This window comes from Agrobacterium tumefaciens, from assembly GCA_025559845.1.
GTDB lineage: Bacteria > Pseudomonadota > Alphaproteobacteria > Rhizobiales > Rhizobiaceae > Agrobacterium.
In genome coordinates, this window is record CP048469.1 from 228901 (window position 1) to 459586 (window position 230686).

The window sequence follows — 230686 nt, forward strand, 5'->3', positions numbered from 1 at the left end:
TCGATCTGGTGCGGGAAATCTGCGCGCAATTGAAGGTCGAGAGCAAATGCCAGGTTCAGGCATTGCCGTTTGATGAGCTGGAAGCGGCGCTGGAAATGGGGGAGGGCGAGGCTGTCATTTCCGGTATCGCGTCATCATCGGACTTGCGAAAGAGCTTCACCTTCTCACGTCCTTACCTTCTCTTGCCGGCACGCTTTGCAGTCAACAAGGCGGTAAAGCTCGAAGGGACGATGATCGATGCTCTCTCCGGCAAGAAGGTAGGGGTTCTGACCGGTTCGCGCCATGAGCAGATGCTCAAGGCATTTTTTCCGAAAGTGGCGGCCAACGGCTTTGATGGCTATGACGCCATGTATGATGCCCTAAAGACCGGCAAGGTGGATGCCGTTTTCGCAGACGGCCTGCGTCTGCCGTTCTGGGTGTCGGGCACTGCCTCCGAAGGCTGCTGCGCGTTGTTCGGTGGACCTTATATGTCTGATCGTTTTCTGGGCGAAGGCCTGACGATCATGGCCGTCGACCCGGACAACGTTCTCGTTCCGGCTTTCGATCAGGCGCTTGCGGCTCTGTCACGCAATGGCCGGCTAGAGGAAATCTACCGCCGCTATTTTCCTTATGGATTATACTGAACGGTGTTATTGGCTTGCCCAGATAATCCGGGCAATCCATTCTACCTCTGCCATGTCGAAACTGCGGTTGGGATGTTCCGGATTGAGGGAGAGTAGCTCAATGTTCTTGGGGCTTTGCCGCGCGAGAACCTTTGCCATAACCTCACCATCCCGGCTTTTCACTACCACGCGATCGCCTCGGCGTACCTGTGCGCCGGGCTCGACGATGAGGATGTCGCCATCACGATAAAGTGGCATCATGCTTTCGCCCTGCACCTCCAGCGCATAGACACCCTGCTTGCGGTCCGGGGAGGACGGAAATTCGATAACGTCCCACCCTTGGCCGGCCGGAAAGCCGCCGTCATCGAAAAAGCCACCGGAGCCGGCCTGAGCGAAACCGAGCAGCGGAATGGCATTGTGTGCATCGGCAGGCTGGGTCGCCTGTCCGGTTTTTCCGAACGCATAGCCAAAAAACTGGTCGATACTCGCGCCGGTCGCCTCCAGGACTTTCGAGACGGATTCCGTGGAGGGCCAGCGTTTGCGACCGTCCGGACCGAACCGCTTCGACTTGTTGAACGATGTCGGATCGAGGCCTGCGCGCTTGGCCAGCGCCGAAGGCGTCAACTGGTGACGTTCTGCAAGCGTATCGATCGCGATCCAGATCGTTTCGTGTGAAAGCATGATTAAAAGCCCGCAGGTGGAGCCCGTGGAGGAAAAAGCTCCTGTCAGTAGAGGCTGTAATCTAGACTATATTCAGCCTGGAGTAAAGAAATAAGGAATAAAATCCTCTTCCTCAGGCCACCATTGCCGGACTGTTGATCTTGGAAAGTTGGATGACCGCCTGTGTGCGGCTATCGACCTTGAGTTTCAGCAGGATTGCTGACACATGCGCCTTCACGGTCGCTTCGGAGACATTCAGTTCATAGGCGATCTGCTTGTTCAGAAGGCCTTCGGCCAGCATGCCGAGAACGCGGCTCTGTTGTGGCGTAAGGGTCCTCAACCGCTGAATAAGATCAGCCACATCAGGATCTTGTTCCTTTGCGCCTCTGTGGCTGGCCGGTACCCAGACATCGCCTTCTAGAACGGCACGGATGCCGTCGCGAATATCGTCGATGCCTGACGATTTGGAGATGAAGCCGGAAGCACCCAGTTCGATTGCGCGGCGCACCGTGGTGGCGTCATCAGTGGCAGAGACAATGACGATAGGCAGGCTGGCGAATTCCGCCCGCAGCGCCATCAGCCCTGAAAATCCGCTGACACCAGGCATGGAAAGATCAAGAAGCATCAGATCCGCGTCGTTCCGCTCGGCGGCGGCCTTGCGGGCGGCTTCGAAATCCCCGGCCTCTATGATGGTCTGCTGGCCCTCAATGCCAGATACTGCCTGCTTCAGGGCTCCTCGAAAAAGCGGGTGATCGTCTGCAATGATGATGGCAAGTTCCGACATTGTGGCCCCCTCCCAAGGGCGTTGATGCGGTTCTTTTCTATTTTCTAACGTCTGCCTGCCGCTTGTCGAAAACGACTCCAGCGCCTCCATTCCCAAAAGTGCGCCAATCGATTGCGCATTACAAGGGAAAGCTTTTCACAGAAACAGCCTGAGACCATCCGACAGCAAAAAAAACCGGCAGAAACTGTGGACAATCGCACGGCTTTGCTGCAAACCCCGCTCTCAGAACACCCGTCGGAGACGCCTATGCAGGAACAGCCCGCGATCATTTACAAAATCGTCCCGGAGACGCTTTGGGCTGCCGCTAAGGTCAAAGGCGTTTTTGAAGGCGCGCCGATCGATCTGGCCGATGGTTTCGTTCACTTCTCGACGGCCAAACAGGCAATGGAAACCGCATCGCGGCATTTTGCTGGACAGGCCGGTTTGTTGCTTGTTGCCGTGAGTGGAGAGGCTCTCGGCGAAAAGCTGGTTTATGAGCCTTCGAGAGGCGGCGATCTATTTCCGCATCTCTATGCCTCTCTCCCCATGACCGCCGTGCTCTGGGAAAAACCTCTTGTCTTGGGCGAGGACGGTCGCCATCAGTTTCCGGAGAACCTGTCATGAACGGATTTTTTTCCTCTCTCGGCCGTAAAGGCGTGTTCCTGATCGATCCGGAAAAGGCGCATGGACTATCGGTTACGGCGTTGAAGAGCGGCTTTTTGCCAACCTGCATGGTACCGCATGATCCGCGCTTGCAGCAGACGGTGGCCGGGCTCGTCTTCCCCAACCCGCTCGGCCTGGCGGCTGGTTACGACAAGAACGCCGAAGTGCCTGGACCGGTCTTGCGGCTCGGCTTCGGTTTCACCGAAATCGGCACTGTCACACCACGCGCGCAGGTGGGCAATCCCAAGCCGCGCATTTTCCGGCTCGTGGAGGATGAGGGTGTTATCAACCGCCTCGGTTTTAACAATGAGGGGCACGCCGCTGCACTTGAACGCATGAAGGCCGCCTCGCTGCGCGGCATCGTCGGCGTCAATATTGGTGCGAACAAGGACAGCGAAGACCGCATTGCCGACTATGTGAAGGGCATCGAGACCTTCTATTCGGTCGCGTCCTATTTTACTGTCAACATCTCGTCGCCCAACACGCCGGGACTGCGTGATCTGCAGGCACGTGAAAGCCTCGCCGCCTTGCTGGCAGCCGTACTGGAAAGCCGTGAGGCGGAGGCCTCCCGCTCTGGTAAACGTATCCCGGTATTCCTGAAGATCGCTCCGGACCTGACGGAAGAAGGGTTGGATGACGTTGCCGAGGAGGCATTGGCGCACGATCTCGATGGTCTGATCGTCTCGAACACCACGCTCTCTCGCGATGGTTTGCGGGCTGGTCCGAACAAGAGTGAGTCCGGCGGGCTTTCAGGAAAGCCGCTTTTCGAGTTGTCGACCACGGTTCTTGCCAAGATGCGCAAGCGCGTTGGCGCAAACCTGCCGATCATCGGTGTCGGTGGTGTCTCATCGGCAGAAACGGCGATGGAGAAGATAAAGGCGGGCGCAGATCTCGTGCAGCTTTACTCCTGCATGGTCTATGAAGGTCCGGGGCTGCCGTCTGCCGTGGTCAAGGGACTGTCCAAGATTGTGGAGCGCGAGCGCGTGGACAACATCCTCGATCTGCGCGACAGCACGGTCGACCGTTGGGCCGACCGTAAGCTCGGCTGATTGGTTCAGGCGCAGAGTACCATCGCCCAATAGGGGCGGTTTCGGTTTGCGGCATCGTAAGCGACGGCCACGCCAAGTCCGTTATATGACCCCAGCATGTTCTCGAGATGGTGGGGAGAGGTGATCCAGGCCTTGACGACGCGTTCAACGCTATCCTGACCGCTTGCGACGTTTTCTGCTGCGGGCAGAGGAACTTTGCCGTCCTTCATACGAATGAGGAAGCTGTCGGTCAGGCCGATCAGATGCGCCATCTTCTGCGCCTTGACCATGCGATCCGCCTGATAGGCGGCGGCGGTACTGGCTGCGCTGTTGACGGAGAGAGATGAAAGCCCTTTGGAGCGCCGCAGCTCATTGACCATCGGCAGCGCCGCAGCGGTTTCATCCTTGGTGCCCGAAGGGACGCCCTTGTTGGTTGGCATGGTAACGCAGGCTGATAGCAATGAGCCAGCGGAAACCAGCACGAAACCGCGCCGGGAAAACGTAATAAGCGATGTTTCGGTCATATCAGCGGCGGTAGCTCAGGAGGCGCAGGATGATGAAGACGGGAATGACGATCGTTGCGCCAAGGATCAGGTAGTCGCCGATTGCGCCAAGCGCGTGGAAACCGCTGCGCCACAGATCAACCACGAAATCGCGCGCACCATAGATGATGTTCCACGGCGTCAAGCCGAAGATCGCCATCAGAAAGCCGACGAGCAATGAAACCACCAGCAGTTTCACAACCGTACGGGCCACCGTATCACCCAGCATTTTGTTGACCTCACCGGCCATCAGCAAGTCTCCTGTTTCCTCTCACATATGAAGCAGGCTGCTTCGATGCAAGTTTCGGTGCACTATATCGCGCTATAGTCGCCGGTGCCATGAAATAGGACTTGAGTTTTTTTATGGCTTGATAAATGAGAGCCGACATCTTCTCAGGAAATCATGAATGGCATCAAACCAGTTTTCTTCCGGTGACGTGATCGCTGACCGCAGGGCAGATTATGCCCGCATGTTGGCCGAGAGCGGCGATCATGCCGCGGCTGCCGAACTGATCGAGCAGGCGCTCGAATTGACGCCATCATGGGCAGCGGGCTGGTTTCGTCTCGGTGAGTATGCCGAGAAGGCAGGTGATGAGGAAAAGGCTGTTGCCGCTTTCGAGAAAGTTGCCGGGCTGGATTCCGAAGGTATCTTCGCTGCCGAGTTGAAGCTTGCGATCTTGGGGGCTGCCGAAACCCCTGAGCAGCCACCAAGCCGCTATGTCGAAGGATTGTTCGACGACTATGCCGAGCGTTTTGAAACCTCATTGGTGAAGAAGCTTGACTACAGCGTGCCGCAAAAATTGGCCGCGCTGATCGAAAAAGCACATCCGGCAAATGGCAAGTTTTGCTGCATCGTTGATATCGGCTGCGGTACGGGTCTGCTGGGAGCGGAAATCAGCGACTGGGCAGAACGGTTGGAAGGTTTCGATATCTCCACCAACATGCTGGCCAAGGCTGAAGAGAAGGGCGTCTATCACCATCTGGCCCAGGCCGACTTGTCACGGGATGTTGCAGCCTCCGGTCTTTTCGACGGTCGTCTAGCTCAAGGCCGCGCCGATCTGGTGGCTGCGGCCGATGTCATGATGTATCTCGGCAGCCTGGAGACGGTGATGCCCCTGGTCGACGCGCTCCTGGCGCCGGGAGGTCTGTTCGCCTTCTCGGTCGAGGATGCGGGCGAGGAGGATGGCTTTGTTCTGCAGCCGTCATTGCGCTACGCTCATTCCGAACGCTACATCCGTGGTCTGCTGGCTGCGCATGACATGGATGTGCTGGATATCGTCAAAACCACCATTCGCAAGGATGCCGGAAAACCCCTTTCCGGCATTCTTTTTCTTTCCAGGAAAGAAGGCTGATCTTTTCGTTTCTTGCCATTTTGCCAATAGGTCAGCCATGCTTACATATCCGTATTGAAACGCTGTCTTTTGCAGTGCAAAATATGCTCGTAAAGCCGAACCGCGATGAGAAGTCGTCGGAAACCGGCGAAGCATTTTCACGACAATTCTGGCAGATCTCTTCGGGGGTAAGGACATGGCATTCACGAGAAGCGTCTATGGCATGTGGAGTGCCGATCCGGCAAAACATGCACCGGTGGAAGATGTGCAGGGCATTGTTACTGGCGCGATCGTTTCGGCGCTCGGTTTTTACCTGCTGAACAAGGTGGGCCTTCTGACCGGGGGCACGGCGGGCGTTGCGTTCCTTATTCACTACGCATTCGGCATCAGCTTTGGCCTTCTGTTCTTCCTCGTTAATCTGCCATTTTATTATCTCTCTTTCCGCCGTCTTGGTCTCGCATTCTCGCTCAAGACCTTTATCGCCATCGGCCTTGTCTCCGTGCTGACCGAACTGGAATCCCGCTGGATGGTGGTCGACAGCATCAATCCGCTCTGGGCTGCGTTGCTGGGTGGCCTGTTGCTGGGATATGGGCTGCTGGCGCTTTATCGCCACCGCGCCAGCCTCGGCGGTATCGGTATTCTGGCCATTTACATCCAGGATCGCTTTGGTGTCCGAGCGGGCCTTATCCAGCTTGCCTTTGACGCCTGTGTCATGGTTGCCGCCTTCGCGGTCATCGACCCCGAAACAGTTCTCTATTCGATTGTCGGCGCGTTCGTCCTCAACATGTTCCTCGCCATCAATCATCGCTCCGATCGTTATATCGTCGTGCGCTAACGCTTGAATTTTCAGGCGCTGAGGCGCAGAGAATGAGCCGGGAAAACGGGAAACGACCATGAGCGAAGTTGCCGAACGCAAGCAGGCCAGATTTTGGGCTTCCACGCCGGATCGGCATTCGCTGCTGGAAGACATTCAGGGCGTATTGGCAGGCAGCATGCTGGTCTCGCTTGGTGTGACGCTGTTTTCATCCGCCGGGCTTCTGACGGGTGGTACGGTCGGTTTGGCCTTCCTGGTCCATTACGCCACGGATGTGCGCTTCGGCGCGGTGTTCTTCCTCGTCAATCTGCCTTTCTATTATCTCGCGTTTCGACGCCTCGGATTGGCCTTTACGGTAAAAACCTTCTGCGCGATTGCCATGACCGCGGTCTTGTCGGATTACATGCCGGGGCTGTTTGCATTTGAGAGCATCAATCCCGTTGCCGCCGCACTGTTTGGAGGGCTGACGGTCGCAGCCGGTATGCTGGCACTGTTTCGTCACCGTACCAGTCTTGGCGGTTTTGGCATTCTGGCGCTTTATCTGCAGGACCGTTTTGGCTGGCGCGCCGGATTGGTGCAACTCGCCTTCGATGGCATGGTGCTCGTTGCATCCTGTTTCATTGCCACGCCTTTCGTCATCATCTGCTCTGTTCTCGGCGCATTGGTGATGAACCTGACATTGGCGATCAATCACCGCAACGACCGCTACATAGCCATGTAACGGTCGCTCGGCCAAGGTGGATCGAGATCACGCTGCCTTGGCGGTGGCGTCGACAGGATGTTGCGAGCGGAAGCCGACGGCAATGCGGTTCCAGGTGTTGATCGTGCCAATCGCAACCGTCACCTTGACGATATCCTCATCGCTGAAATGCGCCTTCAGCGCCTCATAGGCATCATCCGGTGCGCCGGTCTCGGCAATCTTCGTCACCGCATCGACCCAGCCGAGCAAGGCCCGCTCCTGCTCGGAATAGACGGTCGATTCCCGCCAGACACTCATCAGGTTAATCCACTGTTCCGACAGGCCGTCCTTGCGGCTTTCCTTGACGTGCATGTCGACGCAGAAAGCACAGCCATTGATGATGGAGGCACGAAGCTTGATGAGGTGAATGAAGCGGTGCTCCAGTCCGCTGTTTTGAACGTAGGTCTCCAGAGCCATCACGGCTTTGAAGGCTTCGGGAGATGCTTTGGCGTAATTCAAACGGGTTTTCATCGGTGTTTTCCTTTTTCGGATAGGTATCAGGGCATGCGTCATCGATCCGAAAAGCGATGTGGCTTTCCGGTGTCGTATCGGAATGTCGTCAGTTCAGCGTGCGGACTTGCGCTCGTTCATTTCAAGAAACGCGCAACCACGCGCGGCAATGCCGCCGTCGTCATTGGCGGCGAGATCTCCCAGAACATCGGCTATGGTGGCTTTGGCCAGTTCTGCCCGATAGACTCTTTCAGCTTTCAGCATCGCGGCATTGATGCCGCAAGGTTTGGTAAAATAGCGTTTTGGCAAAGGATTTGGTCCCCGCTGGCGGATTTCCGCACAGCGAAAAGCAGGCTCTGGTCCCTCTACTGCCAGAACGATATCGAGCAATGTGATTTTGTCGGTCGGTTTCGCAAGTCGATAACCGCCCTTCGGTCCGGGAACGGTGGCGAGAATACCGGCACCGGAAAGAAGTTGCAGGTGTTTCAGGAGGTAGCTGGTGGAAACACCATGAAACTCCGCCAGCGCGGCGGCCGAAAGTACGCCACCATCGGAAAGCCCCGCCAGCATTCCCACGCTGTGAATGGCCTGTTCCACGCCGTCGCCCAGTTTCATCGCATAAGCTCCTTTATCATGGATTAAAAATATCCATGATTAGGATTGCTGTCAAGGCGAGCCTTCATGCCCTTCTTTTTCGCAGCTTTTTCACTACCTTGAAGAGATGAAACTTGCCGAGTCGTCCATTTCCGGCATTCAAGTCGGCGCCTTGCCTCTGCCGTTCCAGAAATGGTTTGCGCAAAAGGGGTGGCAGCCGCGCGATCATCAGCTCGAGCTTGCCGCCCGCGCGCATGGCGGCGAAAACATGCTTCTCATCGCGCCAACCGGTGCGGGCAAGACGCTTGGCGGCTTCATGGCATCGCTGACAGACCTGGCGGAGCGCGGTAAGGTGCCGCCCGGCTCGGGTTTTGTCGGTGTGCACACCCTGTACATCTCACCTCTCAAAGCGCTCGCCGTCGATATCGAGCGCAATCTGATGAAGCCTGTTTCGGAAATGGGACTGCCGATTTCTGTTGAAACCCGCACGGGCGATACGCCACAGGGCAAGCGACAGCGCCAGCGAATAAAGCCACCGGATATCCTGTTGACGACTCCAGAACAGGTCTCTCTTCTTTTGGCCAGCAAGGAAGCCGAGCGGTTTTTTCGCGACCTGAAATATGTGGTGCTGGATGAGTTGCACTCACTGGTCACCTCCAAGCGAGGCCATCTGCTGTCGCTGGCTTTGGCCCGCATCCGTAAACATGCTCCTGCCATGCGAACGATAGGCCTTTCCGCGACGGTTGCGGAACCGATGGATTTGCGTCGTTATCTCGCACCGCAGGTGGAAGGTTCCAAACCTGCCGGTGTCATCACCGTTGAGGGCGGTGCAAAGCCTGACATTTCCATTCTGCAGACGGATGAGCGTATCCCGTGGTCTGGTCATTCGGCACGTTATGCCATGCAGGATCTTTATAAGGCACTGAAAGAGCATCAGACGACGCTGATCTTCGTCAACACCCGCTCGCAGGCGGAGCTGATCTTCCAGGAACTCTGGACCATCAATGATGATAATCTGCCGATCGCGCTGCATCACGGCTCACTGGATGCCGGGCAGCGGCGGAAGGTGGAAGCCGCCATGGCGGAAAACAAGCTGCGCGCTGTGGTCGCCACATCCACACTCGATCTCGGTATCGACTGGGGTGATGTCGATCTGGTCGTCCATGTCGGCGCGCCGAAAGGTGCAAGTCGCCTGGCGCAACGCATTGGTCGCGCCAATCACCGTATGGACGAGCCATCAAAGGCCATTCTCGTGCCCGCCAACCGTTTCGAGGTGATGGAATGTCGTGCCGCGCTCGATGCGAATTATATCGGGGCACAGGATACGCCGCCAATCGCCGAAGGTGCGCTGGACGTTTTGGCGCAACATGTTTTGGGGATGGCCTGCGCCGAACCGTTCGATGCGGATGAGCTTTACCAGGAAGTCAGCAGCGCTTCGCCTTACGCGACCCTCTCACGCCACACCTTTGACCGGGTGGTGGATTTTACCGCGACCGGTGGCTATGCGTTGCGAACCTATGAGCGCTATGCCCGTATCCGCCAGATGAAGGACGGTCGCTGGCGTGTCTCAAACCCACAGGTCGCCCAGCAATATCGACTGAATCTCGGTACCATTGTCGAAGCCGCTGAACTGAACGTTCGAATGGTCAAGCGCAACGCCAAGGGAACTCTGGGCCGCGGTGGCATGTCGCTTGGCAAGGTTGAGGAATATTTCCTCGAACAGCTCGTGCAGGGTGACACCTTTCTGTTTTCCGGAAAAGTGTTGCGGTTTGAAGGGATCAGGGAAAACGAATGCCTTGTTTCCCAAGCTTTCTCGATGGACCCCAAAATTCCATCTTACGCCGGCGGGAAGTTTCCGCTTTCTACCTATCTCGCCGATCAGGTGCGCTCGATGCTGGCCGATCCGCAGCGTTGGCACGCGTTGCCGGATCAGGTGCGTGACTGGCTGGCAATCCAGAAAGAGAGGTCGATCATTCCCAAACAGGATGAGTTGCTGGTGGAGACCTTTCCCTTCCGGAAGCGTTTCTTCATGGTCATGTATCCGTTTGAGGGTCGCCTGGCACATCAGACACTCGGCATGCTTTTGACGCGGCGGCTGGAAAGAGCAGGCGCCAAACCCATGGGCTTTGTCGCCACAGACTATTCCTTGGCCATCTGGGCCATGGATGATATCGGCAGACGCCTGAAATCTCGTCGTCTCTCGCTGGCAGACCTTCTCGACGAGGACATGTTGGGTGACGATCTGGAGGCGTGGTTGGACGAGTCATTCATGCTGAAACGCACCTTTCGCAATTGTGCGGTCATTTCCGGCCTGATTGAGCGCCGCCATCCAGGCAAGGAAAAGACCGGGCGACAGGTGACCGTCTCGGCCGACCTTATTTATGACGTTCTTCGCAGCCATGAGCCGGACCATATCCTGTTGGAAGCGACCCGTCGCGATGCCGCTGCAGGGCTTTTGGACATTGGCCGACTTGGGGATATGCTGAGACGGATCAAGGGCCACACCACCCATTGCGCATTGGAGCATGTCTCGCCGCTTGCCGTGCCGGTAATGCTGGAAATTGGACGCGAAACGGTAGCAGGTGAGGCGCAGGACGATGTCCTTGCTGAAGCCGCAGACGAACTCATCGCCGACGCGATGTCTTGACGAAGGAAATGAACGTGCTGAGCCGCCTTGCCCTGAGCGAGAGATTCTCAACCGGCTTCGAGTGCCTTGGCTCGGAGATCGACGTCAACGGTGTTGCCGCCTGGTGCGATCCCCTGGGTGGGCTGTTTTTGCCCGATCTGTCGCTGTTGGTCGTGTCCGATCTGCATCTCGAAAAGGGAGCGGCTTTTGCCCGGCGGGGAAGACTGCTGCCGCCTTATGACACCATTGCCACGTTGAAAATCCTCGCTTCGCTGGTCGCCCGTTATGATCCCAAGATCGTCGTTAGTCTGGGCGACAATTTTCACGACCGTGTTGGCTCTGAATTCCTGCCGCTGCCCTTGCGCGAAATCATCAAGGAGATGGCGGCGGGCCGCGAATGGATATGGATCAACGGCAACCATGATCCTGATGGCACAGTCGATCTTCCTGGCTCCTCGGTGGATGAGATGTTTTTCGGAAACCTCGTTTTCCGGCATGAGCCCAAAGCCAGGGCTGCGGACGCAATTGGGGAAATTGCCGGCCATCTCCATCCTGCGGCAACGGTTCGTCGCCGCGAAAAGACGGTTCGCCGTCCCTGTTTTGCGACTGATGGCGCGCGCCTGCTGATGCCGGCTTTTGGGGTCATGAGCGGCGGTCTGGATTTGCGACATAAGGCCATGGCAGGCCTCTTCGATCGGAATGCGCTGGTTGCGCATCTCCTTGGTCGGGATCGAATTTACGCTGTAAGGTTCTCGAACCTTCTGGGGTAAGCGCTGCCCTATTGCCGATAGACCAGAACCGGAATCTTCGAGTTTTTCAGCACTCTTGCGGTGACGCTGCCGAGCAGCATTTCCAGAAAACTTTTGCGACGATGTGAGGCCATGGCGATCAGGTCGCAGCCGCTCCTGTTTGCGGTTTCGATGATTGCTTCGTCAGGGCGGCCGGCTCTCGCCAGGAGGGCGTCGCATTCCAGCCCCATCGATACGGCGCGTTCTCGCGTGTTCTTGAGCAGGTGCTCAGCCTCCTCGCAGCGGTGGAATTCCTCTTCGGCAATGGCGGCGATGTCGTCGACATCGCTGGCAATCACATGAAAAGGTTCGGAGACCGTGACCACAGTCACTTTCGCGCCCGCGTCCTTTGCAAGGGCAAAGCCATTGTCGACCGCAATCTGCGCCAGCGGCGAACCGTCGGTGGGAATGAGAATGTGCTTGAACATGACATTTCTCCTTTTCATCCCGGTTACAGCCGACGAGGCGACACCACGTGTCACCGCGGCCGTAACGCTTTGAATTTTACTGCAAAGCGATAAAGGAAGCGAATGCTATCTTTGCGGCCGAAGCCTGATCAGTCCTTGCGGAAGATGATGCTGGCACCCCAGCCGGTGATGACGGCAAGCAGGACGCACAATGTGCCGTAGGCCAAAGGTGTTTCATGCGCGGCATTGGTAATGGCCTGCTCCATGCCTGTCTTGACGACGCGCAGTTTCAACTCGCGTTGGGCAATGAAACGCCCGCTCTTGAAGAGGTAGGCATGGGCGGTATGTACACCATTCGGCACATTGGCGGGAAGGCGAAGGGTTGCCCAGAAAAGTCCTGTCCGCTCCAGACGCACACCCGTCGCGTCGTTGCGATAGATACCGCTGGTGAGCTTGAGCCGCCGGTAAGCCTCCTGGAAATCGAACACGTTGTCGGGCACGCCGGAAAAGGCGGCGCTTTTGAGCGGCAGGTGATCGACGCCGAGCCCCATCGCCCGTAGCGTGCCGGCAGAGGCGATGGAATTAATGTCGCGCGTGCTCGCCATCGAATAGGATTCTGGCAGAGGCGTGAACGTAATTGCACTGGTATTGATCCATATGCCCGCAACGCGATCCTTCTTGCGCACGGTCATGTAGTCGTTCGGCCCCTCAAGCGTGACGATGATATCGTATTGACCGATCGCCAGCAGCAACTGGTCGGTGTTGTTCAACGCGCCAAAAAGCGTGAAATCCGCGCCGCGAAAATCCGATGTGATGGGAATTTCCGTTGTCGATGCGCCGATTTCGATGTTTTCCTGCAATGGCCCCTGCTGCGGAGCGATCGGGATTGCAAGTGGCGGCGTCTGGGCCAGAGCCGTGCCGGCAAACAAGGGTAAAAGCAGGCCAAGTATCGCGGCAACAGGGAGACGGCAAGTCAATAGCCCAACCCTCCCACGGCAACCGAAAACAGATCGTCGGGACGGACGACCAGCGAGACGGCAAGGCGAAGCGCCACCGCGAGCACCAGCAGTGCCAACAATGCGCGCAACTGTTCGCCACGTAGCTTCTGCCCGACGCGTACGCCATATTGCGCGCCAATAACGCCGGCAACCATCAGAATGAAGGCGAGAACGACATCGACCGAATAGTTCGTCGCAGCCTGCACGATCGTCGTATATGCCGTGACGAAAATGATCTGAAACAGCGACGTTCCCACGACAACATTGGTCGGAATACGCAGGAGATAGATCATTGCCGGGACCATGATAAAGCCGCCGCCCACACCCATGATTGAGGTGAGGACGCCGATACCAAAGCCGAGCGTTATCACGGGGATGACGCTCAAGTAGATCTTCGATTTCTTGAACCGCATTTTCAGCGGCAGCCGGTGCACCCAATTGTGTTGGCCAGGTCTGCGCAGCACCACGCTTTCGTTGCGGGCGCTGCGGCGAAGCGCCGAAATGCTCTCTTTCAGCATCAAACTACCGACCGTGCCAAGCAGAATGACATAAAGCAGCGATACGATGAGGTCGAGCTGTCCGATGCTTCGCAGGAATGAGAATACCCAGACACCGACCGTCGCGCCTGCCAGACCCCCGACCAGCAACACGCTGCCGAGTTTCACGTCCAGCGTTCCGCGCCTGAAATGGGTGATGGAGCCGGATACCGATGAGGCAACGACCTGGTTCGCGCCGGTGGCGACTGCGACGACAGGAGGAATGTTGTAGAAGATCAACAGCGGGGTGATCAGAAATCCACCGCCCACACCGAACATGCCGGACAGAAAACCGACAGCCGCACCCATGCCGAGAATGATGAAAATATTCACCGACAGTTCTGCGATCGGCAGGTAGACAGTCACGGCTCGGACCTCGGGCGCATGGTTCCGGGGCGGCATCGTCTGTCCGGGTGGGCAGCCGCGCCGCGATTTACATTTTCTGTCTGAAAAGGCCGCGTGTAACGACCTTCTCACCTCATGCCCGCGAGGACTTGAGGTGTCAACATTCAACGGGAAATACGTTGATATTTTGGAAAGATAGAGGAGGTGTGAAGGCGCAATGACAAACAGTCATCCGCAAAACAGGGAAAGCGGCCCACTAGGCCGCTTTCTGTTGTTCGCTCGTCTTACTTGTTGCGTTCCAGCAAAGCCGTCACCAGTTCGTTGGTGATGCGACCATCGGGTGACTGCCCGACTGACTTCTGGAAGTCCTTGATGGCGGTAACCGTGTTTTTGCCGAGCTTGCCATCGGGCGTACCGGCATTGAAGCCATTGTTGTTCAGGATGGCCTGAATGTTGCGGATCGCCTTTTCCATGTCGACGGATGCGGTTTTGACGCCTTCTTTTCCAGCCCATTCATCGGGCGGATTAACACCATTCGCATCTTCGTTCAGCGGCGTGGCCTTCCAGGCGTCAACCTTTGCCTGAGCACTTTTAAGCTGCTCAGGGCTCAGAGCCCTTGCCACTTCATCGCGTTTCTGGCCGGCGTCAGCATCGCCATCCTTGGCGGCAATCGCGAACCACTTGTAAGATTCCTCGATGTCCTGCTTCACGCCGCTACCGCGGGCGTAAAGGATGGCCAGGTTGAACTGGCTGTCGCGAACGCCGAGTTCCGAAGCCTTGATGAACCATTGCGTCGCAGCGGCGAAATCCGGCTGACCGGCGGCATCGGAGGCGAGCAGAACGGCGAGATTATGCATTGCGCCGGCGTTCCCCTGTTCCGACGCCATGGTGTAGTAGCGCTTCGCTTCAACAAGGTTACGCTCAACACCGTTCGCCTTTTCGTACATGTTGGCGAGGCGGTATTGCGCGGGTGCAAGGCCGCGATCTGCGGAAAGTTTGTACCATTTTGCCGCCTCAGCACGGTCTGCGGTAACGCCGCGGCCATCTGTGAAGCGTACGGCAACCTCAAACAGCGCGGTTGCATCACCTTTCGCGGCGGCATCGGCAAGCGAGGCTGGCTCGATACCGGCAGGAACGGCGATCGCCTCCTGTGCCTGGGGGGGCGCTACAACAGGTGTTTCGGTCTGCTGTGGTTGTGCTTCAGCGACCGTGTCGGCGGTTGCGGCATCGACGGTTGGCTTCTCGGCAACAGGGGCCTCTTCCGGCAGCGGTGCGCCGCCGACCACGCGTTCATCGATGACGTTTTCCGGCTGACCAGCGTTTTCAAGGCTGTCTGCGGCTGTCGCCTCTTTCTGGTCGATGATGAGGTCGGAGGGAATGGTCACGCTCTGTTCGGCGCCATCAGGCAATGCGGAAACCGGAGCTTCGCCGGTCTTCTGTTCGATTGCTGCGGGAGCGGGAGCGTCTCCACCGCCGATCATCGACTTGACAAGCGGCATCGCCATCATCGCGAGAAGAATGGCACCGATACCAAGCAGGAGCGGACGACGATAACGGGAAAGTGCCGAAGCACCCGACTTGCCCGCTTTTTTGCCAGTCTCATTCTTTTCCGGGGCCGTTTCCATGGCGGCAGCCTGCGCGGCGCGGCGAGCGGCAGCAATGAAGTCGGTACGGCTGTCGGCATCAACCGGCTTGCCGCTGGCGGCGATCTGATTTGCCCTTACCCGCTCAAGGATCTTCTTGATATCGGGTGCGCCGGAACCCGGCTCCAGCAGTTCGTTTTCCTGACCGGCTGGAAGAACGTCGATCGGGTCGAGCGACGGTGCCGGTTCGACCTGCGTGCGGCCGGAGGTAGCAGGTACTGCCTCCTCTGAAGCGGTCGGAGCCTTCGCCGTGCCGGAGCGGAAGCGCTTCGTCAGACCGGCAAGCAGGCTCGTTTTTTCCTTCTTGGCGGGCTTGGCAGCTGCTGGCGGCGCAATCGTTGCCGTCTCTGCGTCGGTATCGGCAAATGCTCGCGTATCGTTGAGGATCGCCTGTTCTTCGGCGATATAGCCCTCCTCAGGGAAGACTGCTGCCGGCATTTTCACATCGTCGCGAGCCGCCTGCGGCTCGGCAACAGGCGACATCATCTGCTGCGCAATGTTGCGAACAGGGTTTTCCTCGGCATAGACGGGCGAGTGCGCAGCCCTGCGGCCGAAATCACGCCCATTGTCACGACCCAGATCATGATTGTCGAGATTGTCCAGGCGCCCGGCGATCTGCACCAGAGTCTCGTGCAGCGCCTCGAACGTCCGGTGCGTCCGCTCCTCGGTGTTTCGGCTCAGTTCTTCCAGACTGCGCAGGTCATTTGCGAGGTCGTTCAGAGCCGTCACGTCGGTCAGGCTGGTGCTCGAAGCGAGATTGTTGCGCGTATAGGCTTCCAGCACGGCCTCGGCCGCCTGTCGTGCTGCCTCGATGATATATTCGTCGTTCGACGACATGTAGTCTTCGATCGCCGCCATGCGCGCGTCGAGTTCCGGCGAAAGTGCAATTGCTTCCGTGCGGCTTGGCTGGCTGACGAGAGAAGACAGATGTGCGATCTGGCTTTCAAGGCTGAGCAGCGCATTGTTGTCGGTCGGTGCAGCGTAGGAGCTTTCGTCCAGGCGGGCGGCAATGTCGCCAAGCCGCTCTTCCAGGCGCAGGAAGGCGCTGTCATCGAATGCCGCTGCCGGCTGCTGCTGGCTGTAACGATAGTCGAGGTCGTCGATCCGGCGGGCGATCCCGTCGAGCCGCTCAGCCAGTCCGTCATTGATGGCGCCGTGGTCAAGCGCTTCGATTTTGCGGGAAATGTCGTTCAGGAAAGACGTCAGTTCGGCCTGCTGTGACGGGCGCTGCGAATGCTCCAGCAGCAGGGAGAGCTGATCCAGTCGCTCATGCAATTCGGTGGCTTCGCGTGCTCCGCCCAGCTCGTCGATCTTGCCGGCCAGTGTTTCGAGGCGAGCCGTCAGTTCGGAGGTCGGATCAGGTCTTGCCGCGAGGCGATTGATGTCGTCAAGTTGCTCGGCGAGGCTGCTCAGCCGGGTTTCCAGGCGCTGCGCCAGCGCAGTGTCCATGGCCTGTGTGTTGGAACGGTTGCCAGCGGCGGCAATGGCACGGCTGATTTCGTCGAGCCGTTGGTCGAGGCCTGAAAACTGCTCGGTAAACGCCGCCTCATTCGGCCGCATATGTTTGCCAAGTTGTTCGACTGCACCGGCAATGGCAATCAGCTTGTCTTCGAGAACGCGGACGGCAGGATTGTTGCTCATGCTGCCGAGTTGCGTCTTGATGTCGTCCAGACGATAGGCAAGCGACACGATCTCGTCCTGGAGGGACGCAGCATCGAAACCGCGCAGGCTGTCTTCGACGTTGTTCCAGCGGCTTTCGATCCGGTGAACGCTGTCTTCACGGGCAAGCTGATCCATCAGCAGGCGCAGTTCCTCGAACTCGCCTCTTAGTTCCAGAGCGTCCGTCGGTGCGAGGCCGCCCAGTTGGTCGATACTGCTTGCCAGTCGCGAAATGTCGTCACGCAGATCGCCTGCAAATTGCTGGTCTTCCGCAAATGAGCGAATGTTGCGGATTTCAGCACGAAGGCTGTGCATTTCGCGGGCTACACCCTCGGAAATGTCGTGTTTCAGTTCATGGCGCAAGTTGACGAGGGCCTGTGCAATATCCTGCAAGGCACCGTCATTCTGCTGCGGCTGCGGTTCAGCCAACGGGCGCTGACGGGGGGCTGGGCGAGCTGTATCGGAAGATGCGTCCTGTCGCTGGGATGCCTGAACAAGCGGTCGGCTGATCGTGCGTTCGGGACGTGTCACGGGCTCTTGCGCGCGTTGAAAACGTGCCTCCAGCATGCGCTGGCGCTGGCGGATTTCGTTAACGGGATCGAGCTGCGGCGGTGCGACCGGGAGGCGCTGCTCCGCTTGTGTCGGATGCACTTCGTTTCTTGCTTCCAGGGCCGCGCTGCCGGCCCGCTGTTCGCGCGGAAACTTCTGGCTCATCAATCCTTCGATGCGGGCTTCTAGGCCCTCAATGGTGCGATTGAGCGCATCAAGAGACGATCTGTCGCTTGGCTGTGGAGTTTTTGATCGCAATCCGTTCATCTTCTCGCTCGCTTCGCTTACCGTCCGGCGTATCCTGCTGGATGTCGTGATGGTGACCCATTGGCCGCGCCATCGCAGTGACATCAAGGAGTTTTCAAGCCGAGTCCGCCTATTTGGGGTAAATGCACCGATTCACGAAGCAGTCACCTTTCGGGGAACAATTCACGAAACGTGGTAAAGAAGTAGTTAACTATGGTGAGAATTTTTTAACTTTTGCGGCAGAGCCGTGTCCTTCGGCCAATCGCGTACCTGAGGTAGAATTTTCGAGCTCGAATAAAGCAACCAAAATTATTTGACGTTTACGCGCACGTCAAATAATGTGCGTGCATTGCGCCGGATTGTCTCCGGCTTTCACGATGCGGAGGAACATCGGTAATGCCTGTTTACAAGGCCCCTGTCAAAGACACGCTTTTTATCCTGAACGACGTGCTCGGCCTGGAGCGATACAACAATCTGCCGGGCTTTGAGGATGCAACGCCTGACATGATCGAGGCGATTACCGGCGAGGCTGCCAAGCTTGCAGAGGAACAGCTTTTCCCGCTTAATCTCTCCGGCGACCAGCAGGGTTGCAAGCGTGCAGACGATGGGTCCGTTTCCGTTCCCGATGGCTTCAAGCAGGCCTATGACGCCTATTGCGAAGGTGGCTGGACAGGTCTTGCCGTCCCGGCGGAATTTGGCGGTCAGGGGCTTCCCTATACGCTGCATGCGGCGATCGGCGAATACATGTCGTCTGCAAACCTCTCACTGATGATGTATCCGGGCCTCACGCAGGGCGCGATTGCCGCCATTCTCGTTCATGGCACCGATGAGCAGAAGAAGACCTATCTGCCGAAGATGGTTGAAGGCACATGGTCCGGCACGATGAACCTGACGGAGCCGCATTGTGGCACCGATCTTGGTCTGTTGCGGACGAAAGCCGTTCCGCAGGGCGACGGTTCCTACAAGATTTCCGGCCAGAAGATCTTCATCTCGGCTGGTGAGCACCCGATGACGGACAATATCGTTCACCTGGTTCTCGCCCGCATCGAAGGCGCTCCGGAAGGCACCAAGGGCATTTCGCTGTTCATTGTGCCGAAGTTCCTTGTCAACGGCGACGGTTCGCTTGGTGCCCGCAACGGTGTTGTCTGTGGTGCGATTGAGCACAAGATGGGTATTCACGGCAATTCCACCTGCGTCATGAACTACGATGACGCGACCGGGTATCTGATCGGCGCGGAGAACAAGGGCCTTTCGGCCATGTTCGTGATGATGAACGAGGCTCGCCTTGGTGTTGGCCTGCAAGGGCTTTCGATCGGTGAAATCGCCTATCAGAACGCTGCCGAATATGCCCGCGACCGCATCCAGGGCCGTTCGCTCACCGGTGCGAAAAACCCGGACAGGAAGGCCGATCCGATCATCGTTCATCCGGATGTGCGCCGTACATTGATGACGATCCGCGCCTTTAACGAGGCAGGTCGCGCTTTCCTGCTTTGGACGGCGTTGCAGTCGGATATCGCCCATCGCTCACCGGACGAGAAGGAGCGGCAGACGGCGGACGATTTGCTCGGCCTGGTCACGCCGATCCTGAAGGGTGTGTTGACCGACAAGGGCTTCGATCACGCAGTTGCAGCCCAGCAGGTCTTTGGTGGCCACGGATACATCGAAGAACATGGCATGAGCCAATATGTTCGCGATGCGCGTATCACCATGATCTACGAAGGTGCCAACGGCATTCAGGCGCTCGATCTGGTTGGCCGCAAGCTCGGTCTCAACGGTGGCCGTGCCGTCATGGCGCTCTTCAAGGAGATCGGCGATTTCTGCGAGGAGAACCGTGCGGATGAAAGCCTGGTGCTTTACACCAAGGGTCTGAAGAAAGGCTTGAACGACCTTCAGGCTGCGACCATGTGGTTCATGCAGAACGCCATGGCCAAGCCGGACAATGCCGGGGCCGGTTCGACCGACTACATGCACCTCTTTGGCCTTGTGGTTCTGGGCTATATGCACGCCCGCATGGCAAAGGCTGCGCAGGCAGCGCTCGCGTCCGGTGCCGCATCGGACGAGCAATACCTCAAGAACAAGCTTGTCACAGCGAAGTTCTTCATGGAGCGTATCCTGCCGGAAACGGTACTGCGCAAGGCCCGCATTGAAACCGGTGCCGATACGACGATGGAACTGGCTGCCGAAGCATTCTGATAAAGCTGGCGCCCGTGCGCCGCAGGGAGATTGAGAAATGACCGAGGTTTATATTTACGATCACGTCCGCACACCGCGCGGACGCGGCAAGAAGGATGGTAGCCTGCACGAAGTGCCGTCCGTTCGCCTTGCCGCCAAGACGCTCGAAGCCATCCGCGACCGTAATGGACTGGACACGACCACCGTCGATGACATCATCATGGGCTGTGTTGATCCAGTCATGGATGCTGGCGCCGTCATTCCGAAAGCCGCAGCTTTTGAGGCCGGCTATTCGACCAGGGCACCCGGCATGCAGATCTCGCGCTTCTGCGCGTCGGGTTTGGACGCCATCAACTTCGCTGCTGGAAAGGTTGCAGCCGGTTCCGACGATATCGTCATTGCTGGCGGCGTCGAAAGCATGTCGCGCGTTGGCATGGGGATGTCTGGTGGCGCCTGGTACATGGACCCGTCGGTCAACTTCCCGGCCTTCTTCATGCCGCAGGGCGTTTCCGCTGATCTCATCGCCACCAAATACGGTTTCAACCGTGATGACGTGGACGCCTATGCGGTGGAAAGCCAGAAGCGCGCCGCCCACGCCTGGGAAAACGGCTACTTCAAAAATTCCGTCGTTCCTGTGAAGGACCGGAACGGCATCGTCATTCTCGACCGGGATGAGCATATGCGCCCGGGCACGGATATGCAGGCGCTTGCTTCGCTCAATGCATCCTTCCAGATGCCGGGTGAAATGGGTGGCTTCGAAGCTGTGGGCATCATGGCGCATCCGGAAGTCGAGCGGATCAACTACGTCCACCACGCTGGTAATTCTTCCGGCATCGTCGATGGCGCGGCGGCAGTGCTGGTCGGCTCGAAGGCCGGTGGTGAATCCATGGGCCTGAAGCCGCGAGCACGGATCAAGGCGTTCGCAAATATCGGCTCCGATCCGGCTTTGATGTTAACGGGTCCTGTGGACGTAACGGAAAAGCTGCTGAAGAAGACCGGCATGTCGTTATCGGATATCGACCTGTTCGAACTTAATGAGGCCTTTGCGGCTGTCGTGCTGCGCTACATGCAGGCCTTCGATATCAGCCACGACAAGATGAACGTCAACGGTGGTGCAATCGCCATGGGTCACCCGCTGGGTGCCACGGGCGCGATGATCCTGGGCACGGTGCTGGATGAACTGGAACGCCGTGATCTCAACACGGCGCTGGTCACGCTCTGCATCGGTGCAGGCATGGGCACGGCAACCGTCATTGAGCGCGTTTGATTTCGGGAGGAAACCGATGAGCTATACCAATTTCACCGTCGAAACCGACGCAGACGGCATTGCCCTTGTTACCTGGGACATGCCGGAAAAATCCATGAACGTCTTTACGGCGCTGGTCATGGAAGAGTTGAATGCAATCGTTGACGCAACGGTCGCGGACACTGCCGTAAAGGCCGTTGTCTTCACCTCCGGTAAAAGCACCTTCTCCGGTGGCGCTGACCTTTCGATGATCAAGTCAATGTTTTCCTTCTACCATGAGGAAAAGGCCAAGAACCCGGATCAGGCAGCGCAGAAGCTTTTTGATCTCGTCGGCAAGATGAATGGACTGTTCCGCAAGATCGAGACAAACGGCAAACCCTGGGTCTCTGCTATCAACGGCACCTGCATGGGCGGCGCATTTGAACTGTCGCTGGCCTGCCATGGCCGTGTGGCCTCGAACGCCAAGAGCGTCAAGATCGCCCTACCGGAAGTCAAGGTTGGCATCTTCCCCGGTGCTGGTGGCACCCAGCGTGTTCCCCGTCTGACAGATGCACAATCCGCCCTGCAGATGATGACGACAGGCCAGTCCTTGACCGCGCAGCGAGCCAAGGCCATGAACCTCGTACATCAGGTCGTGGAACCGGATCAGTTGATCGTGGCTGCCAAGCAGTTGATCAAGGACGGTCTGAAGCCTGTTGCTCCGTGGGACGAAAAGGGTTTCAAAGCCCCCGGCGGCGGCATCTGGACACCGGCGGCCGCGCAGCTTTGGCCGGCAGCCCCAGCCATCCTGCGGCGTGAAAGCGCCGGCAATTATCCGGCAGCGCTTGCCATCCTCAAATGCGTCTATGAAGGCCTGCAATTGCCCTTCGATACGGCATTGAAGGTCGAGCAACGCTATTTCACGGAAATTCTTCGTTCCAACGAAGCCTTCGCGATGATCCGCTCGCTGTTCATCTCCATGCAGGAGCTTGGTAAAGGCGCGCGTCGTCCTGCAGGCCAGCCGAAGAGCGACTTGAAACACGTCGGTGTTGTTGGCGCGGGCTTCATGGGAGCATCGATTGCTTATGTCACAGCCGTTGCCGGTCTCGATGTCACATTGATTGACCGTGATGACGAAGCGGCTGCCAAGGGCAAGGTGACTTGCGAGGGATTGGTCAAGGACAGCATCGGCAAGGGCCGCATGACACAGGAGGAGGGTGCTGCCATCCTCGCTCGCATCACGCCGACCTCTGATTACGCTGCTCTGAAAACCGCTAACTTGGTGATCGAAGCTGTGTTCGAAGATCGCGATGTGAAAAAGGCGGTGATCGAGCAGGTGGAAGCGGTACTGCCGGAAGGGGCAATCTTTGCCTCCAATACGTCAACCCTGCCGATCACCGGTCTTGCAAAGAATTCCAGGCGTCCGCTTGATTTTATCGGTATCCACTTCTTCTCGCCCGTTGAGAAGATGATGCTGACGGAGGTTATCCTTGGCAAGGAGACTGGCGACAAGGCTCTGGCTGTCGCATTGGACTACGTTGCGAAAATCAAAAAGACACCGATCGTGGTCAACGATACGCGTGGCTTCTTCGTCAATCGCTGCGTTCTGCGTTACATGGCGGAAAGCTATGACATGCTGATCGAAGGCGTTCCTGCCGCAATGATCGAGAACGCCGCGAAGTTCGCGGGCATGCCGGTCGGTCCGCTGGCGTTGAACGACGAGGTCGCCATCGACCTCTCCTACAAGATCCTCAAGGCCACCGTTACCGATCTGGGTGAAAAGGCTGTCGATCCGCGTCATATGGAGCTGGTCAGGAAGCTGGTGGAAGACGAAGGGCGTTTTGGGCGCAAGAATGCCAAGGGCTTCTACGACTATCCGCCGAAGCCTGCGAAGAAATCTCTCTGGCCGGACCTGAAGACGCTTTACCCACAAAAGAAGCCGGAAGATGTGGACATGGACGTGCTGAAACAGCGCTTCCTGGTCACGGTTGCGCTTGAAGCGGCGAGAACGGTCGAAGAAGGCATCGTCACCGATCCGCGTGAAGCCGATGTCGGCTCGATCCTCGGTTTCGGTTTCGCACCCTATACCGGTGGCGCCTTGTCCTACATCGACGGAATGGGCGTGAAGACGTTCGTGGCTCTTGCTGAGAAGCTGGCGGGCATCTATGGCCCGCGCTTCCAGCCAACGCCGCTCCTGAAGGACATGGCGGCGAAAGACGAGACCTTCTACGGCCGGTTCGACCCCTACGCCGATGCCGCCAAGGCAGCGTAATAAGATTGCTGATAAAACACACAGGCCCTTCGGGGCCTGTTTCTTTTTCAGGATGTTGCACAAACGCGCGATGAGAGCCTTGGGAGGATATTTTATTGCAAGTGGCTGGTTTGATTTATGTTTGAGAAAGGAACGAGTGGGTTTCACCAACCGAAAGACAGCATTTTTTCAGCCGTGAGCAGGCTCTCCGGGGCGGATATTATGGTCATCCACAGGCTGAATAAAAAAACTGTCAAAAAAGTTCGAAGGGGTGCTTGCCATGTTCGAACAAGATGTTATAACCCCGCTCACTTTCGGGGCAGCGAGCTGCTTCAAGTCGCGAAAGCGAAGGTTCTTCAAGAGCCTAAAGTGCCCGGATAGCTCAGTTGGTAGAGCAGCGGATTGAAAATCCGCGTGTCGGTGGTTCAAATCCGCCTCCGGGCACCATTTATAATTTCTTGTCTCAGATTTCTTTTGGTGCGGAAAAGTCAATCGACTGTTCCGCCTGTATTCTTCGATATGCTTTCGGGTCGTTCGATAGGCTTCCGTCTTCTGACGAGAGGTTGTCAATTTCAGTCGTTTGCAATGCGTATGATACACTAAGTCGGCACATCAGTTCTTCCATGAGCAGCTTTAGGCCGGAGAGGATCTCAAAACAAAATGGCTGCAAGAGGCGGAAGTGATAACTGAAAATGAAGTAGAAAATTGGCACAGTACGGTAGGGCGCCATTATGTTGTGCACTACTTAACGTCTTGAAATCCTAACGCCTTCTTAATATTAGCGATCACTGAATAGCCTTCGGGCGCAAATGTGTTACAAATTCGTCACACGGCCAAAGCGTCGTATCACGGATATATAAGTACATTAGCAAATACGATTGCAGTTTTGTCTGACTTTCTGTCTCCTGTCGAGGAGCGCAGGCCTTGGCGGCGGTAACCTGACGTCCAAGATCTGCGTGGGTGGAAAATAAAACTTTGACTGGAGGTCAACATGAACATCAAGAGCCTTCTGATCGGCTCCGCTGCAGCACTTGCAGCAGTATCCGGCGCACAGGCTGCGGACGCTATCGTCGCTGCTGAGCCTGAGCCCATGGAATACGTTCGCGTTTGTGACGCTTTCGGGACCGGCTTCTTCTATATTCCCGGCACCGAAACCTGCTTGAAGTTCGGCGGTTACGTTCGTTTTCAGACGGACTTCGGTCGTAATGAATCTGGCACGTCCGACTGGAACACGTTCACGCGTGCCCAGTTCGAAATCGATACCCGCACCGACACCGAACTCGGCGCTCTGCGTGGCTTCATCGGGTTCCGAGGCAATGCCGACAATGGTTCGTCCAGTGACAGCTCGGTATTTGTTGACCAGGCTTTCATCGAACTCGGCGGTCTGAAGGTCGGTAAGTTCTACAGCTGGTGGGACGATGGTCTTTCCGGCGAGGCGGACGTTCTCTCCACCAACGCTCTGTTTAACTCCATTCGTTACACATACGATGCGGGTTCATTCTGGGCTGGTATTTCCGTTGATGAACTCGAGGGGACTTGGGATCAGTTTGCAACGATCACTGGGCCGGCCGATCCCGTCACCGGTGTCTTCCCTGTATCCTATGAAAACGACAATAACGTTGGTATCGCCCTCGGAGTAGGCGCAAAGCTCGGTGCGGCCTCGCTGCAGCTGATCGGCGGCTATGACACGGATCAAGAAGAAGGTGCCATTCGTCTGATCGCAACGGCTGATCTGGGCCCGGGTACACTTGGCTTGGCTGGTGTTTGGGCTTCCGGCGCAAATGCTTACTACGCAGAATCCGAATGGGCTGTTGCTGCTGAATACGCTATCAGGGCAACCGACAAACTAACCATCACCCCTGGTGCTCAGTATTTCGGTAACGTCGCTGACACGATTTCGGTGACGGGCATTGGCACGTCTTTCATCACCAACGACTGGTCGAACCGAGACGCTTGGCAAGCCGGCGTGACTGTTGACTACAAGTTTACTGAGGGTTTGTCTGCCAAGGTCGCTGTGAATTACTTCGATGAAGACGATCTTGATACCGAAGAATGGAACGGTTTCGTTCGCCTTCAGCGTTCGTTCTAATATAATTTAGCATCTGTGAGCGAATGAGGCCCCGGCAGCACTGTCGGGGCCTATTTATTAGAAAATAATAATAAAGACATGTTCATCGATTGCTTGTATTGTTTGCTTGATGTTCTGGCGGAGATCCACAGCCGGAAGGCTTTCGCTAGTTGATCCCAGTCAATCCCCTCGGCCTGTCCCTGGGTCGAGGGGGGCGGACGAGAGAACGATATCTCCCAAACTCTCCAAATCCTGTGCCGTCATACTGGCGACGGCAATTCTCTGTTTATTTAGGTCTTGCTGATATAAGCGACGCATGTTTCAATTCAGTTGCCTCTGTGGGAGGGGCAATGCTCGGACCTGTTCGCTGCCTCCAGCTGCGAGCAGGTCTCCGGTCTCGAGTCGGTTCACAATCAGCGTATAACTGGTTCCGACGGACATTATTATTTACGCGTTAAGCGTATCTTCCTTATTTCGTGGTGGGATGAGCCCTTAGGTTGTAATTTCAACCGGTGCGGATAAGAAGCAAGAAAATTTGTCTGTACTTTATTGATTCTTATTCCGCTTCAGAACTGAAACATGTCTGAACTGTCCAGATGGTGTCTGCCTGGCAATCGGACAGGGTTTGGCCAGCAATCACTCATTCAAAACCGCGAGGTGTTCGTGTCGCACGTCGAATCGCATAATCTGGAAGACGCAATCCGTCTTGATCAGTTGTATGCCGTGCGTAAAACGGTTTCGATTTCGATACCGGTCAACATCGTTCTCGGGATCGCTGCCGTTGTCATTGCAATCAACTCCGGCCGGACGACAACCGGTTTGGGCTGGTTTTTTGTCTCCTCTCTCGTCAATGTGTTCCGCTTCGGGTTTTGTCGTTATCCGATCAACACCGATAACGCTGGTCGTGTGCGCCTGCCGCAACTGAGCGTCAATCAACACCTGGTAATGCATGCTGTTTTCGCGCTGGCGTCGGGCATCGTTTGGGCCTCCATCCCCATTCTGTCTGACGGATACACCACCCCGGAAAGCCTGTTTTATTTGATCCTCGGCTGCGGTATCACGGCTGGTGCGGTGACCTACGGTTATTCCTTCGCCCCTATCGCGATATCCTTCATCACCCCTCCGATCCTGTCGGCTGTTGGCTGCTTTATCTGGGCGGGCGGGCTGGAGAGGAACTTGCTTGCCGCGACGATGGTGCTCTATCTCGCCGCGCTGGTTCGCGGCGCGATCGTCGGCCAGCGGCTTGTCAGAAGTGACAGTCGTCTGAAGCACGAGGCGACGCTTCTGTCTCGTTCGCTGGAGGTCGCCAATGCCAATGCGATCAGTTTTGCCAGCCTCATGCAGCAGAGGGCTGTCCACGACCAGCTGACCGGTCTTCTGAACCGCAGAGGGTTTTCGGAGGCGCTTGAGCTTTTCGTTCCGACCAGGGAGCGTGGGTGCTTGATGCTGCTCGATCTGGACGGCTTCAAATCGGTCAACGACGCCTTCGGACACAAGGCGGGAGACCGTGTTCTGATCGAAGTCGCAAGACGATTACGCGCCACGGTCCCGGATGACATTCTTGTCGCCAGATTGGGCGGAGATGAATTTGCGGTCCTCTACGATGACAGGAGCGTTGAAGAAGAGCCGGAAATTCTGGCGACACGATTGATCGCCGCCATCTCCATTCCCTTTTCGCAGCTCGATGCTGGCCGCGTCGGTGTCAGTATCGGCATTTATCAGGGTCGGACGCAGGATATCGACGAGATGCTGATCTATGCCGATACAGCGCTCTATTCGGCGAAGAAGGAGGGGCGAAACCGCTTCCGCATGTTTGATGAGGAACTGCGCCGACAGGCATTGATAAGGCGGGACATCGAGCGGGATCTGGCCACTGCGCTTGCGAAAGAAGAACCGGAAATCTGGTTCCAGCCGATCATGCGGGACGGCGGCAGGAAGCTAGATACGCTGGAAGCACTTCTGCGGTGGAACCATCCTGAACATGGTTGGATTGACCCTATGGAGATCGTCGGCACTGCTGCGACATCAGGACTTTCCGAGACTCTGACCCGGTTCGTCCTGCGTGAAGTTATCAACATGATCCGTGTCCTCAAGGCACTGGGCATGACGGATGTCAGGGTGGCGATGAATGTGTCGCCGCGCGAAATGGCACAGATTGCCATCGATGAACTGGTCCTGAGGAAGCTTAAGGAAAAGGGTGCGCCTGCATCCATGCTTGAGCTTGAGATGACCGAGGAGGTTGCTGTCAATCCGCGTGCGGTTCAGGAGAAACTTGCCCGACTGAAAGCCGCCGGTGTCAGCCTCGCCATCGACGATTTCGGATCGGGTTATTCGTCACTCGGTTTGCTGCAGCAGTTTCATGTTCACCGCGTCAAAATCGACAAGTCCTTTATTGCTGGTGTCGCGGGCTCGGAAAAGGACCGCTCGCTGGTAGGCGCGGTTCTGGGTGTATCGAGAGCCTTTGGCTTTGATGTCGTCGCTGAAGGGGTAGAGCGCGAAGAGGACGTGGAAGCGCTTCGCGAGCTTGGCTGCTCGTTATTGCAGGGGTATTATTTCGCCAAACCCATGTCGTTCGAACAGGCTGTAAACTGGGCGAAGCGTCACCACGTCGGTAAACGGAATGGCGCTGCGCCGGAAACCTGAGCGCCTGATGATATCAGAGATGCTCGCGGTTTTCGGTGTTTTGCTCGGAGCGATCACGATAGAGCGCGGAACGGCCGAGAAGCATCAGGGAAACCGGCGTTGTCACGGTCATGAAAATCCCGATGAAAATTTCATGGAAAACCAGGCGGTCGCCGGAGATCGAAAAATAGATCATCGAGGCCATGACGATGCCGCCCGTGCCCCAGCTCGTGCCAAGCGTCGGCGCGTGCAGCCTTTCGTAAAAGCTGTTCAGCCTGGCCAGGCCGATCGTCCCGATCAATGTCAGAGATGCGCCAAGCAGAACGAAGAACGCCACCAGAAGGGCGCCCCAGAGCGGAAATTCAGCAGCGTTGCTCATTCAATCACCTCGCCACGCATCAGGAACTTTGAGAGCGCAACAGTCGAGACGAAGCCGAGGATCGCGATCAGCAGCGACGCTTCGAAATAGATGTCGTTGCCGGTGCGAAGGCCGAAGGTCAGCAAGAGCAACATCGCGTTCACATAAAGCGTGTCGACTCCGAGTACGCGATCTTGCGCGCGTGGCCCGATGGCGATCCGGTAGACCGAGATCGCCATGGCGATGGCAAGCATCAACTGTGCGAGTGAAAAGGACCAGAAAAGGATAATCGAACTCATTCGAATATCTCCATCAGTAGTTTTTCATAGCGGGTCTTGATGAGGTTGATCCAGGCGGTTTCGTCAACGTCATCCAGAACGTGAATGAGAAGTGTTCCCTGGCTGGAATTGAATTCGAGCCATGCGCTTCCCGGCGTGGAGGTCAGGATTGTAGCCAGTACCGCCAGACCCATCGGATCACGAATTTCGAGTGGCACTGTCAGGAAGCCTGATTTTCGATTCTTTTCCCGTTTGAAAAGAATGATCGTCATCACCGAGATATTCGACCTGATGATGTCGTAGAGCACGATCACGATCAACTTGACGAGAAGATGCCAGTTGCGAATGCGGGGTTTTGCCGGCCGCAATGATGCCATCGACCGCGAGGCAATGAGGGCAACCCCCGTGCCGAGCAGCAGATGACCGGGCGAAAAGCTGTTGATTGTCATCCAGAAGATCACCAGCGAAGCGGTCAGCAGTGGGTAGGGCAGGATACGACTTATCATGGCTGCGCCTCCGGATCGCTACCGGCACGTGGGGCAGAGATCACACCCTGGATGTAACTGCCGGGCAGATCGAGAATGCGTGCGGTCTCCTGCATGTAGCGCATGATCGAGCCCGCCTGCACAGTCATGGCAAGCGTGAGGAAGAGCAGGATCATCACCGGCGCGATTTCGATCACAAGAACGCGCGGCACAGTGCCCTCGATCGAGGCCCAGAAGGTACGGATGCCTGCACGCGTCATGGAAATCAGAGATGCGAAGCCGGAGAAGACGATAAGGAAGACGAGCCACCACGACAGTGTCGAAATGCTGTCATTGGCGCCCAACCCGGATGGGTTGAGAATGGCTGAGAGCATCGAAAACTTGGCGATGAAACCGGAAAGCGGCGGCAGGCCGGCCAGCAGGATGCCACATGCGGCAAAACATGTGCCGAGTACTGCCATGGTGCCGGGCATGGTCGTGCCGACTTCCTCTTCTTCTTCCTCTTCGTCGAGATCGCCATAGGCTTCCATCGTAACGGCAAGAACGTTGGCGCCTGCGTCCTGTCCGCGCTCGACCAGTTCGATCAGCATGAAGAAGGCGCTGATCGTCAGCGTCGAACTGACCAGATAATAGAGCGCACCCGCGGCCACCATCGGATTTCCGGTGCCCATGGCAGCAAGCAGTGTACCGGAAGACACAAGAACCGAGAAACCCGCCAGTCGACCAAGTGCCTGCGAGGCGAGCACGCCGATCGTGCCGAAGATGATGGTCGCAATACCACCGACGAGGAGGGCGTCATGGCCGAACCCGGCGGATTCTCCAGCCGTCTGGCCGAAGAGAAGGAAAGACAGCCGAGCAATGACGTAGATGCCGACCTTGCTCATGATCGCAAACAGTCCGCCCACGGGCGCGGATGCCGCGCCATAGGCGGATGGAAGCCAGAAATTGAGTGGCCACATGCCGGCTTTCACGAGAAACGCGACACCCAGGATCGCCGCACCCGTTTCAAGCAACATTCTCTGGTCGGTATTGAGCCCTTCGATACGATGGGCAAGGTCGCCCATGTTCAGAGTTCCTGTTACACCGTAGATCAGGCTCACGCCGATCAGGAAGAACAGCGCTGCAACAAGATTGATCGCGATGTAGTGCAGGCCGGCCTTCACGCGCTGCTGTCCGGAACCGTGCAGCAGAAGTCCGTAAGATGCCGCCAGCATCACTTCGAAGAAGACGAAGAGGTTGAAAAGGTCGCCGGTCAGGAAAGCTCCGTTGACGCCCATCAACATCATATGAAACAGCGAATGGAAGTGCGCACCCGACTTGTGCCATTTCGCCAGCGCATAAATCAGCGATGGAATGGCCAGCAGCGATGTCAGCAGCACCATGAGACCGGATAGCCGGTCGGCAACGAGCACGATGCCGAAGGGGGCTGGCCAGTTGCCGAGAAGATAGACACCGGTCGAGATGACAGCCGCAATTTCGGTATTCACCGTTGAGTTCACATCGATGAACAGCAGCACCGCGACAATCAACAGGATGAAGGTCGAAGCCAGGCTGATGCCCGCCTTTATCGCACGCTGGCGCTCATCGAAGAACAGCAGAAGCGCTGCGGTAATCAATGGCACCAGAATGGGAGCGATGACGATGTGGAAGGGGAATGAGCTCACTTGCTTTCCCTCCCGTCAACATGGTCCGTTCCGGTCAAACCACGCGCGGCAAGCAGCACGACCAGGAACAGCGCGGTCGTTGCAAAACCGATGACGATCGCCGTCAGGACAAGTGCTTGCGGCACAGGGTCTGCTAGGGTCGAGATGTCGGCACCGGTATTGAGCACTGGAGGGGCATTGGTCTTGATGCCGCCAACGCCAAAGATGAAAAGGTTGACTGCATAAGACAGCAGAGAGAGACCAACGATGACCTGATAGGTTCTTGGGCGAAGCACCAGCCACACGCCTGAGCCGGTCATGATGCCGATGCCGATTGCAAGAATAAGCTCCATTACGCGTCCTCCGCTCGTGTCGCTTCAGGCGTGCGAACGCGGTAGTTGCGCAACGATTGGTGGGCGATTGCTATGAGAATAAGAACAGTCGATCCGACGACGAGAGAAAATACGCCGAGATCGAACAACAAGGCCGAGGCTGTCGGCATTTTGCCGATATAGGGTATTTCCGTATACTGGAAATAGGACGTCAGGAACGGATAACCGAAGTACCACGATCCAATCCCCGTCGCCGCTGCCATCAAGAGTCCAAAGCCCATCCAGCGTAGCGGAAGAATGCGGATACGGTCTTCTGCCCAGCGTGCACCGCCCGCCAGATATTGCAGCAGGAAGGCGATCGCCATGGTGATGCCGGCGGCAAATCCCCCACCTGGCTGATCGTGGCCACGCATGAACAGGAAGATCGAGAAGGTGATGATGACGGGGAACATCCACTGCATGACGATCGACGGCACGTAGAGATAGTCACGGACCGTATCGCCCTTGCTGCGCTCTGGACGTTCCGAATCGAAGGCGTTCTGCAACTGCTGCTGTTCGGGCAAGCCGATGCTTTCATGCGCCGGACGGAAACGTCTCAGAAGCGCGAAGACCGTCAACGCAACGATGGCCAGAACGGCGATTTCACCGAATGTATCGAAGCCGCGGAAATCGACCAGAATGACATTGACGACATTGGTACCGCCACCTTCCGAATAGGCACGCTCCAGGAAATAGGTCGCGATGGCGTTGGGCACCGGAAGCGTCATCACCGCATAAGCGATGACAGACATGCCGATACCGCTTGCTGCAGCCACCAGAAAGTCTCGGGCGCGGCGAAGCTGAGCGGGAAGCTCATTGTTGTTGTCGACCTTTTCCATACGCTTCGGCAGCCAACGCAGGCCGAGCAGAATGAGAACGGTCGTGACGATCTCGACAAGCAACTGCGTAATGGCGAGATCCGGTGCGGAGAGCCACACAAAGGTCAGGCACGTGACGAGGCCGGAGACACCGAGCATGACGAGGGCAGCAAGGCGGTGATATTTCGCCTGCCAGGCTGCTCCGAGCGCGGCGATCATGCCGATAAGCCACAGGATCGCGAAGATCGGATCGAAGGAGGTGACGCGCGGTAGCGTCAGCGAGAATTCCGAGAGGAAGAGGGGTGAGAAACCAGCCAGCAATGCCACCAGGATAAGCAGCCTGAGCTGCGGCTGAAGGCGGCGTGTGCCAAGCGTATTCTCAAGCCACCGCGCCCACTTCCAGGACACGGTGACGAGGATGCGCTCGAAAATGCGCTGTCCCCGCAAGTGCCTGAAGATCGGCGGGCCATCCTCGCATCTGGAGAAATAGCCACCGAGGGCTGCATAGATCGCCACACCGCCGGCCAAGGCCACGATGCTCATGATGAGAGGCAGGTTGAACCCGTGCCAGATGGAAAGGCTATAGGTTGGTGTCTGCGGTCCAAGAACCGATAGCACCGCCGAATGCAGGAAAGGCCCGATCGACAAACTCGGAACAATGCCGACCACGAGGCAGGCAAAGACGAGAAATTCGATGGGAAAACGCATCCAGCGCGGCGGCTCGTGGGGATGCGGATTGGGCAGGTCGACAGGCTTCGGACCGAAGAAGACGGTATGGATGAAGCGCAGCGAGTAGGCGACCGCAAAAGCACCCGAAAGCGTCGCAACATAGGGCAATGCCCGATCCAGCAACGAATCCGCATGGGTTTCGACCGCTTCGGCAAAGAACATTTCTTTTGACAGGAAGCCGTTGAACAGCGGTACCCCGGCCATTGCGGCACTCGCGGCCATGGCGAGCGTGGCGGTAGCAGGCATGTAGGTGTAAAGCCCGCTCAACCGGCGCATATCGCGTGTCCCGGTTTCGTGGTCGATGATGCCTGCCGCCATGAACAGCGATGCCTTGAAGGTCGCGTGGTTCACCATATGGAAGATCGCTGCGACAGCCGCCAGCGGGCTACCGAGGCTGAGCAGGGTGGTAATCAGGCCAAGATGACTGATGGTCGAATAGGCGAGCAGACCTTTGAGATCCTGCTGGAACATCGCGAAATAGGCGCCAAGCAGAAGGGTGATGATGCCGGCAGCCCCCACCAGCCAGAACCATTCCTGTGTGCCGGCGAGAACCGGCCAGAACCGCACCAGCAGGAACACACCAGCCTTCACCATCGTCGCGGAATGGAGATAGGCTGAAACAGGTGTCGGCGCTGCCATCGCATTGGGCAGCCAGAAGTGGAACGGAAACTGCGCGCTCTTTGTCAGTGCACCGCCCAGAATGAGGATAAGCGCCGGGAGGTAGAGCGAATGCGCCCGAATATCAGGGCCGGCGGCAATGATCTGGTCAAGATCGTAACTTCCGGCCATATGGCCAAGGATCAACAGGCCGGCGAGCAGGCTGAAGCCGCCAATGCCCGTCACTGTCAAAGCCATGCGCGCACCGTCGCGCGCTGCGGCGTTCTGGTGCCAATAACCGATCAGCAGAAACGAGAAAACACTCGTCATCTCCCAGAAGATCGACAGCAGAATGACATTGCCGGAGACCACCACGCCCAGCATCGATCCCATGAAGGCAAGCAGGAAGGCAAAAAAGCGTGGAATGGGGTCTTCTGCCGACATGTAATAGCGGGCGTAAAGAACGACGAGCAGCCCGATGCCGGTAATAAGGATTGCAAAGATCCAGGCAAATCCATCCATTCGCAGGGTGAAGTTCAACCCGAGTTGTGGCAACCATTCCACATGATACCGTAATACGCCGCCGTCGCTGACCTGGCTATACAGATAGAGGCTGCTGACGAGCCCAAAGAGTGAGACAGCGCCTGCGACAGAGGCAGGAATGGCGGCCGCGCCGTCGCGCGGCATGAATGCCGTTACGATGGCGCCGATGAACGGCAAAGCGACGAGAAACGGTAAAATAGTTGCGACGGTCATATGCGGTGGCGGTTTTCTTTCAGGGTTTGAAGCGGGCGGTGATTTTCCGACGACTCCAATCCGCAGGGCTCCAACAGGAACCGGTGGTGAGGACCGTCAGATGAACTACCAGATAGTGCGTGGTGGCGCTCTTGGCGCGGCACCGGAGAAATCTCGAGAGACGTGTAGCGTGACTGCAACAGCGACGATGGCAGGTCCTACCTCGTCAAACGAAAAATCGTTTGCGAAATGTGGCTCTACGCTGATCGGGCTGTTTACAGGGCTGGTCTTGCAATCATTGCCCAGGCCGTCTGTGCAGTCCTGGCGGTAGGGAGACAAAGGGTTCCGCGACAGGTCGGCTGTCTGTAACCGCTCAAGCCGGTTTGTCTTGGAAACGGCCTTGATGCTCGACGGCGTCTGAAAGCCGACCATGATAAGCAGGCTCGCAACGACAATGCCGATCAGAACTTGCGGATGGCGCGCGGAACAGCGGCATTTTTCCATCCATTGCAAGTTCGCACCTCCCTTTTTGCATAACTCTCGTTAAATCATCACCGCGCAGCGAATATCTCGTTGATTTGTTTTAGGGGAAGGCCATCGCGCTTGTCCAGCGCATCGGGTGGAAAAACCGTGCCGATGCGGCATTTCGCGCATCGAAAGTCTATTTCGGGTGTCGAAGCGAACGCATCAGTTAAAAGATTTCGCAAATTTTACCGTTTGACGCCGTGCCTGAGTTTTCTTAACTTTCAAGCAAGGAATTAACCATAAAGATTGATGGTATTTCCACGGCGGAATGGGATTCTCATCTCCTTCCAGGCATGACGCCGCACTGCCGTACCGGGACCGATCCGGTATGCTTCGTTTCTTGGTTCAAGAAGGTCTGGCAAGCGTCGATGCCGCATCGCAAGCGATGTGCATGTTCGTTCAATAATCCCCTCTGGGTGCTGGCGTTCTGAACCGGGCCATTGACCGGTGGACGCCGGTTGTCATGTTTTTGGGGATGTCGGTGGGGCAGGATTTGCCATCGGATCAAACGCGTAGAGCCCCAGGCGGAAGCCTGGCGGGGCGATTGCGTTTTGCCGGCCTCGAACAGCCGCAGACGGATTTCCTGCGCAACTACCGCAGCATGCTGGAGCCTTATCTGAAGGCCGGTCTTCGCGATGTGATGAACCGTTTCCAGTCCATGCCAGACTGTTCGCCATCATTCGAAAGCGAAAGCCAGCTCGACCGCCTGCACGATTTGCAGACGTCGCACTGGAGCGTCCTGACAGACGCGCGGTTCGATGCGCTTTATGCTGAACGTGTAAAAGTTCTGTCAGACAATGCCAGCCGTATGGGACTGGACCCGCGCTGGCAGATCGCAAGCCATGCGGTTGTTCTGGAACATATGCTTGGCGGCCTGGTCACCGAGCACGCACCGCGGTCGATTTGGCCTGGCGCCAAGAAAAAGAGCCGTGAACTTGCCGACGCCGTCAAGAACGTCGTTCGCCTTGTCATGGTCGATACCGAAATTGCCGTATCCCTACGCTTCAACGAATTACGTGTTCGCCACGGCCGCGAACTGGCGGAACAGCGTCAGAATGACAGGTCGGAAGCAGCAACGCTGCTGGGCAAGGCTTTGACCGCTTTTGCCGCTGGTGATCTGAAGGCACGTATCGGCCATGATGTCCCTGAAGCATACCGGGATATCGCCATTACGTTCGACACCGCGTTGGACAGGATCGGCACATGCCTGGTTCAACTGACGCACAGGATCAGCCAGGCTGGAGGTTTGAGCGCCGCTTTTGCCGATAAAGGCAATTCGATCTCGCAACAGGCGCACCAGCAGGTAGAGGCGTTTTCGGGTACCACGCGTACGCTCGATGGCATGATCGACGATGTCGTGGAAAATGCGGCCCTGATATCCAAGGTCGAGACGGCTGTTTGTCGCGCCCGCGATGCGGCAATGGAAAGCGGCAAGGCGGTCGGTGAAGCGATTAACGCCATGTCGGATATCGAGCAGTCTGCCGAACAGATCGGAAAGATCATCGGCACGATCGATGAGATTGCCTTTCAGACCAACCTGCTCGCGCTGAACGCGGGAATTGAAGCTGCACGTGCGGGTGAAAGCGGACGTGGCTTTGCGGTCGTGGCGCAGGAGGTCCGTGCACTCGCGCAGCGTTCGGCTGATGCCGCACGTGAGATCAAGAGTCTTGTCGGCACGACGAAGGCTCAGGTCGAAGGCGGTGTACGGCTGGTTGATCGCACCCAACATGCAATCGGGGACGTCGTAAAGCAGGTCTCGGGCATTAACGAAGCCGTTGTAGAGGTCTCTCGCCGCACCTCGGCGCATGCTGCCGGCCTGCGTTCTGTTGCCACAGACCTTGGGGATATGGAGCGGCAAGCCGGACGGATTGCCGGAGAGATCGCAGACGTCTCCACAGAGGCCGCCAGCCTTCACACAGTTATCCTCGAACTTGGCCGCACGGTCCGAGAGTTTCGTGTTGCGCGCCGGGATGAGGAAAGCGCGCGCATGGAAACGGAACATCAGGGTTTTTCCTATACGACCCATGAAAGCGAGCAGACGCCTCGCGGAAATGACTATCAACAATTCAGACGCCAAGGAGTGATGTGATGGCAGCCAGAAAAGCAGCCGAGGCGACGCTGAAACTGTCACCGGTTCTGGATCTCAACGAAGCGTCGGCGCTGCATGCCAAGCTGATGACGATGAGAGGAGCACCGTTGTCGGTGGATGCGTCCGAGGTGGAACGTGTCGGCGCTCTGTGTGCTCAGGTTCTGATGGCCGGTGCAAAGTCTTGGGAAGAGGACGGCAAGGCATTCGGTTTTGCGAAAGTATCCGATGCATTCGACAAGACCATGAAATTGATAGGCGTCAACATCGATCATTTGCTCCCCAAGGAGATGCAACAGTGAAGAAAAAAGTCCTTACAGTCGACGATTCCCGAACCATCCGGAACATGCTCCTGGTGACGTTGAACAATGCCGGTTTCGAAACGATCCAGGCGGAAGACGGCGTCGAAGGTCTTGAAGTGCTCGAACAGAGCAACCCGGACGTGATTGTCACCGACATCAACATGCCGCGTCTCGATGGCTTCGGTTTCATCGAAGGCGTGCGTCGTAACGAAAAGTATCGCGCGATACCCATCCTCGTTCTGACGACCGAAAGCGATGCTGAGAAGAAGAACCGTGCCCGTCAGGCAGGTGCTACCGGCTGGATCGTCAAGCCGTTCGATCCTGCCAAACTGATCGATGCCATTGAACGCGTAACCGCCTGATACGGGACATTTCACGATGGATATGAACGAAATCAAGGAAATCTTTTTCCAGGAATGCGAGGAGCAGCTCGCTGAATTGGAATCGGGGCTTCTTAAATTGAACGATGGTGACCGGGACCCGGAAACCGTCAATGCCGTTTTCCGAGCCGTTCATTCCATCAAGGGCGGAGCAGGCGCTTTTGGCCTAGACGATCTCGTCGCCTTCGCGCACGTCTTTGAAACGACGCTTGATTGCGTTCGCTCCAACAAGCTGGAGCCCACGCAGGATGTTCTCAAGGTCATGCTCAAGTCGGCAGACGTGCTCGCAGACCTCACCAACGCTGCCAGAGATGGCGGCAGTGTTGATGAAAGCCGCACACGCGGACTGGTGAAAGAGCTGGAAGCGCTGGCGAACGGAGAAGCGGTTCACGCTTCCGCACCGGCTCCGGTTGCTGCAAAAGCGCCTGTGTTTGCCGCGCCTGTACCGACGGATGACAGCGGCTTTCAGCCGATCCCGTTCTCATTTACCGAGTTTTCCGACGACGAGCCGATGATGGAGACACCGGCTTTCCAGGTCAGCTTCAAGCCGCGCTCATCGCTGTATTCCAAGGGTAACGAGGCAGCGTTGCTGCTGCGTGATCTGTCGCGTATCGGCGAGATGAGCATCAATTGCGATCAGTCGGATCTGCCGTCTCTCGACAAGCTCGACCCTGAAGCTGCCTATTTCTCCTGGACCGTTTCGATCAAGACCGACAAGGGCGAAGAAGGCATTCGCAGCGTCTTCGAGTTTGCCGAGTGGGATTGCGATCTGGAAATCACACCGATTGCTTCGCAGACTGTGGAAGACGAAGAACTTCCAATGATTCCCGTTCCGTTCGACCTCTCCATTCTTGGTGGAGATGACGAACCTGCCGTGCAGCCTGTTTTCGAAGAGGCGTCTGACGCCGTTGTTGCTGTCGAAACGGCCGTTGCCGCAACGCAGGTCACGAAAAGCGTCAATGCTGCAATCGAAAAGCGCGAAGCCGCAGCTCCCGCTGCCGCAGCCGCCCAGGCCAACAATGCCGCAGCCAATGCGAGCGCCGGCCAGACGATCCGCGTCGATCTCGACCGCGTCGATCGCCTGATCAACCTCGTGGGCGAGCTGGTCATCAATCAGGCCATGCTTTCGCAGAGCGTCATCGAAAACGATGCCAGCGGAACCTCTGCCGTCAACATGGGGCTGGAAGAGCTCCAGCAGTTGACGCGTGAGATTCAGGACAGCGTTATGGCGATCCGCGCTCAGCCGGTGAAGCCGGTATTCCAGCGCATGTCGCGTATCGTTCGCGAAGTGGCTGACATGATCGGTAAGCAGATCCGTCTGGTCACGGAGGGTGAAAACACCGAAGTCGACAAGACGGTGATCGACAAGCTGGCAGAACCGCTGACGCACATGATCCGCAACGCCGTCGACCACGGCGTCGAGACGCCGGAAAAACGCGAAGCTGCGGGCAAGAACCCGGAAGGCACGATCAAGCTTTCGGCCAAACACCGCTCGGGCCGCATTCTTATCGAACTCCAGGACGATGGCGCCGGTATCAACCGCGAACGCGTACGGCAGAAAGCCATCGACAATGATCTGATTGCGGCAGATGCCAATCTGACCGACGAAGAAATCGATAACCTGATTTTTGCTCCGGGCTTCTCCACAGCCGACAAGATTTCCGACATTTCCGGCCGCGGCGTCGGCATGGACGTGGTCAAGCGCTCCATTCAGGCGCTTGGCGGTCGTATCAGCATCTCGTCCCGTCCCGGTCAGGGATCGACCTTTACGATGAGCCTGCCACTGACACTCGCCGTCCTTGACGGCATGGTGGTGACGGTCGCCGGCCAGACACTTGTGGTCCCGTTGACGGCAATCGTCGAGACCTTGCAGCCGGAGGCGAAGAATATTCACTCCTTTGGCTCCAACCAGCGGCTGATCTCGATCCGCAACTCCTTCTGCCCGCTGGTGGATGTCGGGCGTATTCTGAATTTCCGCCCGGTTCAGGCGAACCCGGTAGAAGGCGTAGCGCTTCTGGTGGAATCCGAAGGCGGCGGTCAGCGCGCCCTGATGGTCGATGCGATCCAGGGGCAGCGTCAGGTTGTCATCAAGTCGCTGGAAGCAAACTACACCCACGTTCCGGGTATTGCGGCTGCCACCATTCTTGGAGATGGCCGCGTAGCACTCATTCTGGATGTCGACGCGATTGTCAGCGCTTCGCGCGGGCAGCCGCTCAAGCAGGAAATGTCGCTCGCAGCGACGGGTTGAAAGCGGATAGTCAATGGCAGCACTTAGTTTCAGCGATCAGCGTCAATCTCCAGACGAAGTTCTCGCCAGCGGTGAATACCCGCTGACCCGGCGCGATCTGTCCGAAATTGCTGCGATGATCTACGCGGATGCGGGCATTTACCTGAACGACACCAAGGCGTCGCTGGTCTATTCGCGACTGTCGAAGCACATTCGCAATCTCGGCCTGTCGGGTTTCCGTGAATATTGTGCATTGGTGTCGTCACCGGAAGGTGCACCCGCACGGCGCGAGATGCTGTCGCATCTCACGACCAACTTCACGCGGTTCTTCCGGGAAAACCATCATTTCGAGCACCTGCGCGACCACGTTCTTCCTGGGTTGGTGGCACGGGCCAAGGCGGGGGGGCGTGTCAGAATATGGTCTGCGGCCTGCTCTGACGGCCAGGAGCCATATTCGATTGCGTTGACCGTGCTCGCCATGTTTCCGAATGCGGCCGATTACGACTTCAAGATCCTCGCAACCGATATTGACCCGAAGATATTGGCGCAGGCCCGCGCTGGTATCTACGACGAGAACGCGCTGGAAACCGTTTCACCCGTCATGCGCAAGCAGTGGTTTACGGAAGTGGATGCGGGCGGTCGCCGGAAGTTCCGCATCGACGATAAGGTGAAACGCCTCATCACCTTCAACGAACTGAACCTGATGACGCAGTGGCCGTTCAAGGGCAACTTCGACGTCATCTTCTGCCGCAACGTTGTGATCTATTTCGACGAGCCGACCCAGGTCCGCATCTGGTCCCGTTTTGCAGGATTGCTGCCGGAGGGTGGTCATCTTTATATCGGTCACTCCGAACGTGTCTCGGGCGACCCGAAGAACCTCTTCGATAATACCGGCATCACGACCTATCGCCTCATCGGCCACAAGTCGGGGAGAAACGCATGAGCGTGCCAGCACGGGTACTCGTCGTTGATGACTCTCCCACGATGCGTGGACTGATTTCGGCTGTCCTCAAGGCTGACCCGGAGGTCGAGGTCGTGGGGCAGGCGGGCAACGCCATGGAAGCGCGCGCCGCGATCAAGCAACTCAATCCCGACGTCGTCACACTCGATATCGAGATGCCGGAGATGAACGGTCTCGAGTTTCTCGAAAAAATCATGCGCCTGCGTCCGATGCCGGTCATCATGGTCTCGTCATTGACGCATCGCGGTGCCGATGCCTCGCTGGCGGCTCTTGAAATCGGCGCATTTGATTGCGTTGGAAAGCCGGCGCCCGGCGATGCACGCCCGTTCGGCGATCTGGCTGATAAGGTGAAGGCAGCGGCCCGATCGCAAAGGTCGGGTTTCCGTGCGGCGAGACCCGAAACGCCCGCGACACCGCAACAGGTCGCTGCAGCCGAATATCGGGCAGGTCGCAAGGTTGTGGCGATCGGTTCGTCCACGGGTGGCGTCGAGGCGTTGATCACCGTGCTTCAGAAGTTCCCCGTCAACTGCCCGCCGACCGTCATCACGCAGCACATGCCGCCGACGTTTACGAGAAGTTTTGCTGAAAGGCTCAACCGCATCTGTGCGCCTGTCGTCGAAGAGGCGACGGACGGTGCGCGTCTGCAGACAGGCAAGATCTATCTCGCACCGGGTGGCGAGCGCCATCTTCAGATCGCCAATCGTTCTGCGCCCTGCTGCAGACTTGTCGAGCGCGACCCTGTCAACGGCCACCGTCCATCTGTGGATGTTCTCTTTGATTCCGTGGCTGAGCTCGCCGGGCGCAATGCCGTCGGCGTCATTCTCACCGGCATGGGGCGCGATGGCGCGGCCGGTCTCTTGAAGATGCGCCACGCTGGCGCGCGAACGGTCGGCCAGAATGAAAAAACCTGTGTCGTTTACGGCATGCCCAGAGTGGCCCACGAACTGGGTGCCGTCGAACAACAATTGCCGTTGGGCTCCATCGGCGAAGAAATCCTGAAACTAACCACCGCCCGTAAAGAAGGTTCTGAATAATGTCTCTCGCAGAAAAAATTAAAGTTCTGATCGTTGATGATCAGGTGACCAGCCGGCTGCTGCTGAGCGATGCCCTGACACAGCTCGGCTTCAAGCAGATCACCGCCGCTGGCGACGGCGAGCAGGGAATGAAGATCATGGAGCAGCAGCCCCATCACCTCGTCATTTCCGATTTCAACATGCCGAAGATGGATGGTCTGGGTTTCCTGCACGCCGTTCGTACCAACCCGAACACCAAGAAAGCCGCCTTCATCATTCTGACCGCGCAGGGCGACAGGGCTCTGGTTCAGAAGGCAGCCCAGCTTGGTGCCAACAACGTTCTGGCCAAGCCCTTTACGATTGAAAAAATGAAGGCTGCCATCGAGGCTGTTTTTGGATCGCTGAAATGATCGAAACTGCGGCCAAGCGCGTTCATATTATACAGGGTGAGTATAAGGTCATCAGCGATCCCGATGTGGTCCTGACGACGTTGCTCGGTTCGTGCGTGGCTGCCTGTTTGAGAGATCCCGTTGCCGGTGTCGGAGGAATGAACCATTTCCTCCTGCCGGGAACCGGGGGCACGACGGGCGGAGATGCGACGCGCTATGGCGTGCATCTCATGGAGCTGCTCATCAACGGGCTTCTCAAGAAAGGTGCGCGCCGAGACCGGCTGGAAGCCAAGGTCTTCGGTGGGGCGAAAACGATCGCCAGCTTCTCCAATGTCGGAGAGCAGAACGCTGCCTTCGCCATGCAGTTCCTGAAAGACGAAGGCATCCGCGTCATCAGCTCCTCGACGGGCGGGGAGCATGGGCGGAAAATCGAATTCTGGCCTGTTTCCGGACGGGCAAGACAACATCCGCTGACCGGCGCGGAAGCTCAGAAGACGGTTGCCCTTGAGACACGTCCGGCTCCTGCGCCCAAGCCGGTCGCGAATGACATCGAGTTCTTTTAGTGCGGAGTTATTAATGCAGATTGCAGACCACCTGGTTTCCACTCCGTTTGAAGAAGCGTTGCCGGACGTCCTGATGCGTGTCGTGTCGGAGCTGCACGATGTCGCCTACCTTATCGAACGCATCGAACCGCAATTGCTTGATCTGGCGGATGGCGCATTGTCTGCAGAGGGCGTCAAGCTGCTGCAAGGCATCGATCTTGCCGTGCAGAAGACCCGCGGGCTTGCTGAATTCATCGATACGGTGACCGGCTCCATTCCCGGAGACTGGATCGTCGACGTCAGCACCGCGCTCAGCCTCGTCAAACTTGCCGAAATGCAGAAAGCACTCGGTTCAACCATCCGTCATGGTCATTCGCAGCCGCTCGACAAAGCTGCCGGAGACTTCGATCTCTTCTGAAGCCTTCCACAATATCCTGTTTTAAAGCTTTCTAATAACACGCGGTAAGGCAACGCTCGCGCAAGCTTCGCATCCTAATGTGATGACGGGACCATAAGGTCTCGGACTCTATGAATGACGGTGCGGAACAGAATGAATCTGTTAAATCAACTCCCTCAGGTCTTGAAGAATTTCGCGGCACTGGGTCAGACACGGCTGCTGATGCTGGGTGGCGTGGGCATTTTGTCCATGGCGATCATCCTTGCAGCAGCGCTTTATGTGAACCGCCCTGCCTACGAGACCCTTTATGTGGGGCTTGAGAAAAGCGATCTGAACAAGATCAGTGTTGCTCTTGCTGAAGCCAACCTTGATTTCCAGGTGGGCGCCGACGGCGCAAGCCTGCAGGTGCCGGTGGGTGCGACGAGCAAGGCGCGTCTGCTTTTGGCTGAGCGTGGCCTGCCGGACAGCGCTAATGCCGGTTACGAACTCTTCGATAACGTAGGATCGCTTGGCCTGACGTCCTTCATGCAGGAAGTCACCCGTGTTCGCGCTCTTGAAGGTGAAATTGGACGGTCCATTCAGCAGATCGACGGAGTGGCTGCCGCACGTGTTCACATCGTCTTGCCGGATGTCGGCAACTTCCGCCGTGGCGAACAGAAGCCCACGGCCTCTGTCATGATCCGCGCCAGCTCGTCTGCCGGCCGCAAGGCTGCTGCCTCCATTCGTCACCTCGTCGCCTCGGCTGTTCCCGGCCTTGAAGCCGATGACGTGACACTGCTTGATTCGACCGGGCAACTGCTCGCCTCTGGCGACGACGTCACCAACGCTGCCATGAACCGGTCGTTGACGCTCGCGCAGAACGTTCAGCAGGAAATCGAAACCAACATCGACAAGGCACTGGCGCCTTTCCTTGGTATGGATAACTTCCGTTCCAGCGTGACGGCACAGATCAATACCGACAGCCGTCAGGTTCAGGAGACCGTCTACGACCCTGAATCGCGCGTCGAGCGTTCTGTCCGCACCACCAAGGAAGACCAGAAGTCTCAGGAAACGCAGCCCGACACGGCCGCGACAGTAGAGCAGAACGTTCCCCAGGCCGCGCCTCAGGGCGGTGGCGGCGGACCGCAGTCTTCCGACGAGTCGGCCAAGAAGGAAGAGCAGACCAACTACGAGATCAATTCCAAGACCGTCGCGACTGTCAAAAACGGTTACACGTTGGAAAAGGTTTCGGTCGCCGTTGTCGTCAACAAGGGTCGTATTGCGAAAATGGTTGGCGAGCCTGCCGATCAGGCAAAGATCGACGCCTATCTGGCGGAAATGCAGAAGATCGTTACCTCTGCCGCCGGTATTTCTTCAGATCGCGGTGATGTCATCACGCTGACGGCCATGGACTTCCTAGAAACACAGCTTCTCGACGAAGCTGTGGCAGGACCGGGCATCATGGAAGTTCTCAGCCGCAATTCGGCTGGCATCATCAACTCGCTTGCCTTCGTTGCCGTCGCATTCCTGGTCATCTGGCTCGGCGTCCGTCCCCTGGTCCGCACCGTGGCAGGCAATGGCTCCTCGGTCAGCGAACTCAGCCAGGATGCCGCTGGTCTGGAACTTCCGGATTTCGCACCGGCACTGGAAGCAGGATCGGGTGGTCTCATGGAAGGGTTCGGCGCCGACTTCGGGTTCGACAGCACCGACGATCTTCTGGCAGGCGACGACGGCGATGGCACCTTCAATCGCCGGGTTCGCGAAGGACCGGAACGCCGCCTGTCCCGCATGGTGGAAATCAGCGAGGAAAGAGCAGCGAAGATCCTTCGCAAGTGGGCCTTGGAAAAAGCTGCATGATTTTGACAAACGGTCGGGTAACCCCGGCCGTTTTCGTTTTTGGGCCGATCGGTGTTACGTTGCGTAGGGGGACACGGATTTTCGTTTTGGGACGGCGTTTACAAATTATTCAGCAACGTTGCACTTTGCTGGGAATAGTCCGAGAATGACAATTATGAATATGCCAGCTTTTCAGTATGTTTTCTTGGAATGGACAGATTCGGAAATGCGTGGAAATGCTGGGGCCAAGGAATAGCAATTCCGCGTCGGTTCCATAGAATGAAGTGATTCGGTCTCCGGGGGCGCGCTGTTATGGTGGTGTGTTTCTTGAATGGAATGATTCCATCCCGATGTATAATCTCCCGCTGGGAGCAAGAGGGCGTAGGCGATTGAAAGTCGATGTTGATATCCGCAGGCTGTCGACCAGGCCTATGGAAGGCATGGGGAAGCCGTTGCCGCGTGATCAGCTTGCCAAAAATGTTGCGGCTTCGGCCGCGGCCGGAAACGTTGCAGGTGCTCTGGACCTGCTCGTAACCTATGCAGGTGCATCCCATTATCTTCTGGCACGGGACGATTTGCTCGAAGAGACCGGGTTGAAGTTTATCGTCACCTCGGATTGGCCTTTCGATCTGGTTCGCAGATTGGGCACTGAGCTTGCAAACAGCCAGAACCGATCCAGCGAGATGGAAAAATGCCTCTCGCTGCTGAAGCCGCGATTGCTGCTGCTGCCGGACGACGTGTCGATCCCTTCTGGAATTGACCGGCAATATTCTGCCTTGTCGTTCTGTGTCGGCCGTATCCGCCTGTCGCTGTTGCTCCTGTTTCCGGAAGATGCGGTACCCTTGCCGGAGCGGTTGCGTGAAATCGCTCTCCTGACAGGTTATTGCGTCAGCTTCGGCATTGCCAGCGAAGCCAAGACGGTCCGTGATATCGACCTGACGGAGCGCGAACTCGAATGCCTGTTCTGGATTGCTGAAGGCAAGACCAGCGACGAAATTGCGATGATCCTTGGAATTTCGCGAAATACGATCAATAATTACATCACTAGCGTCATGCGGAAAACCGCGACGAAAACCCGCTCGGAGGCGATTGCCTACGCCGTGCGAAACAATCTCGTATAACGGTTGGACGATGGTACAGATGAAGGGCAGTGAGGGTATGGGACAGGCAGGGCCGTTTCACCGTGGGCCAGCGGTGACGAGCAGGTCGGATCTTTTTCCGAAACTCGTGTCCATGCAGAAAGTGCTCGGTGCTCGCAACTTCGTTGTATCGAAGGCTGCGGCCTCCGGTTTCCCGAACAAGAAAAAAATGACATGTGAGCTCGAAAACTGGGGCATGAATGCCGCCGAGCAAAGCACACAGTTCATTCGCTCTGTCGGCGATATTCTTCTCGATCATATTGAAACGTCGCTTTTGCCGGTGATCTGGCGAAACAAGAACGGTGGCGGTTTCGCGGATCTCCCCGATGTTCCTGCGTTGCTGCGCCGGATCGAAAACGACACCTTGCCTTATGCGGGTCTCGCGATGCCCGTCCGGCTTGGCACGATCGGCAATGGGTATATCGTTTTCTGCGGCAGCAATCTTGTCCTCGACAATGAGATTGTCATCGAACAGCACATCAAGTGCTGTGAGATCATGGTGGACATGCTGGCACTGGATGAGCGTAAGGCCGCTCCTTCTGAAGCGCTCAGTGAACGAGAAATTGCGTGCCTTCAACTGGCTGGCGACGGCCGTATCAGCGAAGAAATCGCTGTGAAGCTTGGCCTTTCTGTTCACACGGTCAACGCCTATCTGGGATCGGCAACGATCAAGCTTGATTCCGTCAACCGCATCCAGGCAATCGCAAAGGCGATCCGGCTCGGCTACATCCACTGATAGACGCCGACAGGGTTTGTCGACATCCGCCATCGGCCACGACAGCCGAGGGGCCGCACTTTTTGCGCTTCGTCAACTTCGCCAAATTTTAACAGTTGCCCATTAAAACTATTTCAGTTTTGGCTCTGGGGAACTGTTTTCATGAACAACCGGCTCTTTAAGTCCGTTGCAGGTCAGGTGGTCGCTCTCACGATAGGCTTGATAGCGGTTGCTATCGCCGCGGTCGGCGTATCGACGTACCTGCGGTTGAAAGACAACATCATGGAAACGGCACTGCTGGATACCCGCGGGTCGCTTCGCAGCATGGCCATTCTCTACGAGATGAAAGTGGGTGGCGTGACCCTCAAGATGAACGAGGGCGATCTGACCACGGTCAATCGCGCCAGCATCGGCACTCTTCTCGATCATGATCTTGTTGACCGCACTGTGGCTGCCAATGGCGGCGTGGCGACGATCTTCGAAACCAAGAGCGGCGAATATGTTCGCATTTCCACGAACCTGAAAAATGAAAAGGGTGAAAGAGCTGTTGGCACCAAGCTTGCCAGCGATCACCCGGCTTTCGCGAAGGTGGCCAAGGGCGAGCCCTATTTCGGTGCGGCAAATCTCTTCGGCAAGAGCTATATGACAGGCTACATGCCGGTTCTCAACAAAACCGGTACGACAGTTGGTATTCTCTTTGCTGGCGTTCCGATGGACGTCTATAACGCCCAGATGGATGGCCTGCGTGATCTCATTCTGCTCTGTGGAGCAATTGCGATGATCGTGATGGGCGCTCTGGCCTACTTCATCATCAAGCGCACGTTGCAGCCTCTCGGCAAGCTGACCGAAACCGTCAAAGCCCTGTCGGAAGGCGATCTGGAAGCGCAAATCCCTTATACCGGCAACAAGAACGAGTTCGGCAACATTGCGCGCGCACTTGGTATCTTCCGGGAGAACGCCCATGAAAAGCTCGTCATCGAAGGTCGCAGCGTCGAGGAACGCGCCGCCGCCGACGCCGAGCGCAACCGGAATGATGCTGAACGCCAGGAGACCGCGCGTCAGATCGAATTTGCAGTAACCGAGATTGCATCTGGTCTCGGCCGACTTTCTCGCGGTGACCTGACCCGGACGATCGAGACACCCTTCGAAGGCCGCCTTGACCGGCTTCGGGTCGATTTCAATGAATCCCTCCTGAATCTGCGCGATGTTCTCAGCCAGATCCATGATCGCACGTTGGTCATTCAGAACAGCGGTTATGAAATGCGCCAGTCCTCCGACGATCTGTCGCGCCGAACCGAGACGCAGGCCGCGTCGCTGGAAGAAACGGCTGCTGCTGTCGAGGAAATCACCGTGACAGTAAAATCCTCGGCGGAACGCGCCCGTGAGGCTAACGAGGCTGTCCGACTGACGAAACGCAGTGCCGATGATTCCGGCTCGGTGGTGAGCAATGCGGTTGAGGCGATGGAGCGCATTGAAGATGCGTCGCGCAAGATCGAACAGATCATCGAAGTTATTGATGACATCGCGTTCCAGACCAATCTGCTTGCACTGAACGCCGGTATCGAGGCTGCGCGTGCTGGCGAGGCGGGTAAGGGCTTTGCGGTTGTGGCGCAGGAAGTGCGCGAGCTTGCTCAGCGCTCTGCAGACGCCGCGCGCGAAATCAAGCAGCTCATCAACCAGTCGACGCAGGAAGTCAGCTCCGGCTCGATGCTGGTTCAGGAAGCCGGCAAGGTCTTGTCCGCCATCAGCCAGCAGATCGTCACCGTCAGCAAACATGTTGAAACCATTGCCACAGCCACACAAGATCAGTCGTCTGCGCTGCATGAGGTCAATGGCACCGTCAACCAGATGGATCAGATGACCCAGCAGAACGCAGCTATGGCCGAAGAGTCGAGTGCCGCCAGCCAGGTTCTGTCCAATGAGGTCGAGGCACTTCTTGAGCTCGTTCAGCGCTTCCAGATGGAAAAGCATGCCGAAAGCCATGCTGATCGTTTCGGGCGTGCAGCCTGACAATCAACGGCTGACGGCGTTTCCAGACATAATGCCGTACAGCGTTGCGAGCGTCTGCGCAGCCGATATCATTCGGCTGCGGCCCGAGGCGGGCCGGATGCCTGACTGAGATAGGCACGCAACGCAGCCGGCTTGAGCGGCTTGTGCTGAACGGTAACGCTGTATCGTTCAGCCTCGCTGCGCACTTCCGGGCTGCGATCCGCGGTGATCAGAAGAGCTGGGATGGTTTTGCCGTAGAACGCCCGGATAATCCGAATGGCGCCAAGCCCGTCTCCATCATCGAGGTGATAGTCTGCAACGATGATGTCAGGCGCTGCCGAGTGGCTAAGGAAAGGTTCGTCGAGCATGGCGACCGAACTCGCCGGCAGCACTTCGCAGCCCCACCCATTCAACAGCAGCGTCATGCCCTCCAGTATTTTCGGTTCGTTGTCGATGCACAGGACACGAATGCCTTGCAGCCGCTCCTGACCTGCCCGTGCAAGGTCGTTACCAGCGGTTTTGACTGGCATCACACGATCTGCTTCGCGCTGCAGGTGGATGCGGAATGTCGTGCCTTTGCCCGGTGTCGAGATCAATTGCACCGGATGATGGAGGATACGCGACAGTCGATCGACGATTGAGAGACCAAGGCCAAGACCGGAGGCTGTTTTCGCGCCTTCGTCCAGCCGGGCGAATTCCTTGAAAATCGTTCGGAATTTCGACGATGGTATCCCGATGCCGGAATCCGTCACCTGAATGATAACCTCGTTGCCTTTGCGCCGTGCTCCGACGACGACTTTGCCGGAGAGCGTATACTTGACGGCATTTGACACCAGGTTCTGGATCAGTCGGCGCAGCAGATTTGGGTCGGAGCGCACCGTCAGTGACGTTGGCATTACCACAAGATCAAGGTTCTTCTCTTGTGCCATCGGTGCAAAGTCCGTCTCGATCCGGCGCAAGAGGTCATTGAGGGGCACCGATGTCATGCGTGCCTTCATCGAGCCTGTATCCAGCCGGGAAATGTCGAGAACCGCGCCGAGGATCGTCTCGACCGATTCAAGCGCGGAATCGATATTGTGAACGAGGTCTCGCTCCCCGGATGCGCCAAGCCGTTCCACCAATGAAGAGGAATAGAGCCGCGCCGCGTTCAGGGGCTGGAGAATGTCATGTCCAGCCGCAGCGAAGAACCGTGTCTTGCCGATATTGGCTTCGTCCGCCGATGCTCTCGCTTCAGCAAGCTCCCGGTTGACGCGGGTCAGCTCGGCGGTTCTTTCCACCACGCGCTGCTCCAGCGTCTCGTTCGCCTGCTTCAAGGCCTGATCGCTTGCCACGCGTTGTGTAATGTCGGTGAACGTCGCAACGATGCCTTTGTCGGGAAGCGCGTTGGAGCGGACTTCGATAATGCGTTCACCGCCGGAAAGAACGAGGGAGAACGGCATGTCCATTGTTAGAAAACGGGCAATCAACTGACCTGTTTCTCCGGCCGGCACATCGCCACGCTGTTGCAGCATCACGACGATATCGGTCAATGGCAGCCCGACCTGACCGAATTGTTCGGGCAGGTCCAGCAACGTCCGGAAGCGCCTGTTCCAGATGGTGAGCTGCTGCGAACTGTCGAAAACGGCGATGCCTTGATCCATCTGGGCAAGCGCTGTCTGCAACATGTCCTGATTGTATTGCAGCGCCTCGCTCGCCTGGTCGAGCAGCCATGCCGTGTCGGCGCTGGTGTCTTCGGCCTTCTGAAGAATGATCGACAACACCAGCCTGGCCGAAGACGAGCCGATGGCACTGCCAAGCAACTGTTCGGAAAAATGGATCAGGGCCATATCCGCTGGCTGTTCGTCGTTCAGCTTTCTGCCCGCGGTCTTCTCGTAGGTCGCCAGCGATCGCAGCATCCGCTCTTCGCCGAGATAACGGGCAATGGCGCTTTTCAGGTCACCGACGCTGACGCGGGTCTTCCAGCCACGTGTTGCAAATTGCGATTTAGAGTGGCGTTTGACGAAGATGCCCGCCTGAATACGCTCTATGGGTCGCGGATTACGCGACAGAGACCCCAGGACAAAAGCCAGGCCATTGACGAGCAGGCTTAACAGTACGGCATTGACGAAAGGGTCGGCCTGCGGGCCGCTGAAGACGGTGCTGCCGGAGAACAGAAAACCAAGCACGGTCGCTGCGATGTGGGAATTGTCCGGCCCGCCAAGGCTGGGCAGAAACAGCAGATAAGCCCAGACCAGAAAGCCGGAACTCAGTCCCGCAATCGCGCCACGCGCATTGGCGCGTCGCCAGACAAGCCCGCCGAAAAGCGCCGGTGCCATCTGGGCGATGGCGGCAAAGGCAAGCAGGCCGATGGAGGCAAGGCCGGACGTTGCATCGGCTGCTCTATAATAGCTGTAACCCAGCAGCAGCACGGCAAAGATTGCCGTGCGCCGGATATTCAGAAGAGTTTTGGCGAAGTCGTCCCGATGTGGAGAGCGGTTCAGAAGTTTCTGCCGCAAAAAGATCGGCATCACGATGTCATTGGAGATCATGATGGAAAGGGCAACCGATGCCACGATAACCATTGCCGTGGCTGCCGAAAACCCGCCAATGAAGGTTATCAGCGAAACGACGGGCATTTCGTGGGTTAGAGGAAGCTGCAGCACGTAGAGATCCGCATCTCCGCTTCCGCCGAGTTTCAGAATTCCGGCGACGGCAATCGGCAGAACGAAGATGTTGATTGCAATGAGGTAAAGAGGCAGCAGAACGCCCGCCATTCGCAATTCCTGCGGCGTGCGGTTTTCCACAACGGTGACATGAAACTGGCGCGGCAGCAGAATGATTGCAAAACCCGATAGCAGGGTCAGCACGATCCAGCGACTGATGGGCGTCTGATAGGAAATGGCGTGCATTGCCTGCTCGTTGGCGGAAGCGAGTTCCCACAGATGCGCGGGGCCGTCGAACAGGATGAAGACGACGTAGAACCCGACGGTACACATTGCGAGCAGTTTGACGAGCGACTCCATCGAAATCGCCAGGATCAGCCCGTCCTGATGTTCTGTCGCGTCCGTATGACGGGTGCCGAACATCACGGCAAAGCCCGCCATGACAAGCGTGACGACAAGCGGCAGGTCGAGGAAATACAGGTTTCCACTGCCGATACCGTAGTCGCCAGGATCGACCATGGTCGCGACGGAGCTGGAAACGGCCTTCAGTTGCAAGGCGATATAGGGAATGGCCCCAACCAGGGCGATGATGGCTACGATCATTGCGACGGTGGAGTTTTTGCCATAGCGGGCGGCAATGAAGTCCGCCACCGATGTCAGCTTCTCGGCTTTCGCCAATTCGACGATCCGGCGAATGACAGGCATACCAAGCGTGAAAGCAAGGATCGGCCCGGTGTAGATGCCGAGAAACTCGAGCCCTTTGTCAGCGGCAAGCCCGACGCCACCAAAATACGTCCAGGAGGTGCAGTAGACCGCCAGGCTCAGCGCATAGACAAACGGGCGCCCTTTTTTCGGAGCGTTTCTTTTTCGGCTGTTTCTGTCGCCATAACTTGCCACTGCAAACAGCAGCAGAATGTAGGCGAATGCCGAAACGAATATGATCCATCCAGGAAGCACGCATCCTCCCCATGCTGGAACTCCTTGATCACAGCATAGGGGAATTTCAGGCGGTTGAGAATGAGCGCGGTCTGAGCATAAAGTTCAACGTCAGCCTGAAATAATCCAATAAAGACAATCTTAATGGATTCCATACAACGCGCGGACGCTGTATCGTTCGTACCGTAGGGACAGTCACATAGCTTCAGCCTCAGAAGCCGGAGAGAGGGACAATCTGGATGCTTAACGAATTTAAAACGTTCATTGCCCGCGGCAATGTCATGGACCTTGCCGTCGGTGTCATTATCGGTGCCGCCTTCAGCAAGATCGTCGACTCCGTCGTCAACGATCTCATCATGCCAATCGTCGGTGCGATCTTTGGTGGTTTCGATTTTTCGAACTACTTCCTGCCGCTGAGTTCAAGCGTTACTGCTACGTCGCTGGCTGCCGCCCGCGATCAGGGCGCCGTCTTCGCCTACGGTAATTTTCTGACGGTTGTCATCAACTTCCTCATTCTGGCCTGGATCATCTTTCTGATGGTCAAGGGCGTAAACAGACTCCGCGCTTCGGTGGAACGTCAGAAACTCGCGGAGAAGGCAGAAGCTGCTCCTCCACCGGAAGATGTGAAACTGCTCACGGAAATCCGCGATCTGTTGAAGACGCGCTAGGGCTTAAACGATCCCTGGTCGGGCAACATGCGTCCGTTGAAACGGACCGATTGCCGACCGGGGAGCAATCCATAAAGAAAATCCATCTTCGCCTCACGGAATATCATGCATATCGGCCGTTCGATGCGATAAGACGACACCAAACGGAGTGTCTTGAATGTCCATTTTGAACAGCCTGAGCGCGCGCGCTCTGGCCGCTCCCGAGAGCGGTATTGTCGAAGTCATGAACTACGCCCGCGGGCGTGATAATCTTTTGCCGCTGTGGGCCGGTGAAGGCGATTTGCCAAGCCCGGCTTTTATCAATCAGGCTGCAATCGATGCGTTGAACAATGGCGAGACGTTTTATACTTGGCAGCGCGGTATCCCCGAACTGCGTCAGGCTTTGAGCCGTTATTACACCCGCCATTTTGCCGTATCGCTTCAGGAAGAGCATTTTTACGTCACCGGTTCCGGCATGCAGGCCATCGCGCTCGCCGTTCAGGCTCTGACGTCGCCTGGCGACGAGATGGTGTACCTGACCCCGACGTGGCCAAATATCGTCGCCGCGATCGGCGTTGCTGGTGCCAAGGCGGTGGCCGTCGGCATCGATTTCCACGACGGCGGCTGGCATCTCGATATCGGCAAGCTTGAAAGCGCCATTACGCCAAAGACCAAGGCACTGTTCATCAATACCCCGTCCAACCCGACCGGCTGGACAGCAACGCATGACAATCTGCGTGACATTCTCACGCTCGCCCGCAAGCACGGCCTGTGGATCGTCGCGGACGAAATCTATGCGCTCTATCATTACGCCGGGGGGCGTGCGCCGTCGTTCCTCGATGTGATGGAGCCGGATGATCGGATCATTTTTGCGAACTCCTTCTCCAAGAACTGGTCGATGACCGGATGGCGGGTCGGCTGGCTGGTTGCACCCCCGGAAATCGGTCAGGTCATTGAAAACCTCGTTCAATACTCCACATCCGGCGTTGCCCAGTTCATGCAACGGGGCGCTGTTGCTGCGCTTGATCACGGTGACGATTTCATCAGGGAGAATTACGAGCGGGCCCTGACGTCCCGAGACATTCTTTGCGATGCCTTGATCGCGACAAACCGCGTCGAGACCCTGAAGCCCGATGGCGCCCTCTACGCCTTCCTGAAGGTGGATGGTGTCACAGATAGCCGCAACACGGCGCTCGACATTGTCGACAAGACCGGCGTCGGCCTTGCGCCAGGAACGGCCTTCGGTCAAGGCGGTGAACTGTTCCTGCGTGCATGCTTCCTGCGCAATCCGACACAGATAGAAGACGCGGCCGATCGGCTCGCCTCCTACATTCTCGGTCGATAAGCGCCAAGGCGCGGTTTCCGCAGCAGACCGACCCAACATCACATCGACCTGAGGTTTTTTCAACTTCAGGGCGATGTGTTGCGCCTATATCATCGACGGCTGGAACCTTTTGTGGTATTTGTCTCGATATTGCGGTTTTGACTGCCTTTTCAGCCAATCAATAAAATTCTCCCTATTGCCATAACCAACTGTAAGCCACGTCTGCAAACAGGCGGACGCGGGCCAGCGGTTTCGCTGTGCAAGTAATCAATGATGAAGAATTATTGGATTTGATGACTGCAACAAAAGACAACAGGGAAGAGTGTCATGAGTGTTCTGGTCACAGGCGGGGCCGGTTATATAGGCAGTCACATGGTGTGGGCTTTGCTCGACGCCGGGGAGGAAGTCGTTGTCGTGGACCGGTTGTCGACTGGGTCACGGTGGGCGGTTGCGCCACAGGCGCGCTTCTATCTCGGCGATGCGGCAGATAGCGCCCTGCTTGGCCAGATTTTCGAAGAGAACCAGATCGACGCCATATTCCATTTTGCGGGATCTTTGAGCGTTCCCGACTCGATCAGCCGGCCCCTCGAATATTATGAAAATAACACCGGAACCACGCGAGCGCTGGTCAGCGCTGCAGTGAAATATGGCATTCGTAACTTCATCTTCTCTTCGACGGCCGCCGTTTATGGAACGCAGCCAACGGAAGGGCCGGTCCCGGAGACGGCGATCCTCAGCCCCGAAAATCCGTATGGCATGTCCAAACTCGCCTCTGAAATCATGCTGCGCGACGTCGTCCAGGCACATGACTTCAACTACGTTGCACTGCGTTACTTCAACGTCGCGGGTGCCGATGTCGCGGGCAGGGCAGGGCCGTCGCCGACCGGTGTGGCAAATCTGATCAAGGTTGCCTGCGAAGCCGCTGTTGGACGACGTGACCGTGTAGAGGTTTACGGAACCGATTATCCAACAATCGACGGTACTGGCGTGCGCGACTACATCCATGTGAGCGATCTCATTGATGCGCATTTGCTTGCCATGAAGCACCTGCGTGCTGGTGGAGAAACGAAAACGCTCAATTGCGGTTACGGTGTTGGTTATTCGGTGCTGGAAGTTCTGCAGGCTGTGCAGCAGGAATCGGGCAAGGATTTTCCGGTCGTTCACTGTGAGCGTCGTCCAGGCGATGTCGCAGCCATGACCGCGGATTCCACGCGCATTCAGTCGGAACTGGGTTGGCGGCCGCGTTACAACGATCTGCGGACGATCGTACGGACTGCTTTGCAGTGGGAAGAAAAGCGCGAAATCCGTCGTAACGAGATCATGCAGCCGGTTCGGCGCAAGCTGGCGGCTATCGGCTGATATCTGGCCGTGTCGAGTTGCGATGGATCAAGGGCGAGGAAAACCGGAATTCCGGTTTTCCGATAGCGGCGGCACTTCGTAGCCACCTGGTGTCGTCAAAAAACGCGCGTGCAAGTTCCAGTTCGCGTGGTTTCTCTACTTCGAGCAACAGCACATTGAGCCGATGCGGAGCACTTGGCTCAGGTTTGCTGGAGGCAGAGATTCCGAAACGCTGCTCCTGATAGACCTGCATCCGGCTTGCCAGATCCGGCAAGCTTGAGAAATCACTCCAGTGGGTCGCGCCCACGATCAAGGCAAGGACGTCACGCAGGCGCGATCGTATCAGATCGCCGTCTGGCGTTTGAGGCGCAATAGCCTTGATGCGAATGGAACGAATCTCGCCCGCAGCATTGCCACGGATATCCAGGAAGAGCGATGCCTGCTCGCTTTCAGCACTCGCGTCGCTCTGCTTGAAGTCGGCCATGCACTCAAAGCTGCCGCCGTTAACAGGGCTGGTGTTTCCATCCTGCAGGCTGACGAACCCTTCGGCCAGGAAGCGCTCACACAATGATGCGCCGGGCAGCACAAAGCTGCGCACAAAGAATGTCGGCGGGACAGATTGCTCGAATTTCAAGAGATATGCCGGGACATTGACGTCACCGGCGACCAGAGGCTTGCGTCTGATGCGTGTCATCTTCGGCGGATTGTCGATCGACTTGACCACGGGTGCGACACCAAAGTGCTGCAGCAAACTTTTGAGGTGTCGTTTGTCATTGGCCAGAAGCACTGTTGCGGCAATTGCCAGGCACACGCCCAACACTGCAATCAGCGGCGCTATTTTGCTTCGTCTCTCCTGTAGACTTGCGCTCATTCGCAAGACCCTATCACGGCGGGAAATACGCCCGGTGGCCTCTGTGCTTCATGATTTTTCAAGGCATGAAGCCGGAAATCAAATAAAATGCGGGCAACTGCCCAAAAACAATAAATAATCAATTCATATCAAAGCCACCGCTCTGGGTGGCCAGGGTACTTCAGTCGCTTGCGTTCTTGTCGTTACTTGGACGGTCAGGGCTGCTTTCGTCGTCTGCTACCGGAATAGCGTAAGAGCCTTTCAGCCATCGTGCGAGGTCGAGAGAACGGCAACGGTCCGAGCAGAAGGGGTAGTCTTCGCGCGTCGAGGCGCGGCCGCACTCCGGGCAAGGCTGTGATTTCCGAAGTGGTGTGACCTTTGACGTCTCTTTCGGTGTTTCCGCCATGATCCTATCCTTCGAGCCAGCCCGCCGTCACATCGAACCCCTCGCCAGCCAGCAAGGTCGATGTTTCGTAAAGCGGCAGACCGACAACGTTGGTGTAGGAGCCGGTCAGTTTCTGCACGAAGCAGCCTGCAATGCCCTGAATGCCATAGGCACCCGCCTTGCCGCGCCACTGTCCAGAGGCAATATAGCTGTCGATCTCGCGCGTGGACAGCCGCTTGAAGCGAACCTTCGTCTCTGAGACCTTCTGGCGAACCTTGCCGCCCGGTGTAATCAGGCAGATGCCGGTATAGACCCAGTGGCTGCGGCCTGACAGCAAATGCAACGCTGCCGAAGCGTCTTCGGTATATTCCGCCTTGCCGACGATGCGGCGGCCAACTGCGACCACCGTATCGGAACCCAGTACGTAGGCATCTTTCCAGCCAAGCTCATTCTTGGTGACGTCGCGCGCAGCCTCGGCCTTTTGCAGGGAAAGGCGGCGGCAAAGCGTGCGCGGATGCTCCAGCTTTGCAGGCGTCTCGTCAATATCCATCGGCATCAGGCGTGCCGGCTCGATGCCGATCTGATGCAGCAGTTCGAGACGCCGCGGCGAGCCGGATGCCAGAACGAGCTTTTGTTTGTGGTCAGTCATGCCGCTGATGCCGAAACGGATTACTTGAAGCGGTAGGTGATACGGCCCTTGGTCAGGTCGTAAGGCGTCATTTCGACCAGAACCTTGTCGCCAGCGAGAACGCGAATACGGTTCTTGCGCATACGGCCAGCCGTATGAGCGATGATTTCATGTTCGTTTTCAAGCTTGACGCGGAACGTTGCGTTCGGCAGCAATTCGGTTACGATGCCCGGGAATTCGAGGACTTCTTCTTTTGTCATGTAAGAGTTTTCTTCCTGTTGATGGTGCCGGACGTCTCACGTCCGGGAAAATTGCGCGGAAACTACACAATCCCCGCACATTTGTGAACCTCTAGACCGCCGCTAATTCGTCAATCTTTTTGGAGCGTGTCGGGCGCAGGCGCTGGTCGTCTGGGCAGCCGCTCGGAAATCAGCCTGGTCAGATGATCCCGCACCTCGCGGTAGGCATCGAGAATTTGCTCTCGCGTACCGGTAATAACGGTGGGGTCCATGGTTGGCCAATAGACCACATCCAGTGAATTAGACCGGGTCAGCTCCAGTGCCGTGTGATGTGCTTCCGGTGTTAATGTAATGATCAGATCGAAAAAATCATCCTCGATCTCATCCAATGTGCGCGGTTTGTGTTTGCCGAGTGAAAGTCCCTGTTCTTCTAGCACCGCATCCACGAAGGGGTCGCGCTCACCTGCGCGCACGCCGGCGGACTGGATATAGATACCGGGAGCGACCAGCCGTTTTGCGATGACCTCTGCCATGGGGGAGCGGATGGAATTCATGCCGCACATGAATAGGACCGATTTTGGCGCACGCGCTTCATTCGGAATTGCGGCAGGATCACTCATGCTCAACCCCGCCAATAGAGCACGCAGACCAAGGTGAAGAGTCGGCGCGCCGTATCGAAGTCGACCTTTATCTTGCCGGAAAGACGATCCATCAACGTTTGCGAGCCGTCATTGTGAATACCACGTCTGCCCATGTCGATCGCCTCGATCTGGCTTGGCGTGGAAGAGCGTATCGCCTCGTAGTAGCTCTCACATATCAGGAAGTAGTCCTTGATGATGCGGCGGAACGGTGTGAGCGACAGGATGTGGGTCGCCACATCCGTCTCGTCTTCCGTTCTGATGGAGAAAACCAGTTTGGAATCGACCAGCGATAGCGAAAGCCGGTAAGGTCCGCCGTCATGCCCCACGGGTTCGAAACTGTTTTCCTCGATCAGATCGAAGATCGCAACGGCGCGCTCATGCTCGACGTCGGGTGTGGAACGGCCAATGCTCTCGTCCAGCACCACATCGCAGAGCTTGAACTCGCCTGATGCCATCTTTTATCCTTCCGGATTGAGGCGAATGGCGACCGAACGCGCATGGGCATCCAGACCTTCGGAGTGGGCGAGCGTGATGGCAGCAGGAGCAAGCTGACGAAGTTGCTCGGGACCGAGACGCAGGATCGACGTACGCTTGACGAAATCCAGCACTGAAAGACCGGAGGAGAAGCGGGCGGAACGTGCCGTCGGCAGGACGTGGTTCGAGCCTCCGACATAGTCCCCGATGACTTCAGGCGTATGGCGGCCAACAAAAATCGCGCCCGCATTGCGGATTTTTGCCATCAGCACGTTGGGATCGTTGACGGCAAGTTCGAGATGCTCAGCGGCAATCCGGTTGGCAAGCGGGATGGCATCGGCGAGAGCGTCAACCAGGATGATGGCACCGAAATCGGCCCAGCTCGCCGCCGCCGTTTCCGAGCGTGACAGACGCTTGAGCTGCCGTTCCACGGCGGCTTCGACCGCCTTGCCGAGTTCGGCATCATCGGTGATCAGAATGGATTGCGCACCACGATCGTGTTCCGCCTGTGCCAGAAGATCGGCAGCAATCCAGTCCGGATCGTTATCCTTGTCGGCAATCACCAGAACTTCGGAGGGGCCGGCGATCATGTCAATGCCGACGGTACCGAACACCTGCCGTTTGGCCGCCGCCACATAGGCGTTGCCGGGGCCGACGATCTTGGCAACCGGTGCGATCGTTTCGGTGCCGTAGGCCAGCGCGGCAACAGCCTGCGCGCCGCCGATACGGTAGATTTCCTCAACGCCGGCGATTTTGGCAGCCGCCAGAACCGCTGGGTTGATCGCCCCACCATTAGCCGGCACCACCATGACGATACGGTCCACACCGGCCACCTTGGCCGGAACGGCGTTCATCAGTACCGAGCTTGGATAGCTCGCAGTACCGCCCGGCACGTAAAGACCAACGGCCTCGATTGCTGTCCAGCGTGATCCAAGCCCAACGCCGATATCGTCTTCGTAGATATCGTCCTTCGGCATTTGGCGGGCATGGTGTTTTTCAATGCGTTTTGCGGCCAGCTCGAGGGCATCCAGAACGGACTTGTCGACAGCGGCGACAGCGGCATCGATTTCCGCAGCCGTGACGCGCATCGGAACCTTGGAAAAGTCGAGGCCGTCAAACTTCAGGGAGTAATGGGCAAGAGCTGCATCGCCACGATGGCGAACGTCGTCGATGATCTCGCGAACCGTTGCGTTGACGTCTTCGGAAACTTCCCTTTTGGTCGTCAGGAAGGCCGCAAATTTCTGTTCGAAATCCGCCGATGCCCGCTCCAGCCAGATTGCCACGTCTTTACCCTTTCACTTTCCCCGCAACGGTTTGCGGGGGCACACGATGTGCCGCAAAAAACATTTGCGGCTCTGGTAAGTGGCATAAATCGAAACAGGCAGGAAAGGCAACCGTTCCGAAGCGCGGTAACGTCGGTTAGGCTTCCGGATGATGTGGTTTTGCGGCAGTTTCCCACGCACCGCTGACATCGACGAGCTGCGCCTCGATGCATTCGACATCGAGGGCGATTGCGCCTCCGCCGGAAAGGGTCAGTTCCACCGTGCCGTCAGGGCCGTCCTGCTTCTGCTCGAAACGGATCGCCAGCAGGGATAGCACCTGCTCTTTATCCATGCGGTTGACGTTGTGCGAGCGGACAGAGGAAACGCGCTTGAGGACGAGAACGCTGCGGCAACGCTCTGGCGGCGTGCCCTTCTTGCCTGCTTCTTCCCAAACGAAACGGTTGGCAGAGAGGCTGAATTGTCCGTGTTTCGGTTCGAAGGATGCGTCTTTCAGTTTAAAGACGCTGTCTTGCATGTGCGTCGAGATGACGGAGAGATCTTCAGTGTCCAGCGCGAGCAATTTGAGGCCGCTCATCATTTTCTTCCTTTTTTGCGGTGCGGGCCGCTATTCCCTTTACTTGTATAGGAAATAGGCAGTCTGAGCCCGCTCTGCAACGGCAGAGAATGGATGAGCGGCAAAGAAGCGATTAATCGCTGACGCGTTCGACCAAAGCGCCGCAGCGCGTCAGTTTTTCTTCGAGACGTTCGAAACCACGGTCGAGGTGATAAACGCGGGAAACCATCGTTTCACCCTCGGCAGCCAGACCGGCAATCACCAGCGACACGGAAGCGCGAAGGTCGGTTGCCATGACAGGTGCGCCCTTCAAGCGCGATACACCCTCGATCCGTGCCATCTGGCCCGAAAGGGAAATCTTGGCACCCAGACGCGCCAGTTCCTGCACGTGCATGAAGCGGTTTTCGAAAATCGTTTCGGTAATATGCGATACACCCTGAGAGCGGGTCATCAGCGCCATGAACTGCGCCTGAAGGTCCGTCGGGAAGCCCGGGAAGGGTTCGGTGACGACGTCGACCGGCTGGATGCCGTTGCCGTTGCGAACAATGCGCAGACCGGTTTCCGTTTCGGTGATTTCAGCGCCTGAGAGCTTCAACGTGTCAAGCGCGTTGTCGAGCAACGAACCATTCGTGCCTTCCAGAACGACGTCGCCGCCGGTCATGGCAACGGCCATCGCATAGGTTCCGGTTTCAATGCGGTCGGGCAGAACGCGATGGCGGGCGCCAGAAAGCGACGTTACGCCTTCGATGGTGATCGTCGATGTGCCGGCACCTTCGATTTTTGCACCCATTGCGGTGAGGCAGCGGGCAAGATCGACAACCTCAGGCTCGCGCGCTGCATTATGGATGACTGTGGTTCCTCTGGCGAGGGTTGCTGCCATCAGCATGACGTGGGTCGCACCGACGGAAACCTTCGGGAAGGTGTACGTCGCGCCGATCAGGCCGCCCTTGGGCGCCGTCGCGTTGATGTAGCCGCCATCGATTTCCATGTTGGCGCCGAGTGCCTGAAGACCGTCAATGAAGAGATCGACAGGACGGGTGCCGATGGCGCAACCACCCGGCAGCGAAACGCGGGCTTTTCCTTCGCGGGCAAGCAGCGGGCCGATTACCCAGAAGCTGGCGCGCATCTTTGAGACCAGCTCATAGGGTGCGGTCGTGTCGACAATGGTGCGGCAGGTAAAGTGAATCGTGCGGGAATAGGCTTCGCCCTGGCTTTCACGACGACCGTTGACGGAAATATCGACGCCGTGGTTGCCGAGAATGCGAACGAGCTGCTCGACGTCGGCCAGGTGCGGCACGTTTTCCAACGTCAGCGTATCGCTGGTCAGAAGCGAAGCGATCATCAACGGCAGTGCGGCGTTTTTGGCGCCGGAGATCGGGATGATGCCGTTGAGTTTGTTGCCACCCGTAATTCTGATGCGATCCATTCGTCCTACGGGCGTGCGCCCGCCTTTCTCTACGTGCCTTTTGCGGAAAATTGAGCCGTCCTTAGCCGAAATTCCGCGGCGTTTCAAATTTTGCTTGTCTGTTCTCTATGACGATGATTCGTCCGATTTTGCGGCGGGAAGGCCATCGGTCTCATCCGCGTCGCCAGCGCGCCGCGCTCGGGCCTGCTGCTTGCGCCGCTGCAGGTTCTCGCGCAGCTTTTTCGCCGCACGGGCTTTTCTCTCCGCTTCGCGCTGTTTTGCCGTTTCGCCCGGGCCAGCCTGCCGCTTTCCACTTTCTGCTGCTTCAGAATGCGCGGCGTCCGCATCATCGTGCGGTTCGGTCTCTATCTGATTGTCGTTCATGGGCTGAGCAATAGCCGAAAATTGGAGTTTTCAACAGAGGGAGACGTTTTTTGTCCCTCTGGATGATTTAATGACACTTTGCGACTTGCACTCGTCAAAAAGCTATGGCAATAGGCGCCACGCTTGATGTTGAAGCAAACGCTTCGGCACCGGATGCTGCTATAGCTCAGGGGTAGAGCACTCCCTTGGTAAGGGAGAGGCCGAGAGTTCAAATCTCTCTAGCAGCACCATTTCTCCAGAATATTCAATACCTTGTTGAGTTTTCCGCAATTGCGGATGTCGTGTGGTGTGATGCATTTCGCAACGCCCATTACGATTATTCATCTGTCGCTTTCCGCGAAGCGTGGATGCTTGCATCGTTTTTGATCCGCGCCGGAACGGCTGCCGGTCTGTCGCTTTTCCTGCGCGCTGATGGCGTTCATCCCTCCAAAACGCGAAAACCGCGCTTGTGGGAAGCGCGGTTTCCGTAACCGAGATAGTCTGCTGCTGCCAGAGCGGGACGAAACCGCCCGTAGCCATTGGGCGCCGCTTACTGGCGGAATAGCTGCAGAATGTTCTCGGAATTGGTGTTGGCGATGGAGAGCGACTGGACCGCAAGCTGCTGCTGAGTCTGCAGCGCCTTCAGGCGGGTCGATTCCTCGTTCATGTCGGCGTCAACAAGGCGGCCGATACCGCTGTCGATCGAGTCGGTCAGCTTGGAGACGAAGTTTTCCTGCAGCTCGATGCGCATGGCGATCGAACCGAGTGCCGATGCTGCACTGCTGAGGTCCTGGAAAGCTTTTTCAACGTCAGTCAGGACATCATTGATGCTGTAGGCTGGCGGCGCCGCATCATCGAAGACGTTAAGGTCCAGTTCGAACAGGGAAACGGTTGATGCGTCGCCTGGTCTGCCGATAATACCGGTTGTGGTGTCGATGACACCGGCTGCATCCGTTCCGAACAGCGTGTTGGCGGGGCCGTCCGCGTCCTCGGCGTCCTTCAGGGTGTACTGCGTCTGCGTGACCGAGACATTGCCGTCGCCATCGCGGGTGAAGCCCGAAACGACGGTCTTTACGCCCGCGCCGATCAGCCAGTTCTCGCCGCTGAAGGATGCGCCTTCGGCAATATTCTTGAGCTGCTCCTGAAGCTGATCGATTTCTTCCTGGATTTTCGACTTGTCGACGCCTTCTTCGGTCGCAGCTACGACCTTGGCCTTGATTTCTTCGACGACGTCAATTGTGCTTTCCATGGCGGAGTAGGCAACGTCGATCTTGGCAGCGCCGAGGCCGAGTGCGTCCTGGACTGCGGAGAGGGCCATGTTGTCGGAGCGCATGGTGGTCGCGATCGACCAGTAAGCGGCGTTGTCGGCAGCAGTGCCGACGCGAAGGCCGGACGAGACGCGTCCCTGGGTTTCTTCCATGCTCGCATCGATGGTGCGAAGGGTCTGGAGCGCGGCCATGGCGGCGGTATTGGTCAGAATGCTGGTCATTGAATTTGCCCCTACTTGGCTGAGGAAAAGGGACATCCCGGATGGCGGGGAAGGACGTAACGGCGTGATGCCTGTTAACCTCTTTTTCGTCTTGGTTAACCGATCCTTTCGATGGCCTCAGTTAAGGTAGGAATGGTTAACAAAGATTAAATGGAATTTACCGAAGTTAACAAGATGTGGCGGGTTAAACGAAAAAAGGCCGCGCAGATGCGCGGCCTTCTTCGATTTTTTGTTTTGTCGGTCCGATTAACGGAAGAGCGACAGAACGTTCTCGGAGTTGGAGTTGGCGATCGACAGAGCCTGAACGCCGAGCTGCTGCTGCGTCTGCAGAGCCTTGAGGCGGGTGGACTCTTCGTTCATGTCTGCGTCGACGAGGCGGCCAACGCCGGAGTCGATAGCGTCGGAGAGCTTCGTTGCGAAGTCTTCCTGCAGGCCGATACGCATGGACAGCGAACCGAGCTTGGCAGCGGCGCTGGTCATCTTCGTCAGAGCTGTTTCGACGGAGTAAAGCGCGTTGTCGAGATCATTGGCCGTGACGTCGAGGTCGAGAACAGAAATCTGGGTGTATGTTACGGCACCAACGGTGGTGGTTGCACCGGTAGCGTTCAGGATGCCAGAGTTTGCATCGATCGTGCCAGGTGTGCCTTCCGTGTAAAGCAGGGAGTCAACATCCAGTTCGTAGGTCGTGGATTTAACGCTGACGTTGCCGTCGCTGTCACGAACGAAGCCGGACACAACTGTCTTCGGGCCGGCTGCATCGGAAACGAGCCAGTTTTCGCCGCTGAACGACGCGCCCGTGCCGATGGACTTGAGCTGCTCGAGAAGCTGCGTGACTTCTTCCTGGATCTTGGACTTGTCGACGCCCTCTTCCTTGGCAGCGACAACCTTTGCCTTGATTTCCTTTACGACTTCGATCGCGGATTCCATACCGGCATATGCGGTATCAACCTTCGAAGCGCCAAGGCCAAGGGCGTCCTGGACGGCGGAGAGAGCCATGTTGTCGGAACGCATGGTGGTCGCGATCGACCAGTAAGCAGCGTTGTCCGAAGCTTCGCCAACCTTCAGGCCGGAAGAAACGCGGCCCTGTGTGGTTTCCATGTCCTGACCGATCGTGCGAAGGGTCTGGAGAGCGGACATAGCGGCGATATTGGTAATAATGCTCGTCATAGTAGTGTGCCCCTTGAATGGCTGATTAAAGAAGGGACATTCCGGGTTCACCGGGAACGGCGCGCAGCGTCATGCTTGCTAACTGGCTGATTTTTAATGTTAGCTCGCCGTTTCAATGAGCTTAGGTAACGCCAGGTTGGTTAATGAATTGATAAGTCAGGAAGACAAATCTGTTGTTTTGCAAAATGAAATTGCAACCTTCGCGCGTGCGCGCGCGTAGTTCGAAATGTTTAAAAAAAAGATAAGGCCGCATCCGTATTCGGGATGCGGCCTCTCTTGTGCATTCAGTCCGATTCAGCCTCTCGGACTTGTATGCTTTCTGTCCGGATATGCATTTGGTCAGCCCCCGAATGCATATTGGAAGAAATGGTTCCCCCAGCCCCGAAGGACTATGAGATGCTCGGCTCTTAACGGAAGAGCGAGAGAATGTTCTGCGAGTCGCTGTTGGCGATCGACAGAGCCTGGATAGCGAGCTGCTGCTGCGTCTGAAGAGCCTTCAGCTTGGTGGACTCTTCGTTCATGTCAGCGTCAACGAGACGGCCAACGCCCTGTTCGATGGTGTCGGACAGCTTGTCAGCGAAGTCGCTCTGCAGATCGATGCGCGAAGACAGCGAGCCGAGCTTTGCGCCAGCGCTGGTCATCTTCGTCAGAGCGGTTTCGACGGAGTACAGAGCGTTGTCGAGGTCGTCGGTGCCGACGTTGAGATCGAGAACCGAAATCTGGGTATAGGTCTTTGCGCCAACGGTGGTGGTTGCGCCGGTCGCGTTCAGGATGCCGGAGTTGGCATCGATCGTTCCAGGCGTACCTTCCGTGTAAAGCAGGGAGTCTGCATCCAGAGCGTAGTCCGTCGTCTTGACGCTGACGTTGCCATCGTTGTCGCGAACGAAGCCGGAAACAACCGTCTTGGTGGCGGCTGCGTCGGATACCAGCCAGTTTTCACCGTTGAACGATGCGCCCGTGCCGATGGACTTGAGCTGGTCGAGAAGCTGCGTGACTTCTTCCTGGATCTTGGCCTTGTCAACGCCTTCTTCCTTGGCGGCGACAACCTTTGCCTTGATTTCAGTAACGACGTCGATTGCAGCGTCCATACCGGCGTATGCGGTATCAACCTTGGCAGCGCCCATGCCCAGCGCGTCAGAAACAGCGCCAAGAGCCTTGTTGTCAGAACGCATGGTGGTCGCGATCGACCAGTAAGCAGCGTTGTCCGAAGCTGCGCCAACCTTCAGGCCGGAAGAAATACGGTCCTGGGTGGTCGACATGTCGGAAGCGATGGTGCGCAGGGTCGAAAGAGCGGCCATTGCGTTGGTGTTGGTGAGAATGCTCGCCATAATAAATGTGTCCCTTGTTTTTAACGAGATACTGGAGTGGGGACATTCCGGACTCGTATTACCGGCCACAACGTTTCGGCTTCATGCCAATCGGTTCAGAAATACTTGTTTCCAGAAACCAAATCCGCTGCGTGTGATCGGAATTTCGCAGCGAAAAATTGCGCAATTATTAATTTGGTCGTTAAGAAATACTCGAGAATACTTATGGTTACTGTTAAGTTTACTTAAATGGTAAGTTTTTAATTTAAAACTATGGTTATCCAGCCCCTAGAGAAATTGGTAAGCAAGCCGTTAAAATGCAAAAACCCCGCAGCACTGGGGCTGCGGGGTTAAGAAACAGGGTTAATGGGTGTCAGTTCGGCACAGCGGCCGTTAATTGAACGATCTTACCAGGCTGCCAACAAGCAGGTTCCAGCCGTCAATCAGCACGAAGAAAAGAATCTTGAACGGCAGCGAAATCGAGGTCGGCGGAAGCATCATCATACCCATGGCCATGGTGATGGTCGCGACGATCAGGTCGATGACGAGAAACGGCAGAATGATCAGGAAGCCGATTTCAAAACCGCGACGAATTTCCGAAAGCATGAACGCCGGAACCAGCACGCGGTAATCGATAACGTTCGCCGTCATCACTTCCTGTCCACGCTCACGGGCGATATCGACAAAAAGTTTGAGATCCTTGTCGCGGGTATTGGCGGACATGAAAGTACGGAACGGCTCAGCGATCCGCTCTACGGCTTGCTGCTCGTTGATCTGGTTCTGCAACAATGGCTGGACACCATCCGTCCATGCTTTGTCGAAGGTAGGCGACATGACGTAGAAGGTCATGAACATCGCCATCGACAGCAGGATCATGTTGGACGGTGTTGATGCGAGGCCCATGCCCGAGCGCAGGATCGAGAACGCGATCACGAAACGCGGAAAGCTCGTGACCATGATGAGAATGCCAGGAGCGACCGAAAGGACCGTCAGAAGTCCGAAAGTGCGGATAATCCACGCCGCCACCGAACCGTCGATCTGTGTGTTGAACAAATCAGACGGAAATTGCTGGGCGTTGGCAAGACCCGGCAAGGCGAGAAGGACGGCGAGGGTTACAAAAAATCGAATCATTCGATGACAAAGGTCCGGAACATGACCTTGGATACGCGCCCCTGTGAGCGCAGGTCAACTCGTTCCTGAATGTCATCCTTAAGATATTGAAAGCCGCGTGGCCCTTCGAGTTGCTGGAGAGACACAGTCCTTACATAGGCGAGGATATCCTGATGGATATCTTCCGCCAGACCGACTTCGACAGGGCCTTTGAACATGAGAGCCACTTCCAGCCGCACCCAGTTGGTCGAGGGGTAGGCGAGGTTGGTGGTGATCGGGTCGAGCTGGACGATGCCGTTGGCTTCCGCGGGAATTTTCGGGATGCCTTCTTCCTTGCTCTCGCCATGCCCGCCTGCTGCGGCCTGCTGATGGGCAGCGGCTGTAGCGCCGGAGATCTTCGGCGCCATCATTCCGCCCAGCACCCAGCCACCACCGCCGCCGAGAACGGTCAGGATGGCAAGGCCGACGATGGTCATGACCAGAGGCGACGACTTTTTCTTTTCCTCTGCCTGTGCATTGTCCATGGCTTAGGTCCGCTCCATCAAGACAGCATCAGATCGGCGAGAACAGGTCGACGACCTGCTGGCCAACCGGAGGCTGCTGAACCTCGGTCAGGCGACCGCGACCACCGTAAGAGATGCGAGCCTCGGCGATGCGCTCGTAGGAGATCATGTTGTCGGCGTTGACGTCCTGCGGACGTACGATACCGGCGACGTTCAGAATGCGGATCTCGTGGTTGACGCGGACTTCCTGCGAACCGCTGATGATCAGGTTGCCGTTCTCCAGGATGCCGGTGACCACGGCTGCGACGAGCAGCGTCAGCTTTTCCGAGCGCTTGGTCTTGCCCTTGCTCTGCGTATCGGTGTCCGAGCCATAGTTGATGCTGGAGTCCGCCTGCGGGTTCCAACCCAGAACCTGTGCATTGGCTTTCCAGTTCAGGCCACTGGAGTTGGTGCGGTTGCGCTCGGTCTCGTTGTCGAAATCGGCCTTGTCATTGATCTGGATGTTCACCGTCAGAATGTCGCCAATGTTGAGCGCGCGCAGATCCTTGAAGAGCGCGCCCTGGGTATCGCTCCACAACGAGTAACCGCTTGCCATATGTTTCGGCTGTTTCGGATACATGCCCATCTGCGGCGTCTGGCTGAACTGCAGACCGCTGCCGATCGGGCTCATCGAAGGCGCGTTGCCGATTTCCTTCAGGGTCTGGTTGTTCTGGCAGCCGGCAAGCAGCGCGAGCGGCAAAAGGAGGGCCGGAATACGAGAGGTCATGAAGGGTCCTTCGAGGTGTTCGGGTCGGTAGCTTGCGACATGATGCCGGCGACAAGGGCTGCCTTGGCAGCATCCATCTCGCTGAGGATCAGGCCCGACTGACGGGGTGGTAGCTGCATGATGATCGCGGCTGCAATTTCCTCATGCATTTTCTCAAGCTGAGGCGCTGCCGCATCGGCCTTCATCGTTTTGTAGACGTCGACCAGATTGGCTTTTGCCTGATTGAGGAAGTGATTGCGGCGTGCCAGCCAGTCTTCGTATTCCGCCTTGCGGTTTTCAAGAACGGTGATGCGCTCGTTGACATCAGCCTGCAGTTTCTCAAGTTCCTGTTTCTGCAGCAGGTAACGCTGATCGCGGGCCGCGTCGGCAATGTTGGTGCAGAAGCGCTGGATTTCATCCTGCGTACTGAGTTCGGAGACGACGTTCTGCTGGCTTTCCGCCGTTGCGGCGGGAAGCAGGAACAGCAGAGACGCGACTGCGGCAAACCGGCAGAGGTTATCGGAAAGACTGCGGGTGCGTTGAACGTTCATCATTGCAGCACGAGCTCCGCTTGAAGGGCACCGGCAGATTTGATGCCTTGCAGGATGGCGATGATGCCGTCTGCCTTGAGGCCAATGCTGTTGAGGCCGGCAACCAGTGTGCGAAGGTCAGGACCTTCCACAATGGCGACATTGCTGCCTTCCTGCATGGCCATGATGTCGGTCTGCGGCTGAACGGCTGTCTCGCCGCGTGAGAACGGTGCCGGCTGGATCACCTGCGGCGTTTCTGTAACCTGCACGGTCAAGGTGCCGTAGCTGACCGCTACGCGGGAAATACGGACATCCGCACCGATCACGATCGTTCCCGTGCGCTCATTGATGACAACCTTGGCCGGCGTGTCGGTCTCGACAGTCAGATTTTCGATTTCGGCCATCAGGCGTGTCAGATCGGCGGTACGCGGCTTCTGAACACCGATTTCCTGCGAATCGCGCGGTTCGGCAATCGCGTCGCCATATCGGGCGCGGGCGAATGCGTTGACGACATCGGCCACCCGGACGGCGGTCGAGAAATCGGGGTTTCTCAGTTGCAGGACGAGATTGACCGAATCCTTGAACTTCGAAGGCAGCTCACGCTCGATGATTGCGCCGTTCGGCACGCGGGCGGAGGTCGTGACACCCTGCGTCAGTGTCGCAGCATCACCCTGCGCGGAAAAACCGTTGACGATCAGGGTGCCCTGCGCAACGGCGTAGATCTGACCGTCCGCGCCCGAAAGCGACGTCATGATGAGGGTACCGCCGCGCAACGAAGAGGCGTCGCCGAGCGAACTGACGGTCACGTCAACGCGGCTGCCGGGGCTCGCAAAAGGCGGCAGGTTCGTCGTGACCATCACGGCCGCGATGTTCTTTGCGTTCGACTGGCCGCCCTGTGTTGTAATGCCGAGGTTCTGCAGCATGGCGCGCATCGACTGCTCGGTGAACGGCGATGAGCGCAGACTGTCGCCCGTGCCTTGCAGGCCGACGACGAGACCGTAACCGATGAGCTGGTTGTCGCGACCGGCCTGCAGCGAGGCAATGTCCTTGATCCGCGACGTATCGGCCTGAACCGGGAGCGCGGAGAGAAAGGGGAGGGCTGCGGCCAGAAACGCCGTGGCCAGAATACGCAAACTTCTCATTTCGCCATCACCTGGATAGTGCCGTCCTGCATCACGGTGCCATTCACAATGACGCCGGAATCGATATTGCGCACGCGCACCACATCGCCCATCGAGCCATCAGTCATTGGGGTGCCGGATGCCATGAGTGTCATATTGCCGATCGTGAAGACGAGCTTGACGTTGGTTCCTCGTGTCACCAGCGATGGAACACGCAGTGCCGCGATCGGGATGGTGCGCCCGGGAAGCAGGGTTTGTTTCGAAACCATGCCATCCACTTCGCTGACATGGCTGGCGTAACCCGACGAGAGATTGGGGTTGGTCACTTCCACCGGCTTGACCTGGTCGGGCGTAATGGTTTCGCCCGGATAGATCGTGCGCGTCGGAACCAGCGCCATCGGAGACTGCGCCGCAGCGGCGAAGGCCGTCAATGAAATGGCGGACGTCAGGAACAAACGGACGAGTGCCGTTCTGTAGCTGCTATTTCTCTGGCTAAACGTCATGTTCGCCCGCCTTTCCGTTGTTACTTCAGGTTCTTGCTGACAATCGATGCCATTTCGTCAGCCGTGGTAATGACCTTGGAGTTCATTTCGTACGCACGCTGCGCCGTGATGAGATCCGTGATTTCCTTGACGGCATCGACGTTGGAGCCTTCGAGATAGGATTGCTTGATGTATCCGTAGCTCGGATCATCCGGCACGCCGATCACGGCATCGCCCGACGCCGGTGTCTGTGCGAAGAGGTTATCGCCGAGCGGCTTCAGGCCAGCCTCGTTGGCAAAGTTCGCAATCGTCAACTGACCGAGTTCGGTGAACTCCGTTGCGTTACCAATACGTGCCGTCACCTGCCCGGTGCGGGTGATGGTGATGTCGGTGGCGTCAGTCGGAATGTTGACGTTCGGGATGACGTTATAGCCATCAATCGTCACCAGATCGCCGTCGGCATTCTTGTTGAATGCGCCGGCACGGCTGTAAAGCGTCGAGCCGTCGGCGGCTTCGATCTGGAACCAGCCCTGGCCGATGATTGCAACGTCGAGATTGTTTCCGGTCTCGATCAGGTTGCCCTGGGTGTGAATATTGCGGACAGCCGATGTCTGCACACCAAGACCGATATTGGCGCCTTCCGGAACGATCGCCTGGTTGGCGCGGTTCGGCACGCCCTGCATACGCTCAGTCTGATAAAGAAGGTCGGTAAACTCCGCACGTGCGCGCTTGTAGCCGGTGGTGTTGATGTTCGCGATGTTGTTGGCGATGACTTCCAGGTTGGTCTGCTGGGCGTCCATACCGGTCGCAGCGATGGCAAGAGCTCTCATGTCTTTACTTTCCTGCTGGTGCTAGATCTGCATCTTTGTGATGTCGAGGTAAGCCGTGACGATCTTGTCGCGGAGCGCGATTGCCGTCTGCAGCGACTGCTCGGCGGACAACATTGCGTCGACCACTTCGCGGGTGTTTGCTTTGCCCTGAATGCCTTCGAACGACGCCACTTCCGCTTTTTTCAGATTGTTCATCGCGTCGACGGACATGTTGCCGAGAACGTTGGCGAAGCTCATGCCGGTCTGCTGGCCGGGTGTCGTCTGCTGGCTGCCGAGCACGTTTTCCGTCAGGGACGAAACGCTGTTTGCACCACGCGTCAGGGAGAGGGAGCTGAGCTGTTTGATACCGTCAATCATTGTGATGCTTTCAGAAGGTCGATGGTGGAGGCAACGAGGTCACGCGTCTGGCGGATGACCTGAAGATTGGCGTCATAGCTGCGGTTTGCTTCGCGCATGTCTGCCATTTCGATCAGGATGTTGACGTTCGGCATCTTCACCATGCCGTTGCCATCGGCTGCCGGGTTGCCGGGATCGTATTCGTGGGTGAAGTCACCCTTGTCTTCGCCGAGCTTCTTGACCGTGACGCGTTCGACGCCGCTGGCGCGATCCAGCTCGGAACCGAAGGTGACGGTCTTGCGGCGATAGGGATCAGCGCCAGGTGTGTCGCCGGTCGACCGGGCGTTGGCGATGTTTTCCGAAACGATACGCAGACGCGTGGACTGCACTTCCAGTCCGCTGCCGGCGATCTTGCTTGCCGCGCTCAAGGGGTCCATCAGTTTACCTCTTTACCGTCATCAACATCATGCGATGGAAGGATTTGACGAGATTGGCGTTCAGGTCGTACTGACGCTTGATCTCACCGGTCTTGGTCATTTCAGATGCCAGAGCGACCGTGTTGCCGGATTCCTGAATGCCAATTTCGTTGTTGGCCTCCGTATCGCGGACCTCGACGTTTTCGCTGAGATTGCTGGCACCGAAATGGGCAGGATGAGTCTTTGCCATGCCAACCTGCTGATCGGTTGACTGCATGACAGCCTCAAACGGGCTGATATCCTTCGCGCGGAATTTGGGGGTGTTGGCGTTGGCAATGTTGGTCGCCACGACTTCCTGCCGCACGCTCAGCCATTCCGCTTGGCGGGATGCCAGTTCGAACAGTTGAATCGGTTGCATAGACTTCTCCATTTCGTATGGCCGGAACCTACGGGACCAATCTTGCGTCAGACTTACGGAAGAGGTCGAAGATGGAAAAGACGCAGTTCCCTGCCGATTGGCGAGCGTGACAAACAAAAAAGCGCGCCGTTTCAGGGCGCGCTTTTGTTTGAAAATTTAAGGGCTTAGCGTTCGGGGTAATATGTCTTTCCGGCCGATGTCTCGATCAGCCATTCGCCGTCGCGCTGCTCGATCTTGGTCAGCAAAGCGTTGTCTGGAAGTGTTGAACCGATCCGCACCATGTAGAGGCCCGAACCATCCTCGATCAGTGCACGACCGTTTGCGACATGCAGCAGCCGGAACGAGGTCTTGCCCGGGAACGGCTGATCAGCTCGTCCTGCAGCAAGATCGTTCTGTTTCTCCTTGCCGTCTTCACTGACGGTCGCGGTGGTCAGCATATCAGGCAGCTCTACCGGTGGCATATCTGCCTTGTTACGGTTGGTCATTGCCATCGGAGAAACGCTGAACACTTCACGTGGTCCCGTATGCGGCAGGTCTCGTGTGCGGTCACCACTTGCGACCTTCATGCCGAACTTGTCTTCATTGAAAAAGACGTACCAGGGAAAGAAGGCAGCCGCTGCTGCAAGCCCGATACCGGTCCAGGCGAGGATGCGATCGGGGGTGAAAAAGACCTTCTTTGGTAGGTCCGTGCCGTTGTCGATAGTGTTTTTCTGTTGGCGTTTCACGGGTCAGACCCTTCTCTGGTTGGCCTGCGCCTGCATGCCGCCACGCAAGGCGGTTGCCAGATCGGCATAGGCGTCCTCGGCTGCCGGATCGCTCGGAAGCTGTTTCAGCGTTTCGTAGATAATGGGAACCTGTTTGACCGCCATATCGAGATCAGGATCGGTTCCCTGCCGGTAGCCGCCGATGAGGCGAAGATCGCGTGTCTCTTCGAAGCGGTGCACCAGCGCCTTCAGGCGGGATACCAACTTCTCCTGATCCGGTGTCCATGCCTTCTTGGCGAGACGCGAGATGGATGACAACGGGTTGATGGGCGGATAACGCCCTTCTTCGGCGAGGCTTCTATCCAGTACGATGTGGCCATCGAGAATACCGCGGGTGGAGTCGGCGATCGGGTCATTGTGATTATCGCCGTCGACCAGAATGGAAACGATTGCGGTGATGGTGCCGGTGCCTTCGGCGCCAGGACCCGCACGCTCCAGCAGGCGCGGCAACTCGGTAAAGACCGACGCCGGGTAACCACGTGCCACGGGCGGTTCACCAGAGGCAACCGCCACTTCACGGATCGCATGTGCAAAGCGCGTGACGCTGTCGATGATGAGAAGAACGTTGTCCCCCTTGTCGCGGAAATGCTCTGCGATGGTGACAGCGGACAACGGCGCCATCTTGCGCAACATCGGGCTCTCGTCACTCGTCGCGACGACGGCGATCGACTTCACCATATTGTCGCCCATCGTGTCTTCGATGAACTCGCGCACTTCACGTCCGCGTTCGCCGACAAGGGCAATCACTACCTTGTCGAAGGCATCGGCCTTGGCCAGCATCGAAAGCAGGGTCGATTTGCCGACGCCCGAACCGGCGAAGATGCCGAGGCGCTGACCCAGGCAAAGTGGCGAAAAGATATCGATTGCCCGAACACCTGTCTTGAATGGTGTTTCGACCCGCTTTCGCGTCATGGACGGAGGGGCATTGTTGGAAATCGAGCGTCGATCCGTCCCCGAGGACAGGGGGCCGCCGCCATCGATTGGTTCGCCAAGCGCATTGATCGTGCGTCCGCACCAGCTATCGTCGGGTGCAACGCGAAAAGCCCCCTTGCGGATCACCGTGTCGTGGATACCGATAGGCTCGCCCGGCTCGATAGGGCAGACATAGCAGATATCCGGTTCGACACGGACCACTTCGCCGAGATGGATTCCGGTCGCACTGCGATGCGCGACGAACTCGCCAAGCCTGACATGACGCGAAAGACCGGAAACCGTGTAGTGTCCGGCTGCAATTGTCCGCACATGACCGCCCGGAGCAATCGAAAAATCCGGGTTGGCATAGTGTTCCGCCAGACTGGCAAGCTGGGCGAGTTTGGGTGAAATCGCCTTGGCCGAAAGCAGGGAGTCCTGCGCTTTCATCCGTCAAATCCTCAGCGGGCGCCGCCCAGTGTCTTGATGCCTTCAGCGAAGGTGGATTCCGTGTCGCGCATCAACGAAGAGATGCTTTCGAACGCACGGTTGACCTGGATGAGCTGCGTCATCTGCGAAATGCCGTTGACGTTGGACTCTTCGACATAGCCCTGAACGACACCGATCTCGTGATTGTTGGCAACGGGAACGGGCTGTGCGACAGGCTTTACGCCGCTGTTTGGATGGCGCAGGAAACCTTGAGAAAGATCTGCCTGAAAGATGCCGAGCGTTGCGGCGATATTGTCATTCTGGCGGATTGCTCCATCGAGACCGACAGTGATCGGGCCGCCATTCGGGTTCAACTGGATGGGGCCACCGCCCGCGTCGAGAACCGGATACCCGTTTGAGGAAATCAGCGCGCCATCCGGGCGCATGCTGAAGCGGCCATCACGGGTCAGCACCTGGCCATCGGGCGTGTCCAGCGAAAACCATGCGTCGCCCTTGATGGCGAAATCGAAAGAGTTGCCGGTCTGCTCGAAAGCGCCCTGTTGCGTGGAAAGATAGTCGTTACCCTGCGAAACGAACGCGATCTTGGCGTTCATGTCATTGCGGGTCTTGGCAATCATCTCATCGAATTTGACCTCGGAGCCGCGAAAGCCGACCGTGTTCACGTTCGCCATGTTGTCGGAGATGGTGGTGAGACGACGCTCAAGCGCGATCTGCGAGGAAAGGGCGACGTAAAGTCCGGATTGCATATCATTTGCCTCCGAGTTTCAGGGAATTGATGGAAAGCAGCAGGTCCGGCGAGATGCCGTAGCCGCTGGAAGAGCCGAAAACGGCGAGTGGGTCGTATGTTGTCGAAGGATTTTCCATTTCCCACATGATGGTGAAGCGCTCGAGGAGCTTTCCCACCTTCTCGGGGTCTTGCAGATCCTTGATATTGATCGTTTTTTCGATGAGGGCCGACTGTTTGTCGACATCGGTCGCGGCGAACTCGTCGGGCAGGTTGAAAGCCGTGCGGAAGACCTGCGCCAGCGCGTCATCCGCCAGAAAATCCATGCCGGAGGTGATCGTCGGCGCCATCCGCTCGAAATAAAGCGCGAGCCGCACGCCGGTATTGTCGTCGCCGGCCGATTGTTCCAGCGTCGTGCGGTTATATTTGCTGACGACGCCGGATTTCGCCGCGTCCGTCGAGGTTGCCGCTGCACCGTCCGCAGCAAAATTCAGAGATTTCGCCAGGTCGGCATAACGGCTGTCTGACAGCTTGTTGGCAAAGGCGTCCTTGTTGTCCACGCCCTCCGTCAGAACCTTCCGGATGAAGGCCTTGGCATAGGCCATGTCTTCCAGGCCGTGTGCCTTGAGGGCGTAATTATAAAGCCGCGTGTCGGCCATGAAATCGTCGATGGATTTCACGTCCGATATCTTTGACAAATAGTATTCGGTTTCCCGCGCCACATCCGGTTGCTTGGACACGCGGTCGAGCGATTTGCCGATGTCTTGGCTGATCAACTGGTAGCTGGTGTAGGTCGACGTCACGGGGAATACCGTTCTCTTGTTGATGCAAGGCACAAATCTGCCTTTGCACCCATTGTGGCGCCGGTTGCTTGCGCGAAACTGTTTGCCGCAACGGTGATGAACGCGGGCCGCGGACAGGTTCACGCAAGCCACATTTTCTAGAGATGGCCGCATGGAACACTGTTCGGGCGTGGGCGATCAATGAATATTGTAATTGGACTTGTAATCACCTTCGGCTGCATCATCGGCGGCTACATGGCGATGGGCGGTCATCTGGACGTCCTCGTTCAGCCGTTTGAATTGGTGATCATCGGAGGCGCAGGCCTCGGCGGCTTCATCATGGCAAACCCGATGAAGGTCGTGAAAGATTCGGGTAAGGCGCTGGGAGAGGCTTTCAAGCACTCGGTTCCCAAGGAGCGCAATTATCTCGACGTTCTCGGCGTGCTCTATTCGCTGATGCGCGATCTGCGCACGAAGTCGCGAAACGAGATCGAAGCGCATATCGACAACCCGGACGAATCCTCGATCTTCCAGGCGGCACCCTCGGTTCTGAAGAACAAGGAACTGACCTCTTTCATCTGTGACTATGTGCGCCTGATCATCATCGGCAACGCGCGTAGCCACGAGATCGAGGCGCTGATGGACGAGGAAATCGAAACCATCCTGCACGACAAGCTGAAGCCCTACCATGCGATTACGACCATGGGCGATTCCTTCCCGGCCATCGGTATCGTCGCGGCGGTTCTGGGTGTTATCAAGGCCATGGGCAAGATCAACGAATCGCCGGAAGTGCTTGGCGGCCTGATCGGCGCGGCGCTCGTCGGCACCATGCTCGGCATCATTCTGTCCTACTCGATCTGCAACCCGCTCGCATCGCAGGTCAAGATCGTCCGCACCAAACAGCACCGTCTCTATATCATCGTCAAGCAGACGCTGATTGCCTACATGAACGGCTCCGTGCCGCAGGTGGCGCTGGAATACGGCCGCAAGACGATCTCCAACTACGAGCGTCCTTCGATCGATGCCGTTGAGCAGGAAATGATGAATCCTGGCGGCGAAAACAAGGCGGCATGACGATGGCACAAGCGGCACAGCAACACGCACCGACAATCGATTCCGCACTGCTGGCGAAACTCACGGGCGGTCTGTCCGACCGCAAGACGGTCGCCAAGATCGGCACGGACATCGGTCGCCTCTACAGCGAGTTCCTTCCGGATATCTTCCATAGCGAAACCGGAATCGCCATCGAGGTCGAATATGTCGGCTCCGAATCGGGACTGATGACCGATCTGATCGCAAATGTCGGCGAGAATTTCTCGGTTGCCGATTGCTCGCTACGCAACTGGTGCCCCAACTTCATGATGGCGCTCGGCAATGGTTTTGTCATTGCCTTGATGGAACGCATGCTCGGTGCCGCTCCCGACACCATCGGCGAGCCTGATGAGCGCAGCCTGTCGCACATCGAAATTGATCTTGCCGCAATGGTCATGGGTCGCATCGCAGGCGTTCTGCGTTCCGGCGTGAACGCACCTGGTGGTTTTGAGGCGACGATCGATCCGCCTTTCAATTCCAACGGCAAAAGTGCCTTCGATGAGCAACTCGCCGGCCTTTATGGCATGACGATCCGCATGAAGATCGTCATCGGCAAGGTCGCCTCCGAATTCGTTCTTATCGTTCCGCAACGTCCGTTGCTCAAGACGTCCATTGTGGCTCCCAAGCCTTCCGCCCAGGCGTTGAAGAAGCAGGAAGAGTGGATGGACATGATTTCGGAGCAGGTAAAGCGATCGCAGGTCACGCTCGAAGCGCGAATCACGCTCGAGACGCTGACGCTGAAGACGATCTCGAGACTGATGGTGGGCGACGTCATTCCATTCCAGGCCGCAAAACAGGACGATATCGGTGTTGAGGTGAGCGCCAATGGCTCGAAGCTCTACAATTGCGAGTTCGGCAAGTCCGGTGAGCGCTACATGGTTCGTGTCAAAAACAATGTCAGTACGGATGACGAGATCCTACGACATTTGATGAGTTAAAACTTGGCCTACCCTTCGCGGGTTTTGGGCAGGCTGACGCAAGTTTCAAAGGGAATAATCAGCGCATGGCTACGAAGAAAACACCTGTGACCGACGATACGACGCTGCCGTCACTTGATGACGGCAACGATATCGATCAGGCTATCGGCGATCTGCGCGGCGTTCTGAAAACGGACGCGGAAGGCTCTCTTTCCGGTTTTGGCGACTTCGGTGATTTCGGAGACGCAGGCGATGCAGCGCAGGATACGGATCTTTCAGCTTTCGGCGGTGGCGCCGGGAGCTTTGCAAGCGACAGCTTCGCAATGGACGACTTTTCGGCAACGTCCGATGTTGCTGGCGTCAAGGCGCCACTCGGCAGCGGTCTGTCGGACAATCTCGATCTCATCATGGACATTCCGATTGATGTCCAGATTGTTCTCGGCACAAGCCGCATGCTGGTGTCGGGTCTGATGAGCCTCGAGGAAGGCGCAACCATCGCGCTCGACCGTAAGATCGGCGAACCCGTCGAGATCATGGTCAATGGTCGCCGCATTGCGCGCGGCGAGATTACTGTTCTTGAAGATGACGATACGCGCTTCGGCGTAAAATTGATTGAAGTACTGAGTACGAGAAAAGCCTGATCCCTGTGGGGACGGAGAGGAAAGACCATGATGGACTTTGAGGATTTCGGTAACCCTGTGGCGGGGAAGCCGTTGTCTCAGGCCGACAAGGCGGCCGCTGTGCTTCTGGCCATGGGAAAAGGCGTCGCAGGCAAGCTGCTGAAATTTTTCACGCAGCATGAACTGCAGATGATCATTTCCTCGGCCCAGACGCTGCGCGTCATTCCTCCCGACGAGCTGGCTCAGATCGTTGCCGAGTTCGAGGACCTGTTCACGGAAGGAACAGGTCTCATGGACAACGCCAAAGCCATCGAAAGCATTCTCGAAGAAGGGCTTACGCCGGAAGAGGTGGACAGCCTTCTCGGCCGTCGCACGGCCTTCCAGGCTTACGAAGCGTCGATCTGGGATCGGCTTCAGGATGCAGAGCCTGGTTTTGTCGGAAAGTTCCTGCTGCGCGAACATCCGCAGACCATCGCTTATATCCTCTCCATGCTGCCATCTTCCTTCGCGGCGAAGGTTCTTCTGACAATTCCCGAAGAACAGCGTGCCGATATCATGAACCGAACGGTCAACATGAAGGAAGTCAGCCCGACGGCCGCTCAGATCATCGAAAAACGTGTGGTGAACCTCATCAACGAAATCGAGGCAGAGCGGAATGCGGGTGGCTCCACGAAGGTCGCGGACCTCATGAACGAACTCGACAAGCCGCAGGTCGATACCCTGCTCAGCTCTCTCGAAACGCTCAGCAAGGAAGCCGCCAACAAGGTCAAGCCGAAGATCTTCCTCTTCGACGACCTCATGTTCATGCCGCAGCGCAGCCGTGTCATGCTTCTCAACGACGTTTCCGGCGATGTACTCACCATGGCGCTGCGTGGCGCCACGGCCGAGATCAAGGAATGTGTCCTGTCCAGCATCAGCCCGCGTCAGCGCCGCATGATCGAATCGGACCTCTCCGTTCCGCAGGCATCGATCAACACCCGCGAAGTTGCCATCGCCCGCCGCGCCGTCGCACAGGAAGCCATCCGTCTGGCGAATTCCGGACAGATCCAGCTCAAGGACGTTGCCGAAGCCACCCAATCGGCAGCCGCCTGAGCGGAAGCCGGTTGATAACCCGGCCGTGTACCGGGAAGGGCGTTGCGATCCGCAACCCTGATCGTTAGTTTCCTGACAACGGGCCTGCCGGTATCGGTGGGCCCTTTTTTATCGCGGGGAACGGGCCGTGTCGGACGAGGACAAGGACAGTAAAACAGAAGCCCCCACGGAGAAAAAAATCCGTGATGCGGCCGAAAAAGGCAATCTTCCGTTTTCCAGGGAAGTGCCGATCTTTGCATCCTCGCTCGCCTTTTACTGCTATCTCGTCTTTTTCCTGCCTGAAGGTGCCGGGCGCATCGGCGAAACGTTGAAAGACCTTTTCGGTCAGCCGGAGCAATGGAACCTGAGTGCCAGCCCGGATGTAACGTCCCTGCTGTTCTTTCTCGGCATGGCAATCGCCAATCTGCTCTTGCCGGCCATGTTGCTGTTCATGGTTTTCGGTCTGGCTTCATCCATTTTCCAGAACCTGCCGTCACCGGTGCTGGAACGGGTACGACCGCAATGGTCTCGCGTGTCCCCGGCGGGAGGGTTCAAACGCATCTACAGTGTCCAGGGTTTTGTCGAATTCGGGAAGTCTCTTTTCAAGATCCTGATTGTCTCGATCATCATGTTCTTCGCGCTGCGCGGAGAATATTACAACATCATCGATCTGATGTTTTCCGACCCTCAGGTCATTTTCGTCAAGCTGATCGAGGTCGTCAAAAAAATGATGATCGTCATTCTGCTGTCGACGGCACTTCTGGCGGCGGTTGACCTGTTGTGGACGCGCCATCACTGGTTCAGCCAGTTGAAGATGAGCAAGCAGGAAGTGAAGGACGAATTCAAGCAGTCGCAGGGCGACCCGGTCGTCAAATCCCGCCAGCGCTCGATTGCCCGCGATCGTGCTCGCCGCCGCATGATCAACAATGTCCCACGCGCCACGCTGGTGATCGCCAACCCGACGCACTTTGCGGTGGCACTCCGTTATGTCCGCGAAGAAAGCGACGCGCCGATCGTCGTCGCCAAGGGGCAGGACCTTATCGCATTGAAAATCCGTGAGATTGCGGAGAAGAACGATATCCCCGTTTTTGTCGATCCTCCGCTTGCGCGCTCCATGTTTGCGCAAGTCTCGACCGATAATGTGATTCCACCAGTCTTTTACAAGGCTGTGGCTGAACTCGTGCATCGGGTTTACGCCAGGAAATCACCGAAATTACGGGTTCAATAATTAGATGAAAAAATGCCCTTATTCTGAACAGCGAGAAATGATCGTAGCAGAGGCTATCAACCCTGTAGCGACGGAATTGCGCCTGCTCGATCCGGCTGATTTGATTTCATTGCTCCGTTTCGAGTGCTACGGCAGTATCGCCGACCTCGTGTCTTCGGCTGCGGAGCTTTATTACCATCCCGGCACCATCAATTTCGGTGCGGGTGGGGAATATAAATTAGAATGGGAAGGCGTTCCCGAAGTTGTTATCGATCTGGAATTGAAACCACGTGGCGCCACTGTCTATGCGCAATTGACGCTCGCCGCAGAACATGCGGCAATTGAAATCAATCATATTTCCTTCCAGAACCCATCGGATAATCCGGACGAGAATACGGAGTTTCTGCGTCGCAGCTTCCGCGAGGCACGTTTTGTCTCCAGTCGTCAGGGCGAGGCGGCCTGATTCTCTTCAGGTTGTATGGTGAAAAAATGCTGCGCCTGCCGCGTGTGTCAGGCGCAGTCTTCGTTTGTGGAGCGATTTCTGCCTCACCACAGGCTCTAGCTTGCCTGAAACCTTCGGCATTGATTGAATCTACTAACGAAAATTAAGGAATGGCTTGCAAATCGGCTGAGTTGTTTGTTACGTATCGAATTAACGATTTGTTAACGAACGACAGGTCGCGATGGCGGTTTCAAGCCATCGCTGATGCGCATGATGCTTCTGGTCGTTTCCGGCAAGGCGCCGGATTTTCCCTGACAGTACGAACTGAGCGGAACTCATGACCAGCATTTTGACCAATGCGGCAGCTATGGCTGCGCTGCAGACCCTTCGCATGATCGACAAGAGCCTTGAAACGACGCAGGCGCGCGTTTCCTCGGGCTATCGCGTCGAAACGGCGGCCGACAATGCAGCCTACTGGTCGATTTCCACGACGATGCGGTCCGACAACACAGCGCTTTCCGCAGTGCAGGACGCGCTCGGTCTCGGCGCGGCGAAGGTCGATACCGCCTACGACGCGCTTGAAAGCACCATCGAAGTCGTCAAGGAGATCAAGGCAAAGCTGGTTGCCGCCTACGGCGTCGGCGCTGATCGCGGCAAGATTCAGGACGAAATCGAGCAGCTCCAGGAACAGCTGAAAAGCATTTCCGAATCGGCATCGTTCTCCGGCGAGAACTGGCTGCAGGCAAGCATCAGCGATGGCGGTACGCCGCCTTCCGAAACGCCGATCACCAAGAAGGTTGTCGCGTCCTTCACGCGGACCGGTTCTGGCAGCGTTGGCGTCACGACCGTCAACTATGTGCTTGATAGCAGCGCCGTCCTGTTCGACCTCAGCGGTGGAAAGTTCGGCATTCTGGACAAGGACGCGGTTTTTGTCGCCAACGACGAATATCAGGTTCACCAGACGTCCACCGATACCGGTGTCACGTCCTCCACCGGATACGTCGTTCCGAAGCTGACGGATGCGCAAATCGGCGCTTTGGGCACGACGGACACCAATACCGATCCATCGGTTTATAGCGATGGCACGAACAATTATCTGCGTCTGGCTGAAAATGTCTGGGTTCCGGTGACCACCACCGATCCTTCAAGCGGCACGGCAACCGTGTCGCCGGCCTACACGGATACGGGTAACACCGCGTGGTTTTACGATACGTCTGCGGCCTCGCTTTCGTCCGATCGGACGCTGAGCTTCTCCGTCTCGACGATGTCTCTCGACAAGCTCGATGTCGTTGCCGCAGCCATGAGCGCATTTACCGGCGGCACTGTCACCTATACCGACGCAGACGCGATCGATGTGATGATGTCCTTCGTTGACAAGCAGCTTGAGGCGATGACCAGCACGGCCTCCAGCCTTGGTTCTCTGCAGAGCCGTATCGACATGCAGGAGAACTTCGTTTCGAGCCTGATGGACGTTATCGACAAGGGTATCGGTCGTCTCGTTGATGCTGACATGAACGAAGAATCGACCCGTTTGAAGGCGCTTCAGACGCAGCAGCAGCTCGGTATCCAGGCTCTGTCGATCGCAAACGCGAACGCCGAAAACATTCTTCAGCTCTTCAAATAAGCGGCTCGCGCGCGGGCAAAGGCGCCAGCGCGTGGCTGAACTGAGAGCCAGAGGAAGGAAACGGCCTCATCTTCATCCTCGCACAAGTTTGGACACCTAACGTCATTGCAATGTCGAATAGGCCGCTATGTGCGAACTGGCGGGAAGTGTCGTTGAAGAGACGGGCAAGGTAGCAAGAATGACGGTGATGCCGCTGAACGGCTTTGATCGCAAACAACAAGATGAATGCCCGTCCGCCGGCCTGATATCCGGAGGTCGGGCATGAGTGCTTCGATTTCGCGATATCTGAAGGACTTTGGCGATACCCAGCCAAGCAGTCTGCCTTTTGCCGATCACGCCGCAGATACGGACGGTTTCCCGGATTTTCCGGAAATCTCGTCGGATTTCGGAAGCTCTGAAACGGTTGATCCCGAAAGTGAAAAGCGTGACGCCTACGCCAAGGGTCACGAGGACGCGACCCGTGAACTGACAGAGAAGATGCAGGCTGAGCGCGATGAACTTGTCGCTGCTCACGCAGCCGAGCTTGAGACGCTTCGTTCAGCCTATCTCGAGGAATTGGCCGCCCGTATCGATTCGCGACTGCGTGAAGGCATCAATGCCATTGCTGCAAATCTGAGCGAGCAGACAGCCGGTATTCTGGCACCGGTTCTTTCCGACAAGCTGTCTTCGAAGGCAGTTTCGGCATTGGCGGACGTCGTTCGGACCTCGATGCCGGATGGTGAGGCCGTCACGCTTGTCGTCAAGGGACCGAAGGTTCTGTTCGAGACGCTGAAAGCGCAACCGGGTTTTGAAGAAGTCGGGATGAAGTTTACCGAAACCACAGATGTCGATCTTTCTGTCGAGGTGGATGAAAGCGTCTTCGTGACGCGCATGTCCGCCTGGGCCTCCAGCCTTCGCAAGGTGATGAAATGAGTGAAGGCGAAAATCACCACCACGGCAAGAACGAGATCATCATCGTCAAGCGTCACAAGGGTGACCATGACGGCGCGCATGGCGGCGCCTGGAAGATCGCTTATGCCGACTTCATGACGGCGATGATGGCCTTCTTCCTTGTTATGTGGCTGGTCAATGCCGCAAACGAGGAAACCAAGGCTTCTGTTGCGAGCTATTTCAACCCGATCAAGCTTTCGGATGAAAAACCAACCTCGAAGGGGCTGGAAAAGCCGGTGGACAAGGCGGAAGGCGTTGAGAAAAACGAACGCTCCGACACCAAGGCCGAGAAAGTCACGAATGGATCGTCTGCAGCGACCGGTGAGGATTTGACCTCGCAAACCGGCGAGCAGGCCAACTACTCGGAAGCGGACTTCTTCGAAAATCCATATTCGGTTCTTGCTGAAATCGCTCAGGAAGTTGGCCAGCAGGCAAATGTCAGCGCCAAGGGCGAGGGCGGCGCTGCCGATTCCGGCCCTGCGACCGGCGCCAGTGGCGGCGAGGCTTATCGCGATCCTTTCGATCCGGACTTCTGGACGCAGCAGGTCAAGATCACCCGGGCCGAGCAGCAGCCGCCTCAGCAGCAACAGCAGTCTGAGCAGCAAACTGAGCAGGCCGAAGTGTCTGTTGCCGAGAAGCCTGCAGAGAATGTTGCGACGAGCACGGATGTGGCCGCGGCGCATGACGAGCAGCAACAGAAGGTAGAGGGTGAAAAACCTGTCGAAATGGCGGTCGCCGTGCCCCAGCAAAGGCCTGACACGGCCGAGCAGGCTGAACTTGCCAAGGAAGACGCGGCCGCTCAGCCTCCGGCAACAGCCGAACAGCAGGAGAAGGCGGATGATCTGCGCGAAGAAATCGAGAAGCAGATCTCCGGTGTCACCGGTAGGCTTGCTGAAGGACTGGTGGTCACTCCTGCCGAAGGTGGTTTGTTGCTGACAATCTCCGATCAGGCGGAAACGCCGATGTTCAATGTCGGATCTGCTGTGCCGAAGCGCGAAATGGTGCTTGCCATGGAAAAGATTGGCAAGCTCCTTCAGGAACGTGGTGGCAGCGTGGTCATTCGTGGTCATACCGACGGGCGTCAGTTCAAGACCGAAGCCAATGACAACTGGCGACTTTCGATGGACCGTGCCCACAGCGCCTATTTCATGCTGGTTCGCGGTGGCTTGACGGAAGAGCGCGTGAAGCAGGTCTCCGGCTTTGCGGATCGTCGCCTGCAGGTGCCGGCCGATCCTTTGGCGGATGCCAACCGGCGCATCGAGATTCTGCTTGAGGCTGACCGGGGGTGAGTGTGACCAGATCCTCGAAACACTGGCTTCTTCTGGCGACCGTGCTCTGCGGTCTTGGTACTGCGCCTGCAAGGGCGCAGGCACCGTCGCAGGACAATCTCGCGCCATATTCGATGATGCGATCCCTGCAATTCGTGCAGGATTCGGTCGCAATGGGCGACCATTCTGCTACCGAAATGCAGCGTTTTCTGCTCCAGACAATCGATGAGCGTCTGAAAAGCGCGCCTGCGGCCATATTCAAAGATCCGCGCAACGTTGACGCAGCTCTTGTCTACGCCATGAGCGGTGGCAACCCCGCGACACTGGAATTGCTTGTCGCTCGCGACGTGGATGGCAATTTTGACAGCCGCGTTGCCGATGTGCTGCGCAAATACCTGTCCGGCAAGGGCACGCTCGTGGCGCATAGCATTGCGGCGATGATACCCGAATATCGTGGTACGTCTCTGGGTGCCTATCTCGCTCTGATCGGCGGTAACGTCACGATCCCGAGAGATCCTGTTGCCGCTCTCGGCTTCTACGATATCGCCCGGCTGGAAGCGCCTGGGACGATTGTCGAGGAGGCGGCGTTGCGCCGTTCGCTCGCCATTGCCGTCGAAGATGGTGATGCGAGGAGAGGTTTTCTCTATGCCCAGCGTTACGCGCGTCGGTTCCTTCATTCGCCCTATGCGAGCCAGTTTGCGGACCTGTTGGTCTCGTTGGTGGTAAAGCGATCGGATTCGATTACGGAGACGGAAATAAAGGAAACCTTCGCGCTGATGGATGCCGAGCGGCAGAAGGAAGCGTATCTGCGTCTTTCGCGGCTTGCGGCCATCAGCGGTAAGGATTCGCTCGCGCGTATGGGCGCGCTGGCAGCGAAGTCCTTGTCTCCGGTCATGCCTGATTCACCGGAAGCGCAGGCCAATCTTTACGAAAGCCTGTCGAATATCGGCACACCCGACGTGGTGAGTGCGATTGAGACAATCGGGCAGATCCCCGAAGCGCAGCTTTCCGAGCGTGACAGGGCGTTGCGAGACGCCGCGAAGGCGATTGCCGAGCAGGTGGTGCGCCCACCATCGATAAACGATGGGCGGCCGCAGGCAAAAGCGGCGGACGAAGAGGTGGTTGCCAAACAGGCGGGCGAGCAGGGCGCTCCGGAAGCCGGTTCGGCGGACGCTGCAGCCAAAGGTATATGGCGCAGTGGAGAACACAAGGCGGATGATCAGAGCGAAGGCGTCCGGCAACTCGTGACGAGTGGCCGAAGCAAGCTCGATGAAATCGATAGCCTGTTGAAAAAAGGCGAGGGGGCCCCATGATCGAGGCAAATATCAACGCGATAATGAACGCACCGTATTCCGATCCGCGGGCCGCCAATTCATCGGCGAAAGAGGACGGAAAAGGCGGTAGCTTCGGTGACGCCCTGTCGACGGTCAAGGATGACCGCCCCACGCATAGCTCACACGCGAAGCCCGAGACGGATGCCAAGGCGTCGGAGCGCCCGCAAGGCGAGACGGATGATGCTGCGGAAAAGCCGAATGCTTCAAGCCGACGCCCCGCCAGCTTTCTGGACGTGATTGCAAACGAGCAGGCAACCGAGGGCAAGGATACGCGCCTGGCCGTTGAGCTGCAGAAAGCGGCGAAGCCTGACCGCGCGTCGCAGGAAAACGGCAAGACGGGCAAGAGGGACAAGGAAAAGTCCGAGAACGAAACAACCAAAGCAGAGGCGAAGAGCGCCCACGCGGATGTCGCTGTCCCCGAGATCCTCGTCATACCGAACGCCAATACAGCCGCAACAAGAAGCCCTCTCGACGATATTGCCCAGGCGCTGACTGGCAAGGTGGATACTGCCAGGTCCCAGAAGACGGGCAAAGGTGACGACGCCAGGGAAAAGGCCGATCCTTCCCTGAAGGATCTTTCGGCTGCGCTCAAGGTTGCCGGCAATGATGAGCAGGCCGATACAGATAACAGTGGTGAGACTGGCGACTTCCGCTTTGCCTCCTCCAAGTCTGGGGCGGCGCGATCTCTGGACATGAGCACGGTTCAGCGTGATGCGCGGGTTGATTTCGACGTCAAGGAAAGCAGCGGCAAGTCAGCGGAGACGGTGACCGTGCTTGATTCACGGCGTTTCATTGGCCTCGCACCCTCTACCAACGCGTCGGCTTTGACAGGTCTTATCGCCAATGATCCGGAATGGGTCAGCGCGATGCAGCCTGGATCGTCGCTTTCCAACGCGGCGGCACAGTCCAGCACCGGTCAGGTCGTGCATACGTTGAAGCTTCATATGACGCCGATTGACCTCGGTTCTGTCACGATGTCGCTGCGTCTGTCCGGCGATGAGCTCGCTGTTCACATGACCGTCGACAGCATGGCGGCCTATAAAAAGCTTCAGGACGACAGCAAAAGCATTCTGGATGGTCTGAAAGCACAGGGACTGACGGTCGATAGCATCTCGATCAGCATCGCTTCTTCCGACAAGAGTGACCAAACTGGCACACAATCCAACAATCAGCAAAATCAGCAGACGCAGCATCAGGGCCAGCAGGCCGCAGACGGTCGCAACCGTGGCGAGTCTGGCGCCCGCGGCGGACAGCAGGGCGACAGAGATTTTTCGGGGGTGCGCAATGAAGGTATGGATGGCTCTGCGGGTTCTGCCCGTGCTGCTGGCGACACTGGCGTTTATCTCTGACGACGCCCACGCTTCGGCGACATCGGGTGTATGCGAAAGAGAAATTCAATCCGCTGCCCACAAGTACGGGGTGCCGGAAGGTATTCTCTATTCCGTTGGCTTGACAGAAACGGGTCGAAAGGGCCGACTCGACCCTAACGCTATGAATATAGAGGGGAAAACGGTCTTCGCCGGCTCAACGGAAGAGGCTCTGACAACGTTCGAGGCGGCAAAACGGTCCGGCGCGAAGCTGATTGATCTTGGCTGCATGCAGATCAATCACTATTTCCACGGCGAAAATTTCACCTCGCCGCGCGACATGTTCGATCCGAAACGTAATGTGGAATACGCGGCGATGTTCCTGCGCAATCTCCACAACAGGCATGAAACCTGGACCATGGCAGTGGCCCGTTATCACGCCGGGCCGAACAACGACCCTGCTCAGAAGAAATATGTCTGCCGGGTGATCGCCAATCTCGTGGCGACGGGTTACGGAAAATGGACTCGCAATGCGAAAGATTTCTGCGACGGATAACAACCATTGATTGTCTTTTTGGGGTCCTGGTCCGGTAACCCTCAATGTGGCGACAGAAAGACAAAAAAATGGCGATGCAAGTCGCATTTTAATGAATTTTGAATTTTTTACACAAAAATTTTGTACCAATATTGGTTAATGGCTACTATATGTAGATCAAATCGGGACGAAATGGTTAATCAATTATTAATTTCTGCAGATGATTTCCTACAGTTGTCGCTGAATCCCTCGATTCGTACGAATGCCGCATCGGAAAACACCACACTGATTCGGAGGCGGACGAATGATCGTAGTGGTTGATGAGCGCGAGCTCGTTAAGGACGGCTATACTTCTCTATTTGGGCGCGAGGGCATTCCCTCGACGGGGTTTGACCCTGTCGAATTCGGGGAATGGGTCTCGACAGCGGCAGAAAGCGACCTCGCAGCAGTGGAGGCGTTTCTCATTGGTCAGGGCGACAGGGACTTTTGTTTGCCTAAGGCGATCAGAGATCGCTCGACGGCGCCGGTGATTGCAGTCAGCGATCAACCGTCGCTCGAGGCAACGCTGGCACTTTTTGACAGCGGCGTTGACGATGTAGTTCGCAAGCCTGTGCACCCACGTGAAATCCTTGCCCGTGCGGCGGCGATCCGTCGGCGGCTTCAGGTTATTTCGAACTTCACGGATGCAGGTCCGATCCGGGTATTCTCGGACGGTCGCGATCCGGAGGTGGGCGGCGAGGTCTTCCCGTTGCCGCGCCGCGAGCGTCGCATTCTGGAATATTTGATTGCCAATCGCGGTCGTCGCGTTTCCAAGGCGCAGATCTTCAATGCGATCTACGGCATCTTTGATGATGACGTCGAAGAGAACGTCGTAGAAAGCCACATCAGCAAGCTTCGCAAGAAGCTGCGCAAGAAGCTCGGCTACGATCCGGTCGATTCCAAGCGGTTCCTTGGCTACAGCATTGATTGGCAATAATTTTCACTAATCGCCGTGGTCTTCCTGAAACGCGGCGTTTCAGACAGCTTCACGCAAGCCCCAAGCTATACCTTCTCCCTGAAAGATGACCACGAGGGTTTTTGAATGAGTATTTTCGGCACTATGCGGACTGGCGTGTCCGGTATGAATGCGCAGGCAAACCGTTTGGGGACGGTTGGTGACAACATCGCCAACTCCAGCACGGTTGGCTACAAACGCGCTTCTACGGCGTTCTCGTCGATGGTACTCCCATCCTCGGCAGGGAACTACAACTCCGGCGGTGTTAGCTCCAACGTTCGCTACAGCATTTCGGAACAGGGCGGTTTCTCCTACACGTCCTCCCCGACTGACCTAGCGATCGATGGTGATGGCTTCTTCATCGTCACTGCGTCGAGAGACCCTGACGCGCCGCAGTACCTGACGCGTGCTGGTTCCTTTACGAGAGAGACTGTGGAAGAGCCTGCAGGCTCGGGTATCTACAAGACCTTCCTCAAGAACTCTGCTGGTTATTACCTGTTCACGCCATCGCAGGCGACAGCTTCGAACAACCGTTTCCCGGGCAGCGTGGTCGAAATTCCCGGAGACGACATCCAGGCAACGCCGTCGACATCGGGTGCACTGTCGCTCAACCTGAACAACGAGACGGCCGTTGGCGGCACCTTCAAGACCTCGCTCACCGGCTACGGTTATCAGGGCAAGGAAATTGTCTACGACGTTACCTACACGAAAACCGGTGACAATGCCTGGACCGTATCCGTTACGGACACGGGCACCGGGACTGAGGTGATTCCTGCGACGCCAATCACCTTTGATCCTTCGACGGGTGCAAAGGTAACCGGAACGAACGACATCCTGACCATTCCTGCGGTTGCTGGCCGTAACGCTGCGATCTCGCTCGATATCAGCGGTGCCAAGCAGCTCGCTTCCAAAAGCGACATCATCTCCGGCGGCTTGAACGGTAGCGGCGCTGCCTCGGTCACGGAAGTCGTCTTCAATGAAGATGGCAGCATCGACCTGAAGTATGACAACGACGCCATCGTTTCGACAGGCAGCAGAATCATGCTCGCCACGGTTACGAGCCCTGACAACCTCGTGCCGATCAACGGTAACGCCTATAGCGCAAGCAACACGTCGGGTGTTCTGATTGCCAATGATCCGGGCTCCAAGGGCACCGGCAACCTGCTGATCAGCACGCTCGAGACCTCCAACGTCGACATCGCGAATGAACTCACTGAAATGATTGAGGCGCAGCGAATCTACTCCGCCAACTCCAAGGTTTTCCAGACCGGTTCCGAGTTGCTGGACGTGCTGGTCAATCTGAAGAGATAGTAATTCCCAAGAGGACAGATGAATGTCGCTCATGTCAGCAATGAATACTGCGCAGTCGATTTTCAATAATACGGGTAAGCAGACGGAAGTAACTTCGAAAAACATTGCCAATGTCGGCAATGCGAACTACGTCAAGCGAACCGCCATTCTTGGCACGACTATGTATGGTGCGAATATTGTCACCAATGGCCGTGCCCAGAATGAGAGCCTTCTTAGGCAGACAATCGCCAGCTCATCGCTCGCTTCGGGGCAGTCGACCGTTCTCGGTGGGCTCGAGGAGATGAAGAGCATTTTCGGTGGCAACGACTACGAAAGCTCGCCAGCAACCTACATGAGTGCGTTGCTGGAAAGCCTCGAAGGATACGCCGCCAAGCCAAGCGACTCCGCGCTGGCCGCGACGGCGGTAACGTCGGCCATTGATGTTGCCAACTCCCTGAACAAGGCTTCCCAGGAGCTGCAGTCAATTCGCCTGCGCGCCGACAAGGAAATCGTCCTTCAGGTCGACAAGCTCAACAGCCTTCTCTCCGACTTCGAGACTGCCAACAATGCGGTCAAGGGTGCAACGGCGTCTGGCCGTGATCCGAGCGATGCGCTAGATCAGCGTGATGCGCTTCTGAAGGAAATCTCCACGATCGTGGGTGTTTCCGTCGTGACGCGCGACAACAACGACATTGCTCTTTACACCTCGCAGGGTACCACTCTGTTCGAGACGATCCCGCGCAAGGTCACGTTTACGCCGCAGACGGCGTACGACGCGAACACGACAGGCAACTCGATCTTCATCGATGGCGTTGCGGTCAAGGCCGGTGATGGCAGCAACACCACGGCGGCGGGTTCGCTGGCCGGGCTTTTGCAGATCCGCGACGATTACGCGCCGACCATGCAGAGCCAGCTTGATGAAACGGCGCGCGGTCTTATCACCATGTTCGCTGAGAAGCCCGCCGACTCCACGAGCGGTCTTCCCGATATGCCGGGCCTCTTCACCTACGGTTCTCCGCTGGCAACGACCATTCCGGCTGATGGAACTGTATCGCCTGGCCTCGCAGCCAGCATTACCGTCAACCCCGCGTTAATTATTTCGCAAGGTGGCAACCCGGAATTGTTGCGTGATGGCGGTATTAACGGTACCGATTATGTCATCAATACTTCGGGCACGGGTGGAACCGGGTTTTCCAAGCTGATCGACAGCTATGTGACGGCCTTCGATGCACCGATGAACTTTGACGCGTCGACGCGTATCGATACCAATACCAGCATTCTGAAATACGGCACCAATTCAATGGGTTGGCTGGAACAGGAGCGGTCTGGGGCGACTTCGGCATACGAAGCAAAGAGTGCGCTTTATGAGCGTTCTTCCACGTCCTACTCGAACAACACCGCAGTCAGCCTGGATGAAGAACTCTCGCTGCTGCTGGATATCGAGCAATCCTACAAAGCCGCGACGAAACTGGTGAGCACCATCGACGAGATGCTTCAGTCGTTGATGGATATGGCGAGGTAAACGATGAAAACGTCCTTCATTTCATCGCTGGCGATGCAGAACAGCATGCGCAGCACCATTCTCAAGGCTCAGCTTGAGATGACCAACCTCAACACCGAGCTGACAACGGGCAAGCATGCGGATATCGGTTTGGCGCTTGGCGCCAACACGGCGCGCAGCCTTGATCTCAACCGCGATGTCGCACGTCTGACATCGATTGCAAGCGTCAATTCCATCGCAACCCAGCGTCTTGAAGCGTCGCAGGCGGCACTCGACAGCATGGCCAAGGCCGCTCAGGAGATCCAGAGCGTTCTGGTGCCGAACACCAGCGCCGAACCTCCGACACTTTCGACGGTTGTGCAGACCATTTCGAACGCGTTCAACAACTTCACCAGCTTTGCCAACACGGCTGTGAATGGCGAATTCCTGTTCTCTGGCATCAACACCGACGTGAAACCGGTCGACGATTATTTTGCCGACGATTCGAAGCTGAAGGCTGCCTATAACGTCGAACTGAATGCGTTCATGGCGTCGCAGACGCCGGCAGTTGGCAACATTGCAGACCTGTCCAAGGAACAGGTCAGCGAGTTCATGACCCACATCGAAGGTGTATTCGCTGGCACCACGACGGTCACCAACCCGCCGCATACCGACCTGACGGTCGGCCAGGACTATGATTTCTGGACGACGTACGGTTCGCAGGCGAGCGACACGAACATGACCAGCCGTATCACTCAGAATGAGGTCGTGGAGACATCGACCAACAGCAATTCCGAGGGAATGCGTTATTTCGCGATGACGGCAATCACGTCCATGACCTTCCTGGACGAGAACGTTGACAGTGAAATTCGCGAAATGGTCGCTACGCAATCTGTCACGAACATCAACAAGGCCATCAGCGGCATCAATCAGCAGCAGAGCAAGCTCGGTCTCTCGGAAAGCCGTGTTTCCAAGGCAAATGATGCTCTGGCAGCCCAGAAAAAAATCATCGAGACCCATTTGCTGGATCTCGAGGGGATCGACACCTACGAGGCGAAAACCCGTCTCGATCTCCTCCAGCAGCAAATCGAAATCGCATACAGCCTCACGTCGCGTCTGCAGCAAATGAGTCTGGTAAACTATCTCTGATGATCAGAGGTGGCGGCAGATAAAGGATACATGAATGTACCAGTTTTCCTACGCCGAAATCATGGAGGATGGTGTCGCCGACGCGAAGGATCGCGAGCGGCAGGCGTTGACCAAATCGATCGATCTGCTGGCAGAGGCAAGGGACTCGACCTCGCAGCGGCATACGATCGAGGCGCTGTTTTACACGCGCCGGGTCTGGATTCGCTTCATTGAAGATCTCAAGCAACCAGACAACCAGTTGGCAACCGAACTCAGAGCCAATCTGATTTCAATCGCAATCTGGATTTTGAAAGAGTGCGAACTGATCCGGAAGCGCCAGTCTAAGAACTTCCAGGGCATAATTGACGTGACAACCATCATCAGGGATGGACTGAAATGAAAAGTACACTTCGAATTTCGCTGAAATCGGGCGAAAAGATTTTCATCAACGGCGCAGTTCTGCGTGTTGACCGCAAGGTAGCGCTGGAATTCCTGAACGATGTCACGTTCTTGCTTGAAAACCACGTGTTGCAGCCTGAGCAGGCGACGACGCCGCTGCGTCAGCTTTACTTCATAGCGCAGATGATCCTCATCAACCCGGAAGGGCGCGAGCAGTCTACCAACATGTTCCGCAAGTCCGTGAGCATGCTGCTGAACTGCTTCCAGCACGAAGAGGTCCTGGCGGAACTCAAGCGTATCGACGCGCTGGTTGCGACCGGCAAGGCGTTCGAAGCGCTGAAGGCGATCCGCGGTCTCTACCCGATCGAGGAAAAAATCCTCAGCAATCAGGAAATGGCTCCCGCAACGATTGAACAGATTCGCAAGGAGATCGCACCATGGCGGTAGATGCAGTTAGTTCGACAGCGTCGAACCCCTGGGCCAACGCCGGGGCAAGCAGTTCCGACAGCAGCGCAGCGTCGCTGAACTACGACAGCTTCCTGAAGCTTCTGATCGCCCAGATGAAAAATCAGGACCCGACCGAGCCGATGGATGCGAGCGCGCAGATGTCGCAGCTCGCAAGCTTCTCGCAGGTCGAACAGTCGATCAAGACGAACACGCACCTGAAGAGCATGCTGCAGGCTGAAGCGTTGACGCGTGCATCTGATCTCGTAGGCAAGACCGTCAAGAGCGCCGACGACAAGGTGACGGGCATCGTCAAGGAAGTCGAAGTCTATGCGGATGGCGTGATCGCCATCACCGAATCCGGTGATAAGGTTCTGATCCAGGCGGGCGTCACCTTCTCCAACACTGCAAGCAGTAGTACAACAACGGAGACCGAATCGGACACTTCGACCGATTCCTGATAAGTGAAGGCGGCAGGACGCCGCCTTTTCGGAACAAAGGATGCGACGATGAACGAGGCCGATGCGCTTGATATCATGCAGGCGGCAGTCTGGACGGTTCTCGTCGCGGCCGGTCCCGCCGTTTTGGCGGCGATGGTCGTCGGCGTCGTCATCGCCTTTATTCAGGCTTTGACCCAGATCCAGGAAATGACGCTGACATTCGTACCGAAGATCGTCACGATCATGGTTGTTCTCGGGGTCGCCGCTCCCTTTGTCGGCGCTCAGATTTCACTGTTTTCCAATCTCGTCTTTTCGCGCATCCAGTCCGGCTTCTAAACCGGGCAATGCGCTTGTGCCATTTTCGCGCAAGCTTCAGCCGCTAGTGATGCTCTGAAGCATTGGCCCGAAAAGCGTGAATCGTTTTCCGGTTCTGTGCTCTGGAAACGTGCGACGGCTGTCCCGTCGCCCTTCTCATGAAGAGACAGGACGAGATTTATGGCGCAACCACCAGTCATATCATTGCCGAAGGTAAGCCCGAGCACCCGGGATATCGGCTTCGCACTGGGTATCATCACGATCCTCTGCGTGCTGTTCCTGCCGATACCTGTGGTCATGGTGGATATCGGACTGGCGTTCTCCATCGCCTTTTCTGTTCTTATCCTGATGGTAGCCCTCTGGATTCAGCGGCCACTGGATTTCTCGTCCTTCCCGACGGTGCTGCTGATTGCGACGATGATACGATTGTCGCTGAACATTGCCACGACACGTGTGATCCTGACCCACGGGCATGAAGGCCACAATGCCGCCGGCGGTGTGATCGCCGGCTTCTCGAGTCTCGTCATGTCCGGTGACTTCGTCATCGGTCTGATCGTCTTCATGATCCTGATTACGGTTAACTTCATCGTTATCACCAAGGGCGCCACCCGTATCGCCGAAGTTGGCGCACGCTTCACCCTCGATGCGATCCCCGGCAAGCAGATGTCGATTGATGCCGACCTGTCCGCCGGCATCATCGATGAAAAGGAAGCGCAACACCGCCGCCGCGAACTTGAACAAGAGAGTTCGTTCTTCGGTTCGATGGACGGTGCGTCGAAATTCGTGCGCGGCGATGCGATCGCGGGCCTTATCATCACCGCGATCAACGTCTTTGGCGGCATCATCATCGGCTACTTCCGCCATGGCATGCCCATCGGCGAAGCGGCTGACGTGTTCGTCAAGCTGTCTGTTGGTGACGGTATCGTCTCGCAGATCCCGGCGCTGATCGTTTCTCTTGCTGCCGGCCTTCTGGTATCGCGCGGCGGCACGTCAGGGTCGACCGACCAGGCCGTTGTCAACCAGCTCTCCGGTTACCCGCGTGCGCTGATGGTCTCGGCTATGCTGATGGGCTTGCTCGCGGTCATTCCGGGCCTTCCCTTCCTGCCGTTCATCACCCTCGGCGGCATCATGGCCTTCGGTAGCTGGTATATTCCGCGCCAGACCGAAGCTGAAAATGCGCTGCTTCGTGAGCAGGAAGAAAAGAAGGTCATGCAAAACTCGGAAGCCGAAAAGGATTCCGTCAAACAAGTCCTCAAGACCTCCGAGATCGAACTGGCACTCGGAAAGCAGGTGTCCACGCGTCTGCTTGGTGCGCATCAGGAACTGGCCTTCCGTGTCGGAAAGATGCGCAAGAAATTCGCGACGCAGTACGGTTTCGTCGTACCCGAGATCAAGGTGTCCGACGACATCATGATTCCCGAAAAGGCTTACCAGATCCGTGTCCACGGCACGACGATCGCATCCAGCAATCTGCGTGTCGGTGATGTCCTCGTGGTAACGGGTGCGGGGCGGAAGCCAAGCATTCCTGGCGACGAGATTCGCGAGCCGGCTTTCGGCATGCCCGCAGTCTCGATCCTCGAAACCTTTACCGAGGATTTGAAGCGCGAAGGTTTCCATCCGATCGACAACGTATCCGTCGTTCTGACGCATTTGAGCGAAGTGATCCGCAACAACCTGCCGCAGCTTCTGTCCTACAAGGACGTGAAGATCCTCATCGACAGGCTGGACCCGGAATACAAGAAGCTTGCGGACGAGATCTGCTCCTCGCACATGTCTTACTCCGGCTTGCAGGCAGTGTTGAAGTTGCTGCTCGCCGAACGTGTTTCGATCCGCAATCTCCACCTCATCCTTGAAGCGGTTGCCGAACTTGCACCTCATGTTCGCAAGACCGAACAGATCGTAGAGCATGTCCGCGTTCGCATGTCGCAGCAGCTTTGCGGCGATCTGGCCGACAATGGCGTGTTGCGTGTCCTGCGTCTCGGCAACAAATGGGACATGGTGTTCCACCAGGCGCTGAAGCGCGATGCCAAAGGCGAAATCGTCGAGTTCGATATCGATCCGCGCCATCTGGAAGAGTTTTCCGAGCAGGCCTCCAAAGTTATCCGTGAATTCATGGACCGCGGACTGCCCTTTGTTCTTGTCACGTCGCCTGAAACGCGGTCCTATGTGCGCATGATTATCGAGCGACTCTTCGCGACCCTGCCGGTTCTTTCGCATGTCGAACTGGCAAAGGGGCTGGAGATCAAGATTCTGGGCGCCATTTCATGATAACCGACCCGCAAGGGACAATTATCGCATTGTTCCTTGCAATTTGCCGTATCGGCGCCTGCTTCATGACCATGCCGGGCTTTTCCAGTTCGCGTATTCCCGGACAGATACGCATACTGGTCTGCGTTGCCGTGACGATGGCGCTGTTGCCGGTCTTGTGGGGAGCCATCTACCCAAATGTGTCAGGCGCAAGCCAGGGTACGATTGTCGGCCTGATCTTCACGGAAATTCTGATTGGTGCCATGTACGGCCTGATTGCGCGTTTTTACACGCTCGGCCTTCAGTTCACCGGTGCCATCATTGGTGCTTCGATCGGCTTCAGCGCGCCGGGCGGTGCTGATGTCATTGAAGATGTGCAGGAAAACCAGATATCGAATTTCATTACATTCGGTAGCCTGCTGGTTCTCTTCATGCTGGATTTCCACCATGTCGTTTTGAGAGCCTTGGTTGATTCCTATACGGCAACTCCGGTCGGGGCTTTGATCAGCAGTCAGAAGATGCTGATCACGTTGACGGATACGCTGCGTGCATCGACCACCATTATGCTGCGGCTCGCCAGCCCCTTCATCATCTACGGTTTGATGTTCAACGTTGCGGTCGGCCTCATCAATAAGCTCGCTCCGCAGATCCCCGTCTACTTCATTTCCACGCCCTTCGTTCTCGCGGGCGGATTGTTCATGCTTTATCTTTCCGTCGCAGCACTCGTCCGCCAGTTCGTGGACGGTTTCGGCCCGGTCTTCATCGGTTTTTGAGCAGAGGAAAGTCTTGATGGCTTCGGATAAACGATCGGACAAGCTCAAGCGGCTCACCGCCGTACAACGCCACATGGAAAAGATGGCCGAAGTCGAGTTGGCGGACACGACGCGTGCCCGCTCCGAAGTGACGCAGGCCATGGATAATGTTCTTGAGGCGATGACGTCTATGGAGCCTGTCCATCAGATGTTTTCCAAGCATTACTCGGACCGTTATGGTCGTCTGGTCGTTAAAGACCGCCAGCTTACCGGCGCTCAGCAGTTGCAGGAAAACAAGGTGCTGCGGGAAAAGACCAAGGCGGACAGACTTGAAGAAAAGATGCTCGGTGCGCGCGATCTTGAAGATCGTGAGGCCGACGACAATGCAATTTATGATCTTCTGGAAATCATCAGCGTTACTTCGACACCAGCCTCCAGCAAGGTTGGCAATTCATAGTCTCTCTCAGTGTTGCACCGGCGCCGTTTTGAAAACGTCGTTTGCGGTGTTTCTGGATTGAGCGAACGGGTTGCAGGTTGTTCCGCAGTCTGTTCGTCAGGACGGGAGATCAGAACGTGGCGATATCGGTAATTAGTGATCTGGTAATGGATGTGGTTCGCGCTGCCGACCCGCAACAGGTTCAGGTTGCCCAGGAAAAACTCAAGGCCAACAAGGCAGCTTTCGCCGCCACCAGCCTGGCCGACGCCGGCAAGGGTTTTGGCGCAGCTGTCGATGTGCTCGATTCGGCCGCCTCCAAGGCCGGTCTTGGCGATACTGACATTCGTGCCAAGCGCACGGAAGTTCCCGAGACCTATCGCAAGTTCGAAGCTTCGGTTCTTCAATCCTTCGTTTCCAGCATGCTGCCGAAGGAGACCGAGGATGTCTACGGCAAGGGTAACGCCGGCGAGATCTGGAAAAGCATGATGGCCGAACAGATTGCGGACGTCATTTCCAAGGAGGGCGGCGTCGGCATTGCCGAGCAGGCTTACAAGGATGCCTTGCGCAAAGTTGAGTCAAAGGGACTGACGGATGTTTCCGCAAACGACAAGGACCACAATGCCGCTATGCGCATGGTGGCCGAGTTTGAGCGGCAGGTTCTTGGCGTTTCCAATGAAACGACTGACAAGGCTTGAAAATGAATAATTACAAAGAGGAGACAAGCATGGATCTTATGTCGAACGACCACCGTATCAAATCCGTTCTCGGCCGTCTTGAAATGATTATCGACAACGAGAACGAGAATATCGGCAAGGACCCGAAGTTCGATTTCAAGGTCTCCAATGCACACAAGAGCCGTTGCCTCTATGAACTGACCATGCTTTTCCGCGATACGCCGCGTGAAGATATTGCTGCCGGACATATGGAGCAGGTTCGCGGCATCAAGGGCAAGCTTGCGACCAATGCCAGCCGCGTTGAGGCACATCTGAACGCAGTCCGTGCAGTCGCCGATCTGCTCAAGAACGCGATCCAGGAAGCCGATACTGATGGCACCTATTCGCAGGAACAATTTCTCTACGGCGCCGCTGTCTGATGTTGAAACTTCTTCTTACCGGCGTTTGGGTTTGCGCGGTCACGCTTGGCGCGGTGTATTTCTCCGTTCAGATGGCGACTGCACCCGCGCCGGTGGATGAAGCGGAAGCGAAAAAGGCCAATCTTCAACTGGTGAAGGGTGAGAGCATCACCATTCCCGTCATCAACGATGGTGGCGTGAATGGATATTTCTTGAGCCGCATTTCGCTCCGGGTAGACAAGCAGAAGATCGCCAAGATCGAACTGCCTGCGACGCAACTCGTCACCGACGAACTCTTCACGTTGCTGGCCGGTTCCTCGATGGTCAATATCGCCAATGTGTCGACCTTCGATCCGGAGGCGTTCAAACAGCACATCCGTGAAGGCCTGAATGGCAAGCTTGGTGAGGAGATCGTCGAAGACGTTCTCATCGAGCAGCTCGACTACCTCTCAAAGGCCGATATCCGCGCTCAGACCGGCAATGGCTCCCCACGTTCGATCAAGATCGTCGAAGGGGAGAAGGTCGAGGCCGAACCTGCTGCTGCGGCGGGCCACTGATGCGCCCTGCAGGCATTGGTTCGGTTAACGTCCGGTAACTTTGCCTCAGAAGTTTAGAGCGATTGCTTTCAGTCTAATTTCAACCCTCTCGTGTATAAACCGCAACAAGAGTTGATCGTCCCAAAATCTGGATGAGCAACATTTTTGCCGGGTTTGGGGAGCGGGGAAATGAAACGCGCTGAAAGTTTTGCATCGTCCGGATCGCAAAATCAGGTTTATGGGCTGCCTGTCTGCGATCTCGACTGGACCGGTGCGCTGGATCTCGTCAACGAGAAAGCCTGCGTGCTCGAAGGTTATACGTTTCTCTCCTTCCTGACACGCGAGAAAGCCAAGCGTTCGCAGGTCGAGCCAAACTACCGCGAAATTCTCGAAAGCTGTCTGCTTCTGCCACAGGGTAAGGCCATGAACGCGGCGTTAAGAAAACAAGGACAATCCATGCCCTCAGGCATGGACGAAATGTCTTTCGTTATGGCGCTGTTGACCTATATGGCGATACCGAAGCGCATTGGTGTCGTCGGTGACAACGCTGCTCAGGTCAGCGAAACACTTGCCCGTTTGCGCAACCATGCTCCCTGGCACGATTTTGTCATGATCCATAAAGCGATGCCCGATACCAAGGTTGACGTGCTTCTGGCGGGCATGCTGAACGAGGACCAGGACGAGTGGCTGCATGCACATGTCAGCCGTGACACGGCGCGTGTTGTCATCGCTGTCGGCCCGTTGTTCAAGATCCTGTCATCGGAAATGTCGGGCATGCCGGAGATTTTTCGAAAGCTGCACATGACGTGGCTTTATAGCCTGTGTGCCGAGCCCTGGCATATTGCCATGGGCAAACACTGAAAAAGACGGATTCAAACGCGTTAACCATTTGTTTGCCACGATCCTTTAACCTCTCGTAAGGATTTGGGAGCTGGCCCTTTCGGGCTGCGATCAGTGTGGCAGGCGGCTTCGAATGGTTGAGCGCGATTCAGATTTGATGGCAGAAAGCCGTATCTCAGGCGACGTGGCAGCACCGCCTGTCGCCGAATGGCGCAAACGCGTTGCACGCCTTGTAACAGTCGGTTGCGTTGCCGCTGCCACTGCAGTCGGCGCCGGGCTCCCTCTCTTTTTGAGCAACGCAGGTTTTCAGGGCTACGTCTCCGAAGCGCGTGTCGAAATTACCCAGACAGGATATGAGGCGCCTGATTCGGGACGTTTCCTGACGATGGCACGCAGGACGCTGCTGTCACCGACGGGGCTGGACCGGATTGCAAGCGATCTGAAGCTGAAGCCAACCGATGTGATCGGGGTTCGCAACCAGGGCGAACTCGGCCTTCTCTATGACCTTCTGACCGGCGCCGATACGCGGCCGGTGTCTCCGCGAGAGGCGCTCAATATTGCCGTTGGTGAAGCAATCAGGCTGGAATTGACGGCCGATGAAAGCACGCTTGTGGTTACGTCGACAGCCGCGACAGCGGATGCGGCGATGCGACTTGCCGATTACGTTTCGATGCGCGTCATGGCCGACGGCAGGGCAGGGACCATGACGCCCGCTATGCGGCAAGCCGAAAGGGCGCGTACTGCATTCGACAAGGCAGAAGCCGCTGTTAGCGGCTTTCAGATGCGCCACGGCGATACGGCGTTGCCCGAAGTCCAGCAACTCGAACAGCAACTTCATGACCTTGAGAGCGTGGGCTTGAGCACACGTCAGCGGCAGCAGGCCGTCGAGGCCGATCTGGCATCCGCCTCTGCCCTGAAGGCAAATGATGTTCTGGCCAACCCTTTGCCGGGAAGCTCCGCGTTTTCGGGATTGGAAGACCTTCGGCAACGTTACGCGGCTGCCGGTATGACCCTGGCCAATATATCGATTGACTATGGCGCGAAGCATCCGCGCCGTATTGCTGCGCAGAACGCTGTTGATGATATCCGTGCGCAGGTCACCCCTGCGCTGCGTCAGCTTGTCGACGGATTGAAGCGCGACAGTGCCCGAATCGCTGCAGAGCGAACAGCGGCTGAAGGCGAACGGAAAAAGCTGCTTGACCGGCTGAATAGCCTCGGAGTTGTTCCGGGAGAATTCTCGAAACTTCAGGCTGAACTGGAAACGGCGAGAAATGCTTATCTGGAAGCGACAGCGAGACAGGATGCTGCCGTTTCAGCCACACCTCTGATTGAAACGAGCCTCGCGAAAAAAGCGGGCCCTGGTGAATTGTCACGCGACATGCTGCAGGCCGGCTTGATGGCAGGCGGCGGCGCGTTGGTCGGCTTGCTCGGCGGCCTTTATTTGCTCAGTTATCGCAGGCATGACGACGAGGATGAGCAAGGCCTGACACTTTATGACGGTCAGTATGCGCCTTCCTCACTCGAAGTGGATATGGTGCCTCTCCAGCCGGAAAACTTCGAACCCATGGCACCGGCGATCTTCGATGATATCGATATCCCGGCCGAGGCTGCGGTCGATGATGACGTCTATGACGATGAGGCGCAGACGGATCGTTACGCGGATTATTATGCCGAAGCCGCAAATGATGGTGACGACATGCCGCTCGACGAGCGCGTCCGTCAGGTCCTGATGGGCAACCGTACGGTTCAAAACACAGAAAATGAAGACGGCCAGCTTCCACCGTTGATGGCCGATGCGCTTTCCGGTCAGTTCGAGCACGAGCAAGCCGAGGCGGAAGAGCTGCTCGCACTACGCCGCGAACTCGCATTGCTGCGGGAGCATCTGGCCGACTATGCCGATCGTCGGGACATCTACCGTAAAACCGGCTGACCCGCCGTTGCCCAAACTGCATTTCCTCTTGCATTCCTGTGAGCCTCGCACCATACGGGGCTACCTAATCCAGCAGGAGCAGAATGCATGGCAGTTGTGATTGACGGTAAAGCGAAGGCGGCATCCGTAACCGAAGCGGTGCGCATTTCCGCGGAAGCTCTTGAAGCGGCCACTGGCGCCAAGCCGGGTCTTGCCGTTGTCATCGTCGGCGACGATCCTGCCAGCCATGCCTATGTGAACTCCAAGAGCAAGATGGCCAAGCAGTGCGGTTTCAACTCCATTCAGCATACGCTGCCGGAAGAAACGACGCAGGCCGATCTCCTTTCGCTCGTGGCCGAACTGAACGCCGATAGCACCGTTCACGGGATTCTGGTGCAATTGCCCTTGCCCAGGCATTTCGATTCGGAAGCCGTGATTCAGTCGATCCTGCCGGAGAAGGATGTGGATGGCCTGAGTGTGCTGAATGCGGGCAAGCTGGCTACAGGCGACCTTGAAACCGGGCTGATTTCCTGCACCCCGGCCGGCGCCATGCTGCTCGCACGCAGCATTCACGGTGACGACCTTTCCGGCCTGAACGCCGTGGTGATCGGTCGCTCCAACCTGTTCGGCAAGCCGATGGGACAACTGCTGTTGAACGCCAATGCCACGGTCACGATGGCGCACTCCCGTACCAAGGATCTCGCAGCCATCTGCAAGACGGCTGATATTCTTGTGGCAGCGGTTGGCCGTCCGGGCATGGTCAAGGGCGATTGGGTCAAGCCCGGTGCAACGGTTATCGATGTCGGTATCAACCGCATCCCAGCGCCTGAAAAAGGTGAGGGGAAATCGAAACTGGTTGGCGATGTTGCCTATGACGAGGCAAGTGCGGTTGCTGCCGCCATCACACCCGTACCGGGCGGTGTTGGTCCGATGACAATCGCCATGCTGATGGCAAACACTGTCATCGCTGCGCATCGCGCCCTGGGAAAGACGGCTCCAAAGTTCTGAGCAAACCGCTAGTCTTTCGGTGCGGGTCCCGTTGAGGCCCGCACAACGAGTTCAGCTTTCCACAATTCCTGATGCGGCTGCGTTTCGTTAAACTTGATGCGGTTGATGAGGCGTTGGCCGATACGCACCCCGGCTGCTCTCAGTGAAGAGCGCGTGGTGGTAAGTGGTACGGAGAAATTGTCGGGCTTCAGCAATGGAAGAACGTCGTCGTGGGCAATCAACGAAACGTCCTTTCCGGGTTTTAGGCCGCGCTGATTGAGCGAACGGACGGCGCCCAAGGCAAGCGCAGTACTCGCGCAGAGAACCGCGGTCGGGCGTTCAGCCTGCGAAAGCAGTGCCTCCATACCCAAAAAACCTTCCTCGTCGGTCATGCTGCCGTAACGGACATGCTCTGTTCGGAGTGGCAGACCATGAGCGGCAAGGGCGCTCTCGACACCGAGAAAGCGTCTGAAAGTGAAATCGTATCCTTCTGGTCCATTCAGAATGCCAATGCGCCGATGACCAAGCTGCAGCAGCAGATTGGTTGCGTCCTTGAAGGCGCCTTCGTTGTCGACATCGAGAAACGGATAGTTTTCGTCCAGGCCCCAGGAGCGACCATGGACGAGGAAGGGGATGGATAGCGACTGCATCATCCCCACACGCGGGTCGTTTTTCTTCATGTAGGCGAGGTAGATGCCGTCGACGCTGCCGCTGGCGGCCAGTCCGCGCAATGCTTCCTGCTCTCGCTCCAGTTCGGTGGGCATGATGACGAGGTGAAAGCCGTTGCGGGCTGCCTCTTCGCCAAGTCCGCTCAAAAATTCTCCGTAGTGGACGTCCGAGCGGTGGTGCGCGCCGATCGGCATGACAAGTCCGATGGACCCGACCTTGCCGGTTGCCAGTCGTTGTGCGGCGGCATTCGGCCGATAACCGGTTTTTTCGGCGGCTTCCATGACGCGGCGGCGCGTTTCCGCGCTCACTTCAGGATATCCGTTGAGTGCCCGGCTGATCGTCGTCTGCGAAATGCCAAGCAATTGCGACAGTTGTTTCAAGTTCATGTCGCTTCTTCCTCCATGCAATTGCTTTGGCAACAAAGGCGAAACGCCCCTCCTCAAAAGTTCCAAAGCGCTTAGATTTTTATCAGCGCTGTGGATTTATCTCAATGGAAAACAATGGACCAATTTTCACGAATTGCCTCTTGCTCGATTTACTGTAACGTTTCCGTGCAAAGAGTCTCTTGACTCGCTCTTGCAGTCGATGAGATGAATAGGCAGCCAAAGCGCTTTGATTAATTTTTGAAAGTGTTCAGCGGTTGATGTGATGGGAGGTAAATCACATGCATAAGACTTTTTTGACGACGGTAGCCGTGATGTCGCTTCTGTCGGGAGCAGCCTTCGCTGCTGATCTGAAGTTTGCACCTGGTCAGGATGCCAAATTCAACTGGAAAAGCTACGAGGATTTCAAAACGGCGAATGCTGACCTGAAGGGGCAGACGCTGACGATCTTCGGTCCGTGGCGCGGTGAAGACGAAGCTCTGTTCCAATCCGTTCTGGCCTATTTTGCCGATGCGACGGGTGTGAACGTGCGTTACTCCTCTTCGGAAAACTACGAGCAGCAGATCGTTATCGACACGCAGGCGGGTTCGCCGCCGAACATCGCCATTCTGCCGCAGCCTGGCCTGCTGGCAGATCTTGCCGCCAAGGGTTTTCTTGTTCCGCTCGGCGATGAGACCGCCAGTTGGGTCAAGGAGAACTATGGCGCCGGACAGTCCTGGGTCGATCTCGGCAGCTACAAGGGCAAGGATGGCAACAAGGCCTACTTCGCGTTTCCCTTCAAGGCTGACGTGAAGTCGCTGGTCTGGTACGTGCCGGAAAACTTTGAAGAAGCGGGCTACGAAGTTCCGCAGACGATGGAAGACCTGCTCAAGCTGACCGACCAGATCGTTGCCGACGGTGGCACGCCCTGGTGCATCGGTCTTGGTTCGGGTGGCGCAACCGGTTGGCCAGCGACCGACTGGGTAGAAGACCTGATGCTTCGCACGCAGCCGCTTGATGTCTACCTGAAATGGACGACCAACGAGGTGAAGTTCACCGATCCTGCGGTTGTTGGAGCGATCAACGAATTCGGCAAGTTCGCCAAGAACGAAAAATATGTCAGCGGCGGTGTGGCTGCCGTTGCCTCCACCGACTTCCGTGACAGCCCGAAAGGCCTCTTCGACATTCCGCCGAAGTGCTACCTGCATCATCAGGCATCCTTCATTCCTTCCTTCTTCCCGGAAGGCACGAAGGTCGGAACGGATGCCGACTTCTTCTACATGCCGACCTATGCATCGAAGCCGGATCTCGGCAAGCCTGTTCTGGGTGCTGGCACGCTGGTCACGGTCACCAAGGAATCTCCGGCGGCCAAGGCTTTTATCGAGTTCTTGAAAACCCCGATCGCGCACGAAGTCTGGATGGCGCAGTCCAGCTTCCTGACGCCTTACAAGGGTGTGAACGTCGATACCTATGCCAACGAGCAGATGAAGCGTCAGGGTGAAATCCTCACCACGGCAACAAGCTTCGGCTTCGACGGTTCGGATCTGATGCCGGGCAAGATCGGTGCTGGTGCATTCTGGACCGGCATGATCGACTTCGTCGGCGGTAAATCCGCTGATCAAGTTGCGGCCGATATCCAGAAGGCCTGGGACGGCCTCAAGTAACGTCAATTGGACTTGGCCCGGCAGAGCAAATTTGCCGGGCCTTTTCCCAACGGAACGGCTCCGGCGATCGCTGACAAAAACAGGGCGACGCGGATAAGGAATCAAGGGAGGGGAAAATGGCTGCCCAACTCGTTTCGGCGATCGGCGTCATGGTTGCCGGCGTTTTTGCCTGTGCTGCCTATTACTGGCTGTCCGATAAACTGCTGCAGGTTATCTTTCCAGTGCGATCGGGTGACGTCATTCATGCGTCCCGCAACCTCAATCGCCGCGCAGCGGTCAGACCATGGCTTTTCATTGGTCCGGCTGTTCTTCTTCTTCTCGTCTATCTCGTCTACCCTGTCGTCGCGACGCTGATCCTGTCGTTCCACGACCGAACGGGCAATGAATTCGTCGGCCTTGCCAACTATCGTTGGGCACTGTCTGACGCCGGGTTCCGTCAGTCGATTTTCAACAACATACTCTGGCTCGCCGTCGTTCCGGCTGCCTGCACCTTCTTCGGACTGGTCATCGCTGTGATGACGGACCGTATCTGGTGGGGCAACATCGCCAAGTCGATCGTCTTCATGCCAATGGCGATCTCCTTCGTCGGTGCCTCCGTCATCTGGAAGTTCATCTACGAGTATCGCGCCGAAGGGCAGGTTCAGATTGGCCTGTTGAATGCCATCGTTGAGTTCTTCGGTGGCAACCCGCAAGTGTGGATCTCCATGCCGTTCTGGAACAATTTCTTCCTGATGGTCATCCTCATCTGGATTCAGACCGGCTTCGCCATGGTCATCCTGTCGGCGGCGTTGCGCGGTATTCCGGAAGAAACCGTCGAAGCGGCTGTTATCGATGGCGCCAACGGCTGGCAGATTTTCTGGAAGATCATGGTCCCGCAGATCTGGGGCACCATTGCAGTTGTCTGGACGACGATCACCATTCTTGTCCTCAAGGTGTTCGATATCGTGCTGACCATGACCAACGGGCAATGGAACACCATGGTTCTGGCCAACCTCATGTTTGACTGGATGTTCCGTGGTGGTGGCGATAGCGGCCGAAGCGCCGTGATCGCGCTGATCATCATGGCGGCCGTAACGCCGATCATGGTCTGGAACATTCGCCAGGCCAACCGCGAGATGGAGGGGCGCTGACATGGATATCGTAAAGCGCATCCGTCGCGTCGGGCTACCGCGCCTCATCGTTCACGCCAGCGTTCTCTTCGTTGTCCTGCTCTGGCTCCTGCCGACACTCGGCATTCTGGTCAGCTCGCTGCGCGACAAGGATCAGATTACTGTCTCGGGCTGGTGGACGGCTTTTTCCAGCTCTGAACAGACGGCTGCTGTTCGCCTGGCCGACGCTTCGGTTCAGAAACAGGATGGCAACAGCTACGTCATTTCCGGCAGTGTTTTCGAAAATGGCGCTGGTGGACAAGTCGCGGCTTTCGGTGTTCGCGTGCAGGAGCCGCGAGCCTTCAAGGCGGGCGAGGCTGCCGATATCGGTGATGGTGAAACCCTGCTCATCAATGCCGATGGCACCTATGAATATAGCAAGGCATCGAGCTTTGAGGGTGCGCGCGGCAAACGCGTCTACATTTCCGTCGCCACACCGCCGGTCTTTACGCTCGACAATTATCGCACCGTTCTGACATCCGAAGGCATCGGTCAGTCCTTTGTCAATTCGCTGACGGTTGCCGTGCCGGCGACCGTGATCCCGATCCTCATTGCTGCATTCGCTGCTTATGCGCTGTCATGGATGAGCTTCTCCGGACGCAATCTGCTGATTGCCATGGTGGTTGGTCTGATCGTTGTGCCGTTGCAGATGTCCCTGATCCCGCTTCTGAGGCTCTACAACGAGATCGGCAACATTTTCGGTGTTCCATCCAAGACTTATGCGGGCATCTGGCTGGCGCACACCGCTTTCGGTTTGCCGCTCGCCATCTATCTGTTGCGCAACTACATTTCCGGTCTGCCAAAAGAGATCATTGAAAGCGCGCGTGTCGACGGCGCCAGCGACTTCGAGATTTTCGTCAAGATCATCCTGCCGCTGTCCTTCCCGGCGCTGGCTTCCTTTGCCATCTTCCAGTTCCTGTGGACATGGAACGACCTGCTCGTCGCCATGGTCTTCCTTGGCACGCAGAAGGATGAGCTGGTTCTGACTGGCGCGCTGAATGCGCTGCTCGGCTCGCGCGGCGGCAACTGGGAAATCCTCACCGCCTCGGCCTTTGTCACGATCATTGTGCCGCTGCTCGTCTTCTTCGCTCTTCAACGTTATCTCGTGCGCGGCCTGCTTGCAGGCTCCGTCAAGGGAGGCTGACAACCATGAACGCCCATACCAAACAGGATTCGACAATGACCGCTTCGGTGACTTCCGCTCTGACACCCAACAAGGATTGGTGGCGCGGCGCTGTTATCTATCAGATCTATCCGCGTTCCTATCAGGACTCGAATGGCGATGGCATCGGCGACCTGAAGGGCATTACCGACCGCCTGGAATACATCGCCAATCTCGGTGCCGATGCAATCTGGATCTCGCCATTCTTCACCTCGCCGATGAAGGACTTCGGCTACGACGTATCGAACTATGTCGATGTTGATCCGATGTTCGGCACGCTTGCCGATTTTGACGGTCTGATTGCAGAGGCGCATCGCCTCGGCGTTCGCGTCATGATCGATCTGGTGATGTCGCACACATCCGACCAGCACCCCTGGTTCGTCGAAAGCCGCTCCAGCCGCAACAATCCAAAATCCGACTGGTATGTCTGGTCCGACGGCAAACCGGACGGCACACCGCCAAACAACTGGCTGTCGATCTTCGGTGGTCCAGGCTGGCAGTGGGACCCGACCCGCATGCAGTATTACATGCACAACTTCCTGACGTCGCAGCCGGATTTGAATCTGCACAATCCGGAGGTCCAGGAAGAGTTATTGAAAACCGTCCGGTTCTGGCTGAAGCGCGGCGTCGATGGTTTCCGCCTCGACACCATCAACTTCTATTTCCACGACAAGCTTCTGCGCGACAATCCGGCATTGGCGCCGGAACGCCGCAATGCCTCGACAGCACCGGCCGTGAACCCCTACAACTTCCAGGAACATATCTACGACAAGAACCAGCCGGAAAACATCGAGTTCCTGAAACGCTTCCGCGCCGTGCTGGAGGAGTTCCAGGATATCGCCGCCGTGGGCGAAGTTGGCGACAGCCAGCGTGGCCTTGAAATTGTCGGTGAATATACCTCCGGCGATGACAAGATGCAGATGTGCTACGCCTTCGAGTTCCTTGCTCCGGACGCGCTGACGCCACAGCGTGTCGCAGACGTTCAGGCCGATTTTGCCAAGGCCGCTCCCGAAGGCTGGGCCTGCTGGGCCTTTTCCAACCACGACGTTGTGCGCCATGTCACCCGTTGGGGCGAGCACGTCGAGGACAAGGATGCCTTCGCCAAGGTGCTGTCTGCACTGCTGCTGACGCAGCGCGGCTCTGTCTGCATTTATGAAGGCGAAGAACTCGGTCTTACCGAAGCGGACATCGCTTTTGAGGATTTGCAGGACCCTTACGGCATACAGTTCTGGCCGGAATTCAAGGGCCGTGACGGTTGCCGCACTCCGATGGTGTGGGATGCCGGTCATGCGCAGGCTGGTTTCTCGACCTCCGAGAAGACCTGGCTGCCAATTCCCGTCGAGCATAAGCAGCGTGCCGTCAGCGCCCAGCAGGGCAATGATGCGTCGGTTCTTGAACACTATCGACGTTTTCTCAGCTTCCGTAAGCAGCACGCGGCATTCGCCAAGGGTGGTATCGAATTCCAGCCTGTCGAGGGCGAGGTGCTGAGCTATAGCCGTAAACTTGGCAATGAGACCGTTCTTTGCCTCTTCAACCTGTCAGCAAGTGCGGCAACCGCCGCTCTTCCTGAGGGGAACTGGGAGGTGCTGGAAGGGCACGGCTTTGCGAGCAGCGCCAATGGCAACAAAGTTGAACTGCCGGCCTGGGGCGCTTTCTTCGCCCGTTACGCCTGAGCAGATAGGGAGGAACGCCGCATGACAAGTCTCGTTCTCAAGGATATTCGCAAATCCTACGGACAGGTGAAGGTTCTGCACGGCATCGATCTGAAGATCGAGCAGGGCGAATTCGTCGTTTTCGTTGGCCCGTCGGGCTGCGGTAAATCCACGCTGTTGCGCATGATCGCCGGTCTTGAGGAGATTACTGGCGGTGAAATGTTCATTGACGGCCAGCTCGTCAATGAAATTCCGCCGTCGCGTCGCGGCATTGCAATGGTGTTCCAGTCCTACGCGCTCTATCCGCACATGACTGTTTACGACAACATGGCCTTCGGTATGAAAATCGCCAAGGAAAGCAGGCAGGAGATCGACCGCCGCGTTCGCGCTGCTGCCGAAATCCTGCAGTTGACGCAATATCTGGAGCGGCTGCCGAAGGCGCTTTCGGGTGGCCAGCGTCAGCGTGTTGCTATCGGTCGCGCCATCTGCCGCAATCCGAAAGTCTTTCTGTTCGATGAGCCATTGTCGAACCTCGATGCTGCGCTTCGTGTTGCCACACGTATCGAGATTGCCAAGCTGTCGGAGCAGATGTCGGATACGACGATGATCTACGTCACCCACGATCAGGTGGAAGCGATGACGCTGGCGGATCGTATCGTCGTCCTCAATGCGGGTCGCGTCGAGCAGGTTGGCGCGCCACTTGAGCTATACGAAAATCCCGCCAATCTTTTCGTTGCGCGTTTCATCGGATCGCCTGCGATGAATATTCTCGCTGCAAAGGTCGCGGCGACAGGTGAGCGGACCACAATCGAATTGGCAGGCGGCAAGTCTCTTGCCATCAACGTTGCAACCGCTGCGTCGGAACAGGGCAAGGCTGCAAGCTTCGGCGTTCGTCCGGAAGATTTGAATGTCGTTACCGGTGACGACTATCTGTTCGAAGGCAAGGTCGCGATTGTCGAAGCACTTGGTGAGGTAACGCTGCTTTATCTCGAGGCGCCGAAGGGTCAGGAGCCGATCATCGTCAAATTGCCGGGCATTGTCGCGGTACAGAAAGGGGAAACGCTACGCTTCGCTGCCCCCCAGGCAAAGCTGCATCTCTTCGACGCTGACGGCAAAACCTACCGGACGTAAGCCGGAGCACTAGGATAAAACGAGGGGCCCGGAACAGCATCTGTTTCGGGCTCTTATTTTAGTGCGGGATATGCCGCGCCGATATGAATTGTTAAAGACTGCACGCTACTCTCTGAGCCATGAATTGCATACGGGGGTATGGAAGTTGCAAAGCGGTGCGAGCAGTTTCAAAAATAGCTATTTGAGCAAGGAAGAATCTTTCATGTATGACCGCGAAGGGCGGTTCCGCATGGAGGACACGATGAACGCGGCGCGCATCGAATACACCGAAAAGGCTGTCATGCACATGGCGGCACGTCGTTGTGATGTGATCCGTATTTCTCAGACGGAAGCAGTGCTCGCGCTGTTGACGCAGTATAATCTGCCGAACCAGTTTTACCTTGATATTCCCGACGCCCGTATCAGCAAGATCGGCTGCATGCTCTTGCGTGTTAACGCCAACAACACGATCCACGTCCGTTTCCTGCGCATGTTGGCGCAGAAGGAACTGGACCGTATTTTCGTATTCAGCACGCATCCAGCACACCGGGACCGCAAGCTCGATATCCGCTCTTTCTGAGCAACCCCGGACTACGAAGTGGCGCGCAACCATCACGGTTGCGCGTTTTGTATTTGAGGAACTGAAATCGGGCGACGTGCCGCCCTTTAAGTCAGGCTCTCAAGCACAATCTGCTTCAGCTTGACATCGGGAAGCTCGGCGAATGTCAGGTCGCTGCGGCCGAAATAGGATTTCTGGTTCATGGCCGACCAGTCGTTGCAGACGAGCTTGTAGCGCTGCTTCGCTTCAGGCTCTTCAGGCATCGCATAGAGATAGTCGCCGGTACGCTTGGAAAGCGCAATGTCGCCATCCTGATTGCAACGCGTGAGAATTTCCGCAAGAACGGTACCATCGACCTCTGTGACCATCAGCTTGCCGTCGAAACGCAGCGAGGCGTTGAAGTCGTAGCGACGAATGTCGCCCTTCGGCAGACCTGCACCGAACGAGGTATGGCCGAGAAAACCGATGTCCGAGCCCGTCTTCGTGGCAATGGCCATGGCGGCATGCCGTCCGGCCTGGTCGACCGTCAATGCCGCTGAAGATGTGCCAACGACCGTTTTTTCCTCGCCAGTCAAATGCTTTTCCAGCGTCTGTGTGATCAGTGCCCTGAGTGCGGGTGAAGCCGGAGCCGTGTCGTCGATGGCAATAGCCTCGATCGTCGGCGCTTTTCCGGGGTAACCGAATGTCGCAACGGTCATGGATGTGCACCAAGAACCGGTGTGGACATAGCGCGTGGCGTTCTCATCATGGACAAAGTTCAAGTGGTCGTGGCCACCGACGAGCAATGTCCCATCCGGCAAGGTTGGCAGGATATCGCGATCGGCAACGACGCCGGCGTGGCTGAGGATGATGTTGAACGCATCCTGCTTCACGATGGCTGGAAGGTTATTTCTTGCCCACGCTGTTGGCTCCGGAATATCCAGCGTGTCTCGTGTGGCCTTAGGGTAGGTGTTAAGCGCATTGGTCGCGACACCTGCTACGATTACCTTCTGTCCGCCGACACTTATATCGGCATGGGCTGGAGCGTAGGGAGCGCCGCTACGTTTATCGACGATGTTGCTGAGAACCGTAATGCCGAGTTCGCTGGCACGGCTGACGAAATGGGCCAGGTCGTTGTCAATGTCGGGCTCGTGGTTGCCGATGTTGATGACAGTCGGAGCAAGTTTTGCGAGCGCGGAGAGAAAGGCCCATTCGATTTCACCGGCCGAGCGCATTGCCACGGCGTTGCCGCTTTCAAACAGGTCGCCATTCAGCAGAATGATGTGCGGCGTCTTGTCTGAGGCAATACGGGTTTCGATCGCGGCAAGAAGCTGACCGATACGCTCATAGGCGGAGTGCAGGTCGGCAATCACGATGGCGCGCAACGCCGTTTCTTGCGCGACTGCGGACGTGACAGCGACCATCATTGGAAAGATGGCTGTCCCCGCCATCAGCTTCAGAACGTCGCGGCGCTTGCTGGAAAAAATCGTCATGTCGTGTCCCATTCCGTCCAGCCGCCTGATCATCTGCGGCCAGTTGAGGAGGGGACTATAGGGCAATCATCACAGTTGCATGACAAGTTTTTTGCTCCGGCCATGAAAGGCCGGAAGCAGGAGGATGATTGCTCGACTGAGAAAATGTCGGAAGCCGACGGCTTCCATCATGATCCCTTAGTGGAAGACGCTGGCGCCCTGGTCGGCAGGGCCGGCATTGCGGCGGAAGGTTGCGAACAGTTCGCGGCCCATACCCCATTCATTGCCGGAGAGGTCAGCTTGAGCCGGTTCGCGTTTCGCCAGTTCGGCGGCAGAAACCAGCACTTCCAGTGTGCCGGATACAGCATCAAGGCGGATGATATCGCCGTCGCGGATCAGCGAGATCGGGCCGCAGTCGGATGCTTCCGGTGTCACGTGGATGGCGGCAGGCACCTTTCCCGACGCGCCGGACATGCGGCCGTCGGTCACGAGCGCAACCTTGAAGCCGCGATCCTGAAGGACGCCGAGCGGCGGTGTCAGCCGATGCAGTTCAGGCATGCCGTTGGCTTTAGGACCCTGGAAGCGGACAACGGCGATAAAATCGCGCTCAAGCTTGCCTTCCTTGAAGGCGTCCTGAAGTTCCTGCTGGTCGTGGAAGACGATTGCCGGTGCCTCGATGATGTGGCGTTCCGGTTTTACGGCAGAAATCTTGATGACCGATTTGCCGATATTGCCGGTCAGCATCTTCAGACCGCCCGTTGACTGGAATGGCGTTTCGATGCTGGCGAGAACCTTCGGGTCGTGGCTCTGCTCTGGCGATGGCTGACGCGCCACCGCGCCATTTTCGCCGAGCTTCGCGTCAACGGTATAAGCCTCCAGGCCATGGCCGAAAACAGTGCGAACATCGTCGTGAACGAAGCCATGTTTCAACAGCTGCTTGATCAGGAAGCCCATGCCGCCGGCGGCGTGGAAATGGTTCACATCGGCCAATCCGTTGGGATAGACGCGGGCAAGCAGCGGAACCGTATCGGAGAGATCGGAAATATCCTGCCAGGTCAGAACGATGCCTGCAGCACGCGCCATGGCAATGAGGTGCATTGTGTGGTTCGTCGAGCCGCCGGTTGCGTGCAGTCCGACGACGCCATTGACGACCGAACGCTCGTCGATCATTTCACCGGCCGGCGTAAACTCGTTGCCCTGCGCCGTAATGGCCAGCGCACGCTTTGTCGCCTCGCGGGTCAGCGCATCGCGCAGCGGCGTATTCGGATTGACGAAGGACGATCCTGGCATGTGGAAGCCCATGATCTCCATCAGCATCTGGTTGGAGTTAGCCGTACCGTAGAACGTGCAGGTGCCTGGGCCATGATAGGACTTCGATTCTGCTTCGAGAAGCTCCGCGCGGCCGACCTTGCCTTCGGCATAAAGCTGGCGGATGCGCGACTTCTCATCATTCGGCAGGCCTGATGTCATCGGGCCTGCGGGAATGAAGACGGATGGAAGATGACCGAAGGACAGGGCTGCGATCACGAGGCCCGGCACGATCTTGTCGCAGACGCCGAGATAGACGGCTGCATCGAACATGTTGTGGGAGAGGCCGATACCGGCTGCCATGGCAATTGCGTCGCGCGAAAAAAGCGAAAGCTCCATGCCCGGCTGTCCCTGGGTGACGCCGTCGCACATGGCCGGAACGGCGCCGGCCACCTGTGCCACGCCACCTGCTTCCTTTGCGGCATCGCGAATGATTGCCGGAAAGGTTTCGTAGGGCTGATGGGCCGAAAGCATGTCGTTATAGGCGGTGATGATGCCCAGATTGGGAACCCGGTCGCCGGCAAGGAGATCCTTGTCGGCGGGGGAACAGACCGCAAAGCCGTGTGCAAGATTGCCGCAGGAAAGCACCGAGCGATGCACGCCCTTGGAAACCTGTAACCGAAGCCGCTCCAGATAGGTTTCGCGGTAGGGTTTGGAGCGTTCGACAATGCGGTCAGTGATAGCCTGAATGCGGGAATCGGCGGCCATGGGCGTTCATCCTGTTCGTTGGTCGGCAACCGGCCCCTCCTTGGGAGGTGAAAGGCCGGTCGTCGTGTTTCTCTCTTACGTCGCTTTGGGCGCCTGGGCGTGCTGCGATGAACGCAGCCTCAGGCTTAGGGTGCCCAGTAAATGTCGACGGGCGTGTCTGCGCGGTTCAACACGGCGCGGATTGGCATCTCGTCTTCGTCTTCGCCCGACTGTGCTTTTTCAAGCGTCGCCTTCTTGGCCGCACCTTCGATGTGCAGCACCAGAAAACGGGCATCGGCAAGGCTGGAGAAATTGAACGTCAGCCGTTCTTCTCCGGCATTTTCAGCCGCCATCGTCAGAACGCCACGCGGTTCGTCGAGGTCGAGCGCTTCCTCGAGATTGTCGCCGCCCGGGAAAAACGAGGCGGTGTGGCCATCCGTTCCCATGCCGAGAATGACAACATCGAAGGGATCGCAGATCGCTTCGGTCTTTACCGTTGCCAGCGTTGCTGCATCTTCAGGCGATGCGGCAGGCTGGAACAGCGGAACGAAGTAAGCCGCTTTCGCTTCGTTCTGAAGCAGGTTGTCCGCGACAAGCTTGTGGTTCGAACGATCATTGTCGGCAGAAACGAAACGTTCGTCGACAAGGGTGACGCTGATATTGGGCCAATCAAGCGCATGGCGGGAAAGCGCCTGGAAGAACAGCTTGGGTGTCGAGCCCCCGGAAACGGCAATGCTCGCCGTTCCCCGTTCTTCCGTCGCGCTTGCCAGACGGCTGGCAACATCAGCTGCCAGCGATGATGCCAGATCGGCGGTGTTATCGAAGACATGCATGGTTTCAGTCATGTCAAACCACCCTCAGTCGGCATCGTGCCAGGTGCGACCATCGCGCTCGATCAGCGCAATCGAACCGCTCGGACCCCACGTGCCTGCAGTGTAACCCTGCACGCCCTGACCGGTTTCTTCCCAGCTCTTGAGGATCGGGTCCACCCAGTCCCAGGCAGCTTCCACTTCGTCGCGGCGCATGAACAGCGTCTGGTTGGAGCGGATCGTGTCCATCAGCAGGCGCTCGTAAGCATCCGGGCTACGCACATTGAAAGCCTCGGCAAAGCTCATGTCCAGCGAAACCTGTCGCAGGCGCATGCCGCCCGGACCTGGGTCCTTGATGAGCAGGGACTGCTTCACGCCTTCGTCCGGCTGCAGGCGGATGACGAGCTTGTTGGCTTCGATCTTTCCGGCTGCGTCGTCAAAGATCGAGTGCGGGATCTGCTTGAACGTGACAACAATCTCGGACACGCGCGTTGCAAGACGTTTTCCCGTGCGGATGTAGAAGGGAACGCCAGCCCAGCGCCAATTGGCGATCTCAGCCTTGATGGCGACAAAGGTTTCGGTGTTGGAAACGCCGCCTTCGAGTTCTTCCAGATAGCCACGGACGGGACCGCCGGCAGAAGCGCCAGCGCGGTACTGGCCGCGAACCGTCTGCTTTTCGACATTGCTTGCATCGATCGGTTTCAGCGAGCGAAGCACCTTGAGCTTTTCGTCACGAACAGCTTCCGCATCCATGGATGCCGGCGGCTCCATCGCGACAAGGCAAAGCAATTGCAGGATGTGGTTCTGCACCATGTCGCGCAGCGCACCCGCCTTGTCGTAGTAACCGGCACGGCCTTCCAGACCCACGGCTTCCGCCACGGTGATCTGCACATGGTCGATATGCGCGGAATTCCAAAGCGGCTCGTAGAGCGCGTTGGCGAAACGCAGCGCCATCAGGTTCTGTACGGTTTCCTTGCCGAGATAGTGGTCGATACGGAAGATCTGCTCTTCCTTGAAAACGTGGCCGATGGTGTCGTTCAGTTCCTGCGCAGACGCAAGATCACGACCAATCGGCTTTTCAACCACGATGCGGGTGGATTTGGTGATCAGCTTGTGTTCGCGGATCTTGTCGGCGATATCACCGAAGATGCCGGGTGCAACGGCGAGGTAAAAGGCGCGAACGCGTTCCTTGCCTTCGTCCAGCAGTTTTTTCAGCGTGTCCCAGCCATTATCGCCCTTGGCGTCGACCGGTACGTAGAAAATCCGCTCGATAAAACGGGCGACCTGTTCGTCGTCGTACTCTCCGGCCTTCAGGTGCTCCTTCAGCGCATCCTGCGCGAATTTTCGATATTCCTCATGGCTCATTACTGAGCGGGACGCACCAATAATGCGGGTCGGCTCGGTAAACTGACCTTCGATCTGGCGATGATAAAGGGCAGGAAGCAGCTTACGCTCTGCCAAATCGCCTGTGCCGCCGAACACGACACAATCAAAGGGGTCAACGGGAATGATCTGACTGCTCATCTCGATTCTCTCGATCTTTAGGGTTGGGGGCATCAATAATCTAATCGATTTAAAAATGCCAGTCTCAGTGAAGCGAATTCTGAATTTTGATTTTTAGCCGGTGCCGCGCACGGCGCCCGGCATTCTGCAAAGTGGTTCCTAGAACCTGTCTCGAAGTGCAAACCACGACAGCGCAAGGAATAATAAGGGTGCTCTGAGCGAAACCCCACCCGGGAAAGGAGGCACTTTCAGCCGTGCGAACGGGGCAAGCAGATCCTGGCGTCCCAGAACCATGTCGGCATAGAGTTTGCCGCAATAGTTTGCGAGCATGACACCGTGCCCCGAGTAACCGCCAATCGACATCACGCCAGGCATGACTTCGCGCACGAAAGGTTGCCTTGGCATGGTGATGCCGACAGAGCCTCCCCAGGAGTGGGTAATCTCAACATCTTTCAACGCCGGATAGATTTCTGCGATCTGCTTGCGGATATGCACTGAAATATCGCGTGGTGTATCGGCCGTGTAAGCTTCGCGTCCGCCAAACAGCAGCCGATTGTCATTGGTCTTGCGGAAATAACGCACTACGAAACGGGAATCCGCAACTGCTTCCCGGCCGGGAATGACATGCGGATGATTGTCGAGGGGGGCTGTCGCGCCGATGAATGAACGGATCGGCATGATGTGTGCGGCGGTAACCGGCTCCAGGTTGCCGATATAGGCATTGGTGGCGATCAGAACGCGCTTTGCTGTCAACGTCCCGAAAGGTGTCTCGATGATGGTCTTGCCGCCCGATTGCCGAATGGATTTGGCAGGCGTCATTTCGAAAATATCGGCACCCGCTGATCTGGCGGCCTTGGCAAGTCCGACCAGTAGCTTCAAAGGGTGAATATGCCCGGTGCCGGTGTCGCGTGTGCCGCCGAAATAATGACTGGAACCGACACGTTCGCGCGCTTCCGCCTGCTCCATGAAAGAGATGTGCGGATAGTCGTAGCGTTCATTCATCGCCGCGACACTTTTGCGATAATCGTCTTCGTACGCCGCCTTATGCGCCACATTGAGTTGGCCCGGCAGATAATCGATGTCTATGCCATGATCGCGGGCGAAATCGAGAACGTAATGTTTCGCGCCTTCGGCAATATCGAAAAGAAGCTTCGACTGTTCGAAGCCGACGATATCCTCAAGCTCATCCGGCCAGGATCGTTGGCCGCTGCCGAACTGCCCGCCGTTACGTCCCGACGCGCCGTCACCAAAGCGGTTTGCTTCGATCAGAACGACCGGGACCCCGTTAGCCGCGAGATTGCAGGCAGCTTGAAGGCCGGTATAGCCGCCACCGATAATGGCGACCTCCGTATCCCTGGGGCCGTCCATGGACGGATATTCCGGTCGCTCACCGACAGTCGCCTGATACCAGGAGATGCCCGGTGCGATCGGGCTTTGCCATGCCATGTGAAAGTCCTCACACGTTGAGAAGCAGGAATTCCCGCTCCCACGGGCTGATGACCTGCATGAAGGTTTCGAATTCCCCCCGTTTCAGTCCGGCATATAGCCCGACGAATTCATGACCGAACACCCGGTCGAACTGCGGTTCGGCCTCGAGAAGTGCCACGGCTTCGAGAAGGCCGCGCGGCAGGTCGATGGAACCTTCATTCGCCGTTTCATAGGTCGGCTCGGTCGGCTCGATATTGTTCATGATGCCAAGCCAGCCGCACCCGAGCGATGCCGCAAGCGCAAGGTAGGGATTGGCATCGGAGCTGGGCAGACGGTTTTCCACGCGCCGTGCCTGCGGTCCGGAGATCGGTACGCGGAAAGCCGTCGTGCGGTTGTCGTAACCCCAGGCATTGTTGACCGGGCAGGCCATGTCAGGCGTCAGACGTCGGTAAGAGTTCACATAAGGCGCCAGCATGACCAGCGCGTTCGGTACGTAACGCTGCATGCCGCCAACGAACGAGAAGAACTCCTTGGAGGCGCTGCCATCCTTGTTGGAGAAAATATTCCGGCCGCTGTCGATCTCGATGACCGACTGATGGATATGCATCGCCGAACCTGGCTGGCCCTGCATCGGCTTTGCCATGAAGGTAGCGTAGATACCGTGCTTCAGGGCAGCTTCACGGATCGTGCGCTTGAACAGGAACACCTGGTCGGCCAGTTCGATCGGATCACCGTGACGCAGGTTGATTTCAAGCTGAGCCGGTCCCTCCTCGTGGATCAGCGTATCGATCTCAAGTCCCTGCTTTTCGGAGAAGTGATAGATATCGTCGATCAGTTCGTCGAATTCGTTGATGCCGGCGATCGAATAGCTTTGACCGCCAACAATCGAGCGACCCGAGCGGCCTTTTGGCGGATGCAGCGGATAATCCGGGTCATCGTTCATGGCGACGAGGTAGAACTCGATTTCCGGGGCAACAACCGGCTTCCAGCCTTTCTCCTTGTAAAGAGAAAGGACGTTTTTCAGAACGTTGCGGGGCGTGTAGGGAACGGACGCGCCTTCGGCATCGACCACATCGCAGATCACCTGCGCCGTTGGATCGCTTTCCCACGGAACAACGGACAGCGTTGACAGATCGGGCACCAGCTTCAGGTCGCTGTCGCGCGGCTCATAACGGAAATTCGCCGTTTCGTCGGGATACTCACCGGAAATCGTATGGCGGTAGAGTGCCGAGGGCAGTGCAAGCGACGTGTCGCCGGTAAATTTCGCCGTCGGCATCATTTTGCCGCGCGGGACGCCGGCAAGGTCCGGCGTGATGCATTCGATGTCCTCGATGCCGCGGGCCCTCAGCCATTGGGAGGCTTCGCGCCAGGAGGAAACACCACGGGGGGAGGAAAGGTCGAGAGGGGGTGTCTTTGCCATGGTTGCCGGCTTTTTGGGGCGGAGCATGGTTTTCTTGGGGGGCATGTATCACCGGGTCTCAGTTTCGACTGGCGGCATCATAACCAGAGTTTGGCAATTGGCGAGGGGGAAAGCGCCATTGACAAGAGCCCGCGGTTCGAAAAGAGGAAGGAGATGGAAGCGGGGATGATCGATGGCCGAGAAATGTGATGTGCTGATTTTGGGTGCTGGTGCTGCCGGCATGATGTGCGCCATCCGTGCCGGACAGCGCGGTCGCTCGGTGATCGTTCTCGATCACGCCAAGGCGCCGGGCGAAAAAATCCGCATCTCTGGCGGCGGGCGTTGCAACTTCACCAATATTCACGCCGGCCCTAAAAATTATCTGTCGGCCAACCCGCATTTTGCCAAGTCGGCGCTCGCCCGCTACACGCCGAAGGATTTTATCGCTCTCGTCGAAAAACACGGCATCGCCTGGCATGAAAAGACGCTTGGCCAGTTGTTTTGTGATGATAGTGCAAAGGACATCATCCGTATGCTGCTTGCTGAAATGCAGGCAGTGGGTGCAAAGCTTCGGTTGCAGACCGACATATCGGCAGTTACGCACGACGGGCATCGTTTTCGTGTAACAACATCGGCAGGCACGATCGAGACCGAAAGTCTTGTGGTCGCGACGGGTGGGAAATCGATCCCGAAAATGGGCGCCACCGGCTTTGCCTATCAGATCGCAGAACAGTTTGGTTTGCCGCTCATCGAACCTCGGCCTGGCCTTGTACCGCTGACGCTTGATCCGGCCCAGTTGGAAAAGCTTGCGCCTCTCTCCGGTGTTGCCGTTCCCGCCGAAGTATTTCATGGAAAGATCTCGTTCGTAGAGGCGTTGCTGTTCACTCATCGCGGCATCAGCGGGCCGTCGATCCTGCAAATATCGTCCTACTGGCGCGAGGGCGATACGATCCGGCTGAAGCTGGAGCCCGAAGTCGATATGCTGTCGCACCTGAAGGACGCGAAAAAAGCAAACGGACGCCAGTCTGCGCAAACCGCTCTTTCCGAGATATTGCCTAAACGGCTCGCCCAGCATGTCGTCGACAGGGCTGCGATGACAGGCAATCTCGCCGATATGTCCGACAAGGCGCTGGCCAAGCTGGCGGCGGAGGCGCAGGAGTGGCACATCAAGCCTGCCGGCTCCGAGGGCTATCGAACCGCCGAGGTGACGCTTGGCGGCGTCGACACGACACATCTCGATTCCCGCACCATGGCAGCCAAATCCATACCTGGCCTGTTTTTCATCGGCGAGTGCGTGGACGTGACCGGCTGGCTTGGTGGCTACAATTTCCAGTGGGCTTGGGCGTGCGGCCATGCGGCGGGCGAGGCTGCCTGAAGTCAGCCACGTTAACCCGAAATTGGCTCCCTTTAACATTGTGTTAACAGGCATGGAGTCATGCTGGCCGAATGCCAGCGAAGTCGGCCCATGGTTGCCGTCTTGCACATGATGTCATGCTGGAAGCCTTCGGAAGAGGGCATGGATCGGTTGAGTATTTCGTCAGGAAAACCGCGTATGAACAGATCCGCAAACCGCCGTCCCCGCGCTATTGCCCTTGCTAGAGTTGCCAGTGAGACCGCGCAGATAACTCTGCGTCTGACCATGATTACAGCCGGTGCTCTGACTGCTCTCGCCGCGCTTCTTTTCTAGGTCTCGGCCTTTTGACCTTATCGTTTTGGCAATTGCCTTTAAAAACCGCCAGAGCCGCGACGCTTCCGCCATGTCGGCATAGAATTTTTCTTCCTGTCTGATGGCTTCCCGCCGCGTGCGCGGTTGCTGGTTTTCGATGATCGCCAGAGCTGAATAAAACGCGTGCATATCTCAATCCTCCTTGAGTTCGGAGGGCCATGATGCACGCCGTTTTTTGTTTTCTCTGCGCAAGATATTGCGCTATGTTTTTCACTGATGAAAAACATCACTTGGGATTCCTACCAGCTTTTTCTTGACGTGTCACGCAGCGGCGGCCTGACGGGTGCTGCGTCGCTGACGGGTCTCAGCCCCGCGACCGTCGGTCGGCGTATGGTTGAACTGGAAGAGCGTATCGGCAAGACACTCTTTCAAAGAAGCCAGACGGGATACACGTTGACGGTGGAGGGCAGGGCATTGTTCGACCGCCTTCAGGCGATGGAGAACGCCGCCAAAGAGGTGGAAGGCTGGCAGAAGTCTTCAGCCGGGTCATCGCTCGTGCGCATCGCTCTCGGAACATGGAACGCCTGGCTTTTGACGGCAAACTTCGCTGCGATCTGTACCGAGCGGGACGATTTTCGCATTGATCTTTTTATCGCCGAGCAGAGGGCCGCGCTGGCGCACCGGGAGCACGACATCGGCATCCGTGCGTTCGCGCCGGAGGAACGCAATCTTGCGGCGATCAGGACGGGAGACGTCGCTTATGCGCCTTATCGGCTGCGCAATGCCGCGACCTCGGTCGCTGACCGCTGGCTGGCGGTGTCCAGAGAGCAGGCAATCTCGGCTTACCTGCAATGGCCCCATGCCAACCGGTCTGATCGTCTGGTCGTGACCGTGAACCGACCGACAGCCTTGTTGGATCTGGCGTTGTCTGGCGCCGGGGTCGCTATACTCCCCTGTTTCGTTGGGGATACGGATGCGCGGTTGATGCGCGAAGGTGGGGAGATCGAGGAACTGCGGCATTCGCAGTGGATCGTCATGAACAATGACGATCGCCACCGTCGCGATATACGGACGGTGGCGGACCGTATGACCCGTCTGATCAAGGGGCATTCGGATTTGTTTGCCGGGCGCAACAGTCGCCCGGCTTGAGGTTGTGGGCTTTTTCAGGCCGCAGCGCTTCCCTGCGCAACGATGACAGGGATCAGCAGATCGCCCCAGTTTCCTCCGCCGCCATGGTGGCGCGCCGAGCGAACCAGCTCGACGGAGACACCGGCTTCGACCGCTTTCATAACCGACTGGTTGAGCCGGTGCAGGTCGTTTGCCAGCATGCGGATCGCAGCCTGCTGGTCCTGGTTCATGGCAGAGGATTGTTCGTCTGCCCGTTCTCTAACTCTCGAAATCGAAGCCATTTTTTCCTCCGTTAAGCTGGCTTTTTCATTCATTCCGCAGCCGGGCGGAACTGGTCATGCTCGGTCGATTCTTTCATGGCGGTGGTCGAAGACGTGCCGCCGGAGATCGCAAGCGATACGGCATCGAAGTAACCGGTGCCGACCTCTCGCTGATGTTTCGTCGCGGTGTAGCCGTTGGCTTCTGCCGCAAATTCCGCTTCCTGAAGCTCGGAATAGGCCGACATCTGTCGATCCTTGTAGCCGCGCGCCAGCTCGAACATGCCGTAGTTCAACTGGTGGAAACCGGCAAGGGTGATGAACTGGAACTTGTAACCCATCGCCCCCAGTTCACGCTGGAACTTGGCAATTGTCGCGTCGTCGAGGTTCTTTTTCCAGTTGAACGACGGCGAGCAGTTGTAGGCGAGCTTCTTGCCCGGATGGACCTTGTGCACGCCTTCTGCGAATTTGCGCGCCTGCTCCAGATCCGGTTTCGATGTCTCGCACCAGATCAGATCGCAATAGGGCGCATAGGCGACCGCACGTGCAATGCAGGGCTCAAGGCCGTTCTTCACCTGGTAAAAGCCCTCGACCGTGCGGCCGGCGTCATAGTCCACGAACGGGCGGTCGCGCTCGTCGATATCTGACGTCAAAAGCTTGGCAGCTTCCGCATCCGTGCGCGCGATAACCAGGGTCGGCACGCCCATGACATCTGAGGCAAGACGTGCGGCCGTCAGGTTGCGGATATGCGCCGCCGTCGGGATCAGAACCTTGCCACCCAGATGGCCGCATTTCTTCTCGGATGCGAGCTGGTCCTCGTAGTGAACACCGGCGGCACCCGCTTCAATGAAAGCCTTCATGATCTCGAACGCATTGAGCGGTCCACCGAAACCGGCTTCGGCATCTGCAACGATCGGGGCAAACCAGGTGTCGACCGACAATCCCTTGCCTTCTGCCGTCTCGATCTGATCAGCACGCTGCAAGGTGCGATTGATGCGCTTGGCAAGCTCCGGTGCGGCATTGGCCGGGTAAAGCGACTGGTCGGGGTACATGGCCGACGCGGTGTTGGCGTCCGCGGCAACCTGCCATCCGGAGAGATAGATCGCCTTCAACCCGGCACGAACCATCTGCATGGCCTGATTGCCGGAAAGAGCACCGAGAGCGTTGACGAAATTTTCCTCATTGATGAGTTGCCACAGGCGGTTCGCACCCATTTCCGCCAGCGAGTGCCTGATGTTGACGGACCCACGAAGTCGCTCCACATCCGCTGTCGTGTAGCTGCGTTCAATGCCGTCATAACGACCCTGTGGTGCGCCTGGAACAAGTTTGTAAAAATCCGTCATACTTCTCTCTCCCTGTGAATGCCTGTTTGGAAAGGCGCCTTTTCCACTCCGTCTGAAGCGCTTTTCTGTGTGACTACATTTACATTCTCGGGATTGATGACGCCAGAATAAACATAAAAACAGTGACTTGAAAGAGGTTATCCTGTAGTATGTATGACAGGGTGGAACTGTAAATTTGTAAATATTGTAAAAGTCTGGGCTCTCTAAAATTGTAACAGGTTTGTAAAGGTGAGGCGTGTCGGAGAACAAGATTTTCGCGGGGCCGCGTGTGCGTCGCGTTCGCAACGGGTTGAGCCTGACCCAGACGGCCATGGCCGAGGCGCTGGCGATCTCGCCTTCCTATCTCAACCTCATTGAGCGTAACCAGCGGCCTTTGACGGTTCAGCTTCTGCTGAAGCTCGCCTCAGTCTACAGGGTCGATCTGGATGATCTTCAGGGTGAAAGCGCGGGATCTGCCGGGCAATTGCGAGAGGTCTTCGCTGACCCGCTTCTGGCGGGGGAGGTGCCGTCGCCGCAAGAACTGGTGGAGGTGGCCGACGCTGCGCCGAATGCCGCAAGCGGCGTCATCAAGTTGTACCGTGCTTACAGGGAGCAGGCCAAACGTCTCTCCGACCTCTCGGAGCTGCTAGCACGCGAGGGGCATGAGACTGCGCTTTCGGCAACCCGTTTGCCGATCGATGAGGTCCGGCATGTTTTTGAAAACAGGCCATACTATTTTCATGTGATCGATGTGGCAGCGGAGGCTTTACACAAGGAGCTTGCGGCGGGTGACGACCTGGCAACAGGCTTGCGGAGCTGGCTGCAGAAAAACCACGGCATCGTCGCTCGAACCCTCCCGGTTCATGCGATGCCCAATCTGCGTCGACGTTATGATCGCCATTCTATGCGGCTGTTCATTTCAGAACGGCTTTCTCAAGCCGATCAGCTTCGGGAAATGGCAATGGAGGTCTGTCTGCTGGCGCTACGCGAAGCCATAGATGGCGAACTGGAAGGGCTTGGCCTGGCAGGGGGAGAGGCACGCCGTATCGCCCGCTTCGAGATGGCACGCTATGCTGCACACGCCTTGATGATGCCTTACGGCGCGTTTCTGGCTGCGGTGCAGAGAGCGAAATACGATCTTGATGTCTTGCGTTCCCGTTTCAACGTGTCCTTTGAACAGGCGGCAAACCGCCTTGTTACGTTGCAACGACCATCGGTTGGCGCCATTCCGTTTTTCCTGATGGAAATCGACAATGCCGGTAACCGCTTCCGTATGGCGGGAGCGCAGGGGTTCCCTCGTGCCCGCTTCGGCGGGCTCTGTCCGAGGCTCAACATTCATGCCGCTTTTGCACAACCAGGTCAGGTCCTCGTGGAAACGGCACAGATGCCGGATGGTGATTCCTTTTTGACCGTTGCGCGGACGCTGGAAGGGCCGCAGGCGGGCTTTGGCGAACGCATCAGGCGCACGGCACTTATGCTGGGGTGTGATGCGGGACTGGCGGGCGAAACGGTATATGGCGCGGCGGTTGGGGCTGGGACCGTTGCCATCCCAATCGGGCCTTCCTGTCGTCTGTGCGAAAGGCAGGGCTGTCTTTCGCGCGCCGAAGCGCCTCTGACACGGCCCCTCGGGCTGGATGAGATGGTGACGGGGCTCAGCGTCTTCGACTTCCAGTAGTTTTTTACGCTGATTTTTTTAGGGTCGAACACATTCAGTTGAAAATGCTGTGGTGCACATTTCCCGCTTGCTACCGTCAGTTTTCCTTTCTAGTCTCTCCTCAAAAAAGGGGATAACGCTCCCGCAACGAGGATGCGTAAACAGGAGATATCATGAATTACCGTTCGCTCCGCATGACCTTGGCCATGACCTCCGCGCTTGTTGCAGCGGGCTCTGCTATGGCTCAGGAGAAGGTCGTCCACGTTTATAACTGGTCCGATTACATCGACGAATCGATTTTGACCGATTTCACCAAGGAAACCGGCATCAAGGTCGTTTACGACGTTTTCGACAGCAACGAACTGGTTGAAACCAAGCTGCTGGCCGGAAGCTCCGGTTACGATGTCGTGGTTCCCACAGCGCCGTTCCTGGCCCGTCAGATCACTGCTGGCGTTTTCCAGAAGCTTGATAAGTCGAAGCTGCCGAACCTGAAGAACATGTGGCCGGAAGTGTCTGAGCGTCTGGCGAAGTATGACCCCGGCAACGAGTATGCCGTCAACTACATGTGGGGCACGACCGGCATCGGCTACAACGTCGCCAAGGTCAAGGCTGCTCTTGGCGATGTGCCGGTCGATAGCTGGGATATCCTCTTCAAACCGGAAAATGCAGAGAAGCTGAAATCCTGCGGTATCAACATTCTCGACGCTTCGGATGAAACCTTTGCGATCGCCATGAATTATCTCGGCAAGAACCCGGACAGCAAGGAAACGGCTGATCTGGAAGCCGGTGGCGAGGTCTATATGAAGATCCGCCCCAACGTGAAGACCTTCAATTCCTCCGCCTACATCGATGAACTGGCGAACGGCGATAGCTGCATCACCATCGGCTGGTCGGGCGATATCCTGCAGGCCAAGAGCCGCGCTGAGGAAGCCAAGAACGGCGTGGAAGTGAACTACGTCATTCCGAAGGAAGGGACCTACATGTGGTTCGACAACCTGGCGATCCCGGCGGATGCAAAGAATGTCGATGAAGCACATGCCTTCATCAACTACCTGATGAAGCCGGAAGTCATCGCCAAGGCTTCCAACTATGTGCAGTATGCCAACGGTAACCTTGCCTCTCAGCCACTGATGGATGAATCGGTGTCCAAGAACCCGTCAGTCTATCCTGACGAGGCGACGATGAAGAAGCTCTTCACCATCTCGCCTTACGGACCGAAGGAACAGCGCGTTCTCAACCGCGTCTGGACACAGATAAAAACCGGTAGCTGATCTATCCGCTCGCTGGTTGAGGAATGGCCGGCGGGCGCATTCCTCGACAAATGCCTCAGCCAGCGGACGATTGATCCGCTGGCAGTTTGCCCGCCTTTTTCAGACAAAGAATTTAAGGGTAGGGCGAATGGCGAAAACTTTGGGACCGGTGAAACGGAAATTCAGTCCTTGGAACAGTCCCGATGCGGTTCCGTTTATCCGTTTTGAAAATGTCACCAAGCGCTTCGGTGACTTTGTCGCTGTCAACGATCTGACCCTCGATATTTATGAACGCGAGTTCTTTTCGCTTCTTGGCCCTTCCGGCTGCGGAAAGACGACGCTGATGCGCATGCTGGCCGGTTTCGAGGACCCGACGTCGGGTCGTATCTTGTTGCAGGGAAAAGATATTTCCGGCGTGCCGCCCTATAAGCGCCCAACCAACATGATGTTCCAGTCCTATGCCCTGTTTCCGCATATGAGCGTTGAAAAGAACATTGCATTCGGTCTGGAGCAGGATGGACTGCCCAAAGCGGATATTGCCAACCGTGTCGCGGAAATGCTGCGCCTCGTCAAACTGACCGAGTTTGCCAAACGCAAGCCCAGCCAGCTTTCTGGCGGCCAGCGGCAGCGTGTGGCACTGGCGCGTTCGCTCGCCAAGCAGCCTAAGGTTTTGCTTCTGGATGAACCGCTTGGCGCGCTTGACAAGAAGTTGCGCGAAGAAACCCAATTCGAGTTGATGGACTTGCAGCAAACGCTTGGCCTGACCTTCCTGATCGTCACGCACGATCAGGAAGAGGCGATGACCGTGTCCGACCGGATCGCGGTCATGGACAAGGGAATTGTCGTTCAGGTTGCGACACCTGCGGAAATCTATGAGGCGCCAAACAGCCGCTACGTCGCGGACTTCATCGGTGACATCAATATTTTCGACGCGACTGTCGCCTCCAATGACTCCGCCGCTGGAAAACCCGGGGCCGTTACGCTGGATTGCGACGGGCTAAAGGTTTCCGTCGAACAGGAATGCTCGGCCGTTCCCGGCAACAAGGTTGCCTTCGCCATTCGTCCAGAAAAGGTCCGTATTTCGCTCGACCAGCCTGCGGACACCTCAGTGAACGCCGCCTATGGCGAAGTCTGGGATATCGGCTATCTCGGCGACTTCTCGATCTTCATTGTCAAACTGGCAGACGGGCGTGTCATTCGTGCGGCCCAGGCCAACGTCTCGCGTCTCGTCGATCGCCCGATCACCTTCGGCGACATGGTCTGGTTGAAATGGACGCCGGATTCCGGTCTGGTTCTGACGCGTTGAGGAGGGCTGACATGGCAACCACCACTCCAGAAAACCGGCAAAGCCCCTGGCGATGGCTGGTCGTTGCGGTTCCTTATTTCTGGTTGCTGCTGTTTTTTGCAGCGCCCTTCTTCATTATTTTGAAGATATCGCTGTCCGATACCGCGATTGCCATGCCGCCCTACACGCCTGTTTTCGAAGGGTTTTCGAAGCTGGGCGAATTTTTCTCCCAACTGGATTTTGAGAACTACATCTTCCTGACGGAAGATCCGCTTTACGTGGACGCCTATCTCTCCTCGTTGCGAATAGCACTGATCTCCACCTTCCTGCTGTTGCTGATCGGTTATCCGATGGCACTCGCCATGGCACGGGCGCCTTCAAGTGTGCGACCGACTTTGGTGATGCTCGTCATCCTGCCCTTCTGGACATCGTTTCTGATCCGCGTTTACGCATGGATCGGCATCTTGAAGCCGGAAGGTCTGCTGACAGTTCTCTTTCAATGGATTGGTCTTCTCGGGCCTGATCAGCAGGTCAATATTTTCCGCACAGAGACGGCGATCTTCATCGGCATCGTTTATTCCTACCTGCCATTCATGGTGTTGCCACTCTATTCGGCACTTGAAAAGCTGGACAACACCCTGCTGGAAGCTGCGGCAGATCTCGGCTGCCCGCCTTGGAAAGCCTTCTGGAAGATCACCTTTCCACTGTCCTTGCCGGGCGTGATCGCCGGGTCGATGATCTGCTTCATTCCGATTACCGGTGAGTTCGTCATCCCGGATCTTCTGGGCGGCGCACAGACCCTGATGATTGGCAAGACGCTCTGGACCGAGTTCTTCGGCAATCGCGACTGGCCTCTGGCTTCTGCCGTTGCCGTGTTGTTGCTGCTTTTGCTGGTGGTGCCTATAGCCATCTTCCAGAACCAGCAGAAGAAGGTGGGGTGAAGCCATGAAGCGCGGCAAATTCGATATTACCGTTCTAACGCTCGGTTTCGCGTTCCTCTACATCCCGATCATCATTCTGGTCGTCTACTCGTTCAATGCTTCCAAGCTGGTCACCGTCTGGGGCGGTTTTTCATTGCAATGGTATTCGGCGATGTGGTCGAACCAGGGCTTGATGGATGCTGCCTGGGTTACACTTCGTGTGGGTATTCTCAGTGCCACGATTGGTACGATCCTGGGAACCCTTGCAGCCTTGTCGCTCACGCGGTTTGCGCGCTTTCCGGGGCGTGTGCTGTTTTCAGGAATGATCTATGCGCCGCTGGTCATGCCGGAGGTAATTACCGGCCTGTCGCTGCTGCTGCTGTTTGTCGCCGTCGGTGTCGACCGTGGTTTCTGGACGGTCGTTATCGCTCACACGACCTTTACCATGTGTTACGTGGCAATCGTGGTGCAGTCGCGGCTATTGACCTTCGACCGTAGTCTGGAGGAGGCCGCACTCGATCTGGGTTGCCCGCCGGTCAAGACCTTCTTCCGCATCACCCTGCCGCTGATTTTCCCGGCGGTGATCGCCGGCTGGATGCTGGCCTTTACGCTCTCGCTGGATGACCTTGTGATTGCAAGCTTTGCAACCGGTCCCGGCGCAACGACGCTGCCGATCAAGATTTATTCGCAGGTCCGTCTTGGCGTCACACCGGAAATCAACGCGATTTGTACGATCCTCATCGGCCTCGTCACCATTGGGGTGATCGCCGCGTCGGTCGCCTCGAAGCGCACTGAACTGCAGCGTATGAGGGACGAACACGTGGCGGCCAGAAACTGAAAAAAGGCGTCTGGCAATCGAACCTTTCCGCATCGCTTGATTGTTTCGGAACGGGAGATTGTCGCAATACGAGACGCCGTACGGTATCGAAATAGGATTTTTCGTCGGTAATTGATCGATCGCAGTTTTAACTGCTTGTTAAGACGGGTTGGCGGAAAGTAAATCCAACGCAGGGTCGTCCTTCTTGTGGCGACCGGGGCTCATGATTTTCGAATTGCGAGACTATTCCCCTCACTCTCGTTGTAAAAGCACATCTTATACAGGCGGTCGAAAGACCGCCTTTCTTTTTGGTGTCATTGGCCTACTTCAAAAAATGCTATTCGGGGTGGTCCATCGACTTCGAAACGAGCAAGACTGGCACCAGTCCAGCGATAATGATGATGATCGCCGGAATGGCGGCATCCTGTACCTTTGCGCGGGATGCATCCTCGTAAACGAGGGTCGCCAGTGTATTGAAGCCGAAAGGCCGCAGCAAAATTGTCGCCGGCAGTTCTTTCAAGGATTCGATCAGCACCAGCAGCGATGCCGTCAGTGCTGCGGGGCGCATGTTGGGCAAAAGTACGCTGACCAGCGTTTGCAGGCGGTTACGACCGAGCGTTCGCGCCGCCATGTCGATATGCGGCGACAACTTGTGAAAGCCGGCATCCAGCGTGCCCTCAGCCATCGTCATGAAACGCACGGCATGGGCATAGATGATCGCGAAGGCGCTGCCGGATAGAAGCAGCCCACTCGAGAAACCGAAATGCGATCGCAAAAAGCCATCGACCTGGTTGTCGAACCCGGCCAATGGGATGAGCACACCAATCGCAAGCACGGTTCCAGGTACGCCATATCCCATGGACCCAAGGCGCGCTGCCACCTTCGACGTGGGCGAACGGTTGACACGCAAGGCGTAGGAAAAAACGAAGGCCGCAACAAGCGTAACAAGCGCCGCTGAGACAGAGACCTGGAAACTATGTCCCAGCGCTTTGAGAAGGCGCGGTGCCAGAAACATGTCCAGCCGTTTGACCGCGTAACCGCCCAGCACGCTGACGGGAATGAAAAAACCGCTCAGTATTGGCAGGACACAGAAGAGTGGCGCCGCCCAACGGCGCCAGCCCTCAAGGGTTTTCAGCGCATGCCGCTGCGCCATGTTCGTGGCTTTTGGCGAGGAGAAACGCTGTTTTTCCCGCGCGTTTCGCTCGATGACGATCAGCGCGCCGACAACCACAAGGATCACGGCGGCAATCTGTGTCGCATTTGCCAGGTTGCCACGGTTGAGCCAGGTTTCGTAAATCGTGAAGGTCAGCGTTTGCACGCCAAGATATTCAACCGCGCCAATATCGTTCAGCGTCTCCATCAAAACCAGCGACAGGCCAATGGCGATGGCGGGACGGGCCATTGGCAACTGCACCGACAAGAAGACGTTAAACGGTTTTGCACCAAGCGTTCGCGCGGCTTCGGCGGCAAAACGTCCCTGCATGGAGAAGGCGGCACGGGCGGAAAGATAGACATAGGGATAGAGGACGGAACTGAGAACAAGAACTGCGCCGCCAAGCGAGCGGACGTCAGGAAACCAGTAGTCGCGAATGCTGTGATAACCGAAAAGGGCACGAATAGCGCTTTGCACCGGTCCGGTGAAATCCAGAAATTCACCAAAGGCATAGGCTGCCAGATAGGCAGGAATGGCAAGCGGCAGAACCAGCGCGAAGGAAAACACGCGGCGTAACGGAAATTCGAATGTGGTAACAAGCCAGGCGCAGACAATGCCGAAGAAAGCAGTAGCCAGAGCCGTCATCGACAAAAGAAGGAAGGTTCGCAATCCGGCACGTGGCAGCACATTGACCAAAAGATGATGCCAGCCATCGGTACCGCCGGTAAGTGCCAACCAGAAGATCGCCACGATAGGCATGGATGCAATGGCTGCGACAACAACGGTTGTGACGGGCAGCACCGTAAAACGCTTCGCTGCCGGAAGGGAAACCGCCATGGATGTGCCAACCTGTCGTCTTGCCAAAACTTCGATGAGCCGTAGCGGCTCATCGTCTGGCTAGCTAACGCGCCTCAGCCCTAGTTCGCAAGGACGCGCTGTGACGGAAACGTGATTTCCACCAGCGTTCCTTCGTTTGGGGTGGACGTGATGGAGAAATTGGCGCGGTTGGCGTCCACCATCGCCTTGGTCAAGGGAAGGCCAAGTCCCGTGCCATCGCCGCGAACGCGTTTGCCTGAGGAAGCGACCTGACGGAACGGCTTCATGGCCTGATCCAGTTCCGCACGCGTCATGCCGATGCCGGTATCCCTGATCCGCAACGTCACGCTGCCGTTTGCCTCATAGGCTGTGGAAACGACGATCTGTCCGCCCGACGGCGTGAAGCGAATGGCATTCGACAGAATGTTGAGCACGATCTGTTTGATCGAGCGCAGATCGGCAACAATTTGCGGAACGGACTGCGAAAGAGCAGTTCGGATGATGACACGTTGGTTGTTCGCCTGTGGCTGAACCAGCGATACGGCTTCTGCTACGGTTTCATTCAGCGCAACCGCGACAAAGTCGACGTCCATCTGACCCGCTTCGATCTTGGAAATGTCCAGGAGATCGTTGACGATATCGAGAACGTGACGACCGGAGCGCCCGATGTCGTTCGAATATTCGACATATCGCGGGTGGCCGATCGGACCAAAACGTTCCGTTGCCATCAGGTCGGAAAACCCGATAATCGCATTGAGCGGTGTGCGGATTTCGTGGCTGACACGCGCCAGAAAATCCGTCTTGTGGGCGTTGGCCGTTTCCGCCGCCCGTTTTGCGTTTCGCAATTCCTCTTCCGTCCGCTTCCACTGGGTAATGTCGCGGATCACGGCGCAGTAGCCGTGCGAGGATTTAAGGCGTCCGATGGTCATGAACAGCGGCAGGAACCCGCCGGAGGCTTCGCGACCAATCACCTCACGCCCGTCATTCAGCACGCTTGCGACGCCATTGTTGGCAAGCCCGGACAGATAATCGAGCACGGCGCGTTGGCTTTCATGCGCAAACAGCGTCACGAACGGCTTTCCGGCAATCTCGTCATTGTCGTAGTTGAAAAGTGCGCTGGCAGAGCGGTTCAAAGAGCGGATTTCACCCTCGTCACCCAGCAGAACGACACCATCCGTTGCCGTTTCGAGGATTGAATGAAGCTCTTCCACCTCGCCCTGCAGGGCGGAGAGAGATTCGTCTTCCGTTTCCGCTGTGTTTTCGGTCGCTGCAATGCTCGCGACGGCCGGCTCCGCGGTGGGGATAAGAGAAAGCATCAACGCTGTCGTTTCTTCCCAGCGGATCGATTGCAGACGTGCCTTGACCGGGATCACGTCGTTCTCGGCATTCACGATGACCATCCCACCTTCATGGCCGGGCATGCCCTCCAGATCCTGTCGCTGCAACAGCGCGTCCAGTCCGCCGACCTCTTCGAGCTCGCTGGTGGAATCATAGCCTGTAAGGCGCAGGAAATCTGGATTGGCGTGGATCAACCGCTCGCCAGCATGGACAAGCAGTGCAACGGGCATTTGATCCAGCGTTTCCGCAGTGAGTGAATCAGACGAACGTGTGCGCGATGGGCTCACCTGTGCGGCAACATCCGTTGCAGGTGCCACAGCGGCCTCGTCTTCAGAAGCTTCGACATCCGTTGCTGCCGTCGTGACGGCAGGCTGTTCGCCGCGCACGTAATCGGCAAACAGATCCTCTTCTTCGGCCTCGACAGCATCCTCGACCGATGTCTCAGACTGTTCCGTGCTTGTTGCCGCAACACCGGTATCGATTTCAGGTTCGGTGGGTTCGCTCACCGCACTTGCCGCCTCTTCCTCCCTCGCAGGAACGGCCTGTTCCTCGTCAGAATGGTCGGTTGGCGCAAGCGTTCTGCCGATTTCCCGGAAGGCAGCCTGTTCGCTGGCGCTCAACGCCTCCCGAGACCGTGCGCGCCGCTCTTCGAGCTGGACCACCTTGTCGGAATAGCGGCGCCCAGGTGTGGGTGTAATGTCCAGGACCGGGACTTCAAACTCCGGCGGCGTATAATCGCGGCTTGTGTCTTCGATCGGCGTATCGTCCGCCACGTCAGCGGGCGCGTCATCTTCAAACGCCGCTGCGCTGTTTTCTTCTATCACATCGACGGTTGCTTCGCCGACATCGTCTTCCTCGGGCAACGCCAACAATGTTTGGCTTTCCTCATCGGCGGCAATTGTGGACGGCGCAGTCGGTGCCTCGGTCTTTGTTGCGAAAGTCAGGCCGATAGCATGCGGGTCTTCCACTGCATCTGCCAGACGCACAATGCCGAACCCACGGAAACCATCGAATTCGCGTGAGCGGGTGTAGGTAGGCAGGGCCGCAAGATCGATCGGCACGACGAGCGAGGTATTTTCCACCGGCCAGTAGATCGTCTTGCCGGACCAGGTATCGCGGCGACCGAGAAGCTCACGGATTTTGCCATCTGTGTCGAGATTGAAGAGCGCTGCGACGTCAGCGAAGTTCATCCCGTCGACTGCAGCCGCTTTAGCACCAACAGCTTCGGCAAACTCATGCGATATGGAGCTGAAGCGTCCCTCGGCATCGATTTTCCAGACGAAACGTGACGCGCGTGATGTCGGATTGAAGACGAAAGAACTCACCGCGTCAGTCTCGTCTCCGACAACGGCATCGGGGTCCAGTGGTGAAACAGGAGACATCTTTGTCTCAACCGTCTCGATAGGCGCTTCCGTCGTTTCGGTTGCCATTTCGGCAATCTCTACATGCTCAACGGTGTGACGAACTTCGTCTTCGGCCTCTTCGGTCGGCAGTATCAATTCGGCCTGCTCATCCTCCGAATTTGAGATGGCGATCGACGGTGTGTCGTCGCTTTCCGTCGGATCGGCTGAAAACTCGAAGTCCTGAGCCGTATCTGAGACGACTGTATCCTCGTCGACGTCCACGAACTCCTCGACATCATCCACATCCTCGATGTCGGCGACGGCATCGAGGATCGATGCAAAGGATGTCGTTTCAACCGTCGGCGTGGCGACGTCTTCTACCGATGCGACAGGAGACGGAGGAGTGATGGTTTCCAGTGGCTGGTCATCGCCAAAATCGCTGACAGGGTCGAGCCTGCCAAGCGCGGTTTCAACCACGAACAGCAGGTTCAGTTCGGGCGACTGCGTAATCTGCCCGGTCGCGGCGGGCAGGTAGCCCTTGCCGGTCGGCACTGGGCGTTTCACCAGACGCCCCGACTGGCCGGAGGCCATGCTTACAAGCGTTCTCGCGGTGCTTGGCGTGATGCCGAGTGCGGAGAAACCGGTTGATGCCGCGATAATGGCGGATCTGTCATCCAGCACGGCCATATGGATGTCAGGGTCGTCAAAGCCCTCGATCATGCGGCGGGCACACTCGGCCATATCGGGGGGTGTCTGATCGGTAAAGGCAGAAAAAAGAATGGCGCTTTGACCAAGCTCAGCTTCAATGACTTCTACCTTCGCCCGGACGGGCAGGCTCTTGAAACCCGAATTGATTCGAATGGTGACGGGCAGGCTCTCGCCGATCCCCGAAAGTCGGGCTGCAGTCGCTGACAGTTGGCGGAATGTGACGTCCTGCCGTTTTGGTCCCTGCTCGAGAAAGTCGTAGACCATAGGCGTGCCGAACAGTGCTGCTCCGCGTCCGTTTGCCCATAGAACGGTTTCCAGATCCATGGAAAACAGCGCCATTGCCTCACCGCGGCCGAAACCTTCCCGCACACGTTCATGCACTGCGATATCGATAAAGGGATATTGAACGGCGGGCATGTCGAAACCTATTCTGGCACTACCGGACCTCGTGCGGTTTCGTCGCTTCCTCATGAAGCCGAAATCTGAACCCGCACAGGCACCACGTTAACAGAATTTTAAATAACTTCACAGGGCCGCACGGTCCATCGTCTGGCGCATTAATCGCCAAACAGAGTTAACATGAACAGGTGCGCAGAAGGAGACGGAAACTCAGTGCGTCACCATAATTGGAAGGAAAGCTCCACAGAAAATCCCTTGCCTTTCGAAAGCTTTTTCCGCAAAATTTAAACTGGGTCTTGCAAATCGGGAAAACACCTTTTATTGGACCCTCCACGACGGCGCTTCGGCGCGTTGGTGTGCGGTTGTAGCTCAGTTGGTTAGAGCGCAGGTTTGTGGCACCTGAGGTCGGTGGTTCGACCCCACTCAACCGTACCACTCTCCCCTCCCTGAAAGTTCAGTCATGATTATGGACTTCCAAGGAGGGGAGAGAATTTTCTCCCATAGTTTTCCGTATTGTCTATCAGCACGATTTTTCGGCTGCACTCTCGTGTGCGCTTCGGTCCGGCAAAAACCAGTTGGCTAAAATGACTTGCGCTGGTATTGTCGCGCCAACGAAACCTAATGAAAGCCTGCTGCATAGCGACAACGCTTGTGCGCGGCGAAATGGACAAGACAGTGATCGACCCCGGAAACGGCCCAAAGCCGTCGGACCAAGGGGCGTCGGTGGTTGACAAAGGGAAGGCGAAGCGTTCCCGTCGCGGCAAGAAGAACAGGCGTCACGGTAAGCCCCGCGACGTTGCTGTGGTGTCGCATGATGTTGTCACTGATGTTCCGGCCGGTTCCCACTATGCATCGGCTCTCGAGTCGAACGAAGAACCGCGCAAGCGCAAGCGTCGCAGGCGTTCACGCGGGAAGGGCACGTCCCAGCAGGCAAGTGCTCCTGCCGCGGCCGCAAAACAGTCTCCTGATATCGCAATTCAGGCGCCTAACCCGAGTGGTGTTCCTGGCGGCAGCCGCAAATCGCGCAATCGCAAGCGGGTGCACCGCGATCCGCAGGGTCGCCCTCTTGTGCCTTCTCACGCGCCCAAGCATGTAGCCAAGCCGAATGGCCGTGGTCACGGTGCGGCCGTTGCGGAGCAGCAGAAGAAGCACGAGGGCGCGGGCCGCCATGCGTCGAAATCGCATGACCATGCTGATGCTGGCGCGGACATGTACGCGGCACTGGATCTTGGCACCAATAACTGCCGTCTTCTGATCGCGCAGCCGACGCGTCCCGGCCAGTTCCGGGTCGTCGATGCATTTTCGCGCATAGTCCGCCTGGGTGAGGGGCTGGTATCGAGTGGTCGCCTTTCCGACGACGCGATGGATCGTGCTGTGGAAGCGCTGAAAGTCTGCGCGGCGAAACTGTCCGGGCGTCCGATCAGGCGTATGCGACTGATTGCGACGGAAGCCTGCCGTGCTGCCGCCAATGGCGAGGAGTTTCTGGCCCGCGTCACGCGCGAGACAGGCCTGAGGCTCGAAATCATCAGCCGCGAAACGGAAGCACGCCTTGCCGTCTCGGGATGTGCATCTCTGGTCGGTCGTGAGGCCCGCTCTGTCGTACTCTTCGATATCGGTGGCGGTTCTTCTGAAATCGCTGTCATCAGGGTCGGCGAGAACCGTTCCAACCGGCTTGCCAATCACATCACCCACTGGACGTCGCTGCCTGTCGGTGTTGTCACCCTGTCTGAACGTCACGGTGGTCGCGATGTGACGCCCGATGTCTTTGCCGCCATGGTGCGCGAGGTTGAGGGCCTGCTGGATGCCTTCCATTGCCCACCGGTTGTTGTGCAGGCCGCCCATGAAGATTTCCATCTGATTGGTACATCCGGCACCGTTACGACACTTGCGGGTGTGCATCTTGATCTTCCACGCTATGACCGCCGCAAGGTCGATGGCCTGTGGCTTTCGGATGCAGAAGTGACGGCCATGCAGGACAAGCTGCTGGCCTGGGATTTTGCCGGTCGTGCTGCCAATGCCTGCATCGGGCCCGACAGGGCGGATCTGGTTCTGGCCGGTTGCGCCATTCTGGAAGCAATTCGCCGCCGTTGGCCCGCACGCCGCATGCGTGTCGCCGACCGCGGCTTGCGCGAGGGCCTGCTGACGGACATGATGGCAGATGACGGTGCGTGGCGGCGCAACCGTATACGGCGCATGCAGACGGCGCGGCAAGAACGGACAGAAGGTTTGACATGAGCAAGGCGCCGACAAGCAACAACCGTACCGGACGAAAGATTGGCCAGAAGGTCAAGAAGACCAAGCTCAAAGCGTCTTCTCGTCGCTGGCTCGAACGTCATATCAACGATCCCTATGTGCAGCGCGCCAAGCTCGAAGGCTACCGCGCCCGCGCGGCTTTCAAGCTGCTCGAGATCAATGATAAGCACCAGATCCTGAAGGATGCACGCCGCATCATCGACCTTGGTGCAGCACCAGGAAGCTGGTCGCAGATTGCCGCCAAGGTGACGGATTCCACCGAGGACGACATCCGCGTCGCCGCAATCGACTTCCTTGAACTCGATCCTATCCCGGGTGTGAAGATCCTGCAGCTCGACTTCCTCGACCCGTCGGCACCTGAAAAACTGATGGAAGCGGTTGGTGGCACGCCTGATCTGGTTCTGTCGGACATGGCGGCGCCGACGACCGGCCACCAGAAAACGGACCATATCCGCACCATGCACCTGTGCGAAGTCGCGGCCGACTTCGCTATCCAGGTTCTTGCGGAGGGTGGCCATTTCCTCGCCAAGACCTTCCAGGGCGGCACGGAAAAGACGCTGCTCGACATGCTGAAGAAAAACTTCAAGCAGGTCCTGCATATCAAGCCTGCGTCTTCACGCTCCGAATCCGTCGAGATGTTCCTGCTGGCCAAGCACTTTAAAGGCCGCAAAGCGGAGCCGCAGAGCCGGGATGATGAAGATGAAACCGTCGCCGGCGAATAAGCTATATTAAAGAAAGAAGAAGGGATCGGCTTTGCTGATCCCTTTTTGTTTGCACGGGTCAGGCGTTGTCCGGACCGTGTCGCGTGATCCAGTCTTGTGACATTACTCTGCCGGTTGCGAGACCTTGCCGCGATGGCCTGAAACCGCCGCTCCCGCATTGCCATCCATGCGAATGATCGGGAAGATCGCGAAGAGTGAAACGGCAGCGACGATTGCAAAGGCAATGTGGAAATCGGCAAGCTGCAGGTGCGAACCCGAGATCATTGCGCTCACCTCCAGGATCGATGCGGCGAAGGCGACACCCAGGGCAAGGCTGATTTGCTGCAACACCGATGCCATCGAAGTTGCCTGGCTGGCCTGACTGTCCTCGATGTCCGAATAGCTGAGCGCATTCGAACCTGTGAAGAAGAACGAGCGCGCAAAACCTGCGGTCACGAGGAAGATCATGATCAGCGGGTAGGGCGTTTCGGGGGTGAAGAAGCTGTTGGCGAGCGTCGTAAAGGCTCCAACAATACCCGCGCCGATCAGCGTCGTCCGGAAGCCGGTCGTCGCAAATACACGCTTGGCAATGAATTTCGTGGTGATCGCGCCGATCGCCCCGGCAAAGGTGATCATGCCGGATTGGAACGGGTTAAGCCCGAAACCGATCTGCAACATCAGCGGCATAAGGAAGGGGATGGCACCCGTCGAAATGCGGAAAATCGTGCCACCCACCGAGGCTGCGCGGAATGTCGCATTCTGGAAAATACGGAAATCCAGAATGGGTGCGGGATGGTTGGCCGCGTGCCGCAGATAGAGAATGCCGCTGATGAAACCGATGATCGTTGAAGCAATGCCGATGGCTGGCGGAAGTGCGGGAAGGCTGACCACGGAAACGCCGAACACCACGCCCGAGGCTGCAACGCCGGACAGGATGAAGCCTTTGCCGTCCATTGGCGGCGGGTTGGTTGTTTCTATTTCCGGTAGAAAGATTGTCGACAGCCAGATCCCGATAATGCCGATCGGTACATTGATCAGGAAAATCCAGTGCCAGGAGAAATAGGTGGTGATGAAACCGCCGATCGGTGGGCCGGTCAGGGGCCCGACCAGGCCGGGGATCGTCAAAAGCGCCATGGCAGAGACAAGCTCGCTGCGCTTTGTCGTTCGCAGGAGAACGAGACGACCGACCGGCGTCATCATTGCACCGCCCATCCCCTGCAGGAAACGGGAAACAACAAACTCGAAGACAGAAGAAGACACCGCGCAGCAGATCGATCCGACGACGAAAACGCCGATGGCGATGCGGAAGATTTTCTTGGCGCCATATTTGTCCGCCATCCAGCCGCTGATCGGGATGAAGATCGCCAACGCCACCATATAGGCGGTCAATGCAAGCTTCAGCGTGATCGGGCCGACATTGAGGTCGGCGGCAATCGCGGGCAGCGATGTTGCGATGACGGTCGAGTCCATCTGCTCCATGAAAAGAGCGACAGCAAGGATCAATGGGATAATGCGGTTCATAGGCTGCCTGCGGCGTTGCGCTGCGACAAGGATGCTGGCCTCCTCCTACGCCTGATAAGCGGGCTTGCCAACTGGATATTTGTTAATTTTAGTCCATGTCATCAAACCTGCGTGAGACCCCGTTTCCTTGTAATTTTCTTGGCTTATTGTTCGCGGGCACGAATTTGGGCCCTCAACGATATCGGAGAAAGATCATGACGCAGTTTTTGCATATGAGCAGGCGCGGCCTTATGGGAGCGGTCGGCGCCGGCGCTCTCGGTGCGCCTTTCTTGATGACGCGGGCAGTCGCTCAGACGGCACAGCCGCAAACCTCCATGGAGATCGATCACGCCATGCCTCCGGAAACGAATCGCTTCAAGCTCGGCCAGTTCGAAATTTTGGTCGTGAAGGACGGCGCACGCGCCGCCCCCAACCCGGGAGAAACCTTCGGCACCAATCAATCTGCCGAAACGGTCGGCGCATTGCTGGAACGGAATTTTCTGCCGAAGGATCAGTTCGTCAACTCGTTCTCTCCCGTTCTGGTGAATACAGGATCTGAACTCGTCCTGTTCGATACCGGCTTTGGTGAAGCTGGACGCGGTTCTGGTAACGGCCGTCTGATCGAAGGCATGGCTGCGGCCGGTTACACGCCGGAAGATGTGACGGTGGTTGTGCTCACCCACATGCATGGCGATCACATCGGAGGCCTGATGGAAAAAGGTGCTCCGGCGTTTCCAAAGGCACGCTATGTCTTCGGGCAGGCGGAATATGATTTCTGGACAGATGAAAAGCGTGTTGGCACGCCTGCTGAGGGTGGCCACAAAGGCGTTCTGGCCAGCGTCAAGCCGCTGGCGGAGAAGGCAACCTTTATCGGTGACGCCGCAACTGTGGTACCTGGCATTACCAGTGTAGCTGCTTTCGGCCATTCTCCCGGACATCTGATTTTCCAGGTCGAGTCGGATGGCAAGCAGCTGGTCCTGACGGCCGATACCGCGAACCATTTCGTGCTGTCGCTGCAGCGCCCGGAATGGGAAGTGAAATTCGACATGGACAAGGCGGCGGCGGCTGCGTCGCGCAAGAAGGTGTTCGACATGATCGCAACGGATCGTCTTCCCTTCCTCGGCTACCACATGCCGTTCCCGGCAGTTGGCTATGCGGAAAAGCAGGAGACCGGCTACCGGTTCGTGCCGAAATCCTACCAGTTCGACATCTGATCGTGCTGCAATGCAGCAACAGCGAAAGCCCGGAATCGCTTTCCGGGTTTTTTCTATTCCCTTCCTGTCATGAACGTGTTACCAGCCCTCGCCAACTTCCACGCAATCCTTGCAGGACCGCCGGGGTGAACTAATCGTTCCGGACCGGCCATGCATTTTCAGTCTGAAGGAATTTGGCCATGGCACGCATCATTCAAACACCCACTGGTTTGGACGCTCTCACATTTGACGATGTGTTGCTGCAACCCGGACATTCGGAGGTCATGCCTGGCCAGACGAATATTTCCACCCGTATTGCCCGCGATATTGACCTGAACCTCCCGATCCTTTCGTCCGCTATGGATACCGTGACCGAAGGTCGTCTTGCCATTGCGATGGCACAGGCCGGCGGTATTGGTGTTATCCACCGCAACCTGACGCCGATCGAGCAGGCTGAGGAAGTTCGTCAGGTCAAGAAGTTTGAAAGCGGCATGGTCGTCAACCCGGTGACAATCGGACCGGATGCAACGCTGGCTGAAGCTCAGGCGCTGATGAAGGCTCACGGCATCTCCGGTATTCCGGTGGTCGAAAACGGTGGGGCCGGCGGTCATAAGAACGGCCGTCTTGTTGGTATCCTCACCAACCGCGATGTGCGTTTTGCGTCTGATCCGCAGCAGAAGATCTACGAATTGATGACCCGCGAAAATCTGGTCACGGTCAAGGAAAGCAGCGTTGACCAGCAGGAAGCGCGGCGTCTGCTGCACAAGCATCGCATTGAAAAGCTGCTTGTTGTCGATGCGAAGGGCAACTGCGTTGGCCTCATCACCGTCAAGGACATCGAGAAGTCGCAGCTAAACCCGAATGCAACGAAAGATGCGCAGGGCCGTCTGCGTGCCGCTGCCGCAATCAGCGTTGGTGCTGACGCCATCGAGCGTGCCGAGCGTCTGATCGACGCCGGCGTTGACCTTCTGGTCGTCGATACGGCGCATGGTCATTCGCAGCGCGTTCTCGACGCCGTTGCCCACGTAAAGAAAATGTCGAACTCGGTTCGCATCATTGCCGGTAACGTCGCGACGGCTGACGGGACCAAGGCGCTGATTGATGCGGGTGCGGATGGCGTAAAGGTCGGTATCGGCCCGGGTTCGATCTGCACGACACGTATCGTTGCCGGTGTCGGCGTCCCGCAGCTTGCCGCGATCATGGCATCGGTTGAAGTTGCCAATGCTGCCGATATCCCTGTCATTGCCGATGGCGGCATCAAGTTCTCCGGCGACCTTGCCAAGGCAATTGCCGCAGGCGCATCCGCCGTGATGATCGGCTCGCTTCTCGCCGGCACGGATGAGAGCCCCGGTGAGGTCTTCCTCTATCAGGGTCGCTCCTTCAAGGCTTACCGTGGCATGGGTTCCGTTGGTGCCATGGCGCGTGGTTCGGCAGACCGTTACTTCCAGGCGGAAGTCCGCGATACGCTGAAGCTTGTTCCGGAAGGCATCGAAGGTCAGGTTCCGTATAAAGGTCCGGTCTCCGGCGTTCTGCACCAGCTTGCAGGCGGCCTGAAGGCTGCCATGGGTTATGTCGGTGGTGGTACGATCAAGGAATTCCAGGAACGCGCTACCTTCGTGCGCATTTCCAGCGCTGGCCTGCGCGAAAGCCACGCGCACGACGTGACGATCACCCGCGAAAGCCCGAACTATCCCGGTTCGGTTTGATCTTTCGAAGCGAATCCGTAAAAAGGTTCTCTGAGTATTTGGCGCTCTCCGATCCGTGCCGGGTCGGAGAGCGTTTTCGTCATTGAAGGAGAAAGCATGTCACCGACGACCGCAATGTTCTGGCCGATGATTGCCCATGTTCTTCTCGTTTTCGCGCTTTATGCCCTGCTTCTTGTTCGGCGCCAGAAATACACCTTCGTCGATCGCGACGCTGTCATGCGTTACAAGGACAGCGGCGAAGAAGCGCGCGAAAGCCGCCTGGTAAACCGGAACATCGCCAATCAGTTCGAACTTCCGGTGCTGTTTCACATCGCCTGCCTGCTGCTTTACATCACCGACGCGGACAATATCGTCACGGTCGTGCTGGCATGGATGTTTGTGCTCACGCGTTATGGCCATTCCTTCGTTCATGTGACCAGCAACAGCCTGCGCTACCGGGCCCCGCTTTTTGGATTGGGTTTTGCCGTTCTGGTCGCTCTCTGGGGCTGGCTCGCTATCTGGCTGGCGCTGGAATAAAACAGCTGCGCCTTGTTGCCTCATAAGTGAGACAGTCGGTCGGCTAAAATGCCCCAATTTGCTCTAGGTCAATTCCATGACGTGCTTTCCTCGTTAATCTCTCCATCGTGAGTTGAGATTTAGGGAGTATGTCATGGCAAAAACAATGAAGGCGGCTGTTGTCCGCGCATTTGGAAAACCGCTGACGATCGAGGAAGTGCCCATTCCTGATCCCGGTCCGGGCGAAATTCTCATCAACTACAAGGCAACGGGTATTTGCCACACGGACCTTCATGCCGCGACAGGTGATTGGCCGGTCAAGCCGAACCCGCCTTTCATCCCCGGTCATGAGGGTGTTGGTTACGTTGCCAAGATCGGCGCTGGCGTCACCGGCATCAAGGAAGGTGATCGGGCCGGAACACCATGGCTTTATACGGCCTGCGGTTGCTGCATTCCTTGCCGAACGGGATGGGAGACCCTTTGCCCGAGCCAGAAAAACGCCGGTTACTCGGTGAATGGCAGTTTTGCCGAATATGGTCTCGCCGATCCGAAGTTCGTCGGACGCCTGCCGGATAATCTCGAATTTGGTCCCGCCGCTCCCGTTCTTTGTGCAGGCGTCACCGTCTACAAGGGCCTGAAGGAAACCGAGGTGAGACCCGGCGAATGGGTTGTGATCTCCGGCATTGGTGGCCTCGGCCATATGGCCGTGCAATATGCCAAGGCCATGGGCATGAATGTTGTCGCAGCCGACATTTTCGAGGACAAGCTGGAGCTTGCGAAAAAGCTGGGCGCCGATGTCACCGTCAATGGGCGCGCGCCGGATGCGGTCGAGCAGGTACAGAAGGCCGTCGGTGGCGTACATGGCGCCTTGGTCACGGCGGTCTCTCCCAAGGCCATGGAGCAGGCTTACGGTTTCCTTCGTTCCAAGGGTACGATGGCACTGGTTGGTTTGCCGCCGGGCTTCATTTCCATTCCGGTTTTCGACACGGTGCTGAAACGCATTACCGTGCGTGGTTCCATCGTCGGTACGCGGCAGGATCTGGAGGAAGCACTGACCTTTGCGGGTGAGGGCAAGGTCGCAGCCCACTTCTCCTGGGACAAGCTCGATAACATCAACGATATCTTCCACCGAATGGAAGAAGGCAAGATCGAAGGCCGCATCGTGGTTGACCTTGCCGCCTGATGCACTGCGACCAAGGGTGGTGGGACTTCACGCAAACGTGTGCCGCCGCCACTATTTGACATCATCGCGGACGATGTGATCTGCGTTATCCTCCCTCATCATGAGTTGAGGGAGGATACGGCGATGGATAAGCCGAAAATCACGCAGGCAATGATCGATGCTTACGATGAATATACGCATCTCAGCCTTGATCGCCGCAAGTTCATGGAAAAGCTGAGTTTGCTTGCCGGTTCCGGAGCGGCTGCCGCAACGATTGCGCCGCTTCTTGCGGCCAATAGTGCAAAGGCTGCGGTTGTCGCGGCTGATGACGACCGTATTGTTGCGGAAGAAGTAGCCTATCCGGGTGCGTCCGGTGAGATGAAGGGTTATCTCGTCACGCCGAAATCAGCATCCGATCCATTGGGATCGGTGATTGTCATCCACGAAAACCGGGGTCTGAACGATCACATCCGCGATGTTGCACGTCGAGCTGCTCTGGATGGCTTCCGGGCACTCGCCGTTGATTTCCTGTCGCCCCAGGGCGGAACGCCCGCCGATGAGGAAAAGGCGCGCCAGATGTTCAGCGGTCTCGACATGGATGCGACTGTGGCCAATGCCGAAGCAAGCCGTGTATGGCTCGCGGCGCGGCAAGGTGCAAACGGCAAGGTTGGCGCGGTTGGTTTCTGCTGGGGCGGCGGGCTCGTCAATCGCTTCGCCACCAAATCGGAAGGGCTGAATGCCGGTGTTGCCTATTACGGCCAGCAGGCACCGGCAGCCGATGTTCCGGCCATCAAAGCGCCGTTGCTGCTGCACTACGCTGGCCTGGATGAACGGATCAACGCCGGAATAGACGCCTACAAAAAGGCGCTGGAGGAAAACGGCAAGACGTTCGAGATATTCATTTATGACGGCGTCAATCACGCCTTCAACAATGATACCTCTTCAGCCCGTTACGACAAGGCGGCAGCAGATATTGCCTGGAGCCGGACGACGGAATTCTTCAAAAAATATCTCGCCTGAGCCGAGACGCCATCAACAAAAAAGCCGGGGCGTGTGCTCCGGCTTTTTTAGTCGTGAGAGGTTCTACCAGCCAGGCAACATATGCCCCGCTCTCAGACGGGGTAGCTTCGGGTAGGTCTTGACGTCGCTGTCCATTTCGTCGGCCACGCTTGCCGGTGAAATATTGTCGAGGCAGGCGGTGATGTGGTCGGTAATGGCATTGACGAGCGACGGCGACAGACCGGGGCGCTTCATCAGGCCAATCTGCACTGGAGGCAAAGGCGGGAAGCCATCTGCGGAGGTCAGTACCTTCATGCCGGTGCGTAGAGCCGATTCCGGCAGGACGGAAACCGCCATGCCTGCAAGAACGGCGGCTGCAACGACCGTGGACGACCAGCTTGTGAAGAGGATTTGATAGTCGCGGCCATCGGCGTCAAGCGCGGAGCAGGCGAGCTGCCTCCAATGGCAATCGCGGCGACCAACAGCAAGTGGCACCGGCGCGTCGTCCTTGAGCGGATGGTTGGCGGAGGCGACCCAACAGAGAGGCTCCGTGCGCACGACATCGGAAGAGCGGGCGCGGGGGTTATGAGTGACCAGTGCGATATCCAGTTCGCCGCGTGCCATTTTCTCGCCGAGACTGACGGAGGGCTCACAGACGATGTAAAGTTCGACATTCGGATGGGTTTTTGCAAAACGTCCGATGATTTCGGGCATGTAACGATCGGCATAGTCGTCCGGTGTGCCGATCCGAAGCGTACCTTCCAGTCGATTGTCATCGAAGGCTGCAATCGCCTCGTTGTTCAGACGGATGATGCGACGGGCATAATTCATCAGCTTCTCGCCTTCCGCCGTCAGGCGGTTACCACGCCCATCCTTGGCGAAAAGCTGTTTGCCGATCCGCTCCTCAAGTCGTCGCATCTGCATGGAAACGGCCGATTGCGTCTTGAAAACGCGATCCGCTGCTTTCGTGAAACTTCCGGTATCGACGATGGCGATGAAAGTGTGAAGCTGATCTATGTCGAGGGGTGCGGACATGGATATTGATCCATAAGAGCTATTGATACCTTACATTAGAAACATTCGTTGGACTGATCAATAGTCTTGCGACATTTTGACGCCAGCAAATCAACTCAACCCCGAGGCAAGCATTCAGCTTCGCCTCTCAGCAAAGGCAGCTTTCCGCGCGTGGTGCGCCGGAGGCGGTGCCGCATCGTGCCGTTACGAAAGGATAAGTGTTATGCGCACGGCAGAACGGAGAATGGAACTGGAACTCGCAACCACCAGGCAGAGCGAAACGTGGGTTCGCGTCGCCGTGCGTGCGGCCTCGTCTGTGAAAACGTTTCTGCGGCGTATTGGCAATCGTATCGCAGCCAATGAATTGACGGAACTCGATGATCGCCTGCTCGCCGATGTCGGGATTGCCCGCTCGGATGTCATGAGGGCACTCGACAGCGGCCTGCTCGAGGACCCGACCGAACATCTGACGCGCGCGGCGAGATTGCGCGCTGTATCGAGGTTCGAGATCCGTCGTCCGGACTAAGGCCTCAGATCGAAGAGCGTACGCGCCTTCGCTTGACCGATGTTCACACTGACCTGGGTTGCGGCAAACGAGGTTGTGCCCCCGCCCAGTATGATTTTCCCCGCAGGGTGATTTGCCAATAGCCCTGCCTTTGCCCGGTGTACGGCCAGCCCGGCCGCACCGGGCTTTTTTGTTTTCAGTTGGCGCGGCCTAATACCGCGCCGCCCTCATCAATACTGGTATTCGTCGAAAATCGGCAGGACTGACCCGTTCCAGCGGCCGTTGTAGAGCGACAGCAGGTCTTCAGCGAGCGTGGTTTTCTTGGCAAGAACCTCGTCGAGCGATGACAGGAAAACGCTTTCGTCCTGTCCGTCGCCGTTCAGACGATTGCGATTTTTCAGGCCGCGGCGAGAAATATCGACGACCTCGCGGGCAACGCCTAAGAGCGAGTTGCCAGCGATCCCGGCATTCAGACCTTCGACCGGTACGGCATCGCGCAGTGCGAGAACATCGTCGTAAGACCAGTCCGCTGTCAGAGCGTCTGCTGCCGAAAGAGCTTCGCGATCATAAAGAAGGCCAACCCAGAAAGCGGGCAGGGCGCAAATGCGGCGCCATGGCCCGCCATCGGCACCACGCATCTCCAGGAAGCGCTTCAAGCGCACGTCCGGAAAGAGCGTCGACAGATGGTTGGTCCAGTCACCCATGGTTGGTTGCCATTCGGCAACCTCGCCCTTCAATGCGCCGTTCATGAACTGGCGGAAGGTCACATGCGTGCAATCGTGATATTTGCCATCGCGCACGATGAAGTACATCGGCACATCCAGCGCCCACTCCACGTAATCCTTGAAACCGAAATCCTGCATGAAGGTGAAGGGTAGAACGCCGGAACGCTGGTTGTCCGTGTCGCGCCAGATATCGCCGCGCCAGGAGAGCAGACCATTCGGTTTGCCTTCTGTAAACGGTGAGGACGCAAACAGTGCCGTTGCCAAAGATTGCAGCTTCATCGAAACCCGCATCTTCTGGCGCATGTCCTCTTCCGAGGAGAAGTCGAGGTTCACCTGAATGGTGCAGGTGCGATACATCATGTCGAGACCCTTGGTCCCGACTTTCGGCATATAGCGCGTCATGATCGCGTAGCGCGATTTCGGCATGCGTGGTGTGTCTTCAAAGCTCCACAGAGGGCTGCCGCCAACGCCAAGGAAACGGATACCCATGGGTTCGGCGACCTCGCGCAAGGTCGCCAGATGCTGGTTCGATTCCTTGCAGGTCTGATGCAGGTTCTCAAGCGGTGCGCCAGAAAGTTCGAACTGACCACCGGGCTCGATGGAGATCGCACCCATGCCATGCTGTTCGCCAAGGCCGATGATGTTTTCACCGTCCATGATCGGTTCCCAGCCGAGCTTCTCCTGCATGCCCTTCAAGAGGGCCGAAATGCTGGCATCGCCGAAATAGGGAACCGGCGTATTGTCCTTGCGGAAGAACGCGAACTTTTCATGTTCGGTGCCGATGCGGAAGTCCGCTTCAGGTCTGCAGCCACCGGCCAGATAGTCAGTAAGCTCCGTGACGGAGGAGAGGGGTGTCTGGTCGGTCGTATCGCGTGCCATGGCTTACCTTGTTATGCGGTCTCTGTTGCGGCGAGGCATATGATTGGCAGATAGGGCCGGATACTACGCCGAGGCAAATGAATTTCTTTTAAAGATGGATGAAGCGCAAAATTCGCGCCCCGATGTCGGTTACTTCCAGTCGCCGATTGCGGCCTGGATAACGGCCAGAGCGGCGACTGCGGCCGTATCGGCCCTGAGGATGCGGGGCCCAAGCGGAATGGGCGTAATGAAACTCCTGGCGCGCAAAAGCTCTCGTTCCTCTTCCGAAAAACCGCCTTCCGGGCCAACCAGCAGTGCAAGCTTCGTCTCGGTGATACCGCAAAGAATGGGAAGAGGGTTTTGACCGGCGTCGCCCTCATCGCAATAGATAATCCGCCGATCCTGAGGCCATGTATCGAGCAAATCCTTGAGCTTCACGGGCTCAGCCACTTCGGCGATGGACAGGATGCCGCATTGCTCGGCCGCCTCGATGGCGTTGGCACGGAGTTTTTCGGTGTTGTGGATTTTGCCCTGAACATGCTGGGTCATGACGGGCTGTAGCTGTCCCGCGCCCATTTCCACTGCTTTCTGCACGAGGTAGTCCATCCGTCCGACTTTCAGCGGTGCGAACAGATAGTGCAGATCGGAAGGAGTGGGTTGCGGCCTTGTCTGCTCAGATGGGGTCAGAATGATTTTCTTGCGGCTGGGGAAAGAAACGGTGGCCTTCCATTCGCCATCGCGCCCGTTGAACAGCAGGATTTCGGAACCATCGCTCATTCGCAGCACATTGGCGAGGTAGTTGAACTGTTCAGCATTCGCCTCGCACACCGCTTCAGCGTGTAATGGGACGTCGATAAACAGGCGTTGCATCCGGAAATTTGCGCGCATGAGGGGTCTTCGGTTCTCTCAAATAAACAGGGTATACATAATCCAATACAGCAGGGCTGCAAGCAATGCGCTGGACGGAACCGTAATCAGCCAGGCCGCAATGATCGTCATGAAGTGCGAGCGCCTGACCAGATAACGGCGACGCACCTCTGACGGATTATCCTGAAATTTGTTGAATTTTCCGCCTGTGGCGATAGTGGAGTGAATGACTTCCTGTCGTCGCCTTGACGTGCGCGTGTACCATTCGCGGAAAAACCCGACGCCGAAAACAGCACCAATTGCCGTGTGCGTGGTGCTGACCGGGAGGCCGAAACGGGACGCTACAAGCACTGTCAGGGCCGTTGCCACAGAAACGCAGAATGCCCGCATGGGATTAAGCTTGGTAATCTGCTCGCCAACGAGGCGGATGAGGCGCGGACCGTAGAGAAGGATACCGCACGAAAGCCCGAATGCGCCGATCAGCATCACCCACAACGGCGCTCGCGCCGAGGTGCTGACGGCCTCGTCATGCACGGCGCGTACGATTGCCACCACTGGGCCGATGGAGTTGGAAATGTCGTTGGCACCATGTGCGAAGGACATCAACCCAGCGGCCAGAATGAGTGGCCACTGGAAAAGCGTCCTCAACGACTGGTTACGATTTTCCAGCCCGTCCGACTGCTTGCGAATGACGGGAACGCATATGCGCCAGGCAACGACGCCGGCGATTAGTCCCAGCCCACTCGCAGAGCCAAGCGATATATGGAAAATCTGCCGCAGACCAACCCATATCAGGTAGGCCGTAAAAACGCCTGTCATCATGCCGATCAGAACGGGAACCCAACGCCGTGCAGCGTCAATCTTTTCCTCGCGATAGATGATGAATTCCTTGATGAATGCGAGGATGGCGATGGCAATGGCGGCTGAGATGAACGGCGCAAACATCCATGCAAAGGCGATGCGGCTCAATGAAAGCCAATCGACAGCACTGACGCCATAAGCCGCCACGCCGGCTCCGGCGACACCACCGACGACCGTGTGCGTGGTGGAGATCGGCGCCTTTGTCCAAGTCGAGACGTTGACGAGAAGGCCCGCTGCGAGAAGGGCCGACAGCATTGCCCAGGAGAACGCCGTTCGGTCTGGAATGGTGTCGATGTTGATGATGCCGCTGGAAATTGTCTCCACGACATTGCCGCCAGTGATCAGCGCGCCGGCAATTTCGCAAATGGCGGCGATAACGAGGGCAATTCCAAGAGGCATCGCCTTGGCGCCAACGGCAGGACCGACATTATTCGTCACGTCGTTCGCGCCGATGTTGATCGCCATATAGGCGCCAACCATCACGCCGGCGATGATGATAAAGGCGTTGGGATCACCGGTGACGAAAGTGCTGGCGAAAAACGCCGCTAGGACGACAAACATGAAGCCCGCACCAACGCCGGCCATTTGTCGGGTCACGTGCAGGGTCGCCTCTTCGACGCGAGTGATCTTGTCGAGATCCTTGTCGAGAGTCGGTTTCATGTTCGATGGCGGTTTTGTTGCCATTCAGACCTCGGTTGCCAGAATTCCTTTTCGTCCGGCAGTTTTGCGGGCTGAAGGTAAGATACAGGAGGATTGTTCCATCTCTTAGGGCCTTGGGAAAAGAAAGGCCAGAGAGACAGCTTCGTGAAGGTTGGCAGTTTTCAGGTGATGAGGCTATTTCGATTGCGTCATCTGTTGGCCGAAAGTCTGCATCAACGCTTTAAGCTCCGGCTCGTTGACGCGCAACGCAGCTTCCTCAGGCGTGACCCACTCCAGGGTGCGACTGCCTTTCTCACGGAAATCGTCTGCAAGTTCGGCCACTTCGAGCAGATGCACTTGAACGCGGCACTGCACGTTCACGCCGCTATTGAGCTTTTTCCGATACTCGTAGAACCCGAATGGCGACTTTTTGGCCTTGCCGCGAACGCCAGCTTCTTCGAAGGCTTCCTGTTCGGCGACAGCATGTGCTTTTTTTCCACCCATGGGCCAACCCTTGGGAATGACCCAACGTCCGGTATCACGGCTTGTCAGCAGGAGAACGTCCGGTGTGGCGCGCTTGTCAGAGAAACGATAGCAAAGCGCAGCATATTGCTGCCGCGGTGGTCTGCGGAGCATCAAGCTGACTTCTGTTGCCAATCGATCCAATATGTTCAACCCTCGAGAACCTCTCTCTATTAACGTGCGTAAATACTAATATAAGGTGTTTGCGGCCAGGTCCAATGGTGTCCCTGATCGCAATACACGCTTGATTCGATATTGTCTTATTGCTTTTAGGCACCGTCAATATAGGTGGGCTTTATACATGCGCTGAAATTAGCGCTGCCTAGCGATTGTGCAAACCCCAGTGCAAACCCCAGTGCTGCAGTCCGTCGATCACACCATCAGCCTCTGCTTTTCCGGAGAGAAAGACACTGTCCATCGTCGGTGCGAGTGCACGCAGTTCCGGAAGGGCATTGTCGACCACAATGCCTCGCACACCGCTCAATTCGAACATGGCGCGGTCATTGCCGGTATCGCCGGCGACAGCCGTTTCGTTCAGGTCGATGCCGAGCTGATGGCAGAGCCAGCTTATGGCGGCACCCTTGTCTGCTGCTCTCGGCAGGATATCGAGGTCGCGACTGCTGGAATAGACGATGCGGGCGTCAACGCCTGCTCGTGCCAGTGCGGTTTCGACGTCACGCAGTGCCTGTTCATCTGCATCGTGTAAAAACCAGCTCGATTTCAGGCCGTGCTGATATCGATCCGGCTGCATGGTGACGCCGGATATCCGGGTCATGACGCTTTCTATCGCGTTCGCATCGAAGCCGCTGCCAAGCGAGTTGGTATAAGCCGTCTCCAGATCTGCTTGGTCGCGGGTGTATAACATCGTGCCTACCCCGCCAAGGATGTAGTCGGGGCGGGGCAACGGCACGTCTTCAATCAAGGCCAGTTGATCATCGATCAACCTGCCGCTGTTGAAAACCAGGAGCGGTCGCGTTTCGTCCGGCAGCGAATACCAGAAATCGCGGAAACGCCGTGTCGCGTCATTGTTGCCAACGACGGTTCCGTCGAGATCGGTGGAAAAAAGGCGCAGCGGTCTCAATCGCCGTCGTTCCATGGTTCGGCCCAGTCTGATTCTTCCAGCACGGGCATCATTGTCCTGCCTTCGACCAGTGCCAGCAACTGCTGGGCAATGCCAGTCCAGGTGAACAGACTGCGAGCCTTGTGCGCGCCCATACGGGAAAGCCTGCCGTAAAGCCGCTCATGCTTGAATGGCTTCATCATGGTGATGCCGAGATCTTCCTTGTCGAAAGGATCGGCAAACAGTGCGTGACGACCATAGCTGATGGCGCGGAAAAGGCCGCCATGGATCGTCACGACAGTTGGTGTGCCGCTGGCCATGGCTTCGATCGCCGTCATGCCGAACGGTTCGTAGCGGCTCGAGAGAACGAACAAATCCGCTGCGCGGTACATGTCCGGCAGGTCTTCGTCCGATACGTAACCGGAGAAGGCGACCCTGTCTTCAAGCCCAAGCGATTTCACGCGCTCCTTAAGCTGATTGAGGATCGTCGTTTCCTGCTCGTCCATATTCTCGCCGCCGACGGCGAGATGAAGGCGGGCCTCGGGCTCGCGTTGCGCCAGAACCGAAAAGCCGTCGATCAGCAGATCGTAACCTTTGTTGGTGGCAAGGCGTCCGAGTGCCAGAACGGTTTTACCTTCAAAGCCGAAACGCTGACGGATCATCTGGCGAGAGGCGTCCGACACCGGGAAGAAGCGGTTGTCGTCGTAGCCTGGCGGAATCATATGGATATGTTTGCGCTTGAGGCCGTAATCCTCGATCAGAACATCCAATTGAACCGGCGTCGTCGCAATCACCATGTCGCAGCTACGATAGATGATGAGTTCGTGCTGGATGCGTTCCTTGAAATTGAACTCCAGTTCGAACGTGTCGGCCTTTTCAGGATAGTCCGTCTCCATCTGGCGTTTTTTCCAGATGCCGATCGAATGCGGCGTATGCAGATGCGGGATTTTCAGGGCTTCAGACAGGCGCTGACCGGCAACGCCGGCGTCCCAGTAATGGCTGTTGATGAACGAGTAGGTCAGATCATTTTTTTTGATGAAGCGCAGTGTGTTCTCACACCATTCCATCAGATGTCGGTGCAGATACTCTTTCGGGATGAAATCGCGCCCCCCACAGGGAATGCGTACAACGCGGACACGATCATCCACCTCGTCAAATTCCGGCTGGTCCTCGAAGCGGCGGGTGAAAAGGTCGACCTTGTAGCCGAGTTGTCCAAGCTTGCGCGCGAGTTCGAGGACATAAACAACCTGTCCTCCGGTATCGGCAGCTCCCAGAGGCGGGTGCGCGGCGACATAGCCATGCGTCGATATGAGAGCTATCCGCGGATAGCGTTCAGTTTCGCTCGTGGTCGTCATGGGTCCCATCTTGGTAAATTTTTTCAATCAACCAGATAAAAATGCCCTTTGACCGGAAAGGTTCCAAATAAAAATGATTAAAAAATTTACTGAGAGCGCCGTTGCGCGTTTTTTAAGCGTTGCGGTGTATCTGCCTCAAACGTGAGATCCGGTCCCATTCTTTCGCCTGATGTGCTCTGGCCGTTGTTTCGACAATGAAATCGATGTGTGCTTGCGCTGCGGCCCGGGCCGCCGCCGCGTCGCTTCTGTAGATTGCCTCCTGAATGGCGATGTGCTGCTGCAACACGGTATCATGCGCACCGGGGAGCGAGAAAATGAGATGGCGGTTATAGAAGATGTCGTCGCTCAGCAGACGGTAACAGGAGCGGAGCGTGTGCATCAAAACGATGTTATGGGCGGCCTCGCCAATGGCGTTGTGAAACTCCACATCACTTGCCAGTTCATCTTCAAACCTGCCGGTCATATGCGCTTCCCGCATGGTTTCGATGATTGCGGCAAGATTGCTCTTGTCCGGCTCGGTCGCGCGCTGCGCAGCGAGTTCGGCAGCCATGCCTTCGATGTACCGACGATATTCAAGGAAATCACGCGTTGCGCGACTATGACGGGTAATCAGTGCGCTCAAGGGATCGGAAAACACCTCGCCGACGATATCGGCAACAAAGGTGCCGCCGCCGTGCCTGCTGACAAGCAGGCCGCGCGTTTCGAGTTCCTTCAGTGCTTCTCGTAAAATCGGCCGCGAAACGTCAAGTCGCTCGGCAAGGTCTCGCTCGCCGGGCAATCGATCGCCGTCACGCAAAACGCCGTCGAGAATGAGTTCCTCAAAGCGCAGCACCACTTCCTCGGAGGTGCGTGTGTGCTGTATCTGCGCAAAAAGCGTCTCGTCCATCGCAGCATTCTCCAGCAGAAACCTGCCGGAAACTATCAGTGAAGCGCCGCACTGGTCAAATATTCTGTCCAGTTGGTGCGAGCTGCCTGCGTCAACTCGGCATCTGCCCTTTCAAACTGGCTTTTGTTAAAGCAGGCGTGACGTCAGCGCAGTGCGATTTCTTTCTGGAAGTGCCTCAAAACAAAGACAGGTTGTTTCCGTGACGATTTTGCCGGCGTGTTGGATGATTTAAGCCGGACTTTGGATAAGGCAGGAGGCGGGATCGCAATGGCCAAGGGTAGATTTGCATTTGCGAGTGCGCCGGAACGGGCACTTGCGCTCGGCGAAGTCCATGCCAGACCGACGGTGCTTCTGGCGCCGTCGCGCATCATCATCCAACTCGCCTTCATGATGGATGGCGGAGCCTCGGTCCATCACGCGGTCATCGCTCAAATGTCGCGCAGTCGTGGTATCGCGCCACCGGAACGGGACGCTCGCCACCACGCAATGCCTTGGGGACAGGGCACGTTGCGGTGGGAGCAGCACACGGAATTCTCAACCTGGTTCTGGGATGGTCCTGCACCTGATGCATTTGGTGGAGATGTCATCGGTGATCCATTCGGTGACGGTTTCTCGCCGCCTGGGACCCTGATATCGGGTGTACGTCTGGAAGTCCGGCCTGATGTCGGGGCGACGACGGATGCGGAAGCGGTTTTTGATCCGACGAGCCTCTGTCACAGTGATGTGCGCGGCGGCGAGGCCACCATCCTCACCGATTTCCGACAGGACCGCGATGGCCTGACGCAGATTCTGGTGATTGACCGCGGTTTGAGCAGCCATGGGCGCGGCGCTTTGGTGCAGAGGCTGCTAGACATCGAAACCTACCGTACGCTTGCCATGCTTGGCCTGCCGATGGCGCAAACTTTATCGCCGGAAATCCGCCGCATCGAAGATGGATTGACGGCGATTACCCAGCGCATGAAGAACGGTGCGCGGGATGAGGCAGACGCCTTGCTTGCAGAAATGACCCGGCTTGCCGCCGAACTGGAGGCGAACGCTGCGCTCAGCCTTTATCGCTTCGGCGCCAGTCGCGCTTACGACGGTATCGTGCGGGAACGCATCCGGGCACTGGCGGAGACGCCGGTACAAGGGCATGAAACCATGGGCAGTTTTCTGGAGCGACGCATGGCGCCCGCCATGCGCACCTGTCAGTCTGTTGAGGAGCGGCAGGCGAACCTGTCGCGCAAACTCTACCGCGCCACGGCACTTGTCAGAAGCTGGATCGATGTTGAACTGGAACGCCAGAACACGGTGCTTCTCAACACCATGAACAAGCGTGCTGCCATGCAACTGCGTCTGCAGCAGACGGTGGAGGGGCTTTCGGTTGCCGCCATCTCCTATTACGTCGTTGGTCTGGTCGGATATCTCACCAAGGCGATCAGCCATGATGTGCTGCCCGTCGATCCAGCAGTTTTGACGGGTCTTTCCGTTCCCGTAGCGGTTTTGGGTGTCTGGTGGGTGGTGCGGCGCATTCGTCGCTCTCATGCCGAGGGCGCACACTGAACCCTGGAGCATCGGATCGAAACTGTCCGATGCTCCAGCAATTGTGTCAGTCGCGCTCCCAATAGGGTGTCGGACCATAAAGCTCAGCCAGAAAGTCGATGAACAATCGCACCTTGGCAGGCAAAAACTGACGGCTGGGATAAACCGCAGACAGCGTCACGTTCTTTGAACCTTCGTATCCAGGCAGCACCTGTACCAGCTTGCCGCTGCGCAATTCGTGGCCGATATCCCAGGTTGAACGGAGCGCAATGCCGAGGCCGGAAATCACGGTTTCGCGGATCACCTCGCTGGAATTGGTGGTCAGCATACCTTCAGGACGAATGCTGAATGCTCCACCCGGCCCCTCCAGCCGCCAGACATCATTGTTGTGCGCGGGCAGGCAGCGGTGGCGCTTCAGATCTTCAATCGTCTCAGGCATCCCATGAACTGCAACATAATCCGCGGAAGCGCAGAGAACGCGCCGGACCGGTGCAAGCCGCCTCGCCACAAGGCTCGAAGAGTTTAGATCGGCAATGCGGATCGCCAGATCGTAGCCGCCTTCAATGATGTCGATGAACTCGTCGCTCAGAACCAGATTGATCGATAGCTCAGGGTGTCGCTCCATGAAGGTCTTCAGATGCGGTGCGATGTGCATGCGACCAAAGGACGTCGAGGCGGAAATTTTCAGGGTGCCGTTGACGGTATTGGCGCGGCCCGAGACGAAATCCTCAGCATCTTCCAGCCCTTCGAGAACCGCGCGCACGCGCTCGTAAAATCCCTGTCCCGCCTCAGTCAGAGATATCCGGCGTGTCGTTCGCTGGAAAAGTCTAGCGCCCAGCTTTTCCTCAAGCCGTTTGATGCGTTTGGAGATGACGGCTGGCGAGTAACCAAGCTCCTTGGCAGCATGCGACATGCTTCCGGACGCAGCGACGCTCGCAAAGACTTCCAGATCGCCGAGATTGGTCACAGTTGGGCTCCTATTCTTTCCAAAACGGAAAAAATCCATAGCATTTGCCTGAGTTCAATCAAAGTGGTAAAGAAAGAATACCACTTTGAGGATAGTGCAGCGGGAGGAACGATGACGCAGCCGATCCGGTTTCTGGAACCGCGCCCTGCGGTGCTTTCACGGCGTGAGCAGATTATTGCGGGCCTGGCCGACATCTTGCCTGCCGACTGTCTTGTGCAGGAGGCGCGCGAACTCGTTCCTTTTGAAACGGACGCCTTCGTGTCCTATCGGCGTCTGCCACTTGCGGTAGCCCTTCCGAAAACCACCGAGCAGGTATCCACGGTTTTGAAATATTGCCACGAAAATGGCGTGCCCGTCGTACCGCGTGGTGCCGGCACGTCGCTGTCTGGCGGTGCGATCCCGCAGGAAGACGCTGTCGTGATTGGCCTTTCGAAGATGTCTTCGATCCTCGAACTGGATTTTTACAATCGCACCGCGCGCGTACAGGCGGGTGTCACCAATCTCTCCATTTCCGATGCTGCCGGTGCCGAAGGGTTTTTCTATGCTCCGGACCCAAGCTCGCAACTGGCCTGCACCATTGGCGGCAATATCGGCATGAATTCGGGTGGTGCGCACTGTCTGAAATACGGCGTCACCACCAACAATCTGCTGGGTGTAAAGCTGGTGCTGGTGGATGGCACGGTGCTGGAACTGGGCGGCAAACATCTGGATGCCGCCGGTTATGATCTTCTTGCCCTCGTCTGTGGTTCTGAGGGGCAATTGGGCATCGTCACGGAAGCGACAGTTCGGTTGATCGCCAAGCCGGAAGGCGCTCGCCCCGTTCTCTTCGGTTTTGAAACCTCTGAAGAGGCCGGCTCGTGCGTGGCCGATATTATTGGATCGGGCATCATTCCGGTCGCGATCGAATTCATGGACAAGCCTGCCATCGAGATTTGCGAAGCTTTCGCCAAGGCGGGATACCCGCTCGATGTCGGTGCGTTGTTGATCGTCGAGGTCGAGGGTTCTGAGGCGGAAATGGATGCGATGCTCGCTGACATCGTTGCCATCGCCAGAAAACATGCGGTGAAAACCGTGCGAGAATGCCAGTCGGCCATGGAGGCGGCAGCAATCTGGAAGGGTCGGAAGTCGGCTTTCGGTGCGACCGGTCGTATTGCGGATTATATCTGCATGGATGGCACGGTGCCGCTGTCGCAACTGTCCTATGTGCTCAAAAAAACAAGCGAAATCACCGACCGGCTTGGCCTGCGCGTCGCCAATGTCTTCCATGCGGGCGACGGCAATATGCACCCGCTCATTCTCTTCAATGCCAATGATCCCGAGGATGCGGCAAGAGCGGAAGAGGCGGGCAACGAAATACTGAAACTTTGCGTCGATGCTGGCGGATGTCTCACCGGCGAACATGGTGTCGGGATCGAAAAACGCGATCTGATGCGCCACCAGTACAGCGATGCCGATCTTGCACAACAAATGGCAGTTCGCGCTGCCTTCGATGGGGCCTGGATCATGAACCCTTCCAAGGTATTTCCACTGGAAGGGCGGAAGAGCGTATGACGGATATTTTGACACCGGTTACGGAGGAAGAGGCGGCCGACATCGTCCGCGAGTGCTCCACCAGCAAAACGGCTTTGCAAGTTGCGGGCGGCAACACGCGCGCGGGTTTTGGAAACTCTGTCGCGGCCGACGCAAACCTCTCATCGCTCGGCCTTTCCGGCATCGTCAGCTATACGGCGGCGGAAATGGTCATGACCGTCAGGGCTGGAACAGCCGTGTCCGTTATCCAGGCGGCTCTTGCCGAAAACCGCCAGATGATGGCTTTCGAGCCGATGGATCACCGCGGCATCATGGGCACGACGGGAGAGCCGACCATTGGTGGCATTTTTGCCGCCAACGTCTCCGGTCCGCGTCGTTATGTGGCGGGCGCAGCGCGCGACAGTCTGCTTGGCACACGTTTCATCAACGGTGCGGGAGAGATCATCAAGGCCGGTGGCCGGGTCATGAAGAACGTCACCGGACTTGATCTTTCGAGGCTTCTTGCCGGATCTTACGGCACGCTCGGTCTTTTGACGGAAGTGACCTTCCGCGTTTTGCCGAAGCCTCCCGTCGAAAGAACGGTTGTGATTTCAGGTCTGGACGACGAGGCTGCCACAACGGTCATGGCCGGCGCGATGGCGCTGAGTGTCGAAGTCTCTGGAGCGGCGCATCTTCCCGAAAGCGTTCGCTCCCGTTTCCTGGGCGGCGCTTTGCCGGAGGGACCGGCGACGATCCTTCGCCTTGAAGGACTTGGCCCGTCTGTTGAGGCACGGGCACAGAAGCTTCTTTCTGTCATGGACAGGGTAGGGCCGTGGGTGGTGCTGGAAGATGAGGAAAGCAATCTGCTGTGGCAGCAGGTCCGGGATGTGGCCCCGTATCATGGGCAGGCGGCGAAACCGCTCTGGCGCGTTTCGGTCGCTCCAGGTGCAGGTCACAGGCTGGTTGCTGCACTGCGGATGGAAGCCGGTATCGATGCCTTTTACGATTGGCAGGGCGGGCTTGTCTGGATGCAGATGGAGGCAGATCCGGAAGCGGATCTGTTACGTGGCGCAATCAGGGCTTTTGGCGGCGGCCATGCCACCTTGCTGAGGGCTGACGATACCATGCGTTCGACCATCGACGCCTTCGAACCGCGTGCTGCCGCTGAAGCGCTTCTTTCGGTACGCATCAAGGAAAAGCTCGATCCGGCGGGCATCTTCAATCCCGGCAAGATGACAAGGGCGGCTTGAACCATGCAGACATCATTTACGCCTGAGCAGCTTGCCGATCCGCATGTGGCCGAATCCGAAAAAATCCTGCGCAAATGTGTGCATTGCGGGTTCTGTACGGCGACCTGTCCGACCTATGTCACCCTTGGAAATGAGTTGGATAGTCCGCGTGGGCGCATTTATCTCATCAAGGACATGCTGGAAAACAGCCGGCCTGCGGACAAGGAGGTGGTGACCCATATCGATCGCTGTCTGTCCTGTCTGGCCTGTACCACAACCTGTCCTTCGGGCGTGGACTACATGCACCTTGTCGACCACGCCCGCGCCCACATTGAAAAGACCTACAAACGACCGCTGGCCGATCGGCTGATCCGCAGCCTGCTGGCTTTTGTTCTGCCTTACCCCGCACGGTTCCGGGCTGCCTTGCGTCTTGCCAATATGGCGCGACCCTTCGCGGCCTTGTTTGCAAAAACGCCTGCATTCAAACCGCTCGTATCGATGCTCGCGCTCGCACCGACGCAGGTGCCCCCGGTTTCTGCCTCCGTCAAACCTGGCACACGCGGCGCCGAAGGGACAAAGCGTGCGCGTGTCGCGATCCTCAGTGGTTGCGCACAGCCTGTGCTCGACCCCGCCATCAACGAGGCGACGATGCGCCTTTTGACGAGGTTCGGTGTGGAGGTGGTCGTTCCCAGGGGCGAAGGCTGTTGTGGTTCTCTGGTTCATCACATGGGGCGAGAGGAGCAGGCGCTCGCCGCCGCACGGCGCAATGTCGATGTGTGGACGCGAGAGATCGAGCAGGGTGGCCTCGACGCCATCATCATCACGGCTTCCGGTTGTGGCACGACGATCAAGGATTACGGCCACATGCTGCGGCTTGATCCTGTCTTTGCGGAAAAGGCGGCCCGCGTTTCATCGCTGGCCAAGGATATTACAGAATATCTGGCGACGCTCGAATTGCCTCAGCGTGACAGAAACGGACTGACAGTCGCCTATCATTCCGCCTGTTCCATGCAGCATGGCCAGAAGATCACCATGGCGCCGAAGCTCTTGCTGAAAGCCGCGGGCTTCACCGTTCGCGATCCGGCAGAAGGGCATCTCTGTTGCGGATCGGCCGGAACCTACAACATCATGCAGCCGGAAATCTCGGCCCAGTTGAAGGCGCGCAAGGTAAAGAATATCGAAGCAACGAAAGCCGATGTGATTGCCACCGGCAATATTGGCTGCATCACCCAGATCGCAACCGGAACCGACATGCCAATCCTGCACACGGCGCAATTGCTTGACTGGGCCTATGGCGGCCCCAGACCCGCAGAGCTTCCTGTCTAGACAGTGCAGACGGCTTTGCACGAAACGAAAAACGGGTGGCCAAAGACCACCCGTTTCAAGGCCGTTCCATCATCCCCCTGAGAGAGGTCTGGCGCCTGGCGTCCCCCGCCAAGTATTTTTCAGTGGTTTTTCCACCGTCCGTTGAACTGTAGCGTTCGGGTGCATCGTTTCAAGCGAACAGTGCGGTTTTGTACTGCCGCGCAGTTGCGGAATACTGTGACCGTTGCCGTCAGATCACAATCACCGTCGTCCCGACATTCACGCGCTCATAGAGATCGGTGACATCTTCGTTGCGCATGCGGATGCAGCCGGAGGAGTTGTTGCTGCCAATTGTCCACGGCTGGTTGGTTCCGTGAATGCGATAAAGGGTGGAGCCGAGATACATGGCGCGCGCGCCCATCGGGTTTGCCGGGCCGCCCTCCATGAAGGCTGGCAGGTAATGTCCCTTGGCTGCTTCTCGCGTAATCATCTCTTTCGGTGGGGTCCAGCTCGGCCATTCGGCCTTGCGGGTCACCTTGTGCGTCCCTGCCCATTCGAATCCGGGTTTACCGACGCCGACGCCGTAGCGGCGTGCCTTGCCGTCGGCCATGACGAGGTAAAGAAAGCGGTTCGGCGTATCGATGACGATTGTGCCGGGCTTTTCATTCGTTTCGTAATTCACGATCTGCGGCAGGAACTGCGGTGCAATCTGCGAGCGAACCGGTGCGTTGGGCCGCACGGCGGCTGCCTGCACCCGCGCGGGGCGCTGCGAGGTGACGCCGGAATTCGGGCGCTGTGGCATCGCGGCCTGCTGCTGCCGGTAGATCGGCTGGCGGGCGGCCGGCGGGCGCGGATAAACAACGGGGCGGACATTGGCGCCACCGAGCTGCGTGACCCATGGGGCGGAAAGATCAGGGCTCACAACAACAGGCGGACGCTCCCGATAACGGTCGTTGGCCATGGCGGCAGGGGCTGCGAACACAGAAAACAGGCTCAACGCCATAAAAACGGATTTCATCGTCATCGGGTGGACTCTTTTTACATGACACCGCAAGAAGGGACACGGGAACCATAGGCCCGCATTTGCAGGATAGGTTCGCACCTTGGGACCAGCGAATGGTAAACACCCATTCATGAAAAGACGCAGTTTTAGCGAAAGCTGTCGTTAGGGTTAGCGCACGGTTTTGAAACATGGTGAATCAGTGGTAAGTGCCGAGCTGACCAGTCTTTGACCGTAATGGAAGGTAATCGCCGCATGAGCGAAACGGGACTTCAAACGGGTATGGACGGCAAGATCCGCTGCTCCTGGCAGCAGGGCCTTGAAGACTACAGCCGCTATCACGACGAGGAGTGGGGTTATCCGGTCACGGACGATCGGCGCCTTTTCGAGAAGATATGTCTAGAGGGCTTTCAGTCCGGTTTGTCCTGGCTGACGGTCTTGCGCAAGCGGGAGGCGTTCCGCTCTGCTTTTGCAGGCTTCGACTTCGACAAGGTGGCTGAGTTCGGTGATGCGGACATAGAGCGCTGTCTCGCCGACAAAGGCATCATTCGTCATCGCGGCAAGATCGTATCGACCATCAACAACGCCCGTCGTGCCGTGGATTTGAAGCAGGAATTCGGAACGTTGGCGCGCTATTTCTGGGGTTTCGAACCGGCCGCCGCAGAAAGGCCGCAAAAGCTGGACTATGCCACTCTTCGGGCCAACCCGATCACGGCAGCATCGACTCGTCTTTCGAAGGACCTGAAGAAACGTGGCTGGACCTTTGTCGGCCCGACGACGGTTTATGCGTTCATGCAAGCGATGGGCATGGTCAACGATCATATTGAAGGCTGTCATTGCCGGCAGCCGATCGAGGCGTTGCGGCGGGAGTTTATACGTCCATGAAGATATCGGCTGCTCTTCTGGCTTTTATTATGGCTGTTTCGGCGCTGCCGGTTCAATCCTTTGCAGAAAGCCGCAACGTCGACGGTATCTGGCTGGACGATGGTGAGCGATTGAAGGACGTCGCAATGCCACAGACCGGCCCGTTGAGGCTGGACGGGTGGACAAGGCGTGGGCGCGGGGAGGTGTACCGCATCAAGGTCAAAGCCGGACAAACGGTCAAGATCGAACTCGCCTCATCCAGCGAGTTCGTGCTGATGGCGGTCTTCGATTTTTCGACACCGGAAGAGGATGCAATCTTCTTCAGCGATGCGGAAGGCAAAACAGCGGTTCTGACCCCGAAAACTGACACCGACTGGCTGATCCGCCCGACCCTTATTCTCGGTTCGTCGCGCCGTGGCCTTGGCGCTCATTACACATTGACGGTCAGCACGCAAAAATAAGGCCTGGGCCTTAAGCGCCCAAACAAAAACGGAGCAGCGAGGCCGCTCCGTCTGTCTTCTGTCGGTCCCCGGTTCTCAGACTGTTTGCGTCAGTGCAATCAAGCCAAGGCTGAGTACGCCAAGCAGAACGAGCGACAGGCTGGCTGCGGCAATGACCCGGCCGCCTGCATGGCGAAGGCTGCGGATGTCAACCGATAGGCCAAGGGCAGCCATCGACATGATGGTCAACACGTTGGACAGTGTCGCGACCGGGCCGAGCAGAGCCTGTGGAATAAGGCCGAATGACCGAGCCATGATCATCAGCACGAAGCAGATGATGAACCACGGAACCATCTGCTGCAGCTTGAGACGTCCTGTACCCGACTGCCCATGGATGAGCGACAGCGTTGCGATAACCGGACCCAGCATCAGGACACGGATGAGTTTGACGATCGTGCCCGTTTGCACGGCGACGGTGCCGAGCGGTGCCGTGGCAGCAAGAACCTGAGGAACCGCGTAGACAGTCAGGCCCGCAAAGATGCCGTACTGGGTGGCATCAAGGCCGAGAAGGCTTGGCAGAAATGGCATCAGCAACACGGCGGCAACGCCGAGAACTGCGGTGAAGGCGATGGAGGCCGCAACATCTTCAGGTTTCGCGCCGATGGCGGGTGCCGCCGCCGCGATGGCCGAGTTGCCACAGATCGAGTTGCCGCAGGCAATCAAAGTCGCCAGCTTCGGTGGCAACCCCAGCATGCGTCCGGCGAAATAGCTGACAACAAGCGAGAGAGCGACAATCAATGCGATGCCACCGATCAAAAGGCCGCCCGCGCCTTTCAGGATGGAGAGGCTGAGCGATGCCCCAAGAAGCGCCACCGCAATCTCGAGCAGCGTTTTGGCACTGAACTTGATGCCGGCAGATGCGACGGCGGGCAGGGTTATCAAGGAGCGCAATGCCGTGCCGAACAGGATCGCCAGAACCAGATCGCCAAGCCAGGCATGACCGACCAGACGCGCCTGGAATGTCTCGGCCAGAATTGCAGCACAGCTTACGGCGGCGCACAGGAGAATGCCCGGCAGGAGCGGCGTCAAGCGGCGGAGAGAAACGTGAAAAGGCTGTGTGGCGGCGCGATGATGTTGCATGAGGCGACAATGGCGGATGGGGCTGTTTTATTCTATCAAATAATATGGCATAAATCGTTCGATTGAATCGAATGAAGAGCCATGACCTTTGAGCAGTTGAGAATATTTGTTGCAGTTGCCGAGCGCGAGCACCTCACGAGAGCGGCAGAAGCCATCGGGCTCACCGCCTCCGCCGTCAGTTCTGCGATCAAAAATCTTGAGGCATTTTACAATGTGGAACTGTTTCACCGGGTCGGGCGTAACATCGAATTGACCGAAAGCGGCCGGGTCTTTCTGGGCGAAGCGAAGGCGACGCTGGCTCGCGTTCGCAATGCCGAACTTATTCTGTCCGAGATGGGCGGTTTGACGCGTGGCGAAATTACCATCTGCGCCAGCCAGACAATTGCCAGCTATTGGCTGCCACCCATCCTGATGCAATTCAAGAAGCTCTATCCCGGTGTGACGTTGAAGCTCGATATCGGCAACACGAAAACGGTGACACAGGCGGTCCTCGAAGGTCTGGCAGAGGTTGGGTTTATCGAAGGCGTGATCGATGAGCCCGCCTTGCATGTCCAGCCCGTCGTTGCCGACAAGCTTTTGGTCGTCACCGGCTCTGCCCATCCCTTTGCCGATGGTCGCCACCTGACTGCACTTGATATGCTTTACGGTACGGCTTGGGTGCTGCGCGAACAGGGGTCGGGAACCCGTTCAGCGTTTGAGTCCGCCGTGCGGCAGATGGGGGTCGATCCGGACGATCTGACTGTCATGCTGGAACTGCCGTCCAACGAAGCGGTCGTGACAGCTGCACGCGCCGGTGGCGCTGCGACGGCCGTTTCCGCATCCGTCGCCTCGCTGTTCCTGCGACAGGGCATGCTTGTGCGCGCGGGTATCGATCTGCCGGCTCGCAACTTCGCGCTTTTACGTCACAAGGAACGGCATACCAGCCGTGCCGCCATGGAACTTGAGCGACTGAGCCGTGCTGCTTCGGAGGATTACAAGACGGGTCTTGCCGGTCTTTGAGGCAAATGAGGGAGCGCCGTCACCGGCGCTCCCGTTTTGAGCTTAATGGCCGTTTGACTTGAGCCAGGCTTTCATCATGGCGATTTCGCCTTCCTGCGCCTTGATGACCTCTTCCGCCAGTTTGCGGATTTCAGGGTCCTTGCCGTATTGCAATTGAACCTTGGCCATATCGATTGCACCCTGATGATGCGGGATCATGCCTCGCACGAAATCCACATCGGCGTTACCGGTGTAGTCCATGGACATATCGCCGTGCATCTTCTTGCTGGCTTCCATGAAAGCCTTGGTCGATCCGGTTTCTGTTGCTGCACCCTTCGACATGTCGTGTCCGGCATGACCGCTCGCATCCTGTGCGAGCAGGGGCATAGCGGTTGCTGCTGCGGCAAAGACGGCGCCGATGACTGTAAGTTTGATGGACATGAGGTATCCTTTCCGTGTCTCACGGAGTGTTTCGATAAGATTGAAGAAAAAACCGAAACGTCAGACGCGGGGCGGCGGAAGCGGCGGTGCGGGAACATTGCCAACGAAGGCGGTTCCAAGATCGGGATGCGGATAGGCGTAGAGCATTTTGCTCGCCTCGGCAAAATCCACCTGCGGAATCACGACAACGCAGGCCGCGCAAAAGGCTGCATGGCCTATATTGCCTCGATGTGGGCAGGGATCGCCAATACTCACATGCTGCTGCAGCGCAGGTTTGACTGCGACGGGTTCATGGTGGCCGTGTCCATTCTTCTCCACCATTAATCCATGCGCTGTCTGTCCTACGGCAGGCACGACGCTCAGCGCTGCCTGCGCCGGCATGTAGGCGTAGAGCAGGCAGGAAAGAAGCATCAATGTGCGGATCAACAAACGCATGACGGCGAGTTTACAACCGCGATTGTGAAAGAACAAAGGCGATCACGTCAGTTCTTTCGCTATGACGTGATGAACGATGCGATAATCCCGGCTTTCTTCACCGAAAGGCGCAAGCGGCCAATCCCAAGTGGCTGCCGGATTGGCAATCTTGACGCCGTGCAGCAGGTCATCCTGTTGCTGGACCGTCCCGTGCTTGCCTATCACCTCAAAGGCGATATCGGTCAGAAGGCACGTCTTGCAGGGAAGGCCCGAAAGTGCGTCGAGATGTGTTTCTACGAGCCTTGGCAGCAAGTTCTCAGGGACGTTTGCCGGGTTTTCGCGCTCCAGCCTGTTGCGTGCGCCGGTCGCGATCTGAGAAAGCAGATTGGCAGATACGACCAGGTCGAGATAAGGCACGCGTCTTATGAATTCGAGCGGCTCCGCTGTTCGACCGGCCAGGATCTCGTCGTAACCCGAGAGATCGCGGTTCGAAATGCGAACGTTTTTCTTGGCATTGGCCCGCATCTTGAACTGAACACTGGCAAGATGCACCAGATCGACAAGCACAACGGTATCGAACATTCCGACCAGTGGTTTGTAGGGTACATCCCGCAGCAAGCCTGAGCCGAGAACGACGGCGGTTCGTCGCTGTTTCAGTCTTCGCGCCGATTGCAGGATGAATTGCTGGCTGTTTCGTTCATGCTCGGCCCAGTCCGAAGCGCAACGATTGGCCCGCGACCAGAGGTTTACGGAGTATCGTACATAGGGCCGAAACGCCTTCGGTGTCATCGCACGGGTTACGGCATACTGGAGGGCTTCGAGAATCATGATGCCTTTATCGTGATTTTGCAGGCGGACGGAAAGGGCATGTCGAGAATACCGCGCTCAAGCGGAGCGCGGTATCGCATCAGGCGCGATAAGGGGCAACAAGGAACCCGACGATCCTGCGCACCAGCGGCAAGACAAGAAGAAGCGTCGGGAACGCGACCACCCAGGAAAGCCCCCATGCGGACATCCACTCCCGAACTGAAAAATCGCTGAAGCCGACAGCCTTGAAGGTGGCGATCAGCGAGACAATGAAGGTCATGATGATGGACAAGATCAATGGCGTCAGGATCGCGGCATATTTTGCGGGCAAGCGTGACAGTTTCATAAAAGCTTCGCTTTCTGGAAAATCGTCTTCATGGACAGCACCTTTGTCAGCGCCCTCCGGAAAGACGAAGGGTTAGGTGCGTTGCTTGACGTCAGACGCTTACGGTTGCGAGACGCAACGGACAAGCGACTAACAGATGGTCCGGTGGTTCGCAAGCGCGAAGGCTGCCTTTGCGGCTTGCCGCACAGGGCTTCATCCTCTAAGACACCGGCATAATTTCAGGAAAATATCGGACCGGCATCATGAGCGAAAAAGCAAAAAAGCCTCAGAAACTGAAAGCCCGCCTGCCGCGCGGCTTCGTGGATCGTTCGGCTGCCGATATCCATGCCACCAATGAGATGATCGAAAAAATCCGTAAGGTTTACGAACTGTATGGTTTCGATCCGGTGGAAACACCGCTGTTTGAATACACCGACGCGCTTGGCAAGTTTCTGCCCGATAGTGATCGCCCGAATGAAGGCGTGTTCTCTCTGCAGGACGATGACGAGCAGTGGATGAGCCTGCGTTACGATCTGACCGCCCCGCTTGCCCGTCACGTCGCCGAAAACTTCAACGAGATTCAGCTTCCCTATCGCACCTATCGTGCCGGTTACGTTTTCCGCAACGAAAAGCCGGGCCCCGGCCGCTTCCGCCAGTTCATGCAGTTCGACGCCGATACGGTCGGTGCGGCTGGCGTGCAGGCAGATGCCGAAATGTGCATGATGATGGCGGATACGCTGGAAGCGCTTGGTATCAAGCGCGGCGATTACGTTATTCGCGTCAACAATCGCAAAGTTCTGGATGGTGTCATGGAGGCCATCGGTCTCGGTGGCGATGAAAACGCTGCGCGCCGCCTCAATGTCCTGCGCGCCATCGACAAGCTCGACAAGTTTGGTCCTGAAGGCGTCCGTCTGCTGCTTGGTCCGGGCCGTAAAGACGAGTCCGGCGATTTTACCAAGGGTGCGGGCCTCGGCGATGAGCAGATCGAAAAAGTTCTGTTTTTCGTAGGTATCAAGGACTATGCGGTAAGCGCCGACGATCTCGCCAAGCTGGTTGCCGGTACGTCCAAGGGTGAAGAGGGCGTTGCGGAACTGAACATCATTGGCGCACTGGTATCAGGTGCCGGTTACGATGCAACGCGCATCAAGATCGATCCGTCCGTTGTCCGTGGTCTCGAATATTACACCGGCCCAGTCTACGAGGCTGAACTGACATTCGATGTCACCAATGAAAAAGGCGAAAAGGTCGTATTCGGCTCCGTCGGTGGCGGTGGCCGTTACGATGGCCTCGTTTCCCGCTTCATGGGTCAGCCCGTTCCCGCAACCGGTTTCTCCATCGGTGTGTCGCGTCTGATGACCGCTCTGAAGAACCTCGGAAAGCTCGGTCAGGCAAAGCCGCTCGCTCCGGTTCTCATTACCGTCATGGACGGTGACGTGGAAAGTATGGGCCGTTACCAGCGCTTCACGCAGGCGCTGCGTGCCGAAGGTATCCGTGCCGAAATGTACCAGGGCAACTGGAAGAAGTTTGGCAATCAGCTGAAATATGCAGATCGTCTCGGATCGCCGATTGCCATCATTCAAGGCGGCGACGAGCGTGCCGAAGGTGTGGTTCAGATCAAGGATCTGATCGAAGGCAAGCGGCTTTCCGGCGAGATCGAGGACAATGCCACATGGCGTGAGGCGCGTGTGGCGCAGATTACGGTGTCGGAAGCCGATCTGGTTGCGAAGGTTCACGAAATTCTGGCGCATCAGGCAGAGGACGTTCGTCGCGCCGCCGAAGGGCAGTAATGGCATGGCTATACTCGCGCTCGATCACGTTCAACTGGCGATGCCGGCGGGCCGGGAACAAGAGGCGCGAGCCTTCTATGCCGGTCTGCTCGGACTTGCCGAGCAGACGAAACCAGCCAATCTGGTGGGACGAGGCGGTTGCTGGTTTGCCCTCGGGGCGGTGAAGGTTCACCTTGGCGTCGTGCAGGATTTCGTTTCGGCGGGTAAGGCCCATCCCGCCTTTATCGTCGATGATCTGACGAAACTTCGAAAAACACTTGAAACCGCAGGCTGCCATGTGGTTGAGGATGAGCCGTTGGAAGGGTATCACCGGTTCTATGTCCATGACCCCTTCGGTAACCGCATCGAAATGATGCAGCCGCTCGCACCGTGACGAAAAGTACCGTTTCATGCCCCTGATCGACATGCCGGAATTTACCGGAGAGCTTCTCGAAGAATTTGCCGCGCGCCGCACCAGTCGCGTGAACACGCCTGTTATTCAGCCGGCGGAGCCTTTCCTTGATATGGCTGGCGAGGATTTGCGTCGCCGTATCTTCATGACGGAAAGCGAAACGGGCGAGAGCCTGTGCCTGCGGCCCGAATTCACCATTCCGGTCTGTCTGCGCCATATTGAAACGGCGACCGGCACGCCGAAGCGGTATTCCTATCTCGGCGAGGTGTTCCGTCAGCGCCGCGAAGGCTCGAACGAATTTTATCAGGCAGGGATCGAGGATCTCGGCGATCCGGATATTGCCGCTTCCGATGCCCGTGCCGTCAGCGATGCAACCGCTGTGTTGAAGCGACTGCTGCCCGGCCGCACTTTGACTGTTACTCTTGGAGACCAGCAGGTTTTTGAGGCCGTCGTTGCAGCACTTGGGTTGCCGCTTGGGTGGCAAAAGCGCCTTGTACAGGCGTTTGGTGATATGGCGCAGCTTGAAGCGTTGCTCGACAGCTTGGTGCATCCCAAACCGATGACGGGACTTGATGCACGTGTCGCCGGTCTTCTCGCAACAGGTGAAGAAAAGGTGCTGGTCGATTACATCGACAGCGTCATGCAGGAAACCGGTTATTCGACCAACGCCAGCCGCTCGCCGCAGGAAATTGCCCGTCGCCTGCGCGAAAAACTGGCGCTTGCCGCGACCCGTCTGCCGGATGAAAGCTTTGGCCTGTTGAAACAGTTCTTGTCGCTGCAGGCACCTTTGCCGGAAGCCTCGAGGACGCTCGCCGATTTTGCCGAAAAAGCGAAGCTGAAACTTGATGGTGCTCTGTCTGCATTCGACAAGCGCGTTGCCGCACTCGCCAATGCAGGCGTAGCACTGGAGACGGTCACTTATCGCGCGGCATTCGGCCGCCCGCTTGATTATTATACCGGCCTCGTTTTCGAAGTGGTGGAAGCTGGCGGTGATAGTGTTCTGGCAGGCGGCGGTCGCTTTGACCGGCTGCTGACGCTTCTCGGCGCGAAGGAAAAAATACCGGCGGTTGGCTTTTCGCTATGGCTGGATCGCATCGAAGCGATACGCGGGAGTGACGCGCTGTGATTACCATTGCACTGCCCTCGAAGGGCCGCATGAAAGAAGATGCCTCCGCCGTTCTGGAGCGCGCCGGGCTGAAGGTTGCAGCGATCGGCAACGACCGCTCCTATCGCGGCCGCGTTGAAGGTCGCGACGATATCGAGATTGCTTATCTGTCGGCTTCGGAGATCGCTCGCGAGATTGGCGCGGGTACGGTTGATTTCGGTGTGACCGGCGAAGATCTGGTGCGGGAAGGACTGACCAATGCCGATGGGCAGGTCGAATTCTGCGCCCGCCTTGGTTTTGGTCATGCGGATGTCGTGGTTGCTGTTCCGGAAATCTGGCTCGATGTCGATAGCATGGCCGATCTCGGTGACGTTGCCTCGGAGTTTCGTGCGCGTCATGGCCGTAGATTGGCTATTGCCACAAAATACTGGCGGCTGACGCAGCAGTTCTTTTCGCGTCAGCACGGCATTCAACTGTATCGCATTGTCGAGAGCCTTGGCGCGACAGAAGGTGCTCCTGCTGCGGGTCAGGCGGATATCATCGTCGATATCACCTCGACCGGTTCGACGCTCAAAGCCAATCACCTGAAAATTCTCTCTGATGGCATCATTGTTCGCTCAGAGGCCTGTTTTGTCCGGGCCCGTAAACCGGAACACGACAACAACCCGGTGATCCTCGAGGTCGCAGAACGCGTAAGGTCGGCGCTGCAGGCCTGAGATATCGGGGAGGGGGCGCGATATTCTGAAAGCAGATTCAGGTCTCGTCTTCGCGACTTTGAAACATAAAAAAAACCGCCGGATCGCTCCGGCGGTTTTTGTTTAGGCTTCGCTTGTGTCAGGCGTGGGCAACCGCGGCGCCACGCTTTGCATCGACCGAGTAGGCACCTGCGCCGAAAGCGACGAGCAGAAGATAGGCACCGGCAAGCGTGATGTTCTTCATCAGCATGATGCCGTTAAGCGCGTTGATCCAGCCAAGTGCCGGGTCAGGCCAGCCAGGAACGGCAACGGTGCCGCTGTGGAAGACGAGGCCGGTGAACACGCAGAATACGGCAAGCGCGAGTGCAGCGACCTTGGTCTGGAAACCGACCAGAATAGCGAGACCGGTGACGAGTTCGAACAGGCCTGCAACATAGGCAAGCAGGGTCGCGGCAGGAAGACCGGCGCCGGTGATCATACCTGCGGTGCCGGACGGGTCGGTCAGCTTGCCGAAACCGGAATAGATGAAGATGAAGGAAAGCAGAATGCGGGCGATAAGAACGAGAACGTTCTGGCTGTTGGACATGGTTATCTCCAGTAATTGAGCGGCGCGTTTGCCGTGGCTGTATGGCGATGTCTGGAGATATTAATGACGCAAATAGCGCTCCGCAGAAAGATGAACAACGGAAGACAAATTGTCTCCATTAAGTGAACAATTGCTGCCCAAAAATGCTGGCGCAGATTGCTCGCCTTCCATTATTCAGGCGGCGAAACGCATGTTTTCAAAACGCGGAAACAGGAAGAAGCCGGAAATCTGCCCATGCCGCCCTTCATCGAAACCGGAGGATTCACCCATGCAGATTACCGGTTGCTGAGCGGCAGCCGGCGTCAGCAGATTGGTGGAGAAGCAGAAGCGTGACGGTGCTGTCGATGCCTGCTCAAACAATTCCAGGACCTTTGCGTGGTGACTGCGATCGTAACAGCGGATCAGGGTCAGCAGGCCGCACTCGCCATGCGGCAACCCGTGCATGAAACATGCGTGTTCGCCGAGCATGATGACGCCACTCGAGAGGTCACTGCTCCACGCTTCGGAAATGAAAAAATTGGACAGGCTTTGGCCCACGTCGGGCTGGTTTGCTGGAAACGCGGCAAGGGCGTCGTGGCGTCTTGATATCTTGAACAACTCGCTCCCCGCATGAATCCTGGTTCAGCTTCCGTCTGTCGGGACGTTTGACTGGGTTGAATCCGATGTCGCCGCATCCGCTTTCAGCCAATGTCTCCATGGAGAAATATCCACGGCTCGATGGCACCGTTGCGGTTTTTATGCGGGCTGACTTATAGTTTCTTTTTCGTATACAACAACAACTTAATCGCGAAAAAATTTAGAATAACATGTATTTTTATATCAGATTTGCCAATTGCCATCAAAAACAATCAATATGTGACGGCATTCGATAGAAGTGAGCCGAAAATACCATGCAATGTGACGCGATTCGCGCGCTTAATGCGAGCATCACCTTCATTTAAAACAAAATGCGGTGCGTCAAGGCTCTCCATGTCTCAAAAAGAAACAATATAGAGCGCGTGTGGGTTTTGCGCGAGATTTCGACCGTCAGGGCCAGATAAAGGTCGATTGAGCTGAGCGTCCCGCTTGAGTAGACGCAACAAAAAAAGGGCGATCCGAAGATCGCCCTTTCTTGAGACTGTCCGGAGACAGGACTTCTTAGAAGTCCATGCCGCCCATGCCGCCCATGCCGCCGCCTGGAAGCGCCGGAGCGTCCTTCTTCGGCAGTTCAGCAATCATGGCTTCCGTCGTGATCAGCAGCGAAGCAACCGAAGCTGCGTTCTGCAGAGCGGTGCGAACAACCTTGACCGGGTCGACGATGCCGAGCTGGATCAGGTCGCCGTATTCGCCCGTCTGAGCGTTGTAGCCGTAGTTGTCTTCGTTCTTCTCGAGGATCTTGCCAACAACGATGGAGGCTTCGTCACCCGCGTTATCAGCAATCTGGCGAACCAGAGCCTGAAGTGCACGGCGAACGATGTTGACGCCAGCTTCCTGATCGTCGTTTTCGCCCTTGACGGAGATCTTCGTGGAGGAACGCAGCAGGGCAACGCCGCCGCCCGGTACGATACCTTCCTGAACAGCAGCGCGCGTCGCGTTGAGAGCGTCGTCGATGCGGTCCTTCTTTTCCTTCACTTCAACTTCAGTCGAACCGCCAACGCGGATAACGGCAACGCCGCCAGCGAGCTTAGCAAGGCGTTCCTGCAGCTTTTCGCGGTCGTAGTCGGAAGAGGTTTCTTCGATCTGAGCCTTGATCTGGGCAACGCGACCTTCGATGTCGGACTTCTGGCCCGAACCGTCAACGATCGTGGTGTTTTCCTTGGAGATCGAAACCTTCTTCGCCTTGCCGAGCATGTCGAGCGTGACGTTTTCGAGCTTGATGCCGAGGTCTTCGGAGATCACGGTACCACCGGTCAGGATGGCGATGTCTTCGAGCATGGCCTTGCGGCGGTCGCCGAAGCCAGGTGCCTTGACAGCAGCGATCTTGAGGCCGCCACGCAGCTTGTTGACGACGAGCGTCGCAAGAGCTTCGCCTTCTACGTCTTCAGCGATGATGACGAGCGGCTTGCCGGTCTGAACGACAGCTTCGAGAACCGGCAGCATAGCCTGGAGGTTCGAGAGCTTCTTCTCGTGGAGCAGGATGTATGCGTCTTCGAGGTCCGCAATCATCTTTTCCGGGTTGGTAACGAAGTAAGGCGACAGGTAACCGCGGTCGAACTGCATGCCTTCAACGACTTCGAGTTCGGTTTCAGCGGTCTTGGCTTCTTCAACGGTGATGACGCCTTCGTTGCCAACCTTCTGCATTGCTTCAGCAATGTCGAGACCGATCTGACGCTCGCCGTTAGCAGAGATCGTGCCGACCTGTGCAACTTCTTCCGAGGTGTTGATCTTCTTGGCCTTTGCCTGCAGGTCCTTGACGACTTCTGCAACAGCGAGGTCGATACCGCGCTTCAGGTCCATCGGGTTCATGCCGGCAGCAACTGCCTTTGCACCTTCGCGAACGATGGCCTGTGCCAGAACGGTCGCGGTGGTGGTGCCGTCACCGGCGATGTCGTTGGTCTTGGAGGCAACTTCGCGAACGAGCTGTGCGCCCATGTTCTCGAACTTGTCTTCCAGTTCGATTTCCTTGGCGACGGAAACGCCGTCCTTGGTGATGCGCGGTGCGCCGAAGGACTTGTCGATAACGACGTTACGACCCTTCGGGCCGAGGGTGACCTTTACAGCGTCAGCGAGGATGTCGACGCCCTTGAGCATCTTTTCGCGTGCGCTGCGGCCGAATTTTACTTCTTTGGCTGCCATTGTTCAAAACTCCTGGTTTCGAATGACCGGAACGGTGTCCGGCATAAATTTAAGGAAACGACGGGTTCGGCCAGATCAGCCGATGATGCCCATAATGTCGGATTCCTTCATGATCAGAAGGTCTTCGCCATTGAGCTTGACTTCGGTGCCGGACCACTTGCCGAACAGAACGCGGTCGCCAGCCTTGACGTCGAGAGCGACAACCTTGCCGGACTCGTCACGTGCGCCAGAACCGACAGCGACGATTTCGCCTTCCTGCGGCTTTTCCTTTGCGGTATCGGGAATGATGATGCCGCCCTTGGTCTTTTCTTCGGACTCAACGCGACGAACGACAACGCGGTCGTGCAGCGGGCGGAAATTGGTGCTTGTCATTGTCTAATCCCTCGATCAAATGACTTGGTGCGGTTTTGAACGCACATGATGGTTGTTAGCACTCACCTTGCTGGAGTGCCAGCCAAGCCGAGATAAGGAGGCCTTCTGTCCGAGTCAAGGACGGCCCCCTGGAAAAATTTCCTGCCTTATGGTTAGCAGCGCTTCATGACAGAAATTTCCGCTCGCAAAAGGTGATCTGTGCTCATCATTCGACAGTGTTCGAAGACCTCGCCCTGCCATCTGTTGTGGTAATGGGCTGCAGCTTGTGTGTCCTTGAGCGGTAAAACGGTGCTTCCACGTATTTCTGCGTAAGATAGGCAAAAGGGATGGCTGTGGCGAAGGTCAATGTTGCAAGCAGGGCAAAATAGGTCGCCTGATCGAGCCCCTGATTATTCAGGAGATACATCCAGCCATATAGCGGGATCATGTGCAGCAGGTAGAGTGGATAGGACACCGTTCCGAGAAACGTCATGGCCGGATGTTCGAGAAAACGTGTTACGGGCCCTTTCTGACGCTTCTTGTCGCGAACCATCAGTGCGCCGCCAAAAATGAAGATCCATGCGCCCATGGCAAGATCAAACCAGCCGACGACGGCTGCGAGCGGAATGACGATCAGCGGTGAAAGCAGCGGCTGATTTTTCCAGCGCATGTTCCAGAGATAGTAGCTGGCAATGCCGAGCGCGAAGTAGATTGCGTAGTTGGCAAGAATGGCAGCATTCGGCCAGCGTTTGAGATACCAAACGGCAACAACGGTAAAAACCGTAAAGGCGATCCGCAACGCCTTGCTTTGATGATGCAGGAACCAGAACACAATCGGCGCGATCACATAGAACTGGAACTCGGTTGAAATATTCCATGCCTGGCCGAGGAATGCGTAAGCGCCGAGCGGCAGCCAGCTATCTGGCACAACGCCATGCAGCATGGTGACATGGGCAAGGCTGTTCCACTCCCAATCCGCGAAGCTGTTGTTGAGGATGGCAATACGCCCGGCATTGCGGGCGCTCTGGAAATCGGCCTGGATCAAGGCTTCATAGGCGATCCAGGCAAAGGCAATCGAAAGGACGAATGCAAAGATATAGGCTGGATAAATCCGCTTCAGGCGGCGGGATATGTACGTCGTGTAGTCTTCCGAGAGCGACGACATCATCACGAAAATCACGAAGCCGCTCATGATGCAGAAAATCTGCACCCGGATTTTTTCGTTGATGAGCGGTTTGAAGACGCCCATCGCATCAGGATCGATCCCGGCTGCCGGCAAAAGATGGACAACCACGACCCATGCCGCCAGCAGTCCACGCAAGCCTTCGAGCTGATCTATTCGCTTCATGGCTCATCCTCCATATGAGCCAGCCCCGCGCACATAAAACCATCTCGATGCCGCGATCACAACATGTTGCATTGCAAAAATTCAAAATGCGGCTCTCGCGGCAGCGCACCGTAGGTATTCTTTTTTTCTTGCCATCGCTGCCGGGCTTTGCGATGTCAGCCCTGTCTCCTTCAGCATCTGGAAAGCGTATCATGGCCCATCGCATTGCAACCCTCGGCGAAATTACCGCGGAGTTTGACGTTGTTCTCTCCGACGTCTGGGGCGTTCTGCACAATGGCGTCGCGGCCTTTCCCGATGCGGCCAAAGCACTGCAAGCAGCCCGCGAGGCCGGCAAGACGGTGGTGCTGATTACCAACTCACCGCGTCCGGCCCCCGGTGTCATTACGCAGCTGCGTGCGCTTGGTGTATCGGATGAAGCCTATGATCGGATCATCACGTCTGGCGACGTTACGCGCGGCCTGATTGCTGAAGGCCCGGAAAAAGTGTTCCTGCTTGGTCCTGAGCGTGATCTGCCGCTGCTCGACGGTCTTGCCGTTGAACGCGTCGTTGAGGCTGAGGCGCAATCGGTGGTCTGCACCGGATTTTTCGATGACGAGACGGAAACACCGGAAGATTACACCGACATGCTGAAGGGCTTTATCGCCCGCAAGGTGCCAATGATTTGCGCGAACCCCGATCTGGTGGTCGAGCGCGGCGAGCGTATCATCCCCTGTGCCGGGGCGATGGCCGCCTATTACGAACAGCTTGGCGGCGAGGTCCGCATTGCCGGAAAACCGCATTCGCCGATCTATGATGCCTGCCTTGCCGCAGCCAAAGACGTTCGTGGTGATTTCGACAAGGCACGGGTGCTTGCAATTGGTGATGGCATGCCGACCGATGTGAAGGGTGCGATTTCGAGCGGTCTGGAGCTGCTCTATATCAGCGGCGGTATCCACGCCGCCGAATACACTCTGAACGGCCAGACGGATGAGGCATTGTTGAATGCCTATCTGAAAGGACAGGGTGCAGCACCCGGCTGGTGGATGCCGCGTCTGGCGTAAGGGTGGGCTGTCATGACCGTCTTTCATCGCAATGAGAAAAAAGAGCCGCTGCCAGAAAATCTGCGTGGTGGCGTCATCGCCATCGGCAATTTCGACGGCGTGCATCGCGGTCATCGTGCCGTTCTGGATCGCGCGTTGGAGTTGGCGGAAGCGCGCGGTGTTCCGGCGCTTGTCTTGACCTTCGAGCCGCATCCTCGTTCGGTGTTTCGTCCTGACACTCCGGTTTTCCGCCTGTCGCCAGCCCCTTTGAAGGCGCGACTTCTGGAGGCGATCGGTTTCCAGTCCGTCATCGAATATCCGTTCGATCGTGCGTTTTCCGAACGGTCTGCCGACGAGTTTGTCAAATCCATCCTCGTCGACTGGCTGGGCGCCAGTGCAGTGGTGACCGGTTTTGACTTTCATTTCGGCAAGGGCCGGGAAGGTGGCCCGGCATTTTTGATGCAGGCCGGCAAACGTTATGGGTTCGACGTCACGTTGGTTGATGCCTTCCGGGATGAGGGAGCCGATGTCGTCTCGTCCAGCCGTATTCGCGATCTTCTGTCTGATGGCGATGTCTCCAACGCGGCGGGTCTGTTGGGATATCGCTTCACGGTCGAGGCCGAAGTCATCGGTGGTCAGAAGCTTGGTCGCACACTGGGTTTTCCGACGGCCAATATGTCGCTTGCTCCCGAAACTGAACTGAAGGCTGGCATCTATGCCGTTCGTTTCCGCCGGCCGGATGGAAGCCTTCATGATGGTGTCGCGAGCTTCGGTTATCGTCCGACGGTGACCGAAAACGGTGCTGCTCTGCTGGAAACCTATGTCTTCGATTTTTCCGGCGATCTCTATGGTGAAGTCTGTTCAGTGTCTTTCTTCGGCCATTTGCGCGACGAACTGAAGTTCGAAGGCTTGGAGCCACTTGTCGCCCAGATCAGGCAGGATGAAGAGGAAGCGAGAGCGCTGCTCGCGGGCGTTCGGCCATTAACCGAGCTGGACGCGAAAATAGCCTTTTGACGTAGCAATTGCATGATTTGTCGGCGGCTGCGTCATACAAAGCCATGCAACATCATACAAACAACTTCCTTTTTGCCCGGAAAGGTCTTAAACAACCGGTCATGCACCAATATCGGTCGACGTTCATATCCCGAATTATTGGCCCGGCCTTCCGCCCGCTCTGAGAGCCGGAAGGTCCGGGATTTTGGTGCTTGTCAAAAGCACCCTCCGTTTTGCCCTCTTTGTAGTTAAGACGGCGCGGCCCTTCGGGGGCGCCGCGACAATGGTACGATCATGAACGACACCGCAGAAAAAATCGATTATTCCTCAACGCTTTACCTGCCGCAGACGGATTTCCCGATGCGCGCTGGTCTGCCGCAGAAAGAGCCGGAAACGGTCAAGCGTTGGCAAGAAATGGGCCTCTACAAGAAGCTGCGCGCTTCCGCCGCCGGCCGCGAGAAATTCGTGCTGCATGACGGCCCGCCCTATGCCAACGGCAACATCCATATCGGCCACGCGCTCAACAAGATCCTGAAGGATGTCATCACCCGCTCGTTCCAGATGCGCGGTTACGATTCCAATTACGTTCCGGGCTGGGATTGCCACGGTCTGCCGATCGAGTGGAAGATCGAGGAAGCATATCGCGCCAAGGGCAAGAACAAGGATGAGGTTCCGGTCAACGAATTCCGCAAGGAATGCCGTGAATTTGCCTCGGGCTGGATCAAGGTTCAGGCTGAGGAATTCAAGCGCCTCGGCATCGAGGGTGACTTCGACAACCCATACACGACGATGAACTTCCACGCTGAGGCTCGGATCGCCGGTGAATTGCTGAAAATCGCCAAGAGCGGTCAGCTTTATCGCGGCTCGAAGCCCGTCATGTGGTCCGTGGTCGAGCGTACCGCGCTGGCTGAGGCGGAAGTCGAATATGCAGACGTAGAGAGCGACATGATCTGGGTGAAATTCCCGATCCTGGATGGCGCTGCTGATCTCGAGGGTGATTTTGTCGTCATCTGGACGACCACGCCCTGGACCATCCCCGGTAACCGTGCCATCGCCTTTTCGTCGCGTGTCGAGTATGGCCTTTATGAAGTCACGGAAGCCGCCAACGATTTCGGTCCGCGGCCGGGTGAAAAGCTGATCTTCGCCAAGAAGCTGGCCGAAGAGGCCGCAACCAAGGCAAAGCTGACCTTCAAGCTGGTTCGTGACGTGAAAGCGGAAGAACTGGTCGCCATGACCTGCGCCCATCCGCTGGCGTCGCTCGGTTACGATTTCGCCGTGCCGTTGCTTGATGGCGACCACGTCACGGACGACGCCGGTACGGGCTTCGTTCACACAGCGCCGAGCCATGGTCGCGAAGACTTTGACGCATGGACCGGTCATCAGCGCGTCATCGAAGCGCGTGGCATCTCTTCCAAAATCCCGTTCCCGGTCGATGACGCCGGTTTCTATACCGAGGATGCTCCCGGTTTCGGCCCATCCGCCGAAGGCGGTGCTGCCCGCGTTATGGATGACAACGGTAAGAAGGGCGATGCCAACGAGCGCGTCATCAAGGCGCTCATCGCGACCAACACACTGTTTGCGCGTGGCCGCCTGAAGCACAGCTATCCGCATAGCTGGCGCTCCAAGAAGCCCGTGATCTTCCGCAATACGCCGCAATGGTTCGTCTACATGGACAAGGAACTCGGCGACGGCACCACGCTCAGGTCGCGTTCGCTTTCGGCCATCGACCAGACGCGCTTTGTGCCGGCTTCCGGCCAGAACCGCCTGCGCGCCATGATCGAGGGTCGCCCGGACTGGGTTCTGTCGCGCCAGCGCACCTGGGGCGTGCCAATCGCTGTATTTGCCGACGAAAAGGGTGAAATCCTGGTCGACGACGCTGTCAACCAGCGCATCATCGATGCTTTCGAGGTTGAAGGTGCCGACGCATGGTTTGCAGAAGGCGCCAAGGAACGCTTCCTCGGTAATGACCACGATCATGCCAAGTGGCTGCAGGTCATGGACATTCTCGATGTCTGGTTCGACTCGGGCTCGACGCACACCTTCACGCTGGAAGATCGCCCGGACCTCAAGTGGCCGGCGGATGTCTATCTCGAAGGTTCTGACCAGCACCGCGGCTGGTTCCATTCGTCGCTGCTGGAAAGCTGCGCGACGCGTGGTCGTGCGCCTTACAACGCCGTTGTCACCCATGGTTTCACCATGGACGAGAAGGGCGAAAAGATGTCGAAGTCCAAGGGTAACGTCGTTTCGCCGCAGGAAGTGATGAAGGATGCCGGTGCCGACATTCTTCGACTGTGGGTCATGACCACAGACTACTGGGACGACCAGCGCCTCGGCAAGGCCATCATCCAGACCAATGTCGATGCCTATCGCAAGCTGCGCAACACCATCCGCTGGATGCTCGGCACGCTCGCCCATTATGAAGGCGAAGAAATTGCTTACGCCGACCTGCCGGATCTGGAAAAGCTGGTGCTGCACCGCCTTTCCGAACTGGATCAGGTCGTGCGCGACGGTTACGACAGCTTCGAGTTCAAGAAGATTGCGCGTGCGCTTGTCGATTTTGCCAATGTCGAGCTTTCGGCCTTCTACTTCGACGTCCGCAAGGACACGCTCTATTGCGACGCGCCGTCGTCGCTGAAGCGCCGTGCGGCTCTGTCGGTCATCGCCAAGCTGTTCGATTGCCTCGTTGGCTGGCTTGCGCCGATGCTGCCCTTCACCACCGATGAAGCGTGGCTGTCGCGTTACCCGGATGCCGAATCCGTGCATCTCGTTCAATTCCCCTCCGTGCCTGCGGAATGGAAGAACGACGCGCTGGAAGCGAAGTGGGAAAAGATCCGCAAGGTTCGTACCGCTGTTACCGGCGCTCTGGAAATCGAACGCCGCGAAAAGCGTATAGGCTCGTCTCTCGAAGCGGCTCCAGTGGTCCATATCGCTGATGCTGAGCTTCTGGCCGCACTCGAGGGCGAAGACTTCGCCGAAATCTGCATCACCTCGGCGATCTCTGTCGTCGCGGGTGAAGGCCCTGCCGATGCCTTCCGCCTGGCGGAAGTATCGAAGGTTGCGGTTGAGCAGAAGCTGGCGGAAGGCCGTAAATGCGCCCGTTCCTGGCGCATCACCACCGATGTCGGTGCCGATCCGCAATATCCGGATGTTTCGGCGCGTGATGCAGAGGCGCTGCGCGAGCTTGCCGCTCTCGCATGATGAAAATGGCCGGATGAATTGCGCTTTGCGTCTTCATCCGGTACATCTGCCTGAAAATGGCCGGATTTTCGCGGCAATGCGGGCTGCCGCGTGCTAGTGGACAAGTGGTCTGGCGAAACGGGACGGACGGCTGGAAGGGTTTCGATGAAGACGATGCAGGGTAACGGGCAGGGGTTTGGCATGTTGCGAACGATTGCAGGCATCACGGCTATGGGCATGTTGCTCGGCGCGTGCACCAGTCCGACTTACGGAACCGGCAAGTCTGCCGCAGAACAGCTCGTTGATGACCTTGGCAGTGCCACTTCCATCACTGGCGACCAGACCAAGCGCAACCTGAAGTACAATCCGCGTCCTGGTCTTGTCGTTCCTGCGCAGGCGCGTGCCGAACAGCTCGCTGAGCCGCAGCAGAATATGGCAAGCCGCGAGACCAACCCGCAATGGGTCGAATCGCCGGAAGAAACCCGCGAGCGTCTGCGCGATGAAGCTGACGCCAACAAGAATAACCCGAACTATCGTTCGCCGCTTCTGGCTGGCAACGGCACAAACGGCCAGATGACCGAGACCCAGAAGTGGGAAGCGTTCCGTCAGGCCAAGGCTGATGCCAAGGGTGGCTCTGTCGTTAATGCCCAGCGCAAATTCCTGACCGATCCTCCTGCGGAGTATCGCAGCGTACCGCAGGACCAGCTGACGGACCTCGGCGAGCCTGAGCAGAAGAAGGACAAGCGCCGCAAGAAGGAAGCGGCAGTTGCCGGTTCCGGCAAGAGCTGGTGGAACCCCTTCCAGTAAGCTCTTAAGACCATGTGACGGAGCGCAGAATTGATGTCTTGCTCCGTCATGTCGAGTTCCAGGCTGAAAATGATGTGATGGATGTAAAGGCGGAAACGATGATCCGCCTATTTTTCAAATAGCGTCATCAATCCGTTTCTGCTGAAAGAATTGCCGTAAAATCTCGGCGCTTTCGCGTTCTGCGAGGCCTGAATAAACGTCCGGCGCATGGTGACACGTTGGCTGGTTGAAAAAGCGGACACCGCTGTCAACCGCACCGCCTTTGGGGTCTTCCGCGCCGTAGTACAGCCGTCGGATACGGGCAAAGGAGATCGCCGCAGCACACATGGTGCAGGGCTCCAGCGTAACGTAAAGGTCGGCACCCGGCAGGCGTTCCTGACCCAGCGCTTCGCAGGCCATGCGGATGACTGCGATTTCTGCGTGCGCTGTTGGATCGTTCAATGCGCGGGTCTGGTTGCCTGATCGGGCAATGACTTTGCCATCCAGGACCAGAACGGCGCCGATCGGAACCTCTTCACGTTCGGCTGCGGCACTGGCTTCTTCCAGTGCCAGTTCCATGAAATGCGTCCTTTCGGCCATTGCGTCTCAATTTCCTCTTAACCCTTGTGCTTGGACCTGATAGGACAGCCCAAACAACAGGCAAACAGCAAATGACTTTTAAAGACAAGCCGAAGCGTGACGGCGGCAAGACATTTAGCCGCGACAAGAAGCCGAAGAGCGCCGACAAGCCGGCCGTTCATCGGGAAAAGAAGCCGTCGGTGGCGAAAGCCGAGGCGGTTGAAGCCACTGCCGTTATTGGCGCGAAGCCGGAGCGTATCTCCAAGATCATGGCGCGCGCCGGTGTGGCGTCGCGTCGCGATGTCGAGCGGATGATCATGGAAGGTCGCGTGTCGCTGAATGGCGTCAAGCTGGACTCGCCGGTCGTCAATGCCACGCTGTCGGACAAGATCGAAGTCGACGGTATGCCGATTCGTGGCGCCGAGCGTACGCGTCTGTGGCTCTATCACAAGCCTGCCGGTCTGGTGACGACCAATTCCGATCCGGAAGGTCGCCCGACGGTCTTTGATAATCTGCCGGGTGAATTGCCGCGCGTTCTGTCCATCGGCCGTCTCGATATCAATACCGAAGGCCTGTTGCTTCTGACCAATGACGGCGGTCTTTCGCGCGTCCTGGAACTGCCGACCACCGGCTGGCTGCGCCGTTACCGCGTGCGCGCCCACGGCGAGGTCGATCAGGCTGCGCTCGACAAGCTGAAGGACGGTATTGCTGTAGACGGCGTCCTTTACGGCGCGATCGATGCGACGCTGGACCGTACGCAGGGTCATAACGTCTGGATCACCATGGGTCTTCGCGAAGGCAAGAACCGTGAAATCAAGAACGTGCTCGGCGCGATTGGCCTTGAGGTCAACCGCCTGATCCGCATTTCCTACGGTCCTTTCCAGCTTGGTGATCTGGCGGAAGGCAAGGTGCTGGAAGTGCGCGGCCGCATGTTGCGCGATCAGCTTGGCCCACGTCTCATCGAGCAGGCTGGTGCCAATTTCGATGCGCCGATCTATGATGTGCCTGTCGACGAAGAGGAAGAAAAGCCAGCCAAGTCCGAATGGGCTAAGAGCGATACGCGTGAAGGCAAGCCCCGTTTCGACAAGGGTGGCAAGCCTGAAGATCGCCGCGAACGCGCACTTGGCCGTCTGGACACGAAGCGCAGCGACAAGCCCGCTGGCAAGTTCGGTTCGAAGCCCGCCGGCAAGGGCCGCGACGATGAAGAAGATGATCGCCGCAGCAATCGTCCCCCGTTGGGCAGCAGCCGTACCGCCAATGTCTGGATGGCTCCGGGCGCCAAGCCGACACGCGATGGCAAGGCGCGCAAATCTGTCCGCGCTGAGGCTGAAAGTCTGTTCAAGAAGCCATCCGCGCAGGCCGAAGCACGTCGCAATGTCGTGCGGCATGCGGATGACGAGGGTGAATGGATACGCTCCGATTCCACGCGCGAGGAAGATCGCGGCCGTGGCGAGCGTCCTGCCCGTGGTGACAGAGGTTTTGGCGACCGTCCTGCACGGGGTGAAAAGTCCTTTGGCGATCGGCCGTTCCGCGATCGTCCTCGCGAAGAGGGTGACCGCCCGCGTGGCGAGCGTCCGGCTCGTGGCGAAAGAAGCTTTGGTGACCGTCCCGCACGGAGTGAGAAGCCCTTCGGTGATCGTCCATTCCGCGACCGGCCCCGTGAAGAAGGTGATCGTCCGCGTGGCGACCGGCCTTTCGGCGACAAGCCCAGAGGCGGAAAACCCGGCGGTAAGCCCGGCGGAAAGCCAGCCTTCGGCAAGTCGGGTGAACGTGGTGAGCGCTCGGGTTTTTCGGGCAAGGGTAAAGGCGCTGGCGGCAAAGGCCCCGGCGGCGGCAAGCCGGGCGGCAAAGGTCCGGGTGGCAAACCTTCTGGTGGCAGGGGAATGACACGTAATGCGGATCGTAGGCGGTGAGTTCCGCGGCCGAAGCTTGGCCGCGCCGAAAACCAATTCCATTCGTCCAACCATCGACAGGACAAGGGAAAGCCTTTTTAATATTCTGAGCCATGCTTATCCGGAAAGTCTGGATGGTACGCGCGTTCTGGATGTTTTTGCCGGTACCGGCGCTGTTGGCCTCGAGGCTCTGTCGCGCGGCTGCCGTGTGGCGCTCTTCGTCGAGAACGGTGTTGAGGGCAGGGGCCTGCTCTGGGAAAACATCGATGCGCTTGGCCTGCACGGTCGTGCCCGCATTTTGCGGCGGGATGCGACCAAGCTTGGCGGTGTCAACAACATCGAACCGTTCGATGTGCTGTTCGCTGACCCACCCTATGGCCATGGCCATGGTGAAAAGGCTTTTTCTGCTGCGCATGTCGGCGGCTGGCTGGTGCCGGGCGCTCTTGCGATCCTGGAAGAGCGTGGCGATGTGGTCGTGACGGTCGAGCCGGTTTTCAAGCTGCTCGAAAGCCGAACCTTCGGCGATACCAAAATGCATTTTTACCGCTACGAACCCTGACAGGACGGTTTTTGCCGTCTTGCCATGGCTCTGTCGTGTTTGCGCAATAGGCAAACATCTCCTCTGGAGCGAAGGTGGTTGCCGGTATGGAGCAAGGTGCATACGAAAACGTCGCGGCCGCAAACGGGGCCGCGGACAGCCGTAGCGATGACGGTGAACCAACGTTCGGTCTAGCCCTCGGCGGGGGCGGCGCACGCGGCATATGCCACATCAACGTCGTCGAGGCATTGGATGAACTTGGCATCCGACCGGTGATGATTTCCGGCTCTTCCATCGGCTCTATCATCGGCGCGGGCATGGCGGCCGGTATGACCGGACGCGAGATTCGCGACTACACACTTGAACTGATGGGCCGGAAGGGATCGGTTGCCAACCGACTCTGGAGCCTTGGTCCGGCCTCGATGCGCCATGCGGTTGATGGCTTCCGCCTTGGCCAGTTCAACCTCGAACTCATTCTGCACGCATTGATGCCGCAGGCCCTTCCCAAGAACTTTTCTGATTTCTCCATTCCGATGAAGGTCATGACGACCGACTACTACGCGCAGACGGAAGTGGTGGTCGAGAATGGTGAAGTGATCCAGGCGCTTGCGGCCTCAGCAGCGATCCCCGCCTTGTTCATGCCCGTGCGAATGAACGGGCGTATCATGATTGACGGTGGCATTTTCAATCCGGTTCCCTACGAGCATTTGCTGGATCATGCCGATATCGTCATTGGTGTCGACGTGGTCGGTGGACCGGAAGGTGACGGCGCCACCATGCCGAACCGGCTCGACAGTCTGTTTGGCGCCAGCCAGTTGATGATGCAGGCTGCCATCGCCCTGAAACTTCGGCTCAGACCACCGCATATCTTCCTGCGCCCGCCGGTCAACCGGTTCAGGGTGCTGGATTTTCTCAAGGCGGATGAAGTTCTGGCGGCATCCGCCGCTATCAAGGATGACCTGAAGCGGCAGATTGAGATGCAGGTTGAACTGTTTCACCGGGGACGCGGCATCGAAGCATGAGGTCGGTGGTCAAGCGACGATCTCTGCATCTCCATCTTCCGGCTCGTCTTCCTCTTCGCGTTTTTCCACCTTGTTTTTTGGCTTCATCAACGGCTCAGGTTTGACCTCACGGACAGGCTTGTTGTGCAACATCTGCCGGCCGGCGGCCAAGCCTTCAACGGCCTGTAACTGCAACCGTTCCTCATCGCGTTCACGTATGTCGTCGGCAATCGAGATTGCGCGCTCGCTGTCCATATCCAACCCCTCCAGCATCCTTCGTCCGAAGACGAGGCCCGATTCCAGCGTTTCACGCAGTTCGTACTCGATGCCTTTTTTCCTGAGGTCGATCGAATGGATACGGTCATAGGATCGGGCAAAGATGCGCACGGACGGAAACTCCGACTGGATCATGTCGATGATCCGGTCCGTGGTTTCCTTTTTGTGGGTGCAGACGGCGACGATATCGGCGCGTTCGATGCCGGCGGCAATCAGAACGTCCTTGCGCGTGCCGTCACCGAAGAAAATGCGGAAGCCGAAACGGGCTGCCTGACGCACACGATCGGCAGAACTATCGATCACTGTGACGTCTCTCCCGCCTGCCAGAAGAATCTGCGATGCGATCTGGCCGAAACGCGAAAAGCCGATCATCAGAACATCGGCACCCGCGCCGTCGAAATCCTCTTCAAGCGCGTCTTCGTCCGCGTCTTCCGCAGTCAGACGGCGTGACACGACGGCGAGAAGCGGGGTCAAGGCCATTGATAACGTGACAATGGCAACCAGTATCGATGCTGTCGCCTGTGGGAACAGCCCGGACGCTGCGGCCGTGGTGAAGAGTACAAAACCAAATTCGCCACCTTGTGCCAGAAGCAGGGCGATACGGCTCGATGCGTAACGCGACGAGCCTGCGATACGGCAGAGGGCGTGAATGAGTGTCGCCTTGACGAGCATCATCACCGGCACGGCAACCAGGATCAGGACGATGTGCTCATAGACGATGCGGATGTGCAGCGACATGCCGACCGCCATGAAGAACAGCGCCAGAAAAAGGCCGCGAAACGGCTCGATATCGGCCTCAAGTTCGTGTCGATAAGACGATTCCGACAGCATCAGGCCCGCCAGAAGCGCGCCCATACCCATGGAAAGACCGACCATTTCCATGATCGCTGCGGCACCGATGACCACAAAGAGTGCTGCGGCGATCATGACTTCGCGCGCTCCGGTCCGGGCAATGATCTGGAACATTGGGGTCAGCAGATAACGCCCCGCGAGAACCATGCCGCCCACCGCCACGACCGAGGCGACGAGGTCCGAAACCATCGAGTCGGTCGGCACTTCCGGACGATTGGAAAGAATAGTGACGAGAGCAAGCAAGGGGACGATCGCGAGGTCCTGAAACAACAGGATCGAGAAAGAGCGGTTGCCGTGTTTGGTATTCATGTCGCCATCATCTGCGAGGATTTGCAGCGCAAAGGCAGTTGAAGAAAGCGCAAGTCCGAAACCGGCCACAAGGCTGCCTCGCCATTCGATCAACCCTGCCCACCAGGTAATTGCCGCAAGCGTACCCCCGGTAACAAGCACCTGTGCCAGCCCAAGACCCAGAATGTCGCGCCGCATCTGCCAGATGCGTGACGGCTTCAGTTCAAGGCCGATGATGAACAGCAGGAAAACGACGCCGAGTTCGGAAACGTTGAAGATGTCTTTCGCATCCGTCACCAGATGAAGAAACGGCCCGATGACGATGCCCGCCACCAGATAACCTAGGACGGTTCCAAGTCCGAGCTTGCGAAAAATGGAAGCTGCAATCACCGCACCGGCCAAAAGCAGCAGGGGTTCGGTAAAGAGAGCGTCGTGCTCAGTCATGGTGGCAGGCTTTCGAATATGAGGGTGAGATCGCCATTCGGGCAGAGAATGCGGCTTTCACCCTTGATGCGGGATAGTTGGCACAATAAATGGAACAGGAATGAAAGGCCAACTCATGTCTTCGGAAATCGATTCTTCTAAGCTTCTCGATCGTGCCAGCCAACTTGTCGACCTCGCCCGCGCCGCCGGTGCAGATGAGGCCGATGCTGTTGTGGTCCGGTCCCGTTCTCAGTCCATTGGTGTCCGGCTCGGAAAAGTGGAAAACACCGAGTCCTCTGAAAGCGATGATTTCTCGCTCCGTGTTTTTGTCGGTCGGCGCGTTGCAAGCGTGTCCGCCAATCCTGGTTTCGACCTGAAGACATTGGCGGAGAGAGCCGTCGCGATGGCGAAGGTTTCCCCTGAAGATCCCTACGCCTGCCTGGCGGACAAGGATCGGCTGGCAACGTCTTATGACGACCTCAAGCTTTTTGATCCCACCGAAGTTCCCGCTGACAAGCTGAGCGAAGCTGCGCTTGCTGCGGAAGAAGCCGCTCTTGCGGTCAAGGGCGTCACCAATTCCTCCGGCGCTGGTGCGTCGAGCGGTATGGGCGGTCTTGTTCTCGTCACATCACATGGCTTTGCCGGCAGCTACATGGGCAGCCGCTTCAGTCGCTCCGTCAGCGTCATTGCAGGCGAAGGCACGAAGATGGAGCGTGATTACGACTTCGACAGCCGTCTCTATTACGCCGATCTGGACGCGGCCGAGCTCATAGGCCGTCGTGCCGGAGAAAAAGCAGTCGAGCGTGTCGGTCCACGTCAGGTCGACACCGGCAGCAACATGACGGTTGTTTTCGATCCGCGCATTGCCCGCGGGTTTGTTGGCGCCATTGCCGGTGCGATCAACGGTGCATCCGTTGCGCGCAAGACAAGTTTCCTGCGCGACAAGATGGGCCAGCAGGTGCTGAAAAGCGGACTTAACCTCACTGATGACCCGCAGATCGTGCGCGGTCCATCTTCCCGTCCTTTCGATGGGGAAGGGGTGAGGGGCGAACGCATGGTGATGATTGAGGACGGTGTGCTGAAGCACTGGTTCCTGTCAACCTCGGCGGCGCGTGAACTCGGTCTGGAAACCAACGGGCGCGGTGTTCGTGGCGGTACGTCGGTTTCGCCGGCATCAACCAATCTGGCGCTCGAGCCCGGCGATATTTCTCCCGAGGATTTGATCCGCCAGATCGGCACAGGCTTCTACGTCACCGAACTCATCGGCCACGGCGCCAATATGCTGACCGGTGAATATAGCTGTGGCGCCAGCGGTTTCTGGATCGAGAACGGTGAAAAGTCCTTCCCGGTTTCGGAAGTGACGATCGCCTCGAACCTCAAGGACATGTTCATGCGGATAACGCCGGCGAACGACATCGATCGCAAATACGGCATTGCTGCTCCGACCCTTGCAATCGAAGGCATGACGATCGCGGGCAAGTGATCTCTACTGTCGATTGCTTTCGCCGGTGGTTCGTGTGCAAGTGCGAATGAGATAAGCGCGCGGTTTGCGCGCGCGGAAAAGACGGCACGATGAAAGATATGGCTGAAGCCCGCTGGGCTTCCGATTTGGCGCTTATTCTTGAAGCTGCGCGCAGAGCAGGGGAGACTGCGCTCGGTTTCTTCCGCAAGGACCCCGATGTCTGGTGGAAGAATGGTGGCCAATCCCCAGTCAGCGCTGCGGACTATGCAGCGAATGAAATCCTTGCAAACATCCTTCGCTCAGCCCGTCCCGACTACGGGTGGCTGTCGGAGGAGACCGACGACGATGCTGTTCGACTGACAAGAGACACCGTTTTCGTCATCGACCCAATCGATGGCACACGCGCGTTTATTGGCGGTCGCGATACATGGTGTGTCAGCGTCGCCGTCGTCCATCGCGGCAGACCTGTGGCCGCCGCGCTTGTTGCCCCGGCGCTTGCAGAAGAGTTCACTGCAGTCGAAGATGGTCCCGCGTTGAAGAATGGTCAGCCCATTGTGGTGTCCAGCAGAAATGAGGGCATCCTGCATCTGGCTGCACCGGAAGACGTGATCGCTCATCTGTCTGCCGATGTCCGTGCCGGTGTGAAACGCATTCCGCATGTGCCGTCACTCGCCTACCGGCTGGCAATGGTGGCGGACGGCCGTATCGACGGAACACTGGTAAAGGCGAACTCACACGAGTGGGATCTCGCAGCCGCGGACCTTATCCTCGACAGGGCGGGCGGGCAGCTCGTGGGCCTCGATGGAAAACCTCTGATGTATAATCGTGTGCAGGTTAACCACCCGGCATTGTGCGCCGCAGCAGAATATGCGCTTCAAGAGCTTTTGAAAGCATTTTCACATCTGTCCAACGGTTGACGTTTACCCGGAAATCCAGCAGATGAAGGGCTCTCTCAGACATATAGAAAGAGACAAAGAGATGACCGAAACCGGCAAACCGAAACAACTCCTGCACCTGGTGTTTGGTGGCGAACTCGAAAACCTTCAGGATGTTCAGTTCCGGGATTTGAACGCGCTCGATATCGTCGGCATCTACCCTGACTATGCAACGGCGCTGACAGCGTGGAAGTCCAAGGCTCAGTCGACCGTCGACAACGCTCATATGCGTTATTTTATCGTGCATATGCACCGTCTTCTCAATCCTGACGAAAAAAAATAACTACTTTTGCCCTTGCGTTGTAATATTATCGGGAAACAGCACTTTCCCGATGATTCTTGCTCGCAGCATGCAAACAGGCGTCTGGGCGCGAAAAAGTGATCGTGCATACGCCTGCTGTGACAAAAAATGACGCAATTTGAGAAGTACTAGGCGGCGATAACTCGAGTTACAGGGAAAAGGCATTGCGCGGAACGATCAAGGGCAGAATGTCATGAGCAGCCGTATCGCACGCTTCGCTCTTTCCGGTTACAGAATTGCCGGCATTGCCGCCTACCCTTTTGCCAAGCCCTATCTTTCTTATCGGGCAGCGAAGGGCAAGGAAGACAGGCGCCGCCGCCTCGAGCGGTTTGGCTACGCCAGCGCCGAACGTCCGCGCGGGCCGCTTGTCTGGTTCCACGCAGCAAGTGTTGGTGAAACGCTGGCGCTCATTCCGCTGATCCGTGAAATCCGCAAGCGCGATATTTTCGTTCTGTTGACGACAGGCACGGTCACCTCCGCAGAGCTGACCCGTACTCGCCTTGGCGACGATGTGATCCATCAATATGTGCCGCTCGACATCAAGATCGCTGTCAATCGTTTCCTGACCTACTGGGCGCCCGATGCCGCCATCACGGCCGAGTCGGAAATCTGGCCCGTGACGATGATGGAGCTGGAGCGTCGTCATATTCCGCAGATCAGGGTCAATGCACGCCTTTCGGACCGTTCGTTCGGTCGCTGGCGGAACCGCCAGGATATTGCGGAATCGCTGTTTTCCAAGCTTGCCCTCGTGGTTGCACAATCTGACCTCGATGCAGAGCGGTTCCGCGATCTCGGTTCATGGCCCGTTGTCATTTCCGGGAACTTGAAAGGCGATACAGATCCGCCGCCGTGCGACGACACAGTGCTGGAGCGCTATCGCCAGCAAATCGGCAACCGCAAGACCTGGGCGGCGATTTCCACTTTTGACGGGGAAGAAAAGGCTGCTGCCACCGTGCATGCCGCGATCAAGTCCCGCAATGGCCAGTTGACGATCATCGTGCCGCGTCATCCGGAACGCGGTGATGATGTGGAGGCGATGCTCAAGGGCATGGGGCTGACCGTCGCTCGCCGAAGCCGGGCTGACATCATCACCCCTGAAACAGATATTTTCCTGGGCGATTCCATTGGCGAGATGGGGCTTTATCTCCGTCTGACGGAGCTTGCCTTCGTTGGTCGCTCACTGACTGCCGAGGGTGGGCAGAACCCGCTGGAACCGGCGATGCTTGGCTGTGCCGTGCTTTCCGGCGCGCACGTGCAGAACTTCCGTGAAGCTTATCAGAAGCTCATCCGTGCCGGTGGGGCGCGTATCATTCGTGATGTCGAAATGCTGGCCAAGGCCGTGCACTATCTGCTGGTCAACGACAATGAGCGTTACAAGATGATAGATGCGGGCAACCGTGTCATTCAGGATATGCGTGGCGCACTTTCAGCCACCGTCAAGGCGCTCGAACCGTATATCAATCCTTTGACCGTCTCGGCCAAACTTCAGCCGCGCAGTGCGGTTGGCTCATGGTAACGGATATGCCGGACCAACAGGCACACTCAATCGCTGCTGTTCTGTTCGACAAGGACGGGACGTTGCTCGGTTATGATGCAAGCTGGGGGCCCGTCAATCGCGAGCTTGCGGCGATTGCAGCCAAAGGCGATCCAGATCTCGCCGATCGACTTCTCGCAGCCTGTGGCATGGACCCGGTGACGGGCCATGTCGTGGCGGACAGTCTTCTTGCGGCAGGCAATACGGCAGAGATTGCGGCCGGGCTGGTGGCTGCCGGTTCACCTTGCGATGAAGTGGAGCTGACGACGCGGCTCGATCGGCTTTTTACCGAGGCTGCGGACAAGTCGGTTCCCGTGACTGATTTGAAGGGCTTTTTTACTCGCCTCAAGGCGCGCGGTTTCAAACTCGGCATCGCGTCCAGCGACAATGAAAATTCGATACGCCGACTGGCGGAACGCTTTGGTTTCGAAACCGATATTGATTTCTTCGCCGGTTATGACAGCGGTTACGGCACAAAGCCGCAACCGGGCATGGTGCTTGGCTTTTGTCAGGCGACGGGCATTCCGCCTGAACAGGTCGCTGTTGTCGGTGATAACAATCACGATCTGCACATGGCGAAAAATGCCGGTGCCGGCCTGCGCATTGCCGTTTTGACCGGGACCGGGTCGCGTGAAAGCCTGGGCAGGGACGCCCACTATTGTTTTGACGACATCACGTCTTTGGAAGACCTGTTGCCGGCACGCTCCGTTCTGGAAAGCGCCTGAAATTCCGGGTGCCGTTTTGCAATCCTTGGTTTTTTCTGGCACATACCACCTTTGATAAGACGGATTTCAAACCTCAAACCGCAGGATGTGCGGCGGGAGCGGGCATAGATGGTATCTGAAGCGCCGCCTTTCTGGTGGCAGAAGGCTGGGTGGCAGGCATGGGCTCTGTCGCCGTTTTCGCTTCTCTATGGCAAGATTGCCGGGCGCCGGATGCGCACCGCAAGACGAGCAAGCGTTTCTGTTCCCGTTATCTGCATCGGTAATTTTACGGTCGGTGGGGCTGGCAAGACACCCACGTCTATCGCGATCGCAAGAGCCGCGAAAGAAAAAGGGCTGAAGCCGGGCTTCCTGAGTCGCGGCTATGGCGGCTCGCTCGATGTCACGACACTGGTAGACCTTGGGCATCATCGCGCAGCTGCAGTCGGCGATGAACCCTTGCTCCTTGCACGCGAGGCGATGACGGTCATCTCCCGCAAACGGGTGGAAGGAGCCGAGAGGCTGGTGAAGGAGGGTGCTGATCTCATCATCATGGATGACGGCTTCCAAAGTGCCAGGTTGACGCTCGACTACGCGCTCGTCGTGATCGATACGATCAGAGGTGTCGGCAATGGCTACCTTGTTCCCAGCGGCCCGGTGCGCGCGCCCCTTCCTGAACAGATGCGGCACATGACCGGACTTCTGAAGGTCGGCAAGGGACACGCGGCCGACGCCATCGTTCGTGTCGCTGCAAAGGCCGCCAAGCCTGTTTTCGTCTCCAGCATCCAGCCGCGCGAACTATCCGAAATCGACGGAAAACGCGTCCTCGCCTATGCGGGCATTGCAGACCCCGCCAAGTTCTACAGGACCGTCGAAGACTTGGGTGGCGAGATCGTCCAGCAGCGATCGTTCCCGGACCATCATCACTTCAGCGATGATGAAATTGCCGACTTGCTGCTCGATGCGGGGAAGCAGGACTTGCTACTTGTAACCACGGCAAAGGATGCAGTCCGTCTCAACGGCCATCAAGGCCGGGCGGAGGAATTGCTCTGGAACAGTCTGGTTGCGGAAATCGACATGGTATTCGACGATCCGAATGCAGCTTCGACGATCATCGACCAGGCCATCGAACACTGCCGCCTTCGGCGTCTCAAGGAAAGTGCACATCCCGCCGCGTGAAAACCGCCGGGATGTGCTTTTTGCATCATTTCGGCAGAGTACCGGCCTTCGTTTCTGCTTCCAGTGAAGCTGCCGCATCCACATAGGCTTCCTGCCGTGCAACACTCCAGTAGCGCAGTTCGTCGAGCGGGATGATCTTGCCCGTTACGGCGCAGATGACGTGAGAGCCAGTCTGCACGATCCGGAAATCGCCATCGAGATAGTCGATGATCGCGGCGCGGTTTCCGCCTCCCTCAAATCTGTTCATCCGTTTTCGTCTCCTGCCATTTCCAATGAGTGCATCCAGGCCCAGACGGCGTAGCGTTTTTCTGAACAATCGGGATGCTCCAGTTCCTTCGAGTTATACCGCCCGGCATCCCATAATGCCAGACCGCGCTTGCCCTGGCATCAACTGCGCCCAAAGAGCCGCTCTATATCGGAGAGCTTCAGTTCGATGTAGGTGGGGCGGCCGTGATTGCATTGCCCGGACCCAGGCGTATTTTCCATCTGCCGGAGCAGCGCATTCATTTCTTCTGGCCGCATGCGACGCCCCGAACGTACCGAACCATGGCAGGCCATTGTCGCGGCGACGTATTCAAGCTTGTTGGCAAGCGAGGATGCTGCGTCCCACTCGGCAATTTCATCCGCCAGTTGCCGGATAAGACCCTGTACGTTGACTTCGCCCAGCATCGCCGGCGTTTCTCGAACCGCAACCGCGCCGGGACCGAACCGCTCGACCACAAGTCCTAACGCATCGAAACCACCAGCATGTTCCATCAACCTGTCGCAGTCTTCCTCGGGCAGGTCGATGATCTCGGGGATCAGCAAGACCTGCGAGGAGGGGCGTTTGGCGTGCAGGGCATTCCGCATCTCTTCGAACACCAACCGCTCATGTGCGGCATGCTGATCGACGATCACCAGGCCATCGTCAGTCTGGGCGACAATGTAGTTCTCGTGAAGCTGTGCTCGTGCGGCGCCGAGCGGATGGCGCAGTGGTTCAGGTGATGGTGCCTGCGTTGGCTCGTTGTAAGGCTCAGCGATCTCCGCCCGGGCCGTCGGCATGGTGATGTCTGTAAACCGTGACTGCGCCGGTTCGGCAAAATGCATCTCGCCGGAATATGCAAGCGGCCGGGAAGGTGAGGTTGCGGGAGACCAGGCGGGCGACGGGAACGGGCGCACGGTGGATGGGCTATACCCAGGGCGAAAGGCACTCATCATCTGGCTTGCGCCTGTGGTCGCAGCCCTGTCGCCATCGCGCGTCAGGGCCTGGCGGATCGCTCCGATGATAAGGCCGCGGATCAGGCCGGGGTCGCGGAAGCGGACATCGGATTTGGCTGGATGAACGTTGACGTCCACCAATGCGGGATCGAGCGTCAGTGACAGCACCGCGACCGGGTAGCGTCCATGCGGCACGGTTTCCGCGTAAGCTGCGCGAATGGCGGAAAGGAGCAGTTTGTCCTGCACCGGGCGGCCATTGACGAACACATATTGATGCGCTGAGTTGCCGCGGTTGAAGGTCGGTACCCCGGCAAAGCCGGTCAGTGTCACATCCTCGCGCTCGGCATCGATTTCGATGGCGTTGTCCTTGAACTCCGCGCCGAGAATCTGCGCCATACGGGCAAGGTGATCATCACCGGTGGCGGGGATCTCAAGCGTCGAGCGATCGGTGCCGGAAAGCGCGAAGCGGATATGCGGAAAAGCAATGGCCATGCGCTTGACGACTTCGGTGATCGCGGCAGCCTCGGCCCGTTCCGTCTTGAGAAACTTCAGTCGGGCTGGGGTCGCAAAAAACAGGTCACGGACCTCGACGATCGTTCCGGCGTTTGCCGCAGCTGGACGGACTTCGGAGACCTTGCCGCCGCTGACGGAAATCACCGAGCCTTGTGCCGCACCCTGCCGGCGGCTGGTGATCGAGAGTTTGGCCACCGATCCGATGGAAGGCAAAGCTTCACCACGAAAGCCGAGAGTGTGGATATCGTCCAGCGTGTCGGAAATTTTCGAGGTGCAATGCCGCCGCACCGCAAGCTCCAGATCCTCGGGTGTCATGCCTGAACCATTGTCAGTCACACGCACAAGACCTTTGCCACCACCCGCCGTGGCGATTTCGATGCGCGTCGCACCTGCGTCGATGGCGTTTTCGACCAGCTCCTTGGTCGCGCTCGAAGGGCGCTCGATGACCTCGCCGGCGGCGATCTGGTTGATGAGGGTTTCGGAAAGTAGTTTGATGACCATGATGGCTATTTTCGCGGATTCGCAGGACGTTCGGAAGTAAAATCGGTTTCTGGCGGAAATATGCACAGTTTTGCGCCTTGGCACCGCTTCCGGCATTGCAGTTTTTGCAACGTTAATCGCCCTTTAATCGGCGGGCGTTATGGTCGGCCGACTTGAAATGAACGCGCGAATGAGGTCTTCCTTACTGGAAGGTGCGACGGCGAAACGGGTAGCCGTCATCTTTTCCTCAAGACTGCTTCAAGCGGCAAACCCTGATGTTTCTTTGTCCGGAATCTCATGATTCCAACAGATGCATAAGCCTGAATGAGAAAACAGGTGGGGGTTTACTGGTGAGCGATTTGGCGCCTTCCGGCGCGGGCATTTATACAGCGATGCTTGATGCTCTTTGCGACGCGCTTGGCGCGGCGGTTGTCGTCTATGACGGCAATGATCGCATCGTTTTTGCCAGTCGCAAGATTCTGTCGATTTTTCCTCTTCGCGAGGAAGCAATTTCTCACGGCGCCCGCCTGCGCGATTATCTCGGCGCTCTCTACGATTGTTGCCTCGAAGACACCGGAAATCCGGCGGTAATGACCGGACGGCTGGGGCGCGAGGAATGGATTGGCGAGCGTCTGGCGCTGCACTGGCGCGAAAGGTCTGAAAAGACGGAGCGACACAAGGGTGAACGCTGGCTGCGTTTCGTCATGAACAGGTTGCCATCAGGCCTCGGCATCAGTGTTGTTGCGGATATTTCCGAGCAGAAAAAACGTGAAGAGCAGTGGCGACTTGACCTTGAACGGGCGCAATTGGTTGAGGATATTCTCGACAATCTGCCGTTCTCGATCATCGTCAAAGACCGCAACGCCGCTTATGTCGCCGTCAACAAGGCAGCTTGTGCTTTGCTTGAAACCAACGCCGAAACCATCCTCGGGCGCACAGTTTTCGATCTCCATTCCCGCAATCTTGCCGAACGGATAGACATTGCTGATCGACAGGTTATCGACAACGGCACATCAACTGTCCTGCCAGAGCGAGTGACACGTCTCAACGGCGAGGAAATATTGGCGATCACCCGCAAACAGCGGGTAGGTCGGTTGGGGCGCTATTTTCTGGTCACGACGATGGAAGATATTACTGCGCTTGCCACAAGGGACGAGCACGGTACGCCCGTTATACCCACACTCGAACATCTCTCCTTTGTGACGTCCACCTTCGGGAAGGCCAGGGAAGAGATGAGGGCCTCCAACCTGGACCAAAGTGGCCTGAAAGAGAAAGCAGTTCTTCTCGTGACTGCCAATCCATCCTTTGCAAAGGTCGCCGGCCAAAAGCTCATCGATTACCAGGTTGAACACGCCGTTGTTACGAGCGAGGAAGAGCAACGCGACTTCATTGATATTGCCCGCTCTGCCGGTGTGACAATCGATATCGTTGTTGTTGACAACCAGATGAGTGTTGCGTGCCTCGATCATGCCGCCGCTGGGAACCTTCCCGTTCTCGCCATCGATGAAGATCAGATCGCCGCAACCTTGTTGCACAAGCTGATCTCGGCTCTGGAAACATCCGAGCGCAGCGCAGACGATGACAACGACCAGTGGGAAATTGTCACCGAGGAAACACCTGTGGTTCTCGAGCGCGGCGGTCCCGGCGATGTCCTGCTTGTCGAAGACAACAAGGTCAATCAGATCGTCTTTTCCCAGATCCTTGAAGGATTGGGCCTTGGCTGGCGGCTTGCGACCTCCGGTGAGGAAGCGTTGCGGCTTTTTGCCGAACAACGTCCCTCCGTTGTGCTTCTCGACACCACGCTTGTGGACATTGACGGTTTTGAAGTCGCTCGTCGAATGCGGGGGCTGGAAGAGGAAGCGCCTGTTCCCATCGTTGGCGTCATCACCCACGCCTTTGAGGGCGATCGGGACAAATGTCTGTCGGCGGGCATGGACGACATGCTGTTGAAACCTGTCAGCCCCGACATGGTAGAGGGCATTTTCCAGCGGATTTTTGGAAAGAGGGATGCGCGGGAGCGCGCCTGATCAATCCCGTGACTGATGATATTCAGCGCCGATGAGTGGTAGGTTTTGTCCATTACACCAATGGAGATATGGTTTTTTTAATACTTGCCCTGCATTGTGAGCGCGGTCGACAGGCGATTTACAGGGAAGAGGCATGAAACGGGCAGAACCGCACATGTTGCAGGTCAGCCAGAACGAGTTGCAAGCCATGGCGTATAGCGATCCGCTGACGGGGCTTGGCAACCGCTATCGCCTGCGTGACAAGGTTCGCATGCTCGCCAGCGAACGTTCCAGCGACCCCGCACCATTTACAGTTGGCATCGCCAACATCGACGGCTTCAAGCCGATCAACGATCTCTTCGGCGCACAGGCCGGCGACGAAATTCTCTGTCAGGTCGCACATCGCCTGAAAGCCTGCATTCCCGACGGCGCTGTTGTCACACGCCACGACGGCGATGAGTTCGCTTTCGTTCTGCCGTTGGTTTTCGAGCGAACCGGTGCCGAGCGCATCGGCAACATGATCAAGGACGTGCTGTCGGCGCCCTACGATCTGGGCGACCGCAATGTACGGCTTTCCTCGTCCTTCGGTTTTGCGATCTATCCCTTCGCCGGCAATGAATTCGAAGATCTTCTGAAAAGCGCCGAAACGGCGCTCTACCGTTCCAAGCGACGCGGTCGTGGCCAGATTACCGTCTATTCGCGCGAAATTGCGCAGGAGATGAAGCGGGCGACGCAGCTTGAGCAGGCGTTGAGAAACGCCATCATTGCAGATGCCATCGACGTCCATTTTCAGCCGATCGTCAGGCTTGAGGAAGCGAAAGTCGTCGGTTTCGAGGCGCTTGCCCGCTGGAATGATCCAGATCTCGGTTTCGTTTCGCCAGCTGTCTTCGTGCCACTTGCCGAAGAGAGAGGGTTTATCGATGCCTTGTCGGAAACCTTGCTGAGAAAGGCTGCGGAAGCAGCACTGTTCTGGCCCCGCGAGTTGTTTCTGTCCTTCAACCTGTCATCAGCACAGTTGATGGACCCCGGCACGGCCGACAACATCCTGTCCATTCTGGCTCGGGTCGGCCTCGATCCGCACCGCGTCGAGCTGGAAATCACCGAAACGGCCGTGATGACATCGGCGGACACCGCCCAGCGGATCATCAGCGATTTGCAGGCCGCCGGTGTGCGCATCTCGCTCGATGATTTCGGTACGGGCCAGTCGAGCCTTGGGCGACTGCGTGATTTTACCTTTGACAAGGTGAAGATTGATCGGGCGTTCGTCTCCCGCATCAGCACCGATCGTCCGTCGGAGCACATCATCAAGGCGATTGTCGCCATGTGCGAAGGGCTTGATCTGGAAGTTGTGGCCGAAGGGATCGAGGAACGGGTGGAAGAGGAAAAGCTGCGCGCCCTCGGCTGCGCCATGGGGCAGGGATATTTCTACGGCCGGCCGGCCGATGCTGCCGCCACCCAGCGTTACCTCCACGAGAACTACCGCGAGATGTCGGCGGATATGCCCTGACGATGTCTACGGGCTGACCGCATAAGGTCATGCGATGTCCCAAAACGAAGCCCCGAAACGTTGAGAACCATTTCGGGGCTTTTCTGATAGTTCGACGTGACGATCAAACGCCGTCAAAGACGATAGGTCGGCTCAAAAGCGCCCTGAACCTCGATGCCCAGCTCAAAGGTCTGTCCATGCGATGGATTGGCGGCGATCGCCGCATCGTCCAGATGTTCGCGCGCGGACGTGACGAGAAGACGCGATGCGTCGGGACCGATAAAGGCCGGGCAGGTTGTCTGTCCTGCCGGGACCATGTAGCGCTCCACGTGGTTTCCCTGCGGGTCGTAACGGTCCACGGCCCCGATGCCCCAACGTGCATTCCAGATATGGCCTTGCGCATCGCACACCGACCCATCGATACCCCCGGCTACGCCGGATGAATCGACGAATACCGTCGACGGGCCAACCGGCAGGCCGGTTTGAGGGTCAAGCGGCACCTTCATCAGTTTGTTGACTTTGGTGTCGGTGTAATATCCGGTTTCGCCGCCCGGCGAAAAGCAGATAGAATTGGGGATACTGATCTCGGGAAACAGCTTCGTCACATGGCCTTTGGCGACGTAATAAATACTGCCCGCGCCGGTCTCCGCCGTTCTGCCCATAGTCCCGATCCATAGGGCACCGGACGGATGGACCCGCCCATCATTTGAGCGGTTGCCGGGAAGATCCGTTTCAAGTTCTGCATGAAGGGAAAGAACGCCGGTTGCAGTATCGCGAATGAACAGGCCATCGTCGGATGCGATGAGTTGCTTGTCATCGTTGATCCTCGCAAGTGCGCTTCCCATGAAGGGCAGGGCATGCACGGTTTTGCGACCGGACGCGAGGTGCAGTTCGTGCAGCTCGCGTTCGAGAATGTTGAACCACCAGGCTGTGCCCGTAACGGGATCATAGGTCGGTCCTTCGCCGAGCATCAGCGCTGCATCATCAAGCACGGTTCCGGCGAAGGCGTGGGTCGTTGTCATCGCACTATCCTCCGATGGCGGCATCGTAAGCCGCAAGGGTCACGACCGCACGCTCACGGACCTCTGCTGCCGTCATGCCGGGCTTGTAAAGGCTGGTCCCGAGACCAAAGGCGGTGATGCCTGCACTGGTGTATTCGGAGAAGTTCTTGTCTGAAACGCCACCCACAGCGGCAATAACAAGATCCTTCGGCAAAATTGTGCGGATGGCATTGATGCCGGACGGACCAATAATGCTGGCCGGGAAGAATTTCAGACCCGTTGCGCCAGCCTTGGCGGCAACGAGAGCTTCGGTCGGTGTCAGGACACCAGGCATCGTTACCATGCCCTTCACCCGGGCCGCGACGATGACATCAGGGTCTGCATTCGGGCTGACCATAAGTTTGCCGCCGGCCGCATCGAGTTGTTCAACTTCTTCGGTCGTCAGTACGGTGCCGGCACCGATCAGGCAGTCGGCCGGTGCCATTTTCGCGGCGATTTCAATGGAGCGGAACGGCTCGGGCGAATTCAGCGGAATTTCGATGGCACGAAAACCGGTTTCGATCAGGGCGCCGACGACGCCTTCCGTTTCCTCGGGCTTGAGGCCGCGTAGAATCGCGATCAACGGGTATTTGATGGAAGGAAAGGGGATACGCATGATAGTCGTCCTTATGCCCAGATGGCGTTTGCGGCGGCGAGCAATCCGCGCCGTACGGCCTCGTCTGCGTCGATGACCGTATAGGGAATGGAGAGCGCTCTGAAGGCGCCCTCGTAGAGAGCGGAAAGTGGCCCGGAACCGATCAAGACAACCGGCGTATCTTTCGAGGCGATGGCGTGCGCGCCGGAAATCTCGAGTCCGATCATAATGCCGGAGAGCTTGGCTTTTGCGTCCGTCGCCGAAAGTCCATGCAGCAGCTGACCAGAGCGGAGGGTGAACAGCCGGTTGGTCGCCATTTGCGGGCGCTCGTAGATATCAGCCACCGCTGCCTTGAATGCCGCGTGGTCGCCGGTGAAGCTTTCCGCTTCCGCCAGTGCATGCGACAGGATCGTCTGCTTGGAGATGACGTCGAACAGTTCACCGGTCATGAAGGTTGCAAACCCCGTGACCTGTTCACCACTGACAGTTACCCACTTGGAATGCGTTCCGGGCATGCAGACCAGTTTTTCGCCTCCGCCGGCCGAGGTCAGTGCACCCAGCAATTGGGTTTCTTCGCCACGAATGACATCGGGCGCGGTAGCTGCACGCTGGGCAAGGCCTGGCAAAATGCGAACGTCACGTTCCTGCCCCGGTACACGCACTGCCCCATTCATCACCGAGGAAAGGGTGGCGGGCACGTCGATGTAGCCGGCTTCAACCCAGCCCTGGCGTGCGCCGGCCATGCCGCAGACGAGAACCGGAAGGCCTGCCGGGGCCTGAATGGCATCGAGATGGGTTTGCAGCACCTCCGCGAAACCGGTACGCATGGCGGTCGTCATACCTTCCGCGCTGCGTCTTTCGGCAAGCACCTCGCCCGATCGGCTCATCAGCCAGAGCCGGAAACTGGTTGTTCCCCAGTCGACGGCGATAAAAGCGGGTTCGGACATTATAAAAGGCCTCCGTCTACAATAATGGATTGCGCCGTGATGGCACGTGATGTCGATGATGCGAGAAACAGGCACGGGCCCGCGAGATCGTCTGCCAGAAGCGTCCGCTTCAGACACTGACGTTGTGTCGTCGTGACAATTGAATCATCGGTAAGCCAGAGTTCCTTTTGCCGTTCGGTCACGATCATGCCCGGCAAGAGTGCATTGACGCGGATGTTTTCTGGCCCAAGTCGCCCGGCAAGGCTTTTCGTCAGTCCGATGATGCCGGCTTTTGCCGTTGCGTAGGAGGGCAGGTCTCCCATGTTGAGAAGGAAGGAGATCGATGAAAAATTGATGATCGAGGCTTCGCCGGCTTGTCGCAGAAAAGGCAGAGCAGCCTGAGTGACGAAGAACATCTGCTTCAGATTGACCGACTGGTTGTTGTCCCAATAGCTTTCCGTGACGGTGTCGATGTCGTGGCGGTCATCCCAGGCGGCATTGTTGACAAGTACCTTGATTCCGTCCGTCGCTCGGGCAGCGTCCTTCACTACGTCGCCAATCTCCGATGTTTTACGCAGATCGGCGTTGAAAAATCGCACGGGATTCCGGGTCGTTGCCGAAAGTCTCTCTGCAAGGGCTCTGCTTGGCTCTGCGGCAATGTCTATGAATGATACTCTTGCACCTTGAACGGCAAAGGCCTCTACGAGCGCTGCGCCAATGCCTGAACCGCCTCCCGTAATCAGGACGCCCTCGTCCTGGAGATCCGGAAACTTGGCTTCGATCATAATGTCGTCTCGTGGGTTTGCGCTTGCTTGTTCCATTATTTGGAACTAGATTTTAATAAATGGAATTATTCTCTTGGCTTCGAAAGGATGTCAAGGCAGATCACGGCGGATATATCATGGCCAATGGCGACAGGCAGAGCGCCTCTTCGGACGTCAATTCCCGTGAGGACAGCACGACAGGCACACTGGGAAAGGCCATTTCTCTCTTGGAACTGGTCGCGATTGCTGAAAAGCCGATGCGTTTCACCGATATCGTCGAAGCGTCCGGTCAACCGCGCGGTACGGTTCACCGCCAGTTGACGCATCTCGTTGCTGAGGGTTTGATCGAACAGTCTACCGACCAGACCTATGCCGTTGGCTTGAGGCTTCTGCGATTTGCAGCGCGGGCATGGAGTGGAAACGATCTTCGCAGTGTCGCTACCTCTCATCTGACAGCCCTGCACGAAGCAACAGGAGAATCTGTTCATCTCGGCGTTCTGCACGGCGGTGAGGTCACCTATCTCGACAAGATCGAGGGGAAGCATGCCCTTCGCATGCATTCGCAGGTCGGCAATTCGTCTCCGGCCTATTGTACCGGAGTTGGCAAGGCAGCCTTGTCGCTCCTGTCCGATCTGGAAGTCAGGACTATTGCTGCAAATCTGAATTTCCATCGCTTTACGGAAAACACTCTTCTCGACGCCGAAGCACTTCTTGCTGAAATATCTGCAATCCGTAACACTGGGTTTGGTTTTGATCGACAGGAGCACGAAGTCGGAATTCACTGCGTCGCCGCGCCGATCAAGGCGACAGGGCGCAACTTTCAGGCGGCGGTGTCTGTGACGGGACCCGCCTACCGCATTAGCCTGGAACAATTGACGTTGTGGGGAACTCTTGTTGGCGAAACCGCCGAAAAAATAGCGCTGGAGCTACGTTACAGGCTGCCGCCTGTTGCGGGGTCCCATTGAAGATACGGGGAAGAACCGTTAGGCGGAAAGTTCTTCCTTTTGTGCATATATGATTAAATATTCAACTTTTGTTTGCATGAATCGTTTTGGTGAGTAAATTTCACAACAATCGCCATGCGAAATTTTAAACTTCGCTACGGCCTCTCCCATTTTCGAAGAATCGCTTTGATGCAGAATATGAAGACGACCGCCGTTCCGACGTTTGGTGTTGATTGCGTTCGAGAGATCGCAGGTCTCAACACGCAATTCGATATTTTCCGGTTTCTGAAACGCCTAACGGAGGCGTGGGAGTTCAAGGCCTTCATGGTTCTGGACCTGTCGGCGGAAATCACCAGCGAATTGTCGCAGCACACCATCATCACAAGCTGGCCGGCAGAGCTCCTGCAACGCTATGACGAAGAAGGGCTGTTGCAGAAGAGCAAGGTCATGGCGCACCTGCGCAAAACCACCACACCTTTTGACGTCTCCGTTGATTTCCTTTCCAAGGGAACGGATACAACCGCCAAGAAAACGCTCATCGGCCTCTTCGAGAGGTTCGAAATGGTCAACTCCGTCTGGTTTCCGGTGCACGACGTGACGGCATATCGAGGCGCGGTTTCCTTTTCGGGGAACAAGACTCCCTTGGGCCAGGGGCAGATTGCCGAACTCTTTTACATAGCGACGCATATATTCGCGCGCCTTTCGGAAATTCGGCGCCAGGATCTGCGTGTTCCCGAAACGTTGAGCGAGAGGGAAATCGACTGCCTGAATTGGACGGCGGCCGGCAAGACAAGCGCTGAAATCGCCGAGATCATGATGTTGTCGGAGCACACCATCAATCATTATCTGAACCGGGCGACGAAGAAACTCGACACCGTCAACCGCACGCAGGCAGTAGCAAAGGCTTTACGGGTTGGTCTGATAAAATAACGAAATCGCTATTTTATCATTGTGATAAACCCTTTCGTGGGCGATCCTCTTTTCGAATCACCGGAAAGGAGAAATCGTTTGCCGGAAAAGCGTAAGGTAAAAGCGGGATTTTCTCCTACCGTCGATTGCGCTGTGCTGGTCGTTGCTGCCGAAAAGGGTTTTGCTGCCGATGAAGGGGTGGCGCTGGAGCTTGTCCGCAAGAAAACTGCGCGCGCTGTCATCGGCGCGCTGAGCGAAAACGAAGTAGAGATTGCCCACCTGCCGGCGCCCGTTCCTGTTGGCTCCGCAGTCGGGCTCGATGATGTGCCTGATGCTGTCATCGGAATTTTCACGCTGGCCCTTGGTGGCTCGGCGATTACTGTTTCCCACGAATTTTATGATGAACTTTATCGCGAAGGGCTGAAACTGCCTGACCCTGCCGCTTTCGGCCGTGCCGTGGCGCGTGTCTGCGGTGCGCGCAGAGCATCCGGCGAAAATCCGCCCGTCTTTGCCATGGAGAGCATTGTCTCGACGCCTTTCTACGTGTTGCGATATCTTCTGGGGAGTTGCGGTGTCCTGCTCGGACGCGACATGGAAATTGTCGAAGCGGCGCCGGACGCGCTGCCGGCATTGATCGAGGGCGGCAAAGTCGACGCCATTTACACGGCCGAGCCAGCGGGAAGCGCGGTTGTGCTGACGGGCGCGGGCCGGGTTGTCACGACAGGAGCCCTTATCTGGCAAAATGCACCGGAAAAATTGCTGGCTACGAAGCGACAATGGGCAGATGAGAACGCGGATCTGCTGGAAGGGTTGCTGCGGGCTCTCTATCGGGCCGGAGAATGGTGTACGAACCAGGCCAATATCGAAGAACTGGCCGGTATCCTGGCCGCGCCGCATTATCTGCAGACCAACGGCGAATTTCTGCTGCCTGCCTTGACGGGATACATCTCAACTTCCGTGCGTGATATGCAGCGGCATCCCGAATTCTTCGTCACAAGCGCAAAGGCCGCCAACTTTCCCTGGCAGAGCCAGGCGCTGTGGTTCTTCAGTCAGATGCTGCGCTGGGGTGAGATTGCCGGAAACTTGCGCCACGATGCGAAAATTGTTGAAGCCGCGCAAAATGCTTACAGGCCGGACATCTACCGCAAGGCAATGAAGCCGCTTTTTGTGCCGGTGCCAGGTGCGAACCTCAAGCTCGAAGGCACGTTGAAACATCCCGTCTATGTCGGAGCATCGCGCACAGGTCTTGTGCTCGGCCCCGACCGTTTCTTCGACGGCCGTGTTTTCGACCCGGAAACGCTTGAGATGGATGACGAAATCTGAAAGCCGACAGATCACGGTGCTTTGACATTGTCGGAGCGCTTCGGCTTGTCTATGGGTGGCGTGAAGACGCATCCCGCGTTTCTGCGGATGACGCAGTGGAGTACGAAGCACATGGCAGAGGTCAGCAAGCATCAGGTCGAAAAAGCGCTGGAGGCAATCGTCTATCCCGGCAGCGGCAAAAGCATTGTGAGCCTTGGCATGGTGTCTGAGATATTCATTGCCGACGCGAAGGCTTATTTTTCGATCACGGTCCCGGCGGACAAGGCCTCGGAGATGGAGCCACTGAGGCTTGCGGCCGAAGAGGCTGCAAAGAGCGTCCCCGGCATCGCTGGTGCGGTCGTCGCCCTGACTGCTGATCGCAAACCCGGTCAGCAACAGGCGGCCCGCCCGGCCGCCGCAGCCGGTCGCGCGCCTGCCCAGCCCCAGGCACCACGCGGTACGAAGGTCGGCGTTCCCGGTATCGGTGCCATCATCGCGGTCGCGTCGGGCAAGGGTGGCGTTGGCAAATCCACCACGGCGGTCAATCTGGCGCTTGGACTTCAGGCGATAGGCCTGCGAGTCGGCATTCTCGATGCCGACATCTATGGGCCGTCACTGCCCCGGCTTTTGAAAATTTCGGGTAAGCCCGAGCAACTTGAAGGCCGGATCATCGTTCCGATGGAAAATTACGGCCTCAAGGTCATGTCCATGGGGTTCCTCGTTGATGAGGAAGCGGCCATGATCTGGCGCGGCCCGATGGTGCAATCCGCCCTGATGCAGATGCTGCGCGAGGTTGCCTGGGGGGAGCTGGATGTTCTGGTCCTGGACATGCCGCCCGGCACGGGCGATGCGCAACTGACCATTGCCCAACAGGTTCCTCTGGCGGGTGCCGTGATCGTTTCCACCCCGCAGGATCTCGCCCTGATCGATGCGCGCAAGGGTATCACCATGTTCCGAAAGGTCGAGGTGCCGCTGCTCGGTATCGTCGAAAACATGAGTTACTTCATCGCTCCAGACACGGGCGCGCGCTACGATATTTTCGGTCACGGCGGTGCCAAGGCGGAAGCCGAACGCATCGGTGTGCCGTTCCTCGGAGAGGTGCCGCTGACCATCGGCATTCGAGAGATGTCGGATGCCGGCACGCCTGTTGTCGCTGCGGAGCCGAATGGTCCGCAGGCGCAGATTTATCGCGAAATTGCCGAAAAGGTTTGGGCGAGAATTGGTGCGGGAGAACGAAAAGCCGCGCCGAGAATAGTCTTCGAATAAGACAAAAGTCTATGTCGCGGCGAGCTGTGGCGACAATGGCTGTTTTAAATAATCCGGTTAAAACAGCCTGTTAAATGGACGTTGTTCGAAACTGATACCCACGTCATGACGTTTATGCAGGGAGCTGCCGGCACGTTTGAAAAAATAGTGCTTGATTCCGTGTGGCATAGGGCGCATACGCCAGCGCCGTTTGGCTCATGGATCGTCTGAATGCAGGCGAGACACAAAATCTGAAGCGTTGAATGTTTCTCTGAAGGAGACATTCCACGGTTTGCCGATAGCGAGTTGGATGTGTTAAGCAGCACTGCGGTCGTAGCGCGAACGCAGACCGGAGAAACGGATTGATAAAAGCCTATCGCGCCAATTGCGAGGCAATCGACCTGTCGCCAGACGATGGGATCGAACAGATTCCGGCCGATATCGTGTGGATCGATCTCGTCAATCCTGACAGAGCGGAGGAGGAGCGTGTCGAAAGTCTGCTTGGCCTCGATCTGCCGACCCGTGAGGATCTCAAAGACATCGAGCCTTCCAGCCGGCTTTACACGGAAGGCGGCAATGTCTTCATGACCGCCTCGCTGGTCTGGAAGGTCGATTCGGAAGATCCGCGCCTGACGGATGTCGCCTTCATTCTGGCTGGTGAACGTCTCGTCACGATCCGTTATGCCGAACCGAAATCCTTCAACCTGTTCATTTCCGCAATCACCCGCGTACCGCACGACATGCGCAGTGGAACCGCGCTCTTGTTGAAGCTGCTGGAAACCATTGTCGATCGCACGGCTGAAATTCTGGAAAATTCTGTGGTCGGCATCGACAACCTGGCTGCAGATATTCTCGGCAGCCAGTCGCGCAACAAGCGCAAGGCACCACGATATCTCGAAGATCGTCTCGCCAATATCGCATCCTATCACCGCCTGATCTCGAAGGTTCGTGACAGTCTGGCCTCGTTGGCGCGCATGCAGACGTTTCTGCACACGACGGTTCAGATTCAGAAGGACAAGGAAGCCAGGGAACTTGGCAAGTTGATCGTGCGCGATATCCAGTCGCTTTCGGAACACGCCTCCTTCATTTCCGGCAACCTGACGTTTCTGCTGGATGCGTCGCTCGGCATCATCAATGTCGAGCAGAATGCCATTATCAAGATTTTCTCCATCGCCTCGGTGGTCTTTTTACCGCCCACACTCGTGGCGTCGGTCTATGGTATGAACTTTGAGATCATGCCGGAGTTGAAATGGGCGATCGGTTATCCGGTTGCGCTGTTCATCATGGTGATGTCGGCAATCATTCCGTTTCTTTTTTTTCGTTGGAAGGGCTGGCTCTAAAGGGTCAGGATCATCATGTCGCAAGTCTTCGACAAAGACTCTACCGAAAAACCCGAGGCGGGTGAGGACCATGCAAACAAGGGCCTCTATGCGGCCATTCTGGGCTCCATCGGCGTTGTTTATGGTGATATCGGTACAAGCCCGCTTTATGCCTTCCGTGAAGCGCTGCGCCCTATTTCCCATGACGGCGTGACCACGGACGAAGTCATTGGTCTCACCTCTCTGATGATCTGGGCTTTGACGATCATCGTGACGTTCAAATATATCAGCCTTCTTTTGCGGGCGGACAACGACGGTGAGGGCGGGACACTCTCGCTCCTTGCCTTGTTGATGAAAACCGCGGGCACGCATCGTAGCGTCCTCATTTTTCTCGGCCTGATCGGCGCGGCGTTGTTTCTGGGCGACGCAATGATCACGCCAGCGCTTTCCGTACTCTCTGCTGTTGAGGGCCTGAAGCTCGTTACGCCGGCCATGGATGAGTTCATCATCCCGATCTCTGTCGGCATTCTGATTGGTCTCTTTGCCATCCAATCGCACGGTACGGGAACGGTCGCGAAATTCTTCGGTCCGATTACGGCAATCTGGTTCATCGTCATGGGTGGCATCGGTTTTGTTCACATCGCCGACGATTTCAATATTCTTTACGCATTCAACCCTTGGAACGCTGTCACGTTTTTGGCCAATGAGGGCTTTTACGGCATTGTCGTTCTGGGCGCGGTTTTCCTGACGATCACCGGTGCTGAAGCGCTTTATGCCGATCTTGGCCATTTTGGTCGCCGCCCCATTCAATGGGCGTGGTTCTGCCTGGTGTTTCCGGCTTTGACGCTGAATTATCTCGGTCAGGGTGCGCTGGTCCTCAAGGACCCGGCCGCAATGTCCAATCCGTTCTATCTGATGTTCCCGCAATGGGCGATTTTGCCGGCTGTCATTCTGGCGACGGCCGCGACCATCATTGCCAGCCAGGCAGTCATCACGGGCGCATTTTCTCTTGTTCGACAGGCCATCCATCTTGGCTATCTGCCGCGCATGGAAATTCTCTTCACCTCGGAAACCAATACAGGGCAGATTTATCTGCCGGCCGTGAATACGGTTCTGCTGTTTGGTGTCGTTGCCCTCGTTCTGACGTTCAAAAGCTCGGATGCACTTGCGACCGCTTACGGTATCTCCGTGACCGGTGCGATGGTCGTGACAAGCCTTATGTTTTTTGAGTTCGTTCGTAAGCGTTGGCAGTGGCCACTTTATCTCGCCGTCGGCGTGCTGGCGCCACTTCTCGCGCTCGAGCTTGTCTTCCTGGGTGCCAACCTCCTCAAGATTCACGATGGTGGTTACGTGCCAGTCCTGCTGGCGATTGCCTTTACGGTGATCATGACAACCTGGCAGCGTGGTTCGAAGATCCTGTTTGCCAAGACCCGCCGCACCGATGTGCCGTTGAAGGCGTTCATTGCGTCGGTAGAGAAAGAAAGCGCCCACGCTCCCGTTCGGGTACCCGGCACAGCGATCTTCCTTACGGGCGATCCGGAAACCGCACCGGCTGCGTTGCTGCACAATCTCAAGCACAATCACGTTCTGCACGACAAGAACGTCATCCTGACGATCCGCACCGAGGATCAGCCGCGCGTTCATCCCGAAGACCGTTATACGTTGACGAAGATGAGCGAACGTTTCGTGGTGGTTGAACTGCATTTTGGCTTCATGGAAACGCAAAACGTCACACAGGGTCTCGGTTATCTCAGGCGCACCGGCTACAAGTTCGACATCATGTCGACCTCGTTTTATCTCGGCCGTAGAAAGCTTGTGCCGGACCCGAAGTCGGGCATGCCGGGTTGGCAAAACCGCCTGTTCATTGCGCTTGCCGAAACGGCGGCCGACCCTTCGGATTATTTCCGTCTTCCGGCCAACCGCGTTGTGGAACTGGGCTCTCACGTCGTCATCTGACTATTAGAAACTGGTTACACATTAACGTGAAGCCGTATCCGTCCGCGGCGTTAACCAACCATCAAGGTTAATAAGAGATTCTCGAACGCATGTAACAAGTGTGGTTGCCTGTGTTCGGAGTGCGGGTTTTGCGTTCGAAAAGTGTCATGCGTCGTCGGTCCTTTGCGTCCGTTGAAAAATGGGCTTCGCCCGTTGTGTTCGGCCTGGCCGCCTGGCTAGCCTTTCCGTCATTCGCCGCGCGGGCGGATCTGGCCTCGCTGCTGGCGGGGCTGGACAGGGGAGGCGAACAATGGCGGATGGTGCTGACCAATTCACCGGCAGGTTCAGTTCATAACGCCTCGCTTGCATTTGATGAGGCCAAGGACACAACCCTCTCAGGCAGTGGCATGACCTTGCCGGATGGCCGAAAGGTTGCTTTCGTCACCAACAAGAAGGGTGAGGAAACGTCGCCGGACAGCGACCGCGTCAATCGCGCGGCAAAAAAGGGCCGGGTGGTCGCTACCGAGATCATGCAGCCGCCCAAAGCATTCACTGCAGGTTCCGTTCTACAGCGCACCAGCATGTTGGATATCGAGCCGTTGAAACGCCAGGACCGCGCCGGTTTCGTGAAATCGAAACGCAGCAATGACGTGGAACTGGCGTCTTTCTATTTCCGTCGTGAGGAAAAGAAGGCTGACAAATCAGTCTCTCCAATGCTGGCTGAACTGGTGACCAATCGCACGCCGGATATTCTTGCCACCGCCTATGCACCGGCCGAGCCGGATTTTGCCCGCGAGTCGCCGTTTGATGCGATTCTCAAGAAGCCGGATGCGGGTCGCTTTGTGCCCAAAATCGGTGAAGGCGATCACGCCTGGGCCGCGACGGCTCTCCCAGCCGACGTCTTCTCCGCTGCCGAACAGCAGTGCCTTGCATCCGGCATCTATTTCGAGGCCCGAGGCGAGTCCGTCAAAGGTCAGGCGGCTGTGGCGCAGGTTATCCTGAACCGTGTGCGTAACCCCGCTTATCCAAAGACTATTTGTGGTGTTGTTTATCAGAACCAGGATTGGCGCAATCGCTGCCAGTTTTCCTTTGCCTGTGACAACATCAGGGACCGCGTCAACTCGCAGCGCCACTGGAAGATGGCACGTGAGGTTGCGATGGCGACCACTTCCGGCAAGATCTGGCTGACCGAAGTGGGTTCAGCAACCCATTATCATGCGGTTTACGTGCGTCCCGCCTGGGGCAAGACGATGAAGAAGGTCGGGAGAATCGGCTTGCACGTCTTCTACCGGACGTATGGCGGCGGCTGGAGCTGATAAGCACCCGAAATTGTCGCATTTTTCGTGTCAAAAATGCCGATTCCCGCGACAAACATCACCTGCAAATGCCGATTTTGGCGCAAGCCATTGTTTTTCAATGATTAATTTGTGCTGAATCAAGCGGTGTCAGTGCCTTGACTACAGAAGCCCCTAAAACTATGTTGCGGCCGACTTCAGAGCGGGCTGGAACAGGCTTAATCCGTCACCGTTTACAACTCCAAAGGGTTCTGGCATGGCTGGAACGGAGGAAATGGGCAGGATTTCGAGATGACTAGCAACCGTAACGATAGTCTGGACGAGCGCCGCAAGCGCCTAGCCGATGAACTGGCGAAGGTGAAGGCGGAGGATGAGGCGGAAGAGAGGGCGGAGCGCAACGCAGCCGAAAGCCGAAAAGGCTTTGCGACGGCGATCAAGCTTTCCTCTGAGTTCATTTCGGCCATCTTGGTCGGCGCTATGCTGGGTTATCTTCTGGACTATTTTGCCGGCACGTCGCCGTGGGGGATGATCGTTCTTCTTCTTCTCGGTTTCTGCGCTGGCGTACTGAATGTGTTGCGCGCAGCAGGTGTGGTGGCAAAGCCGCCATTGCTGGAGAAGGCGGACAAAAAGGACGAGGGTGGAAAGCACGGTCTGTGACCAGCTTTTCGGATAATTGAGAGATGGTGCCGCTACGCGCGGCGACAGGTAAAGAGGGCAGCCGGTGGCAAACGATCCGACCCATCAGTTCTTGGTGCAGCCGATCATTCCGATCGAAATCGGTGGAGTCGATTTTTCGTTCACCAATGCGTCGCTTTTCATGGTCGCGACCGTCGCAGCCGCTTCAGGCTTTCTGTATTTCGCAACGTCGACGCGCGGTCTGATCCCGACCCGTATGCAGTCCGTCGCGGAAATGTCTTACGAATTCATCGCTTCGATGTTGCGTGAAGGCGCAGGCAAGAAGGGAATGGTCTTCTTCCCCTTCGTGTTCTCGCTGTTCATGTTCGTGCTGACCGCGAACCTTCTCGGCATGTTCCCGTATTTCTTCACGGTTACCAGCCAGATCATCGTTACCTTCGCGCTTGCCTGCCTGGTTATCGGTACGGTCATTGTCTACGGTTTCTACAAGCACGGCCTCCATTTCCTCGGCGTTTTCGCGCCGTCTGGTGTTCCGGCAGCACTCTTGCCGCTTGTCTCGGCAATTGAAGTGATTTCGTTCCTGTCCCGTCCGATCAGCCTCTCCGTTCGTCTCTTCGCGAACATGCTGGCCGGCCATATCACACTTAAAGTCTTCGCAGGCTTCGTTGCATCCATGAGCGCGCTCGGCGCGATCGGTGTCGGCGGCGCAATCCTGCCTCTTCTCATGACGGTCGCTATGACCGCTCTAGAATTTCTCGTTGCCTTCCTGCAAGCCTACGTCTTCGCGGTACTGACATGCATGTACCTGAACGACGCCGTGCACGGTGGTCACTGAGAAGTAAAGTCGCTGGCCCCGGCAATCGGGTGTCAAAAACAGCCGCAAACAACCATTTCGAAGGAGTCTCACATGGAAGCGGAAGCAGCAAAGTTCATCGGCGCAGGTCTCGCATGCCTCGGCATGGCTGGTACGTCTCTCGCACTCGGCCGTATCTTCGGTGATTACCTGTCCGGCGCACTGCGCAACCCGTCTGCTGCTGACAGCCAGTTCGGCCGTCTGGTATTCGGCTTCGCCGTTACGGAAGCTCTGGGCATTTTCTCGCTGCTCGTTGCTCTCCTTCTCCTGTTCGCTGTCTAATATCGGCATCAGGTTTGGATCACGGCTCGCAGATCAGCGTGCCGTGATCCTTCGCATTTGCAGTACCCCTGGAGGTGAGCATGTTCGTGACCGAGGCTTTTGCCCAGTCAGCACCGGCGTCAACTGAAACGACGACGCAAACACCGGCTGCAGGCCACGCAGCCCCGGAAGCAACGCATACGGAAACCGGCGTGGCGCATGGCGCCGAACACGGTTCCGGCGTATTTCCGCCGTTCGACCAGTCGACATATGCATCCCAGCTTCTCTGGCTGGCCATTACGTTCGGCCTTTTCTACGTGCTCATGCAAAAGGTCATCGTACCGCGCGTCGGCAGCATCCTTGAAGATCGCCACGGGCGCATCGCACAGGATCTCGACGAAGCGGCCCGGCTGAAGTCGGAAGCCGACGCAGCCGTCGAAACCTATGAAAAAGAACTTGCTGCTGCACGTGCAAAGGCGAGCTCTATCGGTTCTGCTGCTCGCGACGCCGCAAAGGCGAAAGCGGACGCTGACCGTGTTGCCATCGAGGCAGACCTTGCGGACAAGCTCGCAGCCGCTGAAAAGCGCATTGCCAGCATCAAGGAACAGGCTTTTGCCGACGTCGGTAATATTGCCGAAGAAACCGCGACCGCGATCGTTGACCAACTGGTTGGCGCCAAGGTCAAGGACACAGACGTTAAGGCTGCTGTTGCTGCCGCTTCGGAAGTGAAGGGAGTCTGATCATGGCGTTTGATGCATCATTTTTCGCTCTCGTCGGTCTCGTTCTCTTCTTCGTGCTGATTGCCTACCTCAAGGTTCCGGGCATGCTGGCGAAGTCGCTCGACGAGCGCGCGCAGAACATCACTGAGGAACTGGCGGAAGCCAAGCGCCTGCGTGAAGAGGCTCAGCATCTGCTGGCCGAATACCAGCGCAAGCGTAAGGAAGCTGAAGCCGAAGCTGCTGGCATTGTTGCCGCGGCTGAGCGTGAAGCGGCTGCTCTGACGGCTGAGGCAAAGGCAAAGACGGAAGAATTCGTCGCACGCCGTACGGCTCTTTCCGAGCAGAAGATCAAGCAGGCCGAAGAAGACGCCATTGGCGCTGTTCGTTCTGCTGCTGTCGACATCGCGATTGCGGCGTCCGAGAAGCTGATTGCCGACAAGACGACGGCTGCTGCGAAAGCAAAGCTTTTCACCGCCACCATCGGCGAAGTGAAGTCGAAGCTGAACTAAGTTTCCTTCAGTTGTAATTAAAAGAACCCCTCCGGCTTGCCGCGAGGGGTTTTTTGTTTCGCGTATTGGCGATGCGCCAGATGTGTTCGCGACCGTCCATAAACAAGCGGATTGCGGCGAGCAGTCATCTGTTTTCGTGACGAAGACGTGCACACACCAAACTCAGGGCGTTTCGCCGCTGGGCCATAAAAAATGCCGAGGTCATTCGATGAAGGCATCCCTTCAAAAGAAGAACCCAATGATCTACCGGCGGGAACGTCTGCGGTCTTGCTCAGTCCTGGCGCAGTGGCCGAAAGCTCATGCGATGCAGTGGGCAGGGGCCATGATCGTCAATGGCGCGCAGATGGGCGGCTGTGCCATAGCCCGCATGCCCCTCGAAGCCATAGGCGGGGTGCACCTGCGCGGCACGCTCCATCATCCTGTCCCTTGTGACCTTGGCAATAATCGACGCTGCGGCAATCGATAGCGAACGGCTGTCGCCTTTAATGACAGCCTTTGACCGGCAGGCGATGCCGGGGGGCATATCGCGTCCATCCGCCAAAACGAGAGATGGCGACACGGGAAGACCGAGCACGGCGCGTCGCATCGCGTCAAGGCTGGCGCGCAGGATGTTCATGTCATCGATCAGTGCTGGACCGGAGGAAGCGATGGAAACAAGCGAGGTTTCCATGATCTGTTTGAACAGCGCTTCTCGTTTTGCCTTGGAAAGCTTTTTTGAATCGTTGAGACCAGACGGAATATTGTCGGGGTCGAGAATAACGGCGGCTGCGACAACAGGCCCCGCAAGCGGTCCGCGCCCGGCCTCATCAGTCCCGGCAACGGGCCACAATCCGCCAGCCTTCGCCTCCAGTTCCAGGGAAAAATCCGGACCAGTGTCCAGCAGGTCGAAAAGAGCGGGAGAATCGGATGCGGTGCGGCGTTTCATGCGGCAGAAACTGGCACACACACCCGATCTCCTGCAAGCCCCCGGAAAGCGAGCGATGGGAAACAACCGGCCGATCAAGGGGCGTGGCGGGCTGCATCCACAGGTCTTCATGACCGTGATCCTCCAATGGGGCGGCAGGAGGAGTGATCGCACGCGAGGCGGCGGTTCCGGGGACATTATGACCGGCGCACCAGGGAAAACGCGTCGGACATTTCATTCAGCGTGTCGTGCAAAAGCATTGAGCGATTCAACGCTGACGACATGCGCGAAAACAGGCATCTGACGCGGGATATCCCCGCGCAGGTTAAAGTAGAGAAAGCTGTACGCCGGAACCCCCCGGTGGTTTGAACAGATCGTCGCGGAGAAGAATGCCGCGACGCACCAGTCCGAGCCGCTTCGTTGCCATTTCGAACCGCCGTCCAATCTGCCAGGCGTAAGGACCTGCGCCCTTCATGCGCTTGCCGAACTCGGCGTCGTAATCCTTGCCGTCACGCATGGAGCGAACGAGTGACATCACATGCCGGTAGCGGTCAGGATAATTCCGTAGCAGCCAGTCGCGAAACAGCGGACTGACTTCCAGTGGTAAACGCAACAACACGTAAGACGCCTCTGTGGCACCGGCGGCTTTGCCGGCTTCCAGTATCCGCTCGATCTCGTGGTCGTTGAGAGCAGGTATAACAGGCGCCATCATCACGGCTGAGGGAATGCCTGCGTCCGTCAAAGTCTTGATCGCCTCAAGCCGTTTTGCCGGTGTAGAGGCGCGTGGTTCCATCGTGCGCGCCAGCTTGCGGTCAAGTGTGGTAACCGAGATGCCGACCTTGACGAGCCCCTTACTCGCCAGGGGAGCGAGGATATCGATATCCCGTGTAATCAGCGCGGATTTGGTAACGATGGCGACGGGATGATCCGCCTCCGCGAGAACCTCGAGAATCTGGCGCATGATGCGCCATTCGCGCTCGATTGGCTGATAGGGGTCGGTATTGGTGCCGATGGCGATGACACGCGGCTTGTAGCCGGGCTTTCCGAGTTCTCTTTCAAGCAGCTTTGCCGCATCTGGCTTGGCAAACAGTTTCGATTCAAAATCCAATCCGGCAGACAGCCCCATATAGCTGTGTGTCGGGCGAGCAAAACAATAGATGCAGCCGTGTTCGCAGCCGCGGTAGGGATTGATGGAACGATCAAAAGGAATGTCCGGTGACTCGTTACGGGTGATGATAGAGCGTGGCTTTTCGACCTGCACTTCGGTGCGGAACTCCGGCATGTCTTCAAGCGTCTGCCAGCCATCGTCGAACACTTCATGCTGCAATTGCTCGAAGCGCCCGCCTGGATTGATGCCGGCCGCGCGTCCGCGCCGGCGGTCGATCTCGATGCGCAAGCCCGATGCGTCGGCCATCGCGTTGGCAATATCCTGCGTATAGCCAGGCTGAAAGGCAGCCTCGCCCGAAAGCATATGGTCTCTCATCTGGGTGCTCCTTAGAGCGCATGTGCCGAAAAGGCCCATGAAACGCCCTAAACCGTTCCTCGCCGGACAGCGACTTCATCGCCTCTCCGAATGATTAAATTCCTACTGCAAAAAAGAGAACAATACAAGAACAAAATATCGTTGATCGCATATCATGCTCGCCGGTTGTGATGCCACGCGGGCAAATATGGCGTCGCCATCGGGCGTTAATTTTAATGGAAGAGATCCTGTTTTCGAAATGCTGGTGCAGTGGCAATTTATTGTGCGATGCGTTAAAGCTATGCACATGTTGACAGTCATAATGGAATGCCGGGATCAGGAACCGGAACTGGCGCACACGCTTTCAGCGCTGGTGACCGGCGCTGTTGAAGGGCTGGTAAGCGATGTGGTGATCCTAGATCACGGTTCGCGCGATGGATCGTCGCGCGTGGCCGATGCCGCTGGCTGCCGTTTTTATGTGCAGTGGGACATTGATGACGTCATGCGCTCTGTCCGCGGCGAGTGGATTTTACTGGTGGAGCCGGGGGCACGGCCACAGACCGGTTGGATCGAAGATATTCTCGAATATGTCTCGATCAACAAGTCGCCAGCACGGTTTTCGCCGTCGCGACATTACAAACGCTCGTTCTTCAGTCGCATAGCGCGGCGTCAGCCGCCTTTGGAATATGGCTATCTCATGCCGAAGAAGCACGCCATGACGATTGCCAAACCCGGCATGAACCTGTCGCAGCTCGTGCACGCGCAAAAGCCACGCCGCCTGACAGCGGAACTGATACCATCGTGGGTCTTGAACGATGCGCGCTAATTGACGAAGAGATCGCTGGTGGCGGTTACGATTTGTCGCGTTTGAGATGTTCATCCAGTCGCGGCATGATTTCCACGAAATTGCATGGCATGTGTCGGTAATCGAGCTGCGCCTTGATGATGCCGTCCCAGGCGTCTTTACAGGCGCCGGGCGAACCGGGCAAAACGAAGATGAAGGTGGCATTGGCGACCCCTCCCGTTGCCCTGGACTGGATGGTCGAGGTTCCGATCTTGTCGTAGGAAATGCGGTGGAACACTTCCGAGAAACCGTCCATCCGTTTTTCGAACAAGGGTTCCAGAGCCTCCGGCGTGACGTCGCGCCCGGTAAAGCCCGTGCCACCCGTGGTGATGACGACATCCACGTCGTCCGAAAGCGTCCAATCGCGTACGGTTTCAAAAATCGCTGACTTGTCGTCCGGCACGATGGCGCGTGCAAAGAGCCGATGACCGGCCTCGGTGATCCGCGCTGCAAGTGTATCGCCCGACTTGTCGTTTTCCAGCGTTCGCGTGTCAGAAACAGTCAGAACCGCGATGCCGACAGGAATGAAAGGTCTTTCGTTTGTCATGGCATCGCCCTCGTTATGGATTGATCGTCAAATCGTTTGCGTGGCTTGAAAATACCAGTCCGGTTTCTGGTTCCTAAGGGATATTTCGGCTGCCTTGGCTGCATCAAGAGACTGAAAAAGGCCAAAGCAGGTCGCGCCGGAACCGGACATGCGGACGATTGTGGCGTCGTGCTGCGCGAGCAAGGCTGAAATCTCAGAGATTTCCGGCAAGAGGGCTCTGGCTGGTGCTTCAAGATCGTTGCGGCTTTCAGCAACGAATGTCAGCCAGTCTGTCTGTGGCTTTGCAGGCAGGGCAGGGTTGCTCTTGTTTTCTAAGCGTCGGAAAATGTCCGGTGTCGAAACAGCCATCAACGGGTTGGCGAGCACCAGAAAAAGCTTCGGAAGATCGGTGATCACCTCGATTTCTTCGCCGATGCCGCGGGCAATCAGCGATTGGCTTTTAAGGCACATCGGGACATCTGCACCCAGCCGCAAAGCAATCTTTTCAAGCGATGCCGGATCGATTTTTGCATTCCAGTGTCGCAACAGACCGCGCAAGGTCGCAGCTGCATCTGCAGAACCTCCGCCGATACCGGAAGCCACGGGCAGATTCTTTTCAAGATGAATTTCGACGGGCCGTATGTCGGTGCCCGCAAGAGCCTCGCGCAGCAGGTCGCGTGCACGGGTAACGAGGTTGTTGTTGCCGTCGCCAGCGCGAAGCACCTCGCCAAACGAACCGGAAATCGAAAAACTGTCCTCATTCGCATCGCGGATGCGAATCACATCGCCTGCGTCGGTGAAGGTCACCAGCGTTTCCAGAAGATGATAACCATCGGCCCGTTGGCCGGTCACATGCAGGGCGAGATTGATCTTGGCCGGAGCGGTTTCGATTGTCTCGACCGCTCCGGAAACGTCATTCGCTTGCATGCCGCGTCAGGATTTCTTGTCCGGATTTGCAGCGGGCGAAGGTGGGGCTGGCGGCGGCGGCGTAGCTTCCTTCTTTGCCGTGTTTTCGGCGTCCTTCTCCAGCGGCGGCAGACCGTTGGCGATCTTTTCCTGGACCTTGGCCTTGTCCACGTCGTCACTGTCGCCGATCAGCGCGCGGTTCCACTGATATACGGCCTCGATCTTGCGGCCAACGCGCCAATAGGCGTCGCCAAGGTGGTCGTTGATGGTTGGGTCGCCGGCCTTGAGTTCGATCGCCCGCTCCAGCTCGGTGACCGCCTCATCAAAGGCTCCGAGGCGATAATGCGCCCAGCCAAGTGAATCGACGATATAGCCATCGTTCGGACGAAGCTCGACAGCGCGGCGGATCATGTCCATGCCTTCATCGAGATTGACGTTCCGGTCTACCCAGGAATAACCAAGGTAATTGAGAACTTGCGGCTGCTCGGGATTGAGCTCAAGCGCGCGTTTGAAATTCGGCTCTGCCTTGTCCCATTCCTTCAGGCGTTCGTAAGCGATGCCACGCTGGAAGAACACGGACCAGTCGGACTTCTGTGGCACGGACCCGATGATCTCGATGGCTTTGTCATAGTTTTCCGCCATGGCCTTGTAGTCCTTGGCATCGGAAAGCACGCTGCCATAGGCGAGATAGGAGCGGATATCTTTGGGGTCGGAATCGAGCAGCGACTTCAGGTGCTGGCGTGCTTCGTCAACCTTGCCGGTCTGGGCAAGCGTCAAGCCGAGCTGCAATTCGGAGATGCGATGCATCGGCGAATCCTTCGGTACCTCGCGGTAGAAGGCAATCGCCCGTTCCGGTTGCTTCTGTGCTTCGGAAAGGCCGCCGAGCAGGATCAGCGTATCGGCACTGTTGGGGTCGAGGCCACGCGACGTCTGCAGATAGAGCGTCACGATTTCTTCTGCACCCTCACGGTTGAGCGCGCCGGCAATCGAGAACATGACCGATGCGGCACCCTCGACGGCGTTGGTCACCTGCTGGGTCGGCTTTTCGCCTTTCTCGATCGATTCGCGCAGTGCTTTCAGCGGCGCGTAGTTCGGTGCGAATGTATCGCCAACAGCGATGGCGTCGAGTGCCTTCTGCTTGTTACCGGCTGTCGCCTCGAGACGAGCCAGGGCCATTACGGCACGCATATAGGTGTCGGATGCCGTGGCACCACCCTCGCGGTCGGTCACGGCTTCGTTCAGGCTCTTGCGCGCTGCGTCGATGTTCCCGGCAACCAGCGCAATCGCACCGGCATTGTATTTCTGGAAGATCGAAATCCAGCCTGGGCCCTTCATGTTGTTGACGAGCGCCAGTGCCTCCTTCGGCTTGCCGGAGCCGGCACGCGCCCATGCGCTTAACAGCGTGTTGACCATACGGTCCAGATCGTTCGGGCCGGTATATTTCAGGATCTTCTCGGCCTTCGCGAATTCCTTGTCCTTGATCGCATCAAGGGCCCGCACGATGGTCGTCACGCGCTCAACCGAGGCGTCCTCTTTCAGCGTGTCGGCGATTTTTGCGCCAGCCTCGAAGTTGCCGCTCAGCAGTTCGGCAATCATCAGCCGTTGGCGAATTTCGGAATTGGCGGGATCGTATTCCAGCGCCTTTTTGTAAAGCGAGATTGCCGTTGCATAGTCCTGATCGACGTCGGCTGTGCGCGCGGCAAGAAAGGCGCCAGAGAAGGTATTCACTTTGCCCGGATCGAAGGTAACGGTCTTTTCTTCCGGTTTCGTCTCCGCGAAGCCGGGTGTTGCACCTGCCCCAATGGTGAGAGCGGCGATAAGAGCCGCGCTGCAAAGAAGACGGAATGCTGGTTTGCGCCGCATGAGGGAACCTTTGCCTTTGTGCAGAAGCACGGAAAAATCAGTTTCCATTGTTTGGTCACGACAGAATGGCTTTTTTGGAGCAGGCCCGCAAGAAATTATGGCCGACTAGCTCTGTCGAAAGCGCCAGACGGGTGAAGGTGTCACCCGCCTTTCAAGGTCGCGGCTTAGATCAGTTCAAACGCTCGATGCAGAAGTCGATGACTTCCAGAAGCGCGTTTTTCCAAGGGCTTTGCGGCAACGGAGCAAGCGCGTCACGGGCAATCGTCCCATAGTGGTTGGCGCGGCTGATCGTGTCGCCGAGGCCATTATATTTGGTGATAAGGCCCAGAGCTTTTTCGAGGTTTTCGTCGCTGCTCTCGCCTTTTTCGATCGCCGCGCGCCAGAAAGCCCGCTCATCTTCGGTACCGCGACGATAGGACAGGATAACCGGCAGGGTGATCTTGCCTTCACGGAAATCGTCACCGGTGTTCTTGCCGAGGTCAGCGGACTTGCCGCCGTAGTCCAGCACGTCGTCGACAAGCTGGAACGCAAGTCCAAGGTTCATGCCGTAGGACTTCAGCGCGCTGCGGCTTGCCTTGTCCGTTTTGGCGACGATCGGACCCACTTCGGCCGCAGCGGCAAACAGAGCTGCCGTCTTGGCGCGAATCACCTGAAGATAATCGTCTTCGGTTGTTTCCATGTTCTTGGCGACAGAGAGCTGCAGAACCTCACCTTCGGCGATCACGGAAGCGGCAGTGGAGAGAACATCCAGCGCTTCCAGCGAGCCGACATCGACCATCATGCGAAACGCCTGGCCGAGCAGGAAGTCGCCGACGAGAACGCTTGCCTGGTTGCCCCAGATCGTGCGCGCGGTGGATTTGCCACGGCGCAGGTCACTTTCATCCACGACGTCATCGTGCAGAAGCGTTGCCGTGTGCATGAATTCGACGCTGGTTGCCAGCTTGATGTGATGATCGCCCTCGTAACCGAACATCGAGGCGGAAGCCAATGTCAGCATCGGGCGCAGGCGCTTTCCACCGGAGGAGATGAGATGGTTGGCGACTTCCGGAATCATCTGGACATCGGAGCCAGCTCTGGAAAGGATAAGCTGGTTCACCCGTTCCATGTCAGGGCGGGTCAGATCGACAAGCGGCTTGACGGATGCGAGTTTGTTTTTGCTTTCTTCAAGCGGTATGACGACGCCCAAGGGACCGGACTCCTGTTCGAATTTGTATTCGACAATAAAAACTGGCGCTTGTCGCGGCAAGGGGCGAATTGCCGCGAGCCATTCAAAAAGATGGGAATTCAGGAATTAAGCAGGGTTATCCATGAAAGAATTGATCCGTACCAACGATGCCGTGCTGTTGTCCTTCGCTGAAAGTCTGATGAAGGATGCAGGTATTCATTGCTTGATTGCCGACCAGACGATGAGTGTTCTTGAAGGATCATTGGGGTTGTTGCCCCGCCGGTTTCTGGTGGAAGAGGACCGCGCCGATGAGGCGCGTCAGATTTTCGTGGATGCCGGCCTTGGCGACGAGTTGCGGGAAGAGAAGGCGTGACAGGCGTGTCAGGCGAGAAATCCGAAACAATCGACGCTTTTCACCGTGGCCGCTTTCATGTTCTCCAGCCAAAGGGCAGGGGTCATCGGGCCGGCATGGACGCAATGCTTCTTGCCTCGCTGGTCGCCGATGGAAAGCCGTGTCGCGTTGCCGATCTTGGTGCAGGTGCGGGAGCTGCCGGCATGGCGGTTGCCGCGCGGCTGGAAAAGGCCGAAGTAACGCTGTTCGAGCGTTCACCTGAAATGGCCGAGTTTGCGCGCCGCAGCCTGGCCCTGGCGGAAAACGCGGCATTTTCCGCGCGCGTCTCCGTGCAGGAGGCGGATGTTACCTTGCGGGCCAAAGCCCGTGCGGAAGCTGGCCTGCTGAACGAGCATTTCGACCACGTCATCATGAACCCGCCTTACAACGATGCCGGCGACCGGAAGACGCCGGATGCGCTGAAGGCTGAAGCGCATGCCATGACGGAAGGACTGTTCGAAGACTGGATCAGGACGGCCGGTGCGATTACGGTGTCGGGTGGACAGCTTTCGCTTATTTCCCGGCCGCAGTCGGTGGCCGAGATCATTGCCGCCTGCGGACGCCGGTTCGGCGGCATGGAGATCACCCTCATTCATCCCCGCCCGGGAGAAGATGCCGTCCGCATGCTGGTCACAGCCATAAAGGGGTCTCGGGCGCGACTGTCCTTTCGGGCGCCACTTGTCATGCATCAGGAGGATAACCACGCCTTCACATCCGTCGTAGATGACCTGAATAACGGCCGTATCGCTTATGTCCGCAACGTCAACACAATGGGTCGCAACAGATAAATATCGCAAACCCATTGCGTTAGAACCATTGTGTTTTCCGGCGCGATACATACATCGGTTCGGAACAGAGTGGTTTGAGTGAGGATTTAATGGCCGGTTTTCTGAAGCGTCTGGTGCCGAAGCGGTTTCGCAAGCAGGAGACGGTTATTCCCGTGGTGCGCATGCATGGTGCGATCATGGCCGGTGGCAGCCAGTTCAGGCCTGCTCTCAACCTCGCATCCTACGCGCCGCTCCTGGACAAGGCGTTTTCCATCAAGGACGCGCCTGTTGTCGCCATCTCGCTCAACTCGCCGGGCGGTTCGCCGGTGCAGTCGCGTATGATCTACAATCGCATCCGCCAGCTTGCCGAGGAAAAGAACAAGAAGGTTCTGATCTTCGTCGAGGACGTCGCGGCCTCCGGCGGCTACATGATTGCGCTGGCTGGTGATGAGATCATCGCCGATCCGACATCCATTGTTGGCTCCATTGGCGTGGTTTCCGGCGGCTTCGGTTTTCCCGATATGCTGAAGAAGATCGGTATCGAGCGACGCGTTTATGCGGCCGGTGAAAACAAGGTCATCCTCGATCCGTTTCAGCCTGAAAAGGAAGGCGATATCGAGTATCTGAAGTCACTTCAGGTCGAAATCCACAATGTTTTCATAGATATGGTGAAGATGCGTCGTGGCGCGAAGCTGAAAGATGAGCCGACGATTTTCTCAGGACTGTTCTGGACAGGTATGCGTGGCCTTGATCTCGGCCTGATCGACGGGCTTGGCGACATGAAGGATGTCCTGCGCCGTCGTTACGGCGACAAGGTGAAGCTGCAGCTCATTTCCGGTGCCCGTTCCCTGTTCGGCAAAAAAGTGCCGGGCGTTGATGCCGCTCTTGGCATGAATGCCGAACGTCTCGCCGCAGGTGCGGTGTCGGGGCTTGTCGAGGTCGCTGAAGAAAAGGCATTGTGGTCCCGTTACGGCCTATGATGTTTCGGGAATAAAGCTTTTTCTGATGGCACAGCTCATTACAATTTTCATACTGGTGGTTGGGGCCATCATTCTCTATCGCCGCTTCGTCAGCGACGCGCAAAAGCTGACGGCGAAGTCTCGTCAGCGCGAAAAGGAACGCGAAACCGGAGCGATTGGTACGCTCGTCAAGGACCCTGAAACCGGCGAATACCGTGTGAAACGAGAAGACGAGCCGTAAGCGGGCACCAAGGTGCATAAATCCTTGACCCCTTGGCTTTGGCATGGCACCTGTCCGCATCCGAAGTAACTCAATGCTTACTTACCCTTTTTAGAGCTGCGATGACTGCAATGACCGATGTTCCAGACCATATGAACCCCAAGCGTTCCTTTCAGGCGCTGATCCTGACGCTGCATAACTACTGGGCCGACAAGGGCTGCGCGGTTCTGCAGCCTTACGATATGGAAGTGGGCGCCGGTACATTCCATCCTGCAACGACGCTGCGCGCGCTCGGACCGAAACCGTGGAAGGCAGCCTACGTGCAGCCGTCGCGGCGTCCTTCTGACGGTCGTTACGGTGAAAACCCGAACCGTCTGCAGCATTATTATCAGTATCAGGTCATCCTGAAGCCGAACCCGTCCAACCTCCAGGAACTCTATCTCGGTTCGCTTAAGGCCATCGGCCTTGATCCGCTGCTGCACGATGTGCGTTTTGTGGAAGACGATTGGGAAAGCCCGACGCTGGGTGCCTGGGGTCTGGGTTGGGAGTGCTGGTGCGACGGCATGGAAGTGTCGCAGTTCACCTACTTCCAGCAGGTGTGCGGTATCGAATGCTCCCCGGTTGCCGGCGAACTGACCTACGGTCTGGAGCGTCTGGCGATGTATGTTCAGGGCGTTGATAACGTCTATGACCTGAACTTCAACGGCCGCGAGGGCGACGAGAAGATCTCCTATGGCGATGTCTTCCTCCAGGCGGAGCAGGAATATTCGCGCCACAACTTCGAATTCGCCGATACGGCCATGCTGCATCGTCACTTCATCGACGCGGAAAAGGAATGCCAGGCCCTGCTCGCTGCCGGTGCACCGGGCGATTCTGGCGCTCTGCACAAATGCGTTCTGCCTGCCTATGACCAGTGCATCAAGGCAAGCCATGTCTTCAACCTGCTCGATGCGCGCGGCGTCATTTCGGTGACTGAACGTCAGAGCTACATTCTGCGGGTGCGGACGCTGGCAAAGGCATGCGGCGAAGCTTTCCTGCTGACGGATGCAGGTGGTGCGAACTGGAACAAGGCCGCCTGAGGATTTATGATCGTCAGGTGATGACGGCGGTTCAGACACGCACTATCGTGTCACCCGCCAAGGTTTCATGAGGGGGGATCTGAAATGTTCATCACGCTGGCAATCATTGCGGCGATCGCGCTCTATGTGGTCTTCATCTATAACGGCCTCGTCAAGGCGCGGCAGATGAAGGAAGAGGCGTGGTCCGGCATCGACGTGCAGTTGAAGCGCCGCGCTGACCTGATCCCCAACCTGATCGAGACTGTCAAAGGTTACGCCGCGCATGAAAAGAGCACCTTCGAAGAGGTGATCGCCATGCGCAACCGTGCACAGGCTGTGCCGGCTGGCGATGTGGAAGGCCGCGCCAAGGCGGAAGGCCTGCTGTCGCAGGCCCTTGGCAAACTCTTTGCTCTGGCGGAAGCCTATCCCGATCTCAAGGCCAACACCAACTTTCTGGAATTGCAGCGCTCGCTCGAGACCATCGAGGGCGAAATCCAGATGTCGCGCCGTTATTACAACGGTGCCGCACGCGATCTGAACGTGAAGGTGGAGAGCTTCCCCTCTAATCTGGTGGCTGGACAATTTGGCTTTGCAAAAGCCCCTTACTTCGAAATTGAAAACCCGGCTGACCGTGCCGTGCCCACCGTAAAATTCTGACCTTTCCGCCCGTTTTCATCGCGCGGCAGAACCATTGCAGAAAAAGACCCATGATTGAATTGACCATCACACCGCCCGGCCATCCGCTTTCCGGCAGGGTAGAGCCGCCCGGCTCGAAATCGATCACCAACCGCGCGCTTCTGCTTGCCGGTCTGGCGAAAGGCAAAAGCCGTCTCACCGGTGCCCTGAAAAGCGATGATACGCTTTACATGGCGGAAGCGCTGCGGGCGATGGGCGTCAAGGTCACTGAACCTGATGCGACGACCTTTGTGGTGGAGAGTACAGGTGTTCTCCAGCAGCCGGAGAAACCGCTGTTTCTCGGAAACGCCGGTACGGCCACGCGCTTTCTCACCGCCGCTGCGGCGCTTGTGAACGGGGCCGTCATCGTTGACGGCGACGAACACATGCGCAAACGGCCGATCATGCCGCTGGTCGATGCGTTGAGGTCCCTCGGTATCGAGGCGGATGCGCCAACCGGCTGCCCGCCGGTGACGGTGTGTGGCAAGGGCAACGGCTTCCCGAAGGAAAGCGTCACCATCGACGCCAATCTCTCCAGCCAGTATGTCTCGGCGCTTTTGATGGCTGCCGCCTGCGGCGACAAGCCTGTCGACATTATTCTGGCCGGTGAAGAAATCGGTGCGAAGGGTTATATCGACCTGACCACCGCTGCCATGGAAGCTTTTGGCGGCAAGGTTGAACGGGTCAGCAATGCCATATGGCGCGTGCATCCGACGGGTTACAAGGCCACCGATTTTCACATCGAACCGGATGCCTCCGCTGCGACCTATCTCTGGGGCGCCGAACTGCTGACCGGTGGCAGGATCGATATCGGAACTCCGGCCGAAAAGTTCACGCAGCCGGACGCCAAGGCCTATGAGGTCATGGCACAGTTCCCGAACCTGCCGGCCGAAATCGACGGCTCCCAGATGCAGGACGCCATCCCGACCATCGCTGTTCTGGCTGCATTTAACGAAACGCCGGTGCGTTTCGTCGGTATTGCCAACCTGCGCGTAAAGGAGTGCGACCGTATCCGTGCCGTCTCGCTCGGGCTCAATGAAATTCGGCAGGGACTGGCGCATGAAGAAGGCGACGACCTGATCGTGCACGCCGATCCGGCGCTGGCAGGCCAGACAGTCAAGGCTTCCATCGATACCTTCGCCGATCACCGCATCGCCATGAGCTTCGCACTGGCAGCGTTGAAGATCGGCGGTGTCGCCATTCAGAACCCGGCCTGCGTGGGCAAGACTTATCCGGGCTACTGGAAGGCGCTCGCCTCGCTTGGCGTCGATTATAGCGAAAAGGACAGCGCTGCCGAACCGCAGCATTAAATTGGTTTAAGGAGGGTCGCCCCGTTGAAGATCGTCGCCGCAAGACTTCTCGCGCTGTTCGTCTTCCTCGGCGTGGCCTTTCCCGCCTTTGCCGAAGAATTCATTCGCTCCTATCACTCTGTCGTGGAAATCGCCGGGAACGGCGGGCTGACGGTTACGGAAACCATCACGGCCCGTGCGGAAGGTCAGAACATCAAACGCGGAATTTTTCGCGATTTCCCGCTTTATGCGCTGGATGCGAACAACCGGCGCACCAAGGTGGATTTCAACGTTGTGTCTGTCGAGCGTGACGGGGCGC

Annotated in this window: 216 protein-coding genes, 3 tRNA genes and 2 pseudogenes (2 of these 221 running past the window's edge); 129 read left to right on the top strand and 92 right to left on the bottom strand. The window is 57.3% G+C overall.

Features of this window, described 5'->3' with window-relative positions:
* Window positions 1-623: the 3' portion of a transporter substrate-binding domain-containing protein gene (locus FY156_01115; GenBank protein UXS02973.1), read on the top strand. It extends 139 nt beyond the left edge of the window; only the last 623 of its 762 coding nucleotides appear in the window; the start codon falls outside the window, past its left edge; it ends in the stop codon at window positions 621-623.
* A 6-nt stretch (window positions 624-629) separates the two neighbouring features.
* Here the strand turns inward: FY156_01115 and FY156_01120 are convergent, their stop codons facing one another.
* Window positions 630-1283, bottom strand: a complete 654-nt coding sequence (locus FY156_01120) for a helix-turn-helix transcriptional regulator (protein ID UXS00188.1) — start codon at window positions 1281-1283, stop codon at window positions 630-632.
* A gap of 112 nt (window positions 1284-1395) precedes the next feature.
* Entirely contained in the window at window positions 1396-2046 is a 651-nt protein-coding gene (locus FY156_01125) for a response regulator transcription factor (protein UXS00189.1), read from the bottom strand.
* 246 nt (window positions 2047-2292) lie between these two features.
* Here FY156_01125 and FY156_01130 point away from each other — a divergent pair, with 246 nt between their 5' ends.
* Together FY156_01130 and FY156_01135 are read left to right on the top strand one after the other, a co-directional pair.
* Window positions 2293-2649, top strand: coding sequence for a DUF952 domain-containing protein (locus FY156_01130; GenBank protein ID UXS00190.1), 357 nt, complete (start codon window positions 2293-2295; stop codon window positions 2647-2649).
* Window positions 2646-3737, top strand: a complete 1092-nt coding sequence (locus tag FY156_01135; GenBank protein UXS00191.1) for a quinone-dependent dihydroorotate dehydrogenase — start codon at window positions 2646-2648, stop codon at window positions 3735-3737. The genes FY156_01130 and FY156_01135 overlap by 4 nt, the downstream gene beginning before the upstream one ends.
* Window positions 3738-3742: 5 nt before the next feature.
* Here the strand turns inward: FY156_01135 and FY156_01140 are convergent, their stop codons facing one another.
* Entirely contained in the window at window positions 3743-4240 is a 498-nt protein-coding gene (locus FY156_01140) for a CAP domain-containing protein (GenBank protein ID UXS00192.1), read from the bottom strand.
* A 1-nt stretch (window position 4241) separates the two neighbouring features.
* Window positions 4242-4508, bottom strand: coding sequence for a hypothetical protein (locus FY156_01145; protein ID UXS00193.1), 267 nt, complete (start codon window positions 4506-4508; stop codon window positions 4242-4244).
* Between the two features lie 157 nt (window positions 4509-4665).
* Here FY156_01145 and FY156_01150 point away from each other — a divergent pair, with 157 nt between their 5' ends.
* From FY156_01150 to FY156_01160, 3 genes are all read left to right on the top strand, one after another.
* Window positions 4666-5610 carry a class I SAM-dependent methyltransferase gene (locus FY156_01150; protein UXS00194.1) on the top strand — a complete coding sequence of 315 codons (945 nt, stop codon included), beginning with the start codon at window positions 4666-4668 and terminating at the stop codon, window positions 5608-5610.
* A 202-nt stretch (window positions 5611-5812) separates the two neighbouring features.
* A complete protein-coding gene (locus FY156_01155; GenBank protein ID UXS02974.1) occupies window positions 5813-6424 on the top strand; it encodes a YitT family protein in 612 nt (203 codons plus the stop codon).
* A 58-nt stretch (window positions 6425-6482) separates the two neighbouring features.
* Entirely contained in the window at window positions 6483-7124 is a 642-nt protein-coding gene (locus tag FY156_01160) for a YitT family protein (protein UXS00195.1), read from the top strand.
* Between the two features lie 27 nt (window positions 7125-7151).
* On the opposite strand, the gene FY156_01165 is transcribed toward FY156_01160, so the two are convergent.
* Entirely contained in the window at window positions 7152-7613 is a 462-nt protein-coding gene (locus tag FY156_01165; protein ID UXS00196.1) for a carboxymuconolactone decarboxylase family protein, read from the bottom strand.
* 93 nt (window positions 7614-7706) lie between these two features.
* Window positions 7707-8207: an Rrf2 family transcriptional regulator gene (locus FY156_01170; GenBank protein ID UXS00197.1), complete on the bottom strand. Its 501-nt coding sequence runs from the start codon at window positions 8205-8207 to the stop codon at window positions 7707-7709.
* Between the two features lie 106 nt (window positions 8208-8313).
* Between FY156_01170 and FY156_01175 the strand changes: the two genes are divergently transcribed.
* On the top strand, window positions 8314-10833 hold the full coding sequence (locus tag FY156_01175; GenBank protein ID UXS00198.1) for a ligase-associated DNA damage response DEXH box helicase: 2520 nt from the start codon (window positions 8314-8316) through the stop codon (window positions 10831-10833).
* Between the two features lie 14 nt (window positions 10834-10847).
* The gene (gene pdeM / locus FY156_01180) at window positions 10848-11582 is read left to right on the top strand and encodes a ligase-associated DNA damage response endonuclease PdeM (GenBank protein UXS00199.1); all 735 of its coding nucleotides are present in this window, start codon (window positions 10848-10850) and stop codon (window positions 11580-11582) included.
* Window positions 11583-11590: 8 nt separating this feature from the next.
* Here the strand turns inward: pdeM and FY156_01185 are convergent, their stop codons facing one another.
* The 4 genes from FY156_01185 to FY156_01200 form a co-directional block, all read right to left on the bottom strand.
* A complete protein-coding gene (locus FY156_01185; protein ID UXS00200.1) occupies window positions 11591-12028 on the bottom strand; it encodes a universal stress protein in 438 nt (145 codons plus the stop codon).
* A 128-nt stretch (window positions 12029-12156) separates the two neighbouring features.
* On the bottom strand, window positions 12157-12984 hold the full coding sequence (locus FY156_01190) for a TIGR02186 family protein (GenBank protein ID UXS00201.1): 828 nt from the start codon (window positions 12982-12984) through the stop codon (window positions 12157-12159).
* Entirely contained in the window at window positions 12981-13907 is a 927-nt protein-coding gene (locus FY156_01195) for a sulfite exporter TauE/SafE family protein (protein UXS02975.1), read from the bottom strand. Before FY156_01195 ends, FY156_01190 begins: the two co-directional genes overlap by 4 nt.
* A 263-nt stretch (window positions 13908-14170) precedes the next feature.
* Complete coding sequence (locus tag FY156_01200; GenBank protein ID UXS02976.1) at window positions 14171-18004, bottom strand: hemagglutinin; 3834 nt, start codon at window positions 18002-18004, stop codon at window positions 14171-14173.
* A gap of 375 nt (window positions 18005-18379) precedes the next feature.
* Here FY156_01200 and FY156_01205 point away from each other — a divergent pair, with 375 nt between their 5' ends.
* From FY156_01205 to FY156_01230, 6 genes are all read left to right on the top strand, one after another.
* Complete coding sequence (locus FY156_01205; protein UXS00202.1) at window positions 18380-20176, top strand: acyl-CoA dehydrogenase; 1797 nt, start codon at window positions 18380-18382, stop codon at window positions 20174-20176.
* Between the two features lie 37 nt (window positions 20177-20213).
* Window positions 20214-21422 (top strand): acetyl-CoA C-acetyltransferase, encoded by a 1209-nt coding sequence (locus FY156_01210; protein UXS00203.1) that lies wholly within the window; start codon window positions 20214-20216, stop codon window positions 21420-21422.
* Window positions 21423-21438: 16 nt separating this feature from the next.
* Window positions 21439-23652, top strand: a complete 2214-nt coding sequence (locus tag FY156_01215; protein ID UXS00204.1) for a 3-hydroxyacyl-CoA dehydrogenase — start codon at window positions 21439-21441, stop codon at window positions 23650-23652.
* A 350-nt stretch (window positions 23653-24002) separates the two neighbouring features.
* A tRNA-Phe gene (locus tag FY156_01220) sits at window positions 24003-24078 on the top strand.
* 544 nt (window positions 24079-24622) lie between these two features.
* A complete protein-coding gene (locus FY156_01225; GenBank protein UXS00205.1) occupies window positions 24623-25720 on the top strand; it encodes a porin in 1098 nt (365 codons plus the stop codon).
* 702 nt (window positions 25721-26422) lie between these two features.
* Complete coding sequence (locus tag FY156_01230; GenBank protein ID UXS02977.1) at window positions 26423-28342, top strand: EAL domain-containing protein; 1920 nt, start codon at window positions 26423-26425, stop codon at window positions 28340-28342.
* 13 nt (window positions 28343-28355) lie between these two features.
* On the opposite strand, the gene FY156_01235 is transcribed toward FY156_01230, so the two are convergent.
* From FY156_01235 to FY156_01265, 7 genes are all read right to left on the bottom strand, one after another.
* Window positions 28356-28700 (bottom strand): cation:proton antiporter, encoded by a 345-nt coding sequence (locus FY156_01235; GenBank protein UXS00206.1) that lies wholly within the window; start codon window positions 28698-28700, stop codon window positions 28356-28358.
* Window positions 28697-28978: a K+/H+ antiporter subunit F gene (locus FY156_01240; protein ID UXS00207.1), complete on the bottom strand. Its 282-nt coding sequence runs from the start codon at window positions 28976-28978 to the stop codon at window positions 28697-28699. Before FY156_01240 ends, FY156_01235 begins: the two co-directional genes overlap by 4 nt.
* On the bottom strand, window positions 28975-29463 hold the full coding sequence (locus FY156_01245) for a Na+/H+ antiporter subunit E (protein UXS00208.1): 489 nt from the start codon (window positions 29461-29463) through the stop codon (window positions 28975-28977). Before FY156_01245 ends, FY156_01240 begins: the two co-directional genes overlap by 4 nt.
* A complete protein-coding gene (locus tag FY156_01250) occupies window positions 29460-31106 on the bottom strand; it encodes a monovalent cation/H+ antiporter subunit D (GenBank protein ID UXS00209.1) in 1647 nt (548 codons plus the stop codon). Before FY156_01250 ends, FY156_01245 begins: the two co-directional genes overlap by 4 nt.
* Entirely contained in the window at window positions 31103-31438 is a 336-nt protein-coding gene (locus tag FY156_01255) for a Na+/H+ antiporter subunit C (GenBank protein ID UXS00210.1), read from the bottom strand. Before FY156_01255 ends, FY156_01250 begins: the two co-directional genes overlap by 4 nt.
* Window positions 31438-34356 (bottom strand): monovalent cation/H+ antiporter subunit A, encoded by a 2919-nt coding sequence (locus FY156_01260; GenBank protein UXS00211.1) that lies wholly within the window; start codon window positions 34354-34356, stop codon window positions 31438-31440. The genes FY156_01255 and FY156_01260 overlap by 1 nt, the downstream gene beginning before the upstream one ends.
* A gap of 105 nt (window positions 34357-34461) precedes the next feature.
* Window positions 34462-34839, bottom strand: coding sequence for a hypothetical protein (locus FY156_01265; protein UXS02978.1), 378 nt, complete (start codon window positions 34837-34839; stop codon window positions 34462-34464).
* Window positions 34840-35404: 565 nt separating this feature from the next.
* Between FY156_01265 and FY156_01270 the strand changes: the two genes are divergently transcribed.
* From FY156_01270 to FY156_01330, 13 genes are all read left to right on the top strand, one after another.
* A complete protein-coding gene (locus FY156_01270; GenBank protein ID UXS00212.1) occupies window positions 35405-36949 on the top strand; it encodes a globin-coupled sensor protein in 1545 nt (514 codons plus the stop codon).
* Complete coding sequence (locus FY156_01275; GenBank protein ID UXS00213.1) at window positions 36949-37248, top strand: STAS domain-containing protein; 300 nt, start codon at window positions 36949-36951, stop codon at window positions 37246-37248. Before FY156_01270 ends, FY156_01275 begins: the two co-directional genes overlap by 1 nt.
* Window positions 37245-37610, top strand: a complete 366-nt coding sequence (locus FY156_01280; GenBank protein ID UXS00214.1) for a response regulator — start codon at window positions 37245-37247, stop codon at window positions 37608-37610. Before FY156_01275 ends, FY156_01280 begins: the two co-directional genes overlap by 4 nt.
* Before the next feature lie 16 nt (window positions 37611-37626).
* Window positions 37627-39876 (top strand): chemotaxis protein CheA, encoded by a 2250-nt coding sequence (locus tag FY156_01285; protein UXS00215.1) that lies wholly within the window; start codon window positions 37627-37629, stop codon window positions 39874-39876.
* 13 nt (window positions 39877-39889) lie between these two features.
* Entirely contained in the window at window positions 39890-40798 is a 909-nt protein-coding gene (locus tag FY156_01290) for a protein-glutamate O-methyltransferase (GenBank protein ID UXS00216.1), read from the top strand.
* Entirely contained in the window at window positions 40795-41850 is a 1056-nt protein-coding gene (locus tag FY156_01295; GenBank protein ID UXS00217.1) for a chemotaxis response regulator protein-glutamate methylesterase, read from the top strand. The genes FY156_01290 and FY156_01295 overlap by 4 nt, the downstream gene beginning before the upstream one ends.
* Window positions 41850-42239, top strand: a complete 390-nt coding sequence (locus FY156_01300) for a response regulator (protein UXS00218.1) — start codon at window positions 41850-41852, stop codon at window positions 42237-42239. Before FY156_01295 ends, FY156_01300 begins: the two co-directional genes overlap by 1 nt.
* Window positions 42236-42781, top strand: a complete 546-nt coding sequence (cheD, locus tag FY156_01305; GenBank protein UXS00219.1) for a chemoreceptor glutamine deamidase CheD — start codon at window positions 42236-42238, stop codon at window positions 42779-42781. Before FY156_01300 ends, cheD begins: the two co-directional genes overlap by 4 nt.
* Window positions 42782-42794: 13 nt before the next feature.
* A complete protein-coding gene (locus FY156_01310; protein ID UXS00220.1) occupies window positions 42795-43178 on the top strand; it encodes a hypothetical protein in 384 nt (127 codons plus the stop codon).
* A 132-nt stretch (window positions 43179-43310) separates the two neighbouring features.
* Window positions 43311-44993 (top strand): flagellar M-ring protein FliF, encoded by a 1683-nt coding sequence (gene fliF, locus FY156_01315; protein UXS00221.1) that lies wholly within the window; start codon window positions 43311-43313, stop codon window positions 44991-44993.
* A gap of 368 nt (window positions 44994-45361) precedes the next feature.
* Entirely contained in the window at window positions 45362-46093 is a 732-nt protein-coding gene (locus tag FY156_01320) for a helix-turn-helix transcriptional regulator (protein UXS00222.1), read from the top strand.
* Window positions 46094-46130: 37 nt separating this feature from the next.
* A complete protein-coding gene (locus FY156_01325; GenBank protein ID UXS02979.1) occupies window positions 46131-46847 on the top strand; it encodes a helix-turn-helix transcriptional regulator in 717 nt (238 codons plus the stop codon).
* Window positions 46848-46988: 141 nt separating this feature from the next.
* Window positions 46989-48836, top strand: a complete 1848-nt coding sequence (locus tag FY156_01330; GenBank protein UXS00223.1) for a HAMP domain-containing protein — start codon at window positions 46989-46991, stop codon at window positions 48834-48836.
* 68 nt (window positions 48837-48904) lie between these two features.
* Here the strand turns inward: FY156_01330 and FY156_01335 are convergent, their stop codons facing one another.
* Window positions 48905-52414: a hybrid sensor histidine kinase/response regulator gene (locus FY156_01335; GenBank protein UXS00224.1), complete on the bottom strand. Its 3510-nt coding sequence runs from the start codon at window positions 52412-52414 to the stop codon at window positions 48905-48907.
* A gap of 218 nt (window positions 52415-52632) precedes the next feature.
* On the opposite strand from FY156_01335, the gene mscL reads away from it, so the two are divergent.
* The 3 genes from mscL (at window position 52633) to galE (ending at window position 55723) form a co-directional block, all read left to right on the top strand.
* Window positions 52633-53061, top strand: coding sequence for a large conductance mechanosensitive channel protein MscL (gene mscL, locus FY156_01340; protein ID UXS00225.1), 429 nt, complete (start codon window positions 52633-52635; stop codon window positions 53059-53061).
* Between the two features lie 157 nt (window positions 53062-53218).
* On the top strand, window positions 53219-54385 hold the full coding sequence (locus tag FY156_01345; GenBank protein UXS00226.1) for a pyridoxal phosphate-dependent aminotransferase: 1167 nt from the start codon (window positions 53219-53221) through the stop codon (window positions 54383-54385).
* A gap of 306 nt (window positions 54386-54691) precedes the next feature.
* On the top strand, window positions 54692-55723 hold the full coding sequence (gene galE / locus FY156_01350; protein UXS00227.1) for a UDP-glucose 4-epimerase GalE: 1032 nt from the start codon (window positions 54692-54694) through the stop codon (window positions 55721-55723).
* A 70-nt stretch (window positions 55724-55793) separates the two neighbouring features.
* Here the strand turns inward: galE and FY156_01355 are convergent.
* The 10 genes and pseudogenes from FY156_01355 to FY156_01400 all read right to left on the bottom strand — a co-directional run bounded on the left by FY156_01355 (window position 55794) and on the right by FY156_01400 (window position 62529).
* Window positions 55794-56573: pseudogene (locus tag FY156_01355) on the bottom strand (hypothetical protein).
* A 160-nt stretch (window positions 56574-56733) separates the two neighbouring features.
* Window positions 56734-56958 carry a DNA gyrase inhibitor YacG gene (yacG, locus tag FY156_01360; protein UXS00228.1) on the bottom strand — a complete coding sequence of 75 codons (225 nt, stop codon included), beginning with the start codon at window positions 56956-56958 and terminating at the stop codon, window positions 56734-56736.
* 4 nt (window positions 56959-56962) lie between these two features.
* Window positions 56963-57586, bottom strand: a complete 624-nt coding sequence (locus FY156_01365) for a Maf-like protein (protein UXS00229.1) — start codon at window positions 57584-57586, stop codon at window positions 56963-56965.
* Window positions 57587-57606: 20 nt separating this feature from the next.
* Window positions 57607-57825 (bottom strand): translation initiation factor IF-1, encoded by a 219-nt coding sequence (gene infA / locus FY156_01370; protein ID UXS00230.1) that lies wholly within the window; start codon window positions 57823-57825, stop codon window positions 57607-57609.
* A 110-nt stretch (window positions 57826-57935) separates the two neighbouring features.
* Window positions 57936-58424 (bottom strand): low molecular weight phosphatase family protein, encoded by a 489-nt coding sequence (locus tag FY156_01375; protein UXS00231.1) that lies wholly within the window; start codon window positions 58422-58424, stop codon window positions 57936-57938.
* Window positions 58425-58426: 2 nt separating this feature from the next.
* Window positions 58427-58900 (bottom strand): UPF0262 family protein, encoded by a 474-nt coding sequence (locus tag FY156_01380; GenBank protein ID UXS00232.1) that lies wholly within the window; start codon window positions 58898-58900, stop codon window positions 58427-58429.
* Window positions 58901-58903: 3 nt separating this feature from the next.
* On the bottom strand, window positions 58904-60202 hold the full coding sequence (gene hisD, locus FY156_01385) for a histidinol dehydrogenase (GenBank protein ID UXS00233.1): 1299 nt from the start codon (window positions 60200-60202) through the stop codon (window positions 58904-58906).
* Between the two features lie 136 nt (window positions 60203-60338).
* Window positions 60339-60776, bottom strand: a complete 438-nt coding sequence (locus FY156_01390) for a DUF2948 family protein (GenBank protein ID UXS00234.1) — start codon at window positions 60774-60776, stop codon at window positions 60339-60341.
* Between the two features lie 112 nt (window positions 60777-60888).
* Complete coding sequence (murA, locus tag FY156_01395) at window positions 60889-62181, bottom strand: UDP-N-acetylglucosamine 1-carboxyvinyltransferase (GenBank protein ID UXS00235.1); 1293 nt, start codon at window positions 62179-62181, stop codon at window positions 60889-60891.
* A gap of 105 nt (window positions 62182-62286) precedes the next feature.
* Complete coding sequence (locus FY156_01400; GenBank protein ID UXS02980.1) at window positions 62287-62529, bottom strand: hypothetical protein; 243 nt, start codon at window positions 62527-62529, stop codon at window positions 62287-62289.
* 170 nt (window positions 62530-62699) lie between these two features.
* Between FY156_01400 and FY156_01405 the strand changes: the two genes are divergently transcribed.
* A tRNA-Thr gene (locus FY156_01405) sits at window positions 62700-62774 on the top strand.
* 299 nt (window positions 62775-63073) lie between these two features.
* Here the strand turns inward: FY156_01405 and FY156_01410 are convergent.
* The 17 genes from FY156_01410 to FY156_01490 form a co-directional block, all read right to left on the bottom strand.
* The gene (locus tag FY156_01410; GenBank protein ID UXS00236.1) at window positions 63074-64012 is read right to left on the bottom strand and encodes a flagellin; all 939 of its coding nucleotides are present in this window, start codon (window positions 64010-64012) and stop codon (window positions 63074-63076) included.
* A gap of 246 nt (window positions 64013-64258) precedes the next feature.
* Window positions 64259-65179 (bottom strand): flagellin, encoded by a 921-nt coding sequence (locus tag FY156_01415; protein UXS00237.1) that lies wholly within the window; start codon window positions 65177-65179, stop codon window positions 64259-64261.
* A gap of 407 nt (window positions 65180-65586) precedes the next feature.
* Window positions 65587-66507 carry a flagellin gene (locus tag FY156_01420; protein ID UXS00238.1) on the bottom strand — a complete coding sequence of 307 codons (921 nt, stop codon included), beginning with the start codon at window positions 66505-66507 and terminating at the stop codon, window positions 65587-65589.
* Window positions 66508-66879: 372 nt separating this feature from the next.
* Complete coding sequence (gene fliP, locus FY156_01425) at window positions 66880-67617, bottom strand: flagellar type III secretion system pore protein FliP (GenBank protein UXS00239.1); 738 nt, start codon at window positions 67615-67617, stop codon at window positions 66880-66882.
* On the bottom strand, window positions 67614-68120 hold the full coding sequence (locus tag FY156_01430) for a flagellar basal body-associated FliL family protein (protein UXS00240.1): 507 nt from the start codon (window positions 68118-68120) through the stop codon (window positions 67614-67616). The genes fliP and FY156_01430 overlap by 4 nt, the downstream gene beginning before the upstream one ends.
* Window positions 68121-68148: 28 nt before the next feature.
* Entirely contained in the window at window positions 68149-68865 is a 717-nt protein-coding gene (locus FY156_01435) for a flagellar basal body L-ring protein FlgH (GenBank protein UXS00241.1), read from the bottom strand.
* The gene (locus tag FY156_01440) at window positions 68862-69398 is read right to left on the bottom strand and encodes a MotE family protein (GenBank protein UXS00242.1); all 537 of its coding nucleotides are present in this window, start codon (window positions 69396-69398) and stop codon (window positions 68862-68864) included. The genes FY156_01435 and FY156_01440 overlap by 4 nt, the downstream gene beginning before the upstream one ends.
* Window positions 69395-70516, bottom strand: coding sequence for a flagellar basal body P-ring protein FlgI (locus FY156_01445; GenBank protein ID UXS00243.1), 1122 nt, complete (start codon window positions 70514-70516; stop codon window positions 69395-69397). The genes FY156_01440 and FY156_01445 overlap by 4 nt, the downstream gene beginning before the upstream one ends.
* A complete protein-coding gene (gene flgA / locus FY156_01450) occupies window positions 70513-70998 on the bottom strand; it encodes a flagellar basal body P-ring formation protein FlgA (GenBank protein ID UXS00244.1) in 486 nt (161 codons plus the stop codon). The genes FY156_01445 and flgA overlap by 4 nt, the downstream gene beginning before the upstream one ends.
* A gap of 20 nt (window positions 70999-71018) precedes the next feature.
* Window positions 71019-71807 carry a flagellar basal-body rod protein FlgG gene (gene flgG / locus FY156_01455; GenBank protein ID UXS00245.1) on the bottom strand — a complete coding sequence of 263 codons (789 nt, stop codon included), beginning with the start codon at window positions 71805-71807 and terminating at the stop codon, window positions 71019-71021.
* Between the two features lie 21 nt (window positions 71808-71828).
* Window positions 71829-72164 (bottom strand): flagellar hook-basal body complex protein FliE, encoded by a 336-nt coding sequence (gene fliE, locus FY156_01460; GenBank protein ID UXS00246.1) that lies wholly within the window; start codon window positions 72162-72164, stop codon window positions 71829-71831.
* Window positions 72161-72580 carry a flagellar basal body rod protein FlgC gene (flgC, locus tag FY156_01465; GenBank protein UXS00247.1) on the bottom strand — a complete coding sequence of 140 codons (420 nt, stop codon included), beginning with the start codon at window positions 72578-72580 and terminating at the stop codon, window positions 72161-72163. The genes fliE and flgC overlap by 4 nt, the downstream gene beginning before the upstream one ends.
* Before the next feature lie 4 nt (window positions 72581-72584).
* Entirely contained in the window at window positions 72585-72977 is a 393-nt protein-coding gene (gene flgB / locus FY156_01470) for a flagellar basal body rod protein FlgB (GenBank protein ID UXS00248.1), read from the bottom strand.
* A 164-nt stretch (window positions 72978-73141) separates the two neighbouring features.
* Window positions 73142-73702 carry a hypothetical protein gene (locus FY156_01475; protein ID UXS00249.1) on the bottom strand — a complete coding sequence of 187 codons (561 nt, stop codon included), beginning with the start codon at window positions 73700-73702 and terminating at the stop codon, window positions 73142-73144.
* A 3-nt stretch (window positions 73703-73705) separates the two neighbouring features.
* Complete coding sequence (fliI, locus tag FY156_01480; GenBank protein ID UXS00250.1) at window positions 73706-75100, bottom strand: flagellar protein export ATPase FliI; 1395 nt, start codon at window positions 75098-75100, stop codon at window positions 73706-73708.
* Between the two features lie 11 nt (window positions 75101-75111).
* Window positions 75112-75846 carry a flagellar basal-body rod protein FlgF gene (gene flgF / locus FY156_01485; GenBank protein ID UXS00251.1) on the bottom strand — a complete coding sequence of 245 codons (735 nt, stop codon included), beginning with the start codon at window positions 75844-75846 and terminating at the stop codon, window positions 75112-75114.
* 1 nt (window position 75847) lies between these two features.
* Window positions 75848-76627, bottom strand: coding sequence for a DUF1217 domain-containing protein (locus tag FY156_01490; protein UXS00252.1), 780 nt, complete (start codon window positions 76625-76627; stop codon window positions 75848-75850).
* 180 nt (window positions 76628-76807) lie between these two features.
* Between FY156_01490 and motA the strand changes: the two genes are divergently transcribed.
* The 29 genes from motA to folD all read left to right on the top strand — a co-directional run bounded on the left by motA (window position 76808) and on the right by folD (window position 104243).
* Complete coding sequence (gene motA / locus FY156_01495) at window positions 76808-77680, top strand: flagellar motor stator protein MotA (protein ID UXS00253.1); 873 nt, start codon at window positions 76808-76810, stop codon at window positions 77678-77680.
* On the top strand, window positions 77677-78636 hold the full coding sequence (locus FY156_01500; GenBank protein UXS00254.1) for a flagellar motor switch protein FliM: 960 nt from the start codon (window positions 77677-77679) through the stop codon (window positions 78634-78636). The genes motA and FY156_01500 overlap by 4 nt, the downstream gene beginning before the upstream one ends.
* A 65-nt stretch (window positions 78637-78701) precedes the next feature.
* The gene (gene fliN / locus FY156_01505) at window positions 78702-79256 is read left to right on the top strand and encodes a flagellar motor switch protein FliN (GenBank protein UXS00255.1); all 555 of its coding nucleotides are present in this window, start codon (window positions 78702-78704) and stop codon (window positions 79254-79256) included.
* A gap of 27 nt (window positions 79257-79283) precedes the next feature.
* Window positions 79284-80327 (top strand): flagellar motor switch protein FliG, encoded by a 1044-nt coding sequence (fliG, locus tag FY156_01510; GenBank protein ID UXS00256.1) that lies wholly within the window; start codon window positions 79284-79286, stop codon window positions 80325-80327.
* A 127-nt stretch (window positions 80328-80454) separates the two neighbouring features.
* On the top strand, window positions 80455-81534 hold the full coding sequence (gene flhB, locus FY156_01515; protein UXS00257.1) for a flagellar biosynthesis protein FlhB: 1080 nt from the start codon (window positions 80455-80457) through the stop codon (window positions 81532-81534).
* A 4-nt stretch (window positions 81535-81538) separates the two neighbouring features.
* The gene (locus FY156_01520) at window positions 81539-81976 is read left to right on the top strand and encodes a hypothetical protein (GenBank protein UXS00258.1); all 438 of its coding nucleotides are present in this window, start codon (window positions 81539-81541) and stop codon (window positions 81974-81976) included.
* A gap of 316 nt (window positions 81977-82292) precedes the next feature.
* Window positions 82293-83579: a flagellar protein FlaD gene (locus tag FY156_01525; GenBank protein UXS00259.1), complete on the top strand. Its 1287-nt coding sequence runs from the start codon at window positions 82293-82295 to the stop codon at window positions 83577-83579.
* A gap of 261 nt (window positions 83580-83840) precedes the next feature.
* Window positions 83841-84491, top strand: a complete 651-nt coding sequence (locus FY156_01530; GenBank protein UXS00260.1) for a hypothetical protein — start codon at window positions 83841-83843, stop codon at window positions 84489-84491.
* On the top strand, window positions 84488-85798 hold the full coding sequence (locus FY156_01535) for a MotB family protein (protein UXS00261.1): 1311 nt from the start codon (window positions 84488-84490) through the stop codon (window positions 85796-85798). The genes FY156_01530 and FY156_01535 overlap by 4 nt, the downstream gene beginning before the upstream one ends.
* Window positions 85795-87090, top strand: a complete 1296-nt coding sequence (locus tag FY156_01540; protein UXS00262.1) for a chemotaxis protein — start codon at window positions 85795-85797, stop codon at window positions 87088-87090. Before FY156_01535 ends, FY156_01540 begins: the two co-directional genes overlap by 4 nt.
* The gene (locus FY156_01545; protein ID UXS00263.1) at window positions 87087-88460 is read left to right on the top strand and encodes a flagellar hook-length control protein FliK; all 1374 of its coding nucleotides are present in this window, start codon (window positions 87087-87089) and stop codon (window positions 88458-88460) included. The genes FY156_01540 and FY156_01545 overlap by 4 nt, the downstream gene beginning before the upstream one ends.
* Window positions 88408-88974: a lytic transglycosylase domain-containing protein gene (locus FY156_01550; protein ID UXS00264.1), complete on the top strand. Its 567-nt coding sequence runs from the start codon at window positions 88408-88410 to the stop codon at window positions 88972-88974. Before FY156_01545 ends, FY156_01550 begins: the two co-directional genes overlap by 53 nt.
* A 283-nt stretch (window positions 88975-89257) precedes the next feature.
* Window positions 89258-89929 carry a response regulator transcription factor gene (locus FY156_01555; GenBank protein ID UXS00265.1) on the top strand — a complete coding sequence of 224 codons (672 nt, stop codon included), beginning with the start codon at window positions 89258-89260 and terminating at the stop codon, window positions 89927-89929.
* A gap of 105 nt (window positions 89930-90034) precedes the next feature.
* Entirely contained in the window at window positions 90035-91258 is a 1224-nt protein-coding gene (locus tag FY156_01560) for a flagellar hook protein FlgE (protein ID UXS00266.1), read from the top strand.
* A gap of 22 nt (window positions 91259-91280) precedes the next feature.
* The gene (gene flgK / locus FY156_01565) at window positions 91281-92759 is read left to right on the top strand and encodes a flagellar hook-associated protein FlgK (GenBank protein UXS00267.1); all 1479 of its coding nucleotides are present in this window, start codon (window positions 91281-91283) and stop codon (window positions 92757-92759) included.
* A gap of 3 nt (window positions 92760-92762) precedes the next feature.
* On the top strand, window positions 92763-93866 hold the full coding sequence (locus tag FY156_01570; protein UXS00268.1) for a flagellar hook-associated family protein: 1104 nt from the start codon (window positions 92763-92765) through the stop codon (window positions 93864-93866).
* Between the two features lie 34 nt (window positions 93867-93900).
* Complete coding sequence (gene flaF, locus FY156_01575; GenBank protein UXS00269.1) at window positions 93901-94245, top strand: flagellar biosynthesis regulator FlaF; 345 nt, start codon at window positions 93901-93903, stop codon at window positions 94243-94245.
* A complete protein-coding gene (flbT, locus tag FY156_01580) occupies window positions 94242-94691 on the top strand; it encodes a flagellar biosynthesis repressor FlbT (GenBank protein UXS00270.1) in 450 nt (149 codons plus the stop codon). The genes flaF and flbT overlap by 4 nt, the downstream gene beginning before the upstream one ends.
* A complete protein-coding gene (flgD, locus tag FY156_01585; GenBank protein UXS00271.1) occupies window positions 94682-95149 on the top strand; it encodes a flagellar hook assembly protein FlgD in 468 nt (155 codons plus the stop codon). Before flbT ends, flgD begins: the two co-directional genes overlap by 10 nt.
* Before the next feature lie 48 nt (window positions 95150-95197).
* Window positions 95198-95464 (top strand): flagellar biosynthesis protein FliQ, encoded by a 267-nt coding sequence (gene fliQ, locus FY156_01590; GenBank protein ID UXS00272.1) that lies wholly within the window; start codon window positions 95198-95200, stop codon window positions 95462-95464.
* A 159-nt stretch (window positions 95465-95623) separates the two neighbouring features.
* Window positions 95624-97711: a flagellar biosynthesis protein FlhA gene (gene flhA / locus FY156_01595; GenBank protein UXS00273.1), complete on the top strand. Its 2088-nt coding sequence runs from the start codon at window positions 95624-95626 to the stop codon at window positions 97709-97711.
* Window positions 97708-98463 carry a flagellar type III secretion system protein FliR gene (gene fliR, locus FY156_01600; GenBank protein ID UXS00274.1) on the top strand — a complete coding sequence of 252 codons (756 nt, stop codon included), beginning with the start codon at window positions 97708-97710 and terminating at the stop codon, window positions 98461-98463. Before flhA ends, fliR begins: the two co-directional genes overlap by 4 nt.
* Window positions 98464-98479: 16 nt before the next feature.
* Window positions 98480-98899 carry a hypothetical protein gene (locus tag FY156_01605; protein UXS00275.1) on the top strand — a complete coding sequence of 140 codons (420 nt, stop codon included), beginning with the start codon at window positions 98480-98482 and terminating at the stop codon, window positions 98897-98899.
* A gap of 116 nt (window positions 98900-99015) precedes the next feature.
* Window positions 99016-99573 carry a rod-binding protein gene (locus FY156_01610; protein UXS00276.1) on the top strand — a complete coding sequence of 186 codons (558 nt, stop codon included), beginning with the start codon at window positions 99016-99018 and terminating at the stop codon, window positions 99571-99573.
* Between the two features lie 29 nt (window positions 99574-99602).
* Window positions 99603-99971, top strand: a complete 369-nt coding sequence (locus FY156_01615) for a hypothetical protein (GenBank protein UXS00277.1) — start codon at window positions 99603-99605, stop codon at window positions 99969-99971.
* Entirely contained in the window at window positions 99971-100507 is a 537-nt protein-coding gene (locus tag FY156_01620; GenBank protein ID UXS00278.1) for a flagellar basal body-associated FliL family protein, read from the top strand. The genes FY156_01615 and FY156_01620 overlap by 1 nt, the downstream gene beginning before the upstream one ends.
* Window positions 100508-100675: 168 nt before the next feature.
* Window positions 100676-101347, top strand: coding sequence for a teichoic acid biosynthesis protein (locus FY156_01625; GenBank protein UXS00279.1), 672 nt, complete (start codon window positions 100676-100678; stop codon window positions 101345-101347).
* Window positions 101348-101459: 112 nt separating this feature from the next.
* Entirely contained in the window at window positions 101460-103256 is a 1797-nt protein-coding gene (locus tag FY156_01630) for a hypothetical protein (GenBank protein ID UXS00280.1), read from the top strand.
* An 87-nt stretch (window positions 103257-103343) separates the two neighbouring features.
* Complete coding sequence (gene folD, locus FY156_01635) at window positions 103344-104243, top strand: bifunctional methylenetetrahydrofolate dehydrogenase/methenyltetrahydrofolate cyclohydrolase FolD (protein ID UXS00281.1); 900 nt, start codon at window positions 103344-103346, stop codon at window positions 104241-104243.
* An 8-nt stretch (window positions 104244-104251) separates the two neighbouring features.
* Here the strand turns inward: folD and FY156_01640 are convergent, their stop codons facing one another.
* Entirely contained in the window at window positions 104252-105277 is a 1026-nt protein-coding gene (locus tag FY156_01640; protein ID UXS00282.1) for a LacI family transcriptional regulator, read from the bottom strand.
* Between the two features lie 278 nt (window positions 105278-105555).
* On the opposite strand from FY156_01640, the gene FY156_01645 reads away from it, so the two are divergent.
* The 6 genes from FY156_01645 (at window position 105556) to FY156_01670 (ending at window position 112569) form a co-directional block, all read left to right on the top strand.
* Entirely contained in the window at window positions 105556-106917 is a 1362-nt protein-coding gene (locus tag FY156_01645) for a carbohydrate ABC transporter substrate-binding protein (GenBank protein UXS00283.1), read from the top strand.
* Window positions 106918-107033: 116 nt separating this feature from the next.
* Complete coding sequence (locus FY156_01650; GenBank protein ID UXS00284.1) at window positions 107034-108047, top strand: sugar ABC transporter permease; 1014 nt, start codon at window positions 107034-107036, stop codon at window positions 108045-108047.
* A 1-nt stretch (window position 108048) separates the two neighbouring features.
* Window positions 108049-109209: a carbohydrate ABC transporter permease gene (locus FY156_01655; GenBank protein UXS00285.1), complete on the top strand. Its 1161-nt coding sequence runs from the start codon at window positions 108049-108051 to the stop codon at window positions 109207-109209.
* A gap of 35 nt (window positions 109210-109244) precedes the next feature.
* Window positions 109245-110900: an alpha-glucosidase gene (locus tag FY156_01660; protein UXS00286.1), complete on the top strand. Its 1656-nt coding sequence runs from the start codon at window positions 109245-109247 to the stop codon at window positions 110898-110900.
* Between the two features lie 21 nt (window positions 110901-110921).
* Window positions 110922-112010, top strand: a complete 1089-nt coding sequence (gene ugpC / locus FY156_01665) for a sn-glycerol-3-phosphate ABC transporter ATP-binding protein UgpC (protein UXS00287.1) — start codon at window positions 110922-110924, stop codon at window positions 112008-112010.
* A gap of 202 nt (window positions 112011-112212) precedes the next feature.
* A complete protein-coding gene (locus FY156_01670) occupies window positions 112213-112569 on the top strand; it encodes a hypothetical protein (protein UXS00288.1) in 357 nt (118 codons plus the stop codon).
* 86 nt (window positions 112570-112655) lie between these two features.
* Here the strand turns inward: FY156_01670 and FY156_01675 are convergent, their stop codons facing one another.
* The 6 genes from FY156_01675 to FY156_01700 form a co-directional block, all read right to left on the bottom strand.
* Window positions 112656-114020, bottom strand: coding sequence for a bifunctional metallophosphatase/5'-nucleotidase (locus tag FY156_01675; GenBank protein UXS00289.1), 1365 nt, complete (start codon window positions 114018-114020; stop codon window positions 112656-112658).
* Between the two features lie 177 nt (window positions 114021-114197).
* Window positions 114198-116015: a phosphogluconate dehydratase gene (edd, locus tag FY156_01680; GenBank protein ID UXS00290.1), complete on the bottom strand. Its 1818-nt coding sequence runs from the start codon at window positions 116013-116015 to the stop codon at window positions 114198-114200.
* A 125-nt stretch (window positions 116016-116140) separates the two neighbouring features.
* Window positions 116141-116839 carry a 6-phosphogluconolactonase gene (gene pgl / locus FY156_01685; GenBank protein UXS00291.1) on the bottom strand — a complete coding sequence of 233 codons (699 nt, stop codon included), beginning with the start codon at window positions 116837-116839 and terminating at the stop codon, window positions 116141-116143.
* Window positions 116840-116851: 12 nt separating this feature from the next.
* A complete protein-coding gene (zwf, locus tag FY156_01690) occupies window positions 116852-118327 on the bottom strand; it encodes a glucose-6-phosphate dehydrogenase (GenBank protein UXS00292.1) in 1476 nt (491 codons plus the stop codon).
* Window positions 118328-118465: 138 nt separating this feature from the next.
* Window positions 118466-119752, bottom strand: coding sequence for an FAD-binding oxidoreductase (locus tag FY156_01695; GenBank protein UXS00293.1), 1287 nt, complete (start codon window positions 119750-119752; stop codon window positions 118466-118468).
* Between the two features lie 10 nt (window positions 119753-119762).
* A complete protein-coding gene (locus FY156_01700; GenBank protein UXS00294.1) occupies window positions 119763-121199 on the bottom strand; it encodes a glutamine synthetase in 1437 nt (478 codons plus the stop codon).
* A gap of 127 nt (window positions 121200-121326) precedes the next feature.
* On the opposite strand from FY156_01700, the gene FY156_01705 reads away from it, so the two are divergent.
* Window positions 121327-122508 carry an NAD(P)/FAD-dependent oxidoreductase gene (locus FY156_01705; protein ID UXS00295.1) on the top strand — a complete coding sequence of 394 codons (1182 nt, stop codon included), beginning with the start codon at window positions 121327-121329 and terminating at the stop codon, window positions 122506-122508.
* A 137-nt stretch (window positions 122509-122645) separates the two neighbouring features.
* Here the strand turns inward: FY156_01705 and FY156_01710 are convergent.
* A pseudogene (locus FY156_01710) lies at window positions 122646-122988 on the bottom strand (hypothetical protein).
* Window positions 122989-123075: 87 nt separating this feature from the next.
* Here FY156_01710 and FY156_01715 point away from each other — a divergent pair.
* The gene (locus tag FY156_01715; GenBank protein UXS00296.1) at window positions 123076-123948 is read left to right on the top strand and encodes a LysR family transcriptional regulator; all 873 of its coding nucleotides are present in this window, start codon (window positions 123076-123078) and stop codon (window positions 123946-123948) included.
* Between the two features lie 14 nt (window positions 123949-123962).
* Here FY156_01715 and FY156_01720 read toward each other — a convergent pair whose 3' ends face one another.
* Window positions 123963-124208 carry a hypothetical protein gene (locus tag FY156_01720; GenBank protein UXS00297.1) on the bottom strand — a complete coding sequence of 82 codons (246 nt, stop codon included), beginning with the start codon at window positions 124206-124208 and terminating at the stop codon, window positions 123963-123965.
* A 29-nt stretch (window positions 124209-124237) separates the two neighbouring features.
* Window positions 124238-125527 (bottom strand): isocitrate lyase, encoded by a 1290-nt coding sequence (aceA, locus tag FY156_01725; GenBank protein ID UXS00298.1) that lies wholly within the window; start codon window positions 125525-125527, stop codon window positions 124238-124240.
* Window positions 125528-125762: 235 nt separating this feature from the next.
* Here aceA and FY156_01730 point away from each other — a divergent pair, with 235 nt between their 5' ends.
* The 5 genes from FY156_01730 (at window position 125763) to FY156_01750 (ending at window position 131453) form a co-directional block, all read left to right on the top strand.
* The gene (locus FY156_01730) at window positions 125763-127181 is read left to right on the top strand and encodes a helix-turn-helix domain-containing protein (GenBank protein ID UXS00299.1); all 1419 of its coding nucleotides are present in this window, start codon (window positions 125763-125765) and stop codon (window positions 127179-127181) included.
* A gap of 152 nt (window positions 127182-127333) precedes the next feature.
* A complete protein-coding gene (locus FY156_01735; GenBank protein ID UXS00300.1) occupies window positions 127334-128431 on the top strand; it encodes a polyamine ABC transporter substrate-binding protein in 1098 nt (365 codons plus the stop codon).
* 127 nt (window positions 128432-128558) lie between these two features.
* Window positions 128559-129716, top strand: a complete 1158-nt coding sequence (locus tag FY156_01740; protein UXS00301.1) for an ABC transporter ATP-binding protein — start codon at window positions 128559-128561, stop codon at window positions 129714-129716.
* 11 nt (window positions 129717-129727) lie between these two features.
* A complete protein-coding gene (locus FY156_01745) occupies window positions 129728-130636 on the top strand; it encodes an ABC transporter permease subunit (GenBank protein ID UXS00302.1) in 909 nt (302 codons plus the stop codon).
* Window positions 130637-130640: 4 nt separating this feature from the next.
* Window positions 130641-131453, top strand: a complete 813-nt coding sequence (locus FY156_01750) for an ABC transporter permease subunit (protein ID UXS00303.1) — start codon at window positions 130641-130643, stop codon at window positions 131451-131453.
* Between the two features lie 316 nt (window positions 131454-131769).
* Here FY156_01750 and FY156_01755 read toward each other — a convergent pair whose 3' ends face one another.
* Together FY156_01755 and FY156_01760 are read right to left on the bottom strand one after the other, a co-directional pair.
* Window positions 131770-133422, bottom strand: a complete 1653-nt coding sequence (locus FY156_01755) for an iron ABC transporter permease (GenBank protein ID UXS00304.1) — start codon at window positions 133420-133422, stop codon at window positions 131770-131772.
* Window positions 133423-133502: 80 nt separating this feature from the next.
* On the bottom strand, window positions 133503-137207 hold the full coding sequence (locus FY156_01760; GenBank protein ID UXS00305.1) for a PAS domain S-box protein: 3705 nt from the start codon (window positions 137205-137207) through the stop codon (window positions 133503-133505).
* Window positions 137208-137547: 340 nt separating this feature from the next.
* Here FY156_01760 and FY156_01765 point away from each other — a divergent pair.
* The 3 genes from FY156_01765 (at window position 137548) to FY156_01775 (ending at window position 140164) form a co-directional block, all read left to right on the top strand.
* Window positions 137548-137624 (top strand) — tRNA-His (locus FY156_01765).
* 186 nt (window positions 137625-137810) lie between these two features.
* The gene (locus FY156_01770) at window positions 137811-139424 is read left to right on the top strand and encodes a Ppx/GppA family phosphatase (GenBank protein ID UXS00306.1); all 1614 of its coding nucleotides are present in this window, start codon (window positions 137811-137813) and stop codon (window positions 139422-139424) included.
* Window positions 139421-140164: an RlmE family RNA methyltransferase gene (locus FY156_01775; GenBank protein ID UXS00307.1), complete on the top strand. Its 744-nt coding sequence runs from the start codon at window positions 139421-139423 to the stop codon at window positions 140162-140164. Before FY156_01770 ends, FY156_01775 begins: the two co-directional genes overlap by 4 nt.
* A gap of 102 nt (window positions 140165-140266) precedes the next feature.
* Here FY156_01775 and FY156_01780 read toward each other — a convergent pair whose 3' ends face one another.
* Window positions 140267-141664, bottom strand: coding sequence for a multidrug efflux MFS transporter (locus FY156_01780; GenBank protein ID UXS00308.1), 1398 nt, complete (start codon window positions 141662-141664; stop codon window positions 140267-140269).
* Between the two features lie 194 nt (window positions 141665-141858).
* On the opposite strand from FY156_01780, the gene FY156_01785 reads away from it, so the two are divergent.
* The 5 genes from FY156_01785 (at window position 141859) to FY156_01805 (ending at window position 147219) form a co-directional block, all read left to right on the top strand.
* Entirely contained in the window at window positions 141859-142857 is a 999-nt protein-coding gene (locus FY156_01785) for an MBL fold metallo-hydrolase (protein UXS00309.1), read from the top strand.
* Between the two features lie 179 nt (window positions 142858-143036).
* Complete coding sequence (gene guaB, locus FY156_01790; GenBank protein UXS00310.1) at window positions 143037-144542, top strand: IMP dehydrogenase; 1506 nt, start codon at window positions 143037-143039, stop codon at window positions 144540-144542.
* A 114-nt stretch (window positions 144543-144656) separates the two neighbouring features.
* A complete protein-coding gene (locus FY156_01795; protein UXS02981.1) occupies window positions 144657-145058 on the top strand; it encodes a hypothetical protein in 402 nt (133 codons plus the stop codon).
* A 133-nt stretch (window positions 145059-145191) separates the two neighbouring features.
* On the top strand, window positions 145192-146220 hold the full coding sequence (adhP, locus tag FY156_01800) for an alcohol dehydrogenase AdhP (GenBank protein UXS00311.1): 1029 nt from the start codon (window positions 145192-145194) through the stop codon (window positions 146218-146220).
* A gap of 123 nt (window positions 146221-146343) precedes the next feature.
* Window positions 146344-147219, top strand: coding sequence for a dienelactone hydrolase family protein (locus FY156_01805; protein UXS00312.1), 876 nt, complete (start codon window positions 146344-146346; stop codon window positions 147217-147219).
* Window positions 147220-147282: 63 nt separating this feature from the next.
* Here the strand turns inward: FY156_01805 and FY156_01810 are convergent, their stop codons facing one another.
* A complete protein-coding gene (locus FY156_01810; GenBank protein UXS00313.1) occupies window positions 147283-148233 on the bottom strand; it encodes a LysR family transcriptional regulator in 951 nt (316 codons plus the stop codon).
* Window positions 148234-148435: 202 nt separating this feature from the next.
* Here FY156_01810 and FY156_01815 point away from each other — a divergent pair, with 202 nt between their 5' ends.
* Window positions 148436-148738: a DUF1127 domain-containing protein gene (locus FY156_01815; GenBank protein UXS00314.1), complete on the top strand. Its 303-nt coding sequence runs from the start codon at window positions 148436-148438 to the stop codon at window positions 148736-148738.
* Window positions 148739-148947: 209 nt separating this feature from the next.
* Here FY156_01815 and FY156_01820 read toward each other — a convergent pair whose 3' ends face one another.
* The 7 genes from FY156_01820 to FY156_01850 all read right to left on the bottom strand — a co-directional run bounded on the left by FY156_01820 (window position 148948) and on the right by FY156_01850 (window position 156490).
* A complete protein-coding gene (locus FY156_01820) occupies window positions 148948-150321 on the bottom strand; it encodes a glutamate--cysteine ligase (GenBank protein ID UXS00315.1) in 1374 nt (457 codons plus the stop codon).
* 129 nt (window positions 150322-150450) lie between these two features.
* Window positions 150451-151188: a 16S rRNA (uracil(1498)-N(3))-methyltransferase gene (locus FY156_01825; GenBank protein UXS00316.1), complete on the bottom strand. Its 738-nt coding sequence runs from the start codon at window positions 151186-151188 to the stop codon at window positions 150451-150453.
* A gap of 18 nt (window positions 151189-151206) precedes the next feature.
* On the bottom strand, window positions 151207-152712 hold the full coding sequence (locus tag FY156_01830) for an inorganic phosphate transporter (protein UXS00317.1): 1506 nt from the start codon (window positions 152710-152712) through the stop codon (window positions 151207-151209).
* 150 nt (window positions 152713-152862) lie between these two features.
* The gene (locus tag FY156_01835; GenBank protein UXS00318.1) at window positions 152863-153303 is read right to left on the bottom strand and encodes an NUDIX hydrolase; all 441 of its coding nucleotides are present in this window, start codon (window positions 153301-153303) and stop codon (window positions 152863-152865) included.
* A 208-nt stretch (window positions 153304-153511) separates the two neighbouring features.
* Entirely contained in the window at window positions 153512-154270 is a 759-nt protein-coding gene (locus tag FY156_01840; protein UXS00319.1) for an HAD-IIB family hydrolase, read from the bottom strand.
* On the bottom strand, window positions 154267-155613 hold the full coding sequence (locus FY156_01845) for a glycosyltransferase family 1 protein (protein UXS00320.1): 1347 nt from the start codon (window positions 155611-155613) through the stop codon (window positions 154267-154269). The genes FY156_01840 and FY156_01845 overlap by 4 nt, the downstream gene beginning before the upstream one ends.
* Before the next feature lie 103 nt (window positions 155614-155716).
* Window positions 155717-156490, bottom strand: coding sequence for a FadR family transcriptional regulator (locus tag FY156_01850; GenBank protein UXS00321.1), 774 nt, complete (start codon window positions 156488-156490; stop codon window positions 155717-155719).
* 267 nt (window positions 156491-156757) lie between these two features.
* Here FY156_01850 and FY156_01855 point away from each other — a divergent pair, with 267 nt between their 5' ends.
* Entirely contained in the window at window positions 156758-158032 is a 1275-nt protein-coding gene (locus FY156_01855) for a DUF3422 family protein (GenBank protein ID UXS00322.1), read from the top strand.
* A 46-nt stretch (window positions 158033-158078) separates the two neighbouring features.
* On the opposite strand, the gene FY156_01860 is transcribed toward FY156_01855, so the two are convergent.
* Window positions 158079-158978, bottom strand: a complete 900-nt coding sequence (locus tag FY156_01860) for a LysR family transcriptional regulator (protein ID UXS00323.1) — start codon at window positions 158976-158978, stop codon at window positions 158079-158081.
* A 111-nt stretch (window positions 158979-159089) separates the two neighbouring features.
* On the opposite strand from FY156_01860, the gene FY156_01865 reads away from it, so the two are divergent.
* Genes FY156_01865 through glcF form a run of 3 tightly spaced genes read left to right on the top strand, consistent with a single transcriptional unit; the run spans window position 159090 to window position 163042 of the window.
* Window positions 159090-160529: an FAD-binding protein gene (locus FY156_01865; GenBank protein UXS00324.1), complete on the top strand. Its 1440-nt coding sequence runs from the start codon at window positions 159090-159092 to the stop codon at window positions 160527-160529.
* Between the two features lie 5 nt (window positions 160530-160534).
* The gene (locus FY156_01870) at window positions 160535-161737 is read left to right on the top strand and encodes an FAD-binding protein (GenBank protein UXS02982.1); all 1203 of its coding nucleotides are present in this window, start codon (window positions 160535-160537) and stop codon (window positions 161735-161737) included.
* Window positions 161738-161740: 3 nt separating this feature from the next.
* Window positions 161741-163042 carry a glycolate oxidase subunit GlcF gene (gene glcF, locus FY156_01875; GenBank protein ID UXS00325.1) on the top strand — a complete coding sequence of 434 codons (1302 nt, stop codon included), beginning with the start codon at window positions 161741-161743 and terminating at the stop codon, window positions 163040-163042.
* Between the two features lie 229 nt (window positions 163043-163271).
* Here the strand turns inward: glcF and FY156_01880 are convergent, their stop codons facing one another.
* A complete protein-coding gene (locus FY156_01880) occupies window positions 163272-164045 on the bottom strand; it encodes a L,D-transpeptidase (GenBank protein UXS00326.1) in 774 nt (257 codons plus the stop codon).
* A 231-nt stretch (window positions 164046-164276) separates the two neighbouring features.
* Between FY156_01880 and FY156_01885 the strand changes: the two genes are divergently transcribed.
* Complete coding sequence (locus FY156_01885; GenBank protein UXS00327.1) at window positions 164277-164906, top strand: DNA-3-methyladenine glycosylase I; 630 nt, start codon at window positions 164277-164279, stop codon at window positions 164904-164906.
* Complete coding sequence (locus FY156_01890; GenBank protein UXS00328.1) at window positions 164903-165346, top strand: hypothetical protein; 444 nt, start codon at window positions 164903-164905, stop codon at window positions 165344-165346. Before FY156_01885 ends, FY156_01890 begins: the two co-directional genes overlap by 4 nt.
* A 75-nt stretch (window positions 165347-165421) precedes the next feature.
* Here FY156_01890 and FY156_01895 read toward each other — a convergent pair whose 3' ends face one another.
* Window positions 165422-166465, bottom strand: coding sequence for a YeiH family putative sulfate export transporter (locus FY156_01895; protein UXS00329.1), 1044 nt, complete (start codon window positions 166463-166465; stop codon window positions 165422-165424).
* Between the two features lie 81 nt (window positions 166466-166546).
* Here FY156_01895 and FY156_01900 point away from each other — a divergent pair, with 81 nt between their 5' ends.
* Complete coding sequence (locus FY156_01900) at window positions 166547-167464, top strand: LysR family transcriptional regulator (GenBank protein ID UXS00330.1); 918 nt, start codon at window positions 166547-166549, stop codon at window positions 167462-167464.
* A gap of 42 nt (window positions 167465-167506) precedes the next feature.
* On the opposite strand, the gene FY156_01905 is transcribed toward FY156_01900, so the two are convergent.
* The 4 genes from FY156_01905 to FY156_01920 all read right to left on the bottom strand — a co-directional run bounded on the left by FY156_01905 (window position 167507) and on the right by FY156_01920 (window position 169451).
* Window positions 167507-167884, bottom strand: a complete 378-nt coding sequence (locus FY156_01905; protein ID UXS00331.1) for a DUF305 domain-containing protein — start codon at window positions 167882-167884, stop codon at window positions 167507-167509.
* Window positions 167885-167944: 60 nt separating this feature from the next.
* Window positions 167945-168319 (bottom strand): hypothetical protein, encoded by a 375-nt coding sequence (locus FY156_01910; GenBank protein UXS00332.1) that lies wholly within the window; start codon window positions 168317-168319, stop codon window positions 167945-167947.
* Window positions 168320-168361: 42 nt separating this feature from the next.
* A complete protein-coding gene (locus FY156_01915; protein UXS00333.1) occupies window positions 168362-169126 on the bottom strand; it encodes a hypothetical protein in 765 nt (254 codons plus the stop codon).
* A 79-nt stretch (window positions 169127-169205) separates the two neighbouring features.
* Window positions 169206-169451 carry a DUF2798 domain-containing protein gene (locus FY156_01920; protein ID UXS00334.1) on the bottom strand — a complete coding sequence of 82 codons (246 nt, stop codon included), beginning with the start codon at window positions 169449-169451 and terminating at the stop codon, window positions 169206-169208.
* Between the two features lie 242 nt (window positions 169452-169693).
* On the opposite strand from FY156_01920, the gene FY156_01925 reads away from it, so the two are divergent.
* Genes FY156_01925 through FY156_01940 form a run of 4 tightly spaced genes read left to right on the top strand, consistent with a single transcriptional unit; the run spans window position 169694 to window position 173429 of the window.
* Window positions 169694-171217 (top strand): histidine--tRNA ligase, encoded by a 1524-nt coding sequence (locus FY156_01925; GenBank protein ID UXS00335.1) that lies wholly within the window; start codon window positions 169694-169696, stop codon window positions 171215-171217.
* 4 nt (window positions 171218-171221) lie between these two features.
* The gene (locus tag FY156_01930; GenBank protein ID UXS00336.1) at window positions 171222-171590 is read left to right on the top strand and encodes a glyoxalase; all 369 of its coding nucleotides are present in this window, start codon (window positions 171222-171224) and stop codon (window positions 171588-171590) included.
* Between the two features lie 16 nt (window positions 171591-171606).
* Window positions 171607-172734 carry an ATP phosphoribosyltransferase regulatory subunit gene (locus FY156_01935; GenBank protein UXS00337.1) on the top strand — a complete coding sequence of 376 codons (1128 nt, stop codon included), beginning with the start codon at window positions 171607-171609 and terminating at the stop codon, window positions 172732-172734.
* Entirely contained in the window at window positions 172731-173429 is a 699-nt protein-coding gene (locus FY156_01940; GenBank protein UXS00338.1) for an ATP phosphoribosyltransferase, read from the top strand. Before FY156_01935 ends, FY156_01940 begins: the two co-directional genes overlap by 4 nt.
* A gap of 118 nt (window positions 173430-173547) precedes the next feature.
* Here FY156_01940 and FY156_01945 read toward each other — a convergent pair whose 3' ends face one another.
* From FY156_01945 to FY156_01965, 5 genes are all read right to left on the bottom strand, one after another.
* Window positions 173548-173994: a DoxX family protein gene (locus FY156_01945; GenBank protein ID UXS00339.1), complete on the bottom strand. Its 447-nt coding sequence runs from the start codon at window positions 173992-173994 to the stop codon at window positions 173548-173550.
* Between the two features lie 174 nt (window positions 173995-174168).
* A complete protein-coding gene (locus FY156_01950) occupies window positions 174169-174609 on the bottom strand; it encodes a hypothetical protein (GenBank protein ID UXS02983.1) in 441 nt (146 codons plus the stop codon).
* Window positions 174610-175131: 522 nt separating this feature from the next.
* Entirely contained in the window at window positions 175132-176769 is a 1638-nt protein-coding gene (gene groL / locus FY156_01955) for a chaperonin GroEL (GenBank protein ID UXS00340.1), read from the bottom strand.
* Window positions 176770-176844: 75 nt separating this feature from the next.
* Window positions 176845-177141 carry a co-chaperone GroES gene (locus tag FY156_01960; protein ID UXS00341.1) on the bottom strand — a complete coding sequence of 99 codons (297 nt, stop codon included), beginning with the start codon at window positions 177139-177141 and terminating at the stop codon, window positions 176845-176847.
* 205 nt (window positions 177142-177346) lie between these two features.
* Window positions 177347-178468: an acyltransferase gene (locus FY156_01965; GenBank protein ID UXS00342.1), complete on the bottom strand. Its 1122-nt coding sequence runs from the start codon at window positions 178466-178468 to the stop codon at window positions 177347-177349.
* Between the two features lie 191 nt (window positions 178469-178659).
* Here FY156_01965 and FY156_01970 point away from each other — a divergent pair, with 191 nt between their 5' ends.
* From FY156_01970 to FY156_01985, 4 genes are all read left to right on the top strand, one after another.
* Window positions 178660-179508 (top strand): TIGR01459 family HAD-type hydrolase, encoded by an 849-nt coding sequence (locus FY156_01970; protein UXS00343.1) that lies wholly within the window; start codon window positions 178660-178662, stop codon window positions 179506-179508.
* Window positions 179509-179520: 12 nt separating this feature from the next.
* Window positions 179521-180501 carry a bifunctional riboflavin kinase/FAD synthetase gene (locus FY156_01975; protein UXS00344.1) on the top strand — a complete coding sequence of 327 codons (981 nt, stop codon included), beginning with the start codon at window positions 179521-179523 and terminating at the stop codon, window positions 180499-180501.
* 273 nt (window positions 180502-180774) lie between these two features.
* Window positions 180775-183678, top strand: a complete 2904-nt coding sequence (locus FY156_01980) for an isoleucine--tRNA ligase (protein UXS00345.1) — start codon at window positions 180775-180777, stop codon at window positions 183676-183678.
* Between the two features lie 144 nt (window positions 183679-183822).
* Entirely contained in the window at window positions 183823-184464 is a 642-nt protein-coding gene (locus tag FY156_01985) for a hypothetical protein (protein UXS00346.1), read from the top strand.
* Between the two features lie 114 nt (window positions 184465-184578).
* On the opposite strand, the gene FY156_01990 is transcribed toward FY156_01985, so the two are convergent.
* Entirely contained in the window at window positions 184579-185043 is a 465-nt protein-coding gene (locus FY156_01990) for a nucleoside deaminase (protein UXS00347.1), read from the bottom strand.
* Between the two features lie 71 nt (window positions 185044-185114).
* On the opposite strand from FY156_01990, the gene FY156_01995 reads away from it, so the two are divergent.
* The 3 genes from FY156_01995 to FY156_02005 all read left to right on the top strand — a co-directional run bounded on the left by FY156_01995 (window position 185115) and on the right by FY156_02005 (window position 188474).
* Window positions 185115-186935: a pseudouridine synthase gene (locus FY156_01995; GenBank protein ID UXS00348.1), complete on the top strand. Its 1821-nt coding sequence runs from the start codon at window positions 185115-185117 to the stop codon at window positions 186933-186935.
* The gene (rsmD, locus tag FY156_02000) at window positions 186916-187473 is read left to right on the top strand and encodes a 16S rRNA (guanine(966)-N(2))-methyltransferase RsmD (protein UXS00349.1); all 558 of its coding nucleotides are present in this window, start codon (window positions 186916-186918) and stop codon (window positions 187471-187473) included. Before FY156_01995 ends, rsmD begins: the two co-directional genes overlap by 20 nt.
* 86 nt (window positions 187474-187559) lie before the next feature.
* Window positions 187560-188474, top strand: coding sequence for a patatin-like phospholipase family protein (locus FY156_02005; GenBank protein ID UXS00350.1), 915 nt, complete (start codon window positions 187560-187562; stop codon window positions 188472-188474).
* Window positions 188475-188483: 9 nt separating this feature from the next.
* Here FY156_02005 and FY156_02010 read toward each other — a convergent pair whose 3' ends face one another.
* A complete protein-coding gene (locus FY156_02010; protein ID UXS00351.1) occupies window positions 188484-190313 on the bottom strand; it encodes a potassium transporter TrkA in 1830 nt (609 codons plus the stop codon).
* Between the two features lie 115 nt (window positions 190314-190428).
* Here FY156_02010 and FY156_02015 point away from each other — a divergent pair, with 115 nt between their 5' ends.
* From FY156_02015 to FY156_02040, 6 genes are all read left to right on the top strand, one after another.
* Window positions 190429-191775, top strand: a complete 1347-nt coding sequence (locus FY156_02015; protein ID UXS02984.1) for a TldD/PmbA family protein — start codon at window positions 190429-190431, stop codon at window positions 191773-191775.
* An 89-nt stretch (window positions 191776-191864) separates the two neighbouring features.
* On the top strand, window positions 191865-192671 hold the full coding sequence (locus FY156_02020; GenBank protein UXS00352.1) for a 3'(2'),5'-bisphosphate nucleotidase CysQ: 807 nt from the start codon (window positions 191865-191867) through the stop codon (window positions 192669-192671).
* 61 nt (window positions 192672-192732) lie between these two features.
* Window positions 192733-192972 (top strand): DUF4170 domain-containing protein, encoded by a 240-nt coding sequence (locus tag FY156_02025; GenBank protein ID UXS00353.1) that lies wholly within the window; start codon window positions 192733-192735, stop codon window positions 192970-192972.
* Window positions 192973-193183: 211 nt separating this feature from the next.
* The gene (locus FY156_02030; GenBank protein ID UXS00354.1) at window positions 193184-194506 is read left to right on the top strand and encodes a 3-deoxy-D-manno-octulosonic acid transferase; all 1323 of its coding nucleotides are present in this window, start codon (window positions 193184-193186) and stop codon (window positions 194504-194506) included.
* Window positions 194500-195249, top strand: coding sequence for an HAD family hydrolase (locus FY156_02035; protein ID UXS00355.1), 750 nt, complete (start codon window positions 194500-194502; stop codon window positions 195247-195249). Before FY156_02030 ends, FY156_02035 begins: the two co-directional genes overlap by 7 nt.
* Before the next feature lie 108 nt (window positions 195250-195357).
* On the top strand, window positions 195358-196404 hold the full coding sequence (locus tag FY156_02040; GenBank protein ID UXS00356.1) for a tetraacyldisaccharide 4'-kinase: 1047 nt from the start codon (window positions 195358-195360) through the stop codon (window positions 196402-196404).
* Window positions 196405-196429: 25 nt separating this feature from the next.
* On the opposite strand, the gene FY156_02045 is transcribed toward FY156_02040, so the two are convergent.
* Both FY156_02045 and mutL read right to left on the bottom strand, forming a co-directional pair.
* Complete coding sequence (locus FY156_02045; GenBank protein UXS00357.1) at window positions 196430-196651, bottom strand: DUF2093 domain-containing protein; 222 nt, start codon at window positions 196649-196651, stop codon at window positions 196430-196432.
* A 140-nt stretch (window positions 196652-196791) separates the two neighbouring features.
* Window positions 196792-198615, bottom strand: coding sequence for a DNA mismatch repair endonuclease MutL (mutL, locus tag FY156_02050; protein ID UXS00358.1), 1824 nt, complete (start codon window positions 198613-198615; stop codon window positions 196792-196794).
* A gap of 371 nt (window positions 198616-198986) precedes the next feature.
* Between mutL and FY156_02055 the strand changes: the two genes are divergently transcribed.
* Both FY156_02055 and FY156_02060 read left to right on the top strand, forming a co-directional pair.
* Window positions 198987-200621 (top strand): response regulator, encoded by a 1635-nt coding sequence (locus FY156_02055; protein UXS02985.1) that lies wholly within the window; start codon window positions 198987-198989, stop codon window positions 200619-200621.
* Between the two features lie 133 nt (window positions 200622-200754).
* Window positions 200755-202107 (top strand): EAL domain-containing protein, encoded by a 1353-nt coding sequence (locus FY156_02060; protein ID UXS00359.1) that lies wholly within the window; start codon window positions 200755-200757, stop codon window positions 202105-202107.
* 113 nt (window positions 202108-202220) lie between these two features.
* On the opposite strand, the gene FY156_02065 is transcribed toward FY156_02060, so the two are convergent.
* The 4 genes from FY156_02065 to FY156_02080 are packed head-to-tail and all read right to left on the bottom strand — an operon-like array spanning window position 202221 to window position 205468.
* Complete coding sequence (locus FY156_02065; GenBank protein ID UXS00360.1) at window positions 202221-203108, bottom strand: SMP-30/gluconolactonase/LRE family protein; 888 nt, start codon at window positions 203106-203108, stop codon at window positions 202221-202223.
* 4 nt (window positions 203109-203112) lie between these two features.
* Window positions 203113-203742, bottom strand: coding sequence for a 2-dehydro-3-deoxy-6-phosphogalactonate aldolase (locus FY156_02070; protein ID UXS00361.1), 630 nt, complete (start codon window positions 203740-203742; stop codon window positions 203113-203115).
* 11 nt (window positions 203743-203753) lie between these two features.
* Window positions 203754-204668 carry a 2-dehydro-3-deoxygalactonokinase gene (locus tag FY156_02075; GenBank protein ID UXS00362.1) on the bottom strand — a complete coding sequence of 305 codons (915 nt, stop codon included), beginning with the start codon at window positions 204666-204668 and terminating at the stop codon, window positions 203754-203756.
* On the bottom strand, window positions 204668-205468 hold the full coding sequence (locus FY156_02080) for an SDR family oxidoreductase (GenBank protein ID UXS00363.1): 801 nt from the start codon (window positions 205466-205468) through the stop codon (window positions 204668-204670). The genes FY156_02075 and FY156_02080 overlap by 1 nt, the downstream gene beginning before the upstream one ends.
* A 23-nt stretch (window positions 205469-205491) precedes the next feature.
* Here FY156_02080 and FY156_02085 point away from each other — a divergent pair, with 23 nt between their 5' ends.
* The 12 genes from FY156_02085 to FY156_02140 all read left to right on the top strand — a co-directional run bounded on the left by FY156_02085 (window position 205492) and on the right by FY156_02140 (window position 217338).
* Window positions 205492-206376: an IclR family transcriptional regulator gene (locus FY156_02085; GenBank protein UXS00364.1), complete on the top strand. Its 885-nt coding sequence runs from the start codon at window positions 205492-205494 to the stop codon at window positions 206374-206376.
* 168 nt (window positions 206377-206544) lie between these two features.
* Window positions 206545-207285, top strand: a complete 741-nt coding sequence (locus FY156_02090; protein ID UXS00365.1) for a LuxR family transcriptional regulator — start codon at window positions 206545-206547, stop codon at window positions 207283-207285.
* A 78-nt stretch (window positions 207286-207363) separates the two neighbouring features.
* Complete coding sequence (locus FY156_02095; GenBank protein ID UXS00366.1) at window positions 207364-208587, top strand: ABC transporter substrate-binding protein; 1224 nt, start codon at window positions 207364-207366, stop codon at window positions 208585-208587.
* Window positions 208588-208698: 111 nt separating this feature from the next.
* Complete coding sequence (locus FY156_02100; GenBank protein UXS00367.1) at window positions 208699-209832, top strand: Mrp/NBP35 family ATP-binding protein; 1134 nt, start codon at window positions 208699-208701, stop codon at window positions 209830-209832.
* Between the two features lie 341 nt (window positions 209833-210173).
* The gene (locus tag FY156_02105) at window positions 210174-211151 is read left to right on the top strand and encodes a magnesium transporter CorA family protein (GenBank protein ID UXS00368.1); all 978 of its coding nucleotides are present in this window, start codon (window positions 210174-210176) and stop codon (window positions 211149-211151) included.
* 15 nt (window positions 211152-211166) lie between these two features.
* Entirely contained in the window at window positions 211167-213086 is a 1920-nt protein-coding gene (locus FY156_02110) for a potassium transporter Kup (protein ID UXS00369.1), read from the top strand.
* Between the two features lie 146 nt (window positions 213087-213232).
* Window positions 213233-214381, top strand: coding sequence for a cell wall hydrolase (locus FY156_02115; GenBank protein ID UXS00370.1), 1149 nt, complete (start codon window positions 213233-213235; stop codon window positions 214379-214381).
* A gap of 270 nt (window positions 214382-214651) precedes the next feature.
* Complete coding sequence (locus FY156_02120) at window positions 214652-215017, top strand: F0F1 ATP synthase assembly protein (protein ID UXS00371.1); 366 nt, start codon at window positions 214652-214654, stop codon at window positions 215015-215017.
* A gap of 64 nt (window positions 215018-215081) precedes the next feature.
* Complete coding sequence (locus FY156_02125) at window positions 215082-215831, top strand: F0F1 ATP synthase subunit A (GenBank protein ID UXS00372.1); 750 nt, start codon at window positions 215082-215084, stop codon at window positions 215829-215831.
* Between the two features lie 72 nt (window positions 215832-215903).
* A complete protein-coding gene (locus FY156_02130) occupies window positions 215904-216131 on the top strand; it encodes a F0F1 ATP synthase subunit C (GenBank protein ID UXS00373.1) in 228 nt (75 codons plus the stop codon).
* Window positions 216132-216211: 80 nt separating this feature from the next.
* Entirely contained in the window at window positions 216212-216850 is a 639-nt protein-coding gene (locus tag FY156_02135) for a F0F1 ATP synthase subunit B (protein UXS00374.1), read from the top strand.
* A 2-nt stretch (window positions 216851-216852) separates the two neighbouring features.
* Entirely contained in the window at window positions 216853-217338 is a 486-nt protein-coding gene (locus FY156_02140; GenBank protein ID UXS00375.1) for a F0F1 ATP synthase subunit B, read from the top strand.
* A 271-nt stretch (window positions 217339-217609) separates the two neighbouring features.
* On the opposite strand, the gene FY156_02145 is transcribed toward FY156_02140, so the two are convergent.
* Together FY156_02145 and FY156_02150 are read right to left on the bottom strand one after the other, a co-directional pair.
* Window positions 217610-218263, bottom strand: a complete 654-nt coding sequence (locus FY156_02145; protein ID UXS02986.1) for a ribonuclease HII — start codon at window positions 218261-218263, stop codon at window positions 217610-217612.
* A gap of 304 nt (window positions 218264-218567) precedes the next feature.
* Window positions 218568-219725, bottom strand: a complete 1158-nt coding sequence (locus tag FY156_02150; GenBank protein UXS00376.1) for a PA0069 family radical SAM protein — start codon at window positions 219723-219725, stop codon at window positions 218568-218570.
* Between the two features lie 286 nt (window positions 219726-220011).
* Between FY156_02150 and FY156_02155 the strand changes: the two genes are divergently transcribed.
* Window positions 220012-220530: a glycosyl transferase gene (locus FY156_02155; protein ID UXS00377.1), complete on the top strand. Its 519-nt coding sequence runs from the start codon at window positions 220012-220014 to the stop codon at window positions 220528-220530.
* Window positions 220531-220555: 25 nt separating this feature from the next.
* Here FY156_02155 and moaB read toward each other — a convergent pair whose 3' ends face one another.
* From moaB to FY156_02175, 4 genes are all read right to left on the bottom strand, one after another.
* Window positions 220556-221095, bottom strand: coding sequence for a molybdenum cofactor biosynthesis protein B (gene moaB / locus FY156_02160; GenBank protein UXS00378.1), 540 nt, complete (start codon window positions 221093-221095; stop codon window positions 220556-220558).
* A 27-nt stretch (window positions 221096-221122) separates the two neighbouring features.
* A complete protein-coding gene (locus tag FY156_02165) occupies window positions 221123-222001 on the bottom strand; it encodes a 4-(cytidine 5'-diphospho)-2-C-methyl-D-erythritol kinase (protein UXS00379.1) in 879 nt (292 codons plus the stop codon).
* A gap of 6 nt (window positions 222002-222007) precedes the next feature.
* On the bottom strand, window positions 222008-223891 hold the full coding sequence (locus tag FY156_02170) for a tetratricopeptide repeat protein (protein UXS00380.1): 1884 nt from the start codon (window positions 223889-223891) through the stop codon (window positions 222008-222010).
* A gap of 121 nt (window positions 223892-224012) precedes the next feature.
* On the bottom strand, window positions 224013-225029 hold the full coding sequence (locus FY156_02175) for a polyprenyl synthetase family protein (protein ID UXS00381.1): 1017 nt from the start codon (window positions 225027-225029) through the stop codon (window positions 224013-224015).
* A 121-nt stretch (window positions 225030-225150) separates the two neighbouring features.
* Between FY156_02175 and FY156_02180 the strand changes: the two genes are divergently transcribed.
* The 8 genes from FY156_02180 to FY156_02215 all read left to right on the top strand — a co-directional run.
* Window positions 225151-225381, top strand: coding sequence for a DUF2007 domain-containing protein (locus FY156_02180; GenBank protein ID UXS00382.1), 231 nt, complete (start codon window positions 225151-225153; stop codon window positions 225379-225381).
* A gap of 5 nt (window positions 225382-225386) precedes the next feature.
* A complete protein-coding gene (locus FY156_02185) occupies window positions 225387-226187 on the top strand; it encodes a tRNA1(Val) (adenine(37)-N6)-methyltransferase (protein UXS02987.1) in 801 nt (266 codons plus the stop codon).
* Between the two features lie 89 nt (window positions 226188-226276).
* Window positions 226277-227146 (top strand): S49 family peptidase, encoded by an 870-nt coding sequence (locus FY156_02190; GenBank protein ID UXS00383.1) that lies wholly within the window; start codon window positions 226277-226279, stop codon window positions 227144-227146.
* 25 nt (window positions 227147-227171) lie between these two features.
* Complete coding sequence (locus tag FY156_02195) at window positions 227172-227366, top strand: hypothetical protein (protein ID UXS00384.1); 195 nt, start codon at window positions 227172-227174, stop codon at window positions 227364-227366.
* A 101-nt stretch (window positions 227367-227467) separates the two neighbouring features.
* Window positions 227468-228424: a glycine--tRNA ligase subunit alpha gene (locus FY156_02200; protein UXS00385.1), complete on the top strand. Its 957-nt coding sequence runs from the start codon at window positions 227468-227470 to the stop codon at window positions 228422-228424.
* Between the two features lie 84 nt (window positions 228425-228508).
* A complete protein-coding gene (locus FY156_02205; protein ID UXS00386.1) occupies window positions 228509-229060 on the top strand; it encodes a LemA family protein in 552 nt (183 codons plus the stop codon).
* 50 nt (window positions 229061-229110) lie between these two features.
* Complete coding sequence (gene aroA / locus FY156_02210) at window positions 229111-230388, top strand: 3-phosphoshikimate 1-carboxyvinyltransferase (protein ID UXS00387.1); 1278 nt, start codon at window positions 229111-229113, stop codon at window positions 230386-230388.
* Between the two features lie 24 nt (window positions 230389-230412).
* Window positions 230413-230686, top strand: the start of a protein-coding gene (locus FY156_02215) for a DUF2207 domain-containing protein (GenBank protein ID UXS00388.1). Its footprint extends 1664 nt past the window's final position; the window shows 274 of its 1938 coding nt (coding positions 1-274); its start codon is at window positions 230413-230415; its stop codon lies beyond the right edge, outside the window.

Bases quoted from the DNA above. Each gene is read 5' to 3' on its own strand.
- FY156_01120 (UXS00188.1), bottom strand. From the start codon at position 1,283: ATGCTTTCACACGAAACGATCTGGATCGCGATCGATACGCTTGCAGAA.
- FY156_01125 (UXS00189.1), bottom strand. From the start codon at position 2,046: ATGTCGGAACTTGCCATCATCATTGCAGACGATCACCCGCTTTTTCGA.
- FY156_01130 (UXS00190.1), top strand. From the start codon at position 2,293: ATGCAGGAACAGCCCGCGATCATTTACAAAATCGTCCCGGAGACGCTT.
- FY156_01135 (UXS00191.1), top strand. From the start codon at position 2,646: ATGAACGGATTTTTTTCCTCTCTCGGCCGTAAAGGCGTGTTCCTGATC.
- FY156_01140 (UXS00192.1), bottom strand. From the start codon at position 4,240: ATGACCGAAACATCGCTTATTACGTTTTCCCGGCGCGGTTTCGTGCTG.
- FY156_01145 (UXS00193.1), bottom strand. From the start codon at position 4,508: ATGGCCGGTGAGGTCAACAAAATGCTGGGTGATACGGTGGCCCGTACG.
- FY156_01150 (UXS00194.1), top strand. From the start codon at position 4,666: ATGGCATCAAACCAGTTTTCTTCCGGTGACGTGATCGCTGACCGCAGG.
- FY156_01155 (UXS02974.1), top strand. From the start codon at position 5,813: ATGTGGAGTGCCGATCCGGCAAAACATGCACCGGTGGAAGATGTGCAG.
- FY156_01160 (UXS00195.1), top strand. From the start codon at position 6,483: ATGAGCGAAGTTGCCGAACGCAAGCAGGCCAGATTTTGGGCTTCCACG.
- FY156_01165 (UXS00196.1), bottom strand. From the start codon at position 7,613: ATGAAAACCCGTTTGAATTACGCCAAAGCATCTCCCGAAGCCTTCAAA.
- FY156_01170 (UXS00197.1), bottom strand. From the start codon at position 8,207: ATGAAACTGGGCGACGGCGTGGAACAGGCCATTCACAGCGTGGGAATG.
- FY156_01175 (UXS00198.1), top strand. From the start codon at position 8,314: ATGAAACTTGCCGAGTCGTCCATTTCCGGCATTCAAGTCGGCGCCTTG.
- FY156_01185 (UXS00200.1), bottom strand. From the start codon at position 12,028: ATGTTCAAGCACATTCTCATTCCCACCGACGGTTCGCCGCTGGCGCAG.
- FY156_01200 (UXS02976.1), bottom strand. From the start codon at position 18,004: ATGAACGGATTGCGATCAAAAACTCCACAGCCAAGCGACAGATCGTCT.
- FY156_01205 (UXS00202.1), top strand. From the start codon at position 18,380: ATGCCTGTTTACAAGGCCCCTGTCAAAGACACGCTTTTTATCCTGAAC.
- FY156_01210 (UXS00203.1), top strand. From the start codon at position 20,214: ATGACCGAGGTTTATATTTACGATCACGTCCGCACACCGCGCGGACGC.
- FY156_01215 (UXS00204.1), top strand. From the start codon at position 21,439: ATGAGCTATACCAATTTCACCGTCGAAACCGACGCAGACGGCATTGCC.
- FY156_01225 (UXS00205.1), top strand. From the start codon at position 24,623: ATGAACATCAAGAGCCTTCTGATCGGCTCCGCTGCAGCACTTGCAGCA.
- FY156_01235 (UXS00206.1), bottom strand. From the start codon at position 28,700: ATGAGCAACGCTGCTGAATTTCCGCTCTGGGGCGCCCTTCTGGTGGCG.
- FY156_01240 (UXS00207.1), bottom strand. From the start codon at position 28,978: ATGAGTTCGATTATCCTTTTCTGGTCCTTTTCACTCGCACAGTTGATG.
- FY156_01245 (UXS00208.1), bottom strand. From the start codon at position 29,463: ATGATAAGTCGTATCCTGCCCTACCCACTGCTGACCGCTTCGCTGGTG.
- FY156_01255 (UXS00210.1), bottom strand. From the start codon at position 31,438: ATGGAGCTTATTCTTGCAATCGGCATCGGCATCATGACCGGCTCAGGC.
- FY156_01260 (UXS00211.1), bottom strand. From the start codon at position 34,356: ATGACCGTCGCAACTATTTTACCGTTTCTCGTCGCTTTGCCGTTCATC.
- FY156_01265 (UXS02978.1), bottom strand. From the start codon at position 34,839: ATGGAAAAATGCCGCTGTTCCGCGCGCCATCCGCAAGTTCTGATCGGC.
- FY156_01275 (UXS00213.1), top strand. From the start codon at position 36,949: ATGGCAGCCAGAAAAGCAGCCGAGGCGACGCTGAAACTGTCACCGGTT.
- FY156_01285 (UXS00215.1), top strand. From the start codon at position 37,627: ATGGATATGAACGAAATCAAGGAAATCTTTTTCCAGGAATGCGAGGAG.
- FY156_01290 (UXS00216.1), top strand. From the start codon at position 39,890: ATGGCAGCACTTAGTTTCAGCGATCAGCGTCAATCTCCAGACGAAGTT.
- FY156_01295 (UXS00217.1), top strand. From the start codon at position 40,795: ATGAGCGTGCCAGCACGGGTACTCGTCGTTGATGACTCTCCCACGATG.
- FY156_01300 (UXS00218.1), top strand. From the start codon at position 41,850: ATGTCTCTCGCAGAAAAAATTAAAGTTCTGATCGTTGATGATCAGGTG.
- cheD (UXS00219.1), top strand. From the start codon at position 42,236: ATGATCGAAACTGCGGCCAAGCGCGTTCATATTATACAGGGTGAGTAT.
- FY156_01310 (UXS00220.1), top strand. From the start codon at position 42,795: ATGCAGATTGCAGACCACCTGGTTTCCACTCCGTTTGAAGAAGCGTTG.
- fliF (UXS00221.1), top strand. From the start codon at position 43,311: ATGAATCTGTTAAATCAACTCCCTCAGGTCTTGAAGAATTTCGCGGCA.
- FY156_01325 (UXS02979.1), top strand. From the start codon at position 46,131: ATGGGACAGGCAGGGCCGTTTCACCGTGGGCCAGCGGTGACGAGCAGG.
- FY156_01330 (UXS00223.1), top strand. From the start codon at position 46,989: ATGAACAACCGGCTCTTTAAGTCCGTTGCAGGTCAGGTGGTCGCTCTC.
- mscL (UXS00225.1), top strand. From the start codon at position 52,633: ATGCTTAACGAATTTAAAACGTTCATTGCCCGCGGCAATGTCATGGAC.
- FY156_01345 (UXS00226.1), top strand. From the start codon at position 53,219: ATGTCCATTTTGAACAGCCTGAGCGCGCGCGCTCTGGCCGCTCCCGAG.
- galE (UXS00227.1), top strand. From the start codon at position 54,692: ATGAGTGTTCTGGTCACAGGCGGGGCCGGTTATATAGGCAGTCACATG.
- yacG (UXS00228.1), bottom strand. From the start codon at position 56,958: ATGGCGGAAACACCGAAAGAGACGTCAAAGGTCACACCACTTCGGAAA.
- FY156_01365 (UXS00229.1), bottom strand. From the start codon at position 57,586: ATGACTGACCACAAACAAAAGCTCGTTCTGGCATCCGGCTCGCCGCGG.
- infA (UXS00230.1), bottom strand. From the start codon at position 57,825: ATGACAAAAGAAGAAGTCCTCGAATTCCCGGGCATCGTAACCGAATTG.
- FY156_01375 (UXS00231.1), bottom strand. From the start codon at position 58,424: ATGAGTGATCCTGCCGCAATTCCGAATGAAGCGCGTGCGCCAAAATCG.
- FY156_01380 (UXS00232.1), bottom strand. From the start codon at position 58,900: ATGGCATCAGGCGAGTTCAAGCTCTGCGATGTGGTGCTGGACGAGAGC.
- FY156_01390 (UXS00234.1), bottom strand. From the start codon at position 60,776: ATGAGCGGCCTCAAATTGCTCGCGCTGGACACTGAAGATCTCTCCGTC.
- murA (UXS00235.1), bottom strand. From the start codon at position 62,181: ATGGATCGCATCAGAATTACGGGTGGCAACAAACTCAACGGCATCATC.
- FY156_01410 (UXS00236.1), bottom strand. From the start codon at position 64,012: ATGACCAGCATTCTGACCAATACCGCCGCCATGGCCGCGCTCCAGACC.
- FY156_01415 (UXS00237.1), bottom strand. From the start codon at position 65,179: ATGACGAGCATTATTACCAATATCGCCGCTATGTCCGCTCTCCAGACC.
- FY156_01420 (UXS00238.1), bottom strand. From the start codon at position 66,507: ATGGCGAGCATTCTCACCAACACCAACGCAATGGCCGCTCTTTCGACC.
- fliP (UXS00239.1), bottom strand. From the start codon at position 67,617: ATGATTCGATTTTTTGTAACCCTCGCCGTCCTTCTCGCCTTGCCGGGT.
- FY156_01430 (UXS00240.1), bottom strand. From the start codon at position 68,120: ATGGACAATGCACAGGCAGAGGAAAAGAAAAAGTCGTCGCCTCTGGTC.
- FY156_01435 (UXS00241.1), bottom strand. From the start codon at position 68,865: ATGACCTCTCGTATTCCGGCCCTCCTTTTGCCGCTCGCGCTGCTTGCC.
- FY156_01440 (UXS00242.1), bottom strand. From the start codon at position 69,398: ATGATGAACGTTCAACGCACCCGCAGTCTTTCCGATAACCTCTGCCGG.
- FY156_01445 (UXS00243.1), bottom strand. From the start codon at position 70,516: ATGAGAAGTTTGCGTATTCTGGCCACGGCGTTTCTGGCCGCAGCCCTC.
- flgA (UXS00244.1), bottom strand. From the start codon at position 70,998: ATGACGTTTAGCCAGAGAAATAGCAGCTACAGAACGGCACTCGTCCGT.
- flgG (UXS00245.1), bottom strand. From the start codon at position 71,807: ATGAGAGCTCTTGCCATCGCTGCGACCGGTATGGACGCCCAGCAGACC.
- fliE (UXS00246.1), bottom strand. From the start codon at position 72,164: ATGATTGACGGTATCAAACAGCTCAGCTCCCTCTCCCTGACGCGTGGT.
- flgC (UXS00247.1), bottom strand. From the start codon at position 72,580: ATGGACCCCTTGAGCGCGGCAAGCAAGATCGCCGGCAGCGGACTGGAA.
- flgB (UXS00248.1), bottom strand. From the start codon at position 72,977: ATGCAACCGATTCAACTGTTCGAACTGGCATCCCGCCAAGCGGAATGG.
- fliI (UXS00250.1), bottom strand. From the start codon at position 75,100: ATGAAAGCGCAGGACTCCCTGCTTTCGGCCAAGGCGATTTCACCCAAA.
- flgF (UXS00251.1), bottom strand. From the start codon at position 75,846: ATGCAATCCGGACTTTACGTCGCCCTTTCCTCGCAGATCGCGCTTGAG.
- motA (UXS00253.1), top strand. From the start codon at position 76,808: ATGAATATTGTAATTGGACTTGTAATCACCTTCGGCTGCATCATCGGC.
- FY156_01500 (UXS00254.1), top strand. From the start codon at position 77,677: ATGACGATGGCACAAGCGGCACAGCAACACGCACCGACAATCGATTCC.
- fliN (UXS00255.1), top strand. From the start codon at position 78,702: ATGGCTACGAAGAAAACACCTGTGACCGACGATACGACGCTGCCGTCA.
- fliG (UXS00256.1), top strand. From the start codon at position 79,284: ATGATGGACTTTGAGGATTTCGGTAACCCTGTGGCGGGGAAGCCGTTG.
- FY156_01520 (UXS00258.1), top strand. From the start codon at position 81,539: ATGAAAAAATGCCCTTATTCTGAACAGCGAGAAATGATCGTAGCAGAG.
- FY156_01525 (UXS00259.1), top strand. From the start codon at position 82,293: ATGACCAGCATTTTGACCAATGCGGCAGCTATGGCTGCGCTGCAGACC.
- FY156_01530 (UXS00260.1), top strand. From the start codon at position 83,841: ATGAGTGCTTCGATTTCGCGATATCTGAAGGACTTTGGCGATACCCAG.
- FY156_01535 (UXS00261.1), top strand. From the start codon at position 84,488: ATGAGTGAAGGCGAAAATCACCACCACGGCAAGAACGAGATCATCATC.
- FY156_01545 (UXS00263.1), top strand. From the start codon at position 87,087: ATGATCGAGGCAAATATCAACGCGATAATGAACGCACCGTATTCCGAT.
- FY156_01550 (UXS00264.1), top strand. From the start codon at position 88,408: ATGGCTCTGCGGGTTCTGCCCGTGCTGCTGGCGACACTGGCGTTTATC.
- FY156_01555 (UXS00265.1), top strand. From the start codon at position 89,258: ATGATCGTAGTGGTTGATGAGCGCGAGCTCGTTAAGGACGGCTATACT.
- FY156_01560 (UXS00266.1), top strand. From the start codon at position 90,035: ATGAGTATTTTCGGCACTATGCGGACTGGCGTGTCCGGTATGAATGCG.
- flgK (UXS00267.1), top strand. From the start codon at position 91,281: ATGTCGCTCATGTCAGCAATGAATACTGCGCAGTCGATTTTCAATAAT.
- FY156_01570 (UXS00268.1), top strand. From the start codon at position 92,763: ATGAAAACGTCCTTCATTTCATCGCTGGCGATGCAGAACAGCATGCGC.
- flaF (UXS00269.1), top strand. From the start codon at position 93,901: ATGTACCAGTTTTCCTACGCCGAAATCATGGAGGATGGTGTCGCCGAC.
- flbT (UXS00270.1), top strand. From the start codon at position 94,242: ATGAAAAGTACACTTCGAATTTCGCTGAAATCGGGCGAAAAGATTTTC.
- flgD (UXS00271.1), top strand. From the start codon at position 94,682: ATGGCGGTAGATGCAGTTAGTTCGACAGCGTCGAACCCCTGGGCCAAC.
- fliQ (UXS00272.1), top strand. From the start codon at position 95,198: ATGAACGAGGCCGATGCGCTTGATATCATGCAGGCGGCAGTCTGGACG.
- flhA (UXS00273.1), top strand. From the start codon at position 95,624: ATGGCGCAACCACCAGTCATATCATTGCCGAAGGTAAGCCCGAGCACC.
- fliR (UXS00274.1), top strand. From the start codon at position 97,708: ATGATAACCGACCCGCAAGGGACAATTATCGCATTGTTCCTTGCAATT.
- FY156_01605 (UXS00275.1), top strand. From the start codon at position 98,480: ATGGCTTCGGATAAACGATCGGACAAGCTCAAGCGGCTCACCGCCGTA.
- FY156_01615 (UXS00277.1), top strand. From the start codon at position 99,603: ATGGATCTTATGTCGAACGACCACCGTATCAAATCCGTTCTCGGCCGT.
- FY156_01620 (UXS00278.1), top strand. From the start codon at position 99,971: ATGTTGAAACTTCTTCTTACCGGCGTTTGGGTTTGCGCGGTCACGCTT.
- FY156_01625 (UXS00279.1), top strand. From the start codon at position 100,676: ATGAAACGCGCTGAAAGTTTTGCATCGTCCGGATCGCAAAATCAGGTT.
- FY156_01630 (UXS00280.1), top strand. From the start codon at position 101,460: ATGGTTGAGCGCGATTCAGATTTGATGGCAGAAAGCCGTATCTCAGGC.
- folD (UXS00281.1), top strand. From the start codon at position 103,344: ATGGCAGTTGTGATTGACGGTAAAGCGAAGGCGGCATCCGTAACCGAA.
- FY156_01640 (UXS00282.1), bottom strand. From the start codon at position 105,277: ATGAACTTGAAACAACTGTCGCAATTGCTTGGCATTTCGCAGACGACG.
- FY156_01645 (UXS00283.1), top strand. From the start codon at position 105,556: ATGCATAAGACTTTTTTGACGACGGTAGCCGTGATGTCGCTTCTGTCG.
- FY156_01650 (UXS00284.1), top strand. From the start codon at position 107,034: ATGGCTGCCCAACTCGTTTCGGCGATCGGCGTCATGGTTGCCGGCGTT.
- FY156_01655 (UXS00285.1), top strand. From the start codon at position 108,049: ATGGATATCGTAAAGCGCATCCGTCGCGTCGGGCTACCGCGCCTCATC.
- FY156_01660 (UXS00286.1), top strand. From the start codon at position 109,245: ATGACCGCTTCGGTGACTTCCGCTCTGACACCCAACAAGGATTGGTGG.
- ugpC (UXS00287.1), top strand. From the start codon at position 110,922: ATGACAAGTCTCGTTCTCAAGGATATTCGCAAATCCTACGGACAGGTG.
- FY156_01670 (UXS00288.1), top strand. From the start codon at position 112,213: ATGTATGACCGCGAAGGGCGGTTCCGCATGGAGGACACGATGAACGCG.
- FY156_01675 (UXS00289.1), bottom strand. From the start codon at position 114,020: ATGACGATTTTTTCCAGCAAGCGCCGCGACGTTCTGAAGCTGATGGCG.
- edd (UXS00290.1), bottom strand. From the start codon at position 116,015: ATGGCCGCCGATTCCCGCATTCAGGCTATCACTGACCGCATTGTCGAA.
- pgl (UXS00291.1), bottom strand. From the start codon at position 116,839: ATGACTGAAACCATGCATGTCTTCGATAACACCGCCGATCTGGCATCA.
- zwf (UXS00292.1), bottom strand. From the start codon at position 118,327: ATGAGCAGTCAGATCATTCCCGTTGACCCCTTTGATTGTGTCGTGTTC.
- FY156_01695 (UXS00293.1), bottom strand. From the start codon at position 119,752: ATGGCATGGCAAAGCCCGATCGCACCGGGCATCTCCTGGTATCAGGCG.
- FY156_01700 (UXS00294.1), bottom strand. From the start codon at position 121,199: ATGCCCCCCAAGAAAACCATGCTCCGCCCCAAAAAGCCGGCAACCATG.
- FY156_01705 (UXS00295.1), top strand. From the start codon at position 121,327: ATGGCCGAGAAATGTGATGTGCTGATTTTGGGTGCTGGTGCTGCCGGC.
- FY156_01715 (UXS00296.1), top strand. From the start codon at position 123,076: ATGAAAAACATCACTTGGGATTCCTACCAGCTTTTTCTTGACGTGTCA.
- FY156_01720 (UXS00297.1), bottom strand. From the start codon at position 124,208: ATGGCTTCGATTTCGAGAGTTAGAGAACGGGCAGACGAACAATCCTCT.
- aceA (UXS00298.1), bottom strand. From the start codon at position 125,527: ATGACGGATTTTTACAAACTTGTTCCAGGCGCACCACAGGGTCGTTAT.
- FY156_01735 (UXS00300.1), top strand. From the start codon at position 127,334: ATGAATTACCGTTCGCTCCGCATGACCTTGGCCATGACCTCCGCGCTT.
- FY156_01740 (UXS00301.1), top strand. From the start codon at position 128,559: ATGGCGAAAACTTTGGGACCGGTGAAACGGAAATTCAGTCCTTGGAAC.
- FY156_01745 (UXS00302.1), top strand. From the start codon at position 129,728: ATGGCAACCACCACTCCAGAAAACCGGCAAAGCCCCTGGCGATGGCTG.
- FY156_01750 (UXS00303.1), top strand. From the start codon at position 130,641: ATGAAGCGCGGCAAATTCGATATTACCGTTCTAACGCTCGGTTTCGCG.
- FY156_01755 (UXS00304.1), bottom strand. From the start codon at position 133,422: ATGGCGGTTTCCCTTCCGGCAGCGAAGCGTTTTACGGTGCTGCCCGTC.
- FY156_01760 (UXS00305.1), bottom strand. From the start codon at position 137,207: ATGCCCGCCGTTCAATATCCCTTTATCGATATCGCAGTGCATGAACGT.
- FY156_01770 (UXS00306.1), top strand. From the start codon at position 137,811: ATGAAAGCCTGCTGCATAGCGACAACGCTTGTGCGCGGCGAAATGGAC.
- FY156_01775 (UXS00307.1), top strand. From the start codon at position 139,421: ATGAGCAAGGCGCCGACAAGCAACAACCGTACCGGACGAAAGATTGGC.
- FY156_01780 (UXS00308.1), bottom strand. From the start codon at position 141,664: ATGAACCGCATTATCCCATTGATCCTTGCTGTCGCTCTTTTCATGGAG.
- FY156_01785 (UXS00309.1), top strand. From the start codon at position 141,859: ATGACGCAGTTTTTGCATATGAGCAGGCGCGGCCTTATGGGAGCGGTC.
- guaB (UXS00310.1), top strand. From the start codon at position 143,037: ATGGCACGCATCATTCAAACACCCACTGGTTTGGACGCTCTCACATTT.
- FY156_01795 (UXS02981.1), top strand. From the start codon at position 144,657: ATGTTCTGGCCGATGATTGCCCATGTTCTTCTCGTTTTCGCGCTTTAT.
- adhP (UXS00311.1), top strand. From the start codon at position 145,192: ATGGCAAAAACAATGAAGGCGGCTGTTGTCCGCGCATTTGGAAAACCG.
- FY156_01805 (UXS00312.1), top strand. From the start codon at position 146,344: ATGGATAAGCCGAAAATCACGCAGGCAATGATCGATGCTTACGATGAA.
- FY156_01810 (UXS00313.1), bottom strand. From the start codon at position 148,233: ATGTCCGCACCCCTCGACATAGATCAGCTTCACACTTTCATCGCCATC.
- FY156_01815 (UXS00314.1), top strand. From the start codon at position 148,436: ATGCGCACGGCAGAACGGAGAATGGAACTGGAACTCGCAACCACCAGG.
- FY156_01820 (UXS00315.1), bottom strand. From the start codon at position 150,321: ATGGCACGCGATACGACCGACCAGACACCCCTCTCCTCCGTCACGGAG.
- FY156_01825 (UXS00316.1), bottom strand. From the start codon at position 151,188: ATGCGCGCAAATTTCCGGATGCAACGCCTGTTTATCGACGTCCCATTA.
- FY156_01830 (UXS00317.1), bottom strand. From the start codon at position 152,712: ATGGCAACAAAACCGCCATCGAACATGAAACCGACTCTCGACAAGGAT.
- FY156_01835 (UXS00318.1), bottom strand. From the start codon at position 153,303: ATGCTCCGCAGACCACCGCGGCAGCAATATGCTGCGCTTTGCTATCGT.
- FY156_01845 (UXS00320.1), bottom strand. From the start codon at position 155,613: ATGGGACCCATGACGACCACGAGCGAAACTGAACGCTATCCGCGGATA.
- FY156_01850 (UXS00321.1), bottom strand. From the start codon at position 156,490: ATGGACGAGACGCTTTTTGCGCAGATACAGCACACACGCACCTCCGAG.
- FY156_01855 (UXS00322.1), top strand. From the start codon at position 156,758: ATGGCCAAGGGTAGATTTGCATTTGCGAGTGCGCCGGAACGGGCACTT.
- FY156_01865 (UXS00324.1), top strand. From the start codon at position 159,090: ATGACGCAGCCGATCCGGTTTCTGGAACCGCGCCCTGCGGTGCTTTCA.
- glcF (UXS00325.1), top strand. From the start codon at position 161,741: ATGCAGACATCATTTACGCCTGAGCAGCTTGCCGATCCGCATGTGGCC.
- FY156_01880 (UXS00326.1), bottom strand. From the start codon at position 164,045: ATGACGATGAAATCCGTTTTTATGGCGTTGAGCCTGTTTTCTGTGTTC.
- FY156_01885 (UXS00327.1), top strand. From the start codon at position 164,277: ATGAGCGAAACGGGACTTCAAACGGGTATGGACGGCAAGATCCGCTGC.
- FY156_01890 (UXS00328.1), top strand. From the start codon at position 164,903: ATGAAGATATCGGCTGCTCTTCTGGCTTTTATTATGGCTGTTTCGGCG.
- FY156_01895 (UXS00329.1), bottom strand. From the start codon at position 166,465: ATGCAACATCATCGCGCCGCCACACAGCCTTTTCACGTTTCTCTCCGC.
- FY156_01900 (UXS00330.1), top strand. From the start codon at position 166,547: ATGACCTTTGAGCAGTTGAGAATATTTGTTGCAGTTGCCGAGCGCGAG.
- FY156_01905 (UXS00331.1), bottom strand. From the start codon at position 167,884: ATGTCCATCAAACTTACAGTCATCGGCGCCGTCTTTGCCGCAGCAGCA.
- FY156_01910 (UXS00332.1), bottom strand. From the start codon at position 168,319: ATGCGTTTGTTGATCCGCACATTGATGCTTCTTTCCTGCCTGCTCTAC.
- FY156_01915 (UXS00333.1), bottom strand. From the start codon at position 169,126: ATGATTCTCGAAGCCCTCCAGTATGCCGTAACCCGTGCGATGACACCG.
- FY156_01920 (UXS00334.1), bottom strand. From the start codon at position 169,451: ATGAAACTGTCACGCTTGCCCGCAAAATATGCCGCGATCCTGACGCCA.
- FY156_01925 (UXS00335.1), top strand. From the start codon at position 169,694: ATGAGCGAAAAAGCAAAAAAGCCTCAGAAACTGAAAGCCCGCCTGCCG.
- FY156_01930 (UXS00336.1), top strand. From the start codon at position 171,222: ATGGCTATACTCGCGCTCGATCACGTTCAACTGGCGATGCCGGCGGGC.
- FY156_01935 (UXS00337.1), top strand. From the start codon at position 171,607: ATGCCCCTGATCGACATGCCGGAATTTACCGGAGAGCTTCTCGAAGAA.
- FY156_01945 (UXS00339.1), bottom strand. From the start codon at position 173,994: ATGTCCAACAGCCAGAACGTTCTCGTTCTTATCGCCCGCATTCTGCTT.
- groL (UXS00340.1), bottom strand. From the start codon at position 176,769: ATGGCAGCCAAAGAAGTAAAATTCGGCCGCAGCGCACGCGAAAAGATG.
- FY156_01960 (UXS00341.1), bottom strand. From the start codon at position 177,141: ATGACAAGCACCAATTTCCGCCCGCTGCACGACCGCGTTGTCGTTCGT.
- FY156_01965 (UXS00342.1), bottom strand. From the start codon at position 178,468: ATGAAGCGAATAGATCAGCTCGAAGGCTTGCGTGGACTGCTGGCGGCA.
- FY156_01970 (UXS00343.1), top strand. From the start codon at position 178,660: ATGGCCCATCGCATTGCAACCCTCGGCGAAATTACCGCGGAGTTTGAC.
- FY156_01975 (UXS00344.1), top strand. From the start codon at position 179,521: ATGACCGTCTTTCATCGCAATGAGAAAAAAGAGCCGCTGCCAGAAAAT.
- FY156_01980 (UXS00345.1), top strand. From the start codon at position 180,775: ATGAACGACACCGCAGAAAAAATCGATTATTCCTCAACGCTTTACCTG.
- FY156_01985 (UXS00346.1), top strand. From the start codon at position 183,823: ATGAAGACGATGCAGGGTAACGGGCAGGGGTTTGGCATGTTGCGAACG.
- FY156_01990 (UXS00347.1), bottom strand. From the start codon at position 185,043: ATGGCCGAAAGGACGCATTTCATGGAACTGGCACTGGAAGAAGCCAGT.
- FY156_01995 (UXS00348.1), top strand. From the start codon at position 185,115: ATGACTTTTAAAGACAAGCCGAAGCGTGACGGCGGCAAGACATTTAGC.
- rsmD (UXS00349.1), top strand. From the start codon at position 186,916: ATGCGGATCGTAGGCGGTGAGTTCCGCGGCCGAAGCTTGGCCGCGCCG.
- FY156_02005 (UXS00350.1), top strand. From the start codon at position 187,560: ATGGAGCAAGGTGCATACGAAAACGTCGCGGCCGCAAACGGGGCCGCG.
- FY156_02010 (UXS00351.1), bottom strand. From the start codon at position 190,313: ATGACTGAGCACGACGCTCTCTTTACCGAACCCCTGCTGCTTTTGGCC.
- FY156_02015 (UXS02984.1), top strand. From the start codon at position 190,429: ATGTCTTCGGAAATCGATTCTTCTAAGCTTCTCGATCGTGCCAGCCAA.
- FY156_02020 (UXS00352.1), top strand. From the start codon at position 191,865: ATGAAAGATATGGCTGAAGCCCGCTGGGCTTCCGATTTGGCGCTTATT.
- FY156_02025 (UXS00353.1), top strand. From the start codon at position 192,733: ATGACCGAAACCGGCAAACCGAAACAACTCCTGCACCTGGTGTTTGGT.
- FY156_02030 (UXS00354.1), top strand. From the start codon at position 193,184: ATGAGCAGCCGTATCGCACGCTTCGCTCTTTCCGGTTACAGAATTGCC.
- FY156_02035 (UXS00355.1), top strand. From the start codon at position 194,500: ATGGTAACGGATATGCCGGACCAACAGGCACACTCAATCGCTGCTGTT.
- FY156_02040 (UXS00356.1), top strand. From the start codon at position 195,358: ATGGTATCTGAAGCGCCGCCTTTCTGGTGGCAGAAGGCTGGGTGGCAG.
- FY156_02045 (UXS00357.1), bottom strand. From the start codon at position 196,651: ATGAACAGATTTGAGGGAGGCGGAAACCGCGCCGCGATCATCGACTAT.
- mutL (UXS00358.1), bottom strand. From the start codon at position 198,615: ATGGTCATCAAACTACTTTCCGAAACCCTCATCAACCAGATCGCCGCC.
- FY156_02055 (UXS02985.1), top strand. From the start codon at position 198,987: ATGCTTGATGCTCTTTGCGACGCGCTTGGCGCGGCGGTTGTCGTCTAT.
- FY156_02060 (UXS00359.1), top strand. From the start codon at position 200,755: ATGAAACGGGCAGAACCGCACATGTTGCAGGTCAGCCAGAACGAGTTG.
- FY156_02065 (UXS00360.1), bottom strand. From the start codon at position 203,108: ATGACAACGACCCACGCCTTCGCCGGAACCGTGCTTGATGATGCAGCG.
- FY156_02070 (UXS00361.1), bottom strand. From the start codon at position 203,742: ATGCGTATCCCCTTTCCTTCCATCAAATACCCGTTGATCGCGATTCTA.
- FY156_02075 (UXS00362.1), bottom strand. From the start codon at position 204,668: ATGTCCGAACCCGCTTTTATCGCCGTCGACTGGGGAACAACCAGTTTC.
- FY156_02080 (UXS00363.1), bottom strand. From the start codon at position 205,468: ATGGAACAAGCAAGCGCAAACCCACGAGACGACATTATGATCGAAGCC.
- FY156_02085 (UXS00364.1), top strand. From the start codon at position 205,492: ATGGAATTATTCTCTTGGCTTCGAAAGGATGTCAAGGCAGATCACGGC.
- FY156_02090 (UXS00365.1), top strand. From the start codon at position 206,545: ATGCAGAATATGAAGACGACCGCCGTTCCGACGTTTGGTGTTGATTGC.
- FY156_02100 (UXS00367.1), top strand. From the start codon at position 208,699: ATGGCAGAGGTCAGCAAGCATCAGGTCGAAAAAGCGCTGGAGGCAATC.
- FY156_02110 (UXS00369.1), top strand. From the start codon at position 211,167: ATGTCGCAAGTCTTCGACAAAGACTCTACCGAAAAACCCGAGGCGGGT.
- FY156_02115 (UXS00370.1), top strand. From the start codon at position 213,233: ATGCGTCGTCGGTCCTTTGCGTCCGTTGAAAAATGGGCTTCGCCCGTT.
- FY156_02120 (UXS00371.1), top strand. From the start codon at position 214,652: ATGACTAGCAACCGTAACGATAGTCTGGACGAGCGCCGCAAGCGCCTA.
- FY156_02130 (UXS00373.1), top strand. From the start codon at position 215,904: ATGGAAGCGGAAGCAGCAAAGTTCATCGGCGCAGGTCTCGCATGCCTC.
- FY156_02135 (UXS00374.1), top strand. From the start codon at position 216,212: ATGTTCGTGACCGAGGCTTTTGCCCAGTCAGCACCGGCGTCAACTGAA.
- FY156_02140 (UXS00375.1), top strand. From the start codon at position 216,853: ATGGCGTTTGATGCATCATTTTTCGCTCTCGTCGGTCTCGTTCTCTTC.
- FY156_02145 (UXS02986.1), bottom strand. From the start codon at position 218,263: ATGAAACGCCGCACCGCATCCGATTCTCCCGCTCTTTTCGACCTGCTG.
- FY156_02150 (UXS00376.1), bottom strand. From the start codon at position 219,725: ATGAGAGACCATATGCTTTCGGGCGAGGCTGCCTTTCAGCCTGGCTAT.
- FY156_02155 (UXS00377.1), top strand. From the start codon at position 220,012: ATGTTGACAGTCATAATGGAATGCCGGGATCAGGAACCGGAACTGGCG.
- moaB (UXS00378.1), bottom strand. From the start codon at position 221,095: ATGACAAACGAAAGACCTTTCATTCCTGTCGGCATCGCGGTTCTGACT.
- FY156_02165 (UXS00379.1), bottom strand. From the start codon at position 222,001: ATGCAAGCGAATGACGTTTCCGGAGCGGTCGAGACAATCGAAACCGCT.
- FY156_02170 (UXS00380.1), bottom strand. From the start codon at position 223,891: ATGGAAACTGATTTTTCCGTGCTTCTGCACAAAGGCAAAGGTTCCCTC.
- FY156_02180 (UXS00382.1), top strand. From the start codon at position 225,151: ATGAAAGAATTGATCCGTACCAACGATGCCGTGCTGTTGTCCTTCGCT.
- FY156_02190 (UXS00383.1), top strand. From the start codon at position 226,277: ATGGCCGGTTTTCTGAAGCGTCTGGTGCCGAAGCGGTTTCGCAAGCAG.
- FY156_02195 (UXS00384.1), top strand. From the start codon at position 227,172: ATGGCACAGCTCATTACAATTTTCATACTGGTGGTTGGGGCCATCATT.
- FY156_02200 (UXS00385.1), top strand. From the start codon at position 227,468: ATGACTGCAATGACCGATGTTCCAGACCATATGAACCCCAAGCGTTCC.
- FY156_02205 (UXS00386.1), top strand. From the start codon at position 228,509: ATGTTCATCACGCTGGCAATCATTGCGGCGATCGCGCTCTATGTGGTC.
- aroA (UXS00387.1), top strand. From the start codon at position 229,111: ATGATTGAATTGACCATCACACCGCCCGGCCATCCGCTTTCCGGCAGG.